Raw genomic sequence first — 166,643 nt, 5'->3', positions numbered from 1 at the left:
TTTTGTTGCCGCTCGTTAGCAGCAACTCTTATATATTAACACTTTACCGAAGTTTGTGTCAATACTTTTTTTAAAAAGTTTTTTGATGCTGTATTTCACAGCAACTTTTATATCTTATCATCGTTTTATTATAAAGTCAATAACTTTTTTACTGGGTTATTTATTCATAAATTAGCGACTCACTTATAATATCAAGCTTTTCATCATACGTCAATAGTTTTATTAAAATAATTTAATAAAGAAAAACCCTATATTCCATATCGATATAGGGCTTTGCATAATTAAGCTTTGGGAAGAATTCTAGAAATGTATAGCTGCCGAACTGTCGCTAAGTCGATAATTTCGCCGGTGCTATATAATTTCACTAAAGGTCTTGTAGGCGCATAAGGGTTGATGAACATCACTTCTGCATGCTCCATATTTGATAATTCCACCTTAGTTCCGATTGGCAAATCTGCTACGATATCAATCAATGCCTGTACTACTTTAATATCAAATTTCCCAAACTCCTCTTCCTTGATCATTTCTATTACACGGAATGGGGATTGTTTTGATCTATACAAACGTTCACTTGTCATCGCGTGGAAAACATCAGCAACTGCGATTACTTGGGAATAAAATAACACATTCGCATCCCGATTCCCTTCTGGATAGCCGCTGCCGTCTAATCTTTCGTGATGATAGTAAATGGCTTTTTTCATATCAGTCTTCATAGCCGTTAAATCTTTTACCATTTGATAGCTATAAATAGGATGCTTACGGATTTCTAAAAACTCCTGCTCCGAAAGGGCAGTTTTTTTATCCCTTACTCTTGCGGAAATCTTAGCCATTCCACAATCCGCCAACATTCCTGCAAGAGCCATTTGAATAGCCGTCCCTCGGTCATGGCCAATTTTTTGTACAATGATACTTGAAATAAGGCCTGTGGCGATGCAATGGTGATATAAATAATCTTTCGGATTTGAATAGCTGTTTAAATCAAATATATGAGAACGTTCAGCTAAGACAATCTCTAACAGGGGAATCATTTTATTGCGAATTTTTGTAATATCAATTCTTGCGCCTGCCTGCCAATTTTGAAATTCCTTTTTTAAATACGCTACGCCATCTTCATAGTAACGTAAAAAAGGGGAAATTGCCGGCACCGGTACATCAATGATCATCTCCCTACCATTTATCTCCGTAGGTGCAGGTACATCTTCATCTTTAAATATTAAAACCCTTGAAATATTAAATGCTTTTAACACATGTAGATGCTCATAATTAACTTTTGTATTTTTTTGTAAAATGGAGTGTTTTGTGTTAGCAAAAATGTCTTCAGCTACAACTTTCCCGGGCGTTAATTCTGATATGTACATATATGTAGCGTCCATTACTAAATACCACCTTTGATTAGTAATTTTCTTTCATTGTAACGGAGCATGTAAACAAATGGAAGTGTTAAATTGTTTTCCTAGCACTTCCTTTGCGGCATTTCGAACCATTTTAAAAGTATCTATCACTATCTTTTAGGCTAACTAAAAAAAGAACAACTAATCAGCAGATTAGTTGTTCCCCATTTATTATTCGCCTGATACTTCCGCTTCCTCTATTTCCTCAGCATCTGCATCATCTTCTTTATTTACTTTCGCAACGGTTGCCACCAATTCCTCATCGGATAAGCGGATTAAACGGACTCCCTGTGTACTACGGCCGATAATGGAAATATCATTAACATCCATCCGGATCAACATTCCATTAATAGTAATTAACATAATATCCTCGGCACCATCCACCGTCTTCACGGCACACATAGGCCCATTCTTTTCAGTTACTTGAATAGTTTTGATACCTACACCGCCACGGCTCTGCAGACGATATTCTGACTCTGGAGTACGTTTTCCGTAGCCTTTCTCGGTTACAACTAGAATCTCTTGGCCTTCTTCTAAGATTTCCATGCCGACTACATAATCACCATCACGAAGCTTAATTCCCCGTACTCCTGAAGCTGTACGTCCCATGGAGCGAATGTCCTCTTCCTGGAAACGGACAAGCATACCATCATGCGTTCCAATGATTACTTGCTTTTTACCGTCTGTTAGGCGGACAGATATCAAATCATCATCTTCGCGCAGGCTGATCGCAATCAATCCATTTGTACGGATATTTGCGAATTGAGAAACTGGTGTACGTTTTGTAATACCTGTTTTCGTTGTGAAAATGAAGAAGGCATCTTCATCATACGATTCTATACGAATCATCGCTGTTACGTGCTCGCCCTTTTCAATATTCAACAGGTTAACAATCGGCAGACCTTTCGCTGTACGTCCGAACTCAGGGATTTCATATCCCTTCGCTTTGAAAACACGCCCTTTGGAAGTAAAGAATAAAATCGTGTCATGTGTGGAAGTGGACAATAGATGTTCGACAAAGTCATTTTCATTTGTTCCCATTCCCTGCACACCGCGTCCCCCGCGTTTTTGGCTGCGGTACGTATTTGCGGCTAAACGTTTAATATACCCGTTATGTGTTAACGTAACTACTGAATTTTCACGTGGGATTAAATCTTCGTCTTCAATTGATTCAAGGCCGCCAGCAGTAATTTCTGTACGGCGAGTATCATTGTAGCGCTCTTTAATCTCCGCCAGCTCATTTCGGATAATTTCTACAACCTTCGCTTCGTCAGCTAAAATTGCTTTTAATTCCGCAATCAGTACTTGAAGTTCTTGATACTCTGCTTCAATTTTTTCGCGTTCTAATCCGCTTAAACGAACAAGGCGCATATCAAGAATTGCCTGTGCCTGCCGGTCCGTTAAATCGAAGCGCTCCATTAATACTGGTTTTGCTTCATCCCCGCTGCGGGAGCTACGGATAATAGAAATGATTTCATCAATATGATCCAACGCTATACGCAAGCCCTCTAAAATATGAGCCCGGTCTTCCGCCTTCCGTAACTCAAAAGCTGTACGGCGCTTGATCACTACTTTTTGGTGCTCTAAATAATGATAAAGCATTTCCCGTAATGAAAGTACTTTTGGCTGGCCGTCTACTAAAGCAAGCATATTGACCCCAAAGCTTGATTGCATAGCAGTTTGTTTATATAAATTATTTAAAACAACATTTGCATTCGCATCACGACGCACTTCGATTACAATACGCATACCATTACGGTCTGATTCGTCTCGAAGATTTGTAATGCCGTCGATTTTTTTATCACGTACAAGCTCCGCAATCTTTTCGATTAGCTTCGCTTTATTCACTTGGTATGGCAATTCAGAAACTAAAATCGTTTCCTTGCCGTTCGGTTTTTGTTCGATTTCTACTTTGGCACGTATCAGCAATGAACCGCGGCCTGTTTCATAAGCGCGGCGGATACCTGAACGCCCCAGAATTAAACCACCAGTCGGAAAGTCCGGGCCCGGAATAATTTCCATTAGTTCCTCAGTTGTTATAGCCGGGTTTTCGGAAACAGCCAATACCCCGTCAATAACCTCGCCTAATTGATGCGGAGGAATATTTGTTGCCATCCCTACAGCAATACCAGCGGCGCCATTTACAAGCAGGTTTGGAATCCGTGCCGGCAATACAAGCGGTTCACGCTCACTGCCATCATAGTTTGGACCGTAATCAATGGTATCTTTGTTAATATCCCGAAGCATCTCCATTGCAATTTTGGACATACGTGATTCTGTATAACGCATAGCTGCTGCCCCATCACCATCGACAGAGCCAAAGTTACCATGTCCATCCACCAGCATATAGCGGTAGCTGAAGTCTTGCGCCATACGCACCATTGCTTCGTAAATAGAAGAGTCACCGTGCGGGTGGAATTTACCCATTACATCTCCCACAATACGAGCACTCTTTTTATATGGCTTATCTGCAGTGTTCCCTAACTCCTGCATGCCATATAAAATACGACGATGTACAGGCTTAAGTCCGTCCCGTACGTCCGGCAGGGCACGAGAGACGATTACACTCATCGCATAACTTAGGAATGATGTTTTAATTTCAGTTGTAATATTTCTAGACTCAATGTTTCCATGTTGAATGTCAGACACAATAAGGACCTCCTTCCATTTGCACTAACTAAATATCTAAATCTTGAACATACACTGCATTTTCTTCGATAAAATCACGACGAGGGCCTACTTCATCCCCCATGAGATGATCGAAAATCTTATCTGCTTCAATCGCATCGTCAAGATTTACACGAATTAATGTACGGTGTTCCGGATCCATCGTTGTATCCCACAGTTGTTCTGCATTCATTTCTCCAAGCCCCTTATAGCGCTGGATATTCGGTTTTGGAACGCTTGGCAGACGTTCTAAAATCTCTGCAAGCTCTTCATTAGAATAACAGTATTCTAAATGTTTTCCCTGTTTTACCTGGTAAAGAGGTGGCTTCGCTGCATATACGTAGCCAGCTTCAATTAACGGGCGCATGAATCGGAAGAAGAACGTAAGCAGCAGCACACGAATATGTGCTCCATCTACATCGGCATCTGTCATAATAATGATTTTATGATAACGTGCTTTATTTAAGTCAAACTCTTCCCCAATTCCTGTACCGAACGCCGTAATCATGGCACGGATTTCCGCATTGGAAAGAATACGATCAAGCCGGGCCTTTTCAACATTCAGGATTTTACCACGAAGCGGCAAGATTGCCTGGAAGTGACGGTCCCGCCCTGACTTGGCAGATCCTCCGGCAGAATCACCCTCTACAATATAAATTTCACATTCTTCTGGGTTTGTTGATGAGCAGTCAGCAAGTTTCCCCGGAAGACTCGAAACTTCCAAAGCTGATTTACGGCGTGTAAATTCCCGTGCTTTTTTTGCTGCCACACGTGCTCGTGCAGCCATCGTTCCTTTTTCAACAACTTGACGTGCAACTGAAGGGTTTTCAAGTAAAAAGCGCTCGAATCCTTCCGTAAACAGCTGATTTGTAATTTGGCTGACTTCAGAGTTTCCAAGCTTTGTTTTTGTTTGTCCTTCAAATTGCGGGTCTGGATGTTTTACTGACACAATGGCTGTTAATCCTTCACGTACATCTTCCCCTGTCAGGTTTGCATCATTTTCCTTAATCAACCCTGCTTTACGTGCATAGTCGTTAATAACACGTGTTAAAGCAGTTTTAAATCCGGATTCATGTGTACCGCCTTCATACGTATTAATATTATTGGCGAATGACATGATAGTTGAATTGAAGCCCGCGTTATATTGCATAGCAATTTCAACTGAAATGCCGTCTTTTTCTCCAAAGACATCAATCGGTTCATGAATCGGCTCTTTGTTGGCGTTTAAATGTTCCACATATGAGCGAATACCACCTTCATAGTGGAATACATTTTCACGTACTTCCTCTTCACGTTCATCTCGAATTGTAATACGGATGCCACGGTTTAAATAAGCAAGCTCACGGCAGCGAGTTGCTAAAATATCATATTCATATTCCGTAGTTTCGCGGAAAATTTCGCTGTCGGCCTTGAATCTGGTTGTTGTACCTGTTTCCTCTGATTCCCCAATAACTTTTAATGGCTGAATTGTTTGGCCCCGTTCAAACTTAATTAAGTGAATATGCCCATCACGTTTGACATATACTTCTGTAGCAATAGATAGCGCGTTTACAACCGAGGCCCCTACACCGTGCAGACCACCGGATACTTTGTAACCGCCGCCGCCAAATTTCCCCCCTGCATGAAGAACCGTCATAATAACCTCAACGGCTGGAAGCCCCATTTTCTCCTGAGTACTTACCGGAATACCGCGGCCATTATCTTCTACACGAATCCAGTTATCCGGTTCAATCGCTACTATGATATCCGTACAGAATCCAGCCAGCGCTTCATCGATACTATTATCAACGATTTCCCATACAAGATGGTGCAAACCTTTTGAACTCGTAGAACCGATATACATCCCCGGACGTTTTCGAACCGCCTCTAAGCCTTCTAGAACTTGTATTTGATCAGCATCATAATTTTGCTGTACTTTATTTTCCTCTAAAGCCACCTTGTTCACCTACTCTTTCGTAACTTCAGTCTGCATCTATTCAATAGGCATCTTGCCCAAAAAAATTACTATTCAACAGTTCCTTGTTTCACGTGGAACATTTTCGCATTTTGAATTGTTTCATGGTGGATACCGTCTACACTTGTTGTTGTGACAAATGTTTGGACTTCCCCTTGGATTGTGTTCAACAAATGCGACTGACGATAGTCATCCAATTCGGATAATACATCATCCAACAGCAAAATAGGCGCTTCTTTCGTCTCTTGCTTGATCAGCTCAATTTCCGCAAGTTTAAGCGATAACGCTGTTGTACGCTGTTGCCCCTGCGAACCAAACACTTGTACATCATAATCATTAACAAAAAATTGCAAATCATCCCGATGGGGACCTACGGCAGTCACCCCTCGTTCTACTTCCCTTTGTTTTGCTTCTGTCATTTTTTTCTCCAGATGTGCTGCCATTTCCTCTGCTGTCCAGTTTGGATCCATCCCACTGACAGTCCGATAATTAATGACTAACTTTTCCTTTCCTTGCGAAATACCAGCATGAATAGGCTCAGCCCATGCCTGCAGCAATTCCATGAATTCATAGCGCTTCCGGATAATTTTTATAGCAGCCTGAATATATTGTTCCGTATAAACATCAAGCATGACGTCATTCATTAAGGAGGAGCGTCCCTGATTTGCTTTTAAGTAGTGATTACGTTGTTTTAAAATCTTTTGGAAGGTTAATAAGTCATGTAAATAAACCGGTGATATTTGCCCGATTTCCATATCAATAAAGCGACGTCTAATTTGAGGACTCCCTTTTACAACATTTAAATCCTCCGGGGCAAACATGACCACATTCATTTGTCCGACATACTCGCTGAGGCGCGATTGCTCTAAATGGTTTATTTTTCCTTTTTTACCTTTTTTGGATAGTGTTAATTCGATTGGGACAGGACCATACCGTTTATGGACAACACCTTCTATTTTACCATAGTCTTGTTCCCAACGTATCAATTCTTTATCGTTGGAGGTACGATGGGACTTTGCCATGGCCAATACATAGATTGACTCCATGACATTTGTTTTTCCTTGCGCATTTTCCCCGATGAATACATTGATCTTCGGGGAGAATTCTAAAGCAAGTGATTCATAATTACGGTAATTTGTTAGCTGCAGGTGCTCAATATTCATTACTGAGCCCCATTCTCGTACACAATTCGAAAACGGCCGACTCCTGGAATATTAACTACATCCCCGTCCCGCAGTTTGCGTCCACGGCGGTCGTCTATTTCTCCGTTCACATAGACGTCATTTTCAGATAAAAACCATTTAGCCATCCCCCCAGAGCTGATCGCATCTGTCATTTTAAGCAATTGGCCTAGCGTCACAAACTCTGTATCAATTACGATGTCCTTCAAAATATTTCATCCTCCGATTAACAAGTTTCATCCTTCTATCATACCAAAAAAGTATCCAATAAGTAAAAAAAGAGTTGTTTCAAATTTAATTTGAAACAACTCTCTGCTGTCGGCCAAATAACGAGGGCTTCTTAATATGTTCGAACAGGAAGAATCAGTTGTAAAATAGCATCATCATGAACGGAACGTAGAATAAACGGACGCATTGCTCCTGTAAACTGGATGATGACATCCTGTCCATCAATTGCCTTTAAAGCCTCCATCATATACTTTGCGCTGAATGAAATCTTAAGCGTTTCTCCTTCTAGGGACTCTACCTGGATTTGCTCCTGAACTTTACCAATTTCCGGTGAATTAGAGGAAACCTCGATCATATTTTCTTCTAATGTTTCAAAACGAACGACGTTGTTACGGTCTTCGCGTGCTAATAAAGAAGCACGATCAATTGCTTGTAACAATGACTTGCCGTCAAGAATAACATTTGTTTGATAGTTTTCTGGAATTAAACGCGATGTATCTGGATAATTTCCTTCCAACAGACGAGAGAAGAATAACATATTATTCGCTTTAAACAGTACTTGCTGGTTTGTCATAACAATTTGTACAGGGTTTGTAGAATCTTCTAAAATCTTATTTAACTCGTTTAAACTCTTGCCTGGGATGACTACATTAGATACCCCTGTCGGTAACTGTTCCAATTTTGTTTTACGGCGCGCCAAACGGTGACTGTCTGTTGCAACGCATATTAATTCATCTTCCTGAATATGCCAGTTAACGCCCGTTAGTACAGGACGGCTTTCGGACGTTGCTACAGCAAAAACTGTTTCCCGAATAATGGACTTAAGTAAGTCCGCTGGAATAGTAAATTGTTGATCTGCAGATATTTCCGGCAATTGAGGATATTCAACAGCATCTTGTCCGATGAGATGAAATTCTGATTTTCCAGAACGGATATATGTGGCAAAGCCATTTGTCACTTCAATTTCCACATCATTAGTTGGCAATTTGCGAACAATTTCATTAAACATTCGAGCTTGTAAGACAATCGAGCCTGTCGTAGTGATTGTCATAATTTGTTCGCCATTTTCTTCTGCCGGAATAAATGTTTGGATTGTAATATCTTGGTCACTACCTGTTAAACTGACACCTTCGTTTGACACATCGATTTTAATTCCTGTCAAAATGGGTACAGTAGTTTTAGAGCTGACTGCTTTCATTACATCATTTAAACCTGCTAATAAATGATCGCGCATTATTTCAAATTTCATGTCATTACCTCGCTTATATAATTATTTATTTTTTAAAAAGAATAATAGATATAGTAATAGGGCCTGTGGATTTGTGGATAAGTATATGTTTAGCGCATAAAATCAGTCTATCCACATGTAGATAGACTGTGTATAACTCAGCTGGATAATACCCCACTTATCCACAACTTACTTACCTAGCATATTGCGGATTTGTTTGATGTCCTGTTGCAATATTTGATCGTTTTTTAACATAGATGCAATTTTTTCATGAGCATGGATGACCGTTGTATGATCACGACCGCCAAATTCCTCACCAATTTTAGGTAAAGAAAAATCTGTAAGCTCCCGGGACAGATACATTGCAACCTGGCGAGGAAAAGCAATTGACTTTGTCCGTTTCTTGGCAGAAAAGTCTTCCAAGCGGATACTGTAGTGTTCACCAACAGCATGCTGTATATCTAAAATTGAAATCATACGCGGCTTTGTGTTTGGCATTATGTCTTTCAGTGCGGCAGCCGCCAATTCAGGAGTAACTTCTTCATTAACAAGGGAAGAATAAGCAACAACCCGAATTAAAGCGCCTTCCAGCTCCCGGATATTTGAATCAATTTGATTGGCAATATATAGCATTACCTCATTTGGAATATCCAGCTCGTCCGCTTTTGCCTTTTTACGCAAAATTGCAATACGTGTTTCGAGATCCGGAGGCGCGATATCTGTAATCAATCCCCATTCAAAGCGTGAACGCAAGCGGTCTTCTAACGTAGGAATTTCTTTTGGCGGACGGTCACTGGAAATGACAATTTGTTTTGATTCTTCATGCAATGTATTAAATGTATGGAAAAACTCCTCTTGAGTTGACTCTTTTCCGGCCAAAAATTGAATGTCGTCAATTAACAGTACGTCAACATTCCGATATTTATTACGAAAATCAATCGCTTTATTATCACGGATAGAGTTAATAAATTCATTCGTGAATTTCTCCGAAGATAAGTACACCACTTTGGCATTGGGATTATGCTCCAGTACATAATGACCGATTGCATGCATTAAGTGGGTCTTCCCTAATCCAACTCCCCCATAAATAAAAAATGGATTATAGGCTTTTGCCGGTGCCTCGGCCACAGCAAGCGAAGCTGCATGGGCAAATCGATTGCCGGATCCAATGACAAACGTATCAAATGTATATTTCGGGTTGAGCATACCTGGTGAAATATCGTGATGATCTGTTGCCTTGGCTTGAATTTTTGGTGCTGGCAATTCGAAATCATCGGCGCCCTGGTCTTTTTGAACAACAAATTTTATTAGCAAGTCTTCACCTGTCAGCTCCGTCAAGATGCCCGTAATTAAATGGACATAGTGGTTTTCCAGCCAATCTCTTGCAAAGGAATTTGGCGCTGCAATGGTCACATTTGTTCCTTTGTGTGACAGGAGCTTTGTCGACTTTAACCAAGTTTCAAAACTCGGCTTAGAAATTTTTTGTTCAACTTTTGCCAGGACGTTATTCCATAACTGCTCTAAATGTTCCAAGCTATTTTCGTCCCTTCATACAATATTCTCTATCAAAACATAGAAGCTATTTATTTTTATCTATTTTTCTGGTACATTCACATAGTCACAGCTTGTGGATAAAATCTATTCCCTGGATGTGAAAAAAACTGTCCACAGATTATTAACAACTGTGGATAAAATATTTCCCAGAAAACTAGTCCACAAGGGAAAACATGATTATCGTATCAAAAAAGATTAGGCATTTCAATAGTTTATCGAACTTATCCACATGATTCATGTTTATTTATTTTAAAATTATCCACAGGCTATGAGTTTGTGAAAAAGGTGTAGATAAGAGATGTGGATAAATATTTTTAAAATAAAAAATATCCACAGCTATTCTTTATAAATAAGAATACGTCTGTGGATAAACATAAATACCATCGTAATGGACATTGATAGACTTTTTATATTAAACGTTGACAAAATAATTGTTTTTTATATATAATAGTCGAGTCTGTATGATAAGAAAATATAAAGACACTCATTTAGGAGGTGCAATATAGAATGAAACGCACATATCAACCATCAAAACGCAAGCACAGCAAGGTACACGGTTTCCGCGCACGTATGAGCACGAAAAACGGTCGTAAAGTATTAGCTGCACGTCGTCGTAAAGGTCGTAAAGTTTTATCAGCATAAGCCCACTGAGCCTCATCAGTGGTCTTTTTTTTCATTATTTTTCATAATCAGATTCAAAGATGAGATAGATGGAGCTGGTAAAAGGTGAACAAACGTCAACGGATCAAAAAGAATGAAGAGTTTCAAAAGGTGTTTAAAAAGGGTAAGTCGTTTGCGAATCGCCAGTTTGTCGTTTATTGCCTGAAGAAGGAAGAACAGGCGGAGTTTCGCATCGGCTTATCAGTAAGTAAAAAGATAGGAAAAGCGGTTACGCGTAACCAAATTAAGCGCTATATTCGCCAAACATTTCTTGAGTTGAAAGAGGAAGTTCGCCAAGATATGGATTATGTTATCATCGCCAGAAATCAGGCGGCCACATTAGATTTTCACGAAACAAAGAAAAGTTTGGAGCACGTTTTGAAAATTGCCAAAGTATTAAAGAAGAAACAACTGGAACGTGAATGAGTAATCTTGAAATAATTAGTAGAGTGTAAGCGTCTACACATGGTAAAATAGGCTTTATAAAGAAAATTGAATAGTTGCTTTAGGGGGAAGAAGGCTTGAAGAAAAGACTTGGGGTCATTCTTACACTTGTATCGGTAGCCTTACTGCTGTCTGGGTGTAGGGAATTCGACCAACCGATTTCAGCTGAAAGCAAAGGCTTTTGGAATGAATTTATCGTTTGGCCATTAGTATCAGTCATCAAATATTTCTCAGATCTTTTAGGTTCTTATGCGTTCGGTATTATTGCTGTAACAATTATTATCCGTTTAGCAATCCTGCCGTTAACGATTAAACAAATTAAGAGCTCAAAGAAAATGCAGGAAGTTCAGCCGAAGATGAAGGAGCTACAGGCAAAATACAGCTCTAAAGATGCGGCTACTCAGCAGAAGTATCAACAAGAGATGATGGCATTGATGCAGTCATCAGGTGTTAACCCGCTTGCCGGATGCTTACCGATTTTTATTCAGATGCCGATCTTAATTGGATTCTACCATGCAATTAGCCGTATGAATGCAACATCTGTTTATGAATTGGGATCATTCCTGTCTGTACCGCTGGGAGAACCAAGTATTGTATTTGCGGTTATGGCCGGTTTAATTCAGTTTGTTGTACTGCTTACTGGTCCAGCAGTGGATAATCCACAAATGAAGGTCATGATGTACATTATGCCGTTAATGATTATTGGTTTTGGGACATTTTTGCCTGCCGCATTATCGTTATACTGGGTTGTCGGAAACATCATTTCGGCATTGCAAAACCTTGTGATTTACAAACCTTGGAAGAAAAAAACTGATGCTACTGTTACAGGAGGAGCAAAATAGTGAACCAACTTACGCAATCAGGCGCGACAGTAAATGAAGCGATCTCATTAGCGTTACAAAAGCTTGGCAAGACCCGTGATCAAGTAGAAGTAGAAGTTTTGCAAGAAGGTAAAAAAGGATTTTTAGGTTTTGGTGCCAGAGATGCGGAAGTACGCATCACGGTAAAAGCAGAAGTACAAACAGCTGGTAAGGAAGAGACAGAAACTATATCTCAACCGAACATACTGCCGGAAGAAAAGCCAAATCAGGTTTCATCTGCTGTATTAACAGAAGATGAAGAGGAACATGGCAGTCTTTCCAGTGTGTCAGCTGTTATTGAAAACGGGGACGAGCTAGTTCAAAACGTGAATGATGATCGATCTACCACGGAAGAACAAGATCCAATTGAGGAAACAAAGACATATTTAAAGAATATTGCTTTAGAATTGGGCGTTACCGATTTAAAAATTTATACGGAATCTGAAGGCAAATATGTATCATTCAAGCTTAAAAGTGAGAAGGCAGCATTTTTAATTGGAAAACGGGGTCAAACATTGAATGCCCTGCAGCAGTTAACACAGCTTATTCTAAATAAAACGGCAAAATCCTTTATGCTTGTGAGACTGGATGTAGAAGATTACCGCGAACGCCGTCAAGCGTCATTGGAACAACTGGCAGAGCGTATGGCCGATAAAGCTATCCGCACTCGGAGAAAAGTAACGTTGGAGCCAATGCCGTCATATGAACGGAAAATTATCCACAACGTCCTGGCTAATCGATTAGATATCGAGACATATTCGGAGGGCGTTGAGCCAAATCGCTATTTAGTAATTGAACCAATTAAATAATATACAGACACTAATGGAGGTGCCGCTGTCCGCGGCGCCTCTGTTTTTATTTGCGGAGCAAAAGCATTTGGAGCTGTGGACAATAGCTGAGCAAAAACCCGGCAGTTAGATGCTGCACCTAAAGGAATCTGCAATTATGGAAGATAAGTGGAAATGAGAAGATGATTTGGCAATTTTGCTTACTTTCTATGTTGGAATACAACAGTAGAAAAGCAGTCTGAAAGGCGTGATTTCCTTTTATATGTAAGTCTTGTTTACTTTAGATTTTGCTGAAAATATGGTAGGCTAAATTGTTAGTAAATAAGATAGACAGGCAGAAAAGTTATCCACATGTGGATAGTTCTTTGTAATAGCATAGGCTGAAGAATTACCTAATTTTATACAGGCAGAGAAATGAAGATGTGTTAAGTGCTCTTTTTTGACTGTCTTATGGCTATTGTAAGAAAGAGATACGGAAGTGATCGCTGCCATTTGAAAAGAACTTTTGAAAGAGAAGATTATACTAGCTTAGCCGTATCGGTCGGCAGCGGCTGACTGATCGATGTTTCGTAGGCTTAACAATAAAGCTTGGGGTAGATATAACTGCGACCAGGCGTAAAGAAATAGAGTAACCAGTGAGAAATGGTTCTTATAGGAGGAACTGAAATGGAGTTTGATACAATTGCTGCAATCTCTACACCAATGGGTGAGGGAGCCATTGCTATTGTCCGTTTAAGCGGTGATGAAGCAGTTGAAATTGCAGATAAGATATTTAAATCGCCAACAAATAAACGGTTAACAGAGGTGGCGACACACACAATACATTATGGACATTTAATTGATCCGAAAAAAAATGAGGTTGTGGAGGAAGTGATGCTTTCGTTAATGCGGGGGCCAAAGACTTTTACAAGGGAAGATGTAGTAGAAATAAACTGCCATGGTGGCTTAGTATCAGTCAATCGCGTCCTGCAGCTTGTTTTAGCAAATGGCGCCCGTCTTGCAGAGCCTGGTGAATTTACAAAGCGTGCATTTTTGAATGGACGGATCGATTTGTCACAGGCAGAAGCCGTTATGGATCTAATTCGCGCCAAAACGGATCGTGCCATGAATGTAGCCCTTGGTCAGATGGATGGAAAGCTGTCACGTTTAATTCACTCACTTCGTCAGGCACTGCTTGAGACGTTAGCACAGGTGGAAGTAAATATTGATTATCCGGAGTATGATGATGTAGAAGAGATGACGGTTCCGGTGCTTCTTGAAAAATGTACATGGGTCCGTGACGAAATTAAAAAGCTTTTACAAACATCATCGCAAGGGAAAATTCTTCGTGAAGGGCTATCTACCGTCATTTTAGGCCGGCCAAATGTAGGGAAGTCATCCCTATTAAATAGTCTTGTCCATGAAAATAAAGCAATTGTAACCGATATAGCCGGTACAACTCGTGATATTATAGAGGAATATGTGAATGTTCGCGGTGTGCCACTTCGTCTAGTGGATACGGCCGGAATTCGTGAAACAGAGGATATCGTGGAACGAATTGGTGTTGAACGCTCACGTGAAGCATTAAAGGGTGCTGATCTGATCCTTCTTGTCTTGAATTATGGAGAAGAATTAACACCAGAGGATGAACGATTGTTTGAAACGATTCAGCATATGGATTTCATTGTTGTCGTGAACAAAACGGATATTCCCCAAAAAATTGATTTAACGCGCGTGCAGGAGCTTGCACGTAATCACCGTGTCGTTACGACTTCCCTGCTGAAGGAAGAAGGCGTAATGGAACTTGAAGAAGCAATCGCTGCTCTATTCTTTGAGGGTCAAATCGAAGCCGGAGATATGACATATGTATCAAATGCCCGCCATATTGCCCTTTTACATCAGGCAGAGGCAACGATTGAAGACGCTCTGGAAGCTGCTGAAGCAGGTGTTCCAGTCGATATGGTGCAAATTGATGTTACCCGCACATGGGAATTACTTGGTGAAATTGTCGGTGATACAGTACAGGAAAGCTTAATAAACCAGCTATTTTCCCAGTTCTGTTTAGGAAAGTAATCTAAATGAACTTTCCTCTTTCTAAGCGGTTAGCAGGGAGAATATTTACTGGATAATTGTAAAAAAAGAATATGATTTTGGCCTATTTCGGTTGAAAAGTGTTCTTTTAATAAAGAGCTGCAACGAGTCATAGGGACTATAGAAATGCTACAAACAGAAAGGAAGAACTAAGCATGCCAACACAATATGAGGCAGGCACATTTGATGTCATCGTGGTCGGCGCCGGCCATGCAGGTGTAGAGGCGGCATACGCTGCTGCTAAAACAGGCGCAAAAACACTGATGCTAACGATTAATTTGGATATGATTGCATTTATGCCATGTAATCCCTCAATAGGAGGCCCGGCTAAAGGAATCGTTGTACGTGAAATTGACGCATTAGGCGGCGCAATGGGCAAAGTCATTGATAAAACGCATATCCAAATGCGCATGTTAAACACAGGTAAAGGCCCGGCTGTTCGTGCATTACGTGCACAGGCTGATAAAATTTTATACCAGCATGAAATGAAACGCCTGCTTGAAGAGGAGCCAAATCTTCAAATTCATCAGGCAATGGTGGATGAGCTTATTATAGAAGATGGAGAAGTATGTGGTGTCATTACACAAGTTGGAGCCATCTATCGTGCTAAAGCAGTCATTATTACAACTGGTACATTCCTAAGAGGAGAAATTATAATTGGGGACTTGAAATATTCTTCAGGTCCAAATAACCAGCAGCCGTCAATCAAGCTCGCAGACAATTTGAAAGAGCTTGGTTTTGACCTGGTACGTTTTAAAACAGGTACACCACCGCGGGTGAATAGTCGTACAATCGATTACTCAAAAACAGAAATTCAACCTGGTGATGATGTACCCCGTGCGTTCAGTTTTGAAACAACAGAATATATTATGGACCAGCTGCCATGCTGGTTAACTTACACGAGTGAAAAGACACATGAAATTATTGAAGCTAACCTGCACTTATCACCAATGTATTCAGGTATGATTAAAGGGACAGGTCCTCGTTATTGTCCATCCATTGAAGATAAGGTTGTCCGCTTTAACGATAAGCCGCGCCACCAGATCTTCCTTGAGCCGGAGGGACGCAATACACGCGAAGTATATGTTCAAGGGTTTTCAACAAGTTTACCTGAGCATGTTCAAAAGAAGATGCTTGCAACAGTACCGGGGTTGGAAAAAGCTGAAATGATGCGGGCTGGCTATGCGATTGAATATGATGCTGTAGTACCAACACAACTATGGCCGACACTTGAAACAAAACGCATTAAACATCTATATACTGCCGGCCAGATTAATGGAACATCCGGCTATGAAGAGGCAGCCGCACAGGGCTTAATGGCAGGTATGAATGCGGCGGCAAAAGTTCTTGGGAAGGAAGAAATCATTCTTTCCCGTTCAGATGCTTATATCGGCGTGTTAATTGACGATCTTGTAACAAAAGGAACAAATGAACCTTACCGCCTGTTGACATCGCGTGCTGAATACCGCCTGCTGCTCCGTCATGATAATGCCGATCTCCGTTTAACAGATATCGGTTATAAAATTGGTATGATTTCAGAAGAGCGTTATGCGAAATTCCAAGAGAAGCGTGAGCAGATTGAAAATGAAATCGCCCGTCTCCGGGACATTATTGTAAAACCGAACGAAAAGACACAGGAAACAATCCGTTCAGTTGGTGGTACAGAGTTGAAAGATGGCATTCGTGCATCCGATTTAGTGAAGCGGACAGAAATGACATATGATTTAGTAGCAAGCTTAATTGAACCTGCAGAAATGGATTTTTCCGAAGAAGTAAGAGAGCAGATTGAGATCCAGCTGAAATATGAAGGATATATCCAAAAGGCGCTGCAGCAGGTCGAGAAACTGAAAAAGATGGAGGATAAGAAAATTCCGGAAAACATTGATTATGATGCTATTTCTGGTTTGGCTACAGAAGCCCGTCAGAAGCTGAAAAATGTACATCCATTATCCATCGCACAGGCAAGCCGTATTTCAGGCGTCAATCCGGCTGATATTTCCATTCTCCTCGTGTATATCGAGCAAGGGAAAATTGCCCGTGTAGCAAATGATTAATCGAAGACAATAAATACTGGCTAAAATGAAGCTCTGTTTGTAAGTGAATACGGACCTGTTGAATAAAGAGGACGCCTGAAAAGCGATGGTGTCCCTATATCCGGGATGTATTCACTGCCAATATATTTTTAACGGTATGTAAATAAGCTGTAAAAGAGGCTGTCCGGTAAGTAATATCTTATGGACAGCCCCCATTTTATGAAGGAGAGTCCTATGAACGAAAAACAATTTATCGAAGCGCTTGCCGCCAAAGGCATTGAACTTTCAGATGCCCAGATTGAACAATTCCGAAAGTATTTTGAGCTACTGGTGGAATGGAATGAAAAAATGAATTTAACGGCGATTACGGATCTAGAGGGTGTTTACTTAAAGCATTTTTACGATTCCATTAGTCCTTCATTTTATTTTGATTTTACTAAGACAGAGTCTGTATGTGATGTCGGGGCGGGAGCTGGCTTCCCTTCTATTCCTATTAAAATCTGCTTCCCTCATCTGCATGTAACGATCGTTGATTCATTGAATAAACGAATTACTTTCCTCAATCATTTAAGTGAACAACTTGGACTGGACAACATGGAATTTGCCCATGCACGTGCAGAAGAGTTTGGACAGAATATGAAATACCGTGAGCAATTTGATGTAGTGACGGCTCGTGCTGTTGCAAGACTGTCTGTTTTATCAGAGCTTTGCATCCCGCTTGCTAAACAGGGAGGCTTCTTTGTTGCTTTAAAGGCTGCTGCAGGGGCTGAAGAGCTGAAAGATGCAAAGAAGGCTATTTCAACGTTAGGAGCTGCCTTAAAAGAAGAATTTAGTTTCCTACTTCCAGTCGAAGAAAGTGAACGGTCCTTATTTGTTTTCGACAAAATAAAACAGACACCTAAAAAGTATCCTCGTAAACCTGGTGTGCCAAATAAAACGCCGATTCAGTAAAAAAAAGCGGAAATTAGAAATAATTCGTCAGTTTGGAGCATATACATTTATATTTACGACAAAATGCATGAAATTATCGATTATTGGACTATGTACATTTTCCCTAGAATCATAAATAATAATAATATGGAGCAAGTTAGTTTCTTAAAGGTGGTGCCTTTGGATGAAGAGTCCTTTTTCACGTTGGTTCGGAGGCGGAAAGCAGGAATCCGAAGTGGAAAGTGAAGTAGAAGTGGTGAGTACAGCTACAGAAGAAGTAGTGAAAATTCCAATTGAAAAAATAGTTCCGAATCGTTTCCAGCCCCGAACAGTTTTTGATGATGAAAAAATTGAAGAGTTATCAAGAACGATTCATACTCATGGAGTCATTCAGCCAATTGTCTTACGTCCAAGCTCGGAAGCAGAAGGAATGTATGAAATTATTGCAGGTGAACGCCGATACCGTGCAATGAAAAAATTAGAATGGAAAGAAGTACCGGCAATTGTCCGCACATTAAATGATAAAGAAACAGCTTCGATAGCGCTGATTGAAAATCTGCAGCGTGAGGAATTGACAGCAATCGAAGAGGCGTTGGCATATCAGCAATTGCTGGAACTTCATTCACTAACGCAGGAAGCGCTTGCTCAGCGTCTCGGAAAAGGGCAGTCAACCGTAGCGAACAAAATCCGTCTGCTGAAACTTCCGCAATTTGTGCAAGATGCTATTTTACAAAGGGAAATCAGTGAGCGGCATGCACGTGCTTTGATTTCTATTAAAGATGAACAGCTTCAAATGCAGTTAATTGCGGCCGTAAAGGAATATGATTGGAATGTTCGGCAGCTTGAAGATCAAATTCAGCAAATCCTACATCCGCAGGAAGAAGAGCCTGAGGAGAAACCAAAGCCAAAAAGGGCGCAGCGTAAAGCGATTAGTAAAGATGTACGAATTGCCCTTAATACAATTAAACAATCGTTATCGATGGTCACAAAGAGCGGAATCGATGTGAAAACTGAAGAGGAAGATAACGAGGATTACTATCAAATTACGGTAAGAATACCGAAAAGAAAATAGTATATAGCTCCCGGACAAGCCCGTTCGGGAGTTTTTTTAAATTATAAACAGGCTTCATTTGTGTACAGATTATCCAATAACTTTAAATTTATGAATATTTTGACGACTCATCGCTTCCTTTTTGCTAAAATAAAAGAGTATTAGTTTAGAAAGTTTCGTGTAAATAGAGAGCGATTAAACGAATAATGTGTTGAAAGCAGGTGCACAAATGGGAAGAACTATTGCCATTGCGAATCAAAAAGGCGGCGTTGGGAAAACAACCACATCTGTAAATTTAAGCGCATGTCTGGCTTATTTAGGGAAGAAAACGCTTCTGATCGACATCGACCCTCAAGGAAATGCTTCCAGCGGGGTAGGAATCAACAAGAAGGAAATAGAAGGCTGTATTTATGATGTATTAATCGAAGACGAGCCGATGAAATCCTATATTCATGAAACAAAAATTGAAAATTTATGGATTGTTCCAGCTACTATGTCCTTGGCTGGTGCGGAAATTGAGCTTGTATCAGCCATTTCACGTGAAGTCCGGCTAAAGCGGGCACTCGATGAAGTAAAGGGCGGTTTTGACTACATTATTATTGATTGCCCGCCTTCATTAGGGCTCCTGACGATTAATGCGTTGACCGCTGCCGATGGTGTATTAATCCCTGTACAGTGCGAGTATTATGCGTTAGAAGGTCTAAGTCAGCTATTATCGACAGTACGTCTCGTCCAAAAACATTTAAATAAGGAGCTCGTTATTGAAGGAGTGCTGCTCACTATGCTAGATGCGCGCACAAATTTAGGCCTGCAGGTAATTGAAGAAGTAAAGAAGTATTTCCGCGAAAAGGTGTACAAGTCGATCATCCCGCGTAATGTTCGGCTGAGTGAGGCGCCGAGTCATGGAAAACCGATTATTTTATATGATGTGAGGTCACGGGGAGCAGATACGTATACAGAGTTAGCAAGGGAAGTGATTAAAAATGGCTAAAGGATTAGGAAAAGGAATCAGTGCATTTTTTCCTGAAGAATCCATACATAGCGATAATACGGTAGAGTATATCGTTGTAAACAAATTGATCGTCAACCCATATCAGCCTCGTAAAATTTTTAAGGAAGAGGCACTGGAAGAGCTGGCTGAATCAATAAAGGAGCATGGTATCATTCAGCCGCTTGTCGTAAGGAAATCAGGTAAGAAATATGAGATTATTGCAGGTGAGCGGCGGTTCCGCGCTGCTAAGATAGCTGGTTTAAAGGAAGTGCCAGCCATCATTAAAGAGATGACGGAACAACAGATGATGGAGATCGCGATTTTGGAAAACCTGCAGCGTGAAGATTTAACCCCCGTTGAAGAAGCAGAAGCATACAGCAGTTTAATTGAAAAATTAAACTTCACACAAGAGGAGCTGGCAAAGCGTCTAGGGAAGAGCCGGTCACATATTGCCAATCATATACGCCTGCTGCAGCTGCCGGAAGAAGTACGCCGTTTTATTAATGAAGGCAAACTATCAATGGGACACGGCCGTACATTGCTTGGGTTAAAAAATAAGGAAAGCATCAAAGAGATTGCTGACCGTGTTATCACCCAAGGATTGAATGTAAGGCAGGTGGAGGCGCTTGTACAACAATTAAATACTCATGTTTCACATGGAACAAAAGAAAAGCCAAAGAAGGATGTATTTGTGCAAGCTACAGAATCTCATCTGCGGGAGTATTTTGGTACAGGTGTTCAAATAAGAAAAAATAAAAACAAAGGGAAAATTGAAATCGAATTTTATTCAGAGGATGACTTAGAGCGTATTTTAGAAATCTTGAAGGTTCAAATAGATTAAATGGAGAGCTCTCACATAAGAGGGCTCTATTTTATTGGAAGAGGAGCTTATTCATGGTTTTACTCGGATCATTGTTAAATGCATTATTTATAATTATAGGGGCACTTTTCGGCAGACTTTTTCAAAATATACCGGAAAAGATGAAAGAAACAGCGCTGTCCATTATCGGTCTTGCCGTAGCGGTGCTTGGTATCCAGATGGGCTTTGGAAGCAGCAATTTTGTTATTGTTATTATTAGCCTAGTAGTCGGAGCAGTAGTAGGGGAATGGCTAGATCTAGAGCGCTGGTTCAACCGCTTTGGCCAACAGATTGAAAAGGTGATAGAAAGAAATTCAAACAAGAAAAGCAAAGGTTCCATTGCAGAGGGATTTGTGACCGCTACATTAATTTTTGTCATTGGCTCTATGGCCATTATTGGAGCTCTCGACAGCGGTCTTCGCCATGATCATGCCGTCCTTGTTACGAAAGGAATTATAGACGGCTTCACAGCTGTTATTCTTGCTTCTACATTAGGAATCGGTGTGTTGCTATCTGCTTTTCCTGTCCTTATTTACCAGGGAGCGATTGCTCTGTTAGCAGGAGTGATCAGTACATACATTCCGGAAGCTGCCCTTGATCTATTCATTCAAGAAATGACAGCGACAGGCGGCGTCATGATTATGGCAATTGGTCTTAATATTGCAGGACTAACGAAAATTCGAGTAGCCAATTTGCTGCCGGGTATTGCGGTAGTCGGAGTGATTGTTGCCATATTGTTTATTTTTTAGTAAATGACGCTGCCAGGCAAGAGTCAAAGAACGGGCAATCGTCATACTCATCGAGTGTGTCACATGTAAGCGCGTATTTTGCAGTACCATCGCTTCCATAAAGCCACCAACATTTACTACTCCTTTAATAGAAAGATCACCGATTGGCGGCAATTCTTTTTTTACTGCCTTTCCAGGATAAAGAGCTCCATCTTTTACAATGATGGAGCCAATGGAGCCCTCTTCACCAAGGCATGCATCAATTGCTACAATAAAAGGATAAGGAGTGCTTGTTTCAAGTTCCGCTTGTGTTTCCAATAAATTAAGCGCATGAACCGGTGTCTCAAGTGTCCCAAGAACTTTGAACGGGAAAGCGTAATCTTGAATCAGCTGATTGCCAACAAGTGGGCCAAGAGCATCTCCTGTAGACCGATCTGTCCCAATACAGCAAAAGATCAGCTGTTCATGGTCAAAGGGGATATGTTGTAAGAACAGTTCACTTAGTTGCCAAACGGCACTTGTTTTTTCATAATGAATAACATAGTGAAATGCCGGGATTGGTTGCATACAATTACCTCACTTTAATATAGGATTTTTTTATTTTCTTAATAAGAGTCCGTTTTATTTAGGCAGTATATTCAAATTTGGACATTGTTATACAAGAGGTGGTAAATATGGAAGAAAAAACAGCAGATGATTTGAAAGGCCTGCAACGGTTAACGGAGAAATTTTGGGATTATTTGAAAAGTGAAGATTTATGGAATTTCATCATTGTAGCATCGGTGAAAATTACTTTTATAATGATAGTTTCTTATTTAGTAGTACTGGTCGGAAATAAATTAATAGAAAAGTTTTTTGCTATTCGTATGAGGGCGCCGCTGCGTTATTCAGAGCGCCGTCAACGGACGATTTTGAAGCTTTTGCAAAATGTCCTCTCCTATTTAGTTTATTTCTCGGCGATTATAGGGATTTTATCGGCGCTGAACATTCAGGTAGCGGGTCTTCTTGCAGGAGCAGGGATTGCATCTGTTGCTATCGCCTTTGGAGCGCAAAGCTTAGTAAAAGATGTCATTAGCGGATTTTTTATTATTTTTGAGGACCAGTTTGGGGTAGGCGATTATATAAAGCTGACCCCTGCGGAAGGAACAGTGATGGAAATCGGTCTCCGAACAACGAAGATTACGGGTACATCAGGAGAACAATATATCATCCCTAATGGTTCAATTGGAGCCGTCATCAATTATTCAGTCAATGATACTTCAACCTTTGTAGATTTCGTCGTGCCGACAACAGTGGATCTATCTGAAATTGAAAAGAAGGTAGAAGCTTATTTAAAAAATCTTTTTGATGAATACGACGAGTTAACGAAGGTGCCGGTTCTTGCAGGCGTGCAAAACTTCAGTCCAGAGGCGGTAACACTCCGTATTAAAATTAAAACTGTATCGATGCAGCATACAAAAATGGCCGGGATTATACGCCGTGATTTATTGACATTACTTGAAGAGTACGATGTAAAGGTGGAGGGAGAATAATGGAAGTAAAGAAGTTTGAATTGAATGATATTGTAGAGATGAAAAAGCAGCATCCTTGCGGGACAAACGCCTGGAAAATTATCCGTATGGGTGCAGATATCCGTATTAAATGTCAAGGGTGCGGTCATAGTGTTATGATTCCTCGCCGGGAATTTGAAAAGAAGATGAAAAAGGTCATTAAACCAGTAAGTGAAGCCTGATTAAGGGGCCATTAGACTTTTTAAGGCCGAATCAATATAATAGATAAGGCTATACGAAAAGCTATTACGTATATAAGTTGAAATTCTTGCATTTAGAAGCATGCAAATGCTTTTAGAAGAATTTAATTCAATATATATAAATAAAAATGAGCAAAAAAATTTGAAAATCACTTATTGAACATAGAAAGGTTGTGTCCATCCATGGCATTAACAGCTGGGATTGTCGGATTGCCAAACGTAGGTAAATCCACATTATTCAATGCAATTACAAAGGCAGGGGCGCTCGCTGCCAACTATCCATTCGCAACAATTGATCCAAACGTAGGGATTGTAGAAGTACCGGACGTGCGTTTAGATAAATTAACAGAATTAGTCACACCAAAGAAAACAGTTCCAACTGCTTTTGAATTTACGGATATCGCCGGGATTGTAAAGGGAGCTTCAAAAGGAGAAGGCCTTGGGAATAAGTTCCTGGCTCACATTCGTGAAGTAGACGCAATCTGTCAGGTAGTACGCTGCTTTGAGGATGAAAATATTACACACGTAGCAGGGTCAGTTAATCCAATTGACGATATCGAAGTCATTAATTTAGAGCTGATTTTAGCAGATATGGAATCAGTAGAAAAACGTTTGCAGCGTGTTTCTAAAATGGCGAAGCAAAAAGATAAAGAGGCTTTAATTGAGGAACCGGTACTGCTGAAAGTAAAAGAAGCACTTGAAGCTGAAAAACCGGCGCGTGCCGCAGACCTTTCAGAGGATGAAATGAAAGTTATCAAGGGTCTCCATCTGCTAACGATTAAGCCTATGCTTTATGTAGCAAATGTATCAGAAGATGAAGTGGCCGATCCGGCTAATAATAAGTATTTAAAAATGGTACAAGAATACGCAGCAAATGAAGGTTCTCAAGTCATCGTTGTTTGTGCGAAAGTAGAAGAAGAAATTTCTGAGCTGGATGATGAAGAAAAAGCAATGTTCCTAGAAGAACTGGGCATTAAAGAATCAGGTTTAGATCAGTTAATTCGTGCTTCGTACAATCTGCTTGGTCTGGCGACTTATTTCACAGCCGGCGTACAGGAGGTTCGTGCATGGACATTCCGCAAAGGAATGAAGGCACCGCAATGTGCAGGAATCATCCATACGGACTTTGAGCGCGGCTTCATCCGTGCGGAGACAGTGTCTTATGACGACTTAGTGGCTGCAGGCTCTATGGCCGCTGCAAAAGAAGCAGGCAAGGTACGCCTTGAAGGAAAGGAATACGTTGTACAAGACGGCGATGTTATGCTGTTTAGATTTAACGTATAATCATAATCAACTAAGCCGATTCACATAAAGTGAATCGGCTTTTCTTATTTTTCGTATACGTAGAGTTTTGGTTCTTTGGGGTCATCTTCAATTTGGGCATCATTTGGGAATTTACGCAGCTCTCTGTACATTGCAAAATCACCAACAGCACCTGCTATCAAAAAAGCCCCAACTAGAATAACGGTATAGTTGCTGAGCCAAAAACCAATCAGTACAGGAATGACACCTGTTGTCCAGAAAGGAAGCAGAAGCGCTTTTTTCATGGCAGCATTCGAAATACGCTCGGTAGTGGTTGCATAGGCGATACCCTTTTCTAAATCAATACCATACGATAACGAACGAATCGGGACTTTGCCAAAAATAACAAAGCCTAATAAATGAAATGCCTCATGCAAAATAATGAGCAAAATATAATAGAGAACAAATAAAATGGTCGATAGGATGATGGAGCTGAAAGAAAGATCAAATTTCTGCGGCTGCATGGCAAAGTGAAGACTGACCAGCAGTATACTAACGATTACCGTCCAAATAATATTTTGCTTGATCACTTTCGGCAGATCTAACTGGATAACATATGGCTGCATAAAAGTACCTCCTCCATAGTGAAAATTATAAAGGAAAGCACTTGTAAATGGAAAAGTCTATGATAAAATAAGAATATATGTTCCTATATTAAACATTTAGTTTCTCTATTACTACTACTTTAATGTTGAACATCCAATCTATCTATGTTACAATTCATTGATGTGAGTAATACATGTTACTTACTCCTTGCTCCCGCATAGACGGAGAGCCCAAGTCCATAAGGAGGTGCACAATAGATGAGAAAGTATGAATTAATGTACATTATTCGCCCGAACATTGAAGAAGAAGCGAAAAAAGCTTTAGTAGTTCGTTTCGACGAAATCTTAACTTCAAACGGCGCTGAAATCATCGAGTCTAAAGAGTGGGGCAAACGTCGCCTTGCTTACGAAATCAACGACTTCCGCGAAGGTTTCTACCAAATCGTGAAAGTAAACGCTGATTCTCAAGCAATCGATGAGTACACTCGTTTAGCTAACATCAGCGAAGACATTATCCGTCATATCGCTGTACGCGAAGAAGAAAAATAATTTTTGAACAACATGCTGAAATGAGGAGGTTGAATACGGATGATTAACCGTGTCGTATTAGTTGGAAGACTTACGAAGGATCCAGAGCTTCGTTATACACCGAGTGGCGTTCCAATGGCACGCTTTACAGTTGCTGTAAACCGTCCATTCTCGAACCAGCAAGGCGAAAAAGAAGCTGACTTCATCGGTTGCATTGCTTGGCGAAAGCAAGCTGAAAACTTGGCAAACTTCATGAAAAAGGGAAGTTTGATCGGAGTAGAAGGTCGTATTCAAACGGGCAGCTTTGAAGGACAAGATGGTAAGCGCGTTTATACAACAGATGTCGTTGCAGACGCTGTGCAGTTCCTAGAACCGCGCGGAGGCAGCAATGCTTCACAAAATATGCCAAACCAGCAGTACGGGGGAGGAAATTATGGAGGCGGCCAGCCGTCTTATAATAATCCACCGCAACCGCAATTTGGCGGCGCTCCTCAAGATTCGTTTGGTTATCAGCAAAATCAACCACCTCAGAATCAGCAAAATTATACACGTATGGATGAAGACCCATTTGCAAATAGCAAAGGGCCGATTGAAGTATCAGAGGATGATTTACCATTCTAATTGCTTCACATCCACTCAATAATAATTAAAGGAGGACAACGCTAATGGCACCACGTCGCGGAGGCCGCAAACGCCGTAAAGTTTGCTACTTCACTTCAAACAACATTACGCACATCGACTACAAAGATGTAGATCTTTTAAAGAAATTCATCTCTGAGCGCGGTAAAATTTTACCACGTCGCGTAACTGGCACAAGTGCAAAGTACCAACGTAAATTAACTTCTGCAATCAAAGTTGCTCGTATTATGGCATTACTTCCATTCGTAGCAGAAGATAAATAAGATGATTAAACCCGGGAAATCTTTTGATTTCACCGGGTTTTACTTTTATATAGGAAATATGGATGTTTAAGGGGAAGGAGAGAAAAAATAGCCGTTAGTTTCTAGATATCCACATCAAGCTATATTTCTCCTGAAAGTTTTGGTAATAGCAAACAACATGCTTCTTTTCCAAATGCTTATTAAAGATAGGCAGGCACTACAGTCTATTTGCTGTTTCCAGGCATGCCGTTGTAAAAGAAAAGGAAGAAAAAATGGAATCATTTGTTCTATTTCAGTTTTTGTTTGTCTACGTAAAAGATGGTACAATAGAGAAAGTGAAAAAATGCTTTGACTGATAAAAAGGAAGGTTTTTATGCCGAATAATCAAACAAAAGCAATGACGCAGGGCGCGATGATGATTGCTTTATTTTTAATCTTACTGACACTTGCCTTTTATGTGCCGGTAATCAATTTATTAGCTTTCGTTTTTGCCCCGCTTCCTCTTGCCTGGTTTAGTGCTACCTATAACCGGAAATTAGCAATTGGTATAAGCTTATTAGCTGTTGCTGCAAGTATTCTAATAGGTAATTTACTCATTGTCCCGCTTGCTCTCATTCTGGCCATTGTCGGGTTGGTTATGGGAGATTGTTTACGGGAAAAGAAAAGTAAGATTTATTTATTGATGGCGACGGGAACGGCGGTTCTTCTTACTTTTGCGCTTCAATTTATCCTATTAGTGCATTTCTTAAATGTAAATTTTATTGAAAAGAGTATGCAATTAGCCCAGGACACGTACAGTGAGTCGCTGGAATACTCCGCGCAAATTACAGGCGGAGAGGCACAAATGGAAGAACAGCTGAAGCAAGCGTTCGATATGATGGAAATGGCGCTGCCGGCAACTATCACGATTTCTATCTTTGTACTTGCCTTCATTTGGCTGCTTGTCCTCTTGCCTATTTTGAAAAGATTAAAGGTGGAGGTGCCAAAGTTTCCTCCATTTCGTGACATGCGTCTGCCACGTGCAATATTATGGTATTACCTGATCGTTTTATCGATCAATTTATTTGTACAGCCGGAGTATGGCTCAGCGTTTTATGTAGTGATGCTGAATTTATCGATCATCCTTTGGGTATTGCTAACAGTACAGGGGATTTCACTTATCCACTTTGTTATTGATGCATTCCATTACCCTCGCTTTTTAAAGGTTCTGGCAACTATTGTTGCGGTTCCGATGTATTCCTTTGTCGTGCTAGTAGGTATTATCGATTTGGGCTTTAATTTACGAGAGTGGATTAAGGCAAAGAGTGAAAAATGAGGAGCTGATCAAAATGGGTATTTTCAGGAAACGCTCAATCCGATATCCGCTTTTGTATTTATCGGTCTTATCGATAGTTACAGCTGCCTTACTATTCTATATAAACATATGGGTTGGTTTTGGATATATAGCTGTTGCAGGTGCACTTCTGTATTACGGCTGGAAGGTTGAAAACGTCGTATATATAGAGACGGAGAAGCATATTGAATCGCTTTCCTTCCGCTTGAAAAAAGTAGGGGAAGAAGCGTTTTTACACATGCCATTTGGTATTATACTGATTGATGACCAGTATAAAATCGAATGGGCTAATCCTTTTATGCTTGATGCGGCAGAATCGGAAAGTTTAATTGGAGAAGAAGTTTTTAAGCTATCAGATGGGCTGATGGCTATTTCAAAACCTGAGGAATTGAGGGAACTTACGGTAACGTTAAGGGATAGGAAATATCGTGTGTATTCAAAGCCGGAAGAGAGGCTTTTATATTTCTTCGATATTACAGAACAAGTAGAAATCGAAACGCAGTATTATGCCGACCGTACCGTTCTGGCTATTTTATTTATTGATAACTATGATGAAATTACCCAGGCGATGGATGATCAGACGCGCAGTATGACAAATTCTACTGTTACCTCGATTGTAAACGAATGGGCAGCTGAATACGGTATTTTTGTTAAACGGGTGTCCTCAGACCGTTTCTTGGCTGTTTTGAATGAATCTATTCTAGAGGAATTAGAGCAAAAGAAATTCTCTATTCTTGATCATATCCGTGAAAGAACAATGCAGAAGAACTTATCACTAACACTGAGTATTGGTGTAGGTGCTGGTTCGCCATCATTAACCGAGCTTGGGGAACTTGCACAGTCCAGCCTGGATTTAGTACTTGGACGCGGCGGTGACCAAGTGGCGATTAAACAGCCGGACGGCAAGCTGCGTTTCTACGGGGGAAAAACAAACCCGGTAGAGAAGCGGACGCGTGTGCGTGCAAGGGTCATATCCCATGCTTTACGGGACTTGATCCAAGATAGTGACCAAGTGTTTGTCATGGGGCACAAAAATCCGGATATGGACTCTGTCGGTGCAGCAATCGGTGTGCGTAAAATGGCAGAGATGAATAAAATAGAAGGTTATGTCGTAATAAACTTCCAGGAGTTAAATGGAAGTGTACGGCGCTTGATGGACGAAATAGAAAAGAATAATAATGACCTGTATAGCCGCTTTATTTCACCGGAAGAGGTACTGTCCCGTATTACCCATAAATCCTTGCTTGTTATAGTGGATACGCATAAACCAGCTATGGTGATTGATAGTACGCTGCTTAACAGGACTGAAAAAGTTGTCATCATTGACCATCACCGTAGAGGAGAAGACTTCATAGAAAACCCTACACTTGTTTATATGGAGCCGTATGCATCTTCTACAGCTGAGCTTGTGACAGAGCTGTTAGAGTATCAGCCCAAAAATACAAAAATTACGGGATTGGAAGCTACATCCTTATTATCCGGCATCATTGTCGATACAAAGAGCTTTACGTTGAGAACCGGAGCCCGTACATTTGAAGCTGCCTCCTATCTCCGAACACACGGAGCAGATACGATTTTAATTCAGCGGCTATTAAAAGAAGATATAGATACGTATATCGAACGTTCCAAACTCATCCAAACGGTTGACTTTGTACGGCCTGGCATTGCTGTGGCACATGGGGATGACAGTAGAATTTATGATTCTGTGCTGATTGCTCAGACAGCGGATATTCTACTGACAATGAAGGATGTTTCCGCTTCATTCGTCATTGCCCATCGACAGGATGGCCTGATCGGTATCAGCGCCCGTTCACTTGGAGAAGTGAATGTTCAGCTGGTAATGGAGAAGCTTGGAGGCGGCGGTCATTTAACGAACGCGGCTACCCAGATGGAAGCCAATTCGATAGGGGAAGTAAAACAATACTTAACAAATGCTATTATAGAAGTACTTGAAGGGAGTAATGAGTAATGAAAGTAGTGTTTCTAAAAGATGTAAAAGGTAGAGGGAAAAAAGGAGAGATTAAAGAAGTGGCGGAAGGATACGCACGCAACTTCTTAATCAAAAACGGCCATGCAGTGGAGGCTACAAATGCTGCATTAAGCCAGCTGCAGGGGCAAAAACGTTTAGAAGAAAAAAATGCTGCAGCTGAATTACAGGCGGCAAAAGATTTAAAAGAAAAGATTGAAAAGCTTGAAGTAACAGTTAAGGCAAAATCAGGTGAAGGCGGCCGTCTTTTCGGATCCGTTTCTACTAAGCAAATTGCCGATGAGCTTCAAAAGGCGCATGGCATTAAAATCGATAAACGCAAAATGGATTGCAATGAAGGTATCCGTTCTTTAGGATATACAAATGTACCAGTGAAACTTCATCATGAAGTGAAAGCAACACTTAAAGTACATGTGATTGCAGAGTAAGGAGTAAACAACAATGAACGAATCCATGATGGACCGCGTTCCACCGCATAACCATGAAGCAGAACAATCGGTTATTGGTGCTATCTTCCTTGAACCTCAAGCCCTGATTACAGCGTCTGAAATTTTAATGCCAGATGATTTCTATCGTACCGCGCATCAGAAAATTTTCCAGACGATGCTACGTTTAAGCGATCAAGGAAAAGCGATAGATGTTGTGACAGTGACAGAGGAGCTCTCGGCTAAGAAAGAGCTGGAGGATGTAGGCGGGCTCTCGTATTTATCAGAGCTTGCAAACGCCGTACCAACAGCTGCGAATATTTCGCACTATGCCAAAATTGTAGAAGAAAAATCTATCTTACGCAGGCTAATTCGCACCGCTACGAAAATTGTAGAGGATGGCTATACACGTGAAGATGAAGTCGAGGCACTGCTTTCAGAAGCCGAGAAAAAGATGATGGAAGTAGCCAACCGCAAAAATGCGGGGGACTTCAAGCATGTAAAGGACGTACTTGTTCAAACATATGATAATATCGAAAAACTTCAAGCACGTGAAGGAGAAATAACAGGGATCCCTACCGGATTCCGCGATTTAGATAGTATAACAGCGGGCTTTCAACGAAACGATTTAATTATCGTGGCTGCACGTCCTTCTGTAGGGAAAACGGCCTTTGCCTTAAATATAGCCCAAAGTGTAGCGGTAAAGGCCCGAGAAAACGTCGCCATTTTCTCTCTTGAGATGGGCGCTGATCAGCTTGTTATGCGTATGTTATGTGCAGAGGGAAATATCGACGCACAGGTGCTGCGGACAGGCGCTCTTCAGGAAGAGGACTGGCGTAAGCTGACAATGGCTATGGGGAGCCTATCCAATTCAGGCATCTTCATTGACGATACGCCAGGTGTACGAGTGAATGAAATTCGGGCAAAATGCCGCCGTCTAGCCCAGGAACAGGGCCTCGGGATGATTATGATTGATTATTTGCAGCTTATTCAAGGAAGCGGAAAACCAGGCGAGAACCGTCAACAGGAAGTATCAGAAATCTCCCGCTCACTAAAAGGACTAGCCCGTGAGCTGAAGGTACCGGTCATTGCGCTTTCGCAGCTTTCCCGGGGGGTAGAGCAGCGGCAGGATAAACGCCCAATGATGAGTGACTTGCGTGAGTCAGGAAGTATCGAGCAAGATGCCGATATCGTAGCGTTCCTTTACCGGGATGATTACTATGATAAGGAATCAGAAAGTAAAAACCAAATCGAAATCATCCTTGCGAAGCAGCGTAATGGTCCTACCGGGACAGTTACCCTTGCATTCAAAAAAGAGTTTAATAAGTTTCTAGATGTGGATTGGTCGCAAGTAGCTCCTCCACCAGCATAAGAGAAAAAATAATATAATAAAAACACGAACATTAAAAAAATACTAGATTTTTATGTTCGTGTTTTTTTATTGACGTAAAGGAAATTTGGTTGTTACAATAAGTAGGTTCAATAAGAGCGATTAATTGTGTTCGGAGGTGCAAATATGTCATCAGTTGTTGTTGTAGGTACACAATGGGGAGATGAAGGAAAAGGGAAAATTACTGACTTCCTCTCTAAAAAGGCAGATATTATTGCTCGTTTTGCGGGTGGAGATAACGCTGGTCATACGATTAAATTTGACGGTGAAACATATAAGCTACATTTAATTCCATCAGGTATATTCTATCAGGATAAAATTTCAGTAATGGGAAATGGGTTAGTAATCAATCCAAAGTCTTTAGTAACAGAGCTGCAAGGTCTGCAGGCGCGTGGTATTGATACGTCTAACCTGCGTATTTCTAACCGCGCACATATTATTCTTCCATATCATATCCATCAGGATAAAGTGGAAGAAGCTTCTCGTGGTGATCAAAAAATCGGTACAACATGTAAAGGAATCGGTCCATGCTATCAGGATAAAGTAGCTCGTATCGGTATCCGTGTAGCTGATTTATTGGATAAAGAAGTATTTGAACAAAAGCTTCGTTCAAATGTGGCATTGAAAAATAAGCTATTTGAAAAGTTTTATGAAGTAGAGGGCATTCCATTCGAAGATATTTTCGAAGAGTATTATGGTTACGGACAGGAAATTGCACAATATGTAACAGATACATCGAAAATTTTAAATGATGTATTAGATGAGGGCGGCCGTGTACTATTTGAAGGTGCTCAAGGCGTCATGCTTGATATCGATCAGGGCACATATCCATTCGTTACATCATCTAACCCTGTTGCAGGTGGTGTTGCCATTGGGGCAGGTGTAGGTCCTTCCCAGGTTTCTCGTGTTGTAGGTGTATGCAAAGCGTATACTTCACGTGTTGGAGATGGTCCTTTCCCAACTGAACTATTTGATGAAAAAGGTCATCATATCCGTGAAGTAGGCCGTGAATATGGAACAACGACAGGTCGTCCGCGTCGTGTAGGATGGTTCGATTCAGTTGTCGTACGTCATTCCCGCCGCGTGTCTGGTATTACAGATTTGGCATTGAACTCGATTGATGTGCTATCAGGGCTGGAAACTGTGAAGATTTGTACTGCTTATGAATATAACGGGGAAATCATTACAGAATATCCTGCGAACCTTCATATCATCGAACAGTGTAAACCTGTTTATGAAGAGCTTCCAGGCTGGAGCGAAGATATTACAGGTGTCCGTACAATGGATGAACTTCCGGAAAACGCACGCCGCTATGTAGAACGAATTGTAGAATTGACAGGTATTCAGCTAATGACGTTTTCGGTTGGCCCTGCACGTGAACAAACAAACGTTGTAAATGCGATTTGGGAATAAAAGAAACTGCCTCTTGGGAATGACATCCCGGGGGGCTTTTTTATATAAAAAAGGGTAGAGCATTGAATGGGAAAACCGGCCGGCTGTAGAAAAGAGAGAAGAAAAAATAGATTAAAAAAAGGTAATGACATAAGTCAATTATCCTGGGTAATATGAATTATTTCAAAAGTAATACAATTTCATTACAAAACTTCATTTTTTACCAAACAAAAAAACCAATATGTTAAATTAAAGAAGCGTGAGTCTTTAAATAAGAAATAACTACTTCATATTATAAGAGGATTGTTTGTTGGAAGGAGCTTTATAATGAATTTGAGAGAGAAAACGGCCAAGGAGGAAAAAAGCTTTGTAAGAAGCTTAAAAAACCACCGTGTAAAAATTACCTTTGTAGCAACAATGCTGATGGCATCAACATTCAGCCTTGGTTCTGCAAATGCAGATTCAAAAAATTCCTTTAAGGAAATTTATCACCTTTATAACGGAAACGAATATATTGGCGCAGTATCAAATGAAGAGACAATTAAAGAAATAATAGCAGCTAAAAAGCAAGAGGCAAGCACTCATTACAAAGGATATGTAGTGGATGTTGGCTCTAATATTACGATTATCCCAGAACAAGTATTTACAGCTGCCGCTAATGATACTGAAACAGCAAAGAAACTTGAAAACTCACTTGCAGTAGAAGCAGAGGCAAACGCCATTGTAGTTAATGGGAAGGCAGTTGCTTATGTAAAGGATGCAAGCGATTATGAAAAAGTGATGAATTTGTTAAAGCTTCAATACGTTACCCAACAAGAGCTTGATGCATTGAATAACAGAGCTGCTAGTGGATTAGTACCCCTTACTCAAAATAACCAAACACATGTAACGGAAATTTCTTTTAAAGAAGCAATTACAAGAGAAGAAGCAAAGGTTGACCCTTCAAAAATTCTTACACCTGAAAAGACTGTTGAACTGCTGCTTTCTGGTACCCTTGAAAAAGAAACATATGCGGTGCAGCAAGGGGACGTATTAGGCTCTATTGCCAAAGCCCATCATTTAAGTCTTAAAGAGCTGCTTGATTTAAATCCGGGATTGACAGAGACATCTCTTTTAAAAATCGGACAACCATTAAATGTAACTGTTACCAAACCGATTGTAACGGTCAAGGTAGTAATGGAAAAGTTTAAAGTAGAAAAAATAGATTTTAAAAATATTACAGAAGAAGACGCTACTATGCTAAAAGGCGAATCAAAAGTAAAGCAGGAAGGAAAAGCGGGACAAAAAGAAGTTTTATATACCATTACTTCTGAAAATGGTGTCCGCACAGACAAGCAGGTCACGAAAGAAGCAGTGACTGCCGAACCGATAGATTATATTAAGGTCATCGGAACAAAAGTGATCCCCTCCCGTGGTACAGGGACGTTTGCATGGCCGGCAGCTGGCGGTTATATATCAAGCAACATGGGCGCTCGCTGGGGTGCTCAGCACCGTGGTATAGATATTGCCCGTCCATCCAATTATACGATCAAAGCAACTGATAATGGCGTCGTTACATTTGCAGGATGGGACGGAACATACGGAAATAAAATTGTAGTCAATCATAATAACGGTTATGAAACGATTTATGCCCATCTATCATCCATCACTGTATCTGTAGGCCAGGTGGTCGGCCAAGGTTCGAAAATTGGTATTATGGGATCTACGGGTAACTCGACAGGCACTCATCTGCATTTTGAAGTCCATAAAAACGGTTCCCTCGTAAATCCATTATCTGTGTTACAATAAGTAAGTAGACAGTCCGCGCTAACGGGCTGTCCTTTTTTTTCCTGCTGTGATTATTTCTTGGGAAATAGCTCATGGCTTATACGTGTTTGATGCAAGTAAAGAAAAAGCATGATAGAGTAAGAATATATTGCAATGCGAAAGGAAGATAGAAATGAGTAAAACGATTTTAGTAGTTGACGATGAGAAACCAATCGCAGATATTTTACAATTTAATTTAATTAAAGAAGGATATACAGTTATTTGTGCTTACGATGGAGAAGAGGCATTAGTCCGCGTAGAGGAGCAACAGCCGGATTTAATGTTATTAGATATCATGCTGCCAAAAAGAGATGGGATGGAAGTTTGCCGGGAAATCCGGAAAAAATATGACTTCCCTATTATTATGCTGACAGCAAAAGGATCGGAAATCGATAAGGTACTTGGCCTTGAAATGGGTGCCGATGACTATGTAACAAAGCCATTCAGTACACGTGAATTGATTGCCCGTGTAAAAGCTAATATGCGCCGTCTGAATGTTGCAGCCCAAGTGGACGAGTCAGCGGAGGAATCCAATAATATTACAGTAGGTTCTCTCATTATCCAACCTGATGCTTACCTCGTTTTAAAACGGGGAGAGGCAATTGAGCTGACACATCGTGAGTTTGAACTATTACACTATCTTGCCAAGCATATCGGACAAGTAATGACACGTGAACATCTGCTTCAAACGGTATGGGGCTATGATTATTTCGGCGATGTCCGTACTGTGGATGTAACAATCCGCCGTTTACGCGAGAAAATTGAGGATAACCCAAGCCATCCAACATGGATTGTAACGAGAAGAGGTGTAGGGTACTATCTACGAAATCCTGAACAGGAGTAAGGTGCATGCAAAAGGTAAGCTTTTTTAAATCCATTCATGTAAAGCTTGTATTAATCTATGTACTATTAATTATTATGGCCATTCAAATTATTGGCCTTTATTTTTCAAAGGAACTTGAAGAGAACTTAACGGAGAATTTCAAAGATTCCATAGAGCAGCGTTTGGATCTTGCCCAATACAGCATACGTGAAGAAATGCTGAAAGAGCGTGATGAGTCAATGCCTACACGTGAGGGAAGTCTTGCTGCTATTTTACGTGAATTCTCTACAACAGATATTAATGAAATCCTTATCATTGATGATCGCGACCGTGTACTTGCTACTTCAGATGCTAATAATCAGATGCTTGTCGGGCAGAAATGGACTTCAGACCTTGTAAAGAGGGCGGTGTCCTCAAAGGGCCGTGAAGAGGCAGTATGGCTCGATGACGATAACCGTGTCTGGCTATTGGCTACGCCGATTCTGGATACAGTTGGGTCAAACGGGGAAGTCATGGGAACTATTTATATCGAATCGGATATTGAACGTGTCTTTGAACAGATGAGTGAGATTACCCAGATTTTTGCTATCGGTACAGCAATGGCCCTTATTATTACTATCTTCTTAGGGATTTTAGTAGCGCGGACGATTACGCGGCCGATTTCTGATATGAGAAGACAGGCCCAGGCGATGTCAAAAGGGAACTTTTCCCGAAAGGTGCGTGTGTATGGAACTGATGAGATTGGCCAATTGGCAATTGCCTTTAATAATATGACCAATCGTCTGCAGGAGGCTCAATCTACGACAGAAGCAGAGCGGCGGAAACTGGCAAGCGTGCTTACGAATATGACGGACGGGGTAATTGCAACCGATCGCAAAGGTCGGATCATCCTCATCAATGATCCTGCACTTGACCTGCTGCATGTTTCACGGGAGATGACTTTGAATCGCCCGATTGCTTCAGTACTTGGTATTGAACAGGAATATAGTTTTGAGGATTTGATTTACATGAAGGACCCCGTGAACTTGAATTTCAGCACGATGGAGGCTCCTTATATTTTGCGCGCCAATTTTTCTGTTATCCAAAAAGAAACTGGGTTTGTGAACGGTTTAATTACCGTCCTGCATGATATTACCGAACAGGAGAAGATTGATATGGAACGGCGTGAGTTTGTGGCAAATGTCTCGCATGAGCTTCGGACACCGCTGACAACAATGCGCAGCTATTTGGAGGCACTTGCCGACGGGGCATGGAAGGAAGAAAATATTGCGCCGCACTTCCTGCATGTTACACAAACAGAAACTGAACGTATGATTCGCCTTGTGAATGATCTATTGCAGCTTTCCAAAATGGATAGCCAGGAATATGAATTAAATACAGACTTTGTGGAATTCAATAAATTCTTTGAACGGATTATCGAACGCTTTGAGATGTCAAAGTCTCAAAATGTCCATTTTATCAAACTATTACCTGAAACGAGCTACTTTGTAGATATTGATACTGATAAATTAACACAGGTAATCGATAATATTATCTCCAATGCGATTAAATATTCTCCTGATGGAGGGAATATCCGGTTTGGCTTTACGGTGAGCAATAATATGTTGAAAGTAATGATTTCGGATGACGGTATGGGCATTCCGAAAGAAAATGTTGGCCGTATATTTGACCGTTTCTACCGCGTCGATCGTGCCCGTGCCCGCTCAATGGGCGGTACAGGTCTCGGGCTTGCCATTGCACGGGAAATGATTGAAGCGCACGGCGGGAAAATATGGGCAGAAAGTGAAGAAGGCGTCGGTACGACAATCTTCTTTACGCTTCCATATGCTGAGGATGAAACGGAGGACTGGGAATGAAATACGTAGAACAAGTGAAATCGTTTATATTACTATTTCTTGTCCTCCTGAGCCTATTGTTTACATTTCTCATCTGGAATTACAAGCCTGATTTACTGCCGGGGGACTCGCCAAAAAATGCGGTGACCATCACGGATGAAAAGAAAACATTGGGGGAAGTAATCAGACCATATCGATTGCTTTTTTCCACTGAAGAAGAGTTCAGAGGCACAAGCTCAACAGAGGAAATCGACACATTCATTACTTTTTTAAGTAAGCTGGAAATCAAAAATCTTTCATTAATGGATGCGACTATTTCCGCAAATGAGATAAATGTAATGGTTCGTACAAAAAACCAGATGACGATGTTCTTCCCCACAAACGTGCCGATCCAAGCCTTTTATGACATCCTTTCATTGGATGAAGCAAAAGAGAGTGAAGCATCGTTTAATCGGCTTATCATTGATTGGAGCACACTCAGGGAGGACCAGCATGTACGGCTGTCCTTCCTTAACACGGATGAACAGTCCGGCTATAAAGCAGAAGCAGCTGTTCCAGATATTGCTGCCTTTGAACAGCTATTCGTGAAGAGATCAGAAACTTTCCCTGTATACGCAGAGCTTGAGCGGGCAAAGAATCTTTCTCTTTATCTAATAGAAGGACCGGTAGAAGCAACTCAGTATGAATATTCCAAGGATGAAATTCCGGTCGATACTTTAAAATCTATTTTATTTGAGGACCCGACGATTCCCCAAAAAACATCCGAAGGTACTCAAGATAAATATTCAGACAGTATGTCACAGCTGGTGCTTGATACGAATATGAAAGTGATGAATTATGTGTATCCGGCTGCTGAAAGCAGTGCGCCTATTAACCGATATGAGCTGTTTAAGGATACTTTTGATTTCATTAATGAACATGGCGGCTTTACGGGTGACTATCGGCTGGCATCTATGAATACAGACCGGCACTTAGTAGAGTATCAGCTTTACTGGCAAGGTTATCCGGTATTTGGCAGTAAAGAGCCGTTAACCCGTCTTATTACAACTTGGGGTGAGGGGGATATTTACCGTTACCGGCGCCCGTATTACTTATTGGATCCTGACGTTTTTGAAAAGAGTATTAAGGAGCTCGACGCTGGTAAAGATATAATACAGCATATTAAAGATACAAATGAAGTAAACCTTTCCAAAGTTGATGATATTGTGATCGGCTATTATCTGACGGAAAATGTGGAAAAGAAAGTATATGAAATGGAGCCCGGCTGGTTTATCCTACGCGATAATAGCTGGACACCTCTGATTATGGAGCTTTGGGGAGGTGACGAATATGGATTGGAGTAAGACAAAATCTATATTTATTGGGGTCTTCCTCATTCTAAACATGTTCCTTTATTCGCAGTATATTGAAACATACAATGGGAAAAACCTGGAGAAAAAACCCGGCGAGGAAGATGCTGAAGTGAAGCTGCAAAGTGAAAATATCACATATGATAAGCTGCCTAATTCTGTTGAATCGGCTTTCTTTCTCTCTGCGCAGGTAAAAAAATATTCTTCAGATGATTTTCCTACTAATGATAATCAAGACTACCAGTTACTTAATGATAATCAGCTTGTTGTTAATTTTAAGACACCGATTAAGCTTTCAAGTACGAAGGAGCCAAGTGCTCTTCAAGAGTTTGTGAATCAGTATGTATATGAAGGGAAATCCTTTGTTCTATGGGAAATAGATGAAGAAACACGAACAGCAACGTTCTTCCAAAGTGTAAAGAATGGCACAGTGTATTACAATGAAAAGGGTGGATTACAGCTCCATTGGAATACAAAGGGAGAAGTATATATGTACAAACAGGCGATGCTGGAGAAAATAGAAGAGGTTGGGCGGCCGAGAACAATCGTTCCACCGCTTCAAGTTCTAAAAGGGTTGTATAACCAGAAAATCTTACAAACAAATGACCATATTACCTCTATGAAGCTTGGTTATGCCACACATGTCCAATTTACTGAAAAGCAAGTATTAACCCCTACATGGGAAGTACATGTAAAGACAGACAAAGGGAAAGAACAAATACACTTCGTCAATGCCAATACAGGGACAGTAATGGATTTACAACGTAAAACACAAGAGGTAGGAGAAGAATAAAGGAGTTTAAATAATGCGATTTAGTGTTTTAGCAAGCGGGAGTACAGGAAATGCTGTTTATGTAGAGAATGATGAGCATGCCTTTCTTGTCGATGTCGGCCTCAGCGGGAAAAAGATGGAAGAGCTGTTTGCGAAAATTGATCGTGATATGAAGAAGCTTACCGGTTTACTAGTGACGCATGAACATAGTGACCATATTAAAGGTCTTGGTGTGATAGCACGGAAATATAATGTACCAGTGTATGCTAATGCAAAGACATGGCAGGCGATGGACGGGCTTGTAGGGAATATACCGACTGATTTGCGGTTCCAATTTGATATGGAAACAACAAAGTCTTTTGGCTCCCTATCAATCGAGTCCTTTGCTGTCTCCCATGATGCAGCGGATCCAATGTTTTATATATTCCATGAAAATGACCGTAAGCTTGCTCTTATCACCGATACAGGCTATGTCAGCGATAGAATGAAAGGGCATATTAAAGGAGCAGATTCCTTTGTATTCGAAAGCAACCACGATGTGGGCATGCTGCAAATGGGACGCTACCCATGGAATACTAAACGCCGCATCTTATCTGATGTGGGACATGTTTCCAATGAGGATGCGGCTGTTGCCATGAGTGAGGTAGCATTTGAAAAGCCGACACAGATTTATTTATCCCATTTAAGTAAAGATAATAATATGAAAGAGCTGGCACGTTTAAGTGTGTCGCAAACATTGCAGTCATGTGGTATTCTTACCGGAGAATATCTCCATCTGCATGATACAGATGCCGAGGAACCGACAGCTTTAGTAACAGTTTGATGACATGCCCCGCAATTTGCGGGGCTTTTTTAAATGAGTTTAAAAAAATTTTCATCTAATTTTAATGTTTCACCTGTATTGTAAGGGTACAAACTAAATAGAAGGGGGACGAAAAAAATGGATGAACAACGTAATAATCAAAATAATCCTGAATTAACACCTTTACAGGAACGTTTGAGAAGGGAAGAAGAGGAGCGGAATAGACGTGCTTCTCAAAAAAAGGGAGGAAGCAAGGCAGGGTATTTCATTACCGGGCTATCGGGCGTTATTGTAGGAGTTTTACTCATGTGGCTGCTCCTTCCTTCTTTAGCAGACCAGCTGCCGGGTTCTAAAACGGAAAAAACAGAACAATCCGGTTCGACTGCAGGAGTAGAGCAGACAGCCACTGTTGTTACAACAGACGTAACATCAGCCGTGGAGAAGGTATCAGAGGCGGTAGTCGGCATCTCCAACTATCAGGTCGCTCAAAACTCATTAGGGGGCTTCTGGTTTGGCCAAGGCGGCATGCAGCAAAACCAAAACCAAAACGAAGAGGGCAAACTGCAGGAAGCTGGAACGGGCTCAGGCGTTGTTTATAAAATCGAGAATGGTGAAGCCTATATCGTGACAAACAACCATGTAATCGAAAAAGCTGAAAAGCTGGAAATTACACTAAAGGATGGCTCGAAAAAGGAAGCAACTTTAGTCGGAAGTGATATTTGGACAGATTTAGCCGTTATTAAAGTAAAAGCTGACGGTATTAAAACAGTAGCTAACTTCGGCGATTCAGAAGTGTTAAAGCAAGGGGAAACAGTTATTGCGATTGGTAACCCACTTGGTCTTGACTTCTATGGTTCTGTAACAGTTGGGGTCATATCCGGTACAGACCGTGCCGTGCCGGTTGATTTAAACGGTGATGGAACAGAGGACTGGCAGTCTGAAGTACTTCAAACTGATGCTGCAATCAATGGAGGAAACTCAGGTGGTGCGCTAGTAAACCTAAACGGTGATTTAATTGGTATTAACTCGATGAAAATTGCCTCTGAGCAGGTGGAAGGGCTAGGATTTGCAATTCCAATCAATACGGTTATCCCAATCATCAAGCAGCTGGAGAAAAACGGTGAAGTTGTACGTCCTGCAATGGGTATCTCTTTACTGGATTTAACTGATATCCCGGCGTTTTATCAGGCACAAACACTTGAACTGCCTGAAGGTATCACAACAGGGGTAGTCGTAGCGGAAGTAACAGCTGGTTCAGCAGCAGCAGAAGCAGGTATGAAGCAGTACGATGTGATTTATGAAATGGATGGCGAGAAAATTGAAAACGTCATTGATCTTCGTAAGCACCTTTATACAAAAACAGATGTTGGAGACAAATTAAAAGTAAAAGTGTACCGTGCTGGAAAAACTGTTGAGCTGAATTTAGTGCTAAAAGAAAGCACTGATTAATTAAAACTGTGGATAACTGAATAACTCTTTGCACAACAAGTAGAGAAAGAATAAGCTTTTCTTTCCTACTTGTTTTTTGTTTGTTACAATGGTTTGTGGATAACTTTTAACAAATTGTGAATAAGTTTGTGGAAATTTCAGAATAGTGGAGGATTTAAAAAATGAAAAAATATAGCTGCGAAAACCATATAGATCACGCTTTAGACATGCTTGTGGCAGAAACGGAAGAATACCCGATCATGGATAAACTATCAGATGAAGAAAAGTTATCCACAAAATGTTCCTATTGTGAAGAGCAGGCAACATATATTGTATCAAGTAAATAACTTTACACAATATATAGCATCAGCCTGTTGATATGTGGATAACTTTTGTGGATAAAGTGTTTGTAAATGAAATGTAAAGGTGGATAAGCTGTGAATATAACGATCATATCGGTCGGCAAGCTGAAGGAAAAGTATCTAAAAATGGGAATTGATGAATATGCAAAGCGCCTAGGAAGCTATGCAAAACTTGATTTTGTCGAAGTACCAGACGAAAAAGCACCGGAACAACTATCGGATGCTGAAATGGAAATGGTAAAAAAGAAGGAAGGCGAACGCATTCTTTCTAAAATAAATGAGGGTACATATGTGATCGCCCTTGCACTGGACGGAAAGATGAAAACAAGTGAGCAGATGGCAGCCGATCTTGATGCCCTCATGACATACGGCAAAAGTAAAGTCGCTTTTGTGATCGGCGGATCGCTTGGCCTTCACGATGACGTATTGAAGCGTGCTGATGAAAAGCTCTGCTTCGGCAAAATGACCCTTCCCCACCAGCTTATGAAGCTTGTGCTGGTCGAACAGATTTACCGGAGCTTCCGGATTATTAAGGGGGAACCGTATCATAAGTAAGTGCGGTTTTTCTGAATAAATAGATAGGGGCTGTCCCAAAAGGGTTTTTTAATCAAAAATGCATAAATAGTAAAAATCAGAAATGTTGATTTAACAACATTTCTGATTTTTAATTTCGCTTTGATATGCATAACCATTTTAGAGTTATTTTATGTTGTCTTATTAAAGTAAGTTTAGTCCAAAGCATATAAAAGTCTTGACCGGGCTTTTCATTTCTATAACTTAGTAAACTTTATCACCGTTGAAAATAGAGTTTTTTACGATAACGTAATCTACATTGCGGATAGCATCTAGTTTTGTACCGCCTGCATAAGAGATAGATGATTGAAGATCTTGTTCCATTTCGATCAGTGTATCTTTTAAGCTGCCTTTATGCTCCACGTACATTTTCTTACCTTCTACGTTTTTCTTTTCACCTTTTTGGAATTCAGAAGCAGAACCGAAATATTCTTTGACAAGCTTGCCATCGACTTCGATTGTTTCGCCTGGTGATTCTTCGTGACCAGCAAATAGTGAGCCGATCATGACCATTGAAGCCCCAAAACGTACGGATTTTGCGATATCGCCATGTGTACGTATACCACCGTCTGCAATAATTGGTTTAGTTGCAGCTTTTGCACACCAGCGCAGCGCAGCTAGTTGCCAACCACCTGTACCAAAACCAGTTTTAATTTTTGTAATACATACTTTACCTGGGCCTATGCCCACTTTCGTTGCATCAGCGCCGGCATTTTCAAGTTCACGAACAGCTTCCGGTGTACCAACATTACCAGCAATGACAAAGCTATTCGGTAAAAGCTTTTTAATATGCTGAATCATACGAATAACAGCATTGGAGTGACCATGTGCAATATCAATTGTAATGAATTCAGGTACTAAATTAGCCGCTGCTAGTTCTTCTATGAAAGAATATTCTTCTTCCTTTACCCCAACACTAATAGACGCGATGAGGCCGTGATCTTGCATATTTTTTATGAAATTTGCACGTTTTTCAGGGTTGAAGCGGTGCATTATGTAAAAGTAACCGTTTTCAGCTAATGTCACAGCAATATCTTCATCAATAATAGTTTGCATATTTGCGGGTACTACAGGTAACTTAAAGGTATATCCTCCTAAAGTCACGGAAGTATCACATTGAGAGCGACTTTCTACGATACATTTTGCGGGAATTAGTTGAATATCTTCATAATCAAATACGTTATCCATTATAAACACTCCTAAATACGAATAATATTTATATATTTATTAAAATCGTTCGATATTTGGTAATTTACATGTTTTTTCGCCATATGTCAATGCTTTATTAGTACTTTGAGAAGTAACATTTTTGTATAATGGTATAAATCATATACTGGTTACTTGTATTCTGGCTATGCAGTCGTGGGGAATTATACATGTAGTCTTCTCCTTCAATAAAGGCAGACTACTGGTTAATAGTAAATTGACGTCCATTCTATACGAGTATCGTTTCTACAAATTCTAACTCAGCTAACGGCCATTTTTATAGAGAAAAGCTTGTGTATGGCATTTTGGTTACTATTAAAGTTTTCGAAACGTAAATAATGTAAAAATACATTAAAATTTAAAAATCTCATTTAGCTATATGACGGTGAACCGTATCACAAGTAAGTATGGTTTTTACCGCTTGCTAATAGGAGAATTATTTTAAAATCTATAATATTTGAGATAACGGTTTAACTAAATAAGGAATGGTATTAAATATATTGTAAAATAGATATGCTCCATAAAGGAAAGCGGGAAAATAGGTTAATAACCTTAAATAAAATTTAAGTAAAGAGAGTATCAAATGTTAGAATATACAATTTGTTTTATAAAAAAGGGAAATGAGATTTTAATGCTAAACCGAAATAAAAAGCCTAATATGGGATTGTGGAATGGCGTAGGAGGAAAAATTGAAAGAAATGAATCACATATTGAGTCAGTGATACGAGAAACCTTTGAAGAAACAGGGATAAAGATAGATAACCCTGTTTATACAGGGAATGTTGTATGGAAAAGTAATCGTGGAGATGGAGGGATGTATGTTTATTTATCAGATATACCAGAGGAGATAAATGTGCAAACCCCCATCTCAACTATTGAGGGAATTCTTGAATGGAAAAGTATTGATTGGCTTACGAATCCCAATAATATAGGGGTGGTTCCCAATATTAAATATTATTTGCCTGAAATACTAGAAGGGAAGTTTGGGTTGGAACATCAATTCATCTATGAAGATGGGATCATTCTTGATTATTCAACAATAAAACTGAATAATTAATAGGTATGGGCTGCGTGAGAAGACTAATCGTATTGCATGCTGAAAAAATTAGAAACAAAGAGGCTGGGACAGCACTAGTCTCAGCCTCCTTACAATTTTTATTTTTCCTCTTTATAAAAACGTTCGCCGGATTCTGGGTTGAAATACACTACTAATCTTTTATTTGTAATTGGATCAATTGAAATTTCATTTGTCCGTATGAATCCTTTTGGTACTTGGGTGCCATGTTTTGTTTTGAAACGGCGATCCCAAATAAGCCATGAGCCGATAATTAAAAGTATCAGGATCAATAACTGGATACCGTAAAACCCTATAATCCATTTCATTAATTATCTCTTTTCTACAATAACTGCTGTTCCGTAAGCCACAATCTCACTCATGTTTTGACCGATTTCACCAGAGTCAAAACGCATCATAATAATAGCGTTTGCACCCATTGCTGTAGCATTTTTCACCATACGATCCATCGCTTGTTTTCTGGCATCTTCAAGCATTTCTGTATACTGATTTATTTCTCCACCTACTAACCCTTTAAAAGAAGCCATAATATCTTTACCAATTCCTCTGGCTCTAACAGTTAACCCAAATACCGGCCCTAACACTTCTGTAATCTGGTGATTAGCAATATTTTCAGTTGTTACGATCATCATACGAATCCGCTCCCTAACAAGGATAATAACTACCTATTTATAATATAATATATCCTTAGAAAAATGGGGATATTACCCAACGAAATTTTTCATTAAAACTTCAATTAGATATATTATGGCAAATCGTCTCATAAACGTGGTACATGAAAAAACCACTAAGACCGTTAGTGATCAACGGTTTTTAGTGGTTTTGTAGTAAAGAGGTTACCCGAATTATGTTATAAAACGAAACTAACGATGATACTTGAAAGGATACTTACAAGTGTAGCACCATATAACAGCTTCAATCCAAAACGCGCGACGGCATTCCCCTGCTTTTCATTCAGACTTTTGACAGCCCCGACAATAATGCCGATGGATGAAAAGTTGGCGAAGGAAACGAGGAATACAGAAAGAATTCCCATTGTTCGTTCACTAAAGTGATAATTGCCTCCTGATAAATCTAGCATCGCTACAAACTCATTAGTTAACAGCTTAGTTGCCATAATTGCTCCGGCACTAACCGCTTCTGAGAAAGGAATCCCCATAAGAAAGGCTATTGGAGCAAATATATAACCTAATATCGTCTGGAAGGAAACATTAAATAACAGCTCGAACACATAGTTGAATGCAGCCATTAATGCAATGAACCCAATCAACATAGCCCCGACGATAATCGCTACCTTAAAACCATCAAGGATATACTCACCGAGCATTTCGAAAAAGGATTGCTTTTCCTGCTCCTGTATTTCTAATATATCCTCCTGTGGGTCAACTGTGTAAGGATTAATAATAGTAGCTATGATAAAACCGCCAAATAGATTTAAAACTAAGGCTGTCACAACATATTTCGGTTCCAGCATCGTCATATAAGCGCCCACAATGGACATCGATACAGTCGACATCGCTGAGGCGCATAAAGTATACAAACGCTGGTTGGAAAGCATGCCGAGTTGTTTTTTTAAGGTAATGAAAACTTCCGATTGCCCGACCATCAGTGAAGCAACTGCATTATATGATTCAAGTTTCCCCATGCCGTTTATTTTACTTAATAACAATCCGATGCCCTTCATAAGGAATGGTAGTATTTTCAAGTGCTGAAGAATACCAATCAATACGGAAATAAATACAATTGGCAGTAATACAGTTAAAAAGAATGGAGATTCTCCCTCATTCGCTATACCGCCAAATACGAAGGAAACACCTTCGCTTGCGAATTCGAGCAGTCTGCTGAAAACAGCAGCGACCCCCTTAATAATGACCAGCCCCACTTCTGTATTCAACAGTAACAATGATAAAAGAATTTGAATGACAAGCATTATAATAATTGGTTTAAACTTTATTTCTTTTCGGTTGGAGCTTGCCAACCAGGCAAAAAACAATACAACGAGAATACCTAAAATAGAAATAACGTATTGCACAGATAACCTCCAGGTGAATTTATTGATTTGTTATTTTACGATAACATTACCGCAGAATAATAACCCCTTTTACTTGTGATTGCAATAGATATTTTGTCCATCTTTTATAAAAAGGAATCAGACATAGTTTATTTAAATAAAAATACCTATCGTGAGGCTTATTACTATAACAAAAAATATGGATATTATAGTATTTATCACCAGTTTGCGATGGAGACTCATGTTTGTCCGGAAGTTATATAAATTCCATTTCAATCCCTACAAAAAGCAAATGGAATTGGCCGGTAACATAATCGATTATTCACGATCGCCTTTTACTCCGATGTTTTAGAGAAATAGAAAATTAGGAGTATTTGCTAATATGATGTAAGAATTATATATTACCCGCATATAAAGTATTTACTCCCCTAGAATTACTTTTGGATATATCATAATATTTTCCTGTTAAAAAGGATGGACATACTGGCGATAAAAGAGAAGGAGAGAGCTGAAATTTATTTTGTACTTTATTTTTCATAGGAATATAGTTTAGATAAAATAGTTTGTTCTTAATGAGCATCGCACTTTTAATCTTCAGCACTCCGATACAATAGTAAGAATTACTTAGCATGGAGCGCGTATTTAATTGAAAGTCTGTAACTATTTTTCCTCATAATGGAAATAAACCGAATGTATTGAAAATGGATTGTCGCTTGATTGAAGAAAATTACTATAAACTGGGAGGACCACAATGCACTCTATAAAAGCGAAATCTAGAAGTTTAATATTTACGAGCTCATTATTTCTCTCTGTACTTATCATTATTGTTATCGGATTAATGATAACCCTATCCATCCGTGATCAACGAGAGACGTACTTTCACCAATTTAATGAATATGGAAATGTATTTAAATCCTTAACTCAACAAAATGAGCCTCTTGTTGCCGAAGCGACAAAGGCAATTCTTGAGAAAGAACCACTAGAAGGAGAACCATTCGAGGAACTCCCTCATATTTTGAATTCCATGACATCCAATAGTATGGTAACAGCTGTTTATCTATTAACGCCGGATATTGTCAAGAAGGATGGCAATGACTACCTCTATAATTCAGAATACGGGCGGGACCCTGCTGAGCCAACTGATGTCTTAGGGACATTATATAAAGTAGATTCCGAATTTCTTAAAGGCTATAATGACGCAATGAATAACGGCAGTGCCTTAACTGATGTTTACACTGATGAAGGAGGGACTTTCATCTCATATTTAGCCCCGATTAATGATGAAAACGGGAAGCCGGTTGCGCTGTTTGGTGTCGACTTTGATTATGGGGTTGTTCAAAAGGAGCTGCAGCGAATTTTATGGACGAATATAGCAGTTGGTATCATTTCTGTTCTTTTGTTAATCGGGCTGATTGTATTCATTCTTCGTAAAATGCTGCGCCCGCTTGCTCATTTAGCCGAAATGTCTGAACACGCTTCGAAAGGTGATTTAACTATAGAGATTCCTGTGCTGAATCATAATGAAATTGGTAAAGCGGCAGATTCATTTAATCAGATGATTAGCGGTCTTCGGGTATTAACCCGTAACATCCAAAACTCCTCGAACGAAGTAGCTGTATCTTCCGCTCAATTACAAGAGAGTGCTGCACAAACCGAAGCAGCTACCGAGGAAATCACAGATGCCATTCAGAATATTGCGGTTGGACTCGATGAACAGCTTCGCCATACTAATGACAGCCAACAGGCAATGAAAGAAATGGGAATAGGTATTCATAGAATTGCGGATGCTTCCTCCATTGTCTCAGAATTGGCCTCGACTACAGCAAATAGCGCAATTGCAGGAATGAAGGATATAGAAACAACAGTTGCTCAAATGAACGCAATCGAACAAAATTTGAAAACATCGGTCGATGCAATCTATGGACTGAAAAAATTGAGCGATCAAGTCCATGAAATGGTGACGTTAATAGGAAGCATTGCTAATCAGACTAATTTACTTGCACTTAATGCATCGATTGAAGCATCGAGGGCAGGAGAGCATGGTAAAGGTTTTGCCGTAGTAGCGCAGGAAATTCGTAAACTCGCTGAACAGTCCAAAACCTCCTCGGAGAAAATAACTAATATGCTCCAAGGCATCAGCGATTACACAAGTAAAACAGTGGTATCATTAGACAAGTCAATGACAGAAGCACAAACGGGTACACATATCGCCAATAAGACTGGACAAACATTCAGCGCAATTGTGGAATCGATTCAGAAAGTATCCGAGCAGGTTGAGGAAGTGTCTGCTGCTTCAGAGCAGCTATCGGCAGGAAGTGAGCTGGTTGCTGCTTCACTAACAGTATTGAAAGAAATTACAGATTCATCTTCAGCCAAATCTGCGCATGTGGCCGCCTCCTCGGAGGAACAACTAGCAGCTATGCAGGAGGTAGCCAGTTTTGCAGCTATGCTTCATGAATTGGCGGATGAATTGAAGCAGAGTGTTGCCCGTTTCCGTGTAAAGTAGCCATTGTTATAAAAATTTAAAATCTCCCCAATATAGGAAAACAGATTTTATTTTTCATCTGTTTCCTTATTGGGGAGCGTACTATTCAACTTATTAATAATTGATAAGCAAGACTGCCTGTAGATGGACTACAGGCTTTTTTCATCGTCCGTTAATAAATTTTGAATAACGAGGTTTGTTATATTCGGAACTATTTCCAGTGAGTATTTCATTTCCATTCTTTCTAGCTTCTTGTGAGCATCTAAGCCATATGGGCCAATATTAATAACAGGGACATTTATATCCCGGATATCTTGAAACTCCACGTAGTGTTTTGTACCCCAGCCAGGGTTATTTCTCGAAACGGCGTTGATGCCCTCTTCATCATCACTTAAGGCCATAAAGCTCATATCAGAAATATACGGGAAGAAGTTCCGCGTAACAATAGGGTGTGGATATTCCGGCTGTATCGCCTCCACTGCTTTATCAAGTGCGCTAATTAAGTTAAGCTCATCATCTGTTTTCCCTGTTACTTCAATTCGGGGTGAGTATAGAGAAGAGTAAAATAAAATAATAGCCGGATCTTTATCCCTCATCCATTTCCAGGCTTCCTCGACAACTCGTGCAGCAAACATACGTGTATCTAATTCCGCATTCGTCAGAAGGGCTTGTTTAAATTCATTCATATGTGCAATGAATGAATCACCGTTTTCTTCGATTAGTAATTGCTCCATTTCCTCATATGTGAAAACTCTCGGCTTCCACGGGGGTGAGACAAAGCGTTCGCCGCTCATTTCACTATATGTACGGTATCTCTCTTCAAAAGTATCCAGCGCATTGGCAAAAGCGATCATCGCCTGTTCTTTAAGTTTGTCCAGTACATCTTTTGGAGACCAGGAATGAATGAAGAAATTATAATACACATAAGCCGATAGAGCTGTTTGAACAGTATAAGATGGCTTTAAGTCTGTTTGTTTTAGTGATACAGGCGGAACTGTCGTTTCCCCGTAGGCTTCGTTGCAAAGCTCGGGATTGTAGTTTATCTGCTTTGTCAGTTCAGCAGCGATAAAGTTAGGGTCCAAACCTTCAAAAGCTGAGCCGACATGGGTTTCTGCACCCGTTATAAAGAAAGAAGGCAGCAGTTTCCCCACCGTTCCCTTATAGATATAGCGGTTTTCATCACCTTCAAAGCGGGGTGAAACAAAATCAGAGTTGATAGCCGCAATATATTCAAAACCATGTTCTTCCTTCCACTTTTTCAATGTTTTTAAAGAGGAAAGGACACCGTGTGAGCCATCTTCTTCATCACATTCTGCCAATAACAAAATATTGCCGTCCAGTTCCTCGAGATGTTCAGAATAGTACTTTAAGAGATAGAGATTGCTGGCAACGCCGCTTTTCATATCAAGGACCCCACGGCCAAACAACCAATCCCCGGATTCTAAATGTTCTTTGGCTGAAGCAGGGAGCTTTTCTTTTTTTAATGCTTCTATCAGCTCATCCGGAGAACAAGCATGCTCTTTCAATTGGTTGAAATCATCAATTCCGACCGTATCTATATGGCCCATTAAAATAATTGTGCGGTTGCTGTTTCCTTTTTTTCCTTTAACGAATGCCATAACATTATATCGTTCCTGGTCATCGTTAATAGTTTTTTCTAAAGCTACTGAGCCAGGGTTATGTAAAAAGTATGGTAATGAAGAGATAGTTCCGAATAAAGAATGGGCGATTGCTCCCTCGCCAGTTGTATTTACAATACTTTCTATGCTAACAAGCTGTTTCGTATAAGTAAGTATATCGTCACGGCAATTCAACATATGACTGTCTCCTTTTCTTGTGAATTATTTTTAACAAAATGTAACTTAAGATATAAAACTCGTCAAGTGCATAATTATACAAATAAACTAAATTGCTATTGTACTATTTAAAAAATTCAACTATAATGAAAAACGTTATATTAAATTTCATATTAAATCCTCATCTGTTGCATTAGATGGGGTAGAGGTCGCGGTTTATAAAAGTATCCTATTGGAGATTTAGTGAAATCTAGGAAAATAGGAAAAAGGATAAATCGCCGAAGCTTTTTGAAATCACTATTTTCAATAAAGCTGGGGCTGTACTCGAATAGGGGCAGAACTGTCACAATTCCTTTGAATTGTGGAGAACTATCACGACAAATGCAAAGAGATGAGGGTGTATTTAAGACACTGTCATATAAAAGCGACAGTGTCTTTTTATTTTAAAGGAGGAACAAATATGAAAAAGCTTTCTATTTTTTTAGTTGCTGCAATGTTATTGCTTTTATCTGCATGCGGCACGCAGAAAAGTGATCAGGGAGAAAAAGAGACAAAATCAGGTGGATCCGAAAATGAGCTAGTCAAAGAAGGATCATTAACATTTGCGATGACAGGGCAGTATCCGCCATTGAACTTCAAACAGGATGGTAAATTAACTGGATTTGATGTGGAGATTGGTACTGAAATTGCTAAGCGGATGGGACTTGAGGCGAATCCTGTAACAAATCCGTGGGAAACAATTATTCAGGGACTGAAGGCAAATAAATATGATGCGATTATTGGAAGCATGACTGCAACACCTGAACGTGATAAGCAAATTGATTTTACTGAACCATATTATTTGTCAGGTGCACAAATTTTTGTGGCAGAAAACAATAAGGATACCCAGTCAAAAGAAGATTTGAAAGGTAAAACAATTGGAGTTATACAAGCAAGTACTTGGAAGGATATGGCTGAAACATTAACTTCCCCAGATAAGGTGAAAGGCTATCCGGTAGATGTGAATGCACTGCAGGATTTGGCACTGGGACGCTTGGATGCGGTTATCACCGATAAAATAGTTGGTGTAAGTGCAAAAAATGAAAAGGGTTTAAAAATTGAACCGATTGGCGATTTGTTAAATGAGGACCGTGTGAGTATAGGGGTTACGGAAGGAAATAAAGATCTCGCAAACAAAATCAACGAGGCGCTTCAGTCTATGATAGATGATGGTACATACGAAGAAATCAGTATGAAGTGGTTTAATACAAACATTATGGAAAAATAGCTATTAGCATTTCAGGCAAGCGTCTTTCACTAGGCGCTTGCACTATAAAGGAAGGGGGCGGGTCTCATGGTGTTTTTACAAAATATCGCGGATATTTTTAGTGAACATGGAGTTGCCTTTTTAAAAGCTTCTTGGATGACAATTTCGATAACAGCCATTTCATTGCTATTTGCGATGATTATTGGGCTTATTTTTGCTAGTTTTAAAATTTCTTCAAATAGGATTCTGAATTGGATTGCCGATATTTATATTGGAATTATCAGGGGCACGCCTCTCATTGTTCAGATTATGTTTTTATATTATGGATTGGCCAATATCATTAATTTGGATAGTTTCACAGCAGGTGCATTGGCATTAGGTGTTCATACTGGTGCTTATATTGCTGAAATTTTCAGGGGATCTGTACAATCAATTGATCGTGGACAGATGGAAGCTGCAAGGTCTTTAGGGATGTCCTCCTCGCTTGCAATGAGAAGAATTATTTTTCCGCAGGCTTTCAAAAGATCCATCCCCCCGTTGGCCAATCAGTTTATTATCGGCTTGAAAGATTCTTCTCTTGTCGCCTATATTTCGGTAACAGATTTGTATAACACGGCTCTAGGGGTTCAGGGAGAAAACTATATGCCATTTGAAACTTATTTTGTGGTCGGAATCTATTATTTAGTAATTGTACTTATTTTCACTTGGATTGCGAAACGGATGGAGCAGAAAATGGATGTTAGCAGGCCTAAGGAGGTTAGCGTAGCATGATCGAAATTCATAATCTTTCAAAGTCCTTTGGAAAGCTTGAAGTCTTGAAGAATATCGACTTACATATAAATGAGAAGGAGGTAGTTGTTTTAATCGGTGCAAGTGGTTCAGGTAAGAGCACATTACTACGGTGCCTAAACTTTTTAGAAGTGGCGCAGGGCGGCGAAATTTTCATTAACGCCGAAAAAATAGATATAGCCAAAACAGATTTAAATAAAGTAAGGGAAAAAGTAGGGATGGTGTTCCAGCACTTTAATCTTTTTCCCCATAAAACCGTGCTTGAAAATATTATTGAGGCGCCGGTTTTTGTTAAAAAGAAAGCAAAAAGTGAAGCTATTGCAAAAGCAAAGGAACTCCTTCAAAAGGTAGGCTTAAAGGATAAAGCCAACTATTACCCTGAACAGTTATCTGGGGGACAGAAGCAGCGTGTGGCGATTGCAAGAGCGCTAGCGATGGAACCGAAAGTGATGCTTTTTGATGAGCCGACTTCCGCCCTGGATCCAGAGCTAGTCGGTGAAGTCCTTCAGGTTATGAAGGATCTCGCAAGTGAAGGAATGACAATGGTGATCGTGACCCATGAAATGGGGTTCGCAAAAGAAGTGGCAGATAGGGTCATCATGCTTGCAGACGGCCATATTATTGAAGAAGGACATCCAAACGATATTTTTGCGCAGCCGAAACATGAGCGAACACAAAGGTTTTTGAATCAAATATTGTAAAAATAAAAAAACCTGCCTTCCGCTTTATGAGAAGGTAGGTTTTTGTTAAATATACTGTGATGTTCGTAACATTCGAAATCATAAGCATTATTTTTTGCAAAAGACAGAACAGAAGAATCCATTTACTTATAAATAAAGAAAAAGTCCAACATACCTTGTTAGGCCTTTTTTATTTTTTATAAAAAGTTTTTTGTTGTAAAGGTCGTATGAAAAACATTGAAAAGAATAGTCACATGTGATAAATTTATATAGATATGCACAGTTAATAAATATAGTGTGCATTGTCCCTATTTTAATTATATACAAAAGTTTTTTATTAGTCAACTCTTAAATATGTTTGAGGAGTGAATGCTATGCATGCAGGTTTTCAGCAGGAACAAAAACGATTGAACGGTGTTATGGACGTAATTACAGAGCAGATCCGCCAGGTGGAATCGGAAACATCTGATCTCAAAAATGAAGTGGTCAATATCCGCAGGCATTTTTGGGATGAAATTAAGGTAAATACAGATACATTTGATGATTTTCTAGAAACAATTATCAGTCTAAGACAAGAAACACAAGCCCTTTCTGTCAGCCAAAGTACGTATGGTCACGCAGCAAAGCGATTAGCAACGTTACGCCGCATGCAGGCAGTACCCTATTTTGGACGAATTGATTTTCTGGAAGAGGGATATACAGCAGAGGAACAAATTTATATCGGGATCTCTTCTCTTGTGGACACAATTGGCGAAGACTTCCTCATTTATGACTGGAGAGCACCAATTTCAAGTGTCTATTATGATTATGAGCCAGGTCCAGCCCAGTATAAAACTCCTGAGGGCAAGATTTACGGCCAGCTGGAGAAAAAGTGGCAATATATGATTCGTAACGGTGAACTGCAGTCTATGTTCGATACAAGCCTCACGATTGGCGATGATATTTTGCAGCAGGTGCTTGGAAAAGGGACGAATAAATATATGCAAAATATCGTAGCAACGATTCAAAAAGAGCAAAACCGTATTATCCGCCATGATCAGGGACGTTTATTGATAGTGCATGGCGCGGCAGGCAGCGGCAAAACATCCGCTGCGCTTCAAAGAATAGCGTTTTTATTATATAAGTACCGTGATTATTTAAAAGCGGACCAGATTGTATTATTTTCGCCGAATGCCATGTTTAATAGTTATGTTTCAAACGTACTGCCGGAGCTTGGTGAAGAAAATATGCAGCAGGTTACATTCCAGGAATATCTGGATCATCGCTTGAACAAGGATTTCCAGTTGGAAAATCCATTTGACCAGCTGGAGTATGTGCTAACGGCAGCAAACACACCCTCATATAACGCCAGGATAAAAGGAATCCAATTTAAAGCATCTGTTCATTTCTTCGAGGCGATTAAATTATATAGGGAAACATTAGAAAAATCAGCTATGCTTTTTAAAGATATAAAGTTCAGAGGAAAAGTGATTATTTCAGCGCAGCAATTAACAGATCGATTTTATGGGGAAGATATTTCATTAAACTTTTACAACAGACTGGAGAAGCTAAGGGATTGGCTAATGAGTCAAATAAAAGAAATAGAGAAAATGGAGCGTTTAAAGCCATGGGCAGAAGAGGAAATTGAGCTGCTTAGCAATGAGACTTACCATAAAATCCACAAGTATTTAGCAGAGAAAAATGGCTTTGCACGGGAAGAAATGGCTGATTATGAAATGGACCATAAAGCGCTTATTCAAGTAATTGTTCATCAGAAATTAAAGCCGGTAAGAAAACGAATTCAAGCTCTCGACTTTATTGATATAGAAGGAATATACAAGCAGCTTTTTGCAGATCCATTATGGATGCAGCAGCAGTTAGGCGGGGAAGTACCAAAGGAATGGGAAGAAATTTGCCATGCTACACTTCAAATGCTGGAGGCCGGGAAATTGTATTACGAAGATGCAACCCCATTTTTATTGCTGCAGGAATTGATTCAAGGCTTTCAAACGAATCGTTCAATAAAGCATATTCTCATTGATGAAGCACAGGATTATTCACCGTTTCAGTTTGAGTTTTTGAAGCGATTGTTTCCTGCTGCCAAAATGACGGTGTTAGGGGATTTTAATCAAGCAATTTTTGCCCATGCGAGTGAGACAGGCGATTTTCAAATTCTTCATCGTTTATATGGAGAGGATCAAACAGACGTCATCACTATGACGCGTAGTTACCGTTCAACAAAGCCGATTATCGAATTCACTCGAAGCCTCATTGCAAATGGTGAAAAAATTATCCCCTTTGAACGTGCGGGAGAGCTACCGGTGCTGACCGAAGTGAAGAACCATACAGAATTGCACCAGGTCATCATATCCAAAGTGGCGGCATTGCAAGGCCAGGGCTATGAAAGTATTGCAATCATCTGTAAATCGGCAGAGGAAAGTAAGACCGCGTTTGAGGCTTTGACGCAAATTGAAAGCATTAAGCTCTTGAAATATGGCTCTGCTGAATACGAACAAGGAGTTGTGGTGATTCCTTCTTATTTAGCAAAGGGCATTGAATTTGAGGCGGTTATTATTTATGATGCATCAGAGCAAACATACGAGGATGAAAGCTTACGCAGAATTTTTTACACGGCCTGTACAAGGGCCATGCATGAGCTGCAGCTTTATAGTGTGGGAAAACCGAATTTGTTTATGAAAAAAGCACTGCAGGAAAATCTTATCCGTATTGAAACATGTTCTAATCAAGGAAAATAATTGAGGAATATCATAAACAAAGGACGTTTCTAGGAGACATGCTCTTTCCAGAGCATGTCTTTTCTTTAGAATGATTGTAAGCATACAGAGAATTTATGAATTAACCATAGCTTTCATGTTCATAAGAAGAGACATTATTATAAGGTAAAGAAGATGCGGTAAATATATTCAAATAAAAATTTTTTTGTAACGCAACACAAGTTTATTAGTTATATAAATGAAAGGAGGAGAGACATAGAGTTTGAGGAAATTTATCAAGCATATTTTCATAAATTGTATTTATATATGATTTCTTTATCAGCATATAAGAATATGGCGAAGGAGATCACACATTTATTCCTGAAATATGATAATCCTTTATATGCAATGCAGGGGGATGTGGTAAAAACTACACTGTTAGTTTAATATATTATTAGAGTTAACCAAAAAGAAACATAATTAGACTATCAATGCTCAACTGTATCATAAGTAGGCCTGAAAAAGGAAGGAGCTGTGTAAAAAGTCATTTTGACTTTTTACACAGCTTTTTTACAATCTACATATTTTCTATTGAATATTGTTCCTACCGTGTCACATTAATATGTCACCATCTGTATCACAGAGGGTATGTCTCTAAAATCCTTCTCGGACGCCCCTTCCTTACAGATTAATAATAATAATAGCTGTCATTATTCATCATTTCTGCTGCAAAACCTAATACAAACATAATGATTGAGAAAATAATCGAAATTCCTATGCCGATTAACCCAAATATTAGGGCGGACTTTGCTGCTTTAGGCTGTTTCTCTTTCCAAACAAAAAACATAATTATACCGAGTAAAGGAAAGCAGCATAAACTAAGTAAGTTTACCCATATATTTGAACGGTCGTCCACAGGCACTGTTTGAGAGTTGAATTTTAACACGTTAACTCCACAATTTACACAAACTTCAGCGTTTTTGTCGATATCTGTCCCACAATTTGGACAATACATATTATATCCCCCTATTTATCAGAAAAATTCCCATTCCCCTATTAACTGACCACGTTGCTTTTTCTTAGCGATCAGTACTGCATCAATAATGCTGATAGGAGTAGTGATAAAAGTAGATAATCCGAACGTGAAGAATGCTAAAACTATCGAGCCGACTAATATTACAATCCCTTTAGTAACTTGCCCCATAATCATTTGGCCTAAGCCAACCAGTAGAAAGCTGAGCAAGCCCATAAGGATAGGGTTAGTTGTATTAGAAGATAGGTTTTGTTGCAGCTCTTTCAGTTGGATCCCACATTTCACACACATAGCCTGATTCGTATTAATGTCTGTCCCGCATGAGGGACAGAAATTTTTAGTTACATAAGGGCGTACACCGCATTTCGGGCAAATCTCAGCTAACTCGGATATTTGCTCCCTACAATTTGTACAATGCAAGTAAATTCCCCCAACCTAGTAACCTGATAAACCAATAATAAATATTAATGCATAGAACACTACTATAATTCCGATGTTAATTAGGAAAAATGTCAATGCTGATTTTGCTGCAACCGGCTTTTCATTTTTCCAAACAAAAAACATAATTAAGCCAACAAGTGGTATACAGCAAAGTGTTATTAAATTGACGCCCCAGTTGGGTTTATCTTCCCCAGCAGAATTTTTTACACGAACACCACAATGTGTGCAAATCTCTGCGTGTTCCGATATTTTTTCACCACAATTTTTGCAAAACATAATTCTACCTCCAAAATGAATGTTATAAGTGTCTTCCAACATATTGACCGAACAAAAAGACTTGGTAGCCGAAGTTATAAAAAATATAGATAAGTCCAATTCCACCAGGCAATCCAGTTATTAATCGCCTGAAATTAGTGCTTGTCCATTTACCAAATAATTGTCCTGTACCATCGATTGCCATCGGTAAAATTAATAATGCAATAATCCAAAAATCAAATATTCCTACAAATGACAATAAGATCACTGATAAAAGATAACCAATCGCCATTCCCGTGCATCTTGCACAAATGGGGAATTGTTTTCCTTTATAATGAAACGATCGTTCGGGCCTTTGATGGCAAAAGAAAAAAACTTGCAATATAAAACTTAATTTTCTTTCCAAATATGTATCTCCTTTAGACATTTATGGGACAATTATATAACAAAAACATATAATTGGAAATAAGGGGAATAAATTGATGTATTATTCAGTAATATCTTATTTTAATTAAATAAAATATTCATATTAGTTTTCTTTATTTTTTCATGGTAGACTTTCAGATGCCTAACATTTGAAAGCTCATTAATTTCATAAAATTCTTTTACAGCGCCGCGAATATTTAACTTTTTACAATCAAGGGCAAGTTTGATAACCCTTCCTCTTGTGAATATTTTCCTGTATTTTTGAGAATACGTATATTCTTTATCCAGTGAAGAAGAATCAACTAGTTTTAAGATAATGAGCCTTCTTCACAGAGCATGTTGACAAACATTATAGACTTTTGCTGTATTTCAAGCATGCAATCAATGTTAGGTATTGCTAATATTCATTACTGGCAATAGTTAGCTTTAGTTACATGCCTTTTTCCCTTTATAACTCAGCAGAACAAATCACCTGAATAAAAGCTTCCACGCTTCTTTTATGCTCCATAAAAGGAGAAAGCACATAAGAAAAAGTCCGCGTGAAAGATTGGTTCTCTAACCGAATGATCGCCAGGTCTCCGTGTTTTACTTCCCTTTCTATTACACTACGGGAAAGGAGAGAAATCCCCATTCCTTTCATTACACTTTCCTTAATCCCTTGATTGCTGCTGATTGTGAGCATTGATCTCACTTTTAATCCATTAGAACGGATGACATGGTTGATGTATTCGCGTGTACCGGAACCTTCTTCTCTTGTAACCCATGTATGGTTTTGCAGGTCACGTAAGGTCATATCCCTTTTAAAGCCCGAATAAGCAGGGGAGGAAATAAGAAAAAGTTCATCCTGCATAAAAGGATGTACAGATAATTCCTTGTCATTTGTTTGCCCTTCGATTAGCCCGATATCTACCCGAAACTGCCGAATATGTTGAATGATTTCTTCTGTATTGCCAATGATTACTGTCAGCTCAAGCTTTGGAAAGTCTCCTTGAAGTTTAGATAGAAATGCAGGCAGTATATACTCGCCAATTGTAAAGCTTGCCCCTATTTTCAATTCTCCCTGCACCGATTGATGATGCTCTAAAATATCCTCCTTTGTCTGTTCATAAAGAGAAATGATTTGTTTTGCGCGATTGTACAGAATATTTCCGGTAGGTGTAATTTGAACATGTTTAGGAGAACGTATAAATAACTCCGTTTGAAATTCCTTTTCTAAATTTTTGATATGCAGACTTACACTTGGCTGTGAAATATGAAGAGCCTCGGAAGTCTTGGTGAAATTTTTTAATTGGGCAAGTGTCACAAAAGTCTTTAAAGCATCATAGTACAAATGAGTCACTCCTTATCATTAATAATACTGATAGTACTAATCATTTATATGTATTTTACTAATAATACAATGTTTTATACAGTATAAGTACGAGCTGAAGAGAAGGAAGTGTCATCAATGAGTACGACAGCAGAAAAACAGACAAAGCAACAACGTGTTCTCGCTTTTATGAAGGGGCTGGGGATTACATTGCTTATAGCCGGTGCAGCAAGGTATTTAGCTGGATTCCCCTTCTTATCCATTATGGGGCAGCTGGTTATAGCCATTATGATCGGGATGATATGGAGATCGCTATTCGGCCTTCAGGAGAAACTCCAGAGCGGTGTGTCTTTCTCAAGTAAAAAACTTCTTAGAGTAGGAATTATCCTTTTAGGGATGAGACTAAATTTAGCGGATATTTATCATGCTGGGACAAGTGTATTTTTGATCGCTGTCATCAATATTATCTTTGCATTGCTAGTTGTGTATGGATTGACCCGGTTATTTGGTGTGGAGAAAAGACTAGGTATCCTCACTGCATGTGGTACAGCAATTTGCGGGGCTGCTGCTGTTGTAGCGATTGCACCTCAAATAAAGGCAAAAGAAGAGGAAACAGCTGTAGGTGCAGCTACAGTAGCTCTATTAGGAACAATCTTCACATTAGTATATACAGGGCTTTATTCTTTTCTGAACTTATCTGAAAAAGGATATGGTGTATTTGCCGGCGGAACACTACATGAAATAGCCCATGTCATTGCTGCAGCTGCAGCCGGAGGAGATACTGCCGTAGATATAGCTGTAATCGTTAAACTAACACGGGTAGCCCTACTTGTACCGGTAGCTCTTATTATTGGATGGCTTGTCCGAAGAAAAGAAGAGGAAAAAGGTGAGAAAAAGCTATCCTTATCTATTGTCCCTTGGTTCATTTTAGGGTTTATTGCCATGAGCGGGTTTAACACATTAGGCATCGTTTCTGAAACAATAGCTAATGGTATTGTAAATATTGCTTATCTGTTAATTGGCATGGCTATGGCTGGACTTGGATTAGGAATTGAAATACGTACCTTTAGAAAATTAGGGATGAAGGCATTTGCTGCAGGACTTATCGGTTCAGTTCTTTTATCTGTTTTAGGGTATGTGTTAGTAATAATACTTCACTTACAGTAATGTGTTTTGCTGAGGCATGTATAGAAACAGTGAAAGAACTTGTTATACTACTTAAAAAGAATGAAAAGCCGTATGTAAACAAATGAAGGAAGACTATCCCCTAAATAGCAGTAGGTATATTCAAAAAAAGAATATATCTACTTTTTTGTTGAATCGCCTATCAATCATTCACCCCAATATGTGATGGCATAGAAATACTCTCCAGGATTCGGATCGTGCTCTATATAACCGCCATAACGGCAAATAAGTAAACCGAAAGTTAATTCCTCATCAAACAGCCAAAGATCTTTCAGGCCAATGCCTTCCCATAAGGCCTGGAAATGCTGGACAGCCCAATGTCTTTCTACAATAAATAGAGGGCTGTTTTCAAAGCCCGTTAATAAACATGCGTGTTTATGAGTTGGTTCCGTCGACGCTACAAATTGCAGTACGTCCTTCTCCCAGCTTACCTCTATTCTATTGTCCGGATATTTTTTTATAAATTCATGGGTATGTAATGCGAAACCCCACTTTTGGTTTACACCCATCAAAATCGTTTCTAATTTTGGGGTAGTCATATAGGGACGGTTTTTTAATACATCGGCTAAAGGAAGAGGAAGATGACGGATAATATTGTTTCTCTGGCTTTTTTGTTTCGCTATTTTTAACTTTTCAGCAAGTTGCTTTTTGTAGCTATCTTTCATTTTCATACTCCTTGTGTAATATAGTAGGCTACATTGCCTTTTTATATCATAATCCGGCAATTTGTTTGATAGATTCAAGTAGACAGGCTTATTTTTATTGATAAAAGTACGAGAAAACATTATTAACAAGTCCCTACGTATGCCAACCAGTTCACCCTAGGTTTCCAGGCGTTCTTTTACCATGTACGTAAAAATTGTATATTCTATGAGCAGAGGGAGTCAGCGAACAAATAGAAGATGCAAATGGCAGCTTTTTGAGGTGAATCCATCTGTTTTCACTTTGTTTATTGTCTTTCATCTCATTCGCCCGGGCTTTTAAAAATATAAGGAGGGGTAAAAGGCTGGAGCATACCGGATCACTTTATTCGTCTATTAATGATACGATAATAAAAAAGAAAAGAGTGAAGGAGCGGGATTTGATGTTCCTGGATAAAATGAAGGATCAGCTAACTAAAAATCAGTCTTTATTTATCGGAGAGGAAACAGCATTTCGTTCAGCTGTTTTGATTCCATTAGTAAAGATAAATGATGAGTGGCATGTGCTGTTTGAGGTACGATCCTATACAATGAGGAAGCAGCCCGGTGATATTAGTTTCCCGGGGGGACGGATCGATGTGACAGACCCATCTCCGTTGGCAGCCGCGTTACGTGAAACTTACGAAGAGTTAGGGGTCGACCCGAAAACGGTTGACATTATTGGGAGCCTGAGCCCTTATGTGGCTTCTCCAACTTTTGTCGTTTACCCATTTGTAGCGGCTATTGACTACAGACAGATCATCCAGTCTTTTAATAAAGAAGAAGTAGAGGAGATATTTACAGTGCCAGTCAAATGGCTGCTGGAATATGAACCGTATATGCATTTGGTCTCTGTTGAACCGGTACCTGGATCAGACTTCCCGTTTGAGAAGATCATGAACGGAGCCCAATACCAATGGAGAGCACGTTCCATGGAAGAATGGTTTTACGACTACGACAAATATACGATCTGGGGCTTGACGGCCAGGATTTTAAAGCACTTTATAAAGGTAATAAAATAAGCTATTTTGAAAACAAAGCAGCGTTTAAGGAAGCTGCTTTGTTTTTTGATAGAGAACGAGAAATCATACAGCAGGAATTGGTTCTTTCCTGCCTTTTATGTACGATATCCTTATTTAAACATAGGAAGCTTTTTCAACATCGCACATACGGGAATGGCAACCAAGAGGCCTACCACATTTTGCACAAGATTGCCGGGAATAGACCCTAATGGCACTACCCAGCTATTGAAGAGGACACGCTCACAAATATAGTAGCCGGCCAGCATAAAAGGAACAGATCCGATGAGTGCTAGTAGATTAAAGAGGAGACTATTCCCTTCACGGTCACCAGACCAAGCAATTTTACCGACAATATATCCTTGCAATCCCCGTGTCAGGAATGTAAACGGAGCCCATAATGTCCATCCTGAAATTAGATCAAACAACCCCATGCCCACTGCCCCAGCAATTGCCCCTTTTTTAGGACCAAATAAAATAGAGGCGATAAAGAGCATCGCTGTGCCTAGATGCACCAAGCCGCCATTTGCGGTAATCGGCAGCTTAATATTGATAAAAAGGGTTGCTACGAAAACAAGCGAAACTAACATAGCTGTTAAAATCAAGTCAAACAGACGAGTGTTTGCATAGCTTTTGGCTGTATTCATAAAAATCATCCTTCTTTTTTTATTTGTTCCAACATTAGCAGGCTACTGACGCTTTTAAAAGTATCACTTTTTTACAAAAAAAAGGGGTCAGTATTCTTCTCTATTTTGCCCTGTAGAGCAAATTAAAGGAATTTACCTATGTAATCGATAGAAACAGCTATTCGTCCCGGAAAAAAGCACGATTTTCTCTCTTAGTAAAATAAAATCTATATATACGGCTTTGAAATAATAGTGTAGATTGTATTGTACAAGTAAATTTATAGGAATAATAATGTTAACTAAATAATGGGTATAGGATACGAATGATGGATTAATAGGAAAAGGAAGGTGTATGATAATAAAAGTTTCGAAGAAAAGGCCGACATAACAAGCATAGCGGTATTTTTCATGCCGATAGTGAGGAATCTTATCTTGTCAGGATAGATTCCACTTTAAAAGATAAGGAAGTTCACATTATATTATGAAAAAATCTAGAATAAAACTTGTACTGATTCTATCTGCTGCGTTACTTCTTTTTTTCACTAGTCTAAATATCTATACTTCTTATAAAAAGATTATTGGAACAGTGGAAGAATCAATTGCAAATCAAACGTTGGAAGCTGCTAAGTCGATTGCTGCTGAAATGGATATCATAGCTTATAAACAATTTTTAGTGAGTCAGTCCAAAAATGAATATTACTGGGAAATACGAGATTATTTAAATGATGCCAGGGAGAAGTTGGGTGCTTTATATGTTTATACTTTCAATGTGGATAATCCGGTAGTGTCTACAACCTTGATTGTAGGGCACCCTCCGAAGGGTTCATTGGCACGTGATGACTTTCCAATAGGGGAGATATGTACCGTCCCAGAGGAACAAGTGAGTATTGCTTACCATAAAAAGACAACGTTTGTGACGGATATCATAAAAGATCCGAAATACGGTACGTATCTGACAGTTGGAGCGCCCATTAAAAACGAAGAAGGGGACGTCATCAGTTACTTAGGAATTGATATTAGTGTGAATACAGTCAATGATATTAAAGGACAAGTATTAAAAAATAACCTCTCGCTGTTTATCTTTAATGGTGTCTTTATAATTGTAGTGATCGCTTCCTTTTTACTTATGCAAAGATGGTATCAAAAGGAAGTCCAAAAGGAAGTAGGATATACAGAGGATACGTATCAAGCTGAAATTAAGACATTAATTGCTTCTGTCTCTTCTTTACGTCACGATTTTACAAATCATATTCAAGTAGTGCATGGCCTTCTGCAAATTGGCGAAGCACAGCAGGCGCAAGAGTACCTTGCTGCCCTTGATAAGGAAGTTCAATCCATTGAAGTAATTAAGTTAGGGATAGATCCTCCAGGGCTGCTTATTCTTCTGCAAACAAAGAAGCTTGCTGCTCAAAATCACAGTATTGATATGGATATTTCCGTCTCGGCAACTTCATTTGCTGCTATTAAGACGACGGATTTAATTAAAATCTTATCGAACTTAATTGACAATGCAATTGATGCTGCAACAGAGCTGCCTGAAGCAGAGCGCAGAATAAAAATTTATTGTGAAGCAGATGAGGAACGCTACCTCTTTAAAATTACAAATACAGGGCCGGCCATAAAAGGAGATGCCTCCATTTTCAATAAAGGCTTTACGACGAAGAAGGCGGAAGAAGGCAGAGTGAGAGGACAGGGCTTGTTTATCGTAAAAGAAGTAGTAGAAAAATATGAAGGAAAAGTCTCTATTTATTCAACGGGTGAATTTGAAACGACGGCTATAGTGGAAATTCCCATTAAGTAAAAGAGAAGCACATTCACTTATTGGTCAGCTTGCTGATAAATAATCTGCTGCTTGTCTTTTTCCTTCAATATTTATTATTAAAATAAGAGGATATTTATAGCTAAGGAAGCGTCTTGTACCGATTGTTCAGACGCTTCCTTATTTGCTGTAAAAAAGCAGGAGAGCCGGAAAATTAATCTGATTATTTTATGACAAACTGGTGAAAGGTGTTTTTTATGAGGAAGGGTGGGAAGTGTAAGAATAACACGATTGTTTAAAGAGGAGGCTCTTATAGTGAAAAAGCAGACAATCTTCTCACTGTTCATTATTAATCTAGCCGCATTCCTTCTTGTCCTTATCATCGGTGTCGAGGAGAAAGAATCGAACCTAATTGAGGTGGGGCATGAGCTTTTAAGAGAGGAAAATATAGAACCGGCTGCTGGGGGCATCTTAAAGAATGAAATTATCCTTTCTAAAGTCAGGGCACCAAATGGTACCGCCGTCATGCAGGGTCCTTTGATTTCGGTTGATAGCCTGGTTTCTATAGAAATGCGGTGGTAAAAGGGCATGTTTCATTAGCGGTGCAATTAAGTTGCAGCTTGTCCATTATGCTGACCATATAGTGAAAATTATGCAGGTTAGAAAATCAACCAAGTTGTCATTCCGACAATCCGAGACGTTTCGGTCAGCGAATGGGACCCATGCTTGGCAGCTAAAAAAATGCAGATGATAAAAAGCTGGCAGACGGATTTTATGGGTGTATAGAGATAAAACTCCACGGGATACTATTCCCGTGAAGCTTTTCTTTAATGAACTTTGTATTCTTCTTTTAACTCGGCTACATCTACTTCAGAGCGTTCTTCCAGTGAACGTCGTAAATGGACGGTTGCTGTTTTATGATCGTCATGTAGCTTGTCAATCCAGATGGAAACTCCGTTATAGCTGACTTCATATTCTGAAGGGGAATTAACGATTTCTTGAGCACGTTGATAATCCATCTTTTATTCCTCCTATTTTTTATGACGCTGGCGGCTGGCTGATTTTGCAATTTCCACCAGCTCTTTTGAAAACTCTTCTCTTATTTTGTTAGGAGAAATCTTTTCATTTTTCGGCGTCTGTGGCAGCGTGTCTTTATTATGGCTGCTTCCCTTTTTATCGTCTCTTCCCATTTGGCATGCTCCTTTCATTTAGACTGTCCTTAATATGGCTTCACGCAGCTTTTTTATCACAGGAAAAATTCACGAGAGGATAAAAATGAATCCAATGAAGAGCTGTTAAAATATAGCTTTTGACATAAGAATTTCTGCAAAATTGCCCTCTTCTTATAATGAAAGTGGTTTTAACGGAAAAACGGGTATGTATAGAATCAACAGCAAATCAAAAGCTAAAGGGGAGGTGAAGAGAAATGCAGGATTTTTATGCAGACCTACATATTCATATCGGCCGTACTGCAAGTGGCAGAGCTGTAAAAATTACAGGCAGCCGGACACTTACCCTGTCCAATATTCTGGAGGTGGCCACCAGCCGCAAAGGACTTGATCTAATAGGGATTATTGATTGTCACTCTCCGGAAGTATTAATGGAGCTAGAAGAGCTAGTCCAATTAAATGAGATGGCGGAGCTGCCGGGCGGGGGACTGCGCTATGGACAAACCGCATTAATTCCCGGCTCTGAAATTGAATTGTATGACCAATATTGTCATGGTCCAATCCATGTTCTTGCTTATTTCTCTTCTTTGGAGAAAATGAGGTTATTCTCTGAGTGGATGGGCGCTCATGTGAAAAATATTCACCTTAGCTCCCAGCGCATTTATGCAGAAGGGAAAGAGCTTCAGGCAAAAGTGCGTGAACTAGGGGGATTATTTGTCCCAGCCCATGTCTTTACACCTTTTAAAAGCCTATATGGAAAAGGGGTGGAATCAAGCCTTCAAGAGGTCTTTGATGCAGACAAAATTGATGCTGTTGAGCTTGGGCTAAGTTCTGACACGTATATGGTGGAAAGAATTGAGGAGCTGCAGCATTACCCGTTCTTAACGAATTCAGATGCCCATTCTCTCGGTAAAATAGCACGGGAGTATCAAAAAATCCGCATGGAGGAACCAAGCTTCGATGAATTGAAAAAGGCATTGAACGAGCAGGACGGCCGTAAAGTCGTAGCTAACTATGGATTAAACCCGCTGCTGGGAAAATATTATCAAACGGCGTGTGCTAAATGCGGATGGCAAATAACAAACGAAGAAGCGGCTTGTCCTCATTGCGGCGGGAAAACATTTATTAAAGGCGTTTCGACTCGTATACAAGAACTTTCACAAAAGGAGTTACCGTCGGTTGCCCGTCCTCCTTATATTCATCAGGTTCCACTTGATTTCATACCGGGGCTTGGTCCCAAGACTTTTGAAAAACTACTAAGCACATTTGGTACGGAAATGGCTATTTTGCATGAAGCTACTAAGGAGCAGCTTGTGGAGGTTGTACCCGAAAAATTAGCGGAACTGATTGATAAAGCAAGAAAAGGGGAATTGTCTATTACCCATGGCGGCGGCGGAAAGTATGGAAAGGTAGAAGGCGAATAAATAGACAGCCTAAAAGGAAACAATCCTAAAATACTTTATAACTTTTTGCCGATCTGCCCATAATACAAATGAAAAAGGAAGGACGTGTTGGTCATTCTAACGGAAAAGCAAAAAACAAAACTAAAGAAAATGCTGATTGAGCAGAAACACTCGGCGGAAGATATAATAAGTGAAGATGATTTACTGGACAAGGGTAGTCTGCGTGATTCTGTGGATGAATTATCAACGATTGATAATCATCCTGCTGACTTGGCAACAGAGTTATTCGAACGCGAAAAAGATATGGCATTGAAGGTTCATAATAATGATGAATTGGCAAAGGTAGAGGCTGCATTAGAGGCGATGGAAAACGGAACATATGGTGTTTGTGTGAAATGTGGAACAGAAATTCCATATGACCGTTTGGCAGCGCTCCCTTATACTTTGTTCTGCATTGAACATACGGATGCTAAAGGTGTACCTACAGATCGTCCTGTGGAAGAGCAGGTCATTCTTCCGCCCGTAGACAATTCTTTTGCAGGAAGGGATGATAAAGACGATATTCATGATTATGAAGATACCTTCCAAATCGTTGCAAAGTATGGGACATCAGAAACGCCATCTGACTTTGAAGGGGATTTTGATGATTATAATGAGTTATATGACGATCCCGAAGAAATGGGAATGGATGAGGAAATTGAGTCCCTGCCTATCTCAGAGATTGATGAGCTGACAGGTCAAATCTCTAGGAAAGAAATAGAACAAGCGCGAAAAGACGATTACACCGAATAAGAGGAAACCTTTGACCATCAGCGGCCCTCTTTTTGGAAAATAGAGACCTATTAGTCAAGGGTATATGTGAAGGAAATGGGGGCATCTACAAAGGCATGTAGTACCCCCATTTATAATGAAAAGGATTGGGCATTAATATAGAAATGGAAGAAGTAATACTTTTATCGTACAGTTGAAAAAATGGAGCTGCCCTGAAATCCAAAAACTTTCAGGCTTCTCGTTTGGCTCTCATAAATACAGGGCGGCTAGGAAAATGCCTAATACTTCCTCATAAATCTCATCAAATTGAGCGATAGGAAGTGGGTTTGTACCTTCACCAAGCTCTATCGTAAAGCCTGAGCGGTGCCAATCCTGTATAAACCAATCCTTATAGCCCGCATAGCTGTCCGTTGTTTCCACGGGTTCATATCCGCTTACCCGTCCAAACTCTTCAGCAAGCAACTCATTTTCCGGGGGCTCAAGATTTTCAAATCCCCAAAAGATTACCTCCCCCTGTGTATGAAAAGCAAGTACACGGGCAAAATCCCGCTTTTTTGTTAAATCAGCCATAGCGATCGCTTCAGGCTGTGATAATGGCTTTTCACCTCCATAATCTCTTGGGCCCGGTGTTTTTGGATTGTCTTCTCTTTCTTTCTCCCACTTGGCAGGAAACTGATCATTCAAATCGACACCGTTTATATTCGCTTTCCAACCGGAAAAATCCATACTTTCTCCGTTCCATTTGGTAACATTACTTTTATAGGGCTCCTCTTCAGGCGGACCTTGCAGTACTAAATTGACACCATCAGGATTCACCATGGGGACAATCGAAAGGTTTGTTTGTTCATATAAAAGTGAAGTAATAACACCGCGAATTGCTTGTTGATTTGTTAGTGAAAGAGCATAATCATTTAAAAAAGTCATAATGACTGGGGTAGTAATCCATTCATTTGCATGGAAGGAACCATTATAATGGATTCTTTTCTCTCCCCTCCCAATCAGGACTTCCGGCAATTCCTTTCCTAATACGGACTTTCCAATAGAGGAAATCTGCAAAAAAGGATAAACCATAAGTAAACGCTGTAAATCATTCCGCATCGTTTCATAGCTATAGTCTTGTCTGCCATTGACGAGTCTCCATGTAACTCTGAGCGGTACATTAATAGTTTGGCCAATTTGTAGAGAATCTGGATTAATAGCTGGATTCAAGAGAAGAAGAGTATCTAATGGTAGATTACGCTGCCTTGCAATTGTCCATAAGGAATCATTCCTCTTGATTTGATAGCGCTGGATAGTGTAGCCGGGTATTCTAATTCGCTCCCCGATCATGATTCTTTGCGGGTCGAGGTTTCGATTGGAGTCGATGATTAACTGGAAGGGAATCCGGAATAGCTGACTGAAGTACCATAGGGAATCTCCGGCTCTCATATATATATCCATGTTGTACCCTCCTGTATTGAAAACTCCCATAATATATGAACGGAAAAGTGGGGTTATGAATGAACATTTTATATACACCGGGGTGAAAGTACCTCCTGGTTTCTCTAGCTGATCGGGTATTGACAGGCAAGCAGGCATTCGGCTGTAGTTCCTTAAAACTTGAGGTAGAATTTTTTCCGCCTATTATGCAGGAGGAATTGTAAGAGAACTGTACATACCGTATAGTTTTTGATTTTTATTATTTTTTTACCGGTCTTCATGTTACATTAGCGATATATAAAATGTGTTGTTTATAGTACACACTATTAATATAACTTGATATTTAAGATAGCCCCATTCAAAATAGAATTTATATAAAAAGGTAAAGGATGGAATTTATTTATGCGGAAGGTTACGGAACGGAATAATGTAACGGTAACAGGAAAAGGGGAAAAAACAATCATACTGGCTCACGGATTCGGCTGCGACCAAGGCATGTGGCGTTACATGGTTCCGTTGTTGAAAGAAGACTATCGACTTGTACTATTCGATTATGTAGGGGCAGGAAAATCGGATATTGGGGCATATGAGTCGTCAAAATACAATACACTCCATGGTTACGTAAAAGATGTACTTGATATTATAGATGAGCTGCAACTTGAAAATATTATTTTTATCGGCCATTCCATTAGTGCCATGATTGGTATGCTCGCTTCTATTAAACGACCTGGCTGCTTTGAAAAGCTGGTGATGATTGGACCATCTGCACGTTATTTAAATGATAGTGACGGCTATTATGGAGGGTTTGAACAAAGTGATATTATTGAGCTGCTGGACATGATGGAGATGAATTTTGCGGGATGGGCAAGCTATATGGCTCCGATTGTCATGGATGGGTCACAAAATCCCAGTTTGACAAAGGAACTGGAGGAAAGTTTTGCTTCTACAGCACCATGGATTGCACGTGAATTTGCAGAAGTAACATTCTTTTCGGATCACCGGCCAAGCTTGTCAAAAGCAGATACTCCTACGCTTATCATTCAATGTTCAAATGATAGCATTGTGCCGATTGAGGCAGGAGAATATTTACATACACATTTAAAAAATAGTACTTTCTACTTGATGGAAGCAAAGGGACACTATCCGCATATCAGCCAGCCTGAAGAAACAGGTGAAATTATCAGGGAATTCTTAAAGCACCATCAAAGGTAGAACAGAGAGTTAAGGGAGATACATGATGGATGAACGATTAAGAATTGCACCATGCGGCTTTTTTTCCATTGATGAAAAGGGCTTTGTTATGGAGGTAAATGAAACTTTCCTCGAATGGTTGGGATATGAGGAAGAAGCGTTGATCGGAAAACATATAGAAAGCCTTTTACCAAGAGGTGCTATATTGATTTTCCATTCTTATTTTTTTCCGAATATTAATCTATACGGCTGCGTGGAAGAATTATTTATTAGTTGCCGAAATGCCGGCGACCAGTCAATTCCCTTTTTACTGAATGCAAAAAGCAGGGAATGGGGAGGCCAAAAGGTCATTGACTGCATAGTAGTGCAGATGAAAAAACGTATGGACTATGAGATAGAGCTTCGAACGACAAAAAGAAGGATGGAAGAGGCCTATAGAGAGCAAGAACAGGCACTTGCTAAACTCAAACAAATAAATCAGGAGATTGAGGCAAAGCAGGCAGAGCTCATGGCTATCAATTCAGGGCTTCTTGAACTATCACATACAGATAAGCTTACAGGGCTTAGAAACCGCCGCTTTTTCCAGGAAAAGCTGGAGGAACAAGTGCAGTTATATAATCAGGAAGGGACTGACTTTTCCCTTCTTATAATCGACATTGATTTTTTTAAGCAGGTGAATGATACATACGGACATCAGGTAGGAGACAATGTACTAGTTCATTTAGCAAATGTTTTAGAAAGCTATACACGTCCTGCTGACATTGTTTCCCGATTTGGCGGGGAGGAGTTTACAGCTCTTCTTCCACAAACAACTGCTGATGAAGCAAAGATGCTTGCTGATGGGTTAAATCAGGCAGTTGAACAGTCTGTATGGGAGGAAATAGGAAGCTTGACGGTGAGTATTGGAGTGGCTACTTTTACGGCAGGAGATACTGAAACCTCCATTCTTGTCCATGCAGATCAAGCTCTTTATGCTGCTAAAAGAAATGGAAGAAACCGTGCCCTTCATTTTGATGAAATAAATTAAATCGTTTGCTTTCTAAGAAAGTCATATCCCATGGAGTTTCTTCCACTGGGATTTTTTCTATAAATACGCAAAAAGGAAGAGGATACGATGAATATTCCTTTAGATTTTAAAAAGAAAATAATAGCCGCATTCGGAAAAGAAGGGGAGAAATGGCTATCTTGTCTGCCTGCTTTAGTAGAGAGCTATACAAAAAAATGGCAGCTTTATATGGAGGGGCCTGTAGGTAATCTTTCATATAATTTTGTAATCAAGGTAAGAGATTGTAACCTCCGTCCCCTCATTTTAAAATTTGGCATTCCTGGGGCAGATGTTACACGTGAAATATATGCTGTAGAATTATATAATGGCGAACGCTTTGCCAAACTGGTGAATTTCGATAAAACGGATGGGGTCCTTTTACTTGAAAGATTAGAGCCGGGCGTTATGCTATCTGAAGTAAAAAGCGAGGAAGAAGCTGTTTTCCATTATGTAGATGTATGGCAGGCACTGAGAAGGCCGGCAAAACCCTCTTTCCCTTCTATTTATCAGTGGTTTAACGGTCTAGATGAATATATGAAAAGAAATCCAAAAGAAGAAGGCACGATTTCAAACGAACTTTTAGCCAAGGCCGGTCAATATGTAAGACACATTCAAACAACGTCAGCAGGTGATGAACTGCTGCACGGAGACCTCCACCATTACAATATTTTATATGACCAAAGACGAGGATGGTGTGCGATTGACCCAAAAGGAGTAATAGGGGATGTGTATTTTGATTTTGTTCCCTTTCTCTTTAATGAACTCCATAGTCCCGCCGTATTAAAGCAAAGGGTGGAAAGCATCAGCAATCTACTGTATATAAATAAAAAGAGGCTGCTTAAAGCATCCATCGCGCTGCTCACTCTTCAAACATGCTGGGCGGTAGAAGAAGAGGGAGACTGGAGAGGGATGCTAACAACCATTCAATTGCTTGATGATCTATTGAACGAATAAAATACCTAAATAGAGCTTTATCATTCTTTCTTCATGATAAAGCTCATATGGCGTCCGCAGCCTTTATCTTCCCGGTAAGAGAATCCGCGGTTATCCAGATAAGTACATGTAGGATCTATTATAATATGAGATGAGGGGATACCGGCAAGTTCACACTGCTTTTTGACGGTTTTTTGATTATCGATATGATATTTATTTGTTTCCTCCTTGTAGTATATAAACTCATCAGCATAGCCTAAAGCTTTGAATTTTTCATATACATCCCGGTCAACCTCAAACTTTTCTTGGCTTAGTGCAGGTCCGATATAGACATGAAATGAGGAAGGGTCATTTTCTTCTTCTATGATTAATTGATGAAGAAGCTTTGGTGTTACTTCCTTTACCGTCCCCTGCCAGCCTGAGTGAATAGCGCCAATTACACCGCTTTTGTCATTATATAAAAGGACAGGTACACAATCAGCAGAAAACGAAGTAAGAACAATGCCGGTTTCATACGTATAAAGTGCATCTGTATCTGCAATCGCATCTTCCATTGTAAAGGCACCTTTTCCCCTGTCGGCTTCCGTCACCTTATAAAAGTTAGCGCTATGTGTTTGCACAGCGCATACAAAATCAGCAGGAACGCACCCAAGTTCTCCTGCTAACCGTGCGCGATTGTGGAGGACAGCATCAGGAGTTTCACAAACATGAAGGGCCATATTATTTACTTCCGCTGATGCCTCCTCTTTCATAGTTGTTCCCGCAATGTATTTTCCTAGGTTTTTATAATATTTCATCATTTCCTCCGATACTCATTTCTTTTTAAAAAATTTTATCTTTCCATCAGTATGACATAGGACTGCTGCAATAATCTATTCTATTCCTTGGCATGTTGCAATAAGAGGGTGCTGATTTCCTGTGTTTTTTAAAGAAAATACAGGTAAACAGAAATAAAAAACATGAAATTTATTCCTATTTCTTTTTATATTACAAAAATGTTTCAAGGAAAACATGATTGTTTAAGGATAGGTCCTTTCTATTATGACAAATGTAACGGTTTTGTAATGAAGCTACCAAATTTTCGATAGTGATTTAGTCTAGTATATTCATGTATGATGAGGTCAAGCAAAAAAGAAGGGATGATATACATGTTCAAAAAAGCAGCTATGGTAACAGCTCTTACATTATCAATCGCATTACCGATTACCGCTTCAGCGGCATCTTCATCATATACAGTAGTAAAAGGCGATACACTTTGGAAAATTGCTTCAAAAAATCAAGTAGGTCTGTCAGAGCTAATTTCTTTAAATCCAAATCTAGCAAACCCAGATTTAATTTATCCAGGTCAAAAGATTGCGATTGCTAAAGATGATCAGCAAAGTGTGGAAGAGGAAGTTGTACGTCTTGTAAATGTAGAGCGTGCAAAGGAAGGATTATCTCCACTTAAAATCGACTGGGAACTTGCTCGTGTAGCAAAATACAAAGCACAAGATATGCATGATAAAAACTATTTTAGCCATACAAGCCCAACTTACGGTTCACCGTTTGATATGATGAAACACTTCGGTATCTCATATACAGCAGCGGGTGAAAATATTGCTAAAGGACAAAAATCAGCTGCACAAGTTGTACAAGCTTGGATGAACAGTGAAGGTCACCGAGCAAACATTATGAGCACAAAATATACGCACATTGGTGTAGGCTATGTGGCAGATGGTAACTATTGGTCACAAATGTTTATTAAAAAATAAGCCTTTTTAGATACTCGATCTCTTACGGAGATCATAGAAAACCCTCGCATGAACGAAGCATGCGAGGGTTTTTTAATAGACAAACGGAAGATTCGGATGATTAGTGTGTATAGTTATCGAAGTATCCTTGGATATAAATCATTGGAGTTCCCTTATCTCCTGAACCTGAAGTAAGGTCAGATAAGGAACCGATTAAATCTGTCAGCTGGCGGGGAGTTGTCCCCTGTGCTTCCATCGCTCCTACAAGATCTTCGTTTTTATTTTTGATATGTTCGGAAATTGCCTTCTTCAATTCCTCACCACGTAGATGAGAGAAATTATTGTCTGCTAAATATTTTAGCTTTACTTCATTTGGTGTTCCGCCAAGTCCGGCGGTAAATGCAGGGGAAACGACTGGATCAGCAAGCTCCCAAATCTTGCCGACTGGATCCTTAAACGCACCATCACCATAAATCATCACTTCGATATTTTTTCCTGTTGCTGTCTTTAGTTTTTCAGCAATGCCATCCACAATTGGCTGGCAAGTGTGAGGGAATAACTTTACTGTTTCCTCTGTTGCTTTATTTGAGCCAAGCAGGCCATATTCAGCATTGAAGCCTGAACCGTCTATGGAACGGGATAAAATATTATCCAGGCTATAAACTGTTGTGGCACCGGCAGCCGTGACAAGACGCTTTGTCCGGAAGCGGGAGTGAATGTCACAAGCGAGTACGGATTTTGTATAATCTACAATTACTTTTGGGTTATTGGAGAAAATCACTTCTACTTCAGCACCTTCAGCAGTAATCAATTCCTTATAGTACTCAATATAATCTACCCCTGTAAAAGTATGTTTTTTATAACCAAAATGTGTTCGGAACTCAGTTTCTGTTAATGTGTCAGTCCATGGGTTAACACCTTTTACATCAAGCTCATCAATATCTACAAGATGGTTGCCAACTTCATCGGATGGATAACTTAGCATTAAAACAATTTTCTTTGTACCCCGTGCGATGCCGCGTAATACATTAGCAAAACGGTTACGTGATAAAATCGGGAAAATGACTCCTACTGTATCTTCACCGAATTTTGATTTTACATCTGCAGCAATATGATCAAGAGAGGCATAATTTCCTTGTGCCCGTGCTACGACTGATTCAGTAACCGTAATGATATCCCGGTCCTGGATGTCATATCCCTCTACCTTTGCCGCGTTTAAAACAGTTTCTACCACAATTTCTTCAATGTTATCACCTTCATTGATGATTGGTCCGCGAAGGCCTCGTACTACTGTTCCGACTACCCGTTCCATTAATAACTCCCCCTGCTCTATATAAAAAGTTACTTTATTCTATCTCATACAATTTGTACTATAACTCCTTTGCATGATATAAGTAAAATTAATATTTTTAATATGCTATATAAGGAGAAATTATATGTTAGGAAAACTTGATCTTTATCGTATATTTCATATCGTTTGTAAATGCAATAGTTTTTCCAAGGCCGCCCAGTCACTTTATATGACACAGCCGGCTATCAGCCAAGCCATGGCACAATTAGAGAAGGATCTCGGCACATATCTTTTTTATCGCACACCTAAAGGAGTCACATTGACGAGTGAAGGAGAGGTATTACATGATTATGTTAAGTCAGCACTTGGTATACTCGAGGCGGGAGAGGGGAAGATGCTGGAGTTTCAGAATCTCTCAACCGGACGGCTCCGTATAGGAGTCGGTGATACGATATCCCGCTATTATCTGCTGCCGACTCTTGAAGCGTTCTCTAAAAAGTATCCCGGTATCAAATTAAAGGTGCTGAACGGTACTACCAGTGAAATTGTGGCGTATATTAAAGCGGGAGAAGCGGATCTCGGGATCTGTAATTTGCCGGTTCAAGATGAGCAGCTAAATGTTAGTGCATGTAAGGAAATACACGATATTTTTGTATGCGGGGAAAAGTACAAAAATATGATCGAGCGTCCCGTCAGCCTAAACTTTCTGATGAAAATGCCGCTCATTTTTTTAGAGAGGAAGGCCAATTCAAGGAAGTATGTGGAAGATTATTTAAAAGACCAAGGATTTATTATTTCTCCAGAGTTTGAATTAGGATCTCATGAACTGCTGCTGGAGTTTGCAAAAATAAACTTAGGAATTGCCTGTGTAACAAAGGAATTCTCTGAGGACTATTTAGGGAGAGGGCTTGTTCATGAGATTCCGCTCCAGCAACCAATTCCTATAAGGAACATAGGGATTTGCCACTTAAGATCGGTGCCTTTATCAAGAGCAGCTGAAAAATTCATCCAACTCATTTATTCCTGATAGCTAATCTATTACAATAAGAAAAAGTTTTTTCTATTTAGAGTCTCTCTGGAAGATAGCAGCCAATTGATATGTAGAGGGAAAGGTGATGTGACAATGGAAATAAAAAAATTGACCGACTGTACAGTGAGTGAAATGGTTATGGCTTGGAATCGGGGATTCGATGGTTATGCCGTCAACCTCGAAATGGATGAAACGATGTTTTTAAACCGGCTTGTTACAGAAGAGTTATCACCCAATCATTCAATCGTTGCCTTCGTAAAAGGGGAGCCTATTGGTATTATCATGAATGGATTTCGGGTACGGGAAGGGCAGTCCATTGCTTGGAATGGAGGGACAGCCGTCGCTCCTGAATACAGGGGCAGCGGTATTATTCATCAGTTAATGGAAGAAACAATGGCCATGTATGCACGGGAAAAAGTGAAAATAGCCACGTTAGAAGCGATTAAAAGTAATGAAACAGCTATTAAGCTATATCAAAAATACGGTTATACAGTTGTAGAGGAACTTGTGTTTTTGTTGGGGGTACAAAAAGATGCAGAGCCGTTAGAGTATGAAGTGTGCAGCCCCGAGGAACTTCCTTTTTTGTTTGATTATCAGGAACGGGTTGTCTGGCAGTGCCAGCCTGCTAGCATCAAGCAGGGAGAGGCTCATGTATTTAAGATAGATGAAAAAGTAGTGGGCTATTCTCTTTTTCGGAGAATATGGAGTGAAGATAAAAAGCTTAGTCGGGTAAATGTTTATCAGTTAAAGCTGCTAACAGAGCATCCAGCACATATTCTCCGTATGTTAGCTACATTAGGAGAAAAGGATACGCCATTAATGTTTGTGAACTTTATAAAAAATGATCCAGTGATTCATTATTTGCTGAAGCAGGGCTTTACAGTGAAAGCAGAACAGGTATGGATGGAAAAAACAATGTAAGAGAACAGGGCTGCCCAGTCGAAAACTTCAAGGCAGCCCTATTTTCTTTGTTAAAGATTTGAAGAGACATTGACCTTAGGGAATTTATATTAAAATAATACCTTCTTAGTCTAAAGGGAATTACCTAAAAATCTGTTGACCCCTTTATTTTACACATTTTTTCTTCAGCTTACCTAATTTACTGTGACAGCTGTTCCAGTTGCAAGGCACATCATCATGCCTTCACGCAGAGTTTCAAAATCCAAATCACCGCCTATTACTGCATTTGTTCCTAACTCACGAGCTTTTGCAGTCATTTCTTTCAGGGCGATTTTACGACCCTCAGCAAGCTTCACTTCATAGGATGCACTACGTCCCCAAACGATATCAGTGACAGAGGCAAAGATATCCCATACAAAATTTGTTCCCATGATACACGTCGACTGTTTTGCCTTCTAATGTAGAAGTTGTATTAATTAATATAAATTCTACTCTCCCTGTGTAGTTCTTATTATGTAAGATGTAAAAAATTAAATGTTCCATAATGAAACGAGATAGATATTATTTCCTGTAATTTATGTTGATATACTATCGTAAAATCTAAAATCTTTGTTCCATTCCCCTATATTTTATGTAAATTTTTTGTTATATAATCTTTTTTACAATAGTATAAGTGGCTCATAAAATAAATAAAAATAGTACGGAGGTAGTGTATGGGAGGAAAGCAATTCAATATGAACTGGGCACATAGATTGAATCTAGGGACAACGGTAATTATGGTATTACTAATTGTTAGTCCATTGATATATATGTATGGGTTTAGTAAAGCATCGTTATATATTATGGTAGGTGTCCTTATTCTCGGCCTTGCTGCAGTGAATTATTTTTTAAAAATTCCTGACCGGTTAAAAGGAATTATATTTGCTATGCTTCCGGCAGTTGTCACAGCAGTACTTTTCTTTATAGACGGTTATGCAATCAATAAACATTATTTCTTATTTATCTCTGTCATTATGGCAGCGCTTTATTTTGATCGGGCTGTAACCCTTATACATTGGGGTGTTATAAATATACTGATGCTGGGCCTTTATTTTGGTGCAGCAGAGAATTTTCTTGCCCAAAACAATGAATTACCACAGTTCATTATAGTGTATGCGGCTATGAATGGCTGCCAATATATGATTTACCGCTTAAGTAAATGGGGGCGGGCTATCATTCAGGAAACACAACAGAAGCAGCAGGAAGCGACCGAAGTAATGGAGGATTTAAAGGGTGTGCTTCAGGCGATTAGTGAAGGGTCGGTAAAGTTGAGTACGAATGTGAATGAAGTAAGCGGCAGCCTTCAAACGATGAATACGATTAGTGGAACGATCTTGCAATCGGCACAGCAAATTGCAGAATCCATCCAGGAGGAGGCAGAAATGGCGCAGAGCATTAATAAGGTGATGCAAGCCTCCATGAAAAAAATAGATGAAACAGCGAAAACCTCTGCACTGGTCGTGGCGGACTCTAAACATATGAATGAAGCTATTGTCTCCAGTTGGGAGAAGGTAAATCTAGTTACTAATCATATGGACACACTTCATGGAACAATCCATACGACAACCAATACGGTAGATGATTTACAGGAAAGTCTGACAAAGGTTAATTATTTACTTGGTGGAATTAAGGATATTGCAGATCAAACAAATTTATTAGCACTTAATGCAGCAATTGAAGCAGCTAGAGCTGGAGAGCATGGAAAAGGCTTTGCCGTTGTGGCAGAGGAAGTGCGGAAGCTAGCAGAACAAAGTGCTCAAACAGCCAGCCAAATTACAGAAGTAACAGGTCAGCTTTTTGCAAAATCAGGTGCGGCACAATCACAGGTCCATGCAGGAAAAGCTGCCGTGGAGGAAGGAGCACAGCTCTTAGAAGAAATCGCCCAAGCATTTGATCGGATTAAAGTAGCGTTCAACGGTTCAACCGAAAAACTAATGGCTAAAGTGGGAGCAACCCATGAGGCAAACGAGGAATTCCAGCAAGTGGTGGCGAAAATTGAGCAGCTTGCTGCCGTCTCCGAGGAGAGCACAGCCCTTACGGCAGAAATTGTTTCAGCTATTTCTGAAGAGAATGAAATGTTGAGCTCTATCGCCCAGGTTGCTGAAGAGCTTGAAGAGTTAAATGAAGAATTACGTGCGCTAAGTTCTAAAATATAGAAGATACAAAATCCTATATTTGTAAAATAACCCTTGTTTTGATAGAATTTAATAAATAGTCAGAATAAGGGGTGTTGGGATGGCAAGCAGTACACATATAGAAATAGTCCAGATTGGTGAGGAAACATTATGGGCTTTTTTGCGGAACAAAGCTGAGTGGGCTCAGTTAGTGCCAGGCTATTTGCATCATGAATTGCCGAAAGAGGAAGAAATGATTTGGGTGTTTAAAGGTGATTTTGGCATTGTAGAAAAGGCGGTAAAACTACAGCTTACTATAAAAGAAATAGTAGAAAATAAAAGAATTTCTTTTGATTTAGTAGGCTTGTCAGATAACATAAACGGTGAAGGCTATTTTGAAATGGAGCGTGTTGAATCCGGGGGCTATCATCTGAGTGGATATTTAAATATGAAAGCCGGCGGTTTTTTAGCATCAATGATTAATCCTGTACTTGAAAAGTTTGTTCCACAGACAATTGAACAGCATGTGAAATCTATGGCGCAGCATGTTTCTCAGGCTGCTGTATAATAGAAGGGCAGCTCAGAATTACTGAGCTGCCCTTCGCTATTTTTTATAAAGGCTATTGATTAATCAAAGAAAGTTGACAATGAGAAAGGGGTAGCGCATGAAAGAACAGCATTTTGAAAAATTATTGAATATCGATACAGCGGGTTACCAACTTGGTTATCCGAAATCCTCTCACTACCATCGTTATGAGCCGACGCCGTATGAAGCCCTAGAACAGCTATTTGAAAGCTACGAGCTGCCTGAACATGCGTCAGTAGTGGATTTTGGATGTGGGAAAGGAAGGGTACCTATTTATTTGCATCACGCCTTTCAAGTACCATCGACCGGCATTGAAATGGACTACAAGTTTTTCTTAGAGGCAATGAACAATCGGGAAAGGTATCTTCAAAAGGCAAGGAAGCGTCTGATTCCTGTTACTTTTCTCAATATGCTGGCGGAAGATTATGAAGTGGCTGAAAGGGATAACGTCTTCTTCTTTTTTAATCCTTTTTCAATCCAAATTTTCCGCAAGGTTCTAATGAATATTTTATGGTCCTTTGAACAACGCCCACGTGAAATACACCTTCTTCTCTATTATCCGGCACCAGACTATTTGCAGTATCTTCAGTATGAAACAAACTTTGATCTCCTTAAGGAAGTAAGATTGCGGGGCCATAAAAATGAAAATGAACGAATCTGTGTCTTCAGGTTGGACTGGTAGGTGGAATTGACATGAAACAGGCAGCATATACGTTTTGCAACGGTATTATTGCAGGAGTTTCGCTTGGGCTCCTGCTGAAGCTTGCGCAGCAGGCAACAGGATATAAGGTATATACGCTATTACTAAATATTGACTATATCCCGGGGCTTGGATCCTACCAGCTATCGGAGTTTGGGGAATTCGTTCTTCACCTTACTGTTGCTGTCCTGCTGGCATTTATAGTAATGGGAGTAGCAAACCGGCATCGAATGACTGCTGGAGCCCTTATTGTATTGTGCATAGGATTAAATACCGCTATAGCAATTTGTTATTATCCTTTAACCAATTTATCAGAAAGCACCCCGCCTCTTACTTCTTTTCCCGCATTTTTCATTTGGGTAGGAGCCCATATCCTCTACGGTTTATTATTAGGTTTTTTATTGGTAAAGAATCTACGATAATAATATGAAAAAACTGAAAAATCAGACTAGACGAAAGCGCTAAGATGTTTTACAATACAAAAGTCTTAATTATCGAAAATATTAGTATAGATAATTAATTTTGAATATTCATATAAGTTATTGTGAATAGTATTTTCTTCATGTATAATTATCAGAAATATCTAATATTTGAATTTTATTTCATTGGGGGAAAAGGGATATGAAACATTCAAAGATGAAAAAATTCGCATCAATCTTTTTGGCAACTTCGGTTCTTGCTGGTATGCTTGCTGGTTGCGGGGCATCAGAGGAAGGCGGTTCATCAAGCGGGGGAAGCGGTTCATCAGATGGGGATACAATTAAAATCGGGGCTAATCTCGAACTTTCTGGAGGGGTGGCATCCTACGGTTCTTCCATCAATGATGGAGCAAAATTGGCAATCGATGAAATCAATAAAAATGGCGGCATTAACGGTAAAAAAATTGAGTACATTGCAGTAGATAATAAATCAGATAACGCAGAGGCTGTAACGGCAGGAATTCGTTTAGCAGAGCAGGAAAAGGTAGTGGCGATGCTTGGACCGGCAACTTCCGGGAATGCAACAGCGACTGTACAGACTGCCAATCAATTCAAGGTACCAATGGTGACTGCATCTGGTACGGCAGAGACAGTGACAGTAGATAAGGATGGAAAGGTAAATGACTATGCTTTCCGTACATGCTTTATCGACCCGTTCCAAGGGATTGTAGCAGCAAACTTTGCAACAGAAGAGCTAAAGGCTAAAAATGTAGCCATTTATATGGACTCTACATCAGATTATGCAAAAGGCCTGGCTGCATCCTTTAAAAAGCAAATCGAAGAAAATGGCGGCAAGGTAGTAAAAGAGGAAGCTTACGTAACAGATGATGTAGATTTCAAATCTACATTAACAAATATTAAGTCAGAGAATCCAGATTTCGTATTTATCCCAGGATACTACGAGGAGGTTGGTCTGATCGTTAAACAGGCCCGTGAATTAGGAATCGACGCTCCATTAATGGGTGCTGACGGGTGGGACTCACCGACACTGGTAGAATTAGCTGGCCCAGATGCCCTAAATAATACATTCATTACAAACCATTATTCTTCAGGAGACCCTGATCCGAAAATCCAAGACTTTGTATCAGCATTCGAAGCAGAGTACAGTAAACAACCGAATGCATTCCACGCGCTTGGCTATGATACAGTGTACTTCTTAAAAGATGCTATTGAACGCGCCGGTGATAAAGTGACAGGAGAGACAGTTCAAAAAGCGTTAGCGGAGACAAAAGATTTAAGTCTTATCACAGGTACATTTACGGTGGATAAAAACCATAACCCAGTTAAATCAGCAACAGTTCTAGAGTTCGTAGACGGTAATCAAGAGTTCAAATCAAAAGTGAATCCTTAATGCACCATTCTAGGGGGGCTCGATATGCCTCCCTTTTTTCCCTTTTTAAAAGAGAACTTTTTTACACTAGTCAAACATAGTAATGGATAAAGGAGTGAAACGAAATGGAATGGATACAACAACTTGTGAATGGTGTGTCACTAGGTAGTATCTATGCATTAATTGCCCTCGGATATACGATGGTATATGGCATCATTAAGCTGATTAACTTTGCACACGGGGATGTTTTCATGCTTGGTGCCTTCATTGGTTTTTACGCTATTGCACGCTGGGATATGCATTTTATTCCTGCCTTGATTTTAGCGATGATTCTTTGTGCAGTCATCGGAGTCATTATTGAACGTGTAGCCTATAAGCGCCTTCGTAATGCTACCCGGATTGCAGCGCTAATTACAGCAATCGGCGTTTCTCTATTGATTGAATATACGGTAATTTTCTTCCGTGGTGCTTCACCAGAGGCGTACCCAACGGTGATTGAAAATTCAAAAATCGAAATTCTGGGTGCACAAATCAGCGTACAGGCAATCATTATTCTAGTCATTTCGCTTGTACTGATGCTGCTATTACAATTTATCGTACATCAAACAAAAATCGGGAAAGCAATGCGTGCAGTTTCCCATGATGCAGATGCAGCACGATTAATGGGTATCAATGTTGATAATACGATTTCTGCCACATTTGCGATTGGTTCTGCCCTGGCTGGTGCAGCGGGTGTCATTTTCGGTATTTATTACACACGTATTGAACCATTAATGGGTGTATTGCCAGGCTTGAAGGCCTTTGTCGCAGCAGTTCTAGGAGGAATCGGAATTATTCCTGGTGCGATGGTAGGCGGTCTTTTACTTGGTGTAGTAGAAACGGTGGTTAGTGCTTTAGGCTATTCTTTATGGCGTGATGCAGCAGCCTTTGTCATCTTGATTTTAATTTTAATTTTACGACCTGCGGGCATTTTCGGTAAAAATGCGCGCGAGAAAGTGTAGGTGGGGAGCGTATGAAAAAATCAAAAGTTTTCTGGGGCTATATCGTCCTTGCTCTAGTAATCTATGCGGTCATACAGGTGCTGATTAATAATGGTACCGTAACCTTCTATTATCAGAACATGTTAATTACGATGTGTATCAATATTATGCTTGCGGTCAGCTTACATATCATTCTCGGTATTACCGGTCAGTTTTCCATTGGCCATGCCGGTTTTATGGCAGTCGGGGCCTATGTTTCTGCGATTTGTACAATGCAGCTTGAGATGCCGTTTATAACGGGTATTTTACTGGGGGCAATTGTCGCGGCATTAGCCGGTTTACTTGTTGGAATTCCAACCCTTCGTCTTAAAGGGGATTATTTAGCGATTGCCACACTCGGCTTTGCGGAGATTATTCGAATCATTTTCTTAAATATTGAGTATGTTGGCGGTGCAGCCGGCATGCAGATTACACACCAAACAAACTGGACATATGCTTTCTTTGGTGTAGTCATCACAATTTTAATCATCTCGAATTTTACAAATTCGCGTCACGGACGTGCATGTATCTCGATAAGAGAAGATGAAATCGCTGCAGATGCGATGGGCATTAATACGACCTATTATAAAGTTGTCGCTTTTGCGATTGGTTCATTCTTCGCAGGTGTGGCAGGAGCTATTTATGCTCATAACTTTTATATTATCCAACCGACAACTTTTGGATTCTTAAAATCATTTGATATTTTAATCTTGGTAGTGCTGGGTGGATTGGGCAGTCTTTCTGGATCAGTTATTGCAGCTGTTTTTCTGACAATCGTCACAACATATCTGCAGGGCTTCCCTGAGACAAGGATGATTATCTATTCACTTGTATTGATCCTTGTTATGCTTTATCGTCCATCAGGATTGCTCGGTACAAAAGAAGTAACAGATTTATTTAAGTTTGGTAAAAGAGGAGGGTCTAATGCATGAGTGAGGCTCTTTTAAAAGTAGATAATTTAGGAATTACCTTTGGCGGATTAAAGGCCGTTCAAAAGGTGGATATGTATATAAACCCCGGGGAATTAGTCGGCCTTATTGGGCCAAATGGCGCCGGTAAGACAACAACCTTTAACATGCTGACAGGTGTTTATACACCGACAGAAGGAAATATTACGTTCAATGGTAAATCGATTAACGGTCTAGATCCTTATAAAGTAACAAGAGGGGGGATCAGCCGGACATTTCAAAACATTCGTCTTTTTAAAGAACTGTCTGTTTTGGACAATGTAAAGGTCGCAAACCATGGCCTGGCTAAACATAATCTGCTTTCCAGCATCTTCCGTCTGCCGAGTCACTTTAAAGGCGAATCAAAAATGGAAGAGGAATCCCTTGCCTTTTTGAAAATATTTGGGCTTGATGTATATAAAAATGAACTGGCGAAAAATCTCCCGTACGGCATGCAGAGGCGGTTAGAAATCGCCCGTGCTCTTGCTGCCGGACCAAAGCTGTTATTATTGGATGAACCTGCAGCCGGGATGAATCCCCAGGAGACATATGATTTGATGGAGCTTATCGCATTTATCCGTAAGGAATTTAATTTGTCAATCCTGCTGATTGAACATGATATGCACCTTGTCATGGGGATTTGTGAACGTATTTACGTGCTGGATCATGGACAATTGATTGCCGAAGGATCACCAGCGGAAATACGTGCAAACCCTAAAGTAATCGAGGCGTACTTGGGTGAGGAGGTTACAGTATAATGCTTAAGATTAATGACATTGATGTATATTATGGCAATATTCAAGCGTTACGCGGCCTCTCCATAGAGGTAAATGAAGGTGAGATTGTTACATTAATTGGGGCAAACGGTGCTGGAAAAAGCACACTGCTAAAAACGATTTCAGGCTTGCTGAAACCAAAAAAAGGATCGATTGAGTATTTAGGCTCAAGCATAGATGGAAAGCCCGCACAAACGATTGTAAAATGTGGAATTTCCCATGTACCAGAAGGACGCCGGGTATTTTCAAATATGACAGTAGAGGAAAATTTGGAACTCGGGGCATATTTAAGAAAAGACCGAGATGGCATTAAAAAAGATATGGAGCATGTATATGAATTATTCCCGCGCCTATTGGAACGCCGCAAGCAATTGTCCGGTACATTATCCGGCGGTGAGCAGCAAATGCTGGCAATGGGACGCGCATTGATGTCAAAGCCGAAATTAATTATCTTGGATGAGCCATCAATGGGTCTTGCCCCGCTGATGGTAAAGAATATTTTCAATATTATCGAAATGATCAATAAGGAAGGCGTAACAGTGCTATTAGTAGAACAGAATGCTAATATGGCTCTGTCCGTCGCGCATCGTGCCTATGTACTTGAGACAGGCAGCATTGTTCTTTCAGGTACGGCTAAGGAGCTACAGGAAAGTGAAGAAGTAAAAGCAGCCTACCTAGGCGGACTGTAAAGGAAAAAGGGTATGTTCCGACTCACTTGGAACATGCCTTTTTTGATATAGTAGGGGTATAAAGGAGCGATTGATATGACATTTGATGCGGATTATTATATTCAACATTTACACTTACAACCACATGCTGAAGGAGGATTTTATACCTCCACCTATACAGGGGAGGGGCAGGTAGCAACGCAGACAGGCGGCCGTCCGGGGTATACGAGCATTTATTTTCTGCTGCGTTCGCAGGATATCTCTCATCTTCACCGGCTGCAATCAGACGAGCTTTGGTATTACCATGCCGGAAGCCCATTAACAGTTCATATGATCTACGAAGACGGCACATATGAGGCAAGAAAACTAGGGCTGAATGTAGAAAAGGGGGAAGCACCCCAAATACTTGTACCGAAGAACACGATTTTTGGGTCTTCTGTCGATGAATCCTCTACTTTCAGTCTCGTAGGATGCATGGTATCACCTGGTTTTGATTATGCAGATTTTGAATTGTTTACCCAAACAGAATTGCTAGAGGAGTATCCCCAGCATGAGCTGGTCATCCGTAAAATGGCCTATGAAAAACTAGATTAGGCTATACATGGACAAAGGGAGCAGCTTCAATCTTCTTAAGCTGCTCTGATTTGGAAGCTATGAAAATATATATATAAGTTTCCTCTCCTATATCCATGCAGCGGAAAATTTCCTACCAATCTATTGTTTCGGGATATTTTATAGATATATTAAGCTCATGAACTGCGTACTTTGTAGTGCTTGCAGTTGTCATTAACTGTTCCTTTAACGCTATGTAGCTATCATCTTCGACTAATAGCCTCAAGGCATAAGCGGACATAAGGCTTTGCCGCTCTTCAATGGATAAATGAAGATATTCGAGATTTAGTACATCCACATACTGTGTTGCATAGCGAAAATAGAAAGACTGCTTGCTAAGAAGCATTTGAAGAAAGACAGCATAATGCTCTTTCTCCCACACATCCTTCAACACAGCAGCCACTGCTGCTTGAAAATTACGTACTGTAGCTATATGAATATTCCACATTGATAAATCGATCATTTCCTTGTGGAGACGGATAAAGTCATTGAGAGCGACCACTGTGAAAATAAGCTCAGGCATTAAAATGTTCACAGAGAAATAGACATTTTTCTTTGGGGCGATTATCTCTTTTTCTTTTTCAAGCCCTTTATGGATGCCATTTGCCACAAACTCGATATGACGTTCTCCTTTCGTCGCCCTGCGGAGCTCTAAACAGACATGGAGAATGCGATTTCGAGCCCCTTGAAAATCAAAGTAGCGGTTTTCATCACCCATCACTTCATAAATAGCTGTCAGTAATGAATCGATATCCCAATAGTCTCCACTAATCCGAAAGCCAGTAAGCCTTTCTGTTGGTTGAATTGTCAGCATACATCCCCATCCCCTTTGCTACGTAAATTATTGTTTGTAATTCAGTAGTTTGAACAGCTCTGTCCGTTCTTTTTCTGTGAGATCACGCCACTGCCCGACTTTCAGACTGCCTAAATGTATATTCATGATCCGAATCCGCTGCAGGCGTTTAACCGAGTAGCCAAGCGCTGAACACATACGGCGAATCTGACGGTTTAACCCTTGCTCCAAAATAATTTTAAATACATGGCTCGAAACTTTTTCTACCTTACAAGGAAGCGTCGTTGTATCTAAAATTTCTACACCGCCTGCCATTCTTTTCAGGAACTGTTCTGTAATTGGCTTGTCCACCTGTACAACGTATTCCTTTTCATGATGATGCTCAGCCCGCAGTATTTCATTGACGATATCTCCGTCATTTGTAAGAAGGAGTAACCCTTCGGAATCCTTATCAAGACGTCCGATATGGAAGATACGCAGTGGATGATTAACAAAATCCACAACATTCCCCTTAATATGTTTTTCAGTTGTACTTGTAATACCGACCGGCTTATTCAAAGCAATATAAACAAGCTGTTCCTCTTTTTGAACTGGTTTGCCATCCACGTATACTGTATCGCCTTCCTCTACCTTGCTGCCGACTGATGCTGTCACGCCATTAATGGTGACTCGCCCTTCTTCAATCCACTTATCGGCCCCGCGGCGGGAAGTAATTCCTGTTTCTGCTAAAAATTTATTGATACGCATAGTTTTCCACCTAATTATTAGAATAGTTTCAGTATACAATATGGGAACTTTTTTATGTATTGTAAGCATTCTTCTTCCTAAAAATATACCGGAATAGCATTATCAGTAAATTTAGAAAATTTGTGCTTTTGAATTGAATTCATTCCCCCTTTCTGACAATATAGTAAATGGAGATACCTTTTGTAGTTACATAGTATTGGCAAGCATGAGCATACAAACGACAGAGAGGTATTCAACGAATAATTTTTGGCAAAGGGGAGAGTTTTCAATGGTTTATGCATTTCCGAACACAGATGGAGCATTAGTGAATTTCAAAGAGCGCTATGACAATTACATCGGTGGTAAATGGACACCGCCAGTGAAGGGCCAGTACTTTGACAATATCACACCAGTGACAGGCCAAGCCTTTACGCAGGCAGCCCGCTCAACGGAAGAAGATATTGAATTGGCATTGGATGCAGCCCATGAAGCAAAAGAGGCATGGGGAAAAACATCAACGACAGAGCGCAGTAACATTTTATTGAAAATTGCTGACCGTATTGAACAAAACCTAGAAATGCTGGCAGTCGCAGAGACATGGGACAACGGAAAAGCAGTGCGTGAAACGCTAAATGCTGACTTGCCGCTAGCAATCGATCATTTCCGCTACTTTGCGGGGGCAATCCGTTCCCAGGAAGGGACACTCAGCCAAATTGATGACGATACAGTTGCCTACCATTTCCACGAACCAATCGGTGTAGTGGGTCAAATTATTCCTTGGAACTTCCCGTTGCTAATGGCGGTATGGAAGCTGGCTCCAGCGCTTGCTGCAGGAAACTGTGTTGTATTAAAGCCAGCAGAACAAACACCGGTTTCCATCATGGTACTGATGGAATTAATCGAAGATTTATTGCCTCCTGGGGTCGTTAACATTGTCAATGGTTTTGGGCTTGAGGCAGGAAAACCATTAGCTCAAAACCCACGTATCGGCAAGATTGCCTTTACGGGAGAAACGACGACAGGCCGCTTGATTATGCAATATGCATCCCAAAATCTTATCCCGGTCACATTGGAACTGGGAGGAAAGTCGCCAAACATTTTCTTTGAAGATATTATGGCACAGGATGATGATTTTCTAGATAAGGCTGTGGAAGGTTTTGTTTTATTTGCCCTTAACCAAGGGGAAGTATGTACTTGTCCATCCCGTGCCCTCATTCAGGAATCAATCTATGAAAAATTCATGGAGCGCGTTCTGAAACGTGTAGAAGCGATCCAAACGGGGAACCCGCTTGATCCAAGTACAATGATGGGTGCTCAGGCCTCGAGCGAACAGATGGAGAAAATCCTTTCTTACTTGGATATTGGTAAGCAGGAAGGCGCGGAATGCTTAATCGGGGGTGAAAGAAACGCCCTTGAAGGTGATTTAGCAGGTGGTTATTATATTAAACCTACCGTATTTAAAGGCCATAATAAAATGCGGATTTTCCAAGAGGAAATTTTCGGTCCTGTAGTATCTGTTACAACGTTCAAAACGCAGGAAGAGGCACTAGAGATTGCAAACGATACATTATATGGATTAGGCTCTGGTATTTGGACGCGCGACATGAATACAGCTTACCGATTTGGCCGCGAAATCCAGGCAGGGCGTGTCTGGACGAACTGCTATCACCAGTATCCTGCCCATGCAGCATTCGGCGGATATAAAATGTCCGGTGTCGGCCGTGAGAATCATAAAATGATGCTAAGTCACTACCAGCAAACGAAGAACTTGCTCGTAAGCTATAACCCAAATAAATTAGGATTCTTTTAAGCGAGGGGAGGTGCATGTATGACAGAGCGAGTCATCGCGACGGATGCTGCACTGGAACTGATTGAGTTGCTAAAAAAACGTCACGGACCGATTATGTTTCACCAATCGGGCGGATGCTGTGACGGCTCTTCCCCGATGTGCTATCCGGAAGGCGACTTGATTCTTGGTAATCAGGATGTTTTATTAGGCGAAATTGGCGAGTGCCCATTTTATATGCATAAGAACCAGTTTGATTACTGGAAGCATACACAGCTTATTATTGATGTAGTGGAAGGTAGAGGTGGTATGTTTTCACTGGAAGGTGTAGAAGGAAAGCGTTTCCTCACAAGGTCTCGTGCTTTTACTCCAGCAGAATTAAAAGAGCTTTCAAGCTAAAAAGACTTTGCGCTGTTTATGGCGCAAAGTCTTTTTTCTGTAAAATAAGAAATGCCTAGGCGTACAATAGAACAGAGGAGTGAAGAATATGCCTGCACAGTTCATACAAATGCTGGAGAAAAACTATACAAAGGTGTTCAATTATACAGGGGGGCATCCGGATTTACGTACCGTAGTTTCTTTAGCTGCCCAATATACGTACGCTAACCGAACCTATAGCGGAGTAGAACATCAGGCAGTGATGGATAAAATGACATCCGGTAAAGGACCATTCCATGTTTTTCGGCCGTGCAGTCGTAATATAGGTTTACTATATAAAGTTGCGGCCAGTTTATTATTAGACGGAAATATAGAAGAAAGTGCTTTGCAAGTAGAGAAAAAGGATTCTCTGCTGGATGAACATCGCTTTGGCCAGTCTTCATATCGTGTGATTAGCTCCTTCTTTTTAAAGGATAAAAAACATGCTGGACGGGCCAAAAAATTATATGACAAGATGAGCAAGCATCATCCTATTTTGACGAGGAAGAGTGATTTTCCGCTTGCAGTTATTGTAACGGCCCCCGAAGACAGCGACATAGATCTATATGCTCAAACGATGCATGACTATTTCGACGCATTGCATATGCTCGGATTTAAGGCAGGGGATTCACTCCAAACACTCACACAAATTTTAACTTTATATGATGCTCACTTTCAACAGGAGTTTGCCGAATATGTGGCACAGCTCAAAATAGAACTGGAAAAGAAGGGTATACATATAAAGAGGATTCATTATCCATTTCTCGGGATTCTTGCCTTAAGTGCTGCAGATACACAGGTCATCGTGAAGGTTGTGATGCTGGAAGAGCAGCTGCGAAACTCAAAGGCGCTAAAGGGAGTAAAGGAGCTTGCGTTAATCATTGCTATCCAAAAGTTCGTAAGGGAGTACGGCGGATTACATCAAGTAATTGATACGCAGCGTTTCACGGGTTGGCAGGGGATTCTGGAACTTGGTGATTTGTTTTTTTACTTACCGGTTGGTGCGACAGAAGGACTGGCTGGTTTATTAGATATTGATGTGAACTTTTAACGGAGGTGCTTTTTATGCAGGAAACAAAGCTATGGATTAATGGACAATGGGAAGCGGCAGAGAGAACATATGACTTGGCCTCACCATATAGTGGGGAAATAATTGCAAAAGTAGCAAAGGCGAATGTACAGGACGTGGAGCGTGCTATAGAAGGGGCTCATGAAGCTTTCCAATCCTTTAAGAAAATGGCAGCCTATGATCGTGCCGAAATTTTATATAATGTTGTAACAATTATGCGTGAACGCAAGCAGGAGCTGGCTGAAATTTTAGCAAAGGAAGCAGCGAAACCCATATCAGCAGGTTTAGTTGAAATAGATCGTACGATTGCCACATATCAATTTTCTGCTGAGGCAACAAAGCAGTCGACAGGTGAAACAGTACCGATGGATGCCGCACCTGGTGTGACAGACCGCCTTGGCTATACAAAGCGCGTACCACTTGGTGTCATAAGCGCTATCACACCATTTAACTTTCCGTTTAATCTCGTGGCCCATAAAGTAGGGCCTGCTGTAGCCGCTGGCAATACAATCGTATTAAAGCCGGCTACACAAACACCGCTCAGCGCTCTTGTGCTGGCTGAAATCTTTAAGGAGGCTGGTCTTCCAGACGGATGCTTACAAATTGTGACTGGATCAGGTGGAGAGCTTGGGGATATTTTAGTAACACACCCGCTTATCAAAAAAGTAACATTCACAGGAAGTGGAGCAGTAGGCTTGAAAATGAAAGAAAAGGTCGGTCTGCGCAGAATTACACTGGAGTTAGGATCAAATGCGGCCGTTATTGTCGAGCCCTCTACCCCTCTTGAGAAAATGATTCCACGGGCAGTGAGCGGCGCCTTTAATTTCGCTGGACAAGTATGTATTTCGCTGCAGCGTATTTATGTTCATCAATCTATATATGATGAGTTTGTGGAGAAATTTGTTGCTGAAACGAAAAAGCTTCGTCTAGGTGATCCAATGAATAGTGAGACAGATGTCAGTGCCATGATCCACCCGCATGAAGTGGAGCGTATTAAATCATGGATTGAGGATGCAAAAGCAAAAGGGGCTGTAGTAGCTACAGGAGCAGAATTTACAGAGCGAACATTAACGCCGACTGTTATGACGCATGTGACGGCAGATATGAGAATCGTATGCGAAGAAACCTTTGCACCAATTGTATCCATTGTTTCATATGAAACATTGGATGAGGCCATTTCCCTTGTAAACGATACGGAGCTCGGTTTAAATGTAGGGATTTATACAAACGTCTTAACGGATGCTATGAGGGCTGCAGATGAACTGGAAGCAGGTGCAGTCATCATCAATGATATTCCTACATTCCGTGTTGACCATATGCCATATGGCGGCGTAAAAATGAGCGGTTATGGAAAAGAAGGAATTAAATACGCTTTGGAAGAAATGACACACTTGAAATTTATTACAATGAAAACAGTGTTTTAGTCATATGAGACTAAATATTCATTATTTCAGCAAAACAATTGAAAAGCACGTTTTAGGAGTGTTACAGTAGAACCATCATCTTTTAGGGAGTGCGGAACTATGGGAAATACTGTACCGATGAGCTCTTCGCGTACACACCAAACACGTTTAATCATGCCTTCTGATACAAATCATCACAAGTCAATTTTTGGCGGGCAGGTATTACGATATATTGATGAAATAGCTGCGTTAGCAGCAATGAAGCATTCAAAGGGAGAGGTTGTCACAGCCTCTATTGACTCAGTAGATTTTGTTTCTTCTGCCTATGCAGGAGATGTACTGGAACTTGAATCTATGGTTACGTATACAGGTCGAACATCGATGGAGGTCTATGTGCGTGTAGTTTGCCGTGATTTGAAGTCAGGAGCAGAGCGGTTAACAACAGAATCTTTCGTTACAATGGTGGCGATTGACGAACAGGGGAAACCTCGTGAGGTGGTCGGAATCCACCCGGAGACGGAAACAGAACGCCGTTTATTTGAAACAGGCCCTGCACGTCGTGAATATCGGAAGAAAAAACGCGAACTGGCACATAAATAGAAATTTGTATAAGTAAAGGGGGCTGTCCGGAATGTTAAATTTCCGGACAGCCCCCTCATTATTTATTATTCCTTTGACAGCTCATGAACAATTCCAATTAATTGGTCAGATGATGTAGAGACAAGACCTGCTCCATCTGCCAGCTCTGTAATTAACTTAGAGATTGTCCCAATTTCTCTGGATGTGCTCATATATTGTGTACGGATCCCTGAAACAGCTTCAGCGATAGCGCTGAATGATGCTGTTAGTTCATGCTGGGTATTAACACTGACTTTTACTTGGGAATCAACACTGCTGACTGAGTCCGCCATGCTGCTAATATTTGATTCTGTTTCCTGGATGAGGATTGATACATCCTTTACGGCAGTTTTGGTTTCTTCCGCCAGCTTTCGAACCTCCTCGGCCACTACAGCAAACCCTTTTCCATGCTCCCCGGCTCGAGCTGCTTCAATGGAGGCATTCAATGCAAGGAGGTTTGTTTGGTCGGCGATTCCTGTTACAAGGCCAACGATTTCAGAAATTTTCCGGGAAGAAACCCGTAGCTGATCCATAGAGCCTTCCAGTATATCAACCCGCTCTAATACCGTATTCATCAACTCGGTTTGGTTGGCTAGATGCTCCTTGCCTCGATTTGATTTATCCTCTGTTTCTGCCACAAAGTCTAAACCTTGATGGGTAGCGGAGGCGATTTCATCTGTCTGGACTGAGATGGCAGCCAACGAGTTATTTGTTTCGCTGCTGATCGCATAAAGCTCTTCTGCGGTATTTTGAATCGTATGAATGAGGTTATGCTTTAATTCCTCGGTCTGCATACGAAGGCGTTCTTCTTCTTTTTCATATGCTTCAATTACAAGCTGCTGTTCCAAATTAATGACTTTAGAGAAAGCATTGATCGCTTTGGCCGCATCATCTGCAGATAAGGCCAATGTCTGGATGAAACTAATAAACGTCGTCATTAAGGATTGAAAGGATGCTAGATACCATTTTGAGCGAAGCCCAATTCGAACATGTACATGGGCGATTGTTTTCCGTTCTTCTACATAGGCGCTATTAATATTGCTGGTGAAAATATCCGCCAAATGCTTGTGAAGAGTTACTTTTAGTTTATCAATACGTGAGGATTTTTCTATAATGTTCATCAATTCCGGGCTTAAACTGATTGCTTTGTAAAATTCATCAACCATAATAGGAATCGTGTCGGCTGCTAAAGGCTGCAGTTGCTTTAAAATAGCTAAATCTGTTTTCGTTAGATTGAGTAATTGCAATTGCTTGTTCAGCTCCGGATAGGCTGACAGGTCTAAAGTTACTTCTTTGATATAATCTTCAACATTAAAAAATCCTGCACTTGGTTTTGCAGAAGATCTATTAAATAAATTGAACATGGGGAATCTCCATTCTCTCTGTTTGAAATACACAATCTATAACATTAGTTCTACAAACCATTTTACTATTTTTTAGTCTTTTTGGGCATGTCTTGAATGAAAATATTCTTATTTTATTTTTCTTTTGTCTTCTATTTGTCAAAAGGATAGCCATTGTTTTTTCCAAATAAAGACGTTAAAATACAGAATTAATAGACATATCAAAGTAAAGGGAGTTAGTGATGAAGTTTTATAAAAAGCGTTTAAAGTTTGTTATTCCATTAACGGCAATAGTAACTATTTCTTCTGCCTTTATGTTATTTAACAGATATCCTGAAGTACCTTCTCTTCATAAATTTCTTATTTTAGTAGGGGCCGGGTTGTTCACGGCTGTCATTTCGTACTTTTTATTTCCACAGCCGGGTGATAATCCGAATGATACAGGTCCATATTGAGGAAATACCCTGCGCCTTTCTTATAAAAAGGCGTTTTTTTTTCTAAACAATGAAACGTTTTATCTGGTGATCCGTATAAGAAGTATAAATAAAATTTCAAAAAGGCAGGTTGAGATAGATGGAAGAAAAATGGTCAAAAGTTTTGATTCATGCAAGTGCATTTTTCGCACCGGTAGTTGTTCCAATTATTTTCTTTTTAATTAGCTCGGATGAGCATGTAAAGCGGCTGTCGGTACAGGCACTGCTATTCCAATTTGTTATGTGGGTACTGACAACGGTTTCCTTTATCTTTTCTTTCGTTCTAATCGGACTTCCGTTCTTAATTGTATTTAGTATCATGCTAATCGTAGTACCGGTTATCGGTATTGTAAAAGCGGTGAATGAATCATACTGGAATTACCCAATCGTCGGTCGCTGGGTATAATTTGACAATAAATCGGCAAAATCTTTGTAATAAAGGTTTTGCCGATTTTTATTTTTGGGGAAAGAGAAGGAAAAGGGGACAAGCATGTCATTATTAATAACTGTTTTAGGAAAAAGAATTTTTTATTCAAAGCAAGCTTTTTAATTGCAAAATGAATTTGACATTTTTATAATATAGTCAAAGATAGTCAAAGATAGTCAAAGTCAGTAAGCGAACTGGGGTGAAGTCTAACATGAGGAATATCTCGGATATCATTGAAGGTTATTTAAAACAAATTATCGAATTAGAGGGGAAAGGGCATATTGAAATCAAACGCAGTGAGCTGGCTGATAAGTTTCAATGTGTTCCCTCACAAATCAATTATGTAATCAATACCCGGTTTACTGCTGAGCGAGGGTATTTAGTAGAAAGCAAGCGTGGCGGGGGAGGATATATCCGAATCCTTCGTGTAGCATCCCATTCGCGAGATGCCCTGTTTGATGAGATCGCAAGGCAAATAGAAGGGGCTGCTTCACAGACTATGGCAGAGCATATCATCTATCGGTTAATTGATGAAGACGTTATAACAAAACGAGAAGCAAAACTCATGCTTGCTGTGATGGATCGAACGACTTTGCAGTTGCCGCTGCCAACGCGGGATGAAATACGTGCCCGGGTGTTGAAAGCTATGCTGATGACATTGAAATTCGAGAGGGGTGACGAGTCATGATTTGTGAGCATTGTAAACAACGACATGCCACAGTGACTGTAACACAAGTACACAATGGAACGAAGCAGGAACGCCATTACTGCGAAGTATGTGCGGGTAAATTCCATCCATTTCAAATGGAGCTGCAGGATGAGCCAGTATCCATTCATCAATTGATGTCGGATTGGCTAGGATTGCCGATATGGAAAAATCAAGTACAAGGAGAGGTGCAACAGAAACAGCAGCCATCTACTTGTCCTTCCTGCGGTTTTACGTACCGTCATTTTCTCAAGGTGGGTAAATTCGGCTGTGCTAGATGCTATGATACCTTCCGTGACCAATTGCCGCCTGTGCTGGAACGTTTGCAGGCAGATGTAAAGCATGTCGGCAAAACTCACTCAGGTGAGCACCAAACAGAATATTATCAAAAGCAAATTGAAACACTTCGCCAACAATTACAACAAGCGATTGCAGAGGAACGTTTTGAAGATGCTGCAAAACTTCGGGATGAAACCCGTGCAATCGAACGAAAGCTAAATGTTGGAGGTGTAGATTCACCATGAATATCGAACACTTTTTAAAAAATACATCCCCTTCCTGGATTGAAGGAAGCGAGGACTACTCAGATATTGTCATGAGTACACGAATACGCCTTGCAAGAAACTTGAACGGCTTCCGTTTCCCGATCACTTTTTCGGAAGAAGAAGCAAAACAAGTGGATGAATCCGTACTGCAAGTGCTGCTTTCCGTCAAAGAGGAAGGGCCCAAGTTTTCTTATTTTCCAATGAAGGAAATGCCTTCGCTTCAGCGGCAGGTCCTTGTAGAAAAACATTTGATTAGCCCTCATTTGGCCAAACGCGAAAAAACGGCTTCTGTTTTCTTAACAGAGGATGAATCAATTAGCATAATGGTGAATGAGGAGGACCATATTCGTATACAATGCTTAGCGGCAGGTTTACAGCTGCATGAAACATATGCTAAGGCAAGTAAGCTGGATCAGTGTTTAGATAAAGAGCTGATGTATGCATATGATGAACAATTAGGCTTTCTTACGAGTTGTCCGACGAATGTTGGCACAGGTCTCCGTGCTTCTGTCATGATGCACCTTCCTGCATTGACCATGACGAAGAAAATGAATGTGCTAATTCAGACGATGGCAAGATTAGGAATGGTTGTAAGGGGTATATACGGAGAAGGAAGCGAAAACTTAGGGAATATATACCAAATTTCGAACCAGATTACACTTGGGAAGTCAGAACAAGAGATTTTGGATGAACTGCAAAACGTTGTAGAACAGGTCATACAAAAAGAGCGTCAGGCAAGGCAGCAATTGTTTGCCCGTGCCCCGATTGCCCTGGAGGATCGTTTATATCGTTCTCTCGGTATATTGAAATATGCGAGAATTTTGACGAGTGAGGAAGCGGCCTCCTGTTTGTCGAACGTTCGATTAGCAGTGGATTTGCAAATCATTTCAGATATTTCGCTGAGTCAGCTGAATGAATGTATGCTGCTTATCCAGCCAGGTTTTATCCAGCAATATGCAGGTACAATGCTTCAGGCAGCTGAGCGGGACATTTTCCGGGCGAAACTACTTCAAGAGAAACTTCAAATACAAGAACAAAATGAATCTACAGTAAGGGGAAAAGGAGAGGATTTGTATGATGTTTAATCGATTTACTCAACGTGCTCAAAAAGTATTGCAATTAGCACAGGAAGAAGCAATTCGCTGGAAACACGAGTCAATCGGAACGGAGCATATTTTACTTGGTCTAATCCGTGAAGGCGGCGGTATTGCTGCGAAGGCATTAGAAGCGATTGATATCAGCCCACAAATGATTGAATCGGGCATTGAAGAGTTGGTCGGCAAAGGGACAGAAAATGTTGGGCCGATTGTCCACTATACACCAAGAGCGAAAAAAGTCATTGAACTATCAGTAGATGAATCACGCAAACTTGGCCATTCGTATATCGGCACAGAACATATTTTATTAGCATTGATCCGTGAAGGAGAAGGTGTAGCAGCCCGCGTACTGGCAAATACAGGAGTAAGTCTTAATAAGGCACGTCAGCAAGTTTTATTACTGTTGGGTAATAACGATGCTAACTCACCAGGTGGTCAGCAGCAAAGCCAGGCAGTAAATACTCCAACATTAGATAGTCTTGCGCGTGATTTAACAGCTGTAGCACGTGAAGGCTCATTAGACCCTGTTATTGGCCGTTCAAAAGAAATTACACGAGTGGTAGAGGTGTTATCACGTCGTACAAAAAATAACCCCGTGCTCATCGGGGAACCGGGTGTTGGTAAAACAGCGATCGCGGAAGGTCTGGCACAGCAGATTGTTAATAATGAAGTACCTGAAACACTCCGTGACAAACGTGTAATGACGCTGGATATGGGAACAGTCGTAGCGGGTACAAAATACCGTGGTGAGTTTGAAGACCGTCTGAAAAAAGTAATGGATGAAATCCGCCAAGCAGGCAATATCATCTTATTCATTGACGAACTTCATACTTTAATCGGTGCTGGCGGTGCTGAAGGTGCCATCGATGCCTCTAATATCCTAAAACCTTCGTTAGCACGAGGCGAATTGCAATGTATCGGTGCAACAACATTAGATGAGTACCGGAAATATATTGAAAAGGATGCAGCATTAGAGCGACGTTTCCAACCAATTCAGGTGGATGAGCCGACAATTGAGGAAACAATCCAAATCATTAAAGGTCTACGTGACCGTTATGAAGCTCATCACCGTGTGAAAATAACAGATGAAGCAGTAGAGGCAGCAGCGAAATTGTCAGACCGCTACATTTCTGATCGTTTCTTGCCGGATAAAGCAATTGACTTGATTGATGAAGCAGGCTCCAAAGTACGCCTTCGCTCATTTACAATTCCACCAAATTTAAAAGAGCTTGAAAATAAGCTGGAAAATGTACGTCATGAAAAAAATGCAGCTGTCCAAAGTCAGGAATTCGAAAAGGCAGCAGCACTCCGTGATACAGAGCAAAAGCTAAAAGAAGAGCTGGAGCAAACAAAAAAACAATGGAAAGAAAAGCAAGGCAAGGAAGAGTCGGAAGTAACAGTAGATGATATCGCATCGGTTGTTGCGATGTGGACGGGAATTCCTGTCTCAAAAATTGCTCAAGAAGAATCTGCCAAGCTTTTAAATTTAGAGGAGCAGCTTCATAAACGGGTAGTAGGGCAAAGTGAAGCAGTAGAGGCTATTTCCCGGGCAATACGTCGTGCCCGTGCGGGGCTTAAAGATCCAAAACGTCCTATCGGCTCATTTATCTTCCTAGGGCCGACTGGTGTTGGTAAAACGGAGCTTGCCCGTGCGCTTGCCGAAACTATGTTTGGCGATGAAGACGCCATGATTCGTATTGATATGTCTGAGTATATGGAGAAACATTCAACTTCACGTCTAGTTGGTGCACCTCCAGGGTATGTAGGGTTTGATGAGGGTGGCCAGCTGACAGAAAAAGTACGCCGCAAACCATACTCTGTTGTCCTTCTTGATGAAATTGAAAAGGCACACCCGGATGTATTTAATATTCTATTGCAAGTATTGGATGATGGCCGCTTAACTGATTCGAAGGGCCGCGTAGTAGACTTCCGCAATACCGTTGTCATTATGACATCGAACGTTGGTGCAGATGCATTAAAATATCAAAAAAATCTGGGCTTCAACATAGGCGATACAAGTTCGAAATATAAAGATATGAAAGGGACAATGCTTGAAGAATTGAAAAAGGCATTCCGTCCTGAGTTCTTAAACCGTATCGATGAAATGATTGTGTTCCACTCATTAGAGAAAGAACAATTGAAAGAAATCGTTTCTTTCATGGCGAATGCATTAACAAAACGTCTGAAAGAGCAAAACATCGAATTAGAACTTACAGAAGCAGCGCTTGAGAAAATTGCACAGGAAGGATACGATCCACAATACGGAGCACGTCCAATCCGTCGTGCACTTCAAAAGCATGTGGAAGACCGTTTGTCAGAGGAATTATTAAAAGGTACTGTGCTGACAGGCCAAAAAGTTGTCTTTGATTATAAAGACGGTGAGTTTATCGTGCGTGGAAAAGAAAAAGAAGTAGAAGAGCAGACTGAAGTATAATGAAACAATTGGGCTATCTAGAAAGTGAATTCTTTCTAGATAGCCCGTTTTTTTAATCCCTCATGATGAAAGGGGTACAAATCAATGGGGAGAGGCAAATTGTCTCCCTTTACGTTTCTGAAAAAACTAAAAAGCAAAGGTTTTTCCGGTTACTTGCTGCGCTTAAAGAAGATGTCTGCTGTCATCTTATCCTAAGACTACTCTTCATACGGAAAGTTTTGTATTAGAACATCCTACCTATTTCCTGTACAATAAAAATAAGAACAAACATTTGGGGGAACGACATGGCAAAAAAGAAAACAAAATTCATGTGTAATGACTGCGGCTATGAGTCAGCAAAGTGGATGGGGCGCTGTCCAGGATGCGGAAACTGGAATACGATGGTGGAGGAAGTAGAAATCGTAGCAAAAGGGCCGCGTGGGGCATTCCAGCATTCTACCTCTACAACACAGAAAGCAACACCGCTTATCAATGTGGAAACAATGGAAGAAACGCGTGTCAAAACAGAAATGGATGAGCTGAACAGGGTGTTAGGAGGCGGGATCGTCCAAGGATCACTTGTATTAATCGGTGGCGACCCGGGAATTGGGAAGTCAACGCTTTTATTACAAGTATCTGCTCTGCTTTCAAATAAGGGACACCGTGTTCTTTATATCTCCGGTGAGGAATCTGTCCGCCAAACAAAGTTGCGGGCAGAACGGCTGGGCGTTAAATCACCTGAACTTTATATTTACTCTGAGACGAATATGGAATTTTTACATCAGACGATTGAAGAGGTGCAACCGAAGTTTGTTATCGTCGATTCTATTCAAACAGTCCATCATCCTGAGGTAACGAGTGCACCGGGAAGTGTTTCGCAGGTGCGTGAATGTACTGCGGAGCTGATGCGGATTGCTAAAACGAAAAACATTGCCATTTTCCTCGTAGGGCACGTGACAAAGGAAGGGCAGATAGCGGGCCCCCGTATTTTAGAGCATATGGTGGATACTGTGCTGTATTTTGAAGGGGAGCGCCATCATAATCACCGGATTTTACGCAGTCAGAAAAACCGCTTTGGCTCAACGAATGAAATTGCGATCTTTGAGATGCTTCATGGCGGGTTAAAGGAAGTGCTGAATCCGTCAGAAATGTTCCTGCAAGAACGTTCACAAGGGGCACCGAGTTCAACAATCGTAGCTTCTATGGAAGGGACACGTCCTATTTTAGTCGAAATCCAGTCGCTCGTAACACCAACCAGCTTTAATTATCCTAAGCGTATGGCAACAGGTGTTGATCAGAATCGGGTACAGCTTTTAATGGCGGTTCTTGAAAAACGAATGGGCATGCTGCTGCAAGCACAGGACGCGTATATCAAGGTAGCAGGCGGTGTGAAATTAGATGAGCCAGCCATCGATTTGGCTGTCTTGACGTCTATCATTTCAAGCTTTAAAGATCAGGCCGTTCGTGCGACAGATTGTTTTATCGGAGAGGTTGGTCTGACAGGAGAGGTCCGTCGTGTCAGCCGGATTGAGCAAAGAGTTCAGGAAGCCGCAAAGCTTGGATTCAAGCGGGCATTCATTCCGTCCTCTAATTTGGGAGGCTGGGATTTCCCTCCAGGGATTCAGGTCGTTGGGGTAGAAACGATTGCTGAGAGCCTAAGAGCTTGCTTTAATGATTTATAATAGAATCTATGAAAATGTCCGCCTTTTGAGAAAGGAAGGGCATTTTTTCTATTAGAGAGGGTATTATTTTCTAAATAGATAAGCATTTGCTTTTAATAATGCCGAGTAGAAGGAAACCAAACTGTCAATGCTTCGTTTAATTTATAAATGCCTGCTCTATAGAAAAGCAAGGACGGCTTGGAAGAGAAAAATGCCGTATGCCTGCTGTATTCTCATGCTCTAAAAAAGAGAATGAAATAACAGGTCAGTACAACGGTCAGAAACATTACTTTTGTCGCTTCTAGACCCGCTGTTGTCATAAATAACGTAAACAGCTGGTATTGTAAGTACACGATGCTTCGTTTTCGGCATAGAGGGCTGCTGTATAGGAGACTATAGCTTGTAAAACCAGGCTCCCTTCATGATGATTAAGAAGATAACCTAACAATAGCAGCTAAAATAAATCAATATACGGTCGGCTATGATTAATTGAACCCGGGAGATTTACTATGTAAGTAGGCTGCCCATTTTCTTCTAAATAGGCTGGGGGCAGCGGTAATTTATTTTCGTTGTTACCGGCTCCTTCTAACTAAACAAAACCGCAGGATGAATGATGGTATATTCCGTACAGGAAGTAATGATCTGTTTAAAAACAGTCATTTTTTTGATAAAATTATCCCCTTATCTTATATTGTTACTATATTACAGGGGGGAGGCTAATCAGTTATAATGCGAATGCTGGGGGCTTAGCGTCGCTATCATTGGTTTAACTATGTATAATAAAAGAAAGGGAGGTGTAGAAAGAAGATGTTAAAGAGAGTTATTCAGATTGCATTCTTATTTATCGGAGGGGCGTTAGGTCTTGCTTTTTTACCGCCATTATACGAATTCATTCATTTATCATCCAATCCATGGATCAATAATGCCTATGTCTCTGTATTGTTAGGTGCACTGCTATTATTTGTTTTATCATTTGTACTTTCTGATTACTTTGTCAAGCTGATTAATTGGATGGAGGAAGTGCTGTTCAAACTGCCTGTTGGAGATTTACTTTTTGGGACAATTGGTCTGATTATTGGACTGAGTGTGGCATCACTCATAGGCTTTGCAATAAATAAAATCCAATTACCGATTATCACGGAAGTGCTTGAAGTCCTTCCAATTGTACTTTCAATCGTTTTGGGCTATTTAGGCTTCCGGGTCGGGTTTAACAAACGTGATGAATTGCTGCAATTATTTACACGTTCAGGGTCGTCTTCAAAGAAAAAACAGGGAGAGCCGGAAGCAAAACTATTCCACAAGCTACTTGATACGAGTGTTATTATTGACGGCCGCATAGCCGATATTTCGGAAACCGGCTTTGTGGAAGGTGTTCTAGTTGTTCCTCAATTCGTCTTAACTGAACTGCAGCATATTGCTGATTCTTCGGATACATTAAAGCGCACAAGAGGAAGACGGGGACTGGATATTTTAAAGCGGCTACAGGATGAACGCCAGTCTAAAGTACTCATTGTCGAGGAAGATTTTGACGATATAGCAGAGGTCGATTTAAAGCTGGTGCGTCTTGCAAAGCAAATGGATGCCCAGATCTTAACGAATGATTTTAATTTAAATAAAGTATGTGAACTTCACCAGGTGAAGGTGCTGAATATTAATGATTTAGCTAATGCAGTGAAGCCGGTAGTTATTCCTGGTGAAGATATGCAGGTTGTTGTGATTAAAGATGGGAAAGAGCATAATCAAGGAGTGGCTTATCTTGATGATGGAACAATGATTGTTGTAGAGGGCGGCCGTGCCTATATTGGGCAGGCAATTACTGTAACAGTTACAAGTGTGCTGCAAACATCTGCTGGGCGAATGATTTTCGCTAAGCCGAAAGAGGATTAGAGTAGGAAGTGAAAAGGTGCATTATGAAGTAGTACTACCGGCAGCCGGGAGCGGTAAGCGAATGGGCGCAGGACAGAATAAGCTTTTTTTAACACTCTTGGATAAGCCCATCCTTATTCATACATTGCTCGTTTTTGAGCAGGATGAAGCATGCTCGGGTATTTGGCTTGCCGTGAAAGATACAGAACGTGATTATATCCAATCGTTGATAGCAAAATATAATATTACAAAGATCAAAGGCTTGCCGACCGGAGGCACAGAACGCCAGCACTCTGTTCATTCCTGCTTAAAGGAAATGAAGGATGTGGAAATCGTTCTTGTCCATGATGCAGCCCGGCCATTTATCACAGCACCGATTATCGAAAAGCTTGCTGATACAGCTTATGAAAAAGGTGCTGCGATTGCAGGCGTACGGGCGAAGGACACAATGAAAATTGTGCGGGAAGGAATCATTAAGGAAACGGTCGACCGGGAGAGTCTTTGGATGATCCAAACACCACAGGCATTCCGTTTTAATCTTTTAGCAGAGGCGGAAGGTGCAGCAGAGAAGGTGGGCTTTTTAGGTACAGATGAAGCGATGCTAGTAGAGCGCCTCGGCCATGAGGTGTATGTCGTAGAGAGCAGCTATGATAATGTTAAAATAACAACACAGGAAGATTTAATTTTTGGCGAGGCTATTTTAAAGGCAAGAGCCAAGTAGGAGGATATGTATGTTTCGTGTAGGACAAGGGTATGACGTCCATGCGTTTGCAGAAGGACGTAAACTAATTTTGGGGGGCATTGAGATTCCGCATGATCGCGGTTTGCTCGGCCACTCGGATGCGGATGTATTGTTACATACGATTACTGATGCAGCATTAGGAGCAATTGGTGAAGGAGATATCGGCCGGCACTTCCCGGACACAGATCCGGAGTGGAAAGATGCAGATTCAGCAAAGCTTTTACAATATATTTGGAAAATGGTAGAGGAGAAGGGGTACGTACTGGGAAATGTAGATGCAACGATTATTGCCCAGCGTCCGAAAATGGCTCCTTATATTGAACCGATTAAAAATCGCATTGCAGAATTATTGCATGCAGATCCTTCCCAAGTAAATGTGAAAGCGACAACGACAGAAAAACTCGGCTTCACGGGTCGTGAAGAAGGAATTGCCTCATTGGCAACGATTTTATTGATCAAAAAGTAATGAAACGCGTGTGTTGGGAAGAAATTCGGCACACGCTACTTTTATTTAACAAATGGCAGTGGTAAAATGGACAAAGTAAATTTTAAGGTCGTCAAGACAGTATTTAGGAGGCAATTTTTATGATAAAAGAAGTTCGCGTTCGTTATGCACCATCGCCAACAGGTTTTTTACACATTGGCGGTGCCCGCACAGCGTTGTTCAACTATTTATATGCAAAACATCATAACGGGAAGTTTATTGTCCGTATTGAGGATACGGATATTGAGCGTAATGTAGAAGGCGGCGAGGCTTCTCAATTAGATAATTTACGTTGGCTAGGCATTATTCCGGATGAGTCAATTGATATCGGTGGACCATATGCTCCGTATCGCCAAATGGAGCGTCTCAATATTTACAAAAAACATGCAGAAGAAATGCTTGAGCGCGGGGTTGCCTATAAATGTTTCTGTACATCTGAAGAGCTTGAAGCTTCCCGTGAAGCACAGAAAGCAAAGGGTGTAGCTGCACCGACTTATGATGGCAAATGCCGCCATTTAACAGCAGAAGAAGTGGCAGCAAAAGAAGCGCAAGGTACACCTTATACAATCCGTATTCGTGTTCCTGAAGGTGTCACATATAAATTTAATGACCTTGTACGTGGAGAAGTGTCATTCGAATCCAAAGATATTGGTGATTGGGTGCTTGTCAAAGCAAACGGCATTCCAACATATAATTATGCGGTTGTACTTGATGATCACTTTATGGATATTACTCATGTATTCCGCGGGGAAGAGCACTTATCCAATACACCAAAGCAAATGATGATTTTTGATGCTTTCAATTGGGAATACCCGCAATACGGCCATATGACATTAATCGTAAATGAGGATCGTAAAAAATTATCAAAACGTGATGAATCCATTATCCAGTTCGTTACACAATACAAGGAACTTGGCTATTTGCCGGAAGCGATGTTTAACTTCTTTGCACTGCTTGGCTGGTCACCGGAAGGCGAAGAAGAAATTTTCTCACATGACGAGCTTGTTAAGCTGTTTGATGAAAAACGATTATCTAAATCGCCATCAATGTTTGATAAAACAAAGCTTACTTGGATGAATAACCAATACATCAAAAAACTATCGCAAGAAGAAGTAGTGGAGCTGGCTTTACCGCATCTTCAAAAGGCGGAACTGCTTCCAGAAGAACTGACAGAAGAGCAGCGTAAATGGGCGGCTGACCTGATTGCGTTGTACCATGAGCAAATGAGCTATGGTGCAGAAATCGTTGAGCTGTCAAGCCTATTCTTTACAGAAGAAATTGAATACAATGACGAAGCGAAGGAAGTATTGGCAGGAGAGCAGGTGCCTGCTGTAATGTCAGCGTTTAAAGCGCAGCTTGAAGCATTGGAAACGGTTGATGCTGATTCGATTAAGGCAGCAATTAAAGCAGTACAAAAAGAAACAGGTGCAAAAGGTAAGAATCTATTCATGCCAATCCGCGTCGTGACGACAGGACAAACACATGGTCCGGAGCTTCCTAATGCGATTGCGTTAATCGGAAAAGAAAAAGTGATTGCCCGGGTAGAAAAGTTTGCAGGCTAAGAAGCCCGACTATTGATTTTTGCATAAACTTATGTAAAATGAATGTACATCGTAATGAATATAATAAGCCGAGGTAATACTTGGTTGAAAAAGCGTGGAGAAGGAGAAGTACACAAAAGAAAAGGGTTTAGTAGAGAGGACTATCACCGGCTGAAAGTAGTCTAAACCCGCTTTGTGGAAATGCACCTTTGAGCACTTTGCCGAACAGAAGTAGGCAGGTCGAGTTGTTCCCGTTACCGGACAGGAAAGTGGAAGGGAAACCTTCAATTCAGAGTGGAACCGCGCTATATAAGCGTCTCTGTCATTAAAAGATGACAGAGACGCTTTTTTATTACCAAAAAATAGGCGATTGTTAGGCGGGTATAAAAACAGATAGGAATACGGCCTTAAAAGAGGTAGAAGTTACCCCAAATGAAATCCTTCAGGCGGCCAATGTGCAGCAGTAGAAGCCGTAATAGAGGATTTATAAAGGAATGCATAATAAAAAGGAGGAAAAATGATGAGTATTCAAATTTTTAACTCGTTAACCCGGCAGAAGGAAGAATTTATCCCTTTAGAAGAGGGAAAAGTAAAAATGTATGTATGTGGCCCGACTGTCTACAATTATATTCATATAGGTAATTCACGCCCGGTCATTGTATATGATACGGTACGCCGCTATTTGCAATACGCAGGCTATGACGTAAAGTTTGTTTCTAACTTTACGGATGTAGACGATAAAATTATTAAAGCAGCGAATGAGCTGGGAGAAGAAGTATTCGAATTAACGGAGCGGTTCATTGCGGCTTATTTTGAGGACATTACAGCTCTTGGGTGCCAAAAGGCTGATGTTCACCCTCGGGTAACAGAGCATATGGATGATATTATTGCGTTTATCCAAGTTCTAATCGATAAGGGCTATGCATATGAATCTCAAGGCGACGTATACTACCGTACACGAAAATTTGATGGGTATGGGAAGCTTAGTCACCAATCCATTGATGATTTAAAAGTAGGTGCCCGCATTGAAGCAGGAGAGAAAAAAGAAGATCCGCTTGACTTTGCGCTATGGAAGGCAGCTAAACCAGGCGAGATTAAATGGGTGAGCCCGTGGGGTGAGGGGCGCCCGGGCTGGCATATTGAATGTTCAGTAATGGCCCGTGAGCATTTAGGTGATACAATTGATATTCATGCAGGCGGACAGGATTTAACATTCCCGCATCATGAAAATGAAATCGCCCAGTCTGAGGCTCATACAGATAAAACCTTTGCCCGGTACTGGATGCATAACGGTTATATTAATATTGATAATGAAAAGATGTCAAAATCTCTCGGGAATTTCGTATTGGTAAACGACATACGTAAGCAGATTGATCCACAAGTGCTGCGTTTCTTCATGCTAAGTGTCCATTACCGCCATCCGATTAACTTTGCCCAGGATTTAGTGGAAGCAGCACAAGCGGGGCTGGAACGGCTGCGTACAGCTTATACGAATGTACAGCACCGTCTGACAGCAACGGCTGGCCTTGGCGAAAGCGGCGATGAATGGTTAACGAAGATTGCAGAGGTAAAAGGCCAGTTTGAAGCAGCAATGAATGATGATTTCAACACGGCAAATGCCATCTCTGTTTTATTTGAATTAGCGCGTCTTGCCAATACTTATTTGAATGAACCAAATACAGAGGCAGCTGTCCTGCAGGCCTTTATTAATACATTCGATAAGCTCGGAAATGTCCTCGGTATTGTATTTTCCTCTGAAGTTGAACTGCTGGATGAAGAAATCGAGGCGTTAATAGAAGAGCGGAACCAAGCACGCAAAAACCGGGATTTTGCCCGTTCAGATGAAATTCGTGACCAACTGTTAAGTATGAATATCATACTGGAGGATACTCGCCAGGGCACACGTTGGAAACGAGGGTAACCTATGATGAAACTTCGACCTGAAGATGTAAGGCAATTAAATGCTTTAGCACTTGCCTATATGGGAGATGCCGTACTTGAGCAAAGAGTCCGTGAGCACCTTCTGCTGGCAGGACGTGTAAAACCGAATACGCTGCATAAGGAAGCGACAAAATATGTATCGGCAAAAGCCCAATCATTCATCGTTCATCAAATGATGGAAGAAGAATTTTTAACGGAAGAGGAGCTCTCTGTCTTCCGGCGAGGCCGCAATGCCAAGTCGGGAACAGTACCAAAAAATACAGATGTCCAAACATATCGCAACAGCTCCGGGTTTGAGGCGGTATTAGGATATTTATATCTACTAAAACAAACAGAACGTGCAGACCAAATCATCGATTACGCAATAAATATCATTGAGCAGCAGAAGGGAGTGTAGGAGATGACGGAACAAAATGGCGAAATGATCGCAGGAAAAAATCCGGTATTAGAAGCGCTTCGTTCAGGTCGTGAAATAAATAAATTATGGATTGCAGAGGGCGTAAAGAAAACAGGGGTTAACGAACTACTGGATTTGGCTAGAGAGCGGGGCGTTCTTGTACAGTTCGTACCAAAGAAAAAGGTTGATCAACTGACAGATGCAAACCATCAAGGAATTGTTGCATCTGTTGCCGCTTATCAATATGCTGAATTGGAAGATCTGTTTACAGCGGCGCAAAAGAAAAAGGAAGATCCTTTCTTCTTAATTTTAGATGAATTGGAAGACCCTCATAACCTAGGGTCGATTATGCGTACAGCAGATGCAATTGGTGTACATGGCATCATTATTCCAAAGCGTCGTGCGGTCGGGTTGACGGCTGTGGTAGCCAAGGCCTCGACAGGTGCAATTGAACATGTTCCTGTCGTAAGGGTGACGAACTTATCTCAGACGGTGGATGAACTAAAAGAGCGCGGTGTATGGATTGCCGGTACAGATGCGAAGGGCTCTGCCGATTATCGCAAAATGGACGCAACTCTGCCGCTTGCGATTATTATTGGAAGCGAAGGGAAGGGAATGAGCTCATTACTGAAAAAGAAATGTGATTTCCTTTACCACCTTCCAATGATTGGACATGTTACCTCGCTGAATGCCTCTGTAGCTGCGGCGCTTCTCATGTACGAGGTATATCGCAAGCGTCAAGATCAGAACGGATAACAGATATGCAAAATATTTTGCTGGTAGATGGCTACAACATGATTGGGGCGTGGAAGGAGCTGCGCCCTCTGCGGGATGAGCACTTCGAGGATGCGCGTGACCGATTGGTAGAGCTGATGGCGGAATATAAGGCAGTGAAGGGCTGGCGCGTCATCGTAGTGTTTGACGCCCACCTTGTACCCGGGACAGAACAGCTATATTTACAGCATGAGGTAGAAGTCATTTATACACGGAAAAACGAGACGGCGGACGAGCGTATTGAGAAGCTTTCAACAGAATTAAAAGGACGTAAAATCCAAATTCATGTAGCAACATCGGACATGACGGAACAGAATGTTGTCTTTGGTCATGGCGCGTTAAGGAAATCTGCAAGAGAGCTTGAAATTGAACTTGATATTATTCGGACAAATATTTCTCAAAAAGTAAAGGAAACACAAAGTGGCAGGCCATCCAGCCGCATTCAGCTGCCGGATGATATTGCTTTAACACTAGAAAAGTGGCGTAGAGGATTAAAATAATTTATTGACCGTTATTTTCCAATTCTATTATACTATTTCTAATGATTCTGGCGTACTGGGGTGAGAATATTGCTTAAAAGCGAAAAATTGCAAGTCGCACAGCACTTTGAAGAACTGTCAGATGAGGAACTTGTAGAACAGGTTCATTTAGGCAATACAGATGCGTTAGATTATTTAATTACAAAATATCGTCTTTTTGTAAAAGTGAAGGCACGGTCCTATTTCTTGATCGGAGCGGACAAGGAGGACATTATCCAAGAGGGGATGATTGGACTATATAAGTCTATCCGGGATTTCCGCGGGGACAAGCTTGCTTCATTCCGGGCGTTTGCTGAACTATGCATAACGCGCCAAATTATCACGGCTATCAAGACAGCTACCCGGCAGAAACATATACCGTTAAATTCATATATTTCGCTTGATAAGCCAATCTATGATGAGGAATCAGAGCGGACATTGATGGATATTATCATTAGCCCGCTATCTGATAATCCCGAGCATTTAATGATTAATAGAGAAGAGTATAGTAGACTGGAAGGGAAAATGAGTGAGGTGCTGAGCGAGCTTGAACAGCAGGTGCTTGCTCTTTATCTGGAAGGACGCTCCTATAACGAAATCTCTGAATTATTAAACCGCCATGTAAAATCGATTGACAACGCCCTGCAGCGGGTAAAACGCAAGCTGGAGCGTCATTTGGAATATGGTGAGTTGTTTTAGCTCTTTTTGGCAGCAGGAGACTAATTTTTGTTCTTTTATCCCCGATGTTTACTCTGCCTTTTGAAAGCTGCGTTGCCAATGTTTGAAGGCATGCCGCTTGTTGACAGTACGTATATTAGGTGGTAGTCTTGACTAGACATAATGCCGAGAATAGGTGGTTTACATGGCAAAGAAGGTCATTTTAAGTTGTGAGAAATGCGGCTCTCGAAATTATTCGATGCCGGCGAAATCGAGCAATGAAGCACAGCGTTTAGAACTGAAAAAGTTTTGTACGCATTGTAATGAACATACCGTGCACAAGCAGACGTTATAAATTAATTGATGATTTGATTTAAAGATACGATTTGTTCGGAGGTTAAGCTGAAAAATGAGCAAAATTACAGGCTTTTTAAGTGAAGTTGGCTCAGAAATGCGTAAAACGAGCTGGCCTAAAAGTAAAGAGTTAACAAAGTATACAGTCGTCGTTATTATCACTGTTATTTTTGCAGCTCTATACTTTACGGTAGTGGATTTAGGTGTTTCCGAGGCGTTACGTTGGTTCTTGGAACTATAATAATAGTATATTGATGAAATAGCCCGTCTGCTTAAAATAACGGGTTTTTTCATTTGGCGAAAATTTGTGTAGCAATGGCATCACAAGGAATAGAAGGAGGGACGGACGAATAGTCCAGAGTCTATGGAGAAAAATTGGTATGTAGTGCATACTTATTCAGGTTACGAAAACCGAGTGAAGGCAAACCTAGAGAAACGTGTAGAAACAATGGGTATGCAGGATAAGATCTTCCGAGTAATCGTACCTGAGCATGAAGAAATCGATATTAAAGAAGATGGCAAGAAGAAAAAGGTTATGAGAAAGGTTTTCCCAGGTTACGTGCTGGTGGAACTGATCATGACAGATGATTCTTGGTATGTAGTACGCAACACGCCGGGTGTAACAGGGTTTATCGGTTCATCAGGCGGAGGGGCAAAGCCGACACCTCTTCTTCCGGAAGAAGCAGAACGTCTGCTTGCACAGATGGGCATGAACGAGACAGCTATCGGTGAAATTGCTGTGACGGTCGGTGAGGTAGTGGAAGTACTAGAAGGACCGTTTGCCCACTTCCAAGGCAGAGTAGAGGAAATTGATATAGAAAAGGGTAAAATAAAAGTATCGGTTGATATGTTTGGTCGCGAAACAAAGATGGAACTGGATTTTGCCCAAATTCGCAAAATATAGAATCATTTCTACTTGCGTGAATGAAATAAAAGTGTTATCATTTCATAGGTCAGACTGTCAATTTATTCAGTGTGATAGATAAATGTTTAATGTTATCGGATTTAAGCCGACAGACAGATATTGAGTGGGAGGGGCAACCCTATGACCACATCACGGACTTAAGGAGGTGTGTCTCGTGGCTAAAAAAGTTATTAAAGTTGTAAAACTTCAAATTCCTGCTGGTAAAGCTAACCCAGCTCCACCGGTTGGTCCTGCACTAGGTCAAGCAGGTGTAAACATTATGGGATTCTGTAAAGAATTCAATGCACGTACTGCTGATCAAGCTGGTCTAATTATTCCGGTTGAAATTTCAGTATTTGAAGACCGTTCATTCACTTTCATTACAAAAACTCCACCGGCTGCAGTACTATTAAAAGTAGCTGCTGGTATCCAATCTGGATCTGGTGAACCAAACCGTAAGAAAGTTGCAACGGTTAAACGTGATAAAGTTCGCGAAATCGCTGAACAAAAAATGCCAGACCTGAACGCTGCATCTGTAGAAGCTGCAATGGCGATGGTTGAAGGTACTGCACGAAGCATGGGTATTACTATCGAAGACTAATCCCATCTATTCACTTGATGATGTATTTGTTTTTTGGAAGGTTGCTGCACTTAACGGTGCGCAACCTTTATTCGTGGGAGGTTTAACCCGTTACAACCACAATCAAGGAGGAAATTAACAATGGCTAAAAAAGGTAAAAAGTTACAAGAAGCTGCTAAATTAGTGGATCGCTCTAAAGCATATGAAGCAGCAGAAGCAATCGCTCTTGCTCAAAAAACGAGCACAGTAAACTTCGATGCAACTGTAGAAGTAGCTTTCAAATTAGGAATCGATACTCGTAAAAATGACCAACAAATCCGTGGCGCAGTAGTGCTTCCAAACGGTACTGGTAAAACACAACGTGTATTAGTATTCGCTAAAGGCGAAAAATTAAAAGAAGCAGAAGCTGCTGGTGCTGACTATGTAGGCGATGCAGAGTACATCCAAAAAATCCAACAAGGCTGGTTCGACTTCGATGTAATCGTAGCGACTCCTGACATGATGGGCGAAGTTGGTAAACTTGGTCGTGTATTAGGTCCTAAAGGCTTAATGCCAAACCCTAAAACTGGTACAGTTACTTTCGACGTAACAAAAGCAATCGAAGAAATTAAAGCTGGTAAAGTAGAATACCGTGCTGACAAAGCTGGTATCATCCACGCACCTATCGGTAAAGTTTCTTTCGATACAGAAAAATTAGTTGAAAACTTCTTGGCAGTATTCGATGTAGTTCAAAAAGCAAAGCCGGCGGCAGCTAAAGGTACTTACATGAAATCTGTAAACATTACTACTACAATGGGTCCGGCTGTTAAAGTTGATGCTCAATCTGTAGTTGTTAAATAATATAGTTTTTTAATAAAAATAGTTGACAACAATCCGCTTACTTGGTAAGATGGGTGCTGTTGTGAATCATCCATTTGTACCGTAGACAGTAGGAGTGACTTGTCACTTAATGATCCTACCGAGGACATAGGAGTTCGGATTCTTTTAAGATGATGACTTTCTGCCCTTATGTCTACTAGACATAAGGGCTTTTCTTTTGTCGGTATAAATGACTCATTCTAATAGGAGGTGTCATCATGAGCAAAGCAATCGAAACTAAATCAGTTCAGGTTCAAGAAATCGCTGGTAAATTCCAAGCAGCTAGCTCTGTAGTAGTTGTTGACTATCGTGGTTTAACTGTAGCTCAAGTTACAGAATTACGTAAACAACTTCGCGAAGCTGGTGTTGAGTTCAAAGTTTACAAAAACACTTTAACTCGCCGTGCTACTGAAATCGCGGGTGTGGATGGACTGAATGAATTCTTGACTGGTCCAAACGCTGTTGCGTTCTCAAACGAAGACGTAGTAGCTCCAGCAAAAATCATCAACGAATTCGCTAAGAAAAACGAAGCGTTAGAAATCAAAGCTGGTATTATCGAAGGTACAATCGCATCTGTTGAAGACGTTAAAGCTCTTGCAGAACTTCCATCACGCGAAGGTCTATTATCTATGCTTTTATCTGTACTTCAAGCTCCAGTGCGCAACTTCGCACTTGCAACAAAAGCTGTTGCAGAACAAAAAGAAGAGCAAGGCGCTTAATTGCAGCCCCAAAACTTCAAAAATTGGCGTAGCCGCCTAAAAACATAAAACATCCAATAGGAGGAAATTAAAATGAACAATGAGCAAATCTTAGAAGCTATCAAATCTATGACAGTTCTTGAATTAAACGATTTAGTAAAAGCAATCGAAGAAGAATTCGGTGTAACAGCAGCTGCTCCTGTAGCTGTAGTTGCTGGCGGTGCTGCAGCAGCTGAAGAAAAAACTGAATTTGACGTAGTATTAGCATCTGCTGGTGCTGAAAAAATCAAAGTTATCAAAGTGGTACGCGAAATCACTGGTCTTGGCTTAAAAGAAGCTAAAGAAGTAGTAGATAACGCTCCTAAAGCTCTTAAAGAAGGCGTTTCTAAAGAAGAAGCTGAAGAAATCAAAGCTAAACTTGAAGAAGTTGGCGCATCTGTAGAAGTTAAATAATTATCTTCTATAACATTAAGAAAAAGCTCGTCAATGTGACGGGCTTTTCTTTTTAGCGAATAGAAATGATCTTGTACTATTCGTATAAAAAAGTATTAAATTTTAAATGATAGAAATGGCTAGGCATTCACGCCTGTTGCGAAGAAGACGCAGTCTGCAATCTCTTGATGTATAAATAGATGATAGCTCGTTTCGGGCATTTATTGCAGCAAAATGGCGGGAGTGCCCTTTTCTTATCACCGATGATGTATGGGGAGTACTTCCTCCAATTCAGAAAGTAAGGGGCGTGTTGTGCTATGTCTGATCATTATTATTCGAATAAACCTCAAACGGAAAGTAAACCACGCCAATGGAAATTTACTTTGCTTGGACACAATTTTACTTTTGAAACGGATGCTGGAGTGTTCAGTAAAAGCGAAGTAGATTTTGGATCCCGTGTTTTAATTGATGCCTTTACCATGCCGGAAGTAGCGGGTGACGTGTTAGACGTTGGCTGTGGCTATGGGCCGATTGGATTGTCGATTGCTAAGGCGAATCCTGAACGTTTAATCCACATGATGGATATCAATACAAGAGCGATTTTGCTTGCAGAGAAAAACGCAAAGCTAAACGGGGTTCAAAATGTACGAATTTTTGAAAGTGACGGTCTTGCTGCGGCAGGAGAAATCCAGGCAGCAGCCATTTTGACAAACCCGCCTATCCGTGCGGGAAAAGAAACGATTTTTAGATTTTATGATGAGTCTTATGAAAAGCTGGTCGAAAGAGGCGAGCTGTGGGTAGTCATCCAGAAGAAACAGGGGGCTCCCTCAACTGTTAGCCACCTAGAGGGAATGTTTTCGGAGGTGGAAGTAGTCGAGAAGAAAAAAGGCTACTGGATTATAAGAGCAAAAAAATAATCAACCTCATTAGAAAAGATTGACTTGACAAATTGACTATGATAACATAATAAAATGCAAAATTATTATTTTGAAGAAGTGTGCCCTTTTGTATTAAAGTGTAATTTTGTGGGGTAGACTGTTCAAAAATAAGTTTAGTTTAACCGAAAATGAGATCAAATGAGCGTCTCGTTTTCTTTTTGTCTTTCGAAATCATACACCATTTGGTTGATTTTGCAAAGACCTATTATCGCTTTATTGAGGGGTGAATGAGTTGACAGGTCAACTAGTTCAGTACGGACAACACCGCCAGCGTAGAAGCTTTGCGCGTATTAATGAGGTGCTGGAGCTTCCGAACTTAATCGAAATCCAAACAGCATCTTATGAGTGGTTCCTTGAAGAAGGATTGCGCGAGATGTTCCACGACATTTCTCCAATCGAAGATTTTACAGGTAATCTTTCACTTGAGTTCGTTGACTATACATTGGGTGATCCGAAGTATGATGTCGATGAGTGTAAAGAACGTGATGTAACGTATGCTGCGCCATTACGCGTAAAAGTACGTTTACACAACAAAGAAACAGATGAAGTAAAAGAGCAAGACGTCTTCATGGGTGATTTCCCATTAATGACGGAAACAGGCACATTTATTATAAATGGTGCTGAGCGTGTTATCGTTTCTCAGTTAGTTCGTTCTCCAAGTGTTTACTTCCATGATAAAACTGACAAGAACGGTAAAAAAGGCTTTGGCGCTACTGTCATTCCAAACCGTGGTGCATGGCTAGAATATGAAACAGATGCAAAGGATGTTGTCTACGTTCGTATCGATCGTACACGTAAACTTCCTGTAACAGTATTGTTGCGTGCGTTAGGTTTCGGTTCCGATCAGGAAATCATCGATATTATCGGTGATAATGAATACTTGCGTAATACGCTTGAAAAGGATAATACAGAAAGCACTGAAAAAGCGCTTCTTGAAATCTATGAGCGTCTACGTCCAGGTGAGCCGCCAACAGTTGAGAGTGCGAAAAGCTTGCTTTACTCTCGTTTCTTCGACGCAAAACGCTATGATTTAGCAAACGTTGGCCGTTATAAAATGAATAAAAAACTGCATATTAAAAATCGCTTGTTCAACCAAACGATTGCAGAAACATTGGCGGATCCAGAGACTGGTGAAGTTTTAGTTGAAAAAGGCGCGTTAATCGACCGCCGTACATTGGATAAATTGATTCCTTATTTAGAAAAGGGTATTGGCTTCCGCACTCTGTCACAGGTGGGCGGCGTACTAGAGGATGACATCACAGTCCAATCAATTAAAATCTATGCACCTAACGATGAGTCCCAAAAAGAAATTAACGTTATTTCAAATGCTTATATTGATGAAGAAGTGAAGAATATTACACCAGCTGACGTATTAGCTTCTGTGTCTTACTTCTTTAACCTATTATATGGCGTGGGTAACACAGATGATATCGACCATTTAGGCAACCGTCGTCTACGTTCGGTTGGGGAGCTTCTGCAAAACCAATTCCGAATCGGTTTATCCCGTATGGAGCGTGTTGTACGTGAGCGTATGTCTATCAATGACACAGCTGCTATCGTACCACAGCAATTAATCAATATCCGTCCTGTTATTGCTTCTATCAAGGAGTTCTTCGGTTCTTCTCAATTGTCGCAATTCATGGACCAAACAAACCCACTTGCAGAATTAACACATAAACGCCGTCTATCTGCGTTAGGGCCTGGTGGTTTAACACGTGAACGTGCTGGTATGGAAGTACGTGACGTTCACTACTCTCACTATGGTCGTATGTGTCCGATTGAAACGCCGGAGGGACCAAACATTGGTCTTATTAACTCCCTTTCATCATTCGCAAAAGTAAATAAATTTGGTTTCATTGAAACACCGTACCGCCGTGTTGATCCTGAAACAGGCCGTGTAACGGATCAAATTGACTACTTAACTGCTGATGAAGAAGATAACTATGTAGTAGCGCAAGCGAACTCAGTTTTAAATCCTGACGGCACATTTGCAAATGAAGAAGTTGTAGGTCGCTTCCGTGGTGATAACACTGTATTCAAACGCGATGTGATCGATTACATGGACGTATCTCCTAAACAGGTAGTATCTGCTGCCACAGCTTGTATTCCATTCTTGGAAAACGATGACTCCAACCGTGCATTAATGGGAGCGAACATGCAACGTCAAGCGGTTCCATTGTTAAACCCTGAAGCACCATTCGTTGGTACAGGTATGGAACATGTTGACGCCCGTGACTCAGGAGCTGCGGTTGTTGCGAAATATGATGGAATTGTTGAGCATGTAGAAGCTCGTTCAATCCACGTACGTCGTATCGAAGTAGTAGACGGTAAAGAAGTTAAAGGCGATTTAACAAAATATAAATTACAAAAGTTCATCCGCTCCAACCAAGGTACTTCTTATAACCAACGACCAATCGTAAAAGTTGGCGACCGTGTCAAACCTCGTGATATTTTAGCTGATGGTCCATCAATGGAACGTGGCGAACTAGCACTTGGCCGTAATGTACTTGTTGCATTCATGACATGGGACGGCTTCAACTACGAGGATGCTGTTATTATGAGCGAACGCCTTGTAAAAGACGATGTATATACTTCTGTTCATATTGAAGAATACGAGTCAGAGTCCCGTGATACAAAATTAGGGCCTGAAGAAATTACACGTGATATTCCAAACGTAGGGGAAGATGCACTTCGCAATCTAGACGAACGCGGCATCATCCGTATTGGGGCGGAAGTCCGTGATGGTGACATTCTAGTAGGTAAAGTAACACCTAAAGGAGTTACAGAGCTTACAGCTGAAGAACGATTATTACATGCAATCTTCGGTGAGAAAGCACGTGAAGTACGCGATACTTCATTAAAAGTGCCTCATGGAGCTGGCGGTATCGTGCTTGATGTTAAAGTATTTAATCGTGAAGACGGCGATGAGTTACCACCGGGTGTTAACCAATTGGTACGTGTCTATATTGTTCAAAAACGTAAAATCCGCGTTGGGGACAAAATGGCCGGACGCCATGGTAACAAAGGGGTTATCTCCCGTATCTTACCGGAAGAAGATATGCCATTCATGCCAGACGGCACACCAGTAGATATCATGCTTAACCCACTTGGGGTACCATCACGTATGAACATCGGACAAGTGTTAGAGCTTCACTTAGGGATGGCTTCACGCTACCTAGGCATCCACATGGCTACTCCTGTATTTGATGGTGCGAATGAGGAAGACGTGTGGGATACGATGGAAGAAGCCGGTATGAACCGTGACGGTAAGACAATCCTGTATGATGGACGTTCAGGTGAACCATTTGATAACCGTGTATCTGTAGGGATCATGTACATGATCAAACTTGCCCACATGGTAGATGATAAGCTTCACGCACGTTCAACTGGTCCTTATTCATTAGTAACGCAGCAACCTCTTGGTGGTAAAGCACAATTCGGTGGTCAGCGTTTTGGTGAGATGGAGGTTTGGGCACTTGAAGCATATGGTGCAGCTTATACGTTACAAGAAATCTTAACGGTAAAATCCGATGACGTTGTCGGCCGTGTGAAAACATACGAAGCAATCGTTAAGGGTGAAAGTGTACCAGAACCGGGTGTACCAGAATCATTCAAAGTATTAATCAAAGAGCTTCAGTCTTTAGGTATGGATGTTAAAATGTTAACAATCAACGATGAAGAAGTAGAGCTTCGCGATTTAGATGATGAAGATGATCTTCAACCTGCCGATGCATTAAATATTGCGCCTATGACAGATGAAGAACCAGCTGAGTCATTCGAATAAGTAGTATTTCTACGGGCAGGTATTGCCTGCCCGTTTCTTATAATTTTTATTTTTCATGCAAAAAGTTTAATCGGTTTCGGTTTAAACTTTTTTTGGTGGATAAGTATGCAAATCTTCTTATCTACACAGCAAGAGCATCATTACAAGGTGCAGTATCTTGCAACCGTTAAATTGTCGAGCTACGGAAAAGAGTCATTAGAGGACTTATACTAAAGGGAGGTAGGCTCCTTGATAGACGTTAATGAATTTGAATATATGAAAATTGGTTTAGCTTCTCCGGACAAAATTCGTTCTTGGTCTTATGGTGAGGTTAAGAAGCCTGAAACAATCAACTACCGTACATTAAAACCAGAAAAAGATGGTCTTTTCTGTGAACGTATCTTTGGACCGACGAAAGACTGGGAATGTCACTGTGGTAAATACAAACGCGTACGCTATAAAGGTGTAGTTTGTGACCGCTGTGGTGTTGAAGTTACACGTGCGAAAGTTCGCCGTGAGCGTATGGGACATATTGAGCTGGCTGCTCCTGTGTCACATATCTGGTACTTCAAAGGAATTCCAAGCCGTATGGGACTTATTTTAGATATGTCTCCACGTGCACTGGAGGAAGTAATTTACTTCGCATCTTATGTAGTAATCGATCCAGCAGGTACAAACTTAGAGCATAAGCAACTTCTTTCAGAGAAGGAATACCGTGCATACCGTGAAAAATTCGGCAGCTCGTTTGAAGCGGCGATGGGTGCAGAAGCAATTAAAAAGCTTTTAGAACAAATCGACCTAGAAGTAGAAACAACTACATTAAAAGAAGAGTTAAAAACAGCTCAAGGGCAGCGCCGCACACGTGCGATCAAACGCCTTGAAGTAGTAGAATCATTCCGTAACTCAGGCAATAAGCCTTCATGGATGATTTTGGATGTACTGCCGGTTATACCACCGGAGCTTCGTCCAATGGTGCAATTAGATGGTGGTCGTTTTGCAACTTCCGACTTGAATGATTTGTACCGTCGTGTAATTAACCGTAACAACCGTTTAAAACGTTTACTAGACCTTGGTGCACCAAGCATCATTGTTCAAAACGAAAAACGTATGTTACAAGAAGCAGTTGATGCCCTGATCGATAATGGTCGCCGCGGCCGTCCGGTAACAGGTCCTGGTAACCGACCATTAAAATCTCTTTCACACATGCTAAAAGGGAAACAAGGTCGTTTCCGTCAAAACTTACTTGGTAAACGTGTTGACTACTCTGGTCGTTCGGTTATCGTAGTAGGTCCAAACTTAAAGATGTACCAATGTGGTCTGCCAAAAGAAATGGCCATTGAGCTGTTCAAGCCTTTCGTTATGAAAGAGTTGGTAGAACGTGGTCTAGCACATAATATTAAATCAGCGAAGCGTAAAATCGAACGCATGCATAATGAAGTATGGGACGTTCTTGAAGATGTCATTCGTGAGCACCCAGTGTTACTTAACCGTGCACCAACACTTCACCGTCTTGGTATTCAAGCATTCGAGCCTACATTAGTAGAAGGCCGTGCAATTCGTCTTCACCCATTAGTATGTACAGCCTACAACGCTGACTTTGATGGTGACCAAATGGCGGTTCACGTACCTTTATCAGCAGAAGCCCAAGCAGAAGCACGCTTACTAATGCTGGCTGCACAAAACATCTTGAACCCAAAAGATGGTAAGCCGGTAGTAACTCCATCTCAAGATATGGTATTAGGTAACTATTACTTAACACTTGAGCGTGAAGGAGCGCGTGGTGAAGGCTCTATCTTCTACGGATCCGATGAGGTGTTAATCGCATACCAAACTGGCCATGTTCATTTACACACTCGTATTGCGATCCAAGCAGCTTCCCTAAACAACCCAACGTTTACGGAAGAACAAAATAAAATGTTCTTGTTAACAACTGTCGGTAAGGTAATCTTCAATGAAATTTTACCTGAATCATTCCCATACATTAATGAACCTACAGATACGAATCTGGAAAGTAAAACACCAGAGAAATACTTTGCGAAGCTAACAATTGACGAGGAAACACTTGCTGAGCTGGAAGCCAAAGAAGAGTATAAAGCTCTATCAGAAGGTGAAAAGATTGAGGCACAGCGTCAGGCTGTTTTACAGAAGCATTTTGCTTCTATTCCTGCTGTACCGCCATTCCGCAAGAAATTCTTAGGAAATGTTATCGCACAAGTATTCAAGGAGTTCAAAATTACTGAGACTTCTAAAATGCTTGACCGTATGAAAGATCTTGGTTTCAAATATTCAACTCGTGCAGGGATTACAGTAGGGGTATCTGATATCGTAGTATTACCTGAAAAAGGGGAAATACTTGAAGAGGCTCAGACTAAAGTAGATAAAGTCATGAAGCAATTCCGTCGTGGTTTAATCACTGAGGAAGAGCGTTATGATCGTGTAATCGAGATCTGGTCAAAAGCGAAGGATACAATCCAAGGCAAGCTGATGGACTCATTACAAAAAACAAACCCAATCTTCATGATGTCTGACTCTGGTGCCCGTGGTAACGCATCGAACTTTACACAGCTTGCTGGTATGCGTGGTCTGATGGCCAACCCGGCAGGTCGTATCATTGAGTTACCAATCAAATCTTCATTCCGTGAAGGTTTAACAGTATTAGAGTACTTCATCTCGACTCACGGTGCGCGTAAAGGTCTTGCCGATACAGCGTTAAAAACGGCTGACTCAGGTTACCTGACTCGTCGTCTAGTAGACGTAGCACAAGACGTAATTGTTCGTGAGGATGATTGTGGTACTGATCGTGGTTTAACAATCGGTGCGCTAATGGAAGGCAATGAGATTATCGAAATGCTTGATGAGCGTATCATCGGTCGTTATACGAAGAAAACAATTCTTCATCCAGAAACAGGTGCAGTTATTTTAGAGCGTGACGGCCTAATCACTCAAGACGTAGCAAAAGCTATTGATGAAGCTGGCATTGATCAAGTAACAATCCGCTCTGCGTTCACATGTAATACAAAACATGGTGTATGTAAAAAATGTTACGGTATGAACTTGGCAACTGGTGACGAAGTTGAGGTTGGGGAAGCGGTTGGTATTATCGCAGCTCAATCCATCGGGGAACCAGGTACACAGTTAACAATGCGTACATTCCATACAGGCGGGGTAGCCGGAAACGATATTACACAAGGTCTTCCACGTATCCAAGAGATCTTTGAGGCGCGTAATCCGAAAGGGCAAGCGGTTATCTCTGAGATTTCAGGTAAAGTAGTGGAAATTGAAGAAATTCGTGAAGGCTTAAAAGAGATTACAATCCAAGGTGACGTAGAAACGCGTAAGTATCAAGCACCTTACAATGCTCGTCTAAAAGTTCAATTAGATGACATGATTAGACCAGGTCAGATCCTTACTGAAGGTTCTATCGATCCGAAGCAATTACTGAAAGTAAAAGACGTAGCAACAGTTCAAGAGTATCTGTTGAAAGAAGTACAAAAAGTATACCGTATGCAAGGGGTAGAAATCGGTGATAAGCATATCGAAGTTATGGTTCGCCAAATGCTTCGTAAAGTACGTGTAATTGAAGCGGGAGATACAGAGTTACTTCCTGGTTCGTTACTAGACATTCACCAGTTCCTTGAAGCGAATACTGAGGCTGTATTGAGCGGGAAAAACCCAGCTACTTGCCGCCCTGTGATTCTAGGTATTACAAAAGCTTCTCTTGAAACAGAATCATTCTTATCTGCTGCATCATTCCAAGAAACAACTCGTGTGTTAACGGATGCTGCAATCAAAGGTAAGCGTGATGAACTTCTAGGTCTGAAAGAAAACGTAATTATCGGTAAGCTTGTTCCTGCAGGTACTGGTATGCAGCGTTACCGCCAAATTCGTATTGCAGAAGATGAGCCTGCAACAGAAGCAGAATTGACATCGTTTGAATAAAGCATATGGATAGAGAACAGTTAGTCTGCTCTCTATCCGCTGCTATGAATAAAATACCTGAAGGTTTCTTTTTAGAAGTCTTCTGGCGGAAGTAAGGCCCGCCGCAAAAATACATCACCTCGATCCAGGGGTCGGGGTGTGTTTTTTGAAGATATTAGTTGACAGTTGGAATTAGGAATGATAATATATTCAAGGTTGATAGTTAACTGTCTGTGCTTTTGGAGGATATGAAAATGTCTTATGAAAAGATTCAGCAGGCCAGTCAAACAATCATAGGTACAAAGCAGGCAGTGAAAGCAATGCGTGCTGGACAAGTACTCGAAGTTTTTGTCGCACTTGATGCAGACAGTTGGGTAACCGATCCGGCCATTCTTCTCGCGAAAGAAATCGGGATACCAGTTCATCTCGTCGAGTCTAAGAAAGAACTTGGAAAAGCTTGCGGCATTCATGTTGGAGCTGCAGTTGTTGCGATTACTGCGATGTAGTTTTTGTGTAGATGTACACAAAGACTTTGTTTTTACCCAAAAAATGAACCACCTGGATGTGTGGTATTAAAAGGACTCAATGAAGGGAGGAAAAATCGATGCCTACAATTAACCAATTGGTACGTAAGCCTCGTAAATCTAAAATCACGAAATCAAACTCACCAGCGTTAAACAAAGGTTATAACTCATTTAAAAAATCTTTAACTGATGTTAAATCTCCACAAAAACGTGGTGTTTGTACTCGTGTAGGTACTATGACGCCTAAAAAACCTAACTCAGCGTTACGTAAATACGCTCGTGTACGTTTAACTAACCAAATCGAGGTTACAGCGTATATCCCAGGTGAAGGCCACAACTTACAAGAACACAGTGTTGTTCTTATCCGTGGCGGTCGTGTAAAAGACTTACCGGGTGTTCGTTACCATATCGTACGTGGTGCTCTTGATACTGCTGGTGTAAACGGCCGTATGCAATCACGTTCTCTATACGGAACAAAACGCCCTAAAGAAAAGAAATAATTAAAAAGAAAAACTCTAAATAGATATTTATCTGAAAGGAGGAAAACACATGCCTCGTAAAGGTCCTGTTTCCAAACGTGACGTGTTACCAGATCCACTTTACAATTCAAAACTAGTAACTCGTTTAATCAATAAAATGATGATTGATGGTAAAAGAGGTACTTCTCAAAAGATTTTATACGGTGCGTTCGAACTTGTAAAAGAACGTTCTGGTCAAGATCCACTAGAAGTATTTGAAGCTGCATTAAACAATGTAATGCCAGTTCTTGAAGTACGCGCTCGCCGTGTTGGTGGTTCTAACTACCAAGTACCGGTTGAAGTTCGTCCAGAACGCCGTACTACTTTAGGTCTTCGTTACCTAGTTAACTATGCTCGTCTTCGTGGCGAAAAAACGATGGAAGAGCGTTTAGCTAACGAAATCCTAGATGCATCTAACAATACAGGTGCTTCAGTTAAGAAACGTGAAGACATGCACAAAATGGCAGAAGCGAACAAAGCATTCGCTCACTACCGCTGGTAATTTCATTCGTGCTCTAGCTAGCTAGAGCATGAATTATACTTAACAGTTTTAACCCAATATGGAAGGAGAAATTTCCTATGAAACGCGAATTCTCATTAGAGAATACACGTAATATTGGGATCATGGCTCACATTGATGCTGGTAAAACAACAACAACTGAGCGTATCCTTTATTACACTGGTAAGATTCATAAAATCGGTGAAACTCACGAAGGCGCTTCTCAAATGGACTGGATGGAGCAAGAGCAAGAACGTGGTATTACAATCACTTCTGCTGCGACAACAGCTCAATGGAAAGGGCACCGCGTAAATATCATTGATACTCCAGGACACGTAGACTTCACTGTAGAAGTAGAACGTTCTTTACGTGTACTTGATGGTGCGGTAACAGTACTTGATGCTCAATCAGGTGTTGAGCCTCAAACTGAAACTGTATGGCGTCAAGCTACAACTTACGGCGTACCGCGTATCGTATTCATCAACAAAATGGATAAAATGGGTGCAGACTTCTTATACTCTGTAGGCACTTTACATGAGCGTCTACAAGCGAACGCACACCCAATCCAATTACCAATCGGTGCTGAAGATGAGTTCAAAGCAATCATCGACTTAGTGGAAATGGATGTAACTTACTACGACAACGAAGAAGGTACAGCATTACGCGAAGGTCAACCAATTCCTGAAGAATATCAAGCACAAGCTGAAGAATACCGTGAAAAATTAATCGAAGCAATCGCTGAAGTTAATGAAGATATCATGGAAAAATACTTCGCTGGTGAAGAAATTTCGAAGGAAGAGCTAAAAGCTGCTATTCGTAAAGCTACAATCGCAGTAGAATTCTATCCAGTAATCTGCGGTACAGCATTCAAACACAAAGGTGTTCGTAAAATGCTTGACGCAGTAATCGATTACCTGCCATCTCCAGTAGATGTACCTGCTATTAAAGGTACTGATATCGATGGTGAAGAAGAATTAGTACGTCATTCTTCTGATGAAGAGCCATTCTCAGCTCTTGCATTCAAAGTTATGACTGACCCATTCGTAGGTAAATTAACATTCTTCCGTGTGTACTCTGGAACATTAGATTCAGGTTCATACGTACAAAACTCTACAAAAGGTAAACGTGAACGTGTAGGTCGTATCCTTCAAATGCACGCGAACAGCCGTGAAGAAATTTCTAAAGTATTCGCTGGTGACATCGCTGCTGCTGTAGGTCTTAAAGATACTACTACTGGTGACACTCTATGTGACGAGAAAAACCTTGTTATCCTAGAGTCTATGGAATTCCCAGAGCCAGTTATCTCTTTATCTGTAGAACCTAAATCAAAAGCTGACCAAGATAAAATGGGCCAAGCTTTACAAAAGCTTCAAGAAGAAGATCCAACATTCCGTGCACATACAGACCAAGAGACTGGTCAAACAATCATCTCTGGTATGGGTGAGCTTCACCTTGATATCCTAGTTGACCGTATGAAACGTGAATTTAAAGTAGAAGCAAACGTTGGTGCTCCAATGGTATCTTACCGTGAGACATTCCGTGGTTCTGCTCAAGTTCAAGGTAAATTCACTCGTCAATCTGGTGGTCGTGGTCAATACGGTGACGTATGGATCGAGTTCTCTCCAAATGAAGAGGGCGCTGGTTTTGAATTCGAAAACGCTATCGTTGGTGGTGTAGTTCCTCGTGAATACATCCCAGCAGTAGAAGCTGGACTTCGCGATTCTTTAGACCGTGGTGTTGTTGCTGGTTACCCATTAATCGACATCAAAGCTAAATTATTCGATGGTTCATACCATGACGTTGACTCCAACGAAATGGCGTTCAAAATCGCTGCTTCTATGGCTTTAAAAGCTGCTGCATCTAAATGTAGCCCAGTAATCTTAGAGCCAATGATGAAAGTTGAAGTTGTAATTCCAGAAGAGTACCTTGGTGATATCATGGGTAACATTACTGCTCGCCGCGGACGCGTTGAGGGTATGGAAGCTCGTGGTAACTCACAAGTAGTACGTGCAATGGTTCCACTATCTGAAATGTTCGGATATGCAACAACTTTACGTTCAGCAACTCAAGGTCGCGGTGTATTCTCAATGGTGTTTGATCACTATGAAGAAGTACCAAAATCAATTGCTGAAGAAATCATCAAAAAAAATAAAGGTGAATAATTGAATTTTCATCTTGTATCAAGTATAAATAACTTGTAAGCTATGATTGCATGGCTGATAAGGGCCCTTATCGGCCAGCAGTTATAACATAAAAAACTAAAACACATATTTAGGAGGCTTTCTCTAATGGCTAAAGAAAAATTTGACCGTTCGAAAACGCATGCTAACATTGGTACAATCGGACACGTTGACCATGGTAAAACAACTTTAACTGCTGCTATCGCAACAGTTCTTTCTAAAAAAATGGGTGGCGAAGCTAAATCTTACGCTGACATCGATAACGCTCCAGAAGAAAAAGAGCGTGGTATCACAATCAACACTTCTCACGTTGAGTATGAAACTGACAAACGTCACTATGCACACGTTGACTGCCCAGGACACGCTGACTATGTTAAAAACATGATCACTGGTGCTGCTCAAATGGACGGCGGTATCTTAGTAGTATCTGCTGCTGACGGCCCAATGCCACAAACTCGTGAGCACATCCTTTTATCTCGTCAAGTAGGTGTTCCTTACTTAGTAGTATTCATGAACAAATGTGATATGGTAGACGACGAAGAATTATTAGAATTAGTAGAAATGGAAATCCGTGACCTACTATCTGAATATGAATTCCCAGGCGATGACCTACCAGTAATCAAAGGTTCTGCTCTTAAAGCTCTTGAAGGAGAGCCAGAGTGGGAAGAAAAAATCATCGAATTAATGGACGCAGTTGATGAGTACATCCCAACTCCAGAACGTCAAACTGACAAACCATTCATGATGCCAGTAGAGGACGTATTCTCTATCACTGGTCGTGGTACAGTAGCAACTGGTCGTGTAGAACGCGGTCAAGTTAAAGTTGGTGACGTAGTAGAAATCGTTGGTATCCAAGAAGAAGCTAAATCAACTACTGTAACTGGTGTTGAAATGTTCCGTAAATTATTAGACTATGCTGAAGCTGGTGACAACATCGGTGCATTACTTCGTGGTGTAGCTCGTGAAGACATCCAACGTGGTCAAGTATTGGCTAAACCAGGCTCAATCACTCCACACACAAACTTCAAAGCTGAAGTTTACGTTTTATCAAAAGAAGAGGGTGGACGTCACACTCCATTCTTCTCTAACTACCGTCCTCAGTTCTACTTCCGTACAACTGACGTAACAGGTATCTGTATGTTACCAGAAGGCGTTGAAATGGTAATGCCTGGCGATAACATCGAAATGACTGTAGAATTAATCGCTCCAATCGCTCTTGAAGAAGGTACTAAGTTCTCTATCCGTGAGGGTGGCCGTACTGTAGGCGCTGGCGTTGTAGCTTCTATCCAAAAATAATTTTAGCTAATGCTAATTTTTAAGAAACCTTGAGGGGACGCTCTCAAGGTTTTTTTATATGCTTATAGTAAAAATTAACAGTAAAAGCGTTTTTTATAGTATTCTTATTGAGAGGAGGCAAAAAAATGAAAGTATTATTAATAGAAGATGATCCATCAATTTTTGAACAGATTCAGGAGCGTTTTTCCCAGTGGTCAATTTTGGTGGCTGCACCTCGTAATTTTCAAAAGGTGATGGATGACTTTCTAGCAGAGCAGCCCCAATTAGTAATCATTGATATTCAATTACCTGCGTTTGATGGATTTCACTGGTGCCGAGAAATACGTGCCATTTCAAAAGTTCCTATTCTCTTCCTTTCTTCACGTGATCATCCAATGGATATGGTAATGGCGATGCAGATGGGGGCAGATGACTTTATACAAAAACCTTTCCATATGGATGTGTTAATTGCGAAGGTGCAGGCATTATTGCGGCGTACATATGATTATAAAGAACAGCCTATGGAAATGATTCGCTGGAATGGAGCTACTCTTGATTATGATCGGGCCCTTGTTACCTATAAGGAGCAGCAGATCGAGCTGACGAAAAATGAATTCTTCATTTTAAAAATTCTTGTGAAAGCAAGCAATCAAATTGTTTCACGTGATGAGCTGATGAGAAAGCTTTGGGATGATGAACGGTTTGTAAATGATAATACATTAACCGTGAATGTTAACCGACTGCGGCAGCGTCTCGGGGAAATTGGACTTGAAGATATGATTGTCACAAAAAAAGGACTTGGTTACATGGCGGTGGAAAAATGATGATTTGGCTCTTTTTGAAAGAGCATGCAGCGTGGATCGGCTTCTTCTTCGTTACTCTTATTTGGTCGAATGTCGTCTTTACACTCGATGCCGGATTTTCGGGTGTTTCCATTTTATACTTTAATATCATTCAGTTCGTCCTACTTATTTTATTTTTAGGGTGGCGATTTATCATTGATCGCAAAGCTGTCCGGGCGTTACTCGACAGCACAGTTATGGAAGACATTAAGCCATCCGGCATGACAGCCTTTCAAAGTCTTTATAGGGATCAGTTTTTAAAAGAGCTGGAAGAGAAGGCCCAGAAAATCAACGAATTAAGTATCCAAAGGCAGGAAGAATCTGATGATTTACTTGCTTGGGTACATGAGATGAAAGCCCCTCTTACAGCAATTAAATTGATGGTTGAACAGGTGGAAGAAGTAAAACTCCGTACAAAGCTAGAGCAAGAATGGCTTCGTATTTACTTATTGCTCGACCAGCAGCTCCACCAAACGCGACTGCTGACAATTGAACAAGATAACCGACTAGAACAGGTAGGGATAAGACAGATTGTATATAAAGAGATTCGTGATTTCCAATCATGGTGTATGGAAAAAGGGATCGGCTTTGAAGTAGATGAACTTGACCAGACGGTGAAAACAGATGCTAAATGGCTGGGTTTTATCGTAAGGCAAGTGTTATCCAACGCTATTAAGTACAGTCCTGAGAATGAAATGATTCACATAACACACCATAAAGATTCTGATGGTCACCTTGTTCTTCAGATCCGGGATGTTGGAACAGGTATTAAAGCTGAGGATCTTCCAAGGGTTTTTAAAAAGTCTTATACAGGGACGGTAGGCAGAGAGTCGTCAGCTGCAACGGGAATGGGCTTATATTTGGCCAAAAGTGTTGCTGTTAAATTAGGGATTAACCTGAAGATCGATTCAACAGTAGGAAAAGGGACAACAGTAATGATCCAATTCCCTAAAGAAAATGCATATGATCAATCTTACGGTATGTGACGAAATTGTCATGTACCGTTTGTTTTTGTCATGTAAAACAAACGAAACCAAACAATCCTCCATGTAAAATAAAGATATAAGTTAGGAAGAGAGGGGTTTTCAGATGAACATTTTAACAGCGCGAAAAGTGCGTAAAGTATATGGCAAGAAGTCAACAGCCCAGGAAGTATTAAAAGGTATTGATCTGGAGGTAGAAAAAGGTGAATTCATAGGTATTATGGGCCCATCAGGTTCGGGAAAGACGACCCTGCTGAATGTGCTTTGTTCGATTGATAAGGTAACTGAAGGCATGGTAGAGATTAACGGGCAATACCTTCAAAGAATGAAGGAAAGAGAGCTGGCAAACTTCCGCCGGGATGAGCTGGGCTTTATTTTCCAAGAGTATAACTTACTTGATACATTAACAGTTAAGGAGAATATTCTGCTTCCCTTATCGATAAAAAAGATACCGAAGGCAGCTGCAGAATCAAGATTTAAGGAATTGGTACGTATCTTGGATATTGAAGGAATTGCGAATAAATATCCAAATGAAATATCAGGCGGTCAAAAGCAGCGTACATCTGCTGCCAGGGCATTAATTACAAAACCGTCTATCGTCTTTGCTGATGAACCGACAGGCGCGCTTGATTCGAAAGCAGCTACAGCTCTATTGAAAAACCTGGAGGATATTAATCATCATCAGCAAGTAACGATCATGATGGTAACACACGATGCAGTTGCTGCAAGCTTCTGTTCACGAGTGCTCTTTTTAAAGGACGGGGCGCTGTATACAGAGCTGTACCGGGGGGAAAAAGCGCGTAATGAGTTTTTCCAGCAAATTTTAAGCACGCAAAGTGTGCTGGGTGGTGACGGCTATGAGTCTTAATCAACTCGTTTTCCGCAGTATGCTGAAAAATATGAAGCAGTACTTTTTGTATTTCTTCGCGCTTATTTTCAGTGTAACATTATATTTTTCATTCGTTACGCTACAGTATAATAAATCGGTTATGGAACAGACAGCTAACAGCGGGACCGCTGCTTCCGGCTTTGAGGCAGCTACCTATATGCTGTATTTTATCGTCCTGTTCTTTGTACTATATGCAAACCACCTGTTCATGAAACGCCGCAGCAAGGAAATGGGAATGTATCAGTTAATCGGTATGACGAAGGGGTTGATTTTCCGCCTCATCGCACTTGAAAATGTCATTCTATTTGTAGGAGCCGTAGTTAGCGGAATGGTATTTGGTTTTTTAAGCTCCCGACTATTTGCAATGATTCTTCTGAAACTGCTGGAGCAAAATACTGTAGTAGAAATGGCGTTTAGCAAGCAGGCTGTGATCAAAACGGCTGTAGTGTTTGCCATTTTACTTATTATCATTTTAATTCAAATGGCTTGGATGATCAGACGTGTCACACTTATTAATTTATTTACTGCTTCAAAGCAGGCAGACGAGCGTGTTAAGCGCTTTAGCCCTGTCAAGATGGCCATTGGGGCGATTGGAATTGGGCTGATTGCATACGGCTATTATGCATCGACGAACTTGTTTGATATAAATTCAGGGGCGAATCTGTTTTTAAACATGCTTATCATTTTAGTAACGACGATCGGCGGAACATTCCTTGTCTTCCGTTTCTCTGTTTCGTTTGTCATGAATTTACTGCGTTTAAAGAAAAATGGACATTTGAATATAGTAGATGTGCTAGCTGTTACACCGATTATGCACAGGATGAAGGGGAATGCAAAATCGCTGACGTTGATCACTGTTTTAACAGCAGTATCGCTTGCGATAATGACACTTTCTTATATCTCCTATTATTCAGTTGATGTGATAGCATATCAGCAGGTACCTGCTGACTATACAATTAATAATCAGGAGATGGACGGATTTTTAAAGGCCTTAGATGAAGAAAATATTGCTCATGAGGTGAAGACATATCATCTGAAAATGGTAGAAATCCCAATGAAGGAAGTCGTGGCAGCCCCGATAGCAGAAGATATTTATTCATCAGTAGGGATTATTTCTCTCAGTGATTACCAACAGATTGATGCGGCAGCTACACTGCAAGGTGATGAAGTATTTATGGAGAGCCATTTCGGTTATCTAGCTGAAATGTTTCCTATTAAATCCGGCAAAGAATTGACGATCCGTTTAGGGACGGAAGGGAACTATAAGAACGAAAAGGTTCGAATAAAGGATGTAAGAGAAGAGCCCATTCTTACTTCAGTAAATACGGGAGGTTCGCCTATCCTCGTAGTAAGTGATGCGAAGTTTGAGCAATATCCTTCGGTCCAAGCCCCGATTATTCAACAATCGGTTATACTTCAGGACAAAAAGGATATGGAACGGGCTGACAAGCTCTATGAAGAAAATGGATCCGAGTATAGGGATGGCGTTAAGCATTCTTTTACCCGCCAAACACAAGAAGAAGTGCGTAAGGATTACTTAGGAATGCTCGGTGTTACTATTTTCACTACTGCCTTTTTAGGTTTGGCATTCTTGCTGGCGACTTGCAGTATTTTATATTTCAAACAGACAGCAGAAGCCGATGAACAGAAGGATGCATTTACGATTATGCGTAAAATCGGCTTTTCTGAGCAGGAATTGATGCGGGGTATTTATGCCAAGCAGCTGTTCAATTTTGGAGTGCCACTATTGATCGGCTTGCTGCACAGCTATTTCGCTGTTAAATCAGGATGGTTCTTGTTCGGTACAGAGCTGATGGCGCCAATGCTGATTACAATGGGGTTATATATTGTAATGTATATTATCTTTGCTATTCTCTCTATCAGTTACTATAGAAAAGTCATACGGGAAACATTATAAATAAACCAAACCATCAATTTTTTTAAAATTGATGGTTTTCTTATTGACTTCGCTATCTTAATATAGTAACTTTAACACATTAGTAATTTAGCATACGAAAGTGAAGTGTCATAGATGAATGCAGTATTAGTAGCAGTAGGCATTATGCTTGTATTAAGTCTACTTCGTATAAATGTAGTATTATCCCTGACAATTGGTGCGGTAATCGGTGGACTTGCAGGCGGCCTGCCGATTATGGAGACAATTGATGCGTTTGTCGGCGGTCTTGGCGGCGGTGCCACAATTGCCCTCAGTTATGGGCTGCTTGGCGGCTTTGCACTGGCTATCTCACGTACAGGCATCCCCGAAGTATTGGTCGGGGCGATTTTAAAGCTGGTACAGCGAGAGGGGGACTCCCAGAAAAAAGGACTGGCGAAGGCATTAATCTTCTTCGTCCTGCTGGCATTAGCAATTATGTCACAAAATTTGATTCCTGTTCATATCGCATTTATCCCGTTAATCGTGCCTCCGATGATTAAAGTAATGAACATGCTGCAGATTGACCGTCGTTTAATAGCATGTATTTTAACGTTTGGACTGATTACACCGTATATGTTCCTGCCATATGGTTTTGGCCTGATTTACCAGGATATCATTGTCACACAAATGGGTTTAGCAGGGCTTTCAGTGGAATTGAGTGATGTTCCTAAGGCAATGGCTATTGTCGCGTTAGGCATGGCTGTAGGCCTTGCAGGAGCGTTTATTACGTATCGTAAACCAAGACGGTACCAAATGATAAAAGTACAAGATACAGAGCAGTCAGAAAAGGAAATCCAGCCCCGCAACATACTCTTTGCAGCAGTAGCATTAATTGCCTCCTTGGCAGTTCAAATTCCAACAGATTCGATGATCATCGGTTCACTTGCCGGAATTGCTGTTCTGTATGTAACGGGTGCATTAAAGGTGAGAGAAGCAGATGCGGTATTGACCGAAGGAATGCGTATGATGGCATTCGTTGGTTTTGTCATGATTTCAGCAAACGGTTTCTCGGCTGTCATCAATGCTACTGGTGATGTAGAGCCATTAGTAGCAAATGCTATGGATCTTTTTGGCGGTAACGTCAGTATTACTGTTTTAGCCATGCTTGTTGTCGGACTCATCGTGACGATGGGCATTGGTTCCTCTTTTGCGACCATTCCTATCATTGCAGCGATTTTCGTTCCGCTTGCTGTAGAACTAGGTTTAAGTGAACTAGCTATCATTTGTCTGATAGGCACAGCGGGTGTGCTTGGTGATGCCGGTTCGCCAGCATCAGATTCTACTCTAGGCCCAACTGCGGGATTGAATGTGGATGGACAGCATAATCATATCTGGGATACATGTGTACCGACATTTATTTTCTATAATATCCCGCAAATACTTTTTGGCTGGTTAGCCGTCGTTTTCTTCTTATAGTAATAGGAGTCGCTTTCATCAATGAAGGCGGCTTATTTTAATGGAATAGTAGTCAGAATATTTTATTTTGTAATATTTGAGTTCTTTAGGGTTGCTTTCACTTACTGTCTCTTATATACTAGAAAACGGCTCAGAAAGAGCGAATGTATCCAAAGATATAACATTATAGTCACGGGAAAAAGAATTTTGCTGAAACACTTGCGAACTTCTTTTTTATTGTATATAATGTTGAATGTTGGTCTTTGACTGCGATGAAGCGAGAGGTTGCCGACACACCCGGCCGCTTTGCCATGGCGCGTGTGTGGGAAATTTTCGTGGAGAATGTCTAGAAAATAGGCGAGAAGGAGGGAAAATTATGGCAAAACAAAAGATTCGTATCCGTTTAAAAGCGTATGATCACCGTATCCTTGATCAATCTGCTGAGAAAATCGTGGAAACAGCGAAACGTTCAGGTGCAAGTGTGTCAGGTCCGATTCCACTTCCAACTGAGAAGTCTGTGTACACAATCTTACGTGCTGTTCACAAGTACAAAGATTCTCGTGAACAATTCGAAATGCGTACGCATAAACGTCTAATCGATATCGTTAACCCAACACCACAAACTGTTGATGCGTTAATGAAACTTGACTTACCATCTGGCGTTGATATCGAAATCAAACTTTAATGGTAAAAACAAATATAACTTTTTAAAACTTATAGGAGGTGTGACGAATGGCTAAAGGAATCTTAGGTAGAAAAATTGGCATGACTCAAGTTTTCGCTGAGAATGGCGACCTAATCCCAGTAACAGTTATTGAAGCTTCTTCAAACGTAGTACTTCAAAAGAAAACTGTTGAAACTGACGGTTACGAAGCGATTCAAGTTGGTTTCGAAGACAAGCGTGTAAAGCTTGCTAACAAACCGGAACAAGGTCATGTAGCAAAAGCAAATACTGCTCCTAAGCGCTTCATTCGTGAGTTCCGCAATGTAAACGTGGAAGAGTACGAAGTTGGTCAAGAAGTCAAAGTAGAAATTTTCGCAGAAGGCGATGTAGTTGATGTAACAGGTGTTACTAAAGGTAAAGGTTTCCAAGGTGTAATCAAACGCCACGGACAATCTCGTGGTCCTATGGCCCACGGTTCTCGTTACCACCGTCGTCCTGGTTCAATGGGTCCAGTTGCTCCGAACCGCGTATTCAAACAAAAGAAATTACCTGGTCAAATGGGTGGTCATGTAGTGACAATCCAAAACCTTGAAATCGTTAAGGTTGATGCAGACCGCGGCTTATTATTAGTTAAAGGTAATGTTCCTGGTTCTAAAAAAGCTCTTGTTGCAGTAAAAACTGCAATCAAATCTAAATAATTCTCTGAAGAAAGGAGGACACAGGAATGACAAAGGTATCTGTACTTAGTCAAACAGGTGCTTCAGTTGGTGAAATCGAATTAAACGATGCGATCTTCGGAATCGAGCCAAATGAAGCTGTATTATTCGACGCTGTAATCGCTCAACGCGCTTCACTACGTCAAGGTAATCATAAAGTAAAAAACCGTTCTGAAGTTGCTGGTGGTGGTCGTAAGCCATGGCGTCAAAAAGGAACTGGTCGTGCACGTCAAGGTTCAATCCGCTCTCCACAATGGCGCGGCGGTGGTATCGTATTCGGTCCAACTCCACGTAGCTATGCTTACAAATTACCGAAGAAAGTTCGTCGCTTAGCTCTTAAATCTGCTTTATCAGCAAAAGTGGTTGAACAAAACTTCGTAGTTCTTGATGCATTAACTCTAGATGCACCAAAAACAAAAGATTTCGCTGCTATCTTAAAAGCATTAGAAATCAATAAAAAAGCTCTTTTCGTAACAGCTGAGCTTAACGAAAACGCAGCTTTATCTGCACGTAACATCCCTGGTGTTACTGTTTTAACTGCAAACGGAATCAACGTTCTTGATCTATTAGGTCATGACAAAGTTGTATTCACTCAAGATGCAGTAAAAAAAGTTGAGGAGGTGCTTGGATAATGGAAGCACGTGATATCATTAAACGTCCGGTCATTACTGAGCGTTCTTCTGAAATTATGGCAGAGAAAAAGTATACTTTCGAAGTAGACACTCGCGCTAACAAAACACAAGTGAAGCAAGCAGTAGAAGAAATCTTTGGCGTTGAAGTTGATAAAGTAAACATCATGAACTACAAAGGTAAATTCAAACGCGTTGGTAAATTCGGTGGTTTCACTAACAAACGCCGTAAAGCAATCGTGAAATTGACTGCTGATTCAAAAGAAATCGAATTATTCGACATCTAATCCATTAAGGATTTAATTGAACAATACAGAAGGAGGGAAAACACATGGCGATTAAGAAGTATAAACCAACCTCAAATGGTCGTCGTAACATGACGTCATCTGACTTTGCGGAAATCACAACTAATAAACCTGAAAAGTCTTTATTAGAGCCAACGAAACGCAAAGCTGGTCGTAACAACCAAGGTAAAATTACTGTTCGTCATCATGGTGGTGGTCATAAGAAGCAATACCGCGTAATCGACTTCAAACGTCTTAAAGACGGCATTCCAGGACGCGTTGCTACTATCGAATATGATCCAAACCGCTCTGCGAATATCGCATTAATTAACTACGCTGACGGTGAAAAGCGTTATATCCTAGCTCCGAAAGGTCTTGAAGTAGGTCAAACGATCGTTTCTGGTCCAGAGGCTGACATCAAAGTAGGTAACGCATTACCATTAGCAAACATTCCAATGGGTACAACAATCCATAACATCGAGTTAAAACCTGGTAAAGGTGGCCAATTAGTGCGTTCTGCTGGTACATCTGCACAAGTACTTGGTCGTGAAGGCAAATACGTAATCGTTCGTCTTCAATCTGGTGAAGTTCGCCTTGTATTAGCTACTTGCCGTGCTACAATCGGTCAAGTTGGTAACGAACAGCACGAACTTATCCACATCGGTAAAGCAGGTCGTTCTCGTTGGTTAGGTAAACGCCCAACTGTTCGTGGTTCTGTAATGAACCCTAACGATCACCCACACGGTGGTGGTGAAGGACGTTCTCCAATCGGACGTAAATCTCCAATGACACCTTGGGGTAAACCAGCTCTTGGTTATAAAACACGCAAAAAGAAAAATAAATCATCTAAATTTATTATTCGTAGTCGTAAAAAATAATGTGATTGAACTACGGTTCGTATCGAGAGCCGTGGTCGAATCACGGAGGGAGGTTCCTAAATGGGTCGCAGCTTAAAGAAAGGACCTTTTGTAGATGACCACTTAATGAAAAAAGTGGAAGCGCAAGAGGCTTCTGAGAAAAAACAGGTTATCAAGACTTGGTCTCGCCGTTCAACTATCTTCCCGAACTTCATCGGTTTAACAATCGCTGTATATGATGGACGTAAACATGTTCCTGTATACGTGACAGAAGATATGGTAGGACACAAACTTGGTGAGTTCGCACCGACACGTGCTTATAAAGGTCACGGTGCAGATGACAAGAAAACAAGACGCTAATTTTGAGAGGAGGTAAATCCTAATGACACAAGCTAAAGCTATCGCTCGTACAGTTCGTATCGCTCCTCGTAAAGTACGTCTAGTTGTAGACTTAATTCGAGGTAAGCAGGTTGGTGAAGCAGTTGCAATTTTACGTCATACTCCAAAAGCGGCGTCTCCAGTCGTTGAAAAAGTATTAAAATCTGCAGTTGCTAACGCTGAACACAACTATGAGTTAGACATCAACAACCTAGTTGTTTCTGAAGTTTTTGTTGACGAAGGTCCAACATTAAAACGTTTCCGTCCACGTGCTCAAGGACGTGCAAGCGCAATTAACAAACGCACAAGCCACATCACTGTAGTGGTATCTGAGAAGAAGGAGGGTTAATCCGTGGGTCAAAAAGTACATCCAATAGGACTACGCGTTGGTATTATTCGTGACTGGGAGTCAAAATGGTTCGCTGAAAAAGACTACGCTGATCTTTTACACGAAGATATCAAAGTCCGTAAATATATCGAGTCTTCACTTAAAGATGCATCTGTATCTAAAGTTGAAATCGAACGCGCTGCAAACCGCGTAAACATCACAATTCACACTGCGAAACCAGGTATGGTAATCGGTAAAGGCGGTACGGAAGTTGAAAACTTACGTAAATACCTTAGCGATTTAACTGGCAAGCGTGTACACATCAACATCGTTGAAATTAAAAGAGCAGATTTGGATGCTCGTCTAGTAGCTGAAAATATCGCTCGTCAACTTGAGAACCGCGTATCATTCCGCCGTGCTCAAAAACAAGCAATCCAACGCACAATCCGTGCTGGTGCAAAAGGAATTAAAACACAAGTATCTGGTCGTTTAGGTGGCGCTGATATCGCGCGTGCTGAACACTATTCAGAAGGAACTGTTCCACTTCATACTTTACGTGCTGACATTGATTATGCACACGCTGAAGCTGACACAACTTATGGTAAGCTTGGTGTTAAAGTATGGATCTATCGTGGTGAAGTCCTTCCAACTAAGAAGAACTCTGTGGAAGGAGGCAAATAATAATGTTATTACCTAAACGCGTAAAATATCGTCGTGAACACCGTGGTAACATGCGTGGCGAAGCGAAAGGCGGTAAAGAAGTAACTTTCGGTGAGTGGGGCCTACAAGCTCAAACTGCATCTTGGATTACAAACCGTCAAATCGAATCTGCCCGTATTGCTATGACACGTTACATGAAACGTGGCGGTAAAGTTTGGATCAAAATCTTCCCGCATAAGCCTTACACTAAAAAGCCTCTAGAAGTCCGCATGGGTTCTGGTAAAGGTTCTCCAGAAGGCTGGGTAGCAGTAGTAAAACCAGGAAAAGTAATGTTCGAAATTGCCGGTGTATCTGAAGAGGTAGCACGTGAGGCACTTCGTTTAGCATCACACAAACTTCCTGTTAAATGTAAGATCGTAAAACGTCAAGAAACTGGTGGTGAATCTAATGAAAGCTAATGAAATCCGTGAGCTTGCCACTTCTGAAATTGAATTGAAAGTGAAATCACTGAAAGAAGAGCTTTTCAACCTTCGCTTCCAATTGGCGACTGGTCAATTAGAAAACACAGCTCGCATCCGCGAAGTTCGTAAAGCGATTGCGCGTATGAAAACTGTGATTCGCGAAAGAGAAATCAGTGCACAATAATACTGATAAAGGAGGTTTTCAGGCATGACTGAGCGTAACCAACGCAAAGTTTACACTGGCCGTGTTGTTTCTGACAAAATGGACAAAACTGTTACAGTTTTAGTTGAAACTTACAAGAAACATAAATTATACGGTAAGCGTGTAAAGTACTCTAAAAAGTTTAAGGCTCATGATGAGCTAAACACAGCGAAAATCGGTGATATGGTTCGTATCATGGAAACTCGCCCGCTATCAGCTACTAAACGTTTCCGCGTAGTGGAAGTTGTAGAGAAAGCGGTTATTATCTAATAACTATTTCGGAAATTTCGTAAGTAGCCAAATTCCGAAGGGAGGTAACCTAAGTGATCCAACAAGAAAGTCGTATGAAAGTTGCTGACAACTCAGGTGCACGTGAAGTATTAACAATTAAAGTACTTGGTGGTTCTGGCCGCAAGACTGCTAACATCGGCGATATCGTCGTATGTACAGTTAAGAAAGCAACACCAGGTGGCGTTGTCAAGAAAGGTGACGTTGTTAAGGCTGTTATCGTTCGCACTAAATCTGGTGTACGCCGTAAAGATGGTACTTATATCAAATTTGACGAGAACGCTTGCGTAATCATCAAAGATGACAAGTCTCCACGCGGAACTCGTATTTTCGGACCTGTTGCACGTGAATTACGTGATAGCAGCTTCATGAAGATCGTTTCTCTAGCTCCAGAAGTTCTTTAATTTCATGATAGTACCAATCAAGGAGGTGCGACACATAATGCATGTTAAAAAGGGCGACAAAGTAAAAGTAATTACTGGTAAAGATAAAGGTAAAGAGGGCGTAATCTTAGCTGCTTTCCCTAAACAAGACCGAGTGATTGTTGAAGGTGTAAACATCGTTAAGAAACACGTTAAACCTAACCAGCTTAACCCACAAGGTGGTATTGTATCTCAAGAAGCTGCAATCCACGTTTCGAACGTAATGCTAATCGATCCAAAATCTGGCGAGCCGACTCGCGTAGGTTACAAAATCGAAGACGGCAAAAAAGTTCGTGTTGCAAAAAAATCAGGTGTAGTAATCGACTAATAGCAAATAGATGAAGGGAGGTAAAACTACATGAGCCGCCTAAAAGAAAAATATTTAAATGAAGTTTCTCCTGCTCTTATGAGCAAGTTTGAATATAAATCAGTTATGCAAGTGCCAAAAGTTGAAAAAATCGTAATCAACATGGGTGTTGGTGACGCAGTTCAAAACTCTAAAGCATTAGATGCAGCTGTAGAAGAATTAACAATCATCACTGGTCAAAAACCAGTAGTAACAAAAGCAAAAAAATCGATCGCAGGTTTCCGTCTTCGTGAAGGTATGCCTATCGGTGCTAAAGTTACACTACGCGGTGAGCGTATGTATGAATTCTTGGATAAATTAATCGCAATCGCACTTCCACGTGTACGTGACTTCCGTGGTGTTTCTAAAAAAGCATTCGACGGTCGCGGGAACTACACATTAGGTGTGAAAGAGCAACTAATTTTCCCTGAAATCGATTACGATAAAGTTTCGAAAGTACGCGGTATGGACATCGTGATCGTAACGACTGCGAATTCTGATGAAGAAGCTCGCGAGTTATTGACACAATTCGGTATGCCGTTCCAGAAGTAATTAAAACAAGGAGGGCGAAAACGTGGCTAAAAAATCAATGATCGTTAAACAACAACGTAAGCAAAAGTTTAAAGTCCAAGAATATACACGTTGTGAACGCTGTGGCCGTCCACACTCTGTATATCGCAAATTTAAACTTTGCCGTATTTGTTTCCGTGAACTTGCATATAAGGGACAAATTCCTGGCGTTAAGAAAGCCAGCTGGTAATCCCCTAAATTTGGGAAGGAGGTAAATTTTCATGACAATGACTGATCCGATTGCAGATATGCTTACTCGCATCCGTAATGCGAACATGGTTCGTCACGAAAAATTAGAAGTTCCAGCTTCTAATGTAAAAAAAGAAATCGCTGAAATCTTAAAGCGTGAAGGTTTCATCCGTGACGTAGAGTACGTAGAGGACAACAAGCAAGGTATCATCCGTATCTTCTTAAAATACGGTAAAGATAATGAGCGTGTTATCACTGGCTTAAAACGTATTTCTAAACCGGGTTTACGCGTATACGCAAAAACAAACGAAGTACCTAAAGTATTAAACGGTCTTGGTATCGCTTTAGTATCAACTTCACAAGGTTTATTGACTGATAAAGAAGCTCGCGCTAAACAAGTTGGCGGAGAAATCTTAGCATACGTTTGGTAATTAGCAATAAAAAGAATGGAGGTGCAACTAAATGTCTCGCGTAGGTAAAAAGGTTATCGAGGTACCTGCTGGCGTTACTGTAACTGTAGAAGAAAACAACACAGTAACTGTTAAAGGTCCAAAAGGCGAATTAACTCGTCAATTCCACAAAGATATGAAAATCGAGCAAGAAGGCAACATCATCACTGTTGTTCGCCCTTCTGAATCTAAAGAACACCGTACAAACCACGGTACAACTCGTGCGTTACTAGCTAACATGGTAACTGGTGTGTCTGAAGGTTTCACTCGCTCTCTAGAACTTATCGGTGTAGGTTACCGTGCTCAATTACAAGGCAAAAAGCTAGTATTGAACGTTGGTTACTCTCATCCAGTAGAGTTCACACCAGAAGAAGGTTTAGAGGTTGAAGTTCCTTCAAACACTAAAATCATCGTTAAAGGTATTTCAAAAGAGCGTGTAGGTGCATTAGCATCTAATATCCGTGACGTACGTCCACCAGAGCCTTACAAAGGTAAAGGGATCCGTTATGAAGGCGAATTCGTTCGTCGTAAAGAAGGTAAAACAGGTAAATAATGCTGCATAAGCATTAGAAAGGAGTGACCTCTATGATTACGAAACAAGATAAAAATCAAGTTCGTAAGAAACGTCATGGGCGTGTTCGTTCTAAGATCTCAGGTACTGCTGAGCGTCCACGTTTAAACGTATTCCGTTCAAACAAGAACATCTATGCACAATTGATCGATGACGTAGCTGGCGTAACTTTAGTTTCTGCTAATACTCAAGAAAAAGGTTTCGAAGGTACTGGCTCAAACACAGAAGCAGCTGCTAAAATCGGTGAAATCATCGCAAAACGCGCTGTTGAAAAAAATATTACTACTGTGGTATTTGACCGTGGTGGTTACTTATATCATGGACGTGTAAAAGCTTTAGCTGAAGCTGCACGTGAAAACGGCTTAGAATTTTAATAAGAAGGAGGGACATACTTCATGAGTCGCATTGACGCAAACAAATTAGAACTTGAAGAACGCGTAGTTACGATTAACCGCGTTGCTAAAGTTGTTAAAGGTGGTCGTCGCTTCCGCTTCACAGCATTAGTTGTTGTTGGAGATAAAAACGGTCATGTAGGTTTTGGTACTGGTAAAGCTCAAGAGGTTCCAGATGCAATCCGCAAGGCTGTTGAAGACGCGAAGAAAAACTTAATCGAAGTACCACGCGTGGGTGGAACTACTCCACACTTAGTGCAAGGTCGCTTCGGTGCAGGTTCAATCTTAATCAAACCTGCTGCTCCTGGTACAGGAGTAATCGCTGGTGGTCCAGTACGTGCTGTACTAGAACTTGCTGGTATTACTGATATTCTTTCAAAATCTCTAGGTTCAAACACACCAATCAACATGGTGCGTGCAACTGTAGCAGGTTTATCTGAATTGAAACGCGCAGAGGAAGTAGCTAAACTACGCGGTAAATCAGTGGAAGAATTATTAGGATAAGGGGGGAATTATAATGGCTAAATTACAAATCACCCTTACTAAATCTGTGATCGGTGTTAAACCGGCACAGCGTAAAACTGTTGAAGCTCTTGGCTTACGTAAAACAAACCAAACTGTAGAACAAGCTGATAACGCAGCTATTCGCGGTATGTTAACAAAAGTAGCTCACTTAGTTACTGTAAAAGAAATCTAATTTCAACAACATTGAACAAGGAGGTGCCACCCATAATGAAACTTCATGAGTTAAAACCAGCAGAAGGCTCACGTAAAGAACGTAACCGTGTTGGTCGTGGTATCGGTTCTGGTAACGGTAAAACTGCAGGTAAAGGTCATAAAGGTCAAAACGCTCGTTCAGGCGGCGGCGTTCGCCCAGGATTTGAGGGGGGTCAAAACCCACTTTTCCGTCGTTTACCGAAACGCGGCTTTACGAACATCAACCGTAAAGAATACGCTATCGTTAACCTTGACGCACTTAACCGTTTCGAAGATGGTGCAGAAGTAACACCTGCATTATTGTTAGAAACAGGTGTAGTGAGCAACGAGAAAGCTGGCATTAAAGTTTTAGGTAACGGAACTTTAAATGTTAAGCTTACTGTGAAAGCTCACAAGTTCTCAGCTTCTGCTAAAGAAGCAATCGAGAACGCTGGCGGAACAACTGAGGTGATCTAATGTTTCAGACGATCTCTAACTTTATGCGCGTTCGAGATATACGAAATAAAATCATCTTTACTCTTTTAATGTTAATCGTTTTTCGTATCGGGACTTTCATCCCGGTACCAAACGTTAATGCAGATGTATTAAAGGCAACTGACGAGTTTAACCTTGTCGGCTTCCTGAATACATTTGGCGGTGGTGCACTGGCAAACTTCTCGATCTTTGCGATGGGAATTATGCCGTACATTACAGCTTCAATCATTGTTCAGCTGTTGCAAATGGACGTTGTACCGAAATTTGCAGAATGGGCTAAGCAAGGTGAAGTGGGCCGGCGCAAACTCGCTCAATTCACACGTTACTTTACGATTTTACTAGCGTTTATTCAGTCATTTGCCATGTCATTTGGGTTTAACCAATTCTATGGCGGATCATTGATTACTAATACTAGTATGGGATCTTATTTAACAATTGCGATTGTCTTAACTGCAGGTACATCATTTTTACTTTGGTTAGCTGAGCAAATTACTGCACATGGTGTTGGTAATGGTATTTCTATCATTATCTTCGCTGGTATCGTCGCGGCGATTCCTAATGCAGTCAACCAAGTGTATGCACAACAAATTGAAGGTGCAAAAGATCAGTTATTCATTAACATTGTGATTCTAGCCCTTTTAGTGTTAGTGCTGCTAGCTATTGTTGTTGGTGTTATTTACGTACAACAGGCTTTGCGTAAAATCCCGATTCAATATGCAAAACGAGTTGCCGGTCGTGGCCAGGCAGTCGGTGGACAACAAACGCACTTACCGTTAAAAGTAAATGCTGCAGGGGTTATTCCGGTAATCTTTTCAGTAGCGTTCCTTGTAACACCTCAAACGCTTGCTACATTCTTTGGCCAAAATAGTGTAACAACTTGGATTACAAACAATCTGAATTATACGCAACCAATTGGTATGGCGATTTACATTATTTTGATCATTGCATTCACATATTTCTATGCATTCGTTCAGGTGAATCCAGAAAATGTGGCTGACAACTTGAAAAAACAAGGTGCATACATTCCGGGGATCCGTCCTGGGAATGATACGCAAACTTATTTAACAAGAGTACTTTATCGTTTGACTTTTGTAGGTGCACTATTCCTTGTTGCCATTGCTGTTGTACCGATCCTCTTTACAAACTTTATGAACCTCCCTGCTTCCGTGCGGATTGGCGGTACAAGTTTGATTATCGTAGTCGGTGTAGCGCTAGAGACAATGAAACAATTAGAATCGCAGCTAGTAAAACGTCATTATAAAGGCTTTATGAAATAATGCAGGTTTAGGGAAACATTCAAGTTTCCTTAATCCACTGCTGAGATAGATAAGTGTTGAGGGGAGAAATTACGTATGAATATCGTTTTAATGGGTCTACCGGGTGCTGGTAAAGGTACTCAGGCAGAGAAAATTGTTGAGAAGTACGCAATCCCTCATATTTCTACAGGTGATATGTTCCGTGCAGCGATCAAAGAAGGTACTGAGCTGGGTCTGAAAGCGAAAGCGTTTATGGATGAAGGGAAATTAGTTCCTGATGAAGTAACGATCGGTATCGTGCGCGAACGACTTAGCCAGCCAGACTGCGAAAAAGGATTCTTATTAGATGGGTTCCCACGTACAGTTCCTCAAGCTGAGGCTTTAGACAGCATCCTTGAAGAGCTTGACCGTCCGGTAGAGCACACAATCAACATCGAAGTTGAAAAAGAAGAATTAATCGCACGTTTAAGTGGTCGTCGTATTTGTAAAACTTGCGGTGCTTCTTATCACTTAATTTTCAATCCACCAGCTGTGGAAGGGAAATGTGATAAAGACGGCGGAGAGCTTTACACTCGTGCAGATGATAATCCTGAAACGGTAACAAACCGTCTGGAAGTAAATATGAATCAAGCACAGCCTTTGCTTGATTTCTACCAAGCTAAAGGTGTTTTAACGAATATTGATGGACAGCAGGATATTGATAAAGTATTCGCTGATCTTGACGCTCTATTACAGGGCATCCGCAGCTGATACCTGACCGGGCGCGAGAATAGCTTCCGTCGGATATTGTGCGGAGGCAACAGAGAACGAATTTTTTGAGAGTTGCAAAAGCATATTGTGCCCGGTATATACTTTTATGGACGATTTTGAGCGCTACGGTGTGATGACACTTCGGAAAAAAGGTATAATGGGTTTCGTGGAAGCATCTGTGTAAACGGGTGGGTAGACCATCCGGAGACATCCGGCTATCGTGTTAACATGAGGAATACAGCTTTCCTTAACGGGTTCTGTACATTCCGTGGATTGTGTGAAGCGAAACCAGACGAGCGTCTTTCGAACATCTCTCATACAATCCAAACATATGTTGAGACGTATTGCTTCTTCTAGAAAAGAACAATTGCTTTGGTTCTCAAGGGAATCAAAAATTGCATATAGAAGGGAGTTAAGGGTTGATGGCGAAAGACGATGTAATTGAAGTCGAAGGAACAGTTGTTGAGACTTTGCCAAACGCGATGTTTAAGGTAGAATTAGAAAATGGGCACACTGTGCTCGCACACGTTTCTGGAAAGATTCGTATGCACTTTATCCGTATCCTACCGGGAGATAAGGTTACTATCGAGTTATCTCCTTATGATTTAACTCGCGGTCGTATCACATACCGTTTTAAATAATCTTTTGCACTCCGGACTATTAAGGAGGTTAGGTTAGATGAAAGTGAGACCATCTGTGAAACCGATCTGCGAAAAATGTAAAGTAATTCGCCGACGCGGTAAAGTAATGGTAATCTGTGAAAATCCTAAACACAAACAAAAACAAGGTTAATTTTAAGGAGGTGCACACGTAGATGGCACGTATTGCTGGTGTTGACATTCCTCGCGACAAACGCGTGGTAATTTCATTAACTTACATTTACGGTATTGGTAAAACTACATCTCAAAAAGTATTAGCGGCAGCTGGTATTGACGAAAATATCCGTGTACGCGATCTTACTGAAGATCAATTAAACCAAATCCGTGAACAATTAGATTCATACAAAACTGAAGGTGACCTACGCCGTGAAGTTTCTTTAAACATCAAACGTTTAATGGAAATCGCTTCATTCCGTGGTATCCGTCACCGTCGTGGTTTACCAGTTCGTGGTCAAAATACGAAGAACAATGCGCGTACGCGTAAAGGTCCTCGTAAGACTGTAGCGAACAAGAAAAAATAATTAAGTAAAGGAGGTTCCTTCTTATCATGGCTCGTAAACAACAAACTCGTAAACGTCGTGTGAAAAAGAATATCGAATCTGGTATTGCACACATCCGTTCTACATTCAACAATACAATCGTAACGATTACAGATATGCAAGGTAACGCTGTTTCTTGGTCTTCAGCTGGTGCTCTTGGTTTCCGTGGTTCACGTAAATCAACTCCATTCGCTGCTCAAATGGCTGCAGAAACTGCTGCGAAAGCATCCCTTGAACATGGTCTGAAAACGTTGGAAGTAACTGTTAAAGGTCCTGGTGCAGGTCGTGAAGCTGCAATCCGTGCGCTTCAAGCTGCTGGTTTAGAAGTAACTGCTATTAAAGATGTTACTCCAGTTCCTCATAATGGTTGCCGTCCGCCAAAACGTCGTCGCGTGTAATGGGTGCAGCTTAAGGGGATACCTTTAAGTACATCATTTCTTGTGCAAAGGCTTGTGCAATTTTAAACGGTCAATCTAGATCGACAACTATGATGGTATGAACCTATACATTCGATGTTTTGAAGGAGGGTAAATTGAATGATCGAAATTGAAAAACCAAAGATTGAGACGATCAGCGATGATGCCAAGTATGGCAAGTTTGTTGTAGAACCGCTTGAACGCGGATATGGAAACACTTTGGGTAATTCACTACGTCGTATCCTTCTGTCTTCACTACCAGGGGCGGCTGTAACATCAATCCAAATTGATGGCGTATTACACGAATTCTCAACAGTAGAAGGCGTTGTAGAAGATGTTGCTTCTATCATCTTAAACGTGAAAAAGCTTGCTTTAAAAATCTACTCTGATGAAGAGAAAGTGATTGAAATCGATGTGAAGGGTGAAGGCGTAGTTACAGCTGCGGACATCACACATGACAGCGATGTAGAAATTTTAAATCCAGATCTATATATTGCAACAATCGCTAAAAACGGTCACCTACGCATGCGTATGTATGCACAAAGAGGCCGTGGTTACACTCCTGCTGATCAAAACAAACGTGAGGATCTTCCTATCGGCGTGATCCCGATCGACTCTATTTACACTCCAGTTTCACGCGTCAACTTCCAAGTAGAGAACACTCGCGTTGGACAAAACTCTGACTACGATAAGTTATCACTTGATGTGTGGACAGATGGAAGCATCGGTCCAAAAGAGGCGATTTCGCTTGGAGCGAAAATCTTAACAGAGCATTTAAACATCTTTGTAGGCATGACGAACGAGGCACAAACTGCTGAAATCATGGTCGAAAAAGAAGAAGATCAAAAAGAAAAAGTTCTAGAGATGACTATCGAGGAACTGGACCTTTCTGTTCGCTCTTACAACTGCTTAAAGCGCGCTGGTATCAACACGGTATTAGAGCTTGCTAATAAGTCAGAAGACGATATGATGAAAGTTCGTAACCTTGGCCGTAAGTCTTTAGAAGAAGTTAAGGCGAAGTTAGAAGAGCTTGGTTTAGGATTACGTAAAGAAGACTAAGCGACATTTACAATATATAAGCTAGATCAGATATTTATAAAGGAGGGAAACATCCATGGGTTACAGAAAACTTGGCCGTACAAGTTCTCAACGTAAAGCGATGTTACGTGACTTAGCTACTGACTTAATCATCAACGAGCGCATCGAAACAACTGAAGCTCGCGCGAAGGAAGTTCGTAAAGCTGTTGAAAAAATGATTACTTTAGGTAAACGCGGAGATTTACATGCTCGTCGTCAAGCGGCTGCATTCATCCGTCGTGAGCTAGTAACAAAAACTGATGAAGAAGGTAACGAAACAACTTCATTCGCACTTCAAAAGTTATTTGATGAGGTTGCTCCACGTTACGCTGAGCGTCAAGGTGGTTACACTCGCATCCTTAAAGTAGGTCCTCGTCGTGGAGACGGCGCACCTGTAGTTGTGATTGAATTAGTTTAATCTTAACTTAAGGTTTGGGGGGTGCCTAGTTCACCTGTTGAACGGCACTCCTTTTTTAATAAGGTGCGTTTTAGCACTTTTATTTCAAGATTTATACGACAATAATTAAGCTGAGCGTTATGATGAGCGGGCCAACTGGCGGCGTCTCGTCTAGCTCTCGCACCTCATTCATACGAACAAGCGGAAATGAGCAGCCGTGCGTTCAACCTAATGTAGTGAAAAGCGCATTTCTCTGAATGGGGTGCGCGCTTTTTTATTCTTATAAAAAGTGCAGCTTTATACATATGTGGAAATAAAGTACGTTTTGCTAAACGTGCTTTATTTTTATATATGTCACTTGTTTATTCAAAAGGGTGGCGCTAACAGATAAAACAGTGTAATTTTAGTAGGAGAGCAGAGAATTGAGGAGCGGAGAATATGACAGAAATTTTATCATTCAATCAAGTTACATTTTCATATACCCCAGAAGTTCCAGAAGTAAGAAATGCTGTAGAGGACGTGACATTTACCGTAAATGAGGGAGAATGGGTCGCCATTGTCGGACATAATGGTTCGGGAAAGTCTACACTTGCTAAATTGATGAGCGGGCTTCTGTTTCCTAATAATGGGGAAGTACGCATTATGCGTGACGTATTAACGGAAGAAAACCTATGGGAGATGCGCTCTCATATCGGTATGGTCTTTCAAAATCCCGATAATCAATTTGTAGGAGCTACTGTGCAGGATGATGTAGCTTTTTCCCTTGAAAATAATGGAGTTCCCTATAAAGAAATGGTAGAGCGAGTCCATCAATCTTTGCAACAGGTAAAGATGGAGAAATTCCTCGATCATGAGCCGCACCACTTATCAGGCGGACAGAAACAACGGGTGGCAATCGCCGGGGCATTGGCGATGCAGCCGAAGATTTTGATTTTAGATGAAGCAACATCTATGCTTGACCCATTAGGGCGTGAGGAAGTACTGCAGACAGTACAGTCTCTGCGGGAGAAAACAGGTTTGACTGTTCTCTCAATTACCCATGATTTAGAAGAAGCCATGCTTGCAGATCATGTTTTGTTTATGAATGAGGGAAAAAAATACGCTGAGGGCACTCCAGAGAAAATATTCGCACTTGGGGACAAGCTTGTAGACCTGGGACTTGATTTACCATTTGCGATGAAGATGACGAAACTGCTGCAAGCACAGGGCGTACAACTGGTAGGACAACATATTACGGAAGAAGAGCTGGTGAATGACTTATGGACATCAAACTTCAACAAGTAAGCTATGCATATGCAAAGGGCACTCCGTTTGAGAAGTATGCATTATTCGATGTAAATGTAGCGATTACTTCAGGCACATACCAGGCAATTATCGGACATACGGGGTCCGGAAAGTCGACTATTTTGCAGCATTTTAATGGGCTGCTGAAACCATCGAAAGGCCAGGTACATATAGGGGATCGTATAATAGAGGCAGACAAGAAAGCGAAGGAGCTGAAGCCGATCCGGCAAAAGGTAGGCATCGTTTTTCAATTTCCCGAGCATCAGCTATTTGAGGAAACGGTTTTAAAAGATATCATGTTCGGTCCGATGAATTTTGGTATTCCAAAAGAAGAGGCAGAACGGCGTGCACGCGAGCTTGTACAGCTTGTCGGGCTGCCGGAAGAAGTGCTTGAAAAGTCGCCGTTTGACTTATCAGGCGGTCAGATGCGCCGGGTAGCGATTGCTGGTGTGCTTGCGATGGAACCGGAAGTACTTGTCCTTGATGAGCCAACTGCTGGACTTGACCCCCGTGGCCAAAAGGAAATTATGGACATGTTTTATACGCTGCACAAGGAGCGCGGGCTGACGACCATTTTGGTGACACACAGCATGGAAGATGCAGCGCGTTATGCGGATGAAATCGTTATTATGCATGAGGGACGCAGCGTGATGACAGGGACGCCAAGAGAGTTGTTTAATGATACCGAAGCACTGAAGCAATATCGGCTCGAATTGCCGAGAATCGTTAAATTTCAGCGACGCATAGAGAAAATGTTGGGGATAAAGCTGCCAAAAGTGTGCTTAACAGAAGAAGAACTAGCGGCAGAGGTTGCGCTTGTTGTAAAGGGGCGTGAACAGACATGATGGAAAAAATGATCTTTGGGCGCTATATCCCGGGAGACTCCTTTGTCCACCGTCTGGACCCACGCTCAAAACTGCTATTCGTCTTCGCATTTATCGTTATTGTATTTTTAGCGAATAACACGATTACATATGTGTTGCTGCTTGCTTTTACAATCGGTGTTATTTTATTGAGCCGCATTAGACTGTATTTTCTTATTAACGGTTTAAAGCCCGTGATCTTCCTTATGATTTTCACCTTCCTGATCCATATTCTCTTTACTCGGGAAGGGACGGTTCTTATTGATTGGGGCTTCCTGAAGGTTTATGAGGAAGGTTTGAAGCAAGGGATCTTTATCTCCATTCGTTTTCTTGTGCTCGTTTTTATGACATCTGTATTAACACTGACAACATCGCCTATTTCGATTACGGATGGGGTTGAGACATTGCTGGGCCCTTTCAAAAAAGTGAAGTTGCCGGTTCATGAGCTGGCGCTTATGATGTCTATTTCCTTGCGATTCATCCCGACATTAATGGATGAAACAGATAAAATTATGAAGGCGCAAATGGCAAGGGGTTCAGATTTAAGCGCAGGTTCCCTGAAAGATCGCCTGAAAGCAGTTGTGCCGCTTCTTGTGCCGCTATTTGTCAGCGCATTTAAGCGCGCTGAGGATTTGGCAACAGCAATGGAAGTAAGAGGCTATCGCGGTGGTGAGGGGCGTACGCGCTATCGTCAATTAAAATGGGATGTAAGCGATACACTGGCGATTGCTTCTCTTGTTGTAATGGCCGTATTGCTAGTGTATTTCCGTAATTAGAGGTGTTTTATGAGAAGATTAAAAGCAATCATCAGTTATGACGGTACTAATTTTGCAGGCTATCAGGTACAGCCAGGCGAGCGTACAGTACAGCTGGAGCTTGAAAAGGTGCTCTCGATCATGCATAAGGGAGAGCCGGTTAAAGTGACGGCAAGTGGACGTACAGACGCGCGCGTGCATGCAACAGGCCAAACCATTCATTTTGACACGCGGCTTATGATTCCGTGCGAAAAATATATGAAGGCTTTGAACGTGCAATTGCCTCGTGATATCCGGGTACTGTCCGTAGAAGAAGTGCCGGACGATTTCCATGCGCGGTATAGTGTAAGCGGCAAGCGGTACCGCTATATTTGGAGCTGTGAACCGATCCAAAGCCCGTTCCGACGTCATTATACAGTGGAAACGAATGGTACTAAGCCAGACATAGGGGCAATGCAGGAGGCGGCCAAGAGTATTATTGGGACACATGATTTCTCCTGTTTCTGTGCGGCAAATACCAGCGTGGTAGATAAGGTACGCACTGTTACAAAGATTGAACTTGTATGGCATGGGGAAGAGCTGCATATGACCATCGAAGGGAATGGCTTTTTATATAATATGGTCCGTATTATTGCGGGGACGCTCTGGGAAGTTGGTACAGGGAAAAGAGAGGCAGAGAGTCTAGCGAAGATTATAGAGAGCAAAGATAGGAATAAAGCGGGAAAAACCGCACCAGCACACGGTTTATACCTTGAAAAGGTCTACTATGAGCTCTAGTACAACTTCTCCAGGTGTTTAATTAAATCTCTTGACTTATAATCTGATTCGTTATAAGATGATGTATGGTATTTTCATTACCACCACAAATAAGCCCCGAAACTTATAGTGTAGACTAATGAAAAATAACGGTAATTACTATCGATTAGGAGGATATATTCATGCGTACAACATTCATGGCTAAAGGCCACGAAGTAGAGCGTAAATGGTTAGTAGTTGACGCAGAAGGCCAAACTCTTGGACGTTTAGCTTCTGAAGTAGCTGCAATCTTACGCGGTAAACATAAACCAACTTTCACACCAAACGTTGACACAGGTGATCACGTAATCATCATCAACGCTGACAAAATCCATTTAACTGGTAACAAACTTGAAGGTAAAATCTACTACCGTCACACTCAATTCGCTGGTGGTTTAAAACAACGTACAGCTGGCGAAATGAAAGAGAAATACCCAACTCAAATGATCGAGTTAGCAGTTAAAGGTATGCTTCCTAAAAACTCTTTAGGACGCAAAATGTTCGGTAAACTTAACGTTTACGCTGGAGCAGAGCACCCACACGCTGCACAAAAACCAGAAGCTTACGAGCTACGTGGATAATTAAAATAATAGGAGGATATTACCTTGGCACAAGTTCAATATATCGGCACAGGTCGTCGTAAAAGCTCAACTGCTCGTGTACGTCTAGTACCAGGCGAAGGCAAAATCGTAATCAACAACCGTGAAATCGGTGATTACTTACCATATGAAACTTTACACCTAATCATCAACCAACCATTAGTAGCAACTGAAACTAAAGGTTCTTACGATGTACACGTTAACGTAAACGGCGGTGGCTTCACAGGTCAAGCTGGTGCAATCCGTCACGGTATCGCTCGTGCATTACTACAAGTTGACCCTGACTTCCGTCCAGCTTTAAAAGCTGCAGGTCTACTTACTCGTGATGCTCGTATGAAAGAGCGTAAAAAACCAGGTCTACGCGGCGCTCGTCGTGCACCTCAGTTCTCAAAACGTTAATCAATTCTTTATTGCATCAACGTTTTCAAAAGTTATTTGGTTCAGGCTGGTCCAAATCAGCTGCAGCCTCATAAAGAACTTAACAGATTTAAAGCATCAGCATCTTGCTGGTGCTTTTTTGTTATTAATTCCGAATAATGTCGTTATACAGGTTGGATGATTATATGGTAAATCCGAGTTTAAAATCCTCAAGTAATTAAAATTTGCTTCCTCGTATTATTGAGGTTTCAAATAGGGCGAAGTGTCTCTCCTGCCAATTCGTACACCTCAGTAAAAATACATGCTCGCTTCATCAGTTTTTACATAATAGTTGTATACTAATGCAGGCTTTCTCTACTCAGGGTAAAAACTTGATTTTATGTGTGATGAAGCTATTTATGCAAAATAGCCATCCATCTGAAAGTATTTTCACATGGACGGCTATTCATCGTATACAAGAAGGGTACTGTTTTTCATATTTCAGTTTTACGTTTTTTTATTTAAAAGTGGACCGTCAACTAATATTAATACGAATATTTTTAAGTTATGAAGGGTCGTTCTTTGTTAGCGAGCTAGATAGATTATAGTAACATTCCCTGTTAAAATACACTACGCACTAATCCCCCATCTATCCGTAACGCGGCTCCATTAATGGCAGAGGATAGGGGGCTGCTTAAGAATGTCACTAGATGGGCAATCTCTTCAGGGCGGATAAGTCTTTGAATAATGGAAGTTGGCCGGTTTTCAGTCATAAATCGCTTTTCAGCTTCTTCCATTGTCAATGTCTCATTAGGGTAAAGGCTATTTAACATCGTCTCCACCCCTTCTGTTAAAGTAGAGCCGGGCATAACCGTATTGACTGTTACATTTGTTCCTTTAGTCAGCTCAGCTAAACTGCGGGAGAGCGAAAGTTGCATCGTTTTCGTCGCACTATAATGAGCCATTTCCAGAGATGGCATAACCGCAGCCTCACTGGCGATAAAGATAACCCTACCCTCTTTTTTCTGGATCATTTGTTTTAGGTACCACCGTGTAAGTCGAACACCACTCATAATGTTGGTTTCAAAAAACTTAAACCACTCCTCATCAGAAATATCAAAATACTCGACAGGCTCAAAAATCCCCAAGTTGTTAATCAGTATGTCTACTTCGGTATACTTCTGCATAACCTTTTGGCACCCTTGTTCTGTTCCTAAATCAGCTACTGCTGACTGAAGGGCGGCATCAGGATAATTTGCTTGGATTTCTTTTATAGTTTGATTCACTTTTTCTTCACGGCGTCCATTGATCAGAACAGTGGCGCCTTCTGCCACCAATGACATGGCAATTGCTTTTCCGATACCTGACGTAGATCCAGTAACTAGTGCCGTTTTTCCTTTTAAATTCAGTTGCATGCAGATCCCTCCCTAACTTTACGTTTTAGACAAGCCTATATAGAAGTAAATATTCGCATTTAATAGTATGGATCACTCCTCTTACTTTAAACACTAAGGGGGCAACCGGTTAGTCAGAATGATGTAAATGAAAAAATACGATTATATCATTCAGTGTTCCTGATAAAAACCCCGTCTCTCTTTTTGGGATAGACGAATATGATGTTCTACTTAATGGATCATTGGTTTAATGTCAGCGTCTTTAAATATGTTTCGTATGCCGTTACTATAGATTCATACTCTAAATCTGTATACTAAACCTGAGAAGTAACAATTTGTATATGCGAGATAAAATACTTGCTAATAAAGTATGGGATAGGTAAAAATAAAATTCAATAAGCTTATAAAATCTATGTATTTGCCTGAAAGGTCTATCCAAATTACCTGTGTTTCTAAATGGGAAAAAGGGAAAAATAAAAATGGGGTGTTAAAGTTGAAAAGAATATATTTGGGTGCCGCTCTAGGGTTCAGTGTTATTCTGGCAGCATGTGAAGAGCAGCCGGTAGCTGAAAAAGAAATACCACAGAAGCAGACAGAGCAAGAGACGAAACCACAAAAGAATGACCAGGAAGAGGAAAAAGTGCCGTCGCTTACCGAACAGTTACAGAAACGTTTATCTGAATGGAAGCTTGAGCTTCCTTCATGGACAGCTGAAAATAGCGGACATATAGGCGCAGCGGTTAGGGAAGAAAAAGACTCGGTGGAAATTCAGTTTTATGAAACGGAAGAACCGATGCTTCTTAATGACCCAGCACTTGCCAATGCCACGAAAACGGCATTATTAACAATTCAGCGTTTCTCCTCTGCTGCAACAGCAAATGAGCAAATTGCATTTGAGCAATATGATAAAGTAGGAGGCACACCTGTAGATCTCGGATATGGCATCACGGGATATCAAGATGCTGGTGCAGGTTCGTTGTTCACAAGTTGGAATGAAGGGCGATGGGCAATCATTGCCCGGACGAAAACCGATACTCCAAAAGAGGGAGAGCAGCTGGCACGGCAGACTGTTTCTTATTTAGAAGAGCATACTTTGCCGATTCCTTATGAACATGGCTCCTTGCATGTCGATGTCGATGAACAGGGGAGTTTTATAAAGTGGCAGAAAAAAGAGCTCGTGTATGGATTAACAGCTGGCACGAATGCGGAGCTTTTAGAGTGGGCAACCTTATTTAAATAGAAAACAGCTTCATCAACTGGAGGGGAGCCATGAAAGAGAAGTGGAAAATAGGGGTTGTCATCTTAACAGCTTTTTTGATGCTTGCCGCCTGTAAAGATGAAAGTGGAGAAAATGCTGCCGATGATAAAACAATCCAAGAGGGAACAAGTACGAATCAAGCACAAATGAATACTTCTACAAGCGGAGAACTGCCGGAAGGTCTGAGAGAGGCGGAAGATCCGACGTTCCCTACCGGCAGTATTGTAACAATAAGTGCTGAGCATACAAATGGCACAAAAGCGGTAGAAGGGACAGTAGCAGGTGCTTATGATACAGCTGCTTATATCGTTTCATATGAACCTACAAATGGTGGAGAACGGGTAGAGAATTATAAATGGGTCATACACGAGGAGATCCAAGGGGCAGGTGCTGATTTATTTGCACGTGGCGAGAAGGTCGTATTAAATGCGTCACATATGACAGGTATGCATGGGGCAAATGCCTATATTGAAGCTGTTGAAGAAACGACTGTCTATATGGTTAACTATATTTCGACGACTGGAGAAAAGGTAACAAACCATAAATGGGTTGTGGAAGAAGAGTTCTTACAAAATAACTAAGTGATTAAGTCACCCAAGCAAGAGTGGGTGGCTTATTTTGTGTGCCACAGCCGGTGCCTGCAAAAGAAGGCTGACAAGCAGTAAAGAGTGCTACTTTTTATTACATAGAGCATAATTAGATGGCAGAAATACAGAAAGTCCTTTTACGTATTTAGCAAAAGAATTGTGCTGTTGTATACTTTTGTATACAATTAGTGTCGAGAGGTGATAAGCAATGGATAAAGAGCAAGGACATAAGTTGAAAGAAACCGGCCATAAACCAGGAAGGCGTGGAAGGAGCGGGGCCCAAACCTTCAGACGTGGAAGAGCGCTGGCCTTCTATCAACAATTGGTCATTAGGCGGGAGACATTAAAAGTACAGCTGGAATGCTCCGAATTACATTCAATCCATCAGGTGATAGCTGGTGAGTTAAAGGCAACAGAGATGATCATGAATGATTTTAAGGCTGCTTTTGAACTAGCAGAAATGACTGAAGAAAAGACGAAAGAGTAAAAGGTATATGGAAATGCTATAAGAAAAATCTGATGGCGAGAGATATAAAAACAAAATGGTCGTTTAAATAGGAAGAGAGGTACATAGATGCAGGCAGTAGGAAAATTGATTAACTATCTGAAGCCGTATAAAGCATTTGCCATTATTGCCCCGTTGATGATGCTGTTTGAGGTATCGATGGATTTGATCCAGCCGACAATATTGCAGATGATTATCGATAACGGAATTGCAGAAAATGATACACCTTACATTATCCGGATGTTTGGAACAATGATTGGGGCTGCTGTACTAGGCTTGATTGGCGGAGTCGGCTGCTCCATTTATGCGTCAAGAGCAGCGGTCAATTTTGCAACAGATGTACGACATGATTTATATAAGACAATTATGTATTTTTCAACGAGCAGTAAAGATGAATTTACGCTTGGTAAGCTTATTACAAATTTAACGAGTGATATTGAGATGTTGCAGCGGGCCTTAACAATGCTGCTGAAAGTGTTTGTCAGGGGACCGATGATGTTTATCGGAGCAGTAGTCATGGTGTGGTTTACAGCCCGCGAACTTTTTTCTATTTTACTTGTCGTTATCCCGATTTTGGCATTTTGCGTCTACTTTTTTACGATGCTGTCAGGAAAGCTCTTCCACAAGGTACAGAAGGTAGTCGATCAGGTAAATACAAAGGTGCAGGAGAACTTGGCGGGTATTCGTGTTATTAAGGCATATAACCGGAAGCAACATCAAATTGACCAATTTACAGATGTTAATACTCAGCTGATGAAGCGCAATATTACAGCTGACCAAATCGTAGGGATTTTAGCACCGCTTTCCATGTTCGTCATTAATTTAGGGATTGTGGCGGCGCTTTGGATAGGTGCCATTAAAGTAGAAGGAGGAACGTTGGAAATTGGCGCCATCCTTGCTTTTACAAACTATTTAATGATGGTAATGAACGGCTTGATGAGTTCTTCAATGGTGCTTGTCCAGCTTGCCCGTGCTATTCCAAGTGCTGAGCGGATAGTTACGGTGCTGGAAGAACAGACGGATATAGTAAGTCCGAAGCATGCGGCTGAGCATTCTATTCGAGGAGATATTACATTTGAGAATGTGAGCTTTTCTTATATTAAAGGAGCAGAACCCGTTTTAAAACACGTCTCTTTTTCGGCAAAAGCCGGGGAAACGGTTGGTATTATCGGGATGACAGGAAACGGGAAATCTACATTAGTAAAGATGATTCCGCGTTTATTTGATCCTGATGAAGGGGTGATAAAAATTGACGGTATCCCTCTGCAGCAATACGACTTGCAGCAGCTCCGTGAATCAATCGGATTTGCACCTCAGAAGGCGACTCTTTTTTCAAAGACCATCGCTGAAAATATCCGCTATGGAGATGAAGATGCAACAGAAAAGCAAATAGCAGAAAGCTTGCTTGCTGCCTGTGCGATGGAGTTTGTTGAGAAGCTTCCGGCATGGACCGAACATCAGTTGACACAAGGCGCCACAAACTTATCAGGTGGTCAAAAGCAGCGATTGGCTATGGCCCGTGCCTTTGTCCGAAAGCCCCCCATTCTTGTGCTCGATGATGTAACAAGTGCAGTTGACAGCATTTCTGAAAAGAAAATTCAACAAGCGATTAAGATACAATTTGCGGCTTCTACAAAGTTGGTCGTTTCTTCAAAGATTTCTTCTATCCGGGATGCTGATCTTATCCTTGTAATGGATGACGGGCGGATTGCAGCGGCAGGGACGCATGAACAGTTATTGAAAACAAGCAGCCTTTATCAAGAAATAGCTGCAACACAGGCAGAAAAAGGAGGGACGTTAAGTGAGTAAATCATCAACAGGGGGGCCACCGCTGCCAATGCGGCATCCAGGAGGGAGATTCACGGGGCCAGTCGTCAAGCCGAAAAACCAGAAGGAGACATTATTGCGCATCTGGCATTATATGCGCCAGCAGAAGCTTGGCATGATTTCTGCGGTGGTTTTTGTTATTGTATCGTCACTGCTCAGCTTGGTCGGCCCGTATTTAATTGGTGTCATTACCGATGATTATATTTTAAAGCTGGACGTAGGCGGTGCTATCCGCATGGCTGTTTTATTAGCCATTGTCTATACGATCTATTCCTTGCTTACGTGGCTGCAATCCTTTGTCATGGTCAGGGTGGCCCAAAAGACGATACGAAAATTGCGCCAGGAGCTGTTCGAAAAGCTTCAATCCTTGCCGCTTGCATTCTTTGATAAGCGCCAGCAAGGGGATTTAATGAGCCGTATGACAAATGATATCGATAATTTAAATGCTGCCCTGTCCCAAAGCGTCGTACAAATTATGTCTTCGCTTTTAATGATTATTGGGACGGCCTTCGCTCTCTTTTATTTAAACTGGCTGCTGGCTCTTGTCACACTCACTGTTATTCCATTAATCGTGTGGGCGACAAAGCAAATTATTAAGCGAAGCAGCGTGAATTTTGTGGCGCGGCAGCGGGATCTTGGAAGATTGAACGGTTATATAGAAGAGACTATTTCAAACTCGGCTATTACTACTCTGTTCGGTAAAGAGAAGCAAACTTTGGAGGAATTTACGGAGTCAAACGAGCTTCTCCGATCCTCTGCTATGCGGGCTGATATTATTTCAGGATTTATGGGTCCGATTAATAACTTTATGAATAATCTCGGTATGGGGTTAGTCATCGGGGTGGGGGCAGTCATGGCCGTCCATGGTTATGTCACTATTGGGGTGATTGCCGCTGTCGTTACCTATACACGCCAATTCTTCCGTCCGATTAATCAACTTTCAAACTTGCTTAATACATTTCAATCAGCCATTGCCGGATCTGAACGAGTATTTGAAATATTAGATGAAAAAGAGGAAGTAGCAGATCAGCCGGGAGCAAAAGAAAAAGAACGCTTCCGTGGAGATGTGGAATTTGAAAAGGTAGTATTTGAATATGAAAAAGGAAAACCAATTTTAAAAGGCATTGGTTTTACGGCGCATGCTGGCGAAACAGTAGCCATTGTTGGACCTACTGGTTCTGGGAAGACGACCATTATCCAGCTTCTTACACGTTTTTATGAAACGACAGCTGGGCGTATCCTGTTAGACGGTCATCCGATTACTGATTATTCAATGACGAATGTCCGTGATCATGTCGGTGTAGTGCTGCAAGATACGTATTTATTTTCAGGTACTGTCCGTGAAAATATTCGGTTCGGGAAGCTGGATGCAACAGATGAAGAGGTGGAGAAGGCAGCAAAGATTGCCTATGCTCATAACTTTATTAAATACTTGCCCCAGCAATACGATACAATGCTGAGTTCCGGAGGGATGAATTTAAGTCAGGGACAACGTCAGCTTATTGCGATTGCCCGTGCCATTTTAGAGGATCCTGATATTCTGATCCTTGATGAGGCAACATCGAGTGTTGATACGATGACGGAAGTTCATATCCAAAAAGGGCTCAATAATTTAATGAGAGGGCGCACAAGTTTTGTGATTGCCCACCGCCTGAAAACGATAGAAAATGCAGATGCCATTCTTGTTGTAAAGGATGGAGAAATATTAGAATCAGGAAACCATGACACGCTGATGAAAAAGGGCGGCTTCTACGCAACTTTACAAAACAATCTAGCGCTGGAATAATGCATAGACTCGCTCTCCTCGACGTATAGTGTGGAAAGGAGAGTGGGACATGTGCGACGTTGGTTGGCATTATTTGTACTGCTATGTACATGCATGATCGTTGTTGTCTATGAGACAAGCGCATCGAATAGAAGTTATTTTTTACCCGAACCGTTAGGGGGGGTAACGATTGTGCTTGATGCAGGACACGGCGGCATAGATGGCGGTGCATCACAAGGTGATGTGATTGAAAAGGAAATTACACTGGCAATTACGGAAAAACTGGAGCGGCAATTGAAACGCCTAGGTGCCGAAGTGATCATGACACGCACGACAGACGGCGATGTCATTAGTGAGCATAAACCGGATATGGAATTTTCATCGAATCGAGAGCGTAAAAAAGAGGATATATTTACGCGGCAGGCGATTGTAGCGGAGAAAAAGCCGGATATGTTCATTACCGTTCATGCTAACGCCATCCCGGATAGTAAATGGCGTGGCGCTCAAGTGTTTTACCATAAAACAGGACATGAACAGAGCCAACATTTGGCAAAGTCCATTCAGGCATCAATTAAAGATGATTTGGGCAATACTCAAAGGGAAGCACTAGCAATTGAACGGGTATATTTACTGAAGAAGACAGAAGTGCCGGCAGTTTTAGTAGAGACAGGCTTTATCAGCAATCCAGAGGAGCGTGCACTGCTCGCTGATAAAAACTATCAGGATAAGATGGCGATTGCTATTGCACGGGGAGTAGAAGACTATTTCGCTCTTGCATACCAGTGAAGCAACTCATAACACTACTATAAGCTGTGTGTGATATACTAGCAATGGACATAAAATATGGGGGAGTGTATGAATTTGATGAACGAACAACAAGTCCGAGAACTATTAGGCCAATTAGAAGATCCTTTTTTACATAGAACCTTAGAGCAAACAGGCGGAATTATTAACGTATCAATTAAAGAAGAAAAACAATTTGTTAGTGTAAAAATCGCCATTGCAAAAACAAATACACCTGAGCAAATGACACTTCAAATGAAGATTGTTGAATTGTTAAAAGAAAACGGCGCAGCTTCTGTAGGTATCCGTTTTGAGGAGCTGGCTCCAGAAGTATTGGATTCATTCCGTGGACAGGCAACAGAAGCAGAAGCACAAGATATTTTATCACCATTATCAAAAGTACAATTCATTGCCATTGCTTCCGGTAAAGGCGGTGTAGGGAAATCAACAGTTTCTGTCAATATGGCAGTAGCGCTTTCACGCCTTGGTAAAAAAGTCGGCTTAATTGATGCAGATATCTACGGCTTCAGCGTACCTGATATGATGGGGATTCAAGAAATGCCGGTTGTAAAGAATGACCGCATTTATCCTGTAGAACGTATGGGTGTAAAAGTCATCTCCATGGGCTTCTTTGTAGAGAACAATGCACCGATTGTATGGCGTGGACCAATGCTTGGCAAAGTATTAGACCAATTCTTCCGTGATGTAGAATGGGGAGATTTAGATTACCTGTTATTAGATTTACCGCCAGGTACAGGGGATGTAGCGCTTGATCTTCACCAAATGCTGCCTGCTTCTAAGGAAATTGTCGTAACAACTCCGCATCCAACAGCTGCATTTGTAGCGGCGCGTGCAGGGGCAATGGCCTTACAGACAAACCATGAGATTCTCGGGGTAGTAGAAAATATGGCTTGGTTCCAGTCTAAGCTGACAGGTGAGCGGGAGTATGTTTTCGGCCGTGGTGGTGGTCCGAAGCTTGCAGAAGAGCTACGTACAGACCTGCTCGGACAAGTTCCACTTGGCCAGCCGGACTGGGAAGATGAGGACTTTGCTCCTTCTGTTTATGCAGAAAATCATCCAACAGGAAAGCTATATCTAGAAATGGCGCAAAAAGTTATTGATCAATTAGCGAAATAATAAGTGGAAGCAACTTATTAAAAGGAAGCTTCTTATACAGGAAAAGGGCTGTCCAGAAGCATATATCTTCTGGACAGCCCTGTTTTTCTTGTTAAACAGCTACTGAGAAGCAAAGACCACAGTGCACATGGAGCTCTTCAAAATGAAGTCCTTTCTATTGGCCGCCTCCACCGCCGCCACTGCTGCCACCACCAGATTTGCCTTCCTCAGATTTTCCGCCGCCTTCTTCTTCTTTAGCATCTGTAGCTTTTCCGCTTTTTCGAATAAGCTCTTCCCATTTTGTTTGTAATAATGGGTTTTCAATTGTCTCCATTGCCACTTCCTCCATTTGTTTACGGAGGGCTGACCCTTTAAGGATGGATTCGAATTGTTTTTGCATGTCCGGTTGGTCAAAAAACTTAGTTAACTTTTCCTGATAGTCAGCATCTGCCATGAGACCTTTCATTATGTCTTCCTGCTGATCCCTCATACTTTTGGCAAGTGTTTCCTTGAACTTAGGATCTTCAAATGTTTTCTTCCAAAAATCCTCTGCATCCTTTGAAAGCAGGGTCGTCTTCATTGCTGTTTCTACATCATCATGCTGGAGTACGACAAGGTCACGAAAGCTCTGGTCTGTTAAAAGATCCCGTACCGCCTTTTTCCCATCCTCTGTTTGAAGTGCATCCACCATAATTTTTTTTATTTCGTCGTATGAAAGCGTCGAGGTTTTCTCATCATTATTACAACCAGTGAGCAGAACAGCAAAACCTAAAACGATTAAAAGTCGCCGCATAAGTTCATCCCTTTCCACATAGGCTCTTTCAATTATTGTTCACAATTCCGTGTATTCTATGTATCCAATCGTATCTCCATTAGCTTTTTTATAAAACGATTGTTAAAATAAGGAGTGGAGATTAAAAAATGGGGGACAATTTGTTGTGACGATACGGAATTGGATTAAATTTTTTGTAATGACAATGCTTATAGGCGGCGGAGTCACAGCAGTGGCTAGTCTTTTTATACGTTGGGATTTCTTCCAGCCCTATCTAGTAGCGGGTAATTTTGTTGAATTTATTGCGGCATTAGCCTGGATGGTACTTTTAGGATTTACGATGAGCGTAATTGCGCAAGCTGGTTTTTTTGCTTATTTGACACTTCATCAGGTCGGGGTAGGCATATTTAAGACACTGACATTATGGAATTGGGTACAGATGTTGCTCATTCTTGTTGTTCTTTTGGATTTAATTATTTTCCGTTTTGCACCAGACGCCAACAGTGCCGGAGACTGGGCATTCTATATTGGACTATTACTTGTCCTAGTAGGTGCGGCGATTGCTACAGCTATTAAAAAGGTGAAAATGACAGGCAAAAAGCATGTATTGATTTCTGCCGTGTTTTTTATGATTGTTATTACTTCTTTGGAATGGATTATTGCACTTATGGGACGACAGGATAATATTAATGTATATGTTGCACTTTTATTATTCCCTCTTTTAGCGACTAATGCATATCAATTGTTAATGTTACCGAAATACAACGAAAAGTCGGAACAAGACCGTAAAAGACTGGAAGAACGTCGTAAGGAACGAAAACAGGCCGCACAGCAGCCATAAAAGAACCCGGCTATGGAGCCGGGTTCTTTTATGGTGATTTTTTTGTTTTAATAGAATAACCAAATAGACTTTCTTCTATAGAAATAAATTGATATTTTTTCATCCAATTAGAAAGTGCTGTGAAATCGACTTTGTTTTCTTTATAGAGTGGCAATGAAAGAATATCCCCTTTCTCTATTTTTTTTGGAAAGCTATTATTTTGGATTATTAAAGAGGGAGCAAGCATATTAATCTGTTCGTTAAATAATCTTTGCCTTAATTTATCAGTATATGTGTAACCTTGAGGCATGTACCAAAGCGGCTTTTGCTTAAATGCCTGCTCATAGACAGCAATCTCCTGCTGAATAGTATCAAAGGAACTACCAAGTAAACCGGTTGCACGCTGTTTAGATTTCAATGCTTCTACTAAATGATCGGCTCGTTTTAATAAAGCTGGATCTACTAGGAAGAGGATATTACGGCTTTGCTCGGAATTGATGAAATCTAGGAGTCCATCGTGTTCAAAATGTAACTCTACTAAAAAAACATGTCCATTATGACCTTTTGCTACTACATTAGGTTCTTCCGTCATTAAAAAAACGGGTAACTGCTTGTTTGTGTAAGAGTAATAAACAGCAAAAAGAATAGTAGATAAACCTAGTAATATCAATGCTTTTCTCATTTTTTGCATACTCCTTTTTTGAGGGCTTTGTAGAGAAAAATATGGTTTCTCAAAAAAACTTATGAAATAGGGTTGACGGATATGATTAATCGGTGCTATTATAAGTAAGTCGCCAAGAGATGACGCGGCATTTTAATAAAA

General features: G+C 40.8%; 175 protein-coding genes, 3 pseudogenes, 1 riboswitch and 2 other annotated features. Of the genes and pseudogenes, 144 read left to right on the top strand and 34 right to left on the bottom strand.

Translation table 11 applies throughout. The features are described 5' to 3' along the window. Positions 1-281 precede the first annotated feature (281 nt). The 7 genes from BOD01S_RS18535 to dnaA all read right to left on the bottom strand — a co-directional run bounded on the left by BOD01S_RS18535 (position 282) and on the right by dnaA (position 10,182). Entirely contained in the window at positions 282-1,373 is a 1,092-nt protein-coding gene (locus BOD01S_RS18535; protein WP_036152197.1) for an HD-GYP domain-containing protein, read from the bottom strand. A gap of 189 nt (positions 1,374-1,562) precedes the next feature. Next, entirely contained in the window at positions 1,563-4,040 is a 2,478-nt protein-coding gene (gene gyrA, locus BOD01S_RS18530; protein WP_036152196.1) for a DNA gyrase subunit A, read from the bottom strand. Positions 4,041-4,068: 28 nt separating this feature from the next. Continuing rightward, complete coding sequence (gyrB, locus tag BOD01S_RS18525; RefSeq protein ID WP_036152194.1) at positions 4,069-5,994, bottom strand: DNA topoisomerase (ATP-hydrolyzing) subunit B; 1,926 nt, start codon at positions 5,992-5,994, stop codon at positions 4,069-4,071. A 68-nt stretch (positions 5,995-6,062) separates the two neighbouring features. Then, positions 6,063-7,175, bottom strand: coding sequence for a DNA replication/repair protein RecF (gene recF / locus BOD01S_RS18520; protein WP_036152191.1), 1,113 nt, complete (start codon positions 7,173-7,175; stop codon positions 6,063-6,065). After that, positions 7,175-7,402, bottom strand: coding sequence for a S4 domain-containing protein YaaA (gene yaaA / locus BOD01S_RS18515; RefSeq protein ID WP_036152190.1), 228 nt, complete (start codon positions 7,400-7,402; stop codon positions 7,175-7,177). The genes recF and yaaA overlap by 1 nt, the downstream gene beginning before the upstream one ends. Before the next feature lie 131 nt (positions 7,403-7,533). Then, positions 7,534-8,670: a DNA polymerase III subunit beta gene (gene dnaN / locus BOD01S_RS18510; RefSeq protein WP_036152188.1), complete on the bottom strand. Its 1,137-nt coding sequence runs from the start codon at positions 8,668-8,670 to the stop codon at positions 7,534-7,536. Positions 8,671-8,838: 168 nt separating this feature from the next. Then, positions 8,839-10,182 carry a chromosomal replication initiator protein DnaA gene (gene dnaA / locus BOD01S_RS18505; protein ID WP_036152186.1) on the bottom strand — a complete coding sequence of 448 codons (1,344 nt, stop codon included), beginning with the start codon at positions 10,180-10,182 and terminating at the stop codon, positions 8,839-8,841. 528 nt (positions 10,183-10,710) lie between these two features. Between dnaA and rpmH the strand changes: the two genes are divergently transcribed. The 11 genes from rpmH to BOD01S_RS18450 all read left to right on the top strand — a co-directional run bounded on the left by rpmH (position 10,711) and on the right by BOD01S_RS18450 (position 21,638). Next, a complete protein-coding gene (gene rpmH / locus BOD01S_RS18500; RefSeq protein ID WP_036152184.1) occupies positions 10,711-10,845 on the top strand; it encodes a 50S ribosomal protein L34 in 135 nt (44 codons plus the stop codon). A gap of 84 nt (positions 10,846-10,929) precedes the next feature. Beyond that, entirely contained in the window at positions 10,930-11,289 is a 360-nt protein-coding gene (gene rnpA, locus BOD01S_RS18495) for a ribonuclease P protein component (RefSeq protein ID WP_036152182.1), read from the top strand. 95 nt (positions 11,290-11,384) lie between these two features. Continuing rightward, positions 11,385-12,149, top strand: a complete 765-nt coding sequence (gene yidC / locus BOD01S_RS18490; protein WP_036152181.1) for a membrane protein insertase YidC — start codon at positions 11,385-11,387, stop codon at positions 12,147-12,149. Then, entirely contained in the window at positions 12,149-12,976 is an 828-nt protein-coding gene (gene jag, locus BOD01S_RS18485; RefSeq protein ID WP_036152180.1) for an RNA-binding cell elongation regulator Jag/EloR, read from the top strand. Before yidC ends, jag begins: the two co-directional genes overlap by 1 nt. 645 nt (positions 12,977-13,621) lie before the next feature. Then, positions 13,622-15,007, top strand: coding sequence for a tRNA uridine-5-carboxymethylaminomethyl(34) synthesis GTPase MnmE (gene mnmE, locus BOD01S_RS18480; RefSeq protein ID WP_036152179.1), 1,386 nt, complete (start codon positions 13,622-13,624; stop codon positions 15,005-15,007). A gap of 173 nt (positions 15,008-15,180) precedes the next feature. Then, the gene (mnmG, locus tag BOD01S_RS18475; RefSeq protein ID WP_036152178.1) at positions 15,181-17,079 is read left to right on the top strand and encodes a tRNA uridine-5-carboxymethylaminomethyl(34) synthesis enzyme MnmG; all 1,899 of its coding nucleotides are present in this window, start codon (positions 15,181-15,183) and stop codon (positions 17,077-17,079) included. 213 nt (positions 17,080-17,292) lie between these two features. Continuing rightward, positions 17,293-18,009, top strand: a complete 717-nt coding sequence (gene rsmG, locus BOD01S_RS18470; protein ID WP_036152177.1) for a 16S rRNA (guanine(527)-N(7))-methyltransferase RsmG — start codon at positions 17,293-17,295, stop codon at positions 18,007-18,009. Positions 18,010-18,172: 163 nt separating this feature from the next. Beyond that, on the top strand, positions 18,173-19,060 hold the full coding sequence (gene noc / locus BOD01S_RS18465; protein WP_036152176.1) for a nucleoid occlusion protein: 888 nt from the start codon (positions 18,173-18,175) through the stop codon (positions 19,058-19,060). A gap of 208 nt (positions 19,061-19,268) precedes the next feature. After that, positions 19,269-20,030 (top strand): ParA family protein, encoded by a 762-nt coding sequence (locus tag BOD01S_RS18460; RefSeq protein WP_036152174.1) that lies wholly within the window; start codon positions 19,269-19,271, stop codon positions 20,028-20,030. Continuing rightward, positions 20,023-20,871 (top strand): ParB/RepB/Spo0J family partition protein, encoded by an 849-nt coding sequence (locus BOD01S_RS18455; RefSeq protein WP_036152172.1) that lies wholly within the window; start codon positions 20,023-20,025, stop codon positions 20,869-20,871. Before BOD01S_RS18460 ends, BOD01S_RS18455 begins: the two co-directional genes overlap by 8 nt. Before the next feature lie 53 nt (positions 20,872-20,924). Then, complete coding sequence (locus tag BOD01S_RS18450; RefSeq protein WP_036152170.1) at positions 20,925-21,638, top strand: DUF554 domain-containing protein; 714 nt, start codon at positions 20,925-20,927, stop codon at positions 21,636-21,638. On the opposite strand, the gene yyaC is transcribed toward BOD01S_RS18450, so the two are convergent. Continuing rightward, positions 21,558-22,184, bottom strand: coding sequence for a spore protease YyaC (gene yyaC / locus BOD01S_RS18445; RefSeq protein ID WP_036152168.1), 627 nt, complete (start codon positions 22,182-22,184; stop codon positions 21,558-21,560). The two genes, BOD01S_RS18450 and yyaC, sit on opposite strands and share 81 nt — an antisense overlap. A 107-nt stretch (positions 22,185-22,291) precedes the next feature. Between yyaC and BOD01S_RS18440 the strand changes: the two genes are divergently transcribed. The 3 genes from BOD01S_RS18440 to ychF all read left to right on the top strand — a co-directional run bounded on the left by BOD01S_RS18440 (position 22,292) and on the right by ychF (position 24,651). Further along, the gene (locus BOD01S_RS18440; RefSeq protein WP_233153162.1) at positions 22,292-23,149 is read left to right on the top strand and encodes a mechanosensitive ion channel family protein; all 858 of its coding nucleotides are present in this window, start codon (positions 22,292-22,294) and stop codon (positions 23,147-23,149) included. After that, on the top strand, positions 23,149-23,349 hold the full coding sequence (locus BOD01S_RS18435; RefSeq protein ID WP_036152166.1) for a DUF951 domain-containing protein: 201 nt from the start codon (positions 23,149-23,151) through the stop codon (positions 23,347-23,349). The genes BOD01S_RS18440 and BOD01S_RS18435 overlap by 1 nt, the downstream gene beginning before the upstream one ends. Before the next feature lie 201 nt (positions 23,350-23,550). Next, positions 23,551-24,651, top strand: coding sequence for a redox-regulated ATPase YchF (gene ychF, locus BOD01S_RS18430; RefSeq protein WP_036152164.1), 1,101 nt, complete (start codon positions 23,551-23,553; stop codon positions 24,649-24,651). A 44-nt stretch (positions 24,652-24,695) separates the two neighbouring features. Here the strand turns inward: ychF and BOD01S_RS18425 are convergent, their stop codons facing one another. Further along, entirely contained in the window at positions 24,696-25,235 is a 540-nt protein-coding gene (locus tag BOD01S_RS18425) for a DUF3267 domain-containing protein (RefSeq protein ID WP_036152162.1), read from the bottom strand. Positions 25,236-25,472: 237 nt separating this feature from the next. Here BOD01S_RS18425 and rpsF point away from each other — a divergent pair, with 237 nt between their 5' ends. The 17 genes from rpsF to rlmH all read left to right on the top strand — a co-directional run bounded on the left by rpsF (position 25,473) and on the right by rlmH (position 42,882). Next, positions 25,473-25,763 (top strand): 30S ribosomal protein S6, encoded by a 291-nt coding sequence (rpsF, locus tag BOD01S_RS18420; RefSeq protein WP_036152160.1) that lies wholly within the window; start codon positions 25,473-25,475, stop codon positions 25,761-25,763. Between the two features lie 39 nt (positions 25,764-25,802). Then, positions 25,803-26,363 (top strand): single-stranded DNA-binding protein, encoded by a 561-nt coding sequence (gene ssb, locus BOD01S_RS18415; protein ID WP_036152158.1) that lies wholly within the window; start codon positions 25,803-25,805, stop codon positions 26,361-26,363. A 44-nt stretch (positions 26,364-26,407) separates the two neighbouring features. Beyond that, positions 26,408-26,644: a 30S ribosomal protein S18 gene (gene rpsR / locus BOD01S_RS18410; RefSeq protein WP_036152155.1), complete on the top strand. Its 237-nt coding sequence runs from the start codon at positions 26,408-26,410 to the stop codon at positions 26,642-26,644. Between the two features lie 352 nt (positions 26,645-26,996). Further along, positions 26,997-27,938, top strand: coding sequence for a YybS family protein (locus tag BOD01S_RS18405; protein ID WP_036152153.1), 942 nt, complete (start codon positions 26,997-26,999; stop codon positions 27,936-27,938). A gap of 13 nt (positions 27,939-27,951) precedes the next feature. After that, positions 27,952-29,925: a DHH family phosphoesterase gene (locus tag BOD01S_RS18400; RefSeq protein ID WP_036152151.1), complete on the top strand. Its 1,974-nt coding sequence runs from the start codon at positions 27,952-27,954 to the stop codon at positions 29,923-29,925. Then, positions 29,925-30,371 (top strand): 50S ribosomal protein L9, encoded by a 447-nt coding sequence (gene rplI / locus BOD01S_RS18395; RefSeq protein ID WP_036152149.1) that lies wholly within the window; start codon positions 29,925-29,927, stop codon positions 30,369-30,371. The genes BOD01S_RS18400 and rplI overlap by 1 nt, the downstream gene beginning before the upstream one ends. Before the next feature lie 13 nt (positions 30,372-30,384). Then, on the top strand, positions 30,385-31,740 hold the full coding sequence (dnaB, locus tag BOD01S_RS18390; RefSeq protein ID WP_036152147.1) for a replicative DNA helicase: 1,356 nt from the start codon (positions 30,385-30,387) through the stop codon (positions 31,738-31,740). Between the two features lie 144 nt (positions 31,741-31,884). Further along, positions 31,885-33,171: an adenylosuccinate synthase gene (locus tag BOD01S_RS18385; protein ID WP_036152145.1), complete on the top strand. Its 1,287-nt coding sequence runs from the start codon at positions 31,885-31,887 to the stop codon at positions 33,169-33,171. 306 nt (positions 33,172-33,477) lie between these two features. Next, positions 33,478-34,938: a M23 family metallopeptidase gene (locus tag BOD01S_RS18380; RefSeq protein ID WP_036152142.1), complete on the top strand. Its 1,461-nt coding sequence runs from the start codon at positions 33,478-33,480 to the stop codon at positions 34,936-34,938. A 151-nt stretch (positions 34,939-35,089) separates the two neighbouring features. Further along, a complete protein-coding gene (gene yycF / locus BOD01S_RS18375; RefSeq protein WP_036152140.1) occupies positions 35,090-35,800 on the top strand; it encodes a response regulator YycF in 711 nt (236 codons plus the stop codon). A gap of 5 nt (positions 35,801-35,805) precedes the next feature. Next, complete coding sequence (gene walK / locus BOD01S_RS18370; RefSeq protein ID WP_036152137.1) at positions 35,806-37,635, top strand: cell wall metabolism sensor histidine kinase WalK; 1,830 nt, start codon at positions 35,806-35,808, stop codon at positions 37,633-37,635. After that, a complete protein-coding gene (locus BOD01S_RS18365) occupies positions 37,632-38,957 on the top strand; it encodes a YycH family regulatory protein (RefSeq protein WP_036152135.1) in 1,326 nt (441 codons plus the stop codon). Before walK ends, BOD01S_RS18365 begins: the two co-directional genes overlap by 4 nt. After that, entirely contained in the window at positions 38,944-39,756 is an 813-nt protein-coding gene (locus BOD01S_RS18360) for a two-component system regulatory protein YycI (protein WP_036152133.1), read from the top strand. The genes BOD01S_RS18365 and BOD01S_RS18360 overlap by 14 nt, the downstream gene beginning before the upstream one ends. A gap of 13 nt (positions 39,757-39,769) precedes the next feature. Next, positions 39,770-40,558 carry an MBL fold metallo-hydrolase gene (locus BOD01S_RS18355; RefSeq protein ID WP_036152132.1) on the top strand — a complete coding sequence of 263 codons (789 nt, stop codon included), beginning with the start codon at positions 39,770-39,772 and terminating at the stop codon, positions 40,556-40,558. A 117-nt stretch (positions 40,559-40,675) separates the two neighbouring features. Then, positions 40,676-41,986: a S1C family serine protease gene (locus BOD01S_RS18350; protein WP_036152130.1), complete on the top strand. Its 1,311-nt coding sequence runs from the start codon at positions 40,676-40,678 to the stop codon at positions 41,984-41,986. A 161-nt stretch (positions 41,987-42,147) separates the two neighbouring features. Beyond that, a complete protein-coding gene (locus BOD01S_RS22710) occupies positions 42,148-42,312 on the top strand; it encodes a CxxH/CxxC protein (RefSeq protein WP_036152128.1) in 165 nt (54 codons plus the stop codon). Positions 42,313-42,402: 90 nt separating this feature from the next. Then, the gene (gene rlmH, locus BOD01S_RS18345) at positions 42,403-42,882 is read left to right on the top strand and encodes a 23S rRNA (pseudouridine(1915)-N(3))-methyltransferase RlmH (RefSeq protein ID WP_036152126.1); all 480 of its coding nucleotides are present in this window, start codon (positions 42,403-42,405) and stop codon (positions 42,880-42,882) included. A gap of 222 nt (positions 42,883-43,104) precedes the next feature. On the opposite strand, the gene guaC is transcribed toward rlmH, so the two are convergent. Then, positions 43,105-44,088, bottom strand: coding sequence for a GMP reductase (gene guaC, locus BOD01S_RS18340; protein WP_036152124.1), 984 nt, complete (start codon positions 44,086-44,088; stop codon positions 43,105-43,107). Positions 44,089-44,689: 601 nt separating this feature from the next. Between guaC and BOD01S_RS18335 the strand changes: the two genes are divergently transcribed. Then, positions 44,690-45,163 (top strand): NUDIX hydrolase, encoded by a 474-nt coding sequence (locus BOD01S_RS18335; RefSeq protein WP_036152122.1) that lies wholly within the window; start codon positions 44,690-44,692, stop codon positions 45,161-45,163. A gap of 98 nt (positions 45,164-45,261) precedes the next feature. On the opposite strand, the gene BOD01S_RS18330 is transcribed toward BOD01S_RS18335, so the two are convergent. The 3 genes from BOD01S_RS18330 to BOD01S_RS18320 all read right to left on the bottom strand — a co-directional run bounded on the left by BOD01S_RS18330 (position 45,262) and on the right by BOD01S_RS18320 (position 47,213). Continuing rightward, entirely contained in the window at positions 45,262-45,489 is a 228-nt protein-coding gene (locus tag BOD01S_RS18330) for a hypothetical protein (RefSeq protein ID WP_036152119.1), read from the bottom strand. A gap of 3 nt (positions 45,490-45,492) precedes the next feature. After that, a complete protein-coding gene (locus tag BOD01S_RS18325) occupies positions 45,493-45,813 on the bottom strand; it encodes a YbjQ family protein (RefSeq protein WP_036152117.1) in 321 nt (106 codons plus the stop codon). A 218-nt stretch (positions 45,814-46,031) separates the two neighbouring features. Beyond that, positions 46,032-47,213: a NupC/NupG family nucleoside CNT transporter gene (locus BOD01S_RS18320; protein WP_036152114.1), complete on the bottom strand. Its 1,182-nt coding sequence runs from the start codon at positions 47,211-47,213 to the stop codon at positions 46,032-46,034. A gap of 730 nt (positions 47,214-47,943) precedes the next feature. Between BOD01S_RS18320 and BOD01S_RS18315 the strand changes: the two genes are divergently transcribed. Beyond that, on the top strand, positions 47,944-49,698 hold the full coding sequence (locus tag BOD01S_RS18315) for a methyl-accepting chemotaxis protein (protein WP_036152113.1): 1,755 nt from the start codon (positions 47,944-47,946) through the stop codon (positions 49,696-49,698). A gap of 128 nt (positions 49,699-49,826) precedes the next feature. Here the strand turns inward: BOD01S_RS18315 and BOD01S_RS18310 are convergent, their stop codons facing one another. Further along, entirely contained in the window at positions 49,827-51,494 is a 1,668-nt protein-coding gene (locus BOD01S_RS18310; RefSeq protein ID WP_036152112.1) for a M20/M25/M40 family metallo-hydrolase, read from the bottom strand. A 174-nt stretch (positions 51,495-51,668) separates the two neighbouring features. Then, positions 51,669-51,853: riboswitch (Lysine riboswitch) on the top strand. A gap of 80 nt (positions 51,854-51,933) precedes the next feature. Here BOD01S_RS18310 and BOD01S_RS18305 point away from each other — a divergent pair. From BOD01S_RS18305 to helD, 4 genes are all read left to right on the top strand, one after another. Beyond that, positions 51,934-52,740 (top strand): ABC transporter substrate-binding protein, encoded by an 807-nt coding sequence (locus BOD01S_RS18305; RefSeq protein WP_036152111.1) that lies wholly within the window; start codon positions 51,934-51,936, stop codon positions 52,738-52,740. A gap of 66 nt (positions 52,741-52,806) precedes the next feature. Beyond that, on the top strand, positions 52,807-53,490 hold the full coding sequence (locus BOD01S_RS18300; protein ID WP_052124730.1) for an amino acid ABC transporter permease: 684 nt from the start codon (positions 52,807-52,809) through the stop codon (positions 53,488-53,490). Further along, the gene (locus tag BOD01S_RS18295; protein WP_036152110.1) at positions 53,487-54,209 is read left to right on the top strand and encodes an amino acid ABC transporter ATP-binding protein; all 723 of its coding nucleotides are present in this window, start codon (positions 53,487-53,489) and stop codon (positions 54,207-54,209) included. Before BOD01S_RS18300 ends, BOD01S_RS18295 begins: the two co-directional genes overlap by 4 nt. Positions 54,210-54,562: 353 nt before the next feature. Beyond that, positions 54,563-56,923 (top strand): RNA polymerase recycling motor HelD, encoded by a 2,361-nt coding sequence (gene helD, locus BOD01S_RS18290; RefSeq protein ID WP_036152109.1) that lies wholly within the window; start codon positions 54,563-54,565, stop codon positions 56,921-56,923. A 646-nt stretch (positions 56,924-57,569) separates the two neighbouring features. Here helD and BOD01S_RS18285 read toward each other — a convergent pair. The 6 genes and pseudogenes from BOD01S_RS18285 to BOD01S_RS18265 form a co-directional block, all read right to left on the bottom strand. Then, the gene (locus tag BOD01S_RS18285; RefSeq protein ID WP_036152108.1) at positions 57,570-57,896 is read right to left on the bottom strand and encodes a zinc-ribbon domain-containing protein; all 327 of its coding nucleotides are present in this window, start codon (positions 57,894-57,896) and stop codon (positions 57,570-57,572) included. Positions 57,897-57,914: 18 nt separating this feature from the next. Next, positions 57,915-58,199: a hypothetical protein gene (locus BOD01S_RS18280; RefSeq protein WP_233153164.1), complete on the bottom strand. Its 285-nt coding sequence runs from the start codon at positions 58,197-58,199 to the stop codon at positions 57,915-57,917. Continuing rightward, positions 58,200-58,334 (bottom strand): annotated as a pseudogene (locus tag BOD01S_RS23865) (double zinc ribbon domain-containing protein); the annotation flags it as partial. It lies immediately after the preceding gene. A gap of 15 nt (positions 58,335-58,349) precedes the next feature. Further along, entirely contained in the window at positions 58,350-58,631 is a 282-nt protein-coding gene (locus BOD01S_RS18275) for a zinc-ribbon domain-containing protein (RefSeq protein WP_036152106.1), read from the bottom strand. A 22-nt stretch (positions 58,632-58,653) separates the two neighbouring features. Further along, positions 58,654-59,016: a DUF2085 domain-containing protein gene (locus tag BOD01S_RS18270; protein WP_233153161.1), complete on the bottom strand. Its 363-nt coding sequence runs from the start codon at positions 59,014-59,016 to the stop codon at positions 58,654-58,656. Positions 59,017-59,484: 468 nt separating this feature from the next. Continuing rightward, positions 59,485-60,366, bottom strand: coding sequence for a LysR family transcriptional regulator (locus tag BOD01S_RS18265; protein ID WP_036152104.1), 882 nt, complete (start codon positions 60,364-60,366; stop codon positions 59,485-59,487). 117 nt (positions 60,367-60,483) lie between these two features. Between BOD01S_RS18265 and BOD01S_RS18260 the strand changes: the two genes are divergently transcribed. Then, positions 60,484-61,512: a YeiH family protein gene (locus BOD01S_RS18260; RefSeq protein ID WP_036152102.1), complete on the top strand. Its 1,029-nt coding sequence runs from the start codon at positions 60,484-60,486 to the stop codon at positions 61,510-61,512. Between the two features lie 164 nt (positions 61,513-61,676). On the opposite strand, the gene BOD01S_RS18255 is transcribed toward BOD01S_RS18260, so the two are convergent. Next, positions 61,677-62,195 (bottom strand): hypothetical protein, encoded by a 519-nt coding sequence (locus BOD01S_RS18255; RefSeq protein WP_036152101.1) that lies wholly within the window; start codon positions 62,193-62,195, stop codon positions 61,677-61,679. A gap of 419 nt (positions 62,196-62,614) precedes the next feature. Here BOD01S_RS18255 and BOD01S_RS18250 point away from each other — a divergent pair, with 419 nt between their 5' ends. Beyond that, on the top strand, positions 62,615-63,232 hold the full coding sequence (locus tag BOD01S_RS18250; RefSeq protein WP_036152099.1) for an NUDIX hydrolase: 618 nt from the start codon (positions 62,615-62,617) through the stop codon (positions 63,230-63,232). 110 nt (positions 63,233-63,342) lie between these two features. On the opposite strand, the gene BOD01S_RS18245 is transcribed toward BOD01S_RS18250, so the two are convergent. Next, positions 63,343-63,876: an ECF transporter S component gene (locus tag BOD01S_RS18245; protein WP_036152097.1), complete on the bottom strand. Its 534-nt coding sequence runs from the start codon at positions 63,874-63,876 to the stop codon at positions 63,343-63,345. Between the two features lie 460 nt (positions 63,877-64,336). Here BOD01S_RS18245 and BOD01S_RS18240 point away from each other — a divergent pair, with 460 nt between their 5' ends. Both BOD01S_RS18240 and BOD01S_RS18235 read left to right on the top strand, forming a co-directional pair. Beyond that, positions 64,337-65,656 (top strand): sensor histidine kinase, encoded by a 1,320-nt coding sequence (locus BOD01S_RS18240; RefSeq protein ID WP_036152095.1) that lies wholly within the window; start codon positions 64,337-64,339, stop codon positions 65,654-65,656. A 273-nt stretch (positions 65,657-65,929) separates the two neighbouring features. Further along, positions 65,930-66,196 carry a hypothetical protein gene (locus tag BOD01S_RS18235; protein ID WP_036152092.1) on the top strand — a complete coding sequence of 89 codons (267 nt, stop codon included), beginning with the start codon at positions 65,930-65,932 and terminating at the stop codon, positions 66,194-66,196. 245 nt (positions 66,197-66,441) lie between these two features. On the opposite strand, the gene BOD01S_RS18230 is transcribed toward BOD01S_RS18235, so the two are convergent. Both BOD01S_RS18230 and BOD01S_RS23060 read right to left on the bottom strand, forming a co-directional pair. Further along, complete coding sequence (locus tag BOD01S_RS18230) at positions 66,442-66,633, bottom strand: H-type small acid-soluble spore protein (RefSeq protein ID WP_036152090.1); 192 nt, start codon at positions 66,631-66,633, stop codon at positions 66,442-66,444. Positions 66,634-66,645: 12 nt separating this feature from the next. Then, the gene (locus tag BOD01S_RS23060; protein WP_143815065.1) at positions 66,646-66,804 is read right to left on the bottom strand and encodes a YfhD family protein; all 159 of its coding nucleotides are present in this window, start codon (positions 66,802-66,804) and stop codon (positions 66,646-66,648) included. Between the two features lie 236 nt (positions 66,805-67,040). Here BOD01S_RS23060 and BOD01S_RS18225 point away from each other — a divergent pair, with 236 nt between their 5' ends. Together BOD01S_RS18225 and BOD01S_RS18220 are read left to right on the top strand one after the other, a co-directional pair. Continuing rightward, complete coding sequence (locus tag BOD01S_RS18225; protein ID WP_036152087.1) at positions 67,041-68,207, top strand: endonuclease Q family protein; 1,167 nt, start codon at positions 67,041-67,043, stop codon at positions 68,205-68,207. A gap of 84 nt (positions 68,208-68,291) precedes the next feature. Beyond that, positions 68,292-68,978, top strand: a complete 687-nt coding sequence (locus BOD01S_RS18220; protein WP_407656007.1) for a TraR/DksA C4-type zinc finger protein — start codon at positions 68,292-68,294, stop codon at positions 68,976-68,978. Positions 68,979-69,206: 228 nt separating this feature from the next. On the opposite strand, the gene BOD01S_RS18215 is transcribed toward BOD01S_RS18220, so the two are convergent. Next, complete coding sequence (locus BOD01S_RS18215; RefSeq protein WP_036152085.1) at positions 69,207-70,397, bottom strand: M14 family metallopeptidase; 1,191 nt, start codon at positions 70,395-70,397, stop codon at positions 69,207-69,209. Positions 70,398-70,778: 381 nt separating this feature from the next. Between BOD01S_RS18215 and BOD01S_RS18210 the strand changes: the two genes are divergently transcribed. The 3 genes from BOD01S_RS18210 (at position 70,779) to BOD01S_RS18200 (ending at position 73,566) form a co-directional block, all read left to right on the top strand. Continuing rightward, complete coding sequence (locus tag BOD01S_RS18210) at positions 70,779-71,588, top strand: alpha/beta fold hydrolase (RefSeq protein WP_036152084.1); 810 nt, start codon at positions 70,779-70,781, stop codon at positions 71,586-71,588. A 25-nt stretch (positions 71,589-71,613) separates the two neighbouring features. After that, positions 71,614-72,594: a GGDEF domain-containing protein gene (locus BOD01S_RS18205; protein WP_036152081.1), complete on the top strand. Its 981-nt coding sequence runs from the start codon at positions 71,614-71,616 to the stop codon at positions 72,592-72,594. Between the two features lie 87 nt (positions 72,595-72,681). After that, the gene (locus BOD01S_RS18200) at positions 72,682-73,566 is read left to right on the top strand and encodes an aminoglycoside phosphotransferase family protein (protein WP_036152079.1); all 885 of its coding nucleotides are present in this window, start codon (positions 72,682-72,684) and stop codon (positions 73,564-73,566) included. Between the two features lie 20 nt (positions 73,567-73,586). On the opposite strand, the gene pgeF is transcribed toward BOD01S_RS18200, so the two are convergent. After that, on the bottom strand, positions 73,587-74,342 hold the full coding sequence (gene pgeF / locus BOD01S_RS18195; RefSeq protein ID WP_036152077.1) for a peptidoglycan editing factor PgeF: 756 nt from the start codon (positions 74,340-74,342) through the stop codon (positions 73,587-73,589). 351 nt (positions 74,343-74,693) lie between these two features. Here pgeF and safA point away from each other — a divergent pair, with 351 nt between their 5' ends. Beyond that, a complete protein-coding gene (safA, locus tag BOD01S_RS18190; protein WP_088321765.1) occupies positions 74,694-75,296 on the top strand; it encodes a SafA/ExsA family spore coat assembly protein in 603 nt (200 codons plus the stop codon). Between the two features lie 100 nt (positions 75,297-75,396). On the opposite strand, the gene BOD01S_RS18185 is transcribed toward safA, so the two are convergent. After that, positions 75,397-76,587 carry a coenzyme F420-0:L-glutamate ligase gene (locus BOD01S_RS18185; RefSeq protein WP_036152073.1) on the bottom strand — a complete coding sequence of 397 codons (1,191 nt, stop codon included), beginning with the start codon at positions 76,585-76,587 and terminating at the stop codon, positions 75,397-75,399. A 124-nt stretch (positions 76,588-76,711) separates the two neighbouring features. Between BOD01S_RS18185 and BOD01S_RS18180 the strand changes: the two genes are divergently transcribed. Both BOD01S_RS18180 and BOD01S_RS18175 read left to right on the top strand, forming a co-directional pair. Continuing rightward, positions 76,712-77,593: a LysR family transcriptional regulator gene (locus tag BOD01S_RS18180; protein WP_036152071.1), complete on the top strand. Its 882-nt coding sequence runs from the start codon at positions 76,712-76,714 to the stop codon at positions 77,591-77,593. Positions 77,594-77,689: 96 nt separating this feature from the next. Continuing rightward, positions 77,690-78,517 (top strand): GNAT family N-acetyltransferase, encoded by an 828-nt coding sequence (locus tag BOD01S_RS18175; RefSeq protein ID WP_036152066.1) that lies wholly within the window; start codon positions 77,690-77,692, stop codon positions 78,515-78,517. A gap of 173 nt (positions 78,518-78,690) precedes the next feature. Here BOD01S_RS18175 and BOD01S_RS18170 read toward each other — a convergent pair. Beyond that, a pseudogene (locus BOD01S_RS18170) lies at positions 78,691-78,979 on the bottom strand (YbjQ family protein). Between the two features lie 230 nt (positions 78,980-79,209). Here BOD01S_RS18170 and BOD01S_RS18165 point away from each other — a divergent pair. The 10 genes from BOD01S_RS18165 (at position 79,210) to BOD01S_RS18120 (ending at position 87,748) form a co-directional block, all read left to right on the top strand. Further along, a complete protein-coding gene (locus BOD01S_RS18165; RefSeq protein ID WP_036152064.1) occupies positions 79,210-80,691 on the top strand; it encodes a methyl-accepting chemotaxis protein in 1,482 nt (493 codons plus the stop codon). Positions 80,692-80,770: 79 nt separating this feature from the next. After that, positions 80,771-81,217, top strand: a complete 447-nt coding sequence (locus BOD01S_RS18160) for a CoxG family protein (RefSeq protein WP_036152062.1) — start codon at positions 80,771-80,773, stop codon at positions 81,215-81,217. Positions 81,218-81,314: 97 nt separating this feature from the next. Next, positions 81,315-81,917: a class I SAM-dependent methyltransferase gene (locus BOD01S_RS18155; RefSeq protein WP_036152060.1), complete on the top strand. Its 603-nt coding sequence runs from the start codon at positions 81,315-81,317 to the stop codon at positions 81,915-81,917. 11 nt (positions 81,918-81,928) lie between these two features. Beyond that, a complete protein-coding gene (locus BOD01S_RS18150) occupies positions 81,929-82,357 on the top strand; it encodes a hypothetical protein (RefSeq protein WP_036152058.1) in 429 nt (142 codons plus the stop codon). A 214-nt stretch (positions 82,358-82,571) separates the two neighbouring features. After that, positions 82,572-83,765, top strand: a complete 1,194-nt coding sequence (locus BOD01S_RS18145) for an ABC transporter substrate-binding protein (protein WP_407656006.1) — start codon at positions 82,572-82,574, stop codon at positions 83,763-83,765. A 104-nt stretch (positions 83,766-83,869) separates the two neighbouring features. Beyond that, positions 83,870-84,745 carry a branched-chain amino acid ABC transporter permease gene (locus BOD01S_RS18140; RefSeq protein ID WP_036152054.1) on the top strand — a complete coding sequence of 292 codons (876 nt, stop codon included), beginning with the start codon at positions 83,870-83,872 and terminating at the stop codon, positions 84,743-84,745. Between the two features lie 11 nt (positions 84,746-84,756). Beyond that, positions 84,757-85,695: a branched-chain amino acid ABC transporter permease gene (locus BOD01S_RS18135; RefSeq protein WP_036152052.1), complete on the top strand. Its 939-nt coding sequence runs from the start codon at positions 84,757-84,759 to the stop codon at positions 85,693-85,695. Then, positions 85,692-86,468, top strand: a complete 777-nt coding sequence (locus tag BOD01S_RS18130) for an ABC transporter ATP-binding protein (protein ID WP_036152050.1) — start codon at positions 85,692-85,694, stop codon at positions 86,466-86,468. The genes BOD01S_RS18135 and BOD01S_RS18130 overlap by 4 nt, the downstream gene beginning before the upstream one ends. After that, positions 86,468-87,175 carry an ABC transporter ATP-binding protein gene (locus BOD01S_RS18125; protein WP_036152047.1) on the top strand — a complete coding sequence of 236 codons (708 nt, stop codon included), beginning with the start codon at positions 86,468-86,470 and terminating at the stop codon, positions 87,173-87,175. The genes BOD01S_RS18130 and BOD01S_RS18125 overlap by 1 nt, the downstream gene beginning before the upstream one ends. A gap of 75 nt (positions 87,176-87,250) precedes the next feature. Next, entirely contained in the window at positions 87,251-87,748 is a 498-nt protein-coding gene (locus BOD01S_RS18120; protein WP_036152045.1) for a cupin domain-containing protein, read from the top strand. Positions 87,749-87,860: 112 nt separating this feature from the next. Here BOD01S_RS18120 and BOD01S_RS18115 read toward each other — a convergent pair whose 3' ends face one another. Then, positions 87,861-88,580: a DUF6904 family protein gene (locus BOD01S_RS18115; RefSeq protein ID WP_036152038.1), complete on the bottom strand. Its 720-nt coding sequence runs from the start codon at positions 88,578-88,580 to the stop codon at positions 87,861-87,863. Between the two features lie 27 nt (positions 88,581-88,607). Further along, positions 88,608-89,306, bottom strand: coding sequence for a 23S rRNA pseudouridine(2604) synthase RluF (gene rluF, locus BOD01S_RS18110; protein WP_036152037.1), 699 nt, complete (start codon positions 89,304-89,306; stop codon positions 88,608-88,610). Positions 89,307-89,574: 268 nt separating this feature from the next. Between rluF and adh the strand changes: the two genes are divergently transcribed. The 5 genes from adh to BOD01S_RS18085 all read left to right on the top strand — a co-directional run bounded on the left by adh (position 89,575) and on the right by BOD01S_RS18085 (position 94,560). Further along, positions 89,575-91,095 (top strand): aldehyde dehydrogenase, encoded by a 1,521-nt coding sequence (gene adh / locus BOD01S_RS18105; protein WP_036152036.1) that lies wholly within the window; start codon positions 89,575-89,577, stop codon positions 91,093-91,095. Between the two features lie 18 nt (positions 91,096-91,113). Then, complete coding sequence (locus BOD01S_RS18100) at positions 91,114-91,470, top strand: DUF779 domain-containing protein (RefSeq protein ID WP_036152035.1); 357 nt, start codon at positions 91,114-91,116, stop codon at positions 91,468-91,470. Between the two features lie 88 nt (positions 91,471-91,558). Next, complete coding sequence (locus BOD01S_RS18095; protein WP_036152034.1) at positions 91,559-92,539, top strand: DUF4003 family protein; 981 nt, start codon at positions 91,559-91,561, stop codon at positions 92,537-92,539. A 14-nt stretch (positions 92,540-92,553) separates the two neighbouring features. Next, positions 92,554-93,981: an aldehyde dehydrogenase family protein gene (locus BOD01S_RS18090; protein ID WP_036152033.1), complete on the top strand. Its 1,428-nt coding sequence runs from the start codon at positions 92,554-92,556 to the stop codon at positions 93,979-93,981. A gap of 99 nt (positions 93,982-94,080) precedes the next feature. Further along, positions 94,081-94,560 carry an acyl-CoA thioesterase gene (locus BOD01S_RS18085; RefSeq protein WP_036152032.1) on the top strand — a complete coding sequence of 160 codons (480 nt, stop codon included), beginning with the start codon at positions 94,081-94,083 and terminating at the stop codon, positions 94,558-94,560. 65 nt (positions 94,561-94,625) lie between these two features. On the opposite strand, the gene BOD01S_RS18080 is transcribed toward BOD01S_RS18085, so the two are convergent. Further along, the gene (locus BOD01S_RS18080) at positions 94,626-95,942 is read right to left on the bottom strand and encodes a globin-coupled sensor protein (protein ID WP_036152031.1); all 1,317 of its coding nucleotides are present in this window, start codon (positions 95,940-95,942) and stop codon (positions 94,626-94,628) included. A 221-nt stretch (positions 95,943-96,163) separates the two neighbouring features. Between BOD01S_RS18080 and BOD01S_RS18075 the strand changes: the two genes are divergently transcribed. The 72 genes and pseudogenes from BOD01S_RS18075 to rpsI all read left to right on the top strand — a co-directional run bounded on the left by BOD01S_RS18075 (position 96,164) and on the right by rpsI (position 155,035). After that, a complete protein-coding gene (locus tag BOD01S_RS18075) occupies positions 96,164-96,376 on the top strand; it encodes a hypothetical protein (RefSeq protein ID WP_036152029.1) in 213 nt (70 codons plus the stop codon). A 118-nt stretch (positions 96,377-96,494) separates the two neighbouring features. Then, a complete protein-coding gene (locus BOD01S_RS18070; RefSeq protein WP_036152028.1) occupies positions 96,495-96,800 on the top strand; it encodes a DUF4870 domain-containing protein in 306 nt (101 codons plus the stop codon). A 232-nt stretch (positions 96,801-97,032) separates the two neighbouring features. After that, on the top strand, positions 97,033-97,509 hold the full coding sequence (locus tag BOD01S_RS18065) for a CtsR family transcriptional regulator (protein WP_036152027.1): 477 nt from the start codon (positions 97,033-97,035) through the stop codon (positions 97,507-97,509). Then, on the top strand, positions 97,506-98,051 hold the full coding sequence (locus BOD01S_RS18060; RefSeq protein WP_036152026.1) for a UvrB/UvrC motif-containing protein: 546 nt from the start codon (positions 97,506-97,508) through the stop codon (positions 98,049-98,051). Before BOD01S_RS18065 ends, BOD01S_RS18060 begins: the two co-directional genes overlap by 4 nt. Then, positions 98,048-99,157 (top strand): protein arginine kinase, encoded by a 1,110-nt coding sequence (locus BOD01S_RS18055; RefSeq protein WP_036152025.1) that lies wholly within the window; start codon positions 98,048-98,050, stop codon positions 99,155-99,157. The genes BOD01S_RS18060 and BOD01S_RS18055 overlap by 4 nt, the downstream gene beginning before the upstream one ends. Then, positions 99,147-101,603 (top strand): ATP-dependent Clp protease ATP-binding subunit, encoded by a 2,457-nt coding sequence (locus tag BOD01S_RS18050; protein ID WP_036152024.1) that lies wholly within the window; start codon positions 99,147-99,149, stop codon positions 101,601-101,603. Before BOD01S_RS18055 ends, BOD01S_RS18050 begins: the two co-directional genes overlap by 11 nt. Before the next feature lie 284 nt (positions 101,604-101,887). Next, positions 101,888-103,264 (top strand): DNA repair protein RadA, encoded by a 1,377-nt coding sequence (gene radA, locus BOD01S_RS18045; RefSeq protein ID WP_036152022.1) that lies wholly within the window; start codon positions 101,888-101,890, stop codon positions 103,262-103,264. 786 nt (positions 103,265-104,050) lie between these two features. Next, positions 104,051-105,130 (top strand): PIN/TRAM domain-containing protein, encoded by a 1,080-nt coding sequence (locus tag BOD01S_RS18040; protein WP_036152020.1) that lies wholly within the window; start codon positions 104,051-104,053, stop codon positions 105,128-105,130. Positions 105,131-105,146: 16 nt separating this feature from the next. Next, a complete protein-coding gene (ispD, locus tag BOD01S_RS18035; RefSeq protein ID WP_036152018.1) occupies positions 105,147-105,830 on the top strand; it encodes a 2-C-methyl-D-erythritol 4-phosphate cytidylyltransferase in 684 nt (227 codons plus the stop codon). Positions 105,831-105,840: 10 nt separating this feature from the next. Beyond that, positions 105,841-106,317, top strand: a complete 477-nt coding sequence (ispF, locus tag BOD01S_RS18030) for a 2-C-methyl-D-erythritol 2,4-cyclodiphosphate synthase (RefSeq protein WP_036152015.1) — start codon at positions 105,841-105,843, stop codon at positions 106,315-106,317. Positions 106,318-106,436: 119 nt separating this feature from the next. Then, positions 106,437-107,897, top strand: coding sequence for a glutamate--tRNA ligase (gene gltX / locus BOD01S_RS18025; protein WP_036152013.1), 1,461 nt, complete (start codon positions 106,437-106,439; stop codon positions 107,895-107,897). 86 nt (positions 107,898-107,983) lie between these two features. Beyond that, positions 107,984-108,200, top strand: a binding site (T-box leader). A gap of 196 nt (positions 108,201-108,396) precedes the next feature. Beyond that, complete coding sequence (cysS, locus tag BOD01S_RS18020) at positions 108,397-109,797, top strand: cysteine--tRNA ligase (protein ID WP_036152011.1); 1,401 nt, start codon at positions 108,397-108,399, stop codon at positions 109,795-109,797. Between the two features lie 3 nt (positions 109,798-109,800). Further along, entirely contained in the window at positions 109,801-110,214 is a 414-nt protein-coding gene (locus BOD01S_RS18015) for a Mini-ribonuclease 3 (protein WP_036152009.1), read from the top strand. Between the two features lie 3 nt (positions 110,215-110,217). Continuing rightward, on the top strand, positions 110,218-110,970 hold the full coding sequence (gene rlmB, locus BOD01S_RS18010; RefSeq protein WP_036152007.1) for a 23S rRNA (guanosine(2251)-2'-O)-methyltransferase RlmB: 753 nt from the start codon (positions 110,218-110,220) through the stop codon (positions 110,968-110,970). Positions 110,971-110,975: 5 nt separating this feature from the next. Then, positions 110,976-111,488: an NYN domain-containing protein gene (locus BOD01S_RS18005; RefSeq protein WP_036152005.1), complete on the top strand. Its 513-nt coding sequence runs from the start codon at positions 110,976-110,978 to the stop codon at positions 111,486-111,488. A 69-nt stretch (positions 111,489-111,557) separates the two neighbouring features. Beyond that, positions 111,558-112,205 (top strand): RNA polymerase sporulation sigma factor SigH, encoded by a 648-nt coding sequence (gene sigH / locus BOD01S_RS18000; RefSeq protein WP_036152002.1) that lies wholly within the window; start codon positions 111,558-111,560, stop codon positions 112,203-112,205. Positions 112,206-112,368: 163 nt separating this feature from the next. Continuing rightward, entirely contained in the window at positions 112,369-112,518 is a 150-nt protein-coding gene (rpmG, locus tag BOD01S_RS22705; protein ID WP_081977891.1) for a 50S ribosomal protein L33, read from the top strand. A gap of 54 nt (positions 112,519-112,572) precedes the next feature. After that, complete coding sequence (gene secE, locus BOD01S_RS17995; RefSeq protein WP_036152001.1) at positions 112,573-112,758, top strand: preprotein translocase subunit SecE; 186 nt, start codon at positions 112,573-112,575, stop codon at positions 112,756-112,758. A 123-nt stretch (positions 112,759-112,881) separates the two neighbouring features. Then, positions 112,882-113,421, top strand: coding sequence for a transcription termination/antitermination protein NusG (gene nusG, locus BOD01S_RS17990; RefSeq protein ID WP_036151999.1), 540 nt, complete (start codon positions 112,882-112,884; stop codon positions 113,419-113,421). 175 nt (positions 113,422-113,596) lie between these two features. Beyond that, entirely contained in the window at positions 113,597-114,022 is a 426-nt protein-coding gene (rplK, locus tag BOD01S_RS17985; protein WP_036151997.1) for a 50S ribosomal protein L11, read from the top strand. A 120-nt stretch (positions 114,023-114,142) separates the two neighbouring features. Next, positions 114,143-114,841 (top strand): 50S ribosomal protein L1, encoded by a 699-nt coding sequence (gene rplA / locus BOD01S_RS17980; RefSeq protein ID WP_036151995.1) that lies wholly within the window; start codon positions 114,143-114,145, stop codon positions 114,839-114,841. Positions 114,842-114,902: 61 nt separating this feature from the next. Beyond that, positions 114,903-115,045: a sequence feature (ribosomal protein L10 leader region), on the top strand. Positions 115,046-115,077: 32 nt separating this feature from the next. Continuing rightward, a complete protein-coding gene (gene rplJ, locus BOD01S_RS17975) occupies positions 115,078-115,578 on the top strand; it encodes a 50S ribosomal protein L10 (RefSeq protein ID WP_036151992.1) in 501 nt (166 codons plus the stop codon). Positions 115,579-115,650: 72 nt separating this feature from the next. Beyond that, positions 115,651-116,010 carry a 50S ribosomal protein L7/L12 gene (gene rplL, locus BOD01S_RS17970; RefSeq protein WP_036151990.1) on the top strand — a complete coding sequence of 120 codons (360 nt, stop codon included), beginning with the start codon at positions 115,651-115,653 and terminating at the stop codon, positions 116,008-116,010. 296 nt (positions 116,011-116,306) lie between these two features. Beyond that, positions 116,307-116,906, top strand: a complete 600-nt coding sequence (locus tag BOD01S_RS17965) for a class I SAM-dependent methyltransferase (protein WP_036151988.1) — start codon at positions 116,307-116,309, stop codon at positions 116,904-116,906. 244 nt (positions 116,907-117,150) lie between these two features. Further along, complete coding sequence (gene rpoB / locus BOD01S_RS17960) at positions 117,151-120,711, top strand: DNA-directed RNA polymerase subunit beta (RefSeq protein WP_174523102.1); 3,561 nt, start codon at positions 117,151-117,153, stop codon at positions 120,709-120,711. A 228-nt stretch (positions 120,712-120,939) separates the two neighbouring features. Next, entirely contained in the window at positions 120,940-124,629 is a 3,690-nt protein-coding gene (gene rpoC, locus BOD01S_RS17955) for a DNA-directed RNA polymerase subunit beta' (protein ID WP_036151983.1), read from the top strand. Positions 124,630-124,862: 233 nt separating this feature from the next. After that, positions 124,863-125,114 (top strand): ribosomal L7Ae/L30e/S12e/Gadd45 family protein, encoded by a 252-nt coding sequence (locus tag BOD01S_RS17950; RefSeq protein ID WP_036151982.1) that lies wholly within the window; start codon positions 124,863-124,865, stop codon positions 125,112-125,114. A 98-nt stretch (positions 125,115-125,212) separates the two neighbouring features. Next, positions 125,213-125,632 carry a 30S ribosomal protein S12 gene (gene rpsL, locus BOD01S_RS17945; RefSeq protein ID WP_004233609.1) on the top strand — a complete coding sequence of 140 codons (420 nt, stop codon included), beginning with the start codon at positions 125,213-125,215 and terminating at the stop codon, positions 125,630-125,632. A 49-nt stretch (positions 125,633-125,681) separates the two neighbouring features. Continuing rightward, complete coding sequence (gene rpsG, locus BOD01S_RS17940; protein ID WP_036151980.1) at positions 125,682-126,152, top strand: 30S ribosomal protein S7; 471 nt, start codon at positions 125,682-125,684, stop codon at positions 126,150-126,152. Between the two features lie 77 nt (positions 126,153-126,229). Then, a complete protein-coding gene (gene fusA / locus BOD01S_RS17935) occupies positions 126,230-128,311 on the top strand; it encodes an elongation factor G (RefSeq protein ID WP_036151978.1) in 2,082 nt (693 codons plus the stop codon). Between the two features lie 126 nt (positions 128,312-128,437). Beyond that, a complete protein-coding gene (gene tuf / locus BOD01S_RS17930; RefSeq protein ID WP_036151976.1) occupies positions 128,438-129,625 on the top strand; it encodes an elongation factor Tu in 1,188 nt (395 codons plus the stop codon). 125 nt (positions 129,626-129,750) lie between these two features. Beyond that, positions 129,751-130,428: a response regulator transcription factor gene (locus BOD01S_RS17925; RefSeq protein WP_036151974.1), complete on the top strand. Its 678-nt coding sequence runs from the start codon at positions 129,751-129,753 to the stop codon at positions 130,426-130,428. Further along, complete coding sequence (locus tag BOD01S_RS17920) at positions 130,425-131,432, top strand: sensor histidine kinase (protein ID WP_233153160.1); 1,008 nt, start codon at positions 130,425-130,427, stop codon at positions 131,430-131,432. Before BOD01S_RS17925 ends, BOD01S_RS17920 begins: the two co-directional genes overlap by 4 nt. Before the next feature lie 103 nt (positions 131,433-131,535). Then, positions 131,536-132,297 carry an ABC transporter ATP-binding protein gene (locus BOD01S_RS17915; RefSeq protein WP_036151970.1) on the top strand — a complete coding sequence of 254 codons (762 nt, stop codon included), beginning with the start codon at positions 131,536-131,538 and terminating at the stop codon, positions 132,295-132,297. Next, positions 132,287-134,236 (top strand): FtsX-like permease family protein, encoded by a 1,950-nt coding sequence (locus BOD01S_RS17910; protein WP_036151968.1) that lies wholly within the window; start codon positions 132,287-132,289, stop codon positions 134,234-134,236. The genes BOD01S_RS17915 and BOD01S_RS17910 overlap by 11 nt, the downstream gene beginning before the upstream one ends. 114 nt (positions 134,237-134,350) lie before the next feature. Continuing rightward, the gene (locus BOD01S_RS17905) at positions 134,351-135,670 is read left to right on the top strand and encodes a Na+/H+ antiporter family protein (protein WP_036151966.1); all 1,320 of its coding nucleotides are present in this window, start codon (positions 134,351-134,353) and stop codon (positions 135,668-135,670) included. A 355-nt stretch (positions 135,671-136,025) separates the two neighbouring features. After that, on the top strand, positions 136,026-136,334 hold the full coding sequence (gene rpsJ / locus BOD01S_RS17900; protein ID WP_004233624.1) for a 30S ribosomal protein S10: 309 nt from the start codon (positions 136,026-136,028) through the stop codon (positions 136,332-136,334). 47 nt (positions 136,335-136,381) lie between these two features. Continuing rightward, positions 136,382-137,011, top strand: a complete 630-nt coding sequence (gene rplC, locus BOD01S_RS17895; RefSeq protein ID WP_036151964.1) for a 50S ribosomal protein L3 — start codon at positions 136,382-136,384, stop codon at positions 137,009-137,011. 26 nt (positions 137,012-137,037) lie between these two features. Further along, positions 137,038-137,661 (top strand): 50S ribosomal protein L4, encoded by a 624-nt coding sequence (rplD, locus tag BOD01S_RS17890; protein ID WP_036151961.1) that lies wholly within the window; start codon positions 137,038-137,040, stop codon positions 137,659-137,661. Continuing rightward, on the top strand, positions 137,661-137,945 hold the full coding sequence (gene rplW / locus BOD01S_RS17885; protein WP_036151959.1) for a 50S ribosomal protein L23: 285 nt from the start codon (positions 137,661-137,663) through the stop codon (positions 137,943-137,945). The genes rplD and rplW overlap by 1 nt, the downstream gene beginning before the upstream one ends. Positions 137,946-137,989: 44 nt before the next feature. Then, positions 137,990-138,820, top strand: a complete 831-nt coding sequence (gene rplB / locus BOD01S_RS17880) for a 50S ribosomal protein L2 (RefSeq protein ID WP_036151956.1) — start codon at positions 137,990-137,992, stop codon at positions 138,818-138,820. A gap of 60 nt (positions 138,821-138,880) precedes the next feature. Further along, entirely contained in the window at positions 138,881-139,159 is a 279-nt protein-coding gene (gene rpsS, locus BOD01S_RS17875; protein ID WP_036151954.1) for a 30S ribosomal protein S19, read from the top strand. Between the two features lie 22 nt (positions 139,160-139,181). Then, entirely contained in the window at positions 139,182-139,526 is a 345-nt protein-coding gene (gene rplV / locus BOD01S_RS17870; protein WP_036151952.1) for a 50S ribosomal protein L22, read from the top strand. A gap of 3 nt (positions 139,527-139,529) precedes the next feature. Further along, complete coding sequence (gene rpsC / locus BOD01S_RS17865) at positions 139,530-140,186, top strand: 30S ribosomal protein S3 (protein WP_036151950.1); 657 nt, start codon at positions 139,530-139,532, stop codon at positions 140,184-140,186. Between the two features lie 2 nt (positions 140,187-140,188). Continuing rightward, on the top strand, positions 140,189-140,623 hold the full coding sequence (gene rplP / locus BOD01S_RS17860) for a 50S ribosomal protein L16 (protein WP_004233644.1): 435 nt from the start codon (positions 140,189-140,191) through the stop codon (positions 140,621-140,623). Further along, positions 140,613-140,810 carry a 50S ribosomal protein L29 gene (gene rpmC / locus BOD01S_RS17855; protein WP_036151947.1) on the top strand — a complete coding sequence of 66 codons (198 nt, stop codon included), beginning with the start codon at positions 140,613-140,615 and terminating at the stop codon, positions 140,808-140,810. Before rplP ends, rpmC begins: the two co-directional genes overlap by 11 nt. Positions 140,811-140,834: 24 nt before the next feature. Next, the gene (gene rpsQ / locus BOD01S_RS17850; protein WP_036151945.1) at positions 140,835-141,098 is read left to right on the top strand and encodes a 30S ribosomal protein S17; all 264 of its coding nucleotides are present in this window, start codon (positions 140,835-140,837) and stop codon (positions 141,096-141,098) included. A 53-nt stretch (positions 141,099-141,151) separates the two neighbouring features. Continuing rightward, positions 141,152-141,520 carry a 50S ribosomal protein L14 gene (gene rplN / locus BOD01S_RS17845; protein WP_036151943.1) on the top strand — a complete coding sequence of 123 codons (369 nt, stop codon included), beginning with the start codon at positions 141,152-141,154 and terminating at the stop codon, positions 141,518-141,520. 37 nt (positions 141,521-141,557) lie between these two features. Then, positions 141,558-141,866 (top strand): 50S ribosomal protein L24, encoded by a 309-nt coding sequence (gene rplX / locus BOD01S_RS17840; RefSeq protein ID WP_036151941.1) that lies wholly within the window; start codon positions 141,558-141,560, stop codon positions 141,864-141,866. A gap of 30 nt (positions 141,867-141,896) precedes the next feature. Next, entirely contained in the window at positions 141,897-142,436 is a 540-nt protein-coding gene (gene rplE, locus BOD01S_RS17835; protein ID WP_036151939.1) for a 50S ribosomal protein L5, read from the top strand. 22 nt (positions 142,437-142,458) lie between these two features. After that, positions 142,459-142,644: a type Z 30S ribosomal protein S14 gene (locus BOD01S_RS17830; protein WP_004233656.1), complete on the top strand. Its 186-nt coding sequence runs from the start codon at positions 142,459-142,461 to the stop codon at positions 142,642-142,644. A 31-nt stretch (positions 142,645-142,675) separates the two neighbouring features. Next, positions 142,676-143,074 (top strand): 30S ribosomal protein S8, encoded by a 399-nt coding sequence (gene rpsH, locus BOD01S_RS17825; RefSeq protein ID WP_036151936.1) that lies wholly within the window; start codon positions 142,676-142,678, stop codon positions 143,072-143,074. Positions 143,075-143,105: 31 nt separating this feature from the next. Beyond that, a complete protein-coding gene (gene rplF / locus BOD01S_RS17820) occupies positions 143,106-143,645 on the top strand; it encodes a 50S ribosomal protein L6 (RefSeq protein ID WP_036151934.1) in 540 nt (179 codons plus the stop codon). 32 nt (positions 143,646-143,677) lie between these two features. Continuing rightward, positions 143,678-144,037 (top strand): 50S ribosomal protein L18, encoded by a 360-nt coding sequence (gene rplR, locus BOD01S_RS17815; RefSeq protein WP_036151932.1) that lies wholly within the window; start codon positions 143,678-143,680, stop codon positions 144,035-144,037. Positions 144,038-144,058: 21 nt separating this feature from the next. Further along, positions 144,059-144,559 (top strand): 30S ribosomal protein S5, encoded by a 501-nt coding sequence (gene rpsE, locus BOD01S_RS17810; RefSeq protein ID WP_036151930.1) that lies wholly within the window; start codon positions 144,059-144,061, stop codon positions 144,557-144,559. A gap of 10 nt (positions 144,560-144,569) precedes the next feature. Beyond that, complete coding sequence (rpmD, locus tag BOD01S_RS17805; protein WP_174523103.1) at positions 144,570-144,752, top strand: 50S ribosomal protein L30; 183 nt, start codon at positions 144,570-144,572, stop codon at positions 144,750-144,752. Positions 144,753-144,787: 35 nt separating this feature from the next. Then, the gene (gene rplO, locus BOD01S_RS17800; protein WP_036151926.1) at positions 144,788-145,228 is read left to right on the top strand and encodes a 50S ribosomal protein L15; all 441 of its coding nucleotides are present in this window, start codon (positions 144,788-144,790) and stop codon (positions 145,226-145,228) included. After that, positions 145,228-146,523 carry a preprotein translocase subunit SecY gene (gene secY, locus BOD01S_RS17795; protein ID WP_036151923.1) on the top strand — a complete coding sequence of 432 codons (1,296 nt, stop codon included), beginning with the start codon at positions 145,228-145,230 and terminating at the stop codon, positions 146,521-146,523. Before rplO ends, secY begins: the two co-directional genes overlap by 1 nt. Before the next feature lie 75 nt (positions 146,524-146,598). Then, positions 146,599-147,252 carry an adenylate kinase gene (locus BOD01S_RS17790; protein ID WP_036151920.1) on the top strand — a complete coding sequence of 218 codons (654 nt, stop codon included), beginning with the start codon at positions 146,599-146,601 and terminating at the stop codon, positions 147,250-147,252. A 270-nt stretch (positions 147,253-147,522) separates the two neighbouring features. Further along, positions 147,523-147,603: pseudogene (locus tag BOD01S_RS23055) on the top strand (type I methionyl aminopeptidase); the annotation flags it as partial. A 71-nt stretch (positions 147,604-147,674) separates the two neighbouring features. Then, the gene (gene infA / locus BOD01S_RS17785) at positions 147,675-147,893 is read left to right on the top strand and encodes a translation initiation factor IF-1 (RefSeq protein WP_016839390.1); all 219 of its coding nucleotides are present in this window, start codon (positions 147,675-147,677) and stop codon (positions 147,891-147,893) included. 37 nt (positions 147,894-147,930) lie between these two features. Beyond that, a complete protein-coding gene (gene rpmJ / locus BOD01S_RS17780; protein WP_000868344.1) occupies positions 147,931-148,044 on the top strand; it encodes a 50S ribosomal protein L36 in 114 nt (37 codons plus the stop codon). Positions 148,045-148,066: 22 nt separating this feature from the next. After that, positions 148,067-148,432 carry a 30S ribosomal protein S13 gene (gene rpsM, locus BOD01S_RS17775; RefSeq protein ID WP_036151914.1) on the top strand — a complete coding sequence of 122 codons (366 nt, stop codon included), beginning with the start codon at positions 148,067-148,069 and terminating at the stop codon, positions 148,430-148,432. A 26-nt stretch (positions 148,433-148,458) separates the two neighbouring features. Then, positions 148,459-148,848 (top strand): 30S ribosomal protein S11, encoded by a 390-nt coding sequence (rpsK, locus tag BOD01S_RS17770; protein ID WP_036151912.1) that lies wholly within the window; start codon positions 148,459-148,461, stop codon positions 148,846-148,848. A gap of 138 nt (positions 148,849-148,986) precedes the next feature. Further along, positions 148,987-149,925 carry a DNA-directed RNA polymerase subunit alpha gene (locus tag BOD01S_RS17765; RefSeq protein ID WP_036151910.1) on the top strand — a complete coding sequence of 313 codons (939 nt, stop codon included), beginning with the start codon at positions 148,987-148,989 and terminating at the stop codon, positions 149,923-149,925. 55 nt (positions 149,926-149,980) lie between these two features. Continuing rightward, a complete protein-coding gene (gene rplQ / locus BOD01S_RS17760; RefSeq protein ID WP_036151908.1) occupies positions 149,981-150,361 on the top strand; it encodes a 50S ribosomal protein L17 in 381 nt (126 codons plus the stop codon). A 417-nt stretch (positions 150,362-150,778) separates the two neighbouring features. Next, positions 150,779-151,624 (top strand): energy-coupling factor ABC transporter ATP-binding protein, encoded by an 846-nt coding sequence (locus tag BOD01S_RS17755; RefSeq protein WP_036151906.1) that lies wholly within the window; start codon positions 150,779-150,781, stop codon positions 151,622-151,624. After that, positions 151,600-152,469 (top strand): energy-coupling factor ABC transporter ATP-binding protein, encoded by an 870-nt coding sequence (locus BOD01S_RS17750; protein ID WP_036151903.1) that lies wholly within the window; start codon positions 151,600-151,602, stop codon positions 152,467-152,469. The genes BOD01S_RS17755 and BOD01S_RS17750 overlap by 25 nt, the downstream gene beginning before the upstream one ends. Beyond that, on the top strand, positions 152,466-153,263 hold the full coding sequence (locus tag BOD01S_RS17745) for an energy-coupling factor transporter transmembrane component T family protein (protein ID WP_036151901.1): 798 nt from the start codon (positions 152,466-152,468) through the stop codon (positions 153,261-153,263). The genes BOD01S_RS17750 and BOD01S_RS17745 overlap by 4 nt, the downstream gene beginning before the upstream one ends. Before the next feature lie 9 nt (positions 153,264-153,272). Continuing rightward, positions 153,273-154,019: a tRNA pseudouridine(38-40) synthase TruA gene (gene truA / locus BOD01S_RS17740; RefSeq protein WP_036151900.1), complete on the top strand. Its 747-nt coding sequence runs from the start codon at positions 153,273-153,275 to the stop codon at positions 154,017-154,019. A 161-nt stretch (positions 154,020-154,180) separates the two neighbouring features. Continuing rightward, positions 154,181-154,618 carry a 50S ribosomal protein L13 gene (rplM, locus tag BOD01S_RS17735; protein WP_036151899.1) on the top strand — a complete coding sequence of 146 codons (438 nt, stop codon included), beginning with the start codon at positions 154,181-154,183 and terminating at the stop codon, positions 154,616-154,618. A 24-nt stretch (positions 154,619-154,642) separates the two neighbouring features. Next, the gene (rpsI, locus tag BOD01S_RS17730) at positions 154,643-155,035 is read left to right on the top strand and encodes a 30S ribosomal protein S9 (RefSeq protein ID WP_036151898.1); all 393 of its coding nucleotides are present in this window, start codon (positions 154,643-154,645) and stop codon (positions 155,033-155,035) included. Positions 155,036-155,613: 578 nt separating this feature from the next. On the opposite strand, the gene BOD01S_RS17725 is transcribed toward rpsI, so the two are convergent. After that, entirely contained in the window at positions 155,614-156,408 is a 795-nt protein-coding gene (locus BOD01S_RS17725) for an SDR family NAD(P)-dependent oxidoreductase (protein ID WP_036151890.1), read from the bottom strand. A gap of 472 nt (positions 156,409-156,880) precedes the next feature. Between BOD01S_RS17725 and BOD01S_RS23415 the strand changes: the two genes are divergently transcribed. The 7 genes from BOD01S_RS23415 to BOD01S_RS17690 all read left to right on the top strand — a co-directional run bounded on the left by BOD01S_RS23415 (position 156,881) and on the right by BOD01S_RS17690 (position 164,249). After that, positions 156,881-157,627, top strand: a complete 747-nt coding sequence (locus BOD01S_RS23415; protein ID WP_052124728.1) for a hypothetical protein — start codon at positions 156,881-156,883, stop codon at positions 157,625-157,627. Between the two features lie 29 nt (positions 157,628-157,656). Continuing rightward, positions 157,657-158,226: a YdhK family protein gene (locus BOD01S_RS17715; RefSeq protein WP_036151887.1), complete on the top strand. Its 570-nt coding sequence runs from the start codon at positions 157,657-157,659 to the stop codon at positions 158,224-158,226. A gap of 214 nt (positions 158,227-158,440) precedes the next feature. Continuing rightward, entirely contained in the window at positions 158,441-158,719 is a 279-nt protein-coding gene (locus BOD01S_RS17710; protein ID WP_052124727.1) for a hypothetical protein, read from the top strand. A gap of 87 nt (positions 158,720-158,806) precedes the next feature. Continuing rightward, positions 158,807-160,546, top strand: coding sequence for an ABC transporter ATP-binding protein (locus BOD01S_RS17705; protein WP_063180371.1), 1,740 nt, complete (start codon positions 158,807-158,809; stop codon positions 160,544-160,546). Between the two features lie 28 nt (positions 160,547-160,574). Then, positions 160,575-162,350, top strand: coding sequence for an ABC transporter ATP-binding protein (locus BOD01S_RS17700; protein WP_036150168.1), 1,776 nt, complete (start codon positions 160,575-160,577; stop codon positions 162,348-162,350). A gap of 51 nt (positions 162,351-162,401) precedes the next feature. Further along, on the top strand, positions 162,402-163,115 hold the full coding sequence (locus BOD01S_RS17695) for an N-acetylmuramoyl-L-alanine amidase (RefSeq protein ID WP_036150164.1): 714 nt from the start codon (positions 162,402-162,404) through the stop codon (positions 163,113-163,115). A gap of 75 nt (positions 163,116-163,190) precedes the next feature. After that, positions 163,191-164,249 (top strand): Mrp/NBP35 family ATP-binding protein, encoded by a 1,059-nt coding sequence (locus BOD01S_RS17690; RefSeq protein WP_081977842.1) that lies wholly within the window; start codon positions 163,191-163,193, stop codon positions 164,247-164,249. Between the two features lie 154 nt (positions 164,250-164,403). On the opposite strand, the gene gerD is transcribed toward BOD01S_RS17690, so the two are convergent. Continuing rightward, positions 164,404-165,021 (bottom strand): spore germination lipoprotein GerD, encoded by a 618-nt coding sequence (gerD, locus tag BOD01S_RS17685; protein WP_036150162.1) that lies wholly within the window; start codon positions 165,019-165,021, stop codon positions 164,404-164,406. 145 nt (positions 165,022-165,166) lie between these two features. Between gerD and BOD01S_RS17680 the strand changes: the two genes are divergently transcribed. Continuing rightward, positions 165,167-165,841 carry a KinB-signaling pathway activation protein gene (locus tag BOD01S_RS17680; protein WP_036150160.1) on the top strand — a complete coding sequence of 225 codons (675 nt, stop codon included), beginning with the start codon at positions 165,167-165,169 and terminating at the stop codon, positions 165,839-165,841. Between the two features lie 28 nt (positions 165,842-165,869). Here BOD01S_RS17680 and BOD01S_RS17675 read toward each other — a convergent pair whose 3' ends face one another. Continuing rightward, positions 165,870-166,502: a hypothetical protein gene (locus BOD01S_RS17675; protein WP_036150159.1), complete on the bottom strand. Its 633-nt coding sequence runs from the start codon at positions 166,500-166,502 to the stop codon at positions 165,870-165,872. Positions 166,503-166,643 lie beyond the last annotated feature (141 nt).

It is taken from the genome of Lysinibacillus odysseyi 34hs-1 = NBRC 100172, from assembly GCF_001591965.1.
GTDB lineage: Bacteria > Bacillota > Bacilli > Bacillales_A > Planococcaceae > Lysinibacillus_B > Lysinibacillus_B odysseyi.
Note: the sequence above shows the minus strand (reverse complement) of the source record. Positions and strands in the feature narration are given on the sequence as shown.

Excerpts from the sequence above, each read along its gene's own strand:
- radA (WP_036152022.1), top strand. The coding sequence starts at position 101,888 with ATGGCAAAAAAGAAAACAAAATTCATGTGTAATGACTGCGGCTATGAG.
- rplW (WP_036151959.1), top strand. The coding sequence starts at position 137,661 with ATGGAAGCACGTGATATCATTAAACGTCCGGTCATTACTGAGCGTTCT.
- BOD01S_RS17700 (WP_036150168.1), top strand. The coding sequence starts at position 160,575 with ATGCGGCATCCAGGAGGGAGATTCACGGGGCCAGTCGTCAAGCCGAAA.
- BOD01S_RS18015 (WP_036152009.1), top strand. The coding sequence starts at position 109,801 with ATGATGAAACTTCGACCTGAAGATGTAAGGCAATTAAATGCTTTAGCA.
- BOD01S_RS18260 (WP_036152102.1), top strand. The coding sequence starts at position 60,484 with ATGAGTACGACAGCAGAAAAACAGACAAAGCAACAACGTGTTCTCGCT.
- dnaB (WP_036152147.1), top strand. The coding sequence starts at position 30,385 with ATGAACGAATCCATGATGGACCGCGTTCCACCGCATAACCATGAAGCA.
- pgeF (WP_036152077.1), bottom strand. The coding sequence starts at position 74,342 with ATGAAATATTATAAAAACCTAGGAAAATACATTGCGGGAACAACTATG.
- BOD01S_RS18055 (WP_036152025.1), top strand. The coding sequence starts at position 98,048 with ATGAATATCGAACACTTTTTAAAAAATACATCCCCTTCCTGGATTGAA.
- BOD01S_RS18435 (WP_036152166.1), top strand. The coding sequence starts at position 23,149 with ATGGAAGTAAAGAAGTTTGAATTGAATGATATTGTAGAGATGAAAAAG.
- BOD01S_RS18350 (WP_036152130.1), top strand. The coding sequence starts at position 40,676 with ATGGATGAACAACGTAATAATCAAAATAATCCTGAATTAACACCTTTA.
- BOD01S_RS18295 (WP_036152110.1), top strand. The coding sequence starts at position 53,487 with ATGATCGAAATTCATAATCTTTCAAAGTCCTTTGGAAAGCTTGAAGTC.
- BOD01S_RS17710 (WP_052124727.1), top strand. The coding sequence starts at position 158,441 with ATGGATAAAGAGCAAGGACATAAGTTGAAAGAAACCGGCCATAAACCA.
- BOD01S_RS18360 (WP_036152133.1), top strand. The coding sequence starts at position 38,944 with ATGGATTGGAGTAAGACAAAATCTATATTTATTGGGGTCTTCCTCATT.
- rpsM (WP_036151914.1), top strand. The coding sequence starts at position 148,067 with ATGGCACGTATTGCTGGTGTTGACATTCCTCGCGACAAACGCGTGGTA.
- BOD01S_RS17790 (WP_036151920.1), top strand. The coding sequence starts at position 146,599 with ATGAATATCGTTTTAATGGGTCTACCGGGTGCTGGTAAAGGTACTCAG.
- BOD01S_RS18180 (WP_036152071.1), top strand. The coding sequence starts at position 76,712 with ATGTTAGGAAAACTTGATCTTTATCGTATATTTCATATCGTTTGTAAA.
- BOD01S_RS18425 (WP_036152162.1), bottom strand. The coding sequence starts at position 25,235 with ATGCAGCCATATGTTATCCAGTTAGATCTGCCGAAAGTGATCAAGCAA.
- rpsF (WP_036152160.1), top strand. The coding sequence starts at position 25,473 with ATGAGAAAGTATGAATTAATGTACATTATTCGCCCGAACATTGAAGAA.
- rplP (WP_004233644.1), top strand. The coding sequence starts at position 140,189 with ATGTTATTACCTAAACGCGTAAAATATCGTCGTGAACACCGTGGTAAC.
- rlmB (WP_036152007.1), top strand. The coding sequence starts at position 110,218 with ATGACGGAACAAAATGGCGAAATGATCGCAGGAAAAAATCCGGTATTA.
- BOD01S_RS18125 (WP_036152047.1), top strand. The coding sequence starts at position 86,468 with ATGCTTAAGATTAATGACATTGATGTATATTATGGCAATATTCAAGCG.
- BOD01S_RS17910 (WP_036151968.1), top strand. The coding sequence starts at position 132,287 with ATGAGTCTTAATCAACTCGTTTTCCGCAGTATGCTGAAAAATATGAAG.
- yycF (WP_036152140.1), top strand. The coding sequence starts at position 35,090 with ATGAGTAAAACGATTTTAGTAGTTGACGATGAGAAACCAATCGCAGAT.
- BOD01S_RS18080 (WP_036152031.1), bottom strand. The coding sequence starts at position 95,942 with ATGTTCAATTTATTTAATAGATCTTCTGCAAAACCAAGTGCAGGATTT.
- BOD01S_RS18285 (WP_036152108.1), bottom strand. The coding sequence starts at position 57,896 with ATGTATTGTCCAAATTGTGGGACAGATATCGACAAAAACGCTGAAGTT.
- secE (WP_036152001.1), top strand. The coding sequence starts at position 112,573 with ATGAGCAAAATTACAGGCTTTTTAAGTGAAGTTGGCTCAGAAATGCGT.
- rplX (WP_036151941.1), top strand. The coding sequence starts at position 141,558 with ATGCATGTTAAAAAGGGCGACAAAGTAAAAGTAATTACTGGTAAAGAT.
- ssb (WP_036152158.1), top strand. The coding sequence starts at position 25,803 with ATGATTAACCGTGTCGTATTAGTTGGAAGACTTACGAAGGATCCAGAG.
- BOD01S_RS18215 (WP_036152085.1), bottom strand. The coding sequence starts at position 70,397 with ATGGATATATATATGAGAGCCGGAGATTCCCTATGGTACTTCAGTCAG.
- rplA (WP_036151995.1), top strand. The coding sequence starts at position 114,143 with ATGGCTAAAAAAGGTAAAAAGTTACAAGAAGCTGCTAAATTAGTGGAT.
- BOD01S_RS18330 (WP_036152119.1), bottom strand. The coding sequence starts at position 45,489 with ATGAAATGGATTATAGGGTTTTACGGTATCCAGTTATTGATCCTGATA.
- BOD01S_RS18185 (WP_036152073.1), bottom strand. The coding sequence starts at position 76,587 with ATGGAACGGGTAGTCGGAACAGTAGTACGAGGCCTTCGCGGACCAATC.
- rpmC (WP_036151947.1), top strand. The coding sequence starts at position 140,613 with ATGAAAGCTAATGAAATCCGTGAGCTTGCCACTTCTGAAATTGAATTG.
- rpsS (WP_036151954.1), top strand. The coding sequence starts at position 138,881 with ATGGGTCGCAGCTTAAAGAAAGGACCTTTTGTAGATGACCACTTAATG.
- ychF (WP_036152164.1), top strand. The coding sequence starts at position 23,551 with ATGGCATTAACAGCTGGGATTGTCGGATTGCCAAACGTAGGTAAATCC.
- BOD01S_RS18085 (WP_036152032.1), top strand. The coding sequence starts at position 94,081 with ATGGGAAATACTGTACCGATGAGCTCTTCGCGTACACACCAAACACGT.
- BOD01S_RS18050 (WP_036152024.1), top strand. The coding sequence starts at position 99,147 with ATGATGTTTAATCGATTTACTCAACGTGCTCAAAAAGTATTGCAATTA.
- rplB (WP_036151956.1), top strand. The coding sequence starts at position 137,990 with ATGGCGATTAAGAAGTATAAACCAACCTCAAATGGTCGTCGTAACATG.
- BOD01S_RS17925 (WP_036151974.1), top strand. The coding sequence starts at position 129,751 with ATGAAAGTATTATTAATAGAAGATGATCCATCAATTTTTGAACAGATT.
- BOD01S_RS18155 (WP_036152060.1), top strand. The coding sequence starts at position 81,315 with ATGAAAGAACAGCATTTTGAAAAATTATTGAATATCGATACAGCGGGT.
- BOD01S_RS18365 (WP_036152135.1), top strand. The coding sequence starts at position 37,632 with ATGAAATACGTAGAACAAGTGAAATCGTTTATATTACTATTTCTTGTC.
- BOD01S_RS18150 (WP_036152058.1), top strand. The coding sequence starts at position 81,929 with ATGAAACAGGCAGCATATACGTTTTGCAACGGTATTATTGCAGGAGTT.
- BOD01S_RS18300 (WP_052124730.1), top strand. The coding sequence starts at position 52,807 with ATGGTGTTTTTACAAAATATCGCGGATATTTTTAGTGAACATGGAGTT.
- BOD01S_RS18075 (WP_036152029.1), top strand. The coding sequence starts at position 96,164 with ATGAAGTTTTATAAAAAGCGTTTAAAGTTTGTTATTCCATTAACGGCA.
- BOD01S_RS18135 (WP_036152052.1), top strand. The coding sequence starts at position 84,757 with ATGAAAAAATCAAAAGTTTTCTGGGGCTATATCGTCCTTGCTCTAGTA.
- BOD01S_RS18355 (WP_036152132.1), top strand. The coding sequence starts at position 39,770 with ATGCGATTTAGTGTTTTAGCAAGCGGGAGTACAGGAAATGCTGTTTAT.
- rpmH (WP_036152184.1), top strand. The coding sequence starts at position 10,711 with ATGAAACGCACATATCAACCATCAAAACGCAAGCACAGCAAGGTACAC.
- rpsL (WP_004233609.1), top strand. The coding sequence starts at position 125,213 with ATGCCTACAATTAACCAATTGGTACGTAAGCCTCGTAAATCTAAAATC.
- BOD01S_RS17965 (WP_036151988.1), top strand. The coding sequence starts at position 116,307 with ATGTCTGATCATTATTATTCGAATAAACCTCAAACGGAAAGTAAACCA.
- BOD01S_RS18060 (WP_036152026.1), top strand. The coding sequence starts at position 97,506 with ATGATTTGTGAGCATTGTAAACAACGACATGCCACAGTGACTGTAACA.
- rplJ (WP_036151992.1), top strand. The coding sequence starts at position 115,078 with ATGAGCAAAGCAATCGAAACTAAATCAGTTCAGGTTCAAGAAATCGCT.
- BOD01S_RS18210 (WP_036152084.1), top strand. The coding sequence starts at position 70,779 with ATGCGGAAGGTTACGGAACGGAATAATGTAACGGTAACAGGAAAAGGG.
- BOD01S_RS18405 (WP_036152153.1), top strand. The coding sequence starts at position 26,997 with ATGCCGAATAATCAAACAAAAGCAATGACGCAGGGCGCGATGATGATT.
- rplO (WP_036151926.1), top strand. The coding sequence starts at position 144,788 with ATGAAACTTCATGAGTTAAAACCAGCAGAAGGCTCACGTAAAGAACGT.
- BOD01S_RS18335 (WP_036152122.1), top strand. The coding sequence starts at position 44,690 with ATGTTAGAATATACAATTTGTTTTATAAAAAAGGGAAATGAGATTTTA.
- BOD01S_RS18245 (WP_036152097.1), bottom strand. The coding sequence starts at position 63,876 with ATGAATACAGCCAAAAGCTATGCAAACACTCGTCTGTTTGACTTGATT.
- BOD01S_RS18100 (WP_036152035.1), top strand. The coding sequence starts at position 91,114 with ATGACAGAGCGAGTCATCGCGACGGATGCTGCACTGGAACTGATTGAG.
- rpsH (WP_036151936.1), top strand. The coding sequence starts at position 142,676 with ATGACAATGACTGATCCGATTGCAGATATGCTTACTCGCATCCGTAAT.
- BOD01S_RS17765 (WP_036151910.1), top strand. The coding sequence starts at position 148,987 with ATGATCGAAATTGAAAAACCAAAGATTGAGACGATCAGCGATGATGCC.
- yyaC (WP_036152168.1), bottom strand. The coding sequence starts at position 22,184 with ATGCAACCAATCCCGGCATTTCACTATGTTATTCATTATGAAAAAACA.
- infA (WP_016839390.1), top strand. The coding sequence starts at position 147,675 with ATGGCGAAAGACGATGTAATTGAAGTCGAAGGAACAGTTGTTGAGACT.
- guaC (WP_036152124.1), bottom strand. The coding sequence starts at position 44,088 with ATGGATAACGTATTTGATTATGAAGATATTCAACTAATTCCCGCAAAA.
- BOD01S_RS17755 (WP_036151906.1), top strand. The coding sequence starts at position 150,779 with ATGACAGAAATTTTATCATTCAATCAAGTTACATTTTCATATACCCCA.
- rluF (WP_036152037.1), bottom strand. The coding sequence starts at position 89,306 with ATGCGTATCAATAAATTTTTAGCAGAAACAGGAATTACTTCCCGCCGC.
- rplM (WP_036151899.1), top strand. The coding sequence starts at position 154,181 with ATGCGTACAACATTCATGGCTAAAGGCCACGAAGTAGAGCGTAAATGG.
- BOD01S_RS18090 (WP_036152033.1), top strand. The coding sequence starts at position 92,554 with ATGCAGGAAACAAAGCTATGGATTAATGGACAATGGGAAGCGGCAGAG.
- BOD01S_RS18095 (WP_036152034.1), top strand. The coding sequence starts at position 91,559 with ATGCCTGCACAGTTCATACAAATGCTGGAGAAAAACTATACAAAGGTG.
- BOD01S_RS18380 (WP_036152142.1), top strand. The coding sequence starts at position 33,478 with ATGAATTTGAGAGAGAAAACGGCCAAGGAGGAAAAAAGCTTTGTAAGA.
- BOD01S_RS18070 (WP_036152028.1), top strand. The coding sequence starts at position 96,495 with ATGGAAGAAAAATGGTCAAAAGTTTTGATTCATGCAAGTGCATTTTTC.
- helD (WP_036152109.1), top strand. The coding sequence starts at position 54,563 with ATGCATGCAGGTTTTCAGCAGGAACAAAAACGATTGAACGGTGTTATG.
- BOD01S_RS18005 (WP_036152005.1), top strand. The coding sequence starts at position 110,976 with ATGCAAAATATTTTGCTGGTAGATGGCTACAACATGATTGGGGCGTGG.
- BOD01S_RS18440 (WP_233153162.1), top strand. The coding sequence starts at position 22,292 with ATGGAAGAAAAAACAGCAGATGATTTGAAAGGCCTGCAACGGTTAACG.
- BOD01S_RS18040 (WP_036152020.1), top strand. The coding sequence starts at position 104,051 with ATGTTAAAGAGAGTTATTCAGATTGCATTCTTATTTATCGGAGGGGCG.
- rplV (WP_036151952.1), top strand. The coding sequence starts at position 139,182 with ATGACACAAGCTAAAGCTATCGCTCGTACAGTTCGTATCGCTCCTCGT.
- truA (WP_036151900.1), top strand. The coding sequence starts at position 153,273 with ATGAGAAGATTAAAAGCAATCATCAGTTATGACGGTACTAATTTTGCA.
- tuf (WP_036151976.1), top strand. The coding sequence starts at position 128,438 with ATGGCTAAAGAAAAATTTGACCGTTCGAAAACGCATGCTAACATTGGT.
- walK (WP_036152137.1), top strand. The coding sequence starts at position 35,806 with ATGCAAAAGGTAAGCTTTTTTAAATCCATTCATGTAAAGCTTGTATTA.
- safA (WP_088321765.1), top strand. The coding sequence starts at position 74,694 with ATGTTCAAAAAAGCAGCTATGGTAACAGCTCTTACATTATCAATCGCA.
- mnmG (WP_036152178.1), top strand. The coding sequence starts at position 15,181 with ATGCCAACACAATATGAGGCAGGCACATTTGATGTCATCGTGGTCGGC.
- rplQ (WP_036151908.1), top strand. The coding sequence starts at position 149,981 with ATGGGTTACAGAAAACTTGGCCGTACAAGTTCTCAACGTAAAGCGATG.
- rplI (WP_036152149.1), top strand. The coding sequence starts at position 29,925 with ATGAAAGTAGTGTTTCTAAAAGATGTAAAAGGTAGAGGGAAAAAAGGA.
- BOD01S_RS17705 (WP_063180371.1), top strand. The coding sequence starts at position 158,807 with ATGCAGGCAGTAGGAAAATTGATTAACTATCTGAAGCCGTATAAAGCA.
- rplC (WP_036151964.1), top strand. The coding sequence starts at position 136,382 with ATGGCTAAAGGAATCTTAGGTAGAAAAATTGGCATGACTCAAGTTTTC.
- BOD01S_RS17745 (WP_036151901.1), top strand. The coding sequence starts at position 152,466 with ATGATGGAAAAAATGATCTTTGGGCGCTATATCCCGGGAGACTCCTTT.
- rplR (WP_036151932.1), top strand. The coding sequence starts at position 143,678 with ATGATTACGAAACAAGATAAAAATCAAGTTCGTAAGAAACGTCATGGG.
- mnmE (WP_036152179.1), top strand. The coding sequence starts at position 13,622 with ATGGAGTTTGATACAATTGCTGCAATCTCTACACCAATGGGTGAGGGA.
- BOD01S_RS17715 (WP_036151887.1), top strand. The coding sequence starts at position 157,657 with ATGAAAGAGAAGTGGAAAATAGGGGTTGTCATCTTAACAGCTTTTTTG.
- cysS (WP_036152011.1), top strand. The coding sequence starts at position 108,397 with ATGAGTATTCAAATTTTTAACTCGTTAACCCGGCAGAAGGAAGAATTT.
- rpsJ (WP_004233624.1), top strand. The coding sequence starts at position 136,026 with ATGGCAAAACAAAAGATTCGTATCCGTTTAAAAGCGTATGATCACCGT.
- rpsE (WP_036151930.1), top strand. The coding sequence starts at position 144,059 with ATGAGTCGCATTGACGCAAACAAATTAGAACTTGAAGAACGCGTAGTT.
- rplL (WP_036151990.1), top strand. The coding sequence starts at position 115,651 with ATGAACAATGAGCAAATCTTAGAAGCTATCAAATCTATGACAGTTCTT.
- adh (WP_036152036.1), top strand. The coding sequence starts at position 89,575 with ATGGTTTATGCATTTCCGAACACAGATGGAGCATTAGTGAATTTCAAA.
- rplD (WP_036151961.1), top strand. The coding sequence starts at position 137,038 with ATGACAAAGGTATCTGTACTTAGTCAAACAGGTGCTTCAGTTGGTGAA.
- rplE (WP_036151939.1), top strand. The coding sequence starts at position 141,897 with ATGAGCCGCCTAAAAGAAAAATATTTAAATGAAGTTTCTCCTGCTCTT.
- dnaN (WP_036152188.1), bottom strand. The coding sequence starts at position 8,670 with ATGAAATTTGAAATAATGCGCGATCATTTATTAGCAGGTTTAAATGAT.
- BOD01S_RS18455 (WP_036152172.1), top strand. The coding sequence starts at position 20,023 with ATGGCTAAAGGATTAGGAAAAGGAATCAGTGCATTTTTTCCTGAAGAA.
- BOD01S_RS18200 (WP_036152079.1), top strand. The coding sequence starts at position 72,682 with ATGAATATTCCTTTAGATTTTAAAAAGAAAATAATAGCCGCATTCGGA.
- rpsK (WP_036151912.1), top strand. The coding sequence starts at position 148,459 with ATGGCTCGTAAACAACAAACTCGTAAACGTCGTGTGAAAAAGAATATC.
- BOD01S_RS18120 (WP_036152045.1), top strand. The coding sequence starts at position 87,251 with ATGACATTTGATGCGGATTATTATATTCAACATTTACACTTACAACCA.
- noc (WP_036152176.1), top strand. The coding sequence starts at position 18,173 with ATGAAGAGTCCTTTTTCACGTTGGTTCGGAGGCGGAAAGCAGGAATCC.
- BOD01S_RS17915 (WP_036151970.1), top strand. The coding sequence starts at position 131,536 with ATGAACATTTTAACAGCGCGAAAAGTGCGTAAAGTATATGGCAAGAAG.
- rpmJ (WP_000868344.1), top strand. The coding sequence starts at position 147,931 with ATGAAAGTGAGACCATCTGTGAAACCGATCTGCGAAAAATGTAAAGTA.
- BOD01S_RS22710 (WP_036152128.1), top strand. The coding sequence starts at position 42,148 with ATGAAAAAATATAGCTGCGAAAACCATATAGATCACGCTTTAGACATG.
- BOD01S_RS18230 (WP_036152090.1), bottom strand. The coding sequence starts at position 66,633 with ATGGATTATCAACGTGCTCAAGAAATCGTTAATTCCCCTTCAGAATAT.
- BOD01S_RS17905 (WP_036151966.1), top strand. The coding sequence starts at position 134,351 with ATGAATGCAGTATTAGTAGCAGTAGGCATTATGCTTGTATTAAGTCTA.
- rpsR (WP_036152155.1), top strand. The coding sequence starts at position 26,408 with ATGGCACCACGTCGCGGAGGCCGCAAACGCCGTAAAGTTTGCTACTTC.
- BOD01S_RS18165 (WP_036152064.1), top strand. The coding sequence starts at position 79,210 with ATGGGAGGAAAGCAATTCAATATGAACTGGGCACATAGATTGAATCTA.
- BOD01S_RS18325 (WP_036152117.1), bottom strand. The coding sequence starts at position 45,813 with ATGATGATCGTAACAACTGAAAATATTGCTAATCACCAGATTACAGAA.
- BOD01S_RS18400 (WP_036152151.1), top strand. The coding sequence starts at position 27,952 with ATGGGTATTTTCAGGAAACGCTCAATCCGATATCCGCTTTTGTATTTA.
- rpmG (WP_081977891.1), top strand. The coding sequence starts at position 112,369 with ATGGCAAAGAAGGTCATTTTAAGTTGTGAGAAATGCGGCTCTCGAAAT.
- gerD (WP_036150162.1), bottom strand. The coding sequence starts at position 165,021 with ATGCGGCGACTTTTAATCGTTTTAGGTTTTGCTGTTCTGCTCACTGGT.
- BOD01S_RS18115 (WP_036152038.1), bottom strand. The coding sequence starts at position 88,580 with ATGCTGACAATTCAACCAACAGAAAGGCTTACTGGCTTTCGGATTAGT.
- BOD01S_RS18275 (WP_036152106.1), bottom strand. The coding sequence starts at position 58,631 with ATGTTTTGCAAAAATTGTGGTGAAAAAATATCGGAACACGCAGAGATT.
- nusG (WP_036151999.1), top strand. The coding sequence starts at position 112,882 with ATGGAGAAAAATTGGTATGTAGTGCATACTTATTCAGGTTACGAAAAC.
- BOD01S_RS17675 (WP_036150159.1), bottom strand. The coding sequence starts at position 166,502 with ATGAGAAAAGCATTGATATTACTAGGTTTATCTACTATTCTTTTTGCT.
- BOD01S_RS18255 (WP_036152101.1), bottom strand. The coding sequence starts at position 62,195 with ATGAAAGATAGCTACAAAAAGCAACTTGCTGAAAAGTTAAAAATAGCG.
- BOD01S_RS18535 (WP_036152197.1), bottom strand. The coding sequence starts at position 1,373 with ATGGACGCTACATATATGTACATATCAGAATTAACGCCCGGGAAAGTT.
- BOD01S_RS17950 (WP_036151982.1), top strand. The coding sequence starts at position 124,863 with ATGTCTTATGAAAAGATTCAGCAGGCCAGTCAAACAATCATAGGTACA.
- ispF (WP_036152015.1), top strand. The coding sequence starts at position 105,841 with ATGTTTCGTGTAGGACAAGGGTATGACGTCCATGCGTTTGCAGAAGGA.
- BOD01S_RS17750 (WP_036151903.1), top strand. The coding sequence starts at position 151,600 with ATGGACATCAAACTTCAACAAGTAAGCTATGCATATGCAAAGGGCACT.
- BOD01S_RS18175 (WP_036152066.1), top strand. The coding sequence starts at position 77,690 with ATGGAAATAAAAAAATTGACCGACTGTACAGTGAGTGAAATGGTTATG.
- BOD01S_RS17725 (WP_036151890.1), bottom strand. The coding sequence starts at position 156,408 with ATGCAACTGAATTTAAAAGGAAAAACGGCACTAGTTACTGGATCTACG.
- BOD01S_RS18205 (WP_036152081.1), top strand. The coding sequence starts at position 71,614 with ATGGATGAACGATTAAGAATTGCACCATGCGGCTTTTTTTCCATTGAT.
- BOD01S_RS18130 (WP_036152050.1), top strand. The coding sequence starts at position 85,692 with ATGAGTGAGGCTCTTTTAAAAGTAGATAATTTAGGAATTACCTTTGGC.
- BOD01S_RS18160 (WP_036152062.1), top strand. The coding sequence starts at position 80,771 with ATGGCAAGCAGTACACATATAGAAATAGTCCAGATTGGTGAGGAAACA.
- rpsG (WP_036151980.1), top strand. The coding sequence starts at position 125,682 with ATGCCTCGTAAAGGTCCTGTTTCCAAACGTGACGTGTTACCAGATCCA.
- BOD01S_RS18315 (WP_036152113.1), top strand. The coding sequence starts at position 47,944 with ATGCACTCTATAAAAGCGAAATCTAGAAGTTTAATATTTACGAGCTCA.
- rplF (WP_036151934.1), top strand. The coding sequence starts at position 143,106 with ATGTCTCGCGTAGGTAAAAAGGTTATCGAGGTACCTGCTGGCGTTACT.
- secY (WP_036151923.1), top strand. The coding sequence starts at position 145,228 with ATGTTTCAGACGATCTCTAACTTTATGCGCGTTCGAGATATACGAAAT.
- gltX (WP_036152013.1), top strand. The coding sequence starts at position 106,437 with ATGATAAAAGAAGTTCGCGTTCGTTATGCACCATCGCCAACAGGTTTT.
- BOD01S_RS17920 (WP_233153160.1), top strand. The coding sequence starts at position 130,425 with ATGATGATTTGGCTCTTTTTGAAAGAGCATGCAGCGTGGATCGGCTTC.
- BOD01S_RS18065 (WP_036152027.1), top strand. The coding sequence starts at position 97,033 with ATGAGGAATATCTCGGATATCATTGAAGGTTATTTAAAACAAATTATC.
- fusA (WP_036151978.1), top strand. The coding sequence starts at position 126,230 with ATGAAACGCGAATTCTCATTAGAGAATACACGTAATATTGGGATCATG.
- rsmG (WP_036152177.1), top strand. The coding sequence starts at position 17,293 with ATGAACGAAAAACAATTTATCGAAGCGCTTGCCGCCAAAGGCATTGAA.
- BOD01S_RS18145 (WP_407656006.1), top strand. The coding sequence starts at position 82,572 with ATGAAAAAATTCGCATCAATCTTTTTGGCAACTTCGGTTCTTGCTGGT.
- BOD01S_RS18385 (WP_036152145.1), top strand. The coding sequence starts at position 31,885 with ATGTCATCAGTTGTTGTTGTAGGTACACAATGGGGAGATGAAGGAAAA.
- BOD01S_RS18310 (WP_036152112.1), bottom strand. The coding sequence starts at position 51,494 with ATGTTGAATTGCCGTGACGATATACTTACTTATACGAAACAGCTTGTT.
- rpsQ (WP_036151945.1), top strand. The coding sequence starts at position 140,835 with ATGACTGAGCGTAACCAACGCAAAGTTTACACTGGCCGTGTTGTTTCT.
- BOD01S_RS18460 (WP_036152174.1), top strand. The coding sequence starts at position 19,269 with ATGGGAAGAACTATTGCCATTGCGAATCAAAAAGGCGGCGTTGGGAAA.
- BOD01S_RS18240 (WP_036152095.1), top strand. The coding sequence starts at position 64,337 with ATGAAAAAATCTAGAATAAAACTTGTACTGATTCTATCTGCTGCGTTA.
- BOD01S_RS18305 (WP_036152111.1), top strand. The coding sequence starts at position 51,934 with ATGAAAAAGCTTTCTATTTTTTTAGTTGCTGCAATGTTATTGCTTTTA.
- recF (WP_036152191.1), bottom strand. The coding sequence starts at position 7,175 with ATGAATATTGAGCACCTGCAGCTAACAAATTACCGTAATTATGAATCA.
- BOD01S_RS23060 (WP_143815065.1), bottom strand. The coding sequence starts at position 66,804 with ATGGGAAGAGACGATAAAAAGGGAAGCAGCCATAATAAAGACACGCTG.
- BOD01S_RS18250 (WP_036152099.1), top strand. The coding sequence starts at position 62,615 with ATGTTCCTGGATAAAATGAAGGATCAGCTAACTAAAAATCAGTCTTTA.
- BOD01S_RS18450 (WP_036152170.1), top strand. The coding sequence starts at position 20,925 with ATGGTTTTACTCGGATCATTGTTAAATGCATTATTTATAATTATAGGG.
- BOD01S_RS18140 (WP_036152054.1), top strand. The coding sequence starts at position 83,870 with ATGGAATGGATACAACAACTTGTGAATGGTGTGTCACTAGGTAGTATC.
- BOD01S_RS18225 (WP_036152087.1), top strand. The coding sequence starts at position 67,041 with ATGCAGGATTTTTATGCAGACCTACATATTCATATCGGCCGTACTGCA.